This window comes from Pseudobdellovibrionaceae bacterium, assembly GCA_020635075.1.
Classification (GTDB): domain Bacteria; phylum Bdellovibrionota; class Bdellovibrionia; order Bdellovibrionales; family UBA1609; genus JADZEO01.
In genome coordinates this window covers 1,614,799-1,845,484 of sequence record JACKAM010000001.1, presented here as the reverse complement: position 1 = coordinate 1,845,484, position 230,686 = coordinate 1,614,799, and the positions used below count along the sequence as shown (strand labels likewise).

Annotated in this window: 192 protein-coding genes (2 of these 192 running past the window's edge); 107 read left to right on the top strand and 85 right to left on the bottom strand. The window is 50.7% G+C overall.

The genetic code is table 11. The features are described 5' to 3' along the window. The 3 genes in view from H6624_08015 to H6624_08005 are tightly spaced (at most 44 nt apart) and all read left to right on the top strand, a layout consistent with a single transcriptional unit that may run on beyond the window. Positions 1 to 805 carry the 3' portion of a HAMP domain-containing histidine kinase gene (locus H6624_08015; protein MCB9084277.1) on the top strand. The gene continues 770 nt to the left of window position 1, outside the view, so 805 of the gene's 1,575 nt are visible here — the last part of the coding sequence; its start codon lies beyond the left edge, outside the window; it ends in the stop codon at positions 803 to 805. After that, positions 805 to 1,488, top strand: a complete 684-nt coding sequence (locus H6624_08010; protein MCB9084276.1) for a response regulator transcription factor — start codon at positions 805 to 807, stop codon at positions 1,486 to 1,488. The genes H6624_08015 and H6624_08010 overlap by 1 nt, the downstream gene beginning before the upstream one ends. Before the next feature lie 44 nt (positions 1,489 to 1,532). Continuing rightward, positions 1,533 to 2,516 (top strand): hypothetical protein, encoded by a 984-nt coding sequence (locus tag H6624_08005; GenBank protein ID MCB9084275.1) that lies wholly within the window; start codon positions 1,533 to 1,535, stop codon positions 2,514 to 2,516. A gap of 11 nt (positions 2,517 to 2,527) precedes the next feature. On the opposite strand, the gene arfB is transcribed toward H6624_08005, so the two are convergent. Further along, a complete protein-coding gene (arfB, locus tag H6624_08000) occupies positions 2,528 to 2,938 on the bottom strand; it encodes an aminoacyl-tRNA hydrolase (protein ID MCB9084274.1) in 411 nt (136 codons plus the stop codon). A gap of 211 nt (positions 2,939 to 3,149) precedes the next feature. Between arfB and H6624_07995 the strand changes: the two genes are divergently transcribed. Next, positions 3,150 to 4,790 carry a hypothetical protein gene (locus H6624_07995; GenBank protein ID MCB9084273.1) on the top strand — a complete coding sequence of 547 codons (1,641 nt, stop codon included), beginning with the start codon at positions 3,150 to 3,152 and terminating at the stop codon, positions 4,788 to 4,790. Position 4,791: 1 nt separating this feature from the next. Here H6624_07995 and H6624_07990 read toward each other — a convergent pair whose 3' ends face one another. Further along, entirely contained in the window at positions 4,792 to 5,535 is a 744-nt protein-coding gene (locus H6624_07990; GenBank protein ID MCB9084272.1) for a hypothetical protein, read from the bottom strand. Between the two features lie 269 nt (positions 5,536 to 5,804). Between H6624_07990 and H6624_07985 the strand changes: the two genes are divergently transcribed. Then, positions 5,805 to 6,587 (top strand): hypothetical protein, encoded by a 783-nt coding sequence (locus H6624_07985; protein ID MCB9084271.1) that lies wholly within the window; start codon positions 5,805 to 5,807, stop codon positions 6,585 to 6,587. On the opposite strand, the gene H6624_07980 is transcribed toward H6624_07985, so the two are convergent. Beyond that, on the bottom strand, positions 6,584 to 7,060 hold the full coding sequence (locus H6624_07980; GenBank protein MCB9084270.1) for a hypothetical protein: 477 nt from the start codon (positions 7,058 to 7,060) through the stop codon (positions 6,584 to 6,586). The two genes, H6624_07985 and H6624_07980, sit on opposite strands and share 4 nt — an antisense overlap. 286 nt (positions 7,061 to 7,346) lie before the next feature. On the opposite strand from H6624_07980, the gene H6624_07975 reads away from it, so the two are divergent. The 3 genes from H6624_07975 (at position 7,347) to H6624_07965 (ending at position 10,028) form a co-directional block, all read left to right on the top strand. Continuing rightward, positions 7,347 to 7,616: a hypothetical protein gene (locus tag H6624_07975; GenBank protein ID MCB9084269.1), complete on the top strand. Its 270-nt coding sequence runs from the start codon at positions 7,347 to 7,349 to the stop codon at positions 7,614 to 7,616. Positions 7,617 to 8,330: 714 nt separating this feature from the next. Further along, entirely contained in the window at positions 8,331 to 8,963 is a 633-nt protein-coding gene (locus H6624_07970) for a Crp/Fnr family transcriptional regulator (protein ID MCB9084268.1), read from the top strand. Between the two features lie 117 nt (positions 8,964 to 9,080). Next, positions 9,081 to 10,028: a trypsin-like peptidase domain-containing protein gene (locus tag H6624_07965; GenBank protein ID MCB9084267.1), complete on the top strand. Its 948-nt coding sequence runs from the start codon at positions 9,081 to 9,083 to the stop codon at positions 10,026 to 10,028. A gap of 2 nt (positions 10,029 to 10,030) precedes the next feature. Here the strand turns inward: H6624_07965 and H6624_07960 are convergent, their stop codons facing one another. Continuing rightward, positions 10,031 to 10,849, bottom strand: a complete 819-nt coding sequence (locus H6624_07960) for a hypothetical protein (protein MCB9084266.1) — start codon at positions 10,847 to 10,849, stop codon at positions 10,031 to 10,033. A gap of 112 nt (positions 10,850 to 10,961) precedes the next feature. On the opposite strand from H6624_07960, the gene H6624_07955 reads away from it, so the two are divergent. The 6 genes from H6624_07955 (at position 10,962) to H6624_07930 (ending at position 17,903) form a co-directional block, all read left to right on the top strand. Next, positions 10,962 to 11,531, top strand: a complete 570-nt coding sequence (locus H6624_07955; GenBank protein ID MCB9084265.1) for a hypothetical protein — start codon at positions 10,962 to 10,964, stop codon at positions 11,529 to 11,531. Between the two features lie 415 nt (positions 11,532 to 11,946). Beyond that, complete coding sequence (locus H6624_07950) at positions 11,947 to 13,626, top strand: hypothetical protein (protein ID MCB9084264.1); 1,680 nt, start codon at positions 11,947 to 11,949, stop codon at positions 13,624 to 13,626. A gap of 76 nt (positions 13,627 to 13,702) precedes the next feature. Continuing rightward, positions 13,703 to 15,583, top strand: coding sequence for a hypothetical protein (locus H6624_07945; protein MCB9084263.1), 1,881 nt, complete (start codon positions 13,703 to 13,705; stop codon positions 15,581 to 15,583). A 12-nt stretch (positions 15,584 to 15,595) separates the two neighbouring features. Then, positions 15,596 to 16,702: a hypothetical protein gene (locus H6624_07940; GenBank protein MCB9084262.1), complete on the top strand. Its 1,107-nt coding sequence runs from the start codon at positions 15,596 to 15,598 to the stop codon at positions 16,700 to 16,702. Between the two features lie 205 nt (positions 16,703 to 16,907). Further along, complete coding sequence (locus H6624_07935) at positions 16,908 to 17,363, top strand: hypothetical protein (GenBank protein ID MCB9084261.1); 456 nt, start codon at positions 16,908 to 16,910, stop codon at positions 17,361 to 17,363. Positions 17,364 to 17,498: 135 nt separating this feature from the next. Then, positions 17,499 to 17,903 carry a hypothetical protein gene (locus tag H6624_07930; GenBank protein ID MCB9084260.1) on the top strand — a complete coding sequence of 135 codons (405 nt, stop codon included), beginning with the start codon at positions 17,499 to 17,501 and terminating at the stop codon, positions 17,901 to 17,903. 81 nt (positions 17,904 to 17,984) lie between these two features. Here H6624_07930 and H6624_07925 read toward each other — a convergent pair whose 3' ends face one another. Together H6624_07925 and greB are read right to left on the bottom strand one after the other, a co-directional pair. After that, positions 17,985 to 19,169, bottom strand: coding sequence for a hypothetical protein (locus tag H6624_07925; protein MCB9084259.1), 1,185 nt, complete (start codon positions 19,167 to 19,169; stop codon positions 17,985 to 17,987). Positions 19,170 to 19,579: 410 nt separating this feature from the next. After that, complete coding sequence (greB, locus tag H6624_07920) at positions 19,580 to 20,056, bottom strand: transcription elongation factor GreB (GenBank protein ID MCB9084258.1); 477 nt, start codon at positions 20,054 to 20,056, stop codon at positions 19,580 to 19,582. Positions 20,057 to 20,113: 57 nt separating this feature from the next. Between greB and H6624_07915 the strand changes: the two genes are divergently transcribed. Next, positions 20,114 to 21,076: a DMT family transporter gene (locus tag H6624_07915; protein MCB9084257.1), complete on the top strand. Its 963-nt coding sequence runs from the start codon at positions 20,114 to 20,116 to the stop codon at positions 21,074 to 21,076. Here the strand turns inward: H6624_07915 and H6624_07910 are convergent. Beyond that, the gene (locus tag H6624_07910; protein ID MCB9084256.1) at positions 21,040 to 22,002 is read right to left on the bottom strand and encodes a thioesterase; all 963 of its coding nucleotides are present in this window, start codon (positions 22,000 to 22,002) and stop codon (positions 21,040 to 21,042) included. The two genes, H6624_07915 and H6624_07910, sit on opposite strands and share 37 nt — an antisense overlap. Before the next feature lie 101 nt (positions 22,003 to 22,103). Further along, the gene (locus H6624_07905) at positions 22,104 to 22,502 is read right to left on the bottom strand and encodes a DUF393 domain-containing protein (protein ID MCB9084255.1); all 399 of its coding nucleotides are present in this window, start codon (positions 22,500 to 22,502) and stop codon (positions 22,104 to 22,106) included. 133 nt (positions 22,503 to 22,635) lie between these two features. On the opposite strand from H6624_07905, the gene H6624_07900 reads away from it, so the two are divergent. Beyond that, positions 22,636 to 23,388, top strand: coding sequence for a DUF481 domain-containing protein (locus H6624_07900; protein ID MCB9084254.1), 753 nt, complete (start codon positions 22,636 to 22,638; stop codon positions 23,386 to 23,388). A 114-nt stretch (positions 23,389 to 23,502) separates the two neighbouring features. Here H6624_07900 and H6624_07895 read toward each other — a convergent pair whose 3' ends face one another. Beyond that, positions 23,503 to 23,883, bottom strand: a complete 381-nt coding sequence (locus tag H6624_07895; protein MCB9084253.1) for a hypothetical protein — start codon at positions 23,881 to 23,883, stop codon at positions 23,503 to 23,505. A gap of 225 nt (positions 23,884 to 24,108) precedes the next feature. On the opposite strand from H6624_07895, the gene H6624_07890 reads away from it, so the two are divergent. The 3 genes from H6624_07890 (at position 24,109) to H6624_07880 (ending at position 26,454) form a co-directional block, all read left to right on the top strand. Next, positions 24,109 to 24,513, top strand: coding sequence for a hypothetical protein (locus H6624_07890; GenBank protein ID MCB9084252.1), 405 nt, complete (start codon positions 24,109 to 24,111; stop codon positions 24,511 to 24,513). 79 nt (positions 24,514 to 24,592) lie between these two features. Beyond that, the gene (locus tag H6624_07885) at positions 24,593 to 25,987 is read left to right on the top strand and encodes a hypothetical protein (GenBank protein ID MCB9084251.1); all 1,395 of its coding nucleotides are present in this window, start codon (positions 24,593 to 24,595) and stop codon (positions 25,985 to 25,987) included. Next, positions 25,984 to 26,454 (top strand): hypothetical protein, encoded by a 471-nt coding sequence (locus H6624_07880; protein MCB9084250.1) that lies wholly within the window; start codon positions 25,984 to 25,986, stop codon positions 26,452 to 26,454. The genes H6624_07885 and H6624_07880 overlap by 4 nt, the downstream gene beginning before the upstream one ends. A 516-nt stretch (positions 26,455 to 26,970) precedes the next feature. On the opposite strand, the gene H6624_07875 is transcribed toward H6624_07880, so the two are convergent. Next, positions 26,971 to 27,978 (bottom strand): IS110 family transposase, encoded by a 1,008-nt coding sequence (locus tag H6624_07875; GenBank protein ID MCB9084249.1) that lies wholly within the window; start codon positions 27,976 to 27,978, stop codon positions 26,971 to 26,973. 367 nt (positions 27,979 to 28,345) lie between these two features. On the opposite strand from H6624_07875, the gene H6624_07870 reads away from it, so the two are divergent. The 5 genes from H6624_07870 to H6624_07850 all read left to right on the top strand — a co-directional run bounded on the left by H6624_07870 (position 28,346) and on the right by H6624_07850 (position 33,159). Next, on the top strand, positions 28,346 to 29,503 hold the full coding sequence (locus tag H6624_07870; protein MCB9084248.1) for a phosphatidylserine/phosphatidylglycerophosphate/cardiolipin synthase family protein: 1,158 nt from the start codon (positions 28,346 to 28,348) through the stop codon (positions 29,501 to 29,503). Then, positions 29,504 to 30,262, top strand: a complete 759-nt coding sequence (locus H6624_07865) for an endonuclease/exonuclease/phosphatase family protein (protein ID MCB9084247.1) — start codon at positions 29,504 to 29,506, stop codon at positions 30,260 to 30,262. Positions 30,263 to 30,367: 105 nt separating this feature from the next. Continuing rightward, positions 30,368 to 31,585: an alpha/beta fold hydrolase gene (locus tag H6624_07860; GenBank protein ID MCB9084246.1), complete on the top strand. Its 1,218-nt coding sequence runs from the start codon at positions 30,368 to 30,370 to the stop codon at positions 31,583 to 31,585. Between the two features lie 381 nt (positions 31,586 to 31,966). Further along, on the top strand, positions 31,967 to 32,233 hold the full coding sequence (locus H6624_07855; GenBank protein ID MCB9084245.1) for a hypothetical protein: 267 nt from the start codon (positions 31,967 to 31,969) through the stop codon (positions 32,231 to 32,233). A gap of 206 nt (positions 32,234 to 32,439) precedes the next feature. Further along, the gene (locus tag H6624_07850) at positions 32,440 to 33,159 is read left to right on the top strand and encodes a response regulator transcription factor (GenBank protein ID MCB9084244.1); all 720 of its coding nucleotides are present in this window, start codon (positions 32,440 to 32,442) and stop codon (positions 33,157 to 33,159) included. Positions 33,160 to 33,437: 278 nt separating this feature from the next. Here H6624_07850 and rpmG read toward each other — a convergent pair whose 3' ends face one another. After that, a complete protein-coding gene (rpmG, locus tag H6624_07845; GenBank protein ID MCB9084243.1) occupies positions 33,438 to 33,620 on the bottom strand; it encodes a 50S ribosomal protein L33 in 183 nt (60 codons plus the stop codon). A gap of 994 nt (positions 33,621 to 34,614) precedes the next feature. Between rpmG and H6624_07840 the strand changes: the two genes are divergently transcribed. Beyond that, the gene (locus H6624_07840) at positions 34,615 to 35,487 is read left to right on the top strand and encodes a hypothetical protein (GenBank protein MCB9084242.1); all 873 of its coding nucleotides are present in this window, start codon (positions 34,615 to 34,617) and stop codon (positions 35,485 to 35,487) included. 164 nt (positions 35,488 to 35,651) lie between these two features. Beyond that, on the top strand, positions 35,652 to 36,734 hold the full coding sequence (locus tag H6624_07835; protein MCB9084241.1) for a DUF2145 domain-containing protein: 1,083 nt from the start codon (positions 35,652 to 35,654) through the stop codon (positions 36,732 to 36,734). Positions 36,735 to 36,773: 39 nt separating this feature from the next. On the opposite strand, the gene H6624_07830 is transcribed toward H6624_07835, so the two are convergent. The 3 genes from H6624_07830 to H6624_07820 form a co-directional block, all read right to left on the bottom strand. Next, entirely contained in the window at positions 36,774 to 37,310 is a 537-nt protein-coding gene (locus tag H6624_07830; protein MCB9084240.1) for a hypothetical protein, read from the bottom strand. 70 nt (positions 37,311 to 37,380) lie between these two features. Beyond that, on the bottom strand, positions 37,381 to 38,505 hold the full coding sequence (locus H6624_07825) for an AAA family ATPase (GenBank protein ID MCB9084239.1): 1,125 nt from the start codon (positions 38,503 to 38,505) through the stop codon (positions 37,381 to 37,383). A 195-nt stretch (positions 38,506 to 38,700) separates the two neighbouring features. Beyond that, on the bottom strand, positions 38,701 to 39,300 hold the full coding sequence (locus H6624_07820) for a hypothetical protein (GenBank protein MCB9084238.1): 600 nt from the start codon (positions 39,298 to 39,300) through the stop codon (positions 38,701 to 38,703). 226 nt (positions 39,301 to 39,526) lie between these two features. On the opposite strand from H6624_07820, the gene H6624_07815 reads away from it, so the two are divergent. Both H6624_07815 and H6624_07810 read left to right on the top strand, forming a co-directional pair. Then, the gene (locus H6624_07815; GenBank protein MCB9084237.1) at positions 39,527 to 41,344 is read left to right on the top strand and encodes a HAMP domain-containing protein; all 1,818 of its coding nucleotides are present in this window, start codon (positions 39,527 to 39,529) and stop codon (positions 41,342 to 41,344) included. A 74-nt stretch (positions 41,345 to 41,418) separates the two neighbouring features. Beyond that, entirely contained in the window at positions 41,419 to 42,327 is a 909-nt protein-coding gene (locus H6624_07810) for a hypothetical protein (GenBank protein MCB9084236.1), read from the top strand. A 206-nt stretch (positions 42,328 to 42,533) separates the two neighbouring features. Here the strand turns inward: H6624_07810 and H6624_07805 are convergent, their stop codons facing one another. After that, the gene (locus H6624_07805) at positions 42,534 to 44,198 is read right to left on the bottom strand and encodes a hypothetical protein (protein ID MCB9084235.1); all 1,665 of its coding nucleotides are present in this window, start codon (positions 44,196 to 44,198) and stop codon (positions 42,534 to 42,536) included. Between the two features lie 91 nt (positions 44,199 to 44,289). Continuing rightward, complete coding sequence (locus H6624_07800; GenBank protein MCB9084234.1) at positions 44,290 to 46,467, bottom strand: hypothetical protein; 2,178 nt, start codon at positions 46,465 to 46,467, stop codon at positions 44,290 to 44,292. Positions 46,468 to 46,614: 147 nt separating this feature from the next. On the opposite strand from H6624_07800, the gene H6624_07795 reads away from it, so the two are divergent. Further along, complete coding sequence (locus H6624_07795; GenBank protein ID MCB9084233.1) at positions 46,615 to 46,971, top strand: nucleotide pyrophosphohydrolase; 357 nt, start codon at positions 46,615 to 46,617, stop codon at positions 46,969 to 46,971. Positions 46,972 to 47,010: 39 nt separating this feature from the next. Here H6624_07795 and H6624_07790 read toward each other — a convergent pair whose 3' ends face one another. The 5 genes from H6624_07790 to H6624_07770 form a co-directional block, all read right to left on the bottom strand. Beyond that, the gene (locus H6624_07790; GenBank protein MCB9084232.1) at positions 47,011 to 48,276 is read right to left on the bottom strand and encodes a hypothetical protein; all 1,266 of its coding nucleotides are present in this window, start codon (positions 48,274 to 48,276) and stop codon (positions 47,011 to 47,013) included. Between the two features lie 125 nt (positions 48,277 to 48,401). Next, entirely contained in the window at positions 48,402 to 49,475 is a 1,074-nt protein-coding gene (locus H6624_07785) for a hypothetical protein (protein MCB9084231.1), read from the bottom strand. Beyond that, positions 49,465 to 50,823, bottom strand: a complete 1,359-nt coding sequence (locus H6624_07780) for a pyridoxal phosphate-dependent aminotransferase family protein (GenBank protein ID MCB9084230.1) — start codon at positions 50,821 to 50,823, stop codon at positions 49,465 to 49,467. The genes H6624_07785 and H6624_07780 overlap by 11 nt, the downstream gene beginning before the upstream one ends. Positions 50,824 to 50,968: 145 nt before the next feature. Further along, entirely contained in the window at positions 50,969 to 51,739 is a 771-nt protein-coding gene (gene gloB / locus H6624_07775) for a hydroxyacylglutathione hydrolase (protein MCB9084229.1), read from the bottom strand. Positions 51,740 to 51,744: 5 nt separating this feature from the next. Next, positions 51,745 to 52,500: a pyridoxine 5'-phosphate synthase gene (locus H6624_07770; GenBank protein MCB9084228.1), complete on the bottom strand. Its 756-nt coding sequence runs from the start codon at positions 52,498 to 52,500 to the stop codon at positions 51,745 to 51,747. An 86-nt stretch (positions 52,501 to 52,586) separates the two neighbouring features. Between H6624_07770 and H6624_07765 the strand changes: the two genes are divergently transcribed. The 8 genes from H6624_07765 to H6624_07730 all read left to right on the top strand — a co-directional run bounded on the left by H6624_07765 (position 52,587) and on the right by H6624_07730 (position 59,850). Then, complete coding sequence (locus H6624_07765) at positions 52,587 to 53,096, top strand: histidine phosphatase family protein (protein MCB9084227.1); 510 nt, start codon at positions 52,587 to 52,589, stop codon at positions 53,094 to 53,096. A gap of 154 nt (positions 53,097 to 53,250) precedes the next feature. Further along, the gene (gene pstS / locus H6624_07760; protein ID MCB9084226.1) at positions 53,251 to 54,297 is read left to right on the top strand and encodes a phosphate ABC transporter substrate-binding protein PstS; all 1,047 of its coding nucleotides are present in this window, start codon (positions 53,251 to 53,253) and stop codon (positions 54,295 to 54,297) included. 26 nt (positions 54,298 to 54,323) lie between these two features. Beyond that, positions 54,324 to 55,325 carry a phosphate ABC transporter permease subunit PstC gene (pstC, locus tag H6624_07755; GenBank protein MCB9084225.1) on the top strand — a complete coding sequence of 334 codons (1,002 nt, stop codon included), beginning with the start codon at positions 54,324 to 54,326 and terminating at the stop codon, positions 55,323 to 55,325. A gap of 1 nt (position 55,326) precedes the next feature. Further along, entirely contained in the window at positions 55,327 to 56,193 is an 867-nt protein-coding gene (gene pstA, locus H6624_07750; protein MCB9084224.1) for a phosphate ABC transporter permease PstA, read from the top strand. Between the two features lie 25 nt (positions 56,194 to 56,218). Then, on the top strand, positions 56,219 to 56,986 hold the full coding sequence (gene pstB, locus H6624_07745; protein ID MCB9084223.1) for a phosphate ABC transporter ATP-binding protein: 768 nt from the start codon (positions 56,219 to 56,221) through the stop codon (positions 56,984 to 56,986). A 16-nt stretch (positions 56,987 to 57,002) separates the two neighbouring features. Further along, complete coding sequence (phoU, locus tag H6624_07740) at positions 57,003 to 57,689, top strand: phosphate signaling complex protein PhoU (GenBank protein ID MCB9084222.1); 687 nt, start codon at positions 57,003 to 57,005, stop codon at positions 57,687 to 57,689. Positions 57,690 to 57,723: 34 nt separating this feature from the next. Beyond that, on the top strand, positions 57,724 to 58,422 hold the full coding sequence (locus H6624_07735; protein ID MCB9084221.1) for a response regulator transcription factor: 699 nt from the start codon (positions 57,724 to 57,726) through the stop codon (positions 58,420 to 58,422). A gap of 3 nt (positions 58,423 to 58,425) precedes the next feature. Beyond that, positions 58,426 to 59,850 carry a PAS domain-containing sensor histidine kinase gene (locus H6624_07730; protein ID MCB9084220.1) on the top strand — a complete coding sequence of 475 codons (1,425 nt, stop codon included), beginning with the start codon at positions 58,426 to 58,428 and terminating at the stop codon, positions 59,848 to 59,850. Positions 59,851 to 59,864: 14 nt separating this feature from the next. Here H6624_07730 and H6624_07725 read toward each other — a convergent pair whose 3' ends face one another. Next, a complete protein-coding gene (locus H6624_07725) occupies positions 59,865 to 61,388 on the bottom strand; it encodes a hypothetical protein (protein MCB9084219.1) in 1,524 nt (507 codons plus the stop codon). A gap of 123 nt (positions 61,389 to 61,511) precedes the next feature. Further along, positions 61,512 to 63,041 (bottom strand): hypothetical protein, encoded by a 1,530-nt coding sequence (locus tag H6624_07720; protein MCB9084218.1) that lies wholly within the window; start codon positions 63,039 to 63,041, stop codon positions 61,512 to 61,514. A gap of 157 nt (positions 63,042 to 63,198) precedes the next feature. Between H6624_07720 and H6624_07715 the strand changes: the two genes are divergently transcribed. Next, positions 63,199 to 63,636 carry a D-tyrosyl-tRNA(Tyr) deacylase gene (locus H6624_07715; GenBank protein MCB9084217.1) on the top strand — a complete coding sequence of 146 codons (438 nt, stop codon included), beginning with the start codon at positions 63,199 to 63,201 and terminating at the stop codon, positions 63,634 to 63,636. A gap of 357 nt (positions 63,637 to 63,993) precedes the next feature. Here H6624_07715 and H6624_07710 read toward each other — a convergent pair whose 3' ends face one another. Continuing rightward, on the bottom strand, positions 63,994 to 65,769 hold the full coding sequence (locus H6624_07710; GenBank protein ID MCB9084216.1) for a hypothetical protein: 1,776 nt from the start codon (positions 65,767 to 65,769) through the stop codon (positions 63,994 to 63,996). 664 nt (positions 65,770 to 66,433) lie between these two features. On the opposite strand from H6624_07710, the gene H6624_07705 reads away from it, so the two are divergent. Further along, on the top strand, positions 66,434 to 66,862 hold the full coding sequence (locus H6624_07705) for a (2Fe-2S)-binding protein (GenBank protein ID MCB9084215.1): 429 nt from the start codon (positions 66,434 to 66,436) through the stop codon (positions 66,860 to 66,862). On the opposite strand, the gene H6624_07700 is transcribed toward H6624_07705, so the two are convergent. From H6624_07700 to mgtE, 3 genes are all read right to left on the bottom strand, one after another. Continuing rightward, positions 66,863 to 67,123 (bottom strand): (2Fe-2S)-binding protein, encoded by a 261-nt coding sequence (locus H6624_07700; GenBank protein ID MCB9084214.1) that lies wholly within the window; start codon positions 67,121 to 67,123, stop codon positions 66,863 to 66,865. Further along, complete coding sequence (locus H6624_07695; GenBank protein ID MCB9084213.1) at positions 67,120 to 68,133, bottom strand: DHH family phosphoesterase; 1,014 nt, start codon at positions 68,131 to 68,133, stop codon at positions 67,120 to 67,122. Before H6624_07695 ends, H6624_07700 begins: the two co-directional genes overlap by 4 nt. 134 nt (positions 68,134 to 68,267) lie before the next feature. Continuing rightward, positions 68,268 to 69,623: a magnesium transporter gene (gene mgtE, locus H6624_07690; protein ID MCB9084212.1), complete on the bottom strand. Its 1,356-nt coding sequence runs from the start codon at positions 69,621 to 69,623 to the stop codon at positions 68,268 to 68,270. A 120-nt stretch (positions 69,624 to 69,743) separates the two neighbouring features. Between mgtE and greA the strand changes: the two genes are divergently transcribed. Then, the gene (greA, locus tag H6624_07685) at positions 69,744 to 70,223 is read left to right on the top strand and encodes a transcription elongation factor GreA (GenBank protein ID MCB9084211.1); all 480 of its coding nucleotides are present in this window, start codon (positions 69,744 to 69,746) and stop codon (positions 70,221 to 70,223) included. A gap of 116 nt (positions 70,224 to 70,339) precedes the next feature. After that, entirely contained in the window at positions 70,340 to 72,703 is a 2,364-nt protein-coding gene (locus H6624_07680; GenBank protein ID MCB9084210.1) for a hypothetical protein, read from the top strand. Here H6624_07680 and sohB read toward each other — a convergent pair. Further along, the gene (gene sohB / locus H6624_07675; GenBank protein ID MCB9084209.1) at positions 72,677 to 73,699 is read right to left on the bottom strand and encodes a protease SohB; all 1,023 of its coding nucleotides are present in this window, start codon (positions 73,697 to 73,699) and stop codon (positions 72,677 to 72,679) included. The two genes, H6624_07680 and sohB, sit on opposite strands and share 27 nt — an antisense overlap. A gap of 114 nt (positions 73,700 to 73,813) precedes the next feature. Between sohB and H6624_07670 the strand changes: the two genes are divergently transcribed. Then, positions 73,814 to 74,281 (top strand): hypothetical protein, encoded by a 468-nt coding sequence (locus H6624_07670; protein MCB9084208.1) that lies wholly within the window; start codon positions 73,814 to 73,816, stop codon positions 74,279 to 74,281. Positions 74,282 to 74,286: 5 nt separating this feature from the next. On the opposite strand, the gene H6624_07665 is transcribed toward H6624_07670, so the two are convergent. Further along, a complete protein-coding gene (locus H6624_07665) occupies positions 74,287 to 75,048 on the bottom strand; it encodes a hypothetical protein (protein MCB9084207.1) in 762 nt (253 codons plus the stop codon). A gap of 122 nt (positions 75,049 to 75,170) precedes the next feature. Between H6624_07665 and H6624_07660 the strand changes: the two genes are divergently transcribed. The 6 genes from H6624_07660 to H6624_07635 all read left to right on the top strand — a co-directional run bounded on the left by H6624_07660 (position 75,171) and on the right by H6624_07635 (position 79,309). Then, on the top strand, positions 75,171 to 75,581 hold the full coding sequence (locus H6624_07660; protein MCB9084206.1) for a DUF3307 domain-containing protein: 411 nt from the start codon (positions 75,171 to 75,173) through the stop codon (positions 75,579 to 75,581). Positions 75,582 to 75,720: 139 nt separating this feature from the next. Next, positions 75,721 to 76,233, top strand: coding sequence for a hypothetical protein (locus H6624_07655; GenBank protein ID MCB9084205.1), 513 nt, complete (start codon positions 75,721 to 75,723; stop codon positions 76,231 to 76,233). A gap of 137 nt (positions 76,234 to 76,370) precedes the next feature. Further along, entirely contained in the window at positions 76,371 to 76,853 is a 483-nt protein-coding gene (locus H6624_07650; GenBank protein MCB9084204.1) for a hypothetical protein, read from the top strand. A gap of 15 nt (positions 76,854 to 76,868) precedes the next feature. Next, positions 76,869 to 77,687: a bifunctional DNA-formamidopyrimidine glycosylase/DNA-(apurinic or apyrimidinic site) lyase gene (mutM, locus tag H6624_07645; GenBank protein MCB9084203.1), complete on the top strand. Its 819-nt coding sequence runs from the start codon at positions 76,869 to 76,871 to the stop codon at positions 77,685 to 77,687. Positions 77,688 to 77,769: 82 nt separating this feature from the next. Beyond that, positions 77,770 to 78,120 (top strand): hypothetical protein, encoded by a 351-nt coding sequence (locus H6624_07640; protein ID MCB9084202.1) that lies wholly within the window; start codon positions 77,770 to 77,772, stop codon positions 78,118 to 78,120. Between the two features lie 31 nt (positions 78,121 to 78,151). Further along, complete coding sequence (locus H6624_07635; GenBank protein ID MCB9084201.1) at positions 78,152 to 79,309, top strand: MFS transporter; 1,158 nt, start codon at positions 78,152 to 78,154, stop codon at positions 79,307 to 79,309. Here H6624_07635 and tsaA read toward each other — a convergent pair. From tsaA to H6624_07615, 4 genes are read right to left on the bottom strand one after another with little or no spacing between them, the layout of a single operon-like run. Continuing rightward, a complete protein-coding gene (gene tsaA, locus H6624_07630) occupies positions 79,216 to 79,989 on the bottom strand; it encodes a tRNA (N6-threonylcarbamoyladenosine(37)-N6)-methyltransferase TrmO (protein MCB9084200.1) in 774 nt (257 codons plus the stop codon). The genes H6624_07635 and tsaA overlap by 94 nt on opposite strands. Further along, the gene (locus H6624_07625; protein MCB9084199.1) at positions 79,989 to 80,405 is read right to left on the bottom strand and encodes a YjbQ family protein; all 417 of its coding nucleotides are present in this window, start codon (positions 80,403 to 80,405) and stop codon (positions 79,989 to 79,991) included. Before H6624_07625 ends, tsaA begins: the two co-directional genes overlap by 1 nt. A gap of 49 nt (positions 80,406 to 80,454) precedes the next feature. Further along, entirely contained in the window at positions 80,455 to 81,207 is a 753-nt protein-coding gene (locus tag H6624_07620; protein ID MCB9084198.1) for a PilZ domain-containing protein, read from the bottom strand. Then, positions 81,191 to 82,318, bottom strand: coding sequence for a transglycosylase SLT domain-containing protein (locus H6624_07615; protein ID MCB9084197.1), 1,128 nt, complete (start codon positions 82,316 to 82,318; stop codon positions 81,191 to 81,193). The genes H6624_07620 and H6624_07615 overlap by 17 nt, the downstream gene beginning before the upstream one ends. Before the next feature lie 284 nt (positions 82,319 to 82,602). Here H6624_07615 and H6624_07610 point away from each other — a divergent pair, with 284 nt between their 5' ends. Then, complete coding sequence (locus H6624_07610) at positions 82,603 to 83,277, top strand: hypothetical protein (GenBank protein ID MCB9084196.1); 675 nt, start codon at positions 82,603 to 82,605, stop codon at positions 83,275 to 83,277. After that, on the top strand, positions 83,271 to 85,163 hold the full coding sequence (locus H6624_07605; protein MCB9084195.1) for an LTA synthase family protein: 1,893 nt from the start codon (positions 83,271 to 83,273) through the stop codon (positions 85,161 to 85,163). The genes H6624_07610 and H6624_07605 overlap by 7 nt, the downstream gene beginning before the upstream one ends. Here H6624_07605 and H6624_07600 read toward each other — a convergent pair. Then, entirely contained in the window at positions 85,156 to 85,800 is a 645-nt protein-coding gene (locus tag H6624_07600) for a DUF4360 domain-containing protein (protein ID MCB9084194.1), read from the bottom strand. The two genes, H6624_07605 and H6624_07600, sit on opposite strands and share 8 nt — an antisense overlap. A gap of 197 nt (positions 85,801 to 85,997) precedes the next feature. Continuing rightward, positions 85,998 to 86,423, bottom strand: a complete 426-nt coding sequence (locus H6624_07595) for a hypothetical protein (GenBank protein ID MCB9084193.1) — start codon at positions 86,421 to 86,423, stop codon at positions 85,998 to 86,000. 144 nt (positions 86,424 to 86,567) lie between these two features. Between H6624_07595 and H6624_07590 the strand changes: the two genes are divergently transcribed. The 3 genes from H6624_07590 (at position 86,568) to H6624_07580 (ending at position 90,815) form a co-directional block, all read left to right on the top strand. Continuing rightward, the gene (locus H6624_07590; GenBank protein MCB9084192.1) at positions 86,568 to 87,671 is read left to right on the top strand and encodes a hypothetical protein; all 1,104 of its coding nucleotides are present in this window, start codon (positions 86,568 to 86,570) and stop codon (positions 87,669 to 87,671) included. 236 nt (positions 87,672 to 87,907) lie between these two features. Continuing rightward, the gene (locus H6624_07585; GenBank protein MCB9084191.1) at positions 87,908 to 89,512 is read left to right on the top strand and encodes a DUF1592 domain-containing protein; all 1,605 of its coding nucleotides are present in this window, start codon (positions 87,908 to 87,910) and stop codon (positions 89,510 to 89,512) included. 1 nt (position 89,513) lies between these two features. Then, positions 89,514 to 90,815 (top strand): DUF1552 domain-containing protein, encoded by a 1,302-nt coding sequence (locus tag H6624_07580; protein MCB9084190.1) that lies wholly within the window; start codon positions 89,514 to 89,516, stop codon positions 90,813 to 90,815. Positions 90,816 to 90,828: 13 nt separating this feature from the next. On the opposite strand, the gene H6624_07575 is transcribed toward H6624_07580, so the two are convergent. Next, a complete protein-coding gene (locus H6624_07575) occupies positions 90,829 to 91,935 on the bottom strand; it encodes an endonuclease/exonuclease/phosphatase family protein (protein ID MCB9084189.1) in 1,107 nt (368 codons plus the stop codon). A gap of 213 nt (positions 91,936 to 92,148) precedes the next feature. Here H6624_07575 and H6624_07570 point away from each other — a divergent pair, with 213 nt between their 5' ends. The 5 genes from H6624_07570 (at position 92,149) to H6624_07550 (ending at position 98,247) form a co-directional block, all read left to right on the top strand. Continuing rightward, positions 92,149 to 93,144, top strand: coding sequence for a hypothetical protein (locus H6624_07570; GenBank protein MCB9084188.1), 996 nt, complete (start codon positions 92,149 to 92,151; stop codon positions 93,142 to 93,144). A 1-nt stretch (position 93,145) separates the two neighbouring features. Further along, positions 93,146 to 94,348, top strand: a complete 1,203-nt coding sequence (locus H6624_07565) for a hypothetical protein (GenBank protein ID MCB9084187.1) — start codon at positions 93,146 to 93,148, stop codon at positions 94,346 to 94,348. Positions 94,349 to 94,412: 64 nt separating this feature from the next. After that, positions 94,413 to 96,089: an acyl-CoA dehydrogenase family protein gene (locus H6624_07560; GenBank protein ID MCB9084186.1), complete on the top strand. Its 1,677-nt coding sequence runs from the start codon at positions 94,413 to 94,415 to the stop codon at positions 96,087 to 96,089. A gap of 383 nt (positions 96,090 to 96,472) precedes the next feature. Then, entirely contained in the window at positions 96,473 to 97,612 is a 1,140-nt protein-coding gene (locus H6624_07555) for a tetratricopeptide repeat protein (GenBank protein ID MCB9084185.1), read from the top strand. A gap of 35 nt (positions 97,613 to 97,647) precedes the next feature. Beyond that, positions 97,648 to 98,247 carry a chalcone isomerase family protein gene (locus tag H6624_07550; protein ID MCB9084184.1) on the top strand — a complete coding sequence of 200 codons (600 nt, stop codon included), beginning with the start codon at positions 97,648 to 97,650 and terminating at the stop codon, positions 98,245 to 98,247. Positions 98,248 to 98,259: 12 nt separating this feature from the next. On the opposite strand, the gene H6624_07545 is transcribed toward H6624_07550, so the two are convergent. Further along, on the bottom strand, positions 98,260 to 99,051 hold the full coding sequence (locus H6624_07545; protein MCB9084183.1) for a hypothetical protein: 792 nt from the start codon (positions 99,049 to 99,051) through the stop codon (positions 98,260 to 98,262). A gap of 221 nt (positions 99,052 to 99,272) precedes the next feature. Between H6624_07545 and H6624_07540 the strand changes: the two genes are divergently transcribed. Next, a complete protein-coding gene (locus H6624_07540; protein ID MCB9084182.1) occupies positions 99,273 to 100,793 on the top strand; it encodes a hypothetical protein in 1,521 nt (506 codons plus the stop codon). Positions 100,794 to 100,876: 83 nt separating this feature from the next. After that, the gene (locus tag H6624_07535; GenBank protein ID MCB9084181.1) at positions 100,877 to 102,217 is read left to right on the top strand and encodes a right-handed parallel beta-helix repeat-containing protein; all 1,341 of its coding nucleotides are present in this window, start codon (positions 100,877 to 100,879) and stop codon (positions 102,215 to 102,217) included. Between the two features lie 10 nt (positions 102,218 to 102,227). On the opposite strand, the gene H6624_07530 is transcribed toward H6624_07535, so the two are convergent. The 3 genes from H6624_07530 to rpsD form a co-directional block, all read right to left on the bottom strand. Next, on the bottom strand, positions 102,228 to 102,755 hold the full coding sequence (locus tag H6624_07530; GenBank protein ID MCB9084180.1) for a hypothetical protein: 528 nt from the start codon (positions 102,753 to 102,755) through the stop codon (positions 102,228 to 102,230). A 247-nt stretch (positions 102,756 to 103,002) separates the two neighbouring features. Beyond that, the gene (locus H6624_07525; GenBank protein ID MCB9084179.1) at positions 103,003 to 105,762 is read right to left on the bottom strand and encodes a hypothetical protein; all 2,760 of its coding nucleotides are present in this window, start codon (positions 105,760 to 105,762) and stop codon (positions 103,003 to 103,005) included. Positions 105,763 to 105,939: 177 nt separating this feature from the next. Beyond that, the gene (rpsD, locus tag H6624_07520) at positions 105,940 to 106,572 is read right to left on the bottom strand and encodes a 30S ribosomal protein S4 (GenBank protein ID MCB9084178.1); all 633 of its coding nucleotides are present in this window, start codon (positions 106,570 to 106,572) and stop codon (positions 105,940 to 105,942) included. Positions 106,573 to 106,944: 372 nt separating this feature from the next. On the opposite strand from rpsD, the gene H6624_07515 reads away from it, so the two are divergent. The 5 genes from H6624_07515 to H6624_07495 all read left to right on the top strand — a co-directional run bounded on the left by H6624_07515 (position 106,945) and on the right by H6624_07495 (position 113,673). After that, positions 106,945 to 108,081, top strand: a complete 1,137-nt coding sequence (locus H6624_07515; protein ID MCB9084177.1) for a hypothetical protein — start codon at positions 106,945 to 106,947, stop codon at positions 108,079 to 108,081. Positions 108,082 to 108,218: 137 nt separating this feature from the next. After that, positions 108,219 to 110,327, top strand: coding sequence for a HAMP domain-containing protein (locus H6624_07510; protein ID MCB9084176.1), 2,109 nt, complete (start codon positions 108,219 to 108,221; stop codon positions 110,325 to 110,327). Continuing rightward, positions 110,324 to 111,610, top strand: coding sequence for a response regulator (locus H6624_07505; GenBank protein MCB9084175.1), 1,287 nt, complete (start codon positions 110,324 to 110,326; stop codon positions 111,608 to 111,610). The genes H6624_07510 and H6624_07505 overlap by 4 nt, the downstream gene beginning before the upstream one ends. Continuing rightward, positions 111,603 to 112,031 (top strand): response regulator, encoded by a 429-nt coding sequence (locus tag H6624_07500; protein MCB9084174.1) that lies wholly within the window; start codon positions 111,603 to 111,605, stop codon positions 112,029 to 112,031. The genes H6624_07505 and H6624_07500 overlap by 8 nt, the downstream gene beginning before the upstream one ends. Beyond that, positions 112,000 to 113,673: a hypothetical protein gene (locus H6624_07495; protein ID MCB9084173.1), complete on the top strand. Its 1,674-nt coding sequence runs from the start codon at positions 112,000 to 112,002 to the stop codon at positions 113,671 to 113,673. The genes H6624_07500 and H6624_07495 overlap by 32 nt, the downstream gene beginning before the upstream one ends. On the opposite strand, the gene H6624_07490 is transcribed toward H6624_07495, so the two are convergent. Beyond that, positions 113,670 to 114,503, bottom strand: a complete 834-nt coding sequence (locus H6624_07490; protein MCB9084172.1) for a CoA transferase — start codon at positions 114,501 to 114,503, stop codon at positions 113,670 to 113,672. The two genes, H6624_07495 and H6624_07490, sit on opposite strands and share 4 nt — an antisense overlap. Positions 114,504 to 114,519: 16 nt before the next feature. Next, positions 114,520 to 116,511 carry a PAS domain S-box protein gene (locus H6624_07485; protein MCB9084171.1) on the bottom strand — a complete coding sequence of 664 codons (1,992 nt, stop codon included), beginning with the start codon at positions 116,509 to 116,511 and terminating at the stop codon, positions 114,520 to 114,522. A 194-nt stretch (positions 116,512 to 116,705) separates the two neighbouring features. Between H6624_07485 and H6624_07480 the strand changes: the two genes are divergently transcribed. From H6624_07480 to H6624_07455, 6 genes are all read left to right on the top strand, one after another. Next, positions 116,706 to 117,917, top strand: coding sequence for an acetyl-CoA C-acetyltransferase (locus H6624_07480; protein MCB9084170.1), 1,212 nt, complete (start codon positions 116,706 to 116,708; stop codon positions 117,915 to 117,917). 12 nt (positions 117,918 to 117,929) lie between these two features. Next, positions 117,930 to 120,050, top strand: coding sequence for an enoyl-CoA hydratase/isomerase family protein (locus H6624_07475; GenBank protein MCB9084169.1), 2,121 nt, complete (start codon positions 117,930 to 117,932; stop codon positions 120,048 to 120,050). Beyond that, positions 120,031 to 121,179: an acyl-CoA dehydrogenase family protein gene (locus H6624_07470; GenBank protein MCB9084168.1), complete on the top strand. Its 1,149-nt coding sequence runs from the start codon at positions 120,031 to 120,033 to the stop codon at positions 121,177 to 121,179. The genes H6624_07475 and H6624_07470 overlap by 20 nt, the downstream gene beginning before the upstream one ends. A gap of 529 nt (positions 121,180 to 121,708) precedes the next feature. Further along, positions 121,709 to 122,218, top strand: coding sequence for a hypothetical protein (locus H6624_07465; protein MCB9084167.1), 510 nt, complete (start codon positions 121,709 to 121,711; stop codon positions 122,216 to 122,218). 80 nt (positions 122,219 to 122,298) lie between these two features. Beyond that, a complete protein-coding gene (locus H6624_07460; GenBank protein ID MCB9084166.1) occupies positions 122,299 to 123,216 on the top strand; it encodes a TIGR02147 family protein in 918 nt (305 codons plus the stop codon). Next, positions 123,213 to 124,220, top strand: coding sequence for a hypothetical protein (locus H6624_07455; GenBank protein MCB9084165.1), 1,008 nt, complete (start codon positions 123,213 to 123,215; stop codon positions 124,218 to 124,220). Before H6624_07460 ends, H6624_07455 begins: the two co-directional genes overlap by 4 nt. A gap of 6 nt (positions 124,221 to 124,226) precedes the next feature. On the opposite strand, the gene H6624_07450 is transcribed toward H6624_07455, so the two are convergent. Then, positions 124,227 to 126,761, bottom strand: a complete 2,535-nt coding sequence (locus tag H6624_07450; protein ID MCB9084164.1) for a hypothetical protein — start codon at positions 126,759 to 126,761, stop codon at positions 124,227 to 124,229. 129 nt (positions 126,762 to 126,890) lie between these two features. Between H6624_07450 and H6624_07445 the strand changes: the two genes are divergently transcribed. Both H6624_07445 and H6624_07440 read left to right on the top strand, forming a co-directional pair. Continuing rightward, the gene (locus tag H6624_07445; protein MCB9084163.1) at positions 126,891 to 127,811 is read left to right on the top strand and encodes a diguanylate cyclase; all 921 of its coding nucleotides are present in this window, start codon (positions 126,891 to 126,893) and stop codon (positions 127,809 to 127,811) included. A gap of 192 nt (positions 127,812 to 128,003) precedes the next feature. Then, a complete protein-coding gene (locus tag H6624_07440; protein ID MCB9084162.1) occupies positions 128,004 to 128,939 on the top strand; it encodes an MBL fold metallo-hydrolase in 936 nt (311 codons plus the stop codon). A gap of 102 nt (positions 128,940 to 129,041) precedes the next feature. On the opposite strand, the gene H6624_07435 is transcribed toward H6624_07440, so the two are convergent. Next, positions 129,042 to 130,166 (bottom strand): hypothetical protein, encoded by a 1,125-nt coding sequence (locus H6624_07435; protein MCB9084161.1) that lies wholly within the window; start codon positions 130,164 to 130,166, stop codon positions 129,042 to 129,044. A 28-nt stretch (positions 130,167 to 130,194) separates the two neighbouring features. Further along, positions 130,195 to 131,064 (bottom strand): LysR family transcriptional regulator, encoded by an 870-nt coding sequence (locus tag H6624_07430; GenBank protein MCB9084160.1) that lies wholly within the window; start codon positions 131,062 to 131,064, stop codon positions 130,195 to 130,197. A gap of 96 nt (positions 131,065 to 131,160) precedes the next feature. Here H6624_07430 and H6624_07425 point away from each other — a divergent pair, with 96 nt between their 5' ends. Continuing rightward, the gene (locus tag H6624_07425; protein ID MCB9084159.1) at positions 131,161 to 131,832 is read left to right on the top strand and encodes a hypothetical protein; all 672 of its coding nucleotides are present in this window, start codon (positions 131,161 to 131,163) and stop codon (positions 131,830 to 131,832) included. Here H6624_07425 and H6624_07420 read toward each other — a convergent pair. After that, positions 131,829 to 132,527 (bottom strand): TetR/AcrR family transcriptional regulator, encoded by a 699-nt coding sequence (locus H6624_07420; GenBank protein MCB9084158.1) that lies wholly within the window; start codon positions 132,525 to 132,527, stop codon positions 131,829 to 131,831. The genes H6624_07425 and H6624_07420 overlap by 4 nt on opposite strands. 192 nt (positions 132,528 to 132,719) lie before the next feature. On the opposite strand from H6624_07420, the gene H6624_07415 reads away from it, so the two are divergent. From H6624_07415 to H6624_07395, 5 genes are all read left to right on the top strand, one after another. Next, on the top strand, positions 132,720 to 135,260 hold the full coding sequence (locus tag H6624_07415) for an acyl-CoA dehydrogenase (GenBank protein ID MCB9084157.1): 2,541 nt from the start codon (positions 132,720 to 132,722) through the stop codon (positions 135,258 to 135,260). A gap of 215 nt (positions 135,261 to 135,475) precedes the next feature. Next, on the top strand, positions 135,476 to 136,144 hold the full coding sequence (locus H6624_07410; protein ID MCB9084156.1) for a PilZ domain-containing protein: 669 nt from the start codon (positions 135,476 to 135,478) through the stop codon (positions 136,142 to 136,144). A gap of 435 nt (positions 136,145 to 136,579) precedes the next feature. Then, entirely contained in the window at positions 136,580 to 142,648 is a 6,069-nt protein-coding gene (locus tag H6624_07405) for a hypothetical protein (protein MCB9084155.1), read from the top strand. Between the two features lie 185 nt (positions 142,649 to 142,833). Further along, a complete protein-coding gene (locus H6624_07400; GenBank protein ID MCB9084154.1) occupies positions 142,834 to 145,845 on the top strand; it encodes a S8 family serine peptidase in 3,012 nt (1,003 codons plus the stop codon). A gap of 111 nt (positions 145,846 to 145,956) precedes the next feature. Beyond that, complete coding sequence (locus H6624_07395) at positions 145,957 to 146,742, top strand: hypothetical protein (protein MCB9084153.1); 786 nt, start codon at positions 145,957 to 145,959, stop codon at positions 146,740 to 146,742. A 16-nt stretch (positions 146,743 to 146,758) separates the two neighbouring features. On the opposite strand, the gene H6624_07390 is transcribed toward H6624_07395, so the two are convergent. Beyond that, positions 146,759 to 148,597 (bottom strand): DUF885 domain-containing protein, encoded by a 1,839-nt coding sequence (locus H6624_07390; protein ID MCB9084152.1) that lies wholly within the window; start codon positions 148,595 to 148,597, stop codon positions 146,759 to 146,761. Positions 148,598 to 148,719: 122 nt separating this feature from the next. Here H6624_07390 and H6624_07385 point away from each other — a divergent pair, with 122 nt between their 5' ends. Beyond that, on the top strand, positions 148,720 to 149,892 hold the full coding sequence (locus H6624_07385; GenBank protein MCB9084151.1) for a PLP-dependent transferase: 1,173 nt from the start codon (positions 148,720 to 148,722) through the stop codon (positions 149,890 to 149,892). Here the strand turns inward: H6624_07385 and H6624_07380 are convergent. Together H6624_07380 and H6624_07375 are read right to left on the bottom strand one after the other, a co-directional pair. Next, complete coding sequence (locus tag H6624_07380) at positions 149,885 to 152,038, bottom strand: HAMP domain-containing protein (protein ID MCB9084150.1); 2,154 nt, start codon at positions 152,036 to 152,038, stop codon at positions 149,885 to 149,887. The genes H6624_07385 and H6624_07380 overlap by 8 nt on opposite strands. Then, positions 152,035 to 153,183 carry a hypothetical protein gene (locus tag H6624_07375; GenBank protein ID MCB9084149.1) on the bottom strand — a complete coding sequence of 383 codons (1,149 nt, stop codon included), beginning with the start codon at positions 153,181 to 153,183 and terminating at the stop codon, positions 152,035 to 152,037. The genes H6624_07380 and H6624_07375 overlap by 4 nt, the downstream gene beginning before the upstream one ends. 257 nt (positions 153,184 to 153,440) lie before the next feature. Here H6624_07375 and H6624_07370 point away from each other — a divergent pair, with 257 nt between their 5' ends. Continuing rightward, positions 153,441 to 154,169 (top strand): hypothetical protein, encoded by a 729-nt coding sequence (locus H6624_07370; protein ID MCB9084148.1) that lies wholly within the window; start codon positions 153,441 to 153,443, stop codon positions 154,167 to 154,169. On the opposite strand, the gene H6624_07365 is transcribed toward H6624_07370, so the two are convergent. Genes H6624_07365 through H6624_07350 form a run of 4 tightly spaced genes read right to left on the bottom strand, consistent with a single transcriptional unit; the run spans position 154,166 to position 158,903 of the window. Next, positions 154,166 to 155,539: an aldehyde dehydrogenase family protein gene (locus H6624_07365; protein MCB9084147.1), complete on the bottom strand. Its 1,374-nt coding sequence runs from the start codon at positions 155,537 to 155,539 to the stop codon at positions 154,166 to 154,168. The two genes, H6624_07370 and H6624_07365, sit on opposite strands and share 4 nt — an antisense overlap. A gap of 23 nt (positions 155,540 to 155,562) precedes the next feature. Continuing rightward, positions 155,563 to 156,327: a gamma-glutamyl-gamma-aminobutyrate hydrolase family protein gene (locus H6624_07360; protein MCB9084146.1), complete on the bottom strand. Its 765-nt coding sequence runs from the start codon at positions 156,325 to 156,327 to the stop codon at positions 155,563 to 155,565. After that, positions 156,327 to 157,517, bottom strand: coding sequence for an iron-containing alcohol dehydrogenase (locus H6624_07355; GenBank protein ID MCB9084145.1), 1,191 nt, complete (start codon positions 157,515 to 157,517; stop codon positions 156,327 to 156,329). Before H6624_07355 ends, H6624_07360 begins: the two co-directional genes overlap by 1 nt. 21 nt (positions 157,518 to 157,538) lie before the next feature. Then, positions 157,539 to 158,903, bottom strand: coding sequence for a glutamine synthetase (locus H6624_07350; GenBank protein MCB9084144.1), 1,365 nt, complete (start codon positions 158,901 to 158,903; stop codon positions 157,539 to 157,541). Positions 158,904 to 159,258: 355 nt separating this feature from the next. Between H6624_07350 and H6624_07345 the strand changes: the two genes are divergently transcribed. After that, positions 159,259 to 161,070 carry a cyclic nucleotide-binding domain-containing protein gene (locus H6624_07345; GenBank protein ID MCB9084143.1) on the top strand — a complete coding sequence of 604 codons (1,812 nt, stop codon included), beginning with the start codon at positions 159,259 to 159,261 and terminating at the stop codon, positions 161,068 to 161,070. A 280-nt stretch (positions 161,071 to 161,350) separates the two neighbouring features. Here the strand turns inward: H6624_07345 and H6624_07340 are convergent, their stop codons facing one another. Beyond that, the gene (locus H6624_07340) at positions 161,351 to 161,926 is read right to left on the bottom strand and encodes an FABP family protein (protein MCB9084142.1); all 576 of its coding nucleotides are present in this window, start codon (positions 161,924 to 161,926) and stop codon (positions 161,351 to 161,353) included. 20 nt (positions 161,927 to 161,946) lie between these two features. Next, positions 161,947 to 163,752 carry a hypothetical protein gene (locus H6624_07335; GenBank protein ID MCB9084141.1) on the bottom strand — a complete coding sequence of 602 codons (1,806 nt, stop codon included), beginning with the start codon at positions 163,750 to 163,752 and terminating at the stop codon, positions 161,947 to 161,949. 366 nt (positions 163,753 to 164,118) lie between these two features. Here H6624_07335 and H6624_07330 point away from each other — a divergent pair, with 366 nt between their 5' ends. Together H6624_07330 and H6624_07325 are read left to right on the top strand one after the other, a co-directional pair. Further along, entirely contained in the window at positions 164,119 to 164,385 is a 267-nt protein-coding gene (locus H6624_07330) for a type B 50S ribosomal protein L31 (protein ID MCB9084140.1), read from the top strand. 74 nt (positions 164,386 to 164,459) lie between these two features. Next, the gene (locus H6624_07325) at positions 164,460 to 165,299 is read left to right on the top strand and encodes a DMT family transporter (protein ID MCB9084139.1); all 840 of its coding nucleotides are present in this window, start codon (positions 164,460 to 164,462) and stop codon (positions 165,297 to 165,299) included. A 16-nt stretch (positions 165,300 to 165,315) separates the two neighbouring features. Here the strand turns inward: H6624_07325 and H6624_07320 are convergent, their stop codons facing one another. The 7 genes from H6624_07320 to pip all read right to left on the bottom strand — a co-directional run bounded on the left by H6624_07320 (position 165,316) and on the right by pip (position 172,040). Next, positions 165,316 to 166,122: a tyrosine-protein phosphatase gene (locus H6624_07320; GenBank protein MCB9084138.1), complete on the bottom strand. Its 807-nt coding sequence runs from the start codon at positions 166,120 to 166,122 to the stop codon at positions 165,316 to 165,318. Between the two features lie 399 nt (positions 166,123 to 166,521). Next, positions 166,522 to 167,604 (bottom strand): hypothetical protein, encoded by a 1,083-nt coding sequence (locus H6624_07315; GenBank protein ID MCB9084137.1) that lies wholly within the window; start codon positions 167,602 to 167,604, stop codon positions 166,522 to 166,524. Between the two features lie 418 nt (positions 167,605 to 168,022). Beyond that, entirely contained in the window at positions 168,023 to 168,670 is a 648-nt protein-coding gene (locus H6624_07310; GenBank protein ID MCB9084136.1) for a hypothetical protein, read from the bottom strand. Beyond that, positions 168,667 to 169,683 carry a hypothetical protein gene (locus H6624_07305; protein ID MCB9084135.1) on the bottom strand — a complete coding sequence of 339 codons (1,017 nt, stop codon included), beginning with the start codon at positions 169,681 to 169,683 and terminating at the stop codon, positions 168,667 to 168,669. The genes H6624_07310 and H6624_07305 overlap by 4 nt, the downstream gene beginning before the upstream one ends. A 136-nt stretch (positions 169,684 to 169,819) precedes the next feature. Then, the gene (locus H6624_07300; GenBank protein ID MCB9084134.1) at positions 169,820 to 170,404 is read right to left on the bottom strand and encodes a hypothetical protein; all 585 of its coding nucleotides are present in this window, start codon (positions 170,402 to 170,404) and stop codon (positions 169,820 to 169,822) included. A gap of 64 nt (positions 170,405 to 170,468) precedes the next feature. Continuing rightward, positions 170,469 to 170,888 (bottom strand): hypothetical protein, encoded by a 420-nt coding sequence (locus tag H6624_07295; GenBank protein ID MCB9084133.1) that lies wholly within the window; start codon positions 170,886 to 170,888, stop codon positions 170,469 to 170,471. A 201-nt stretch (positions 170,889 to 171,089) separates the two neighbouring features. Continuing rightward, positions 171,090 to 172,040 (bottom strand): prolyl aminopeptidase, encoded by a 951-nt coding sequence (gene pip, locus H6624_07290; protein MCB9084132.1) that lies wholly within the window; start codon positions 172,038 to 172,040, stop codon positions 171,090 to 171,092. A 102-nt stretch (positions 172,041 to 172,142) separates the two neighbouring features. Here pip and H6624_07285 point away from each other — a divergent pair, with 102 nt between their 5' ends. Then, entirely contained in the window at positions 172,143 to 172,892 is a 750-nt protein-coding gene (locus H6624_07285; GenBank protein ID MCB9084131.1) for a PepSY domain-containing protein, read from the top strand. Here the strand turns inward: H6624_07285 and H6624_07280 are convergent. The 3 genes from H6624_07280 to H6624_07270 are packed head-to-tail and all read right to left on the bottom strand — an operon-like array spanning position 172,876 to position 177,274. Next, complete coding sequence (locus tag H6624_07280; protein ID MCB9084130.1) at positions 172,876 to 173,685, bottom strand: hypothetical protein; 810 nt, start codon at positions 173,683 to 173,685, stop codon at positions 172,876 to 172,878. The two genes, H6624_07285 and H6624_07280, sit on opposite strands and share 17 nt — an antisense overlap. Continuing rightward, positions 173,645 to 176,245 (bottom strand): HAD-IC family P-type ATPase, encoded by a 2,601-nt coding sequence (locus H6624_07275; GenBank protein ID MCB9084129.1) that lies wholly within the window; start codon positions 176,243 to 176,245, stop codon positions 173,645 to 173,647. The genes H6624_07280 and H6624_07275 overlap by 41 nt, the downstream gene beginning before the upstream one ends. Then, positions 176,246 to 177,274 carry a sodium:calcium antiporter gene (locus H6624_07270; protein ID MCB9084128.1) on the bottom strand — a complete coding sequence of 343 codons (1,029 nt, stop codon included), beginning with the start codon at positions 177,272 to 177,274 and terminating at the stop codon, positions 176,246 to 176,248. 465 nt (positions 177,275 to 177,739) lie between these two features. Here H6624_07270 and H6624_07265 point away from each other — a divergent pair, with 465 nt between their 5' ends. From H6624_07265 to H6624_07240, 6 genes are all read left to right on the top strand, one after another. Next, positions 177,740 to 179,314, top strand: coding sequence for a hypothetical protein (locus H6624_07265; GenBank protein ID MCB9084127.1), 1,575 nt, complete (start codon positions 177,740 to 177,742; stop codon positions 179,312 to 179,314). Between the two features lie 138 nt (positions 179,315 to 179,452). After that, positions 179,453 to 179,869, top strand: coding sequence for a hypothetical protein (locus H6624_07260; GenBank protein ID MCB9084126.1), 417 nt, complete (start codon positions 179,453 to 179,455; stop codon positions 179,867 to 179,869). 307 nt (positions 179,870 to 180,176) lie between these two features. After that, entirely contained in the window at positions 180,177 to 181,403 is a 1,227-nt protein-coding gene (locus tag H6624_07255) for a hypothetical protein (protein MCB9084125.1), read from the top strand. Beyond that, positions 181,400 to 181,702 (top strand): hypothetical protein, encoded by a 303-nt coding sequence (locus H6624_07250; GenBank protein MCB9084124.1) that lies wholly within the window; start codon positions 181,400 to 181,402, stop codon positions 181,700 to 181,702. The genes H6624_07255 and H6624_07250 overlap by 4 nt, the downstream gene beginning before the upstream one ends. Next, a complete protein-coding gene (locus H6624_07245; protein ID MCB9084123.1) occupies positions 181,699 to 183,126 on the top strand; it encodes a hypothetical protein in 1,428 nt (475 codons plus the stop codon). Before H6624_07250 ends, H6624_07245 begins: the two co-directional genes overlap by 4 nt. A gap of 11 nt (positions 183,127 to 183,137) precedes the next feature. Beyond that, positions 183,138 to 183,521 (top strand): response regulator, encoded by a 384-nt coding sequence (locus tag H6624_07240; protein MCB9084122.1) that lies wholly within the window; start codon positions 183,138 to 183,140, stop codon positions 183,519 to 183,521. Positions 183,522 to 183,548: 27 nt separating this feature from the next. Here the strand turns inward: H6624_07240 and H6624_07235 are convergent, their stop codons facing one another. From H6624_07235 to H6624_07220, 4 genes are all read right to left on the bottom strand, one after another. Further along, positions 183,549 to 184,826 (bottom strand): acetyl-CoA C-acetyltransferase, encoded by a 1,278-nt coding sequence (locus H6624_07235; protein ID MCB9084121.1) that lies wholly within the window; start codon positions 184,824 to 184,826, stop codon positions 183,549 to 183,551. Next, positions 184,823 to 185,662, bottom strand: a complete 840-nt coding sequence (locus tag H6624_07230) for an alpha/beta hydrolase (protein ID MCB9084120.1) — start codon at positions 185,660 to 185,662, stop codon at positions 184,823 to 184,825. The genes H6624_07235 and H6624_07230 overlap by 4 nt, the downstream gene beginning before the upstream one ends. Next, entirely contained in the window at positions 185,659 to 186,267 is a 609-nt protein-coding gene (locus H6624_07225; protein ID MCB9084119.1) for a TetR/AcrR family transcriptional regulator, read from the bottom strand. Before H6624_07225 ends, H6624_07230 begins: the two co-directional genes overlap by 4 nt. 705 nt (positions 186,268 to 186,972) lie before the next feature. Next, the gene (locus tag H6624_07220) at positions 186,973 to 187,380 is read right to left on the bottom strand and encodes a CBS domain-containing protein (protein MCB9084118.1); all 408 of its coding nucleotides are present in this window, start codon (positions 187,378 to 187,380) and stop codon (positions 186,973 to 186,975) included. Positions 187,381 to 187,525: 145 nt separating this feature from the next. Between H6624_07220 and H6624_07215 the strand changes: the two genes are divergently transcribed. The 4 genes from H6624_07215 to H6624_07200 all read left to right on the top strand — a co-directional run bounded on the left by H6624_07215 (position 187,526) and on the right by H6624_07200 (position 193,257). Further along, positions 187,526 to 188,629 (top strand): hypothetical protein, encoded by a 1,104-nt coding sequence (locus H6624_07215; GenBank protein MCB9084117.1) that lies wholly within the window; start codon positions 187,526 to 187,528, stop codon positions 188,627 to 188,629. A 194-nt stretch (positions 188,630 to 188,823) separates the two neighbouring features. Continuing rightward, positions 188,824 to 190,554, top strand: coding sequence for a hypothetical protein (locus H6624_07210; GenBank protein MCB9084116.1), 1,731 nt, complete (start codon positions 188,824 to 188,826; stop codon positions 190,552 to 190,554). A gap of 305 nt (positions 190,555 to 190,859) precedes the next feature. Further along, a complete protein-coding gene (locus tag H6624_07205) occupies positions 190,860 to 192,275 on the top strand; it encodes a hypothetical protein (protein ID MCB9084115.1) in 1,416 nt (471 codons plus the stop codon). Between the two features lie 115 nt (positions 192,276 to 192,390). Beyond that, positions 192,391 to 193,257, top strand: coding sequence for a hypothetical protein (locus tag H6624_07200; GenBank protein MCB9084114.1), 867 nt, complete (start codon positions 192,391 to 192,393; stop codon positions 193,255 to 193,257). Here the strand turns inward: H6624_07200 and H6624_07195 are convergent. From H6624_07195 to H6624_07170, 6 genes are read right to left on the bottom strand one after another with little or no spacing between them, the layout of a single operon-like run. Beyond that, on the bottom strand, positions 193,223 to 195,868 hold the full coding sequence (locus H6624_07195) for an efflux RND transporter permease subunit (GenBank protein MCB9084113.1): 2,646 nt from the start codon (positions 195,866 to 195,868) through the stop codon (positions 193,223 to 193,225). The genes H6624_07200 and H6624_07195 overlap by 35 nt on opposite strands. Positions 195,869 to 195,870: 2 nt before the next feature. Further along, positions 195,871 to 196,161 (bottom strand): hypothetical protein, encoded by a 291-nt coding sequence (locus H6624_07190; GenBank protein ID MCB9084112.1) that lies wholly within the window; start codon positions 196,159 to 196,161, stop codon positions 195,871 to 195,873. Continuing rightward, positions 196,158 to 199,148 carry an efflux RND transporter permease subunit gene (locus tag H6624_07185; protein ID MCB9084111.1) on the bottom strand — a complete coding sequence of 997 codons (2,991 nt, stop codon included), beginning with the start codon at positions 199,146 to 199,148 and terminating at the stop codon, positions 196,158 to 196,160. The genes H6624_07190 and H6624_07185 overlap by 4 nt, the downstream gene beginning before the upstream one ends. 33 nt (positions 199,149 to 199,181) lie before the next feature. Continuing rightward, positions 199,182 to 199,880, bottom strand: a complete 699-nt coding sequence (locus tag H6624_07180) for an HlyD family efflux transporter periplasmic adaptor subunit (GenBank protein MCB9084110.1) — start codon at positions 199,878 to 199,880, stop codon at positions 199,182 to 199,184. Beyond that, positions 199,861 to 201,234 (bottom strand): TolC family protein, encoded by a 1,374-nt coding sequence (locus H6624_07175; protein ID MCB9084109.1) that lies wholly within the window; start codon positions 201,232 to 201,234, stop codon positions 199,861 to 199,863. The genes H6624_07180 and H6624_07175 overlap by 20 nt, the downstream gene beginning before the upstream one ends. Beyond that, positions 201,231 to 201,584, bottom strand: a complete 354-nt coding sequence (locus tag H6624_07170) for an STAS domain-containing protein (GenBank protein MCB9084108.1) — start codon at positions 201,582 to 201,584, stop codon at positions 201,231 to 201,233. Before H6624_07170 ends, H6624_07175 begins: the two co-directional genes overlap by 4 nt. Before the next feature lie 127 nt (positions 201,585 to 201,711). Here H6624_07170 and H6624_07165 point away from each other — a divergent pair, with 127 nt between their 5' ends. Then, positions 201,712 to 203,265 (top strand): SIS domain-containing protein, encoded by a 1,554-nt coding sequence (locus H6624_07165; GenBank protein MCB9084107.1) that lies wholly within the window; start codon positions 201,712 to 201,714, stop codon positions 203,263 to 203,265. Positions 203,266 to 203,272: 7 nt separating this feature from the next. Here the strand turns inward: H6624_07165 and H6624_07160 are convergent, their stop codons facing one another. Next, on the bottom strand, positions 203,273 to 204,844 hold the full coding sequence (locus tag H6624_07160) for a DUF3552 domain-containing protein (protein MCB9084106.1): 1,572 nt from the start codon (positions 204,842 to 204,844) through the stop codon (positions 203,273 to 203,275). Positions 204,845 to 205,015: 171 nt separating this feature from the next. Here H6624_07160 and H6624_07155 point away from each other — a divergent pair, with 171 nt between their 5' ends. The 3 genes from H6624_07155 (at position 205,016) to H6624_07145 (ending at position 208,318) form a co-directional block, all read left to right on the top strand. Then, positions 205,016 to 206,155 (top strand): cyclic nucleotide-binding domain-containing protein, encoded by a 1,140-nt coding sequence (locus H6624_07155; GenBank protein ID MCB9084105.1) that lies wholly within the window; start codon positions 205,016 to 205,018, stop codon positions 206,153 to 206,155. Positions 206,156 to 206,403: 248 nt separating this feature from the next. After that, on the top strand, positions 206,404 to 206,859 hold the full coding sequence (locus H6624_07150) for a hypothetical protein (GenBank protein MCB9084104.1): 456 nt from the start codon (positions 206,404 to 206,406) through the stop codon (positions 206,857 to 206,859). Between the two features lie 73 nt (positions 206,860 to 206,932). Then, a complete protein-coding gene (locus H6624_07145; protein ID MCB9084103.1) occupies positions 206,933 to 208,318 on the top strand; it encodes a hypothetical protein in 1,386 nt (461 codons plus the stop codon). Here H6624_07145 and H6624_07140 read toward each other — a convergent pair. Together H6624_07140 and H6624_07135 are read right to left on the bottom strand one after the other, a co-directional pair. Beyond that, the gene (locus H6624_07140; GenBank protein MCB9084102.1) at positions 208,281 to 208,754 is read right to left on the bottom strand and encodes a PaaI family thioesterase; all 474 of its coding nucleotides are present in this window, start codon (positions 208,752 to 208,754) and stop codon (positions 208,281 to 208,283) included. The genes H6624_07145 and H6624_07140 overlap by 38 nt on opposite strands. Before the next feature lie 9 nt (positions 208,755 to 208,763). Next, positions 208,764 to 211,265: a hypothetical protein gene (locus tag H6624_07135; protein MCB9084101.1), complete on the bottom strand. Its 2,502-nt coding sequence runs from the start codon at positions 211,263 to 211,265 to the stop codon at positions 208,764 to 208,766. A gap of 207 nt (positions 211,266 to 211,472) precedes the next feature. On the opposite strand from H6624_07135, the gene H6624_07130 reads away from it, so the two are divergent. After that, a complete protein-coding gene (locus H6624_07130; protein MCB9084100.1) occupies positions 211,473 to 211,727 on the top strand; it encodes a hypothetical protein in 255 nt (84 codons plus the stop codon). Between the two features lie 26 nt (positions 211,728 to 211,753). Here the strand turns inward: H6624_07130 and mmsA are convergent, their stop codons facing one another. Then, positions 211,754 to 213,232, bottom strand: coding sequence for a CoA-acylating methylmalonate-semialdehyde dehydrogenase (mmsA, locus tag H6624_07125; GenBank protein ID MCB9084099.1), 1,479 nt, complete (start codon positions 213,230 to 213,232; stop codon positions 211,754 to 211,756). An 81-nt stretch (positions 213,233 to 213,313) separates the two neighbouring features. Between mmsA and H6624_07120 the strand changes: the two genes are divergently transcribed. After that, a complete protein-coding gene (locus tag H6624_07120) occupies positions 213,314 to 214,270 on the top strand; it encodes an ROK family protein (GenBank protein ID MCB9084098.1) in 957 nt (318 codons plus the stop codon). Here H6624_07120 and H6624_07115 read toward each other — a convergent pair. Together H6624_07115 and H6624_07110 are read right to left on the bottom strand one after the other, a co-directional pair. After that, positions 214,255 to 215,592, bottom strand: a complete 1,338-nt coding sequence (locus H6624_07115; protein ID MCB9084097.1) for a hypothetical protein — start codon at positions 215,590 to 215,592, stop codon at positions 214,255 to 214,257. The two genes, H6624_07120 and H6624_07115, sit on opposite strands and share 16 nt — an antisense overlap. Positions 215,593 to 215,822: 230 nt before the next feature. Further along, positions 215,823 to 217,688 (bottom strand): SpoIIE family protein phosphatase, encoded by a 1,866-nt coding sequence (locus H6624_07110; GenBank protein ID MCB9084096.1) that lies wholly within the window; start codon positions 217,686 to 217,688, stop codon positions 215,823 to 215,825. Between the two features lie 101 nt (positions 217,689 to 217,789). Between H6624_07110 and H6624_07105 the strand changes: the two genes are divergently transcribed. The 3 genes from H6624_07105 (at position 217,790) to H6624_07095 (ending at position 222,443) form a co-directional block, all read left to right on the top strand. After that, the gene (locus H6624_07105) at positions 217,790 to 220,069 is read left to right on the top strand and encodes a hypothetical protein (GenBank protein MCB9084095.1); all 2,280 of its coding nucleotides are present in this window, start codon (positions 217,790 to 217,792) and stop codon (positions 220,067 to 220,069) included. 112 nt (positions 220,070 to 220,181) lie between these two features. Further along, positions 220,182 to 221,216 (top strand): tRNA 2-selenouridine(34) synthase MnmH, encoded by a 1,035-nt coding sequence (gene selU / locus H6624_07100; GenBank protein ID MCB9084094.1) that lies wholly within the window; start codon positions 220,182 to 220,184, stop codon positions 221,214 to 221,216. 117 nt (positions 221,217 to 221,333) lie between these two features. After that, on the top strand, positions 221,334 to 222,443 hold the full coding sequence (locus H6624_07095) for a Fic family protein (protein ID MCB9084093.1): 1,110 nt from the start codon (positions 221,334 to 221,336) through the stop codon (positions 222,441 to 222,443). Positions 222,444 to 222,460: 17 nt separating this feature from the next. Here H6624_07095 and fabG read toward each other — a convergent pair whose 3' ends face one another. Next, positions 222,461 to 223,210 (bottom strand): 3-oxoacyl-ACP reductase FabG, encoded by a 750-nt coding sequence (gene fabG, locus H6624_07090; protein ID MCB9084092.1) that lies wholly within the window; start codon positions 223,208 to 223,210, stop codon positions 222,461 to 222,463. Between the two features lie 166 nt (positions 223,211 to 223,376). Here fabG and H6624_07085 point away from each other — a divergent pair, with 166 nt between their 5' ends. Next, a complete protein-coding gene (locus H6624_07085; GenBank protein MCB9084091.1) occupies positions 223,377 to 224,375 on the top strand; it encodes a ketoacyl-ACP synthase III in 999 nt (332 codons plus the stop codon). A gap of 29 nt (positions 224,376 to 224,404) precedes the next feature. Further along, entirely contained in the window at positions 224,405 to 225,898 is a 1,494-nt protein-coding gene (locus H6624_07080; protein ID MCB9084090.1) for a long-chain fatty acid--CoA ligase, read from the top strand. Here the strand turns inward: H6624_07080 and H6624_07075 are convergent. The 3 genes from H6624_07075 to H6624_07065 form a co-directional block, all read right to left on the bottom strand. Beyond that, positions 225,867 to 226,712, bottom strand: a complete 846-nt coding sequence (locus H6624_07075; protein MCB9084089.1) for a hypothetical protein — start codon at positions 226,710 to 226,712, stop codon at positions 225,867 to 225,869. The genes H6624_07080 and H6624_07075 overlap by 32 nt on opposite strands. Positions 226,713 to 226,715: 3 nt before the next feature. After that, positions 226,716 to 228,011, bottom strand: a complete 1,296-nt coding sequence (locus tag H6624_07070) for a collagen-like protein (GenBank protein ID MCB9084088.1) — start codon at positions 228,009 to 228,011, stop codon at positions 226,716 to 226,718. A gap of 192 nt (positions 228,012 to 228,203) precedes the next feature. Next, complete coding sequence (locus H6624_07065; GenBank protein ID MCB9084087.1) at positions 228,204 to 229,211, bottom strand: PHB depolymerase family esterase; 1,008 nt, start codon at positions 229,209 to 229,211, stop codon at positions 228,204 to 228,206. A 170-nt stretch (positions 229,212 to 229,381) separates the two neighbouring features. On the opposite strand from H6624_07065, the gene H6624_07060 reads away from it, so the two are divergent. Then, on the top strand, positions 229,382 to 230,686 hold the 5' portion of the coding sequence (locus tag H6624_07060; protein MCB9084086.1) for a sodium:solute symporter family protein. Its footprint extends 198 nt past the window's final position; only the first 1,305 of its 1,503 coding nucleotides appear in the window; its start codon is at positions 229,382 to 229,384; its stop codon lies off the right edge, out of view.

Here is a 230,686-nt window from a genome sequence, read left to right as displayed (position 1 = left end):
TGGGTCCTATTGCCTCTTGAGAGATCTAGTTTCCTTGGAAGAAGACCTCCAGAGATTCACCCGGGTGGCTTGGGCGAGTGGGGCTGGTGCGGGTTTCTTTTTCTTTCTGTGGGTTGGTGTCTTCCTTTTAGGAAAACGACGGGCCGAGAGAGAGAGGCTTCTCATTATGCATACTCTCACCCATGAACTGCGGACTCCGACCACAAGTATCAATCTCTCATTGGAAAAGCTGCGGGAGCAGTTCGACCATCTCGACGAGGAAAGCCAAGGTGAGCTGTTAAGAATGGTCGACGAAGTCCAGCGTTTACAAAAGGTCATCTATGTCAGTAAAGACTATTTGCAGACGAATGCCTCTGGGCCCCTGCGCATCAACTGCGTGCCGGTGGAGTCGATAGACGACTTGCTTCTTGATGTTGCTGAGGGTTTCTCAGGCGATGTGGGTGTGCAAAGATCTGGGGCATCCAAGCCTTGGAAAGTTGATCCCTATTGGATTACTATTTGCGTCGAGAATCTTGTTCGTAATGCACTCACTCATGGCAAACCCCCGGTTCAAATCAGCGCCCGTGTTGAAGGCGAGAGAGGCGTTATTGAGGTCCAGGATAGTGGAGACCTGCCGGAGGCAGCATTGTCGGCAATCGGGACACCATTTTCAAAGTCCTCAGAAAGCTCCGGTATGGGATTGGGAGTGAGTATTGTCTATCGCGTGGCTCAGGCTATGGGTGGAAACCTAGTCGCTAAAAGAAGTCCAACGCGATTTTGTATCTACATTCCTGGAGTCGAATGTGTAGAGGGTGGGGAGAGATGATTAAAATACTTCTTCTAGAGGACGAACAGAATATTTACGAACCCTTGATGGGGATTCTCGCCGGTGAAGGGTTTGAAGTGAAGCTGGCGAAAACTCTCTCTGAGGCACGAATGGTGGCTGGAGATTTCTCCGCCCAAGCGGCGATTTTGGATTGGGGGTTACCAGACGGCCAGGGGATTGACTTTATGAAGGAGCTTAGGAATCAGGGATTTGTCGGGCCCATTATCATGCTGACGGCTCGCTCTGAGGTTGTGGACAAGGTCTTGGGATTGGAGCTTGGGGCTAATGATTATATGACCAAACCATTTGAACCCCGAGAGTTGGTGGCTCGCATACGCAGCCATTTGCGCCATCTGAGCAGTGGGCGAAGCCCTTCGGCGAAAGAAAAAAAACTTTGCTTTGCCGGCATCGAACTAGACCCTTCAGAGAGAAGGGTTGTTTTTGAGGGGCAGGACATCTCATTAAAGAAGCTGGAGTTTGATCTTCTACACCTGCTTATGGAAAACCCGGGCAAGGTGTTTACCCGCAATGAACTCCTAAATCAGGTGTGGGGAATAGATGCCTTTCCCACCACGCGAACCGTTGATAACCACATTCTTCAGCTGAGACAGAAAATCAAGGACGACCTAGTCGAGACCATTAGGGGAGTAGGCTATCGCCTCAAAAAAGAGACAAAGAGTTGACATGAAAATGACACAAGATCTGAAGGGATTGGTAAGATTAGAAAATGGCGCTTAAATATCTCCGCTTAATAGCCATAATTTTTGTGTGTATCTCCCTTCTTTTCTCCGAGTCGGATGCCCTAGGAGAGGAGGGAGACCTTTTATCCCTTCGTCAGGACTGGGAGCGGGCGCAAAGGTTGAGCATCAGCAAAAACCAAGAACAGGTATTGATTACCGCCGGCCGCCTACTTCGTTTTGGATTTCATGATTCGGTTATTCAGGACCAGGTGGCGAACTTCCTCCGCCGCCAGTTTATTCGTGGGCGCGGCCGATTGCCCACGGAATGGAATGTGCCTCAAGTTATCGATGAATTACAGTTTCAGATTCGCACCACCCAGGGCAGCATGGGGAATCACTTTTCTGTTCACCTTCAGGGTCAAACCCATGGCACTAAAGTCAAAGGAGCTCAAGTGTGGCTCTTGCAGGGCCAGGATAAAAGAGCAGTTCTCGATAGCCTAGGAGGCGATGCACTACAGGTGTCTACGAGTCAACAGCCCGACAGTTTTCGTTTTCATGTCGCCACCGGAGGCAACCAAATTCAGGTTGTCCCCGGGCTCTATCACTTACAGGTCTTCATGGAAAACGGCCAAAGAGTGGAGGGGGCCTTTGTGGTTTCTCAGGAAATGGCTCTCCCTGAACCGCCGCAGTTGGAAGCTGAGGTTTCCTCGGCTGATGATTGTCGTATCCGCTTTAAGTGGGGAGAGCCCAGTACCGAGAGTTTTCGCAGTTTTGAGGAGCGTGATATGAGTGTCGTTGTCTTCGGCAAAGGTGGGAGTCTCCACTGGCAATTGCGACCCTCGGCGAAAGTGGAGGAGATGAAGCGCGTCCAATGGCCTGAAGACAAGAGCAGGGGGATTTATGTCGAAGACCCAGGTCAGGCTCAACCTCAGCACTTTCAAGTCATGTATTCCGGAATTCGATACTTTGGGCCTCTACAGGTGTCCCGTGAAGCGGCCCGCACGGTTGAATTTCCCAAATGCCCTCGGTGAGGTTTCCCCACCTAATATTTGATTTTACCCCGGGATTTCTTTAGATCACTTCTTTGCTTTTTTCCTTCGAGGCGCTTTTTGACGGATGATTTGGTTGGTTTGGTTTTTTTGCGCGGCTTAGGGATTTTAAGAGCCGAGGTTAAAAGATCTTTAAGTCGGCTCTGACTCTCTTCAATATTGCGAGCTCTATACCGGTATTCGTCGCAACTGATGATCAGAATTCCGTCCTTGTTGAGGCGGGTCGCCAGCTTATGGCGTAGGCGCGCTTTCTGGGTGTCAGTCACAGCGGCGGAGCTCTCCAAGTCCCACCTCACATCGACTTTGGACTCCGTTCGATTGACGTGTTGACCTCCTGGACCCGAGCTCCTGCTGTAGCGATACTCCAGTTCGTCTAAAATTTTCTCCCAGATTGCTGGACTCATGCATTCACCTCGTCGCCTATTCTAGATGCAATGTGGTGTGAAAACAATTGGTGAAACCTCAATGAGAGATCGCTAATCCGGTCTCATTTTGAGACGGCTCGGATCGCTCATCCCTTCGGGGAGTGATCTGTGTTAAAATGAGAACCAGGTCAGGACGGCCGGGTTAACAGTATGTACCCCTAGGGGTTGGGGTGCATATGGGGAAATGGACATGAGGTCGAATAGCTTCTTAGGTAGTTTTCTTAGTTCTATTGTTCTCTTTCGAACCCTCTTAGGGTTCCTGGTTGGCATTTGCCTGACACTTTCTTTTTCCACCAAAGCCATGACTGAAGGCGAATTCCTGATGGAAATGGAGGCTCACATACTCCGCGTGGTGAGAATGGGGAGACATCTGCTAGAATCTTCGGACTTTCGCGCTCAGTTCCCTGAGATTGCCAAACTCGACAAAGAACAGGTCTTGGGTTTTCTTGCTCGTCATGATGCCGCCAAAATCCGCCAGGATCGGTCCACCCTTCGTGCTTACAATCTGCCGCGTGTGGCTGAAGGGTCGATGGCAGAAAGGCTTGGCTCTCTTCACGGAGTGAATTTTGGCGAGCTGTCCGGAGCGGAAAGAGAACAGGTTCAGGCCTTGGTGCAGCGTTTGAACGATGCCGATAGGGCGATTGGGCGTACCTATTTGCATGAGAATGGACTCCTTGATCGGAAAGGTCGACTGACCAATCGGGCAAGAGTTCTTTTGGAGTTTGAGAAGGCCCTGGATACTGGAGACCGATACTTTGCCAGTGTGGATGCCCTCAAGAGTTCAGGGAAAACAGAGTTTGGCAAAGCCATGAAGCCGGCAAGTGAGTTTCTTGGTGATTCTCTCGGCGGCAAGGTGGCCCACTACATGGAAACCTCTCCCAAGTTCAATTATGGCGAGGTGACCCGAGGGCTAAAGGCTTCGACCTACAAACTTACTCGCATAGCAACCGGGAAATCGGTGGACTTCTTTCTTGTGCGAGAGGGAAATCTCAGCCATCCGCCTGTGCCATTGCGCGCCCGACTCTACCGCGTGTATGGTCCCAAGGGGAAATATGATCTCAAGGGGGGCGGGAAGAAAGCCGCTCGCGCACTTGGTAGGGGGCTGCGCAAAATGTCCTCGAGTGGGGTTCTGACATTCGCGGGCGCGGGAGTGGCGGCAGTCTTAGCTCCGGCGGGAGAAAAGGCAGAGGCGGCCATCGACACCTTGTTTGGAGGGTCAGATGCTTACGCTGCGACTCACGGGTCAGCGCTGATTAGTGAGCCCGGCGGTATCGATGCCTTTTTCAATCTTCCGCTTCACGAACAGCAAAGGTTGCGAGATACCTATGTCACGGTGGATGACATGGCTGAGAAGTTCTACCCCCATATCGAGGGCATTCAGTGCTACAGCGACCGAACCGTTCTGGAGCTTAAGCCTGAAAAGAAGAAAGGAAGACGATGGGTCGAATTTTCCAAAGACCCCAATGGCAAAGTCACGCGCATTCGCAATCACTATGAGAATTCTGAAAGGTACTTGGGCTTTACTGCCTATGTGGATCACCACGAGGCCCTAAGTTCGGTTCGCTACCACCGCCTCCAAGGGCTGTTTCATGAGGTACCTCTTCAGGATTTGCAGTACCGCGCTCGTCGCACCGAGTGGGAGGTTAAGGTGACCCCCCAGAGAATGCGGGCGGGCGATCAGATTATAAGTTTGTTTACCGTCCAAAAAGAAACCATTTCTGAGTGCTGTCAGGACAAGTCCTGTGTCCAAGGTTTTAAGAGTGGATCGCCAATCAAAGAGGCTGATGGTAAGCCTCGTCCCACCTTCAAAACCACTGGTGGTGCCTTTTGATCTAAAAGAAGCCAATTCTGTGGTAGGGAGTCCACGACAGCTGAAAAAGAGCCGTGACTTCTCTTGGCGCCAAGGGCGAATTGAATTCCCCGACACCCAACATGATCTGGTACTCACCCCGTCGATGACTCACATTGAGCGTGTTCATGCGAGAGAAGCCTTTAATTTTGTCCATTTGCCCATAGACATTGAGAAACAAAACTGACCAGTCTTCGTAGATCTTGTAGCCAAGTGCTGAGGTCAAAATCTCGACTCTATCGCCTATGCCACGAGCTTCAAGACCCATCACTTCTTCTGCAAAATTCTGTGTCTCAGTGGCAGCAGAAAGGTCCGTTTGTCGAAAGCGGGTGGCAAAAAAGGCCTTGCCATAGCCAAGGGCCAACCGCCCTTCTATGTATTGCTTCTGAAAGTCATCTTCGCAGTTCAGACGATCGCAGTCGTAATCTTTGTATTCTTTTGTGTTGGTGATCCATTCTTTTCCCACCCGCAGGCCAAAGAAAGAAATGGGGAAGACATCGAAATAGATCTCGCCTGAGTTGTAGGAGATGGCGGTGCTGGCCTGGTACCCCGGACGAAGATAGCCGTAGAAAACTCCCTTGGATTCTAGGGAGTCAGCCCCCCAAGTAGGGAAGCCATAGCCGCCTTCAAAATTAAGCGTTCCACCGATGGGATAGGCCCGCGCCGTCACGTTGGCTTCAAAATCATATCCAGCAAAGGCGAAATCACCCCAAGAGAATGCGCTCACCAATAGGGCCCATAGAAGGGGGGAGAATGGAGTTCTAAACATGAAGATGTTCTTACCATGTCCCAAAAAGGAGGGCCAGGTTGGTCTGGGATTGTGGAAAAATTGGTATGTATGGGGCTTAGACACTGTCCAAAGCCTTGGCGGTAATTTGCCGCCAGCTATACCTCATTTGGCGAGGTGAGCGAGGGTGGCTGGAACGCATCTTGCGAAGAACATGTATTGGATGATCAGTGAGGGGACCTGTTTGAGCGATAACGGGAGCTTGAACAATGGGTGGACCTCGTCTTTTTTTTCTAACAATTTCGATAGCCGTGATGGGTTTGAGCTGCTCCGAGAACCGCTTTTCTATGGACAAGGCGGGAACGGACTCCAATCAACCGCAGCCAGCAAATGAAGGTCAGGGAGGAGAGGATCCTCGCTATCCCGGTCGCGGAGAGCCAGGGCCGGGATTGGCCTTTGGCCACTTCGATCTGGATACTTCCTCAAAAGTTTACTCTCCAAGCGATGGCGAAACCGACCGTCATATCCACGAATACGACGATAAGTATGATGTACGCCATGTGGACTTCTTTTATATGTTGGACTCAAAGCTTAAGGAAATCCATGAACTTATTCCCGAGGGGATTCCCTTTCGCATTGTCGTCGCTAACGCCCACCTTTCCCGAGGTGGGTTTTTGGACATCAATGGACGATTTCAACGGGCTGTCGACTATCAGGCCCGTGTAAACTCCTTTTTAAAGGGGACAACAACAGCTCTGGATACTTTTGTATTAGGGGCAGCTGGGCCCGGCCAGGTGCAGTTGACGAAGTTTTCTCTTCACTTTGACGAGGATGCCATTGTCAGTGGCGGGCTCATTCCCACCCAGACGGGGTGTGTTGTAAAAAATGATCCTGGCCAAAAAGGCGAATACCGCAACGGAGCACTCACCATACAGGCATTGGCTGCAGATCGTTTTGCACTCGATCCTGGGACTGGGGTGGCCACTAAAGATGGGGGTCTTCTTTGGGAGGCGACCATCTTTTGGCACAAAGAAGGGGCCGGTTGTTACTAGGGCCGTTGGGAGACAAACTCGCTGCGAGGCTCGGCCAGTGCCCCCGAGACTCGATCCAGATTTGAGCCGTTCAAGCACTCGGTGATCACAAATGGTGAGGTGGGTCCGACCACATAAGCAAAGTCCCGTAAAATGACTCTCTCACAACTGGCATTTGGGGTGCCATCTTGCCAATTACCATTGGCGAAAAGGCATTTCCCGCCCGGATATTGAGTGGTCTTCACCTTAATGGCCGAGAAGATCATATCAGTGTAAAAGACTCGTCCCGAGCAGGCTTCTGTCACATCAGACCCAGCAACAATGTTAGGGCCACACCAGTCCCACTGAAATCTGACTTCTGCGGACTCCTGGCAGGAAACGGCGAGCTTCTGGCCGTCCCCACCGCCTTTGGTGCGGAAGCCCTTCTTTCCACAGGCCACGCTGTGGCTCAAGAAAGCAAAAACATTGATCGCAATCAGTATTCGAATTATCACCGACCCGCCCCCGGAATATAAAGTTAGGCTATCACGAATTATCGAAATGGCCCACCATGCCTTAACGGGCTGTTTCTTCATATACCTTGGTCCAAAAAAAGGCAGCCTAGTACCCCGTACTAGACTGCCCCGAACTAATTCTGTGTGTGTGGTTGGTTAACGATTTCGAGGCATGAGTGCGACCTCCATGCCTCCTGGGTTGGATGTTATGGAGTCTAATTTCTGAACGGGGACCTTGGTGGCCCCAGGCTTTTGTTTAGTCTCTGTTGCCTTAAAGGAAACTCGAATGACTCGGCGAGCATCCCGGCTTTGCCCCTTCGCACGAGTCACTTTTGACGAGCGCTTATTAATGGCGCGAACCCTTGTCTTCTTTATAACTTTTGTTTTCTTTGTTTTGCTGACAGCTCGTTTTGTCTTGAGTCGCTTAGAGACTGTCTTTGGTTTCACTTTTTTGACGGAAGGGACCTCGTCAGATGAGATCACTTCAACCATTTTGGTCGTGGTCTTTGGGGCGACCTTTGTATTTGCGACCTTCAATTGTTTTCTATTTGTTTGAGCAGCATTAACTGTTGATACGTTGATAAGACCGAAGATCAAACAAGCAACGAACAGCAGAAACCCGCTCACCGCGTTTATTAGGCGGCGATCCTTCCCCTTCATTTTTGATTCCCCCCTGCAATGCTATTCACTTCAGTTTCAAAATCCGTTCCAGTGAGAGAGGGGCAAATTATTGAAATCGAAGGAGAATATTCAGGTGTTTATTGAGACAATGTGTAAGTTGTGAACTGTGATTTGTTTCGCTTTGAAATCCACCTAGGAATTCTTGAGCAGAATCAATTGCTTTGAGTTTCCCCTGAACAATTGGAAAGTTTCTGAAACTGTCTAAACAATTTATGCATGATTTTGAAACACTGATTTGGATCAAATTATTACGGAGTCATAACAAGCAAGTCCGGTTTCTCCCTCTGAATGCGAACTCCACAGGGACTTTCCGGTCTTTTGCGGAGATCAGCTTTTAATCTCATCTTAACTCTCAGTTAGCCTCTTGGCTGTATTTTGCAAAAGGTTTGCTTAAGAAACAAAAATTCTTTTGTCGAAATGGTCATGTCCTTATTAGAATTAAAGTCGATCAATTTATTGTGTTGTTTAACAGTTGTGTTGAGGATCGTGCGTGACGAGTCAGTGCCAATCACCTTTGCATTGCCTAACAGGATCTCTGGTAAAAGAAAGTAATAAGAGTTCTGAGCTTTGGGATAAGCTCAGAGAGGAAATGGTCGAGGTTCACCTAAATCCAGGCGAGATCCTTAGCCAGAAAACCACCCCATTTGAGGGCATCGCCTGGGTCAGACAGGGGTCCCTGCACCGAAGAATCCAAAATGGCGCCAATCAATTTGTCTTAGCTCAGATCATGGTGGAAAAGGACCTCTTGGGATTGGAGTGCCTGTTTGATGAAGGTCATTGCCAGGATGTATTTCGTACCAGAGAAAAAACCACCCTCAACTTGTTCCCCAGGAAACTCATCAAAAAACTGGTCAAGGAGTCTCCAGCTGTGGCCTACCACTTCTTTCACAGCCAATCAGAGAACTTCCGCGAGTTGATGACCCACCTTCAGGTCTTGTCCAACAAGAGCCTGTTGGCGAGAACCGCAGCTGGTATTCTGTACTTCAACCGTAAGCTGGGCCCTCGTGTTTGGACCAACCGTGAGTTGGCCACTTGGGCCGGAGTGACCCAAGAAGGTGTGGGGCGAAGCTTTACCAATTTGATTGGCAGCGGAGTCATTCGCAAGGTGGGGCGTAAGACCTTTATTGAAGAGGAGTCCACCTTGGTGAAGATGGCTAGCGAGTTCAAGAGTCAGGAAGCCCCTCACCTGATTTCGTATTTGGTCCGCCAATCGGCCCACTAAACCAGTAAGCAGTGTGACAAAATAGTCGAACATTGAGGCCAATCAGTGTTTTAGCTTCCTACTTTGGTCGGGAGCTATGGTAGGCTTTTTCAAAAGGCCAATACGAGGAGGGCTGCCATGCAAAAAGGATTTTGCCGGCTAAAGCTTCAGCTTGCCGTTTTGTTTTCCATTTCCATTTCATTTTCGGCTTGGGCATTTGGGCCCCAGAGTGTTTTCGATCAGGATGGGAGAAGGCTTCCTGATCGGGATGTGAATTCGGGTCGTGTGGCCTGGGAGCTCTTGTCGATCCGGCAGCACGGAGAGTTTGGTGCCATGGGTTTACTGAGCGCCGGCTTTTTTGGCGGCGGTTGTTCGGCCACCATGATTGATGTTGGTGGAAGTGATCAATCTCCGGCCTACATCGTGACTAATGGTCACTGCCTGATGAATGGCTATCCTGGCCCAGGTGAGTTTATTATCGATCGCCCACCGGCCAGAGGAATGTCTTTTACCGCTCGTTATTTTCGCGACGCTAGTCGTGAGAGGGAGACCTTTCAGGTTGAGCGAGTCGAATACGCCACCATGACGGGAACCGATATGGCTCTGATGAGACTCTCCGCCACCCGAGCCCAAGTTGCCGCTAAGGGACTACAGGGTTTTCCCATTGCCCGGCAGGCGCCTGTCCTCGGCGAGCCGGTGGTTAATGTGGGGATCCCCCAAAGTGGCCTAAGAGAAAGGTATTTGCGCCGAAGTCAGTGCGAAATCCTGGAGCAGGTTGATCTCGAAGAGGGTGGATGGGAGTTCACGGGCTCTTTCCGCAATAAGTGCAGTGTGGTTGGAGGCTCCTCGGGGTCTTCTCTGGTGTCAGCCGTGAGTGGGGAAATTGTGGCCCTAATCAACACCGGCGTGAGCGACAGCACTCCCACTCCCTGTCGGACCAATCACCCCTGTGAGGTGACCAAGGGAGGCGGGCGAAGTTCGCGACCTGAATTCAACTATGCCCAACGGGTCCACGAATTGGCCGCCTGCTTTGATGGGCAAGGGGTCTTTCGCCTCAACGATCCCCAGTGTCGTCTGCAGAGGTGATCTTATCCCGGGAGCTTTCCGCGGTGGAAGCGCAGGGAAAAGGAAATCACTTCTGAGTTGGCGCTGCTGTCCACATCCTCAGACATGCGAATGGTCTGGAGGAGGACATCCAAGTGAGAAAGAATCAGATCCATATATCGTGGGGAAATCCGCCGGAACATTTCGGCGGATTTTAGTCGCTCCATGGTGAAGAACTTGGGCCTTTCCGAATCGTATTGGTCAAGGATCCTGTAGAGTTCGCTGAGCGATTTTCCGTCGGCAGCCGGAAAGCGAAATTCGGGGTACGAGGCCTGAATCCCTTCGCCATCAATAAAGGCGATTTTATTGTTCTTAAAATCCTTTAAAGCTTCTTTGAGGGCGGACTCAGGGAAGTGAACCAATAGATCATCATATTTGAGTGGGTGGCGACTCAATACCAACAGCAAAAATAGATAGTAATGGTGTTGGGTCTTGGCAATCAGGCCCACTTGTCGCTCTGTGAGGGTTCTTTGCACAATAACGGTTTGTTGCCCGGGCTTTGGTTTTTTTGGTTTAGGAGCCATAGTTGGGAGCTTAATACGCCCGGTGGAGAACAAGTGCTCATGGGATGGGAAGTTGGCTGAGCAAAAGGCCATGATCAGTTCCTCTCCAAAGTGGGCAGGCAGAAGAGCCACTATATTATTGATGACCTTAGATGAAGGCAGGGTCTGGCCGTTTTCAAACCTCTTATAATAGGAGTAGTTGAATTCCAGGTCTGCCCTGGATTCCAGATGCTGATAAAAGGCCCGTGCACTGGGAAAACCCATTTTTTCACGGATTTCTTGTAAGCATTTCCCGATCATTTCTCACCTAGGTCCTATTTCTACTATCGGTAGAAATTCTAAAAATTGAAGAGATGAGAACCGACTTTTGTTGGGTTACAAGCTGTCTCAGATTAGGACAACGGGAGATGGAATGAATTCGGGAATGATTGGGATTATAGGATTGCTGTCTAGTGCCCTTATGTCACTGACAGTACTCGCTGCCCCCATTACCAATTTCGCCGCCTCCCAGCTAGATCCGTATTGTGGCGAGCCCCTTTATCAGTCTCTGGCCTTTGACGTCGTCGATTTACAGACTGCTTATGAGAATGGGGACGTTACAAAGAGGGAAAGAGATGACCTGATCAGGGACTGGACCGCAACCTGGGATCAAGAGATCCAGCGCTGCCTACTCGAACTTCACCGCCGGTCCATCAGACTGGGCGACCAGGAAGGGAATCAGAACATCGCCAAGGGCGATGGCTTGAAATTCCCACCCGTATCGGCCCCGTTGGCTGCCTTGGATACAAAGGGCACCATTGGTCCAATTGAGACCACTGACGGTCTTGAGCATGCGGCGGATCTTGGCGTGCGCATGGAGTTGCCTGAGACCATGGATGGAGACCAGTACATTCGCGACGCAATGACGACCCGCGAGCGAATGAAAAACCGATGGGCCAGTCTGATTGAGACGGTTGTCCACGGTGTCGAAAGAGTCGATTGATTTTGAAGTTGTTGCTTACAAGTTTAGTGTCGAAAAGAATAGTTTTTCAAAAGTCACCATAGCCTCCTAATGCCCCAATAACCCGTTGTCAGGCCCTCGGATTCGCTTTTCAGACAGGCGAATCCGGGGGTTTGCCATTTTTCCCCTCGAACATTCTAAGTTCTTAGTTTTATTTCGTTTCTCTTATCTAACAATGTGGGAACTCCAGTGCCGCTTTTGGGAACCTGGAGACATTAATATAGACAGTTTTGTTGGTGTCATGACCTCATCAATTGGTTCTGACGAATAAATTACATGGCATGACCTGTGCTAACACCATCCCCGAAGAACTAAAAGTGACTATATATGTGGTGAAGTCAGTGACTTTGCCTCAAGTGATTTGTCGAAACCCTGAACTCATAACGGAGTACATATTATGATAACGGCACGTACCCTTTTAATCGCCAGCCTGGCTTTGGCGCAGTCATTTCCAGTTTATGCCGAGACTGCGGCATCGGGCTTACCAGTGGCCAACGTGACCCCTCTCGCCGGCCTCGGTGGTGGTGGAACTTTTGTTGGGAACGCTGGACAATATGACATCAATGCAGTGACCCAGGATAACTCCCGCATCGCCGGCGACTTGATTAAGCAGGCGACGGACATTCAAAATATTGACCGGGAATACTTGAAAGCTGTTGTTGACCGCCTGAACTCCCAGCTGCAGAACCTGGCTCGATTGCAAAAGCAATTTACGGAGCTCAGCCAAAAATCTCAGGTTCAATCCTATATTCCGCTTGAGGATTATTTGAAGTTGGTGAACGAAATCAACGAAGCCAGTCAGATTCTGGAAAATGACATCTTGACCTTGGCGTCCATTTCGCGGGAGAGCTTGCCTTCTTACAATCCTTTGGAAATCGGTAACCTTAAGGTTTCAGTGAGCACTGTGGGTAACATCAACTTTGCTCCCCTGATGGGCAAGGTGGATGCTCAGCGGGTAGGAATTCTGACTGCCATGAATAACACCCAGTTCCCCAACATGCAGTCTCGCCTGGGCCAGGCCGTTGCCATCACCCAAAGTGCCTTGACGCCCAACTTGAGTGGAATTCGTATTTTGACTGAAGCTGAAATGCAGGAAAAGATTGATTTGGTTTCATTAAAGCTCACCTGGAGCAAGAAGACCAAGCAGTATGCCAACGACATGGCTAGCATCGCCGTGACCCAGATTCTGAACTTCATTCAGGACTACGGAACCGGTGAATGGCTGCGTTGGCGGAGTGACAATGACAGTACAGCCCGCGAAGCGGCCTTTGCTCAGATCAGCCAGGCCTTTTTTATGCGCTCCTACCTGCGCCGTAAATATGGTGTGCGTCTTGGTGCCATTCAGACTGTCGACTACGATAAAAAGCTAGCTAACTTGGAAGACCTCACTTATCAGCCCATGCTTCAGGCTCTAAAGTCCCTTCGTCGGGAAGTGGCCATGACCCAGGCTGATGTGGCTCGCGCCTTTGAAAATGCGCGAAACTTTGTTGAGCTCTATGACAAGAAACTCACTCCTACATTTAAGTCGGGAGAGGAGATTTTGTCAGATCCTGTGAAATTTGACGTTAACACGGGCAAACTTAAAGAGTATGCATCGCAGAACACGGGCGTGATGGTTCGGGCGAATGCCTTGATCAATACAATTACCGGTCAAGATGCAGCGGCCGAAGCTCTTTTAATGATGATGCGCCTGATCTTGTCCGACTCTATGGAGGAAATGTTCCTCTATGTGAACGACAGCGCTGGAATGGCCAATTACCACACGGCCAAGTACCGTTCGACCGATGGGCTTAAAGCGGCCTACAACACCCGCGTTTGTTCATTTGATACTTATCTTCCTGAAGTGGCGGTCAAACAAGTGTGTAAAGGTAAGGCCGCCAAGCCTCCTCAGATCACCAATGGCGCCTCAGGGCCTGAGGTCTTCTTTAAGCTTCTCACTCAGATCGAAACCGTTGAAAAAGGCAAACGCCAAGAGGCCACCTTTGCCCAACAGCTGGTGGATGCCCAGATCCGCATCGGCCAAGCTGCGACCGGTGGAGCTGAAGAAGCGCAAGAAGTCCTGGATATGTTCAAGTAAGGCCACATAGGTCTATCGTCGTGAATCGTAAATGACGGGTCCATGTTTTGGGGCCGTCATCTTAAGGAGAACGGAAATGAGAAATTTCTGGTTAGTATTGCTCGGCCTGACCACAGCATTGGTGACGGGCATTTCCCAAGCGGAAATCCGCGAGACCGGCGGAGAGTATTATGACAAACCCCACCGAGCACCGCTGCCCATTCAGCAGCCGGTGGTTCGCGAGTCGGTCATGGGCTCGTGCGGTGTGGATTTGCCCCTTGGTCAGTCCTACAAGGCTCAACCCTTGGGTGTGACCTGCGGGCAAACCCAGACGCAAAGAAATCTGCGTCTTCCTTTGGAGATCCCAGAGGATATTGCAGACGAGTGGGATGTCATGTCCCGCAGTGGCCTGGCCGACGCCCAGGTGCGCATGCAGAAGATTCGTCAACAGTCCTACGAGTGGACGGGCACCCTTGACCTACCGGTCACCGAGTCCTGGAATTTCGAGGAACTGGTAGGCGATTACGACTCCCGTTTTGGGATGGAGCCCTTTAATACCACTTGTTATGTGGATCGCGAGGAATCCTACGACTGTTCCTATGACGAAGACATCAGAGAGTGTATTCCTGATCCTGTTGATACAACTCCCTCCTTCGGTGGAAGCAAGGGCGGTGGGTTCAGTTCACCTGGTGGCGGAGGCGGTGTCTTTCGCGGCGGTGATAGTGGTTCAGGCGAGCGCCTTAATCGCAAATCCTGGGATGATTCCCGAAATGACGAAATTCCCCAGTTTCTCCTTGATGCTCTCAATGTTGAAGATCGCCGACCTGCCAGTTGTACCTGGAAGACCACGGGCACGCGTCGGGTGAACAAGACTTGCTGGAAATCCATTTCTCCCCGCAGCTATCCTTGCGTCAAGCAGAGGCCCAAGTGGGGAACATGGTTTGAGACCCGCACGGTATCTCGCCGCTGCCGCACTCAGCAGATCACATACAAGGCCTCCTTTGAGAAAGACCCAGATTGGGTGCCCGGCTATAAGGACCCGAACCAACCCGATGTGAGGAGTTATTTGGATATTCTTCCCAACAAGTGGGATTTGCTCCCAGGGGAGCAGGAAGAAATTTTGATTTCTGGAAATCGCACCGAGGGAAGAAGCCTGAGCCCGGCGGTTCAGATTCGCAACGCTATCCCTAAGCGTGACAAGTCTTGGAACGACTATCAGGTCTCTATTGAGCCTTCATCTCCCAAATGTGAGGTGGGCTTTAATCCCTCGATCACCATTGGCATTCACACTCTCGGACGCAATTTTCAACAGGCTCCCAATTCATTGGTGTTGGCAGCAAAACCCTTGAGCTTTCAGCCGGGGAAATCCCGACCTGAGAAGCTGCACTTGGTGGACAACTCCCGTGAGGTGCAACTGCAAGCGGCCGAGCATTCACGAGACTTTGCTCATCGTAAAGCTGACGGACCTGGTGAGGCCTACTTGGACAATGGCAGCCCGGTGAAGGGTGCATCGGCCTCGGGAGGTTATTGGCAGGAGTCCGTTTTTAAGATGCGCCTCATTCGCAAAGACAAGTGGGGTCGCGAAGTTCGTGTGACAATCCCGAATATCTTTAATTCGAACGTCGGTGAAATCATTGGCGACACCATCAACGTGTCCCTTGAAGGCCGTGACGGCCTTGATCGACTCTATCGTCCTGGCGGACCTTTTGAGGTGATCTTTGGCGGCCTTTACAAGCACTTTGGAGTCGAGCTGACTCCGGATACTGAGTACATGCTTTTGGTGCAAACGGTCTCTCGCGGACTTCCGTTCTATGAGTCCGGATGTAAGGGCGGCAAGGCCGTCTGTGAAGGAGAAGAGGCAAGCACCGATGCTTACAGTGAGGCCATTGCCATTCCATTTACCACCGATAAAAAGGTGGATAACCGTAGCTGGTTTAAGAAGTTCAAGGACTGGCAAGAAAACTTTGTGATTTTCTAAGGAGAACTGGAAATGAAAACCTGGTTAAACTACATTTTATCGCTGACTTTGGCTTTGAGCCCAGTGAGTGCTTTGGCCGCCAGCTCTCCCGGTGACGCCGGCAAACAGGTTTCAGCAGCTGAAGCCGACGCGGTGACTCCTGAGCGAGTCAGTCGGGTCATTTACGATTTAGATGCTTTCGATAAACTCATCAATGATTTGGCTCGGGCAGAGATTCAGGTCGGCGGGATTGCCCAGGGCTCGAATGTCTCCACTGGGATCTCGAAGGCGGTCTTCCAGGATGTGTACGCCAAGTTTGCGGGTGCCATCGACCTGGCCAACGACATTCTTTTGAGCGACAAGTTGTCCGAAACTCAACGCAATGAGTACCTGCGAGATCTGTTTCCGGCTCTCGGCAATGTCGTTTTTAAGGTTCTGCGCTCTCAGGGCGAGGATGTCGTCAATGACAGGGACATGGAATCCCAAGTCAAAGATCTTGGAATTGCAAAGATGGTGCTCAGGGAGTTTGTGCTCGACGTGAAGTCGTGGTTTACCTTTCATCCGACCACGTTGGATGGGGAAACTATGGCCGGTGAGCGGGCCTGGGGTCCTCGAAGTCGGGTTCGACGCGACAAGCTTTCTCAGTCGATAATCGAAGAACTTCAGCGTCTGTCCACTGAAGGTATTGCTAACATCAAAGATTCAGAACTCCGCCACAAGGCTGAGAGATTCTGGGTCAACAAAGTGGTCAACACCGCCGGACAGTTGCGCCAGGGTCGGTACACGGCCCAGAGGATCACGGCTCTGACTTATTTGGGCTTTGCGATTTGGGGTCTTATGGCTCCCCATGTGGATGCCATTGGCCTGATCGATGGTCGTAGTGAGAACTCTCTTTTCGTCTCCTCCGTCTTCTATTTCACGGTCTGGGCTGTGATTGCCATGTTCAAGGCCTCATCCATTTCGACGACGACTTTAAGAATGATTGCCGAACTTAAGGAAATGATCATTGAGGGCTCGGTTGCCACCCGGGTTAAGGCCGAGACCTTTTTTGAACGCCTGGGCAAAAACACCACCGGCCTGGTGGGTATGTGCCGCTTAAATGTGAGGTTTAACACCCCTCACCTTCGCGGCAAGCAGTAACCCGTTAGACCTAATGTCCTCAAAGCCCAATTGCTAACGATATAGACGGGCTTTGGGGGCCAGTTCCCCCCTATCTTTTTGACGCCGTCAAGAGCTTGGACGTTCAGATCCAAAATGAGGCGTTTTAAACTGGTCCGATCGTTGCTTCATAGTGATGCAGGTGTGTGGCTTTAGGGTCTTCGAGATGCTCGGGGGAACGACTACTATGTTTGCGCGAACAAGCACACTACTTCTTTTTCTCATTTCATGGACATTGATTTCCTGTGACGACGCCTCATTTTCCAAGGCGGGAGAGAAGGATTCGCCTGCTCAGGTTTTTGTTGTCGACATCGTCGACGAGCAAAATGAGTTCACTCCCGAAGAACAACAGCACATTGAGGAGACGGTGGAGGAGAATAAGTGTGGCGAAGACGACGAGGGCAAAAAGGTCGACATTTGCCACTTCCCACCCGGCAACCCAGAGAATTATCATACTGTCTGTGTGAGTATTCGTGCTCTTGGCGCTCACATTGGTCGTCACGGCCACGAGGGTGAAAGAGATTATGTGGGTAAATGTGGCCAGCCGGTCCAGGGCGACGATGATGATGATCATGAGGGCGACGATGATGACCACGATGGCGAGGGCCATTGTCGATTGGCCAAACCCCCTGCTGTTCCCTAGAAGCACTCCTTCCCCTAAGAGAATGGACACTGTCAAAGAGTTCGACGTTCTAGTCCAAATTAGAAGGTTCAGAGTCGGTCTAATGCTTGCTCTATAGATCTATGGGCACGATTCGGTAGGGCTAGGGGGCACATCATGATCCGTTTTATTCCGTTTTTAATCCTGATATTCCTATCAGGGTGGATTGTCTCATGCGGCGAGACTCGCTTTTCTTCAGACATTGATCCCAACCATGTTAAAGCCAGCGATGTGGTGGATGAGGACACTCCTCGAACGGGGGAGGAACAGGAAATCATTGATCGCGTGGTGGAAGAGAATATCTGCGACGACAAGGGCAAAAAGGTCCGCATTTGTCATATCCCACCCGGAAATCCAGCTAATCGTCACACCATCTGCATTGGCTACCCTGCTTTAAAGGCCCACGTGGGTTGCCACGGGGTGGATGATGACCGCGACTATGTTGGCCACTGCGATACAGATGGCGACGATGATGACGACGACGATGATAACGGCGATGATGACGGCGGCGAGATCAGCTAAGCCTTAGAGACTATGGTGGGGTTCTCCCCGCAATTTTTGTTGGAAACCTGAATTGGCCCGAATCCAGAGTTCGGGCCTTTTTTATTGGCTGGCCCGGAACATTGGCAGCAGAGGATAGAGCTCCATAATGGCGGCCCGATCGTAGTTGTAAATCAGGTGGTTTTTGCTGTCATAGGACATGATACTTTGAGTGCCATCAAATTGATGGTCAAGTCCTAGGAAGTGGCCAAACTCATGACGAACAATGCGCAAGAACTCTTGCCTCAAGGCAGCCGATCCCTCTGGGTGGCGGTACTTATCAAACTCCCGCTTCATCAGAAAAATATCCGAGTCCTGAATATAGCCGGTAGCCTGGTTAGGCAGGCTGTAGGTGAGCCCAGGATTAGTGACTCTTTGATCATATTCCATCAGGTAATTGTCCACCACTTGCAGACAGGAAAAGTTAAGGTCTGAAAAGGGTGGGTACTCGGTAGCCGTTTTGACTTGAACGCGCAGGCGAGAGCCCAATACGTGATTCCAGTCTTGAATTCCCTCGCGGATCATATCGGCGTAGCTTTGAGTTTGTTCACCACAGAGGTGGATTTCAACCGTCTTGCGGTTGTCCCAGGGAATGAGCACTCCCGGTCCCCAGACGTAGTTGAATTTGGTGTTCCCTTTGTTTTGGGGAGCCTTCGGACCCTTGCGGTTAAAGGTCAGGGCGAGAAGGATACGGCCCAAATCGTCGGTTTCGACCTTGGCTAATAGGCTGAACATTTGCCCGCCATCAGCCACACTGTAATGAAGGCCGTCAACAGGAACACTCTCATTCTCGACCCGCAGGCTTTTGAGCGTGAGCTCGCCGTCCTCAGCCGCATCAAAATCAAAGGCCATGTGCTTAATGTCGATGGACCACTTCCGTGGTCCCAGCTGAACAAACTTAGCGGGGAGTGCCTTTTTGGCTCCCTCTTCACTTTCGGTGGGGGCGTTTTCTTTTTCTAGATCTCGCCCTTCGGAGGATACGATTTCGGATTTTTCGGTGATTTGCAAAAGGGCCACGACGGAGTATTCGCCCAATTGGGGGATGTCCTCGGCCTTAAAGGGCACTCGGCCATCAAAAGTGGCTCCAGCCACCATCTCCATGGGGTCTCCTTGGACAAACAGAGTCTGAATGGTTCCTTGACTCTTCTTTTTGCTCTTACCGGAGCAGCCTTGAAGGCCAATGCTGAATGACAGAAGCGATGCTAACAGCGATATTCCCAGGAAACCCTTGGTTGTACTGAATTTCACGAAATCCTCCCGTTTGGGCTTCACTATTCAGACTGCGTGCCAATATTTCGTGGTTCATTTCAATAAGTTAGCAAGTGTGGGGTGGGTAGTTTTTTCCATGAATGGGCGATTTAGGGCGAAACCTTCAAAAACTGCCCACTTGATTGTTGGTCCACAAAATCCGTTATCAGTGAAAACGGTCCTTTGCCGACCATTCTCCGCAAATCCTCACGCGCCTTTCGGCCGCGGGCGCGTCTTCGGAACGCATCAGCTTCGCTGCTGCGCTTCGGATACGCCCCGCGCGACGGCAGAGGATTCGGATTTCCGGGAATGGCTCAGCAATCGGACCTATTCCCGGATAAAGGCAGCGCTAGGTTTTGTGGACCAACAATCAAGGGGGCTAATTAGAAACCTTCAAAAGCCCTTCGTGATCAGCAGAACTCTATTCTGAGGATTTCCACATAGGAGTCGCCCGCAGGTTTGCGAATCAGAACTTCGTCTCCCACCTGTTTATTGAGCAGTGCCCGGGCCACGGGTGACTTCCAGGAGATGCGCCCTCTTTTAAGGTCAATTTCATCTTCACCCACAATCATGTAGGTCTTTTCTTCGCCATCCTCGTCCGCCAGGGTGACGGTCGCTCCAAAGACCACCTTGTCGGATTGAAGAGTTTTGGGGTCCACAATCTGCGCCTTATCAATGCGTTGGCCGAGAAAGCGGAGCCGGCGGTCAATCTCGCGCAGGCGCTTTTTGCCGTAAATGTAATCCCCATTTTCACTTCTGTCCCCATTGCCAGCCGCCCAGGCTACGGTCTCAACCAGCTTGGGTCTTTCCACATGAAAAAGCTCTTTGTACTCGGCTTTAAGAGCTTCCAGGCCTTCAGGAGTGATGTAGTTGGGTGTGCTGTTCATAGTCCCACATGATACCATTTGACATCATGCCCGATCAGCCTGAATTTGGGAAATCTCATGGCAAGGCAAAATCCCTCCAATTCAGCCCACGGTCTTCACCCCTGGGGTCCCATTTGGGTCGCTGGCGGAGCTTTGTTGTGGGCCACCGATGCCTTGTTTCGCAGTCAATTAGTCGAGTCTTATTCGCCCCTGTGGATCGTGTTTATGAGTCATCTCATTTGTTTGGCGGTGGCTCTACCCTTAACCATCAAGTCCTGGCGCAAGTGGACCCAGTTTCACTGGTCAGACTGGCTGGCTTTGGTGGTGCTTTCATTGGGCGGAAGTATTTTGGCTATGGTGCTCTTCACCTATGCCTTTGCTCACACTTCGAATTACACCATCCCCATTCTCATTCAAAAACTTCAGCCGCTTATTGCTGTTCTACTTGCGCGAGTCATTCTTAAAGAGAAATGGCAAAAGGGATTTGGATTTGTTTTGGTTGCCGCCCTTAGTGGAGCGGTGCTGATTTCATGGCCCAATCAGTGGCAGAGCCCGAGTTGGCATTCAGATGATTTTCTTTCTCTTTTAGCGGCTGTGGGAGCCGCCGTCTTTTGGGGTGGCTGCACCGTCGCCGGCAGGCATCTCATCGCTACTTTTGGTTTTTTGGAGATCACGGCTGCCCGCTATTTTCTCGCCTTTCTTTTGTTGGTGCCAGTGGTTCCCTTCTTTGGTGAATGGACGACCCTCGCTGCTACGCCGCCCTCTGATTGGTGGAACTTTCTGTTGATGGCCTGGGGACCCGGCTACTTGGCTTTGGTCGTTTACTATAAGGGCTTGGAAGGGACTCAGGCCTCTGTCGCCACTCTTTGTGAATTGGCCTTTCCGGTCGGAGCCGTTCTGATCAACTGGGTCTTTCTCGATTCACCCTTGAGCCTGCAGCAGATTCTTGGCGCCGTGTTGTTGGTGGGAAGCGTGACCTGGCTCAGCTACCACCATGCGTGGTCCTACAAAAAAGGCCTGGTCGAGGTGCCTTTTGAGTGATCTGTTTTGTCTTGCCTGAGCACATCCCGATTGCGGTGAAGAAAAAAGGCACGAATATATTCACCTAAGGCAAAGTCCATCCACCTTCGTCCTTGATTGGCGAGGTTGGAGTGATGGAGATAGCCCATGTGTCCGCCGTGGCGCTCAATATGAAGATGAATCGCAGGACTCATGTTGGCGTTAACATAGTCACGCACATCAATGAACGGGTCATCTTCGGCTGTGAGAACGACAGTCGGCACATCTACATGGGAAAGCTTGTCGTGAGTGGAGCAGCTTTCGTAATAGTGCAGCCGATTCCTAAAACCCGCCTCGGGAGCTAAATAAATGGAGTCAAACTCCCTGAGTGTGTTCAGCCAGGTGACCTTGTACTGATAAGGATGAATAAATCCTCGTTTCACTTTCTCAGCCATTCTCTGTCTCATCAGTCTCACAAAATGAAGGTCGTAAACCCGGTTAAATCCCGTCTGTAAAAGAAGGCTCGTTCGTTCCAGGTTGATGGGAGCATTGATGGCGATCGCGTAGTCGGGAAGCACGCCGCCTTGGGCACCTGACAGCAGGAGAAGAAGGGCATTGGCGCTCAGAGAAAAGCCAATGGCCAGATGGCGACAATGAGGAAAGCGCTGCCGACCGTAGTAAAGAACCGTCGAAAGGTCCTCAGCGACTCCTGAGTGATAAGGCTTCTTCGCCAAACCCTCACCAGGACCGCTGCCACGGTGATTGGTCACCATGACTCCATGGCCCTCTTGTTGAATCATCTGCGCCATTCTCTGCATATAGGGACTTTGTCCGCAGCCTCCCAAGCCATGAAACAAATAGACCATGAGATCGGTTTGGCCAGGACGGAGATGACTGACAATCTTGTCTCCGTCTGGCAACTCGTGAACCACGTCTTCTTCAGCCTGATCCCAGTTAGTACTCGGCAAGAAATACCCCAGTAGAGTTTGGCTATGGCCATCTCGCGCCCAAACAGGAGGCGAGAGGGAAGGGATTTTGGGATATTGAAGATGTATTGATGCCTTGTCACTCATGGCAAAAGATATTCCCTTTCATCAGTGGTCGGTAACCGACACTGTTCTCGCCTACCAAACCAGTTGTAGCGATTAATGGCAACCACCTTGTAAAGCGGATCTCGCAAAAACCAAGGGATGACCAAGAGAATCGAAAAAATTCGGTAAAATCCGCCCAGTGATGTGATCGCGCGAATGGCCCCGCCGGAGCGACGATAGATGTGGCCATCCACCCAGAAGACCAGGGATTTCAGGTCTTGCCGATCTTCAGGCGAGAGAAGGCGCTCGGCCGTCTGCCCCTGAAGTGGGGCAAACTTCAATTGCCCTTGCTTGTTTCTTTTTATGAGCTCGTCAACCAGGCCATTACACAGGTGACAGTGTCCATCGAAAAAAAGGATTTTTTCCTTATTGCCCATGGCATGAGTATAGGGAATTTGCGGGCCGAAGGCCAAGGCCTTTCAACTTTCACTTTCCTCCGTCTGCCGGAGCGTCAGGGGTTGGCAAGACTCCCACGACTGGTTAGGTTGGTCACCCTAAGGAGGATTGTTCATGCGTCGATTGCTGGTGTTGCTGATTATTTGTTTACCACTTCCCGTGAGGGCTATTGTCAATATTGAAGCGGTGAGGCCAAAGAAATCAGAAACTGGCTATACTGGACAGTTCAAATTTGAAATGGGCGGTAGCTCCGGCAACACCGAAAAATTCCGCGCCGGTCTGGGCCACAACTCGGTTTGGAACACCGGTGATTATCAGAACTTTGTTCTTTTGAGCTACAATTATGGTGAAAGCTTTGAAATCAAGGACACCAACAAGAGTTTTCTCCACCTCCGCCATGTTCGCCCCATCCAAGAAGATGTTTTTTGGGAACTCTATACTCAGTCCCAAACCGATGAGTTTAAGCGTCTTCGCCTCCGCGCCTTAGCAGGCGTGGGTGGTCGCTGGGAGTTGGAGCAGGAACTTACGCTGTGGGCAATTGGTGCCGGCCTCTTTTATTCTCATGAGGAACTTACCGAGAAAGGCCTCCTCCCTGAAGGCACCGAAGATACCGCCCGAGGCAATTTCTATTTGTCCCTTAAAACGCAGCCCGATGCCAGTCTAACGGGGGTGCTCGCCATTTACTTTCAACCCAAACTCGATGAGATGAGTGACCACCACGCTTTCGCCAGCGCCATGCTCAAAGCCGACTGGAACGAGTCCCTTGCCTTTGCCGTCGAAGCTGAACTGTCCCATGATAATCGGCCGCCGGAGGGAGTGAAGAAGACGGATACGACGTATACTTCGTCACTCATCTACAAACTGTAGCGCGCAAAAGGTTCCAGGTCCTCAACTGATATGCATAGTGACAAAGTGAACTCCTGGGGGAGTTCACTTTGTCACTATGCATATCAGTTGAGGACCTGGAACCTTTTGTGGAACTTATTTCAGTTTGAAGTTGAAGTCTTCGGCTTGGTCGTCGGTCATGACCCGGATCTGCAGGTCGAGAGGTTTTTCCTTATCCATCTTGATGACGAACTCGTTGTTTTGGCGGGTGAGAGTCATGCGCTTCTTCACCTTACCAAAGCCATAAGTGGCTTGCAGGGAGAGATCATCGACCTTCACTTTTGCGCCGGTCTTACCAACGACCTTCAAGCGCAGCTCTTTTTCTTTTGGAGTGACTTCCAGAGTGACCAACTCGCCGGCTTGACGGAGGTTGGAAAAACCTTTTTGCTCCGCATCAAAATCAACAGTTTGAGCATGGAGAGGTAGTGAAAGCAGTGCAGTCATAACTGAAACAAATAGAAGGTATCGAAATTCCATAGGGAATCCTCCAAACAATGGGACACATATTAGGTGAATTCCCTCGCGAAAGACAAACGGGGATTGTAACTCGGCGCACTAAACATTTGGTCTCATTGCGGGCATTGGAATTGGGACATTACTTCCCGCTAAATTCTCCAGCTGTAAATTGTCCATGTTTCAGATTGGTACGAGCATTGCTCATTGAAACCTGTTAGAACCATCAATCATCTAAGGGGGGTTACCATGAACAAATTATTTCTTTCTGCACTCGTTGGATTTGCCGTTTTCGCGATTCCTTTTGTCGCTCCAAACGCAGCTCCAATGCCAAAAGAAGTAGAAGTAACAATCGGCATCAATGATGCCTTTATTCCGGGCGGGTTCGATGCAGAATCCGAGGCCTATGTCGTAGTGAATGGCTTGTTTCCCAATGGCTGCTATCGCTGGAAAAGAGCGGATGTTAAGCACGATTGGGCAACAAAGATTCATGAGGTTCGTTCGGTCGCAAGTGTGAGCCAAGGTATGTGCATCATGGTCCTGGTTCCATTTACTCAAGAGGTCACTCTTGGTAAAATGGGAACAGGCGAGCACAAAGTCCGGTTCATGAACGGTGACGGAACATTCATGGAGAAGTCCCTCACTATCGAATAAACCGGTTCTCTACGGGGGAGGCTGAGGGTTGGCCTCCCCTGTTTGATTCACCAACTGAACTTTCGAGGGGCGACCGAAGATGAAATACTTTGGTTTTTTTGCGTTAATACTAGCCGTGCCCTTTTTGGGCTGTAGTCCTGGGGATCGTCTGCGCGAAGTCCACTGGGATAGCAAACTGCACCAGCCGCTCACTGCCGAAATTGCCACCATCATCAGCACTCCAAGAAAAGACAGCTTGCGGAAAACCAAGGTGATGGGTCATCAGGTGGAACATTGGCGTGGCATGGCCGGCGGATTTCCTGTTGCCGATACCTGGGTCAAAGTCGTACGGGATGAAAAAGGCGCTCCTCAATTTGTCCGTGCCCAATTGGCCCAGTTAGATCCGATTGCTGAGGATGTGAAAAAGGCTCAGCAGCTGGAGAAACGCAAACAGTTTGTTCTCGGGGTTGCCTGGAAGAAATACCCAGAGCTGAGAACGGCAAAAAAGATTTTTCCGGTGCAGGTAGTCCTCGATGGCAAGATGGTTGGTTATGAACCACACTTGGAAGTGACCTACTTCAATGCGGATGAGACCGACGTCATTCGGCTCAAACTTTCTGGAACGGCAAATATTCTTGAGCGCAAGTCCTTGGCTCAACATTTGGCCAATGGAAGTGGCATGGTGTTCTTGGGATTTCCTGATCGCACCAAGCTCACTGAAGTTGAATTCATGAACTTAGTAGGCGATGGGACCCTAAATAGCGAAACGGTTAAGGTGGAGTCCGACACCAATAGCAGGGCCTACAGCCCTAGCCACGAGTTTCGTTTTACGCCAGCCGAACAGCCTTTCGACGAAGTTCAAGCTTACTATTTTGTCGAGTCGGCTCTTAAGTGGCTCAGTAAGGACTTTGGATTTGTTCTTCCCTTTAAATTAAATGTTAAAGTTCATGTGGGTGGTCTGAGACCTTCTAATGCCGCTTTTTATTATAAAGGAAATATTCGGCTCGGAGACGGGGACAATGTGGTTTACCGTAATATTCCCCGAGACCCTTCGATTGTTATCCATGAAGCTGCCCACGGTGTGGTGGATGCAGTTGCTGGACTTCCCCATGAGAAAGAGGGCGGTTCGATGAACGAAGGATACTCGGATTTTATTGCAGCTTTGTTCTTGGATAATCCGAAAATGGCTGAGTACTCCTATTTAAAGGCGCCCTTTCGGCGAACTTTGGAGAATGATCTTCAGGCATTTAGAGATTTTAATGGTGGCCTTTACCATGATTCCACGGTTGTCAGTGGCACCATGTGGGATCTTAGAAAGGCTTTAGGGATTCAGTTGGCAGGCAAACTTGCATTGACGAGTTTGGCTCACATGGGTCCCGGTTCAGGTATGAAGGATTTTGCTCCATCCTTGTTGTCTTCTGTTGAAGAAGTCGGTTTGGATGAGTCACAAGTCGGGATCCTACAGGGTGTGCTAAATAAAAGGGGCTGGTTATGATGAAGAAATTCATTGTGAGTCTTTTAGTGGTGTTCGCCTCCGGCGTAGCACTGGGTAGCGATGCGCCTGCAAACAACACAATCACACCCATTTGTCACGGAGATGCCATTCTCGGTCAGTGGAAGTGGCACAAGTACATTTACGATGGTCAGGAGTTCCCTCCCAGCAATCCAAACCTCAATCTCATTTTTGAGTTTATGGAAGGTGGGCGTAATCGGCTTTACTGGGACAGAACCGGTGAACGAGGTTTTTGCGAGCGCTACGGGAACTACATCTTCAATCAGTGCCAACTTATTGACCAAGTCACTTGGGTCAACCCCGATAATGCCTTAGGCTGTGGTGCCGACCCTGATATGAAAGAGGGTCGCCAAACCATGACCCGAGCTGAAGTGCGAGGAGACGAGTTCTACTTGTATTTGAGTTTGGGGGGGAAGCCGTTCATCTACATCTGGAAAAAACTCCCTTAAGTTTGGCCAGTGAAAAGGGCTCATCTGCTTCGTTGATCAGGTTCTCGCTCGTTCCAACGTATTTCTACGGGTCTTCGACCCGGCCAGTTGAGCCTACTCCCTTCGGTCACTCAACTGGCTGCCTCCCTCGCTCGAACCCTCTCGTCTCGCATCTATGCCCTTTTGCCGGGCCAATGGACCTTTTGACCAATCTGGGGTTTGGCTAGTGAAAAGGGGTCGTCTGCGTCGTTGGGAGTTTGGTCCATGAGGCTCCCGATGCTTATCCCAGCTGAGTAAAAATCTTCGAACATGTCTATGGATCCAGCCTGTTGTGTCAACCGAAGATTGATAAGAAGTGAAGGCAACTTATGTCTATTCGGCTCTTATGGAAGGTAATTCCTAGCCCAGATAATTGATGTTGCTCCCGATCTCCTCATTGCGTCCCTGACCCTGGTTAGGCCTGCATGTTCGTTAGGTCCTTATCGGGAAGAGTCCGACTCTTTTTATCTTCCTTCTGTTGACACGGATTTTGTTTTTCTATGCACATTTATTCATAATCGCCCACATTTGCCTGGCATTTCGGTTAGCTAGGGCCACTGCCGCGACATTGAACCCCTTTTTCTCTACCCACATTAAAAGCTTACTTTGTTCCTGAGTGGGATATTGCTTTTTCACTAAGCTAGCGAGTCTGGCTCGCGCTCCCTGGATCAGCATAGTTCTTAAGCCAATGTCTCCATTTTTCGTTATGCCTCCAAGCCTTGTCCGTCCTCCACTCGAATATTGTCGTGGAACTAGACCTAGGTGAGCAGAGACCTGTCTTCCATTCCTAAAATTACTCGGGCTGCTTATTGTCGACAAAAATCTTGAGGCCACCAGAGGTCCCACGCCTGATATTTCTTCGATAGCCTTGCGGTAGAAATGGCTTTCACTACAGTAATCCCGGATCTTTTTTTCGAGCTCTTCAGCCTTTAGGTAATGGTTACGGCACTCAACGAAGAGTTCATAAATCTCATCTCTTATTATCCCACTGAGTGATGACTCGGCTTCTTCTAGGACCTTGGGAATAACTTTAAAGAATTTAGCCGAACTCGTAGGGACTAAAATGCCAAATTCAAACAGGAATCCCCGGATTTGGCTATTGAGAGCTTTGTAGTCCCTGAGTCTTCGATCTCGCATTTTGTGTAGACATTGTAACTCTTGTTGCCACGGGGATTTTACTCCTACAAAAAGAGCACCTGGCCTTCGGCTAGCCTCCAAAATAGCGCGAGCATCATTACGGTCATTCTTCTGGTGGCTCGCATAAGGCTTTACGTGCTGAGCTGAAATACGAGACGCATGATGTCCCATTTGATTGAGGCGCTGGCAAAGCCAATTTGAACCGGCACAAGACTCCATAAATATTTTCACCGGCTGATGGTTAGCCAAAAAAGAGAGGAGTTTCTTTCGATTAAAAACTTTGTCTATTATGACGCGATTTTGGCTATCTACGCCATAAACGTGGATTTTCTCCTTTGCAATATCAAGTGCGATCGTTGTAGTTGTCATTGTGGATCCTCCTGGTTTTGCATAACGGCTGTTTGGAGCCAAAAAATACCCGATTTATGCTTTTAAGGGTATTCCAGGCTGGATCCATTTATTGCGTCCGGCAGCAGCGCTCTCTCTCAGAGCGCAGCACCAAGCCGAACTCGATTTTCACTCACTGGGAACACATCGACCCGCCTCATGGAGAGCCACCCTCTGTGGGAGGGATGAGGTCGTGATTGGAACTCTGGATGGGAGTTCGGTCCATGAGGCTCCCGAGGCCTTGTGGCTCGGATATCAGATATCCGATATCAGATATCCGATATCGGATAGTTGGATAGAGTGGGGGCGGGGAGTTGCTGGGGCGGAGTGGGTCAAGTAGAATGGGCCGATGGAGAATGGGGCCCAAGAAGTCAAATTTGAAGTGGCATGGAAGTCGGAGGAGCTTTTCCTGACGAGTCGGGTATACTTCTCTCGAATGTTGGAGGAATGCCGGCGAGCCACCCAATCCATCGATATTGAAGTCTATATCTTTGAGGATGACCGAGCTGGAAACGAACTCCTCCACGTTTTAGAGCAAGCTGTTGAGCGTGGCGTCCGGGTACGTATTCTTGTAGATGGAATTGGCACTCCCAATTGGGTCAACAAACAACTGGAAACCCTTCCTGCTCACGGAATCGAAACCCGAGTTTACCATCCAGTACCTAGGCCATTCAGTCGCTTTTGGTGGTTTTTGTTCCCCCGTTTTTGGCGTACTTTGAGGTTTTTTCTCTCAGCTAACCGGCGTAACCATAAAAAAGTATTCCTCATTGATAGCAAAGTCGCCTTCGTTGGTGGCATAAATGTGAGTGAGTCCAGTCTTGAATGGTGTGATACGGGGGTGCGAGTTGAAGGTGAAGGGGTAGACTTGTTGGAAGAGGCCTTTGAGGAGAACTGGCAGCGAGGCTTTTATTTTGGCAAGAAAACCCTGCGGGAGTTCATGCGCAGAGGGAAGCGTTGCCGGGTACTGAGTCCGTGGATTCATCTGAATTCCACTCTGACTCTTCGTCGCCAAAGAATGAGGGACCTGATCAAACGCTTTGAGCGTGCCACCGACCGGATATGGGTGGCCAATCCCTATTGGGTTCCTGGTCCACTTTTGATTCGTGCTTTTATTGGAGCTGCCCGCAGGGGGGTGGATGTGCGCCTTTGTTATCCTGAAAAGACAGATGTGGTGTTTACTCGCTGGGTGAATGAACTCCTGCTTGGGCCTCTAATCCCTTTTGGTGTAAAGCTCTTTGTTTTTCAGCGGGGCTTTCTCCATGCTAAAGCCGTGATTGTCGATCAGTGGGGTAAGCTGGGATCAAGCAATCTGAACGCGCGCAGCATTTACCACGATCTGGAGGCCGACGCGGTCTTAAGCAAGAATGAAAATCTGGAAAAATTGGTTGAATGGTTTGAGGGCAACTGCCGGGGCTCCAAACACATTGCCTTGGATGAATTGGATCGGCGACCCTTTATGGAAAGACTTGGTGCCAGATTTGTCTTGCTTTTCAAGAGGTGGATTTAGGTGGGTAACGACAAGAGACTGAGACTTCTGACCTACAATATGCACAAGGGCTTTTGTTTTTATAGTCGACGGCAGGTTTTGGAGGAAATCAAGCGGGCGATCCGCGAAGTTAATGCCGATCTAGTTTTCCTCCAGGAGATTCGTGGTGAATCCTCGGTGTTGAATCAAAATGGGGTGGTGAATGGGGAGTTTGCCAGCCAGCTGGAGTTCTTGGCTGATTCGGTGTGGGATCATTATGCCTATGGCAAAAATGCCATTTATCAAACCACCAACCATGGCAACGCCATTTTGAGTCGGTTTCCGGTTAAAAAGTGGAGCAATATCGATATATCGACCAACCCTTTTGAGCGGAGAGGGCTCCTTCATTCAACTGTACTTCATCCAGAGTGCGGAGAACTCGACCTGATATGTCTTCATTTGAATCTGTTGGCCCGGGGCCGGCGTTGGCAGCTGGAGAGACTGGTGGGAAAATTGGCTGCGGAGGTGGAAAGTGGTCCCATTATCATTGCGGGGGATTTTAACGACTGGTCTCAGGCGGTCTCAGGTCAGATTGGCGGTGACCTGAAAGTCAAAGAGGCTCATCACAGTCTGCATGGCCGCTATGCTCGGACGTTTCCAAGCCTCATGCCACTCTTGTGTTTGGATCGGGTTTATTATCGAGACTTGACCCCGACACTCTCTCAGGTGTTGTCGGGTCGGCCGTGGAGTCAAATGTCGGATCATGCCCCGCTTCTCGTGGAGTTTGCCCTCAACCCCTAGTGGGCAGATGGCGTAAAGGCGAATCCCTGGGCTGGTCTTCCCCTTGCAGTTGCTCCGATCACAAGTGATTCACCCCTAATGAATTCAATAGGTTGTTGTTTCCTGATGAGGTCTTTGGTGCCCTTTTTGGTCAGCATTTGCGAAAAAACTGGAGTTCTCCGCCATTTGCTCGTGATTCTCATGGTATCTCTTGGCGGTTTGCAGGCCGCTCAAGGGTATGCCACGAAGCCAAAGGCGACCCAGGCTGTATCCTCATTTGCGAGGAGCTTGTTGGAATTTCAAGCCTACAGCCAGAGGAAACAAGTCGAAGCACGAGCCTATGCGAAGAAGAGATATCCAGGGCTGAATCAGAGTCCAGACAGGCAGCGATTGTTAGACCGGGCTCATCAGTCTGGGAACAGCCCCCTTCTTCTTCATCATGGAGGAGCCACTCGGGTTTCGGCCCTTTTGGTCCATGGCTTCTCCGATTCCCCCTACTTCATGGAACATATAGCTCAGCATCTGTATTCCCAGGGAGTAAATGTGGTGGTGGTTTTGCTCACTGGTCATGGGTTAGAATCCGATGCCTTGGCTGATTCAGGTGTGGTGACCCTCAAGGCGTGGCAAAAAGATGTTGATGCCGGTTTTCGCATCGCCAAGGGCTTAGGCGATAAAGTCGTTGGAGTCGGATTTTCGACTGGGGCTTCGCTGCTTTTGGAATCAGCCTCCTATACCCAGATTCCTATAGAGATGGCTCTACTGGGTGACCCGATGATGGTGGCTCTCCCGTTCCCGCAGCCGGATGGACTGATTGTTCCGCCTCGTCTGAAATTTGATGGCTTGGTACTCTTTGCTCCTGTATTGCGGGTTTTGGATTGGCGTGTGCGAACCCTTGGTCCCAGTGGAATGTGGATTTACAAACAGGTGTCTGATTACTCATTTCCACCGGAGGGGGACGACTGGTCTTTCAAGTACCTCAAAAAAGCCATCAATGGTGTGGAGCAGGTCCAGCGATTGGTGAATCACCTGGTTCGCTTCTCCCACTGGGACCCGAAGGGTTCTGGATCTCGCCCTCCCATGTTGGGGATTTTCAGCGAAGCGGACGACACTATTGACACTCAATTTGCCATTAACTATCTGTCGTCCCAAGCGCAAGAGGCCCGCTCTGATTTTGAGACCTATGTATTTGCCTCGCCCGAGGCCGTGGATCACACAGGGTTTATTCGCTTTCAACAAGAGGGCGATGAGTTTTCCTTTATTGATCATGCCCGCTATCAAAAAATGACTGATTTCATTGACCGGTTTCTCGACGATCATGGGCTTTCAGTATCAATCGAGTATTAGTAAGATTGATGAATGTGTTTCAGAAACTTTCAAGATCATCAGACTTGCATTTGTCTTATTCCTCCTTCATCATGGATTTATTCCAATGAAAGGGGGAAACCAATGATTCAGTACAATCGTCAAAACAAGTTGTTCACAGCTAAAGTCACCCCCGTTGAGACACTTTCTCGTCTCGTTCCTGATCTCGATGGGATGTTGTCGCCACGGTTTTGAGCGACGATTCTTTGTAGTTTGCTTAATTAAAATATGATTCATCATTGTGATGGATGATCTCCTTTATCGGATTATCGTCCAGCACTTTGCCGTCTGGTTATCAGGGTTAATCAGAGGCTTTTAAGATTGTTTCAACATTGCTTCGGCAATTTAACAGGAGGGAAAGTCATGGCTGCTTTACACCAAAAGCCTAAAGAAGTGCTGTTGGTTCCCCAGCCTTCTGCCCTTTCAGAGGCAGAAAAACAGCTTGCAAAAAAGCTGCGGGGACTGGTGCGATCAGCTCACCATTTGAGATCTTGGTTGGTCGAACGGACTAACGAAGTGTGGAATTTGTTATTCTACGCTCGTGTGGTTCGCCACCATGGCCCTGGTGAGCGACCCGAAGAATTGGAAAACCTGAAGGGTCGGTATCCCTTCCCAGGAGGCGGTTTCTAATGGCTGATTGCATCACTAATCCTTTGAGTCTAGGCATCTTTTTGTCTCAAGATGAAATGATGCCTGACTCAAAGTGATTAGCTACTAAGCAGGATTTGGTAAATTTCTTTCCCTGGTCTGGAATTTGCCAAAAGTAAATAAAATCCAGGGGTTCTTTTGCCGATGAGCACTTGAACTGAGGAATTCTAGAATCGGGGAGAATCCAAATGTCTTTACCAAAAGTACTATTGGTTGAAGATGAAGAAGCCCATCGGCTGGTCATCAAGAAGGCACTTCAAGGGCACTGCGACTTAGTGGTGGCCAATAACTTTCAAGAAGGAGTGGCCCAGCTGGGGGAAGATAGTTTCGACCTCTTTATCCTCGATATCATGTTGGGCGATGGGGATGGATTTGATCTTTGCGCCCGGATTCGCAAGATGGAAATGCACCGTCGGACACCTGTGGTCTTCTTGACGGCAAAGAGTGAGGTTTCAAGTAAGGTACTAGGATTCACGTTGGGTGCTGATGATTACATTGTGAAGCCCTGTGATCCTTCAGAGTTGAGGGCTCGTGTCGACTCCAAGTTACGATGGAGCCGAGAAGTAGTCGAAGGGGAGAAGGTTCTGGTTCAGGGACCATTTACTTTCAATTTGGAAATGCAAAGACTTGATGTGGAGAAGGACGGGGTACCGCAAACTCTTGAATTCACTCCTTTGGAGTTTAAACTCCTCTACTACCTGGCTTCCCACAAAGACCACATTCTCTCTCGCGATCAAATCCTTGATGCGGTCTGGGGGCAAACCACCAATGTTCTGGATCGTAGTGTCGATACCTACATTGCCGCTCTCCGCCGGAAATTGGGTGAATTTAAAAAGTGTATAAAGTCTGTCCATGGTGTGGGTTACAAGTTTAGCCTCGATGGCTTTCAGACCAAAAAGGCATCCTGATCAAGCCAGCGACATATCCTCGCATCCATAAAGCAATGGCCCGGATCGGAACCGACCCAGGCCACTTGCCAGGCGAAGTCTGCAGACCAGCAAACTCCAAACCTAATAGATGAGGCTGGTGTTGTTTTGGCGACGCCGACTCGGGACTTCCGTCAACATCGGCGTACTGATACATTCTATGAGCAATGGGCGTACCAGTCCAAAGGCCCCCAAATGCACAAAGCCCCTGTCGACGGGACAGAGGCTACGTTTTTGCGAGATAGATTGTCTCGGTACTCTTACTTGATCTCTTTATGAACTGTGTGTTTGCGCATGTTGGGGTTGTACTTCTTCTTTTCCAACCGCTCAGGATGAGTCTGTGTATTCTTCTTCGTTGTGTAGCGCGACGGAGGCACACCGGCCTTGCGAGCCTCAGTGCATTCAAGCGTGATAATGCGGACTTTTCCCTTTTTCTTTGCCATTTGAGCAACCTCCGAAGCCGGTACTTATAACGCGTCTAGTGGGCTTAGGCCAGAAAAAAATGCCTCTACACCCATACCAGAAAGTCGGAGGAGTCTCCAGAGGGAGGATCGAGGGCCGGCAACTCCATGGGTGGGGCTAACTCGGACCATATATAAGGTCAATCAAGCCCTTTTGACCGCTGAGCCACACATAGAACCCACTGTCAGGGCTTCGGGGTGTTGGCGGCCCCGCCCAGATCCCCACAGCGGGCTGCCAGGGCCGCCGTGATCCTCGGGTTGCGTCAGAATTCCGTTGGGCCGATTTCTCTCAGCTGCGGAGTTTTTCAGCCGGAAGAATGGCGGTGGAGTCGGGATTTCAGGGGAGGCCACCAATATGACATCTCTTTGGGTTCCAGGCGCCGTCGACCCATGTGAGTCCATCAGAGGGCTGGGATCAACCAGCCCCTAACAGTCCAGCATAGCGAGGACCCCCCGGGCATTTCGGGGGATCGAAGAGCATTGGCCAAGGCAAATGGCCATTTGACCATGACTTTGCTCTGGCCACACTTGGATGGGTCCTCAAATGGAAGAGAGAGGGGGCTCAGGTGAGACTGAGGGGGGTGTCTGAAAGTTCGTCCCTATTTTGTCACTGTAGCAACCTTCCCGGCGCCCCTAAACTACTGATTTTTGGTGGCTATTTAAGGGACTTTAGCAAGAAGTTCAGACCACCCTTCACTTTTTACCGGATGGCGGCGAAAGAGGCTCCCCCCGGCTAATTTTTACAATCGTGGTTTTTGGAGTGGGAAGAGGTGTTCCGAGAAATTGAATTTCACACAGTCTGAGAATACTTAGCCTGCTTTTGGTCCAAGGCGGTAAAGCATGAAGAAAGTTCACTAAGCATGCAGCATTTATAGGTTTGCACTCTGGCATGTTTGTTGGATTACCTGCCACCAAAACAAAAAGGTAAGAGTGTCTTTTCAAACAACAACTAACTAAACAAACATGGAGCAATAACATGAGGAAGATCATTGTTACTCTCATCGCTGCTGCGATGACGACTTCTCCGGCATTTGCTTTGTCTCAGAAAGCTTCTGAAGCTTCTGTAGGCATGGTCGGCGCCGCTTCTAATATGTCCGTAACGGTCCTGAAAGCAGGATCTGAGTTCTCTGGCGAAGTAGTAGAAGGAGCTTTCGAGTTCTCTTATGCTGCTGGCAAAGCCACTAGCGAACTCGTAGTTAAAGGTGTAGCTACCAGTGGTAAAATGTCTACCATGGTTCTTACTACCGCTTCTGATCTCGCTCAGGGATCTTTCAAAGCTTCTAGCGAGCTTGCTAGCACTGTAATCACTGCTTCTGGAAAGGTTTTCAAAGCTTCTTTGGATGCTTCTGGAAAAGCTCTTCAGATCGTAGTTGATTCTACTGGTAAAGTTCTGACTTGGGGATCTAACCAAATCGTTGGATCTGCTAAGTGGTCTTATGCTGGTTCTAAGAAGATCGGTAAGTTCTTCTTGAACGCTGCTGGTGAGATCCTTGACGCTTCTGGAAAAGTAATCGGTACTGTAATCGACGCTTCTGGCCAAGTTGTTAAGTTCGTCGTAGACAGCACTGGTAAGATCTTTAACGCTGCTTCTGAAGTTGCCAGCATCATCATCACTGCTTCTACTGACTTGATCAGCGAAGCTGCTAAGTGGTCTGGAAAAGCTGTTAAAGCTATCTTCTTGGGCGTAGCTGATGTTGGTTTCACAGTAATCGCTACTTCTGCTGCTGCTAGCAAGCACTTGGCTAACGGTCAGCCTCTTAAGGCTTCTGAAGTCCTGATCTACTTGCCTGCTAACATGCTTTATGCAGCTCTTTACTCTGACATGCACTACCAGAAGTTGCTGAAGTAATTCAGTAACGGTCGGTAAGTGACCTTGCCGGGCAGGTTCTGATGCCTGCCCGGATTACAAAAAAAGCCACACTGTCTCTTTAAGCTGTGTGGCTTTTTCTGTAATCCCCCTCGAGAAGGTCAAGTTTGAATTAAGAGTAAAGAAGGAAGATTCGGAGGATCAGAATGAAGGTATCACAATTTTCAAAACTAGCCCAAGTTCTGGTGCTAGCTGCGGGACTCAGCCTGACGACAAATGCAATCGCAGGCGGAAACAAGTGTAAAGAAGTGGACATTCCTAAAGCTGCTTTGATTAACGGCGGAATGTTAGCTGCTCAAACAATCGACACAATCAATAAGCAAAGAGCAAAAGCTCAGGCTCGCGGTGAAGAGCTGGATGTGGTGATTATCGCCCGTACCGGTACTGATCCTGGTAGTTCTGTTGTTATGCGTGATTTCGATGCTTCTGGTCGCTTTCTGACAATGAGAGATCTATACGGAAAAGATGATCAGTATGACAACAGCAACAACAGCAATCACCTTTCTCACATCAATAAGATGGTGGATAAATCACGCAAGCTGGTTTACTCTCACTTGGGACTGGCCTTCCGTAACCACCCTTTGGCTGAGCAAATTCAGGCTGAGCGTAACCTGCCCGAGAAGCCTTGGGTGATGGTTCACATGCTGAAGCCTTGTGGAACTCTGGTTCCTGACCTTTTTGACGAAGGTATCTGGAACTTCTTCTTAGATGACCCTTACAAGTACGGATCGACTGTGATCGTTCCTACCTATGATTTCCAAAAGCGCCTGGAGCAGGTTGTTCTACAAGATGAGATTTCATATTCCTTCTTGGGTCCGAAGTATAATGCTCTGGCTTTGTTTGACGATGTTCACGAGCAAAACTCCAACCAGTGGGTTTTGGAAGTGTTCGCGGCAGCCATGGCCCCTCGCGGCCAGGTGCGCAATCGGGCTGATGCAATTCGCGTCTTGAAGCAGACCAACTACATCCCCACCCGCATGCACCTGCGTGGCAAATATGCCTTCGCCAAGCTGTTTGGACCGGATTCAGTGAGCTTTAAAAAGCAAGGCGGATATGGTGACCTCGTTCAGGTGATCTCCGTGCTCTCTATGCGTGAGTACATGAAGCGCAATAAGATATTTATGAGCGAGACTCCCATTGACATCCCTGAGAATGTCTTAATCAAGGACGACTCGAAGTCTTATAACAATGGCAACAATTGGGATAATAACAACGGTGGTGATCACTAATTTGCGGTTTAGTTAGATTTTGACTTGCAAAGCCCGGTTTTAGGACCGGGCTTTTTTTGTTTTCCGAGCTTTGGCTTTATAGCCAAAAGGGAGAAGGAGGCTGGGCCTCTTACCTTCGCGAAGACGGGTTTTGTTGAGATCAATCAAGGCTACGAAGTAATCGCTCACCCCATGGGGAAGGCTCAAGCGCAGGCTGGGGCCGGTCGCCAAATTGGTTGAGGTTTCCTCCTCCTCCTCAGAACGGGGGCTGGCGGGCGGGGAGTTTGATTTCTGTCCACCTTTCTTGGCCACTCCTTTAGCATTTAATTCAGCCACTTCCGAAGGTGCATCCCACGGGCGGCGGGGTGGGGCCTTCTTTTTGCCAGGCTTGCGAGGTGACTTGGTCGCGGAGGAAGAGGTGCCTTTAGTTGCCTTTTGATTGGCTGGGCGAGACCTGCCCTTGTCCCCTTTCCCTTTAGCGGGTGATTGGGGGCTGTCGCCTACCTCAGTGGCCTGGTTTACAGGTGGGCGCTTTTTTGACTTTGCTTTCTTTAGATCTGCCAGAGAGAGAGCCACATCCTGGTCCTTTCTATTCAATTTCTGTTCATTCACTAGCTTACCGGAGTTCGGGCTTCAGAGAATCTCCGTTTGCCCGCCCCCATCCTCGTCAACCAGGAGTGGCCTCCTGCCCCTTCAGGCTTTCCTCACCTGCTGCTGCCAATTCCTCCGAAGAAGGGGACGGACGGGTCGTTTTTGCTGTCCCTGCGGCAAGTCCCTCGCCCAGGCGATTGGGAAGCCATATGACTTCCAAGAACTGGTTGAGTTCGACAGCGGCCTGTGTGCCTGGCGCGTACTCGGGCACCGATAAATGCATGGCCGTAGCCTCTTCGCCTTGTGTATGATCGCGGATTGCCATTGGCAGGCATTCAGCCACATTCTCAAGGTACCAGTCCTTGATGTCTCGGCTGAGGCGTCGGGATAATGTCAGTCGAGTCGGAATATAAAAATGGCGAAATCCCAATCGCAGGTCTTTTTTGACCTGAGTCACAAAATTGCGAAACATTTTAAAGTTTCTGAAGTTGTTGATCTTGCACTCAAGAGGAGACACCAGGACGTCGCTTGCGACCAAGGCATTGGTGATGAGTTGGTTCCAGTTGGGAGAGCAGTCAAAAACAATAAGATCAAACTCATTTTTCAGAGGCCCGACGACGGTCTCCTGTAGCCAGTACTCCCTGCGAGGTCGATGAAGCAGACCTTGCTCTAAGGCCACCAACTCCGGAGTCTCAGGGATATAGTAGAGATAGGGGAGGTCCGTCGGTAAAATAATCTCTTTCACCTCGGCTCGGCCGGCAAAGACGTCATAGAGGCCCCTGGTTTCTTCCATCCAACGTAGGGCTGAATCCAAATCATCGGCATCCGCGTCTTCCATGTGTCCAAGAGCCGTCGTGACGTCACATTGCATGTCCAGGCCAATGACGCAGGTTTTGATTCCGTGATTTGCAGCCATTCGCGCTAAGTTCAGCGCCAGGGCCGTTTTGAGAACTCCTCCCTTGGTGACAAAAAAACTGTACACCAAGGGACCATCGCCGACAGGTTTCAAAAACCCAAGGGATCGTCCAATGGAGTGAAGCTGCTCTCCGCCCCATCCTCGTACCCGTCGTTCGTCCTGATCATTTCGCCTTGCTCGGGGAAGAACTCCACGTTTCTCACTGCTAAGTAAATCCTGAGTCGATAGGATGGAATTTTCCTCACAACTGAACAATTTGGTGATCTGGGCGCGCGAGTAGAACATCCTCAATCCCCCTGTGGTTGCGGAATTCGACCTAGTTCAGCAGTTTTGGATAGAAAGGTCAATAGGAGCAATCCTTAAGTAACCGAATCTTCAAGAACGGCCTCCTGCCTGGTGAAAACCCGGTGGTGGGGGCTGTCTGTCTGGGTATGAGTCAACTAGGGAGGAAACAGACAATGCGCCTGCTTAGAAGGGTTACTATCGATTGAAAGACTGACGAAACCGAGCGTCGACATCGCGAATAGAGGTGGGGCCTGTCCACATATCCACCACTTCGCCAATTCGGTTGTACACGAAAAAGGCTGGAACAACCCCTGTGTACTCAGCGTGAATTTCCCTCAAGAATGCCGGCTGAAGGTCCTGCCTTTGGTAAAGGGAAAAACTGGGGGTAAAACTGAAATGGGTGAAATAATTGACGAGGTACTCGTTTAACTGGGGCGGGTCCAAAACGAGGCTGGCAATGCCAATTTTGTAGGGCTCGTAAAATACCTTCATGCGTTGAAGGTTTTTGAGATCATCTCCGCACCTGAGGCACTTGGAGTTCCACACATAGAGGAGGGTCGAGCGATAACCAGCCCCGATGATGGCTTGCTTGAGGTCAGGGCCGGTGACGGGGATCAAATTTAGCTTGGGCTTGGGTGCGCTAAGAGACTTAACCGAGGGATCGCTCTTGGCCCGTCCCCAGTCACCGGATTTTACAGCTTGTCCTTTGCGCATGGACGAGTACAGGGTCATCCCCAAAACGAGGAGCCCCCCCAGAGAAGCCATTGTCATGACCTTGCGCCGCTGATCAACCACTAGACCTTCATCCAGCCCATTTCAATAGGAGATTACCCGGTAGGAGCCGTTATCTTTGGCTCAATAGTCATTTAAGCAAAGATGAGGGATGTGAACAACTAGGATTAAAATCCTGACGGATGTTTAGACCTGGGAAATCGTGTTGGCCGAAGGTCTAGAATTCGTTTGCCGGTTCATCTCTATATGCCTGAATACCGACAAGAAAATTGTGAAAGCAGGTGTAAAGATTCGCATACCAATCAGTATCAAACTGGTTGTACTTACTCTCATCATCATCCTTGGCGTGGCCGGGGCGATCGCGTTTAAAAGTACAGACCTGTTTGAGAAGATCACTATTTCTCGTGAAAACGACTCCAACCGTGGACAGGCTGGAGCCCGCGCCACTGAGGTCGAAAACCTACTGATCGGCTATGTGGACAAGGTGAAGATGGTCGCATCTTTGCTACACAAAGAGTACACATCAAAAGAGGAAAAGGAAAAGGCGCTTTTTCTTACCTTTCGGCAGGATCGGGATTTGATCTCACTTGAGGTTTGGTCCCGTGGTGGACAAAAGCCATTGGATCGAGTGGTTAATGATGAATATCTGAAGCAGTACAAATTGGGAGCCGATTACATCGACCGGGTCCGCACTCACCAAAGGCGAAGTCAGAGACTCAACATGGCAGCTGTGTTCGCCGGCGAGGTGGAGCTTCGCAACTCAACTCTTGAAGGTGGAGCCCCTCTGGTTACTTTGGCACTTCCTTTTGTTGCTGACGATTATGGAAACATCACTCATATCGCTTTGGCCGATATTCGTTTGGACCGCCTGCAAAAGGTATTCGGCCGGGTCAGCGAGCGCTTGCTCTATTTGGTGGATCGCGAGGGTTTTCTGTTGGCCCACCCCGATGAAAAACAAGTTTTCGGTAATGTCACCAAGGCTGAAGTACCAATTGTTCGCGAAGCCCTTCGCTCTCAGTTAAAGCAGGGGCAGTTGCGCTTTCTGTCAGAAAAGGGAGAGGCCTTTACCGGGGCCTTTGCCCGCACCTCGATGGGAGTCACAGTGATCTCCCAGGCTTCGGAAGAGGTCATTCTGGAGGCGGCAAAATCTGTGCGGCGGGAAGCATTTCGTATTACTGGGCAGTCACTGTCAATTGCCTTGTTTGTCGTTTTTCTGCTGTCGCTGACATTGACGGCACCTATCGAGAAATTGGTGGATTTGACCCATGCCATTGCAGCCGGAAATTTCAACGTCCGTTCCAATGTTCGATCGCTGGATGAAGTGGGCCAGTTGGCCTCAGCCTTCGACGAAATGGTGAGTGGTCTTCAGGAGCGCGACAAAGTTAAGAACTTGCTTAATAAGTTCCATGGCTCATCTGTTGCAGACGACTTGATGAAGGGCGATCTGCACCTGGGTGGCAGCCGTAAAGATGTGACAGTTTTCTTCAGTGATATTCGTGGCTTTACCAAGTTTAGTGAAGGCCACACTCCTGAAGAAGTCGTCGATATGTTGAATGAGTACTTTCAGATCATGGTGGGTATCATTAATCGCCACGGCGGGGTGGTGGATAAGTTTATTGGCGACGCTATTATGGCGGTTTGGGGTGCTCCAAATCCGAGTGACCGGGATCCATTTAACGCTGTTAAAGCGTGCATGGAAATGAGGGAAGCTCTTGATAAACTAAATCAGACGCGGGGTGAGCGCGGTCAGGTGCCAATAAAAATGGGTATTGGACTTCATTGTGGCTCGGTGATTTCAGGAACAATTGGATCTGATGAGCGTATGGAATATACGGTTATTGGGGATACTGTGAATCAGGCGTCGAGAATTGAGGCGTCGACGAAGGCCTTTGGTACGGATCTGCTGTTGAGTAATGAAATAGCAGAAATTGTTAAGGGCGAGTTTATTGTTGAAGAGGCCGGGAAAGTGGAAGTGAAGGGTAAGAGTGATGCGTTGAAGCTGCACAAGGTTCGTGGGTATGTGGATGAGAGTGGGAAAGAGGTGAGGGTGCAGACGCAGTATTCGGATTATGAGGCCGAAGGCGCCGACAAAGTTAAAATCGCGTAAACTGGCCCCCTTGATTGTTGATCCCCATAACCTAACCTATTCTCCTGGCAAGCCATTTGCCTTACTACCTGGCAATGAAGCGAGAATGCCCTCACTGCAATAGCCCAAATCCCAGCCATTCGAAGTTCGGATCCTTCGTTCGCGCTTCGGACGGACGTAAACTTAAGCGATTTCGCTGTCATCACTGTCGACGAACCTATTCCGAGGCCACCTTTCAGCTTTGCTACCGGCAGAAAAAACGTCGCATCAATCCCAGAATCCGAGAACTACTCGCGTCCTGTGTCTCTCAAAGAAGAATCGCCCTACTCCTGGGCACCAACCGCAAAACCGTGGTTAGAAAGTTCCTCTTTCTCGCCCAGGTAGCCAGAGAGCAAAACCAAAAGGACTTTGAACGTCTGCACTCAATATCTGCTTTTCAATTTGATGATCTTGAAACCATCGAGCACACCAAGTGCAAACCCTTGTCGGTCACCATGGCAGTCAACCCCATCGAGAGGTGGATCTTTGGAATCGTGGTTTCTCGCATGCCAGCAAAGGGGCTTCTGGCTAAAATCTCACGCAAAAAATACGGCCACAGACCTGATGAAAGACCTCGACAGCGCAATGCCCTCTTTGAGAGGCTAGCAACAAAGACCATCCCCGAGGTTTTGATTGAGTCAGACGAAAACCCTCATTATCGAGGGGCGGTGAAAAGGTGGTTTCCCAAATGTGACCACCAAACGGTAAAAGGGGGCAGAGGATGTGTGGCCGGGCAAGGCGAGCTGAAGAAGCTTGGGTTTGACCCATTGTTTACCCTTAATCACACATTTGCCATGCTGAGGGACAACATCAGTCGCCTCGTACGCAAGACCTGGTGTACGACCAAAAAACCTGAGAGGCTGGACGCTCACCTTCAGCTCTACATTCATTTTCACAACCATGTATTAATAAAACAAAAGCGACCGAATAGGGCAAAGCCTTTGATGGAGGCTTCGGCCTCGTAGCCTAACGGCTGAGGGGACGTTCTCCGCAGATCAACATGTTTAAAACCCAGTTCGGCGTGGTGCTGCGCTCTGAGCGATGGCGCAGCTGCCGGACGCAATAAATGGATACATAGATATGTCTGAGGCTTTAAGCGTGTCGATCGCAGGGGCCGGACAATCAAGGAGGGATTGAGGCGGTTGGGATCAACAATCAAGGGGGCCAGTTTTTAGTAGGAATATTCGAGTTTGAGGTTGAGGTAGTGCCCACCAAGCTTTAACGAATTCAAATCCCCCGACTCAGCAAAACTATCCGGATGTGACGCGCTAAACGGATTCGCCTCATAATTCGAGTTATCCAACCTATACACGTATCCCGCATAGCCCATCATTTGCGAATTAATCCGATAGGTCCCCAGCACTCCCGCCTGGTAAGACAAAGCTGGAGCCACAGATTGTCCATTAGGTGCCGAACCAAATAATGAGACGTAGGCCCTTGCCTGTGCCTGGAATCCCAGTCGTGAACTCACCGGGCGCCACAGCTGAACACCAATGTGCGGTCCGTAGTTTTGCACCTTTCCTAGGCCTGTAAAGCCAGTACTTTCACTACCCCTCAGGTCGGGAAGTTGTTTAAGAAAAATGCCGGCTCCATAGAGCACTTGGTTTTTTCCCCAATACTGTTTGTAAGTTCCATGTATTTCGGCGGCGGCGAAGGTGTATCTTTCGCCGCCTAAGTCAAACCCACTTAAATCCACAATACCAAACCCGCCCCATAAACTTTTGGCGTTTTGGTAACCTACACCCAGCCGCCCTGTGCCACCCAAGGCATTGAAGGTGGAGACCGAGTTCAGTTCGCGGTCTGTGCCTGTGTAGTCCACCTGGGTAATGAGATAGCTGGCAATATAGTAGATGTGCGAGGGCCGTTCGAGAGAGTCTCTCAATTGGGCTTCTTCAAGTGCTGCCGGGCTGCGAATTCCTCCACGGACTTCAAACTCCATTTCGGCAATTTCGGACTTTTCTCTTAAGTAAGATCGAGCCTGGACCTTGAGTTTATAAAATCCGGTCGGATTGGAGAGATCAAAAGGGAGAGGACTTTCCTTATGTCCTTTGACCTTGCTGACGGTCCTCCAGCTACCGTCTTCACCCGAGCGTCTTTGCACGATACAGTCATAGGCTTGGGCAAACTCCGGAGCCTTCCAGTTGAGCTCCTGGACATATTTGGTTAAAGGCTGCTGCAGGTTTGGCTTTTCCAGAGGAGCGCCCACCAGACTGAACTTTCGCCATTGTTCGGGAATTTCACCGGGATCCAGATTTTCCCCCATCAAGGCATAGACTCGCCACTTGTAGATTTTGGCGACGGGCAGATCCAACTCAAGCTTGTTCTCCTCTACCTCCTTGCTCGATTTAAACGATCCATCTTCAGATTCGATTTCGACCTTATATCTGCTGGCGCCAGAGAAAGCCTTCCAAGAGAATCTGGTTTCGTATTCCTTCGTTTCCTTGGTGCGAATCCCTTTATTGGCTTCAGGAGTTAATGGAGTTGGGGGCGGGATCTTAACCCAAAATTCCGAGGGCTCACTCCACTCACCGGGAACTCCTCGGTCGTCGTAAGAGCGAAGTTCCATGGTGTAAAACCCTGGCTTGAGGTCTCCACTCCATTTGGGCTCATTGGTTTTAAAGGTTCGCGAGGGTTCACTGGAGTCGGGACGGGGCTTGCGCGTCAGGCGGATTTGATAGCTGGTGGCAAATTCGACTTCTTCCCACTCGAGATTAACGTCTCGGCGAACCGTGGATGACTCAGCTCCAATGGCCTGAGGTCCGCCGGCCAAAAAACTGAGCGAGCCTAGGCTTCCTAAGCAAGCGGCAAAAACCCCTTTTACCAAAAGGGTTTTCACCAATGCCACCTCTCCGGCAGGGCGGGGCCGCCCTCGGAGAATCCTAGTTGATATGAAAAGATGCCGGTTACTTTTCAAGAATTCGACCTATCTATTTCACCTGAATTGTCTTAAGTTTTGGTGCTTTAATATCACTTGTCTTTGGTACCTGAAGGGTTCGACCTGTGCTCACCGGACCGTTTCGACCGTGTTCGTCTACACTTTGAAGAAATACTTGATAGTCGCCGGGTGCTAACCTGGTTAAATCCGAGTTAGTTGAGGTTAGAGTCATTTCCTTAACCTTTTTCCCCTTGTTGTTCTTCAGCATGAGCTTATACTTTTGCGCTCCGTTGACAGGATCCCAGCGAAGACTTAGGTCCCCCTTGCGGTTGGCCTTTAGAACTTCGGGAAGCTCGGAGGCAAAATTGGGACTTGGCAGGAGAGGTTTGGGAGTAACGTTGACTTCTTTGACACTCGATTTGGCTACGGTTTGGTTCTTGTCATTCAAGGCTTCGACCAGAATCTGCCAGGTTCCTTCTGTATCAACATAGGTGCGAAGGTCAGTGGTCGTAGTTACTTTCCATTTTTCGCTGTCCATGTCTGATCCCTCAGGAACCAATTTGTAGCGCCAACGGGTGACAGCGGGATTGTCGCCCTTTAACCACTTAACGATCAATGCGGGCTTCTTGGTATAATATTGGTAATTTTCAGGTTCTGGTCCCAGGGCCCAGTCCACGCGAGGCACATCGGTAATGGTGAACAGCCGGTAGGGAGCCGGTTCTGATTTTTTGCCATTGGAATCCACAGAAACCACGGTCCACCTGTATACGCCGCTGGTGAGATCATTGGCCCTTACCGGAGAAGAATTAACCTCTGAATCCAAGATCGGTGTGAATGTGAGGTTCTTAACATCTTCAATAGATGCCAGACGTCGGTCAGCAGTCTCACCCTTTTCAATAGTCACTTGATAGGCAGGAATTCCAGCGACGGGATCCCATGAAAGAAAGAGCCCTTTTTCAACGACTTGGTTGTAGCTGATTGATTGCTGAGCCAGTGGAGAGCGAAGTTCTGGCGGAACAAGTTCGGCCCCGACTTGGACTTGAAAGACCCGCACTTCACTGGACACAGGTTGCAGTTTGCCCTTGATGTCCATAAAGCCTGTTAGCCGCCAGTAGTAGGCTCCAGATTTATTTAAAGTGATGTCTTTAAAGTTGAGCTTGTCGTTGAGAGGCTCCTGCAAAATGGAATTTTTCAACTGAGGATCTTCGGCCACTTGGACAAGGAGACTTTTGAGCTTGGCCGGGTTGGCCCACTTGATGCGCACGGTGGGGTCGGCTGCTTCAATAACCAACTGTGCCCGGTTCTCAGGTTCAAGCTGGACGGGAGGGACCTTTGCCATCACGGCAAATGGAATGACGGCTGACTTCAAAACCGGCAGGCCCGGCTTTGTGGGTTCCGCCACGAGCTGCCAGTAGTACTTGCCGGCTACTGAAGTGACGGCAAATTGACCTTTGTCGCCAGTGGCGAATCCCTCTCGGCTGCGAACCATACGGTTTCGGCTGCGGCCACGCTCAACAAACACGCGGTAGTCGGCAGAGAGTTTTTCCCACTGAAACTGCACCGGCTCTCTGCGTTTTGAATCGATGTAGACAGGATCACCAGGAAGGGGAGAGAGAACCTTGATTTGTGTTTTGGTCACATCCATTCCCTGTTGGCTCAGAGTTCCTGACTTGTCTTTGTCGAGGGTAACCGTTTTCTCGCCCTGTTTGACCTGGGCAGTTCCGCCATAAACCTGAACGTCAACTGAGTCACTCTGGCCCTTTTTGGAGAGACTGATATCAGCATTCTGCAGATTGATTTCGCTTTTTCCTGATTTGAGTGTCAGTTCTGAGCCTGGAGCTCCTTGGCCCGCTGTTTTGACAAATAGGTTACCTTTTAGGAAATCAAGAGAGAGCCCGCTGTCCGTTTCCTCTAGCACCACCAGCGAATCAGGTTCGAGTTCGATCACTGTTCCGGATTTCAAAAACATGATTTTTGCTTCTGAGTCATCGGACGTGCGAATGGCCTCACCGGCAAACAAGTTTTCGTCCTTGGAGATGGTTTCCCAAATCACGCGGGTGAGGGGTTTCCGTTGCACTTCGTTGGTGAGATCCTGCAAAAGTGCGATGGGTTCCTGTCTTCCCGTGCTGGCAATGGAAACATTAGTACGTCGGTACCAATCTTCGGTTGCGTAGTAGCAAGCTGCGGACAAACAGAAAGCGAGTATTAAGCGTCTTAGGTAGTTGGCCATAACCGATTCTCCTTATGTAACCTATCGGAATTTCAAGAAAATCGACTGAGAAGCGAATTGGAAAACTGGACCTCAAAATTGATCCAAATTGAGCTTGAGGAATGCTAGCCAAAGGGCTAGATCCAATGACTTCAGCGAGGTTTAAAAATGGAACAGAATTGGCGAAAATGGACGGAAAAAGTTCAGGCATTTTGCGAGGCCAGAGACTGGGATCAATATCATGGCCCCAAGGACCTGGCCATTGGACTGGTTACTGAAGCGACTGAGTTGTTAGAGATCTTTCGCTTTAAAAATGACGATCAGTCAAAGGCCTTATTGCAGCACCCCAAGCAGAGAGAATATGTGGCGGATGAGTTGGCGGATACCCTATTTTTTCTCCTTCGCTTTGCTCAGAGGAATGACTTCGATTTGGGGCAGGCTCTGGATCAAAAGATGGCCAAAAACGCAATCAGGTATCCGGTGGAAAAGGCCCACGGTAAAAACGACAAATACGATCAGCTATAATCGATTTTCAGAGCAAATCTAAAGGTGACCAATGGGGCATTAGGGGCGGGCCTTTTGGCGAATATCCCTCAATTGCAGCATAGCGCTGAGTGCATGTTGAACATAATCGATGCGGATTTCAGTCGCCCTCTGGTTGAACTGGCGAATTGATTTTCGGTCTTTCCCTTTTTTAACCGGACCGATGGCTCGAGGGATCGCACCTTTAAAGGGGCCTTCCTGGCGGATTTGGTGTTTGATTAGGAAGGCGATGCCCAATTCACAGATCCGCAAAACCTCGGCTTTTAACTCTGCTTCAGAATCTGGCAAAAACTCATAAGCAGCCAGCAGTCCCTCAAGGCGAGTGGCCGTCGGAGTGGTTCTTCCATCGCGGGTGGAGCCCCCATAGGCGACGGATCGAGAAGACACCGAATCAAAATCCTCAAGCATCTTGCGAACAATTTGTTTGCCGTGTTCGATCAACATCTCTCGTGGTGCGGGAGGGTCTTCAAACTCGTCAAGATGGTAAAGAAGTCCCTTGGTGGCAAGAAGAGCCCAGTGATCGGCTTCCACATTGGTGCCTTGGCCCTTTCGCTTATTGGCCAAATAGGAGAGCCCCTTGGCGCTGATGGTGAGCCAGCGGACATCCGGATCAATGGCATAAAGCATGACGGCCCCTAGAGCGGCTTCTCCCGGATAGTACAGCGAGACCCAGGCATTGGAACGCCCCTCCTTGTCGGGAAAATACTTAGAGTGAAAATTGCCATCCTTCATTTGCATAAACTCAAGAAATCGGCCGACCTCTATTAGCTTTTCCTTAGCGATAACACTGGGGTCGAGATGGTAACTACTGACCAAAGCCACCAGGCCCAAGCCAGCTCCACCCAATTTCGATTGGGGACGAAACTTGGGATCGCGAAGGATTTCAGGAGTGGACCACAGGGTGGAAGTTCCGGGGGCTGCCCGCACCGGTCCTAGAGAGTTATCAATTAAATACTTGGTCGCCTGCAAAGTCTTAGCCTTAAAATCCTCGTTGGGGTAGGCCTTGAGATACATAGCCAGAGAATAGATAGCGCCTGCGTGGCGAAGGACATTGTATTTGTCAGGGACCTCAATCTTTGAGTTGGCATTGACGCGGTAAACAAACCGCCCGTCGGCTTCAATTTGCTTTTCTAAGTATTGGGCAGCCAGATAAATGGCCTCCCCCAATTCCTCATCGCTCACAGGTCGGAGGCGGTTGGAGTCAGTGAACCTCTGCCATGCGAAAATCGAAATCAACAAAAGCAAAACAGCACCAACGGTGCCAATAACAATCTTCGAACGTTTCATGGTGCCAAGCTTACCAAACTCAGAGCGCAAAACAACTAACTTGTGCGGGTTGCGGGAATCACAGTCAGGTCCCTTTAATCATTGATTCCTAATCTTGAGGATCATCTTCGAGGGGAGTTCGGATTCTACGCTTCCCCGTGGAAGTAATGAAATCGGTGGCTTAGCTGAGCCCCTGTGGACTGGGCGTTACTCAGGGAGTTTTCGTTTTCCGTATGGATGTAGCTACTCTCAACAACTTCGATTCCATCGCGAATCATGTTGTTGAGCACCCGGTGGCGAATGAGTTTGCAGAGTCCTTGTCCCTGGTACTCGGGCAGGATACAGGAGTAAATGATGCGCCCCCGATGGTACCTCGATTTTTTCAGCAGTTGGGCCAAGTATCCGAGAGTCGAGCGCTGGCCCGTGAGGGCTTCTTGGTAGTCGGGAATGCCCCAGCAAAATCCAATGGGTTTGTCCTTGTGGTAGAGAAACAAAAAGTAATCGGGCACGATGGCCAAAAGGGAGTTTTTCAGCAGCTCCCAGTCTTCTTCAGGGGTCAATGAATCAAAATCAGGGTGATGGTGCATGGATAAGTTAGCCAGGCGATTGTAGATCATAGCGTCCCGCTTAGCCCGCCATTTGCAAAAGGGGCGAATAGAGTATTCAGCGGGACATTGAGCAACTGCTGTTTGTTTCACCTTTTGGCGGGTGGAGGTGTCGAGTTCAGTTCGCAGGGCTACCAAGGTAGAGGTACGAGAGGCCAGGGGTTTCAAGAGTGCGCGATCCCAACCCCAATCGTGGGCGGTGAGAAAGGTGCTGTCTGGCTCTGGGTTTTCAGGAATTGAAATACCCAGGCAAAAATGTCCATGAAGAGGTCCCATCCAGCCCATGGGGAGTTGTTTGAGTTTCGACTGAAAGAGACTTAATATTTCTGGTCCCAAATGTTGATAGTCGGGATCGAGAAGAAGGTTTCCCAAGCGGACGGGCTGGAAGCCAGCCTTGGAAAACAACACGGGAAGAACCGCAACTAAAACGCCACCATCCCAAGCGCCCCACAGTACCTGCTCAAAGCGGCGGCGGAGGATGAGCGAATCCCCCTTAAGCAGTTTTTGATAGATGGGCAACAGGCCTGGGGCCCGGTTGTATTTCTCGGTGAGCCAGTTGAAGTGCTTCTTTAAAAGGGGAAGGGCCTCTGCCGCTTCAACGGTTTTAAATTCCACGAGAGCCCTTGTGCAGAGCCCACTGCCGTGAAGCGATGACCTTCATATAGCCCAGATTTTCTTTCCATCCGGGAGTGCTGTCCCACTCCGACTTTAAATCTCTTAAAGCTTGAAGCAACAAATAGACCTCAGCATCCTCATGAGTTGCAGACAGCGATAGGCGCAATATCCCCTGACCTTTGGGGACCGCAGGAAAGAGAACGGAATTGACATAAACACCCAAGTCGAGAAGCTTTCGCCCTGCCATCAGGGTTCGCACATCGCCTCCAACTGGAACCGGAATGATTGGCGTGTCTCCACCGGGAACGTCATCAAAACCCATGTCCCAAAGCTCCCGGCGCACACGCAAAGAAATCTCTTTAAGGCGACTTCTCAGTCGGCGTCCTTCTTGCGATTGGCTGATCTCAATGGCGGCCAGGGCTCCAGCCACGGCATGGGGCTGAAGTGTGCCTGAAAAGATGTAGGCCTTGTTGGTCACTCGCATGAGATCAATAAAGCCAGACTGGCCCGAAACAAATCCTCCGTAGGAACCCATGCCCTTTTGTAGGCCACCGACCAGAATCATGTTGGAAAAATCAAGATTGAACTCTTCCGCCACCCCTCCGCCGGTTTCACCCATGATGCCTATGCCATGAGCATCATCTACATAGAGAATAACTTGGTGGGACTGGCAGACCCGATTCAGCCATTTTAGACGGGGGATTTCACCTGACATGGAATACACGCCATCAATCAATAGGGCATTGGTGTGCGATCCGTGCTTTTGAAAGTTCTCGATCAGTTCATCCTCATTGCGAATATCAACTTTAATGAGTCGGGCCCCTTTGGCCTTGGCGATGAGGGCCGCCTGATAAAGGCTGGTGTGAGCAAAGCGGTCCAAAAAGAGGGTGGTATTGGGTTGAGTAAACAATGATGAGATCACACCTTGATGGGTGTGAGAAGTGTTGGCACAGATGAGGGTTTTCTCTGCCCCCACCATTTTGGAGATTTCTTGTTCGAGTCGCACAATGTTGGTGTGCGAGGCAAAAATGCGCGAGCATCCCGAGTGGGTGCCAAGGCGATCAACCGCAGCTTTAACCGCGGACTTAACCTGGGGATGTTGCTCCAGTCCCAGGTAATTGGCTGAAGCAAAATTCACCACTCGTTTGCCATCAAGAGTGATCTGTCGACCATCGACATCTGAAATCAAACAGTTTTTTAGGTGAAAGCCATCGAGGAATCGAGCCAAAAAACGGGTGCGGCGAAGCTCGCTTGAGGCCAAGTGCTGGTTTGTCAGACGGGCCAGAGGCGAGTCCCCAGTAACGGATTTCAATTGAACCAAATGACCCCAGAACTCCTCATTTAACACTTTGCCCCTCCCATGTACCCGGGGCAGAATAGGCGCTCTGGGCGAAAATGACCCCTACCTTTATGGCTTTAACAAAAAATTCAGACCTCTTGCTCAAGGTCAGTTTAAGGCCGTGAAAAGACCTCAGAAAACTGCCGTAAAGACCCTAAAAGTGGTCTTTGTGCTTTCGGACCTCGGCAAAAACTTGCCAGTCTTCCAGGTCCGGAGAGAGCCCCAGCTGGCGCTGGATTTCTTCCGATTTGGGGCGCAAAAAGGGGTTGGTCAAGAGCTCCCACTCAAGAGTAGTGGGGATGGTTGGCTCCCCCTTTTTCCTGGATTCCTCGACCAATTTGAGTCTTTCCAACAAGGCCGTATTTTGAGGCTCCAGGCTTGTGGCAAATTCGCCATTGGCTTGGGTGTACTCGTGGGCGCAAAAAACCTGAGTATTGCGGGGTAGGGTCGAGAGTTTACTAAGACTTTCCCACATTTGTTCTGCGGTCCCTTCAAATAATCGACCACAGCCCATGGCAAACAGAGTGTCGCCACAAAAAAGGCTGCGGTCCTCTTTAAACCAATAGGCCACGTGACCGAGGGTATGACCAGGGACTTCAATTACCTGACATTCAGATTTGCCGAAAAGGAGCTGATCGCCTTCCCGCACAGTGAGTGTGAGGCCTGGTAGGCGGTGTTTATCTTTGTCGGCGCCAATCACTTGGCAGGAATAGTGATCCCTGAGCTTTTGTACGCCGCCGATATGGTCAGGGTGATGATGGGTGATGAAAATTTGATCGAGCTTCCATTCCCGCTGATCCAAGGCCTTCTGCACGGGATGGGCGTCGCCGGGGTCGACCACAGCGACAGCGCCGCCTTCTTGATCATGAAGGAGAAATATATAGTTGTCTTGAAAGGCAGGAATCAATTCAACGGCTAAAGCCATTTGCACTACTCCTTTAACAGATTCAGGTATTCCTTCATCACAGATTCAAGACCCATATAGAGGGATTCACAGACCAGGGCATGGCCAATTGAAACTTCCAATATTCCCGGAATGTTTTGGCGAAGAAACTGGATGTTCTCAAGGCTCAGATCATGGCCAGCATTGAGCTCCAGTCCTGCAGTGGAGAGCTGAGAGGCTGCGTCTGCATAAACTTGGGTGACCTTGTCCTGTTGGTCCGTGCCATAGGCGGCGGCAAACATTTCAGTATAGAGCTCCACTCGCTTTGCCGAAGTTCGCTTTAGATCTTCAATAAAACCAGGGGTGATATCGTAGGGGTCGACGAACAAAGAGACTCTCATTCCCTGGTTCTGCAGGCGCTGGCAAACCGAGGTGAGAAAATCCACATGCTCACTGACTTTCCAACCCGCATTGGAAGTCAGAACATCTGGAGGATCTGGGACCAGGGTCACCTGGTCGGGACGCACTTCTTCCACCAAAGCCAAGAACTCCTCAGCCGGATAGCCTTCAATATTGTATTCCCGGTAGCCGCGGCCCTGATCATTAAATTGGCCGATCATAGCTTTCAAATCGTAGACGTCCTGAATTCGAATGTGGCGCCCATCGGGGCGGGGGTGGACGGTGATTCCCTGGGCTCCGAATTGCAGTGCGTCTTTGGCGAATTGAACCACATTGGGTTGGGAGCATCCGCGGGCATTGCGAAGAGTGGCGATCTTATTCACATTTACACTGAGTTGAATCATGGGCCCAACATAGCTGAGAACGGAGCGACAAACAAGTAGTGCTCAGGGACTTTGCCATAGGGGATGTTTTCCGTCACAATGAGTTCATGTTGTGGAGATTAGTGTTTATTCGTCATGGGGATCGAGATGCCTCGGCAAGTGAGGTAGATAATGGCCTTTCTCTGAAAGGCCGGGAGCAGGTAAAGGGTCTAGAGAGATTCATTAAATCTCGGCAGAAACGGGATAAGGAATTTGCCTCAGGGAAAATTCTTTGGTTTTCAAGCCCCAAGCTCAGGTGTCAGCAAACAATCAGTCCTTTGGCAGAATTGGTCTCTGGCGCTAAGCCCCAGGTGGATCCGCGGGTGGATGAGGCGGCCTTTGGCGAATCCGAAGAGGATTTCACGCAAAGAATTGAGGAGTTTATCCAAGAGCTCTCTCGCCAGAATGCTCAGTGGGTTTTTGTCTGTTCCCATGCGGACTGGCTGCCCATCGCCCTCGATTATGTAGGCGGTCGGGCCTTGCCCATGAACAAGGGGGCTTGGGTCGAATACACCATGCTGGGTGTCGGGGGAGAGCTCTCTTGGATCTGCCCTGATCCGCTTATTTTCAGTCTTTAGAAATCTAAGCCATTGAAATGACTAGGTTGGCAGATGACTTCCGTCGTCATGGCGAATTCCGCCTGACTGAATCCTGACAGAGTCCTTCGCCGGACTCCGCTATAAGGGAATCAACACAAAGAACAAAAGCAAGGAAGGTCACATGGGAAAAACCATTACAAAACTGAGTCAAATCATCTTCACCGGATTGTTGTTAGCTCCTCTCTCAGCTTTCGCTGCTCCAGTATTAGTCAATGGCGCTGGGGCCACTTTTCCCTATCCTCTCTATGCCAAGTGGTTTTCCACCTACCGGCAGGTCGATCCCACTGTTGAAATCAACTATCAGTCCATCGGTAGTGGCGGGGGGATCCGTCAGTTTCTCGCCGGGACGACAGATTTTGGCGCCAGCGATGCCCCAATGAAGGACAGCGATTTGGCCAAGGCCAAGACACCTATCCTTCATATTCCAACTACTTTGGGAGCCGTGGCTGTGACCTATAATGTTCCGGGATTGAATCAGAGCCTCAATGTGACGTCGGATGTTTTGGCTAGGATCTTTATGGGCGAGATCAAGAAGTGGGATGATGAGGCTATCCAGAAATTAAACCCCAAGGCCAAACTGCCAAAGAATCAATTCATTGTGGTCTGCTATCGCAGTGATGGCTCGGGAACGACCAGTATTTTTACTGATTATTTAGCGAAGGTGAGCCCGGAGTGGAAAAGCCAAGTGGGTCAAGGCAAGTCTGTCAAGTGGCCGACAGGTCTTGGCGGTAAGGGTAACGAGGGAGTGACCGGTTTGGTGAAGCAAAATCCCGGCGCCATTGGCTATGTGGAGATGACCTATGCATCGACCAACAAGCTTCCCGTCTTTGCCATTCAGAACAAAAAGGGTGAATTCATAAGCCCATCTGTTGCAGCGGTGAGTTTGGCAGCGGCAGGAGCATTGGAGACCATGCCAGATGACTATCGTGTTTCAATCACAGATGCAGCTGGAAAGGGGACATATCCCATTGCCGCCTTTACCTACCTGCTCGTCCACCAGCAGATGGAAAACCCAAAGGGCGAAAAGCTAGTAAAATTCCTGCGCTGGGCGATGGATCAAGGACAGAGATTTGCTCCGGATTTAAACTATGCGCCTCTGCCAAAGAGCCTGATTTCAAAGGTCAATAAGACGATTGGCGGAATTAAAACCGGTGCCATGGCTAAGGGGAAGATGAACTAATTGCCTTTTAAAAGGAACAGTGGTCTATGGATCGGGTGTCCCAAGAGATACCAAACTTTTATGATCGAATAATTGAGTGGGTGGGCCATTCGCGGCGTGCAAAGCGCCGCGAGGTGCATTTGGCCGATCGAGTGTTTTATTACGCTCTGAAGGCTTCCTCCTGGTTGCTGGTGGGCATTCTGATCCTCATGTTAGCAGTGGTTTTCGAAATGTCCTGGCCGGCGTTTAAGCACTTTGGCTGGCGGTTTTTGATTACCAATGAATGGAATTCGGTGACCAGTGAGTTCGGTGCCTTGTCCTTGATTTATGGTACAGTGGTGTCCTCGCTGATGGCCCTGGCTTTGGCTGTTCCAGTGAGTATCGGTGTGGCCTTGTTTCTCAATGAGCTAGCGCCCCGTTGGTTGAGTGTGCCCCTGGGATTTTTTGTGGAAATGCTCGCGGCCATCCCAAGTATTGTTTACGGCCTGTGGGGCCTATTTATTCTCGCTCCATTTTTGCGCACTTATGTCCAACCTCCTTTGGTTGATACTTTGGGGTTTCTGCCCTTTTTTGCCGGCCCTCCCCTCGGTGTTGGTATGATGGCAGCCGGTGTGATTTTAGCGATCATGATCATGCCTACCATTACAGCTATTTGCCGGGAAGTGTTTAAAACCATTCCTGCAGCCAACCGGGAGGCGGCACTTGGCCTGGGGGCCACCCGCTGGGAAATGCTTAAGCTTGCGGTGATCCGCAGCTCGCAAGCGGGAATTTTGGGCGCCACAATTTTAGGTTTGGGGCGAGCCCTGGGGGAGACCATGGCGGTGACGATGGTCATTGGGAACAATCCGGATATCAGGGCATCGATTATGGCTTCGGCACAAACCATGGCCTCGATCTTAGCCAATCAGTATGCGGAAGCAGATTCTGATCTGCACCTGGCTGCATTGACGGCGGTTGGCTTTACCCTGTTCTTGGTCAGCATTGGCATAAACGGACTCGCACGGTTTGTTGTTTGGAGAGTCAACCGTAAGTTTCAGAGGGGGCATTAAAATGGAATTTGCCAAGACCTCTCTGCGGGAAAAACGGCGCAAGTGGAAAAGCCGGGGCATGATGGTCCTTCTCATGCTGGCGGCCCTTTTGGGTGCCTTTCCTTTTGTTTACATCAGTTGGTATGTTTTGGAGAGGGGTTTTTCCTCCCTGGATTGGGCCTTTTTTACACAGCTGCCAAAGGGGCCTGGTGAAACCGGTGGCGGCATGGCCAACGCCATTCTCGGCAGCGGGGTACTGGTCTTTTTGGCCTCGCTCGTGGGAATTCCCTGGGGAATGGCTGTGGGTGTTTATCTCAGCGAATTTAGTTTTGGTAAGACGGCCAAGGTTTTGCGTTTTACAGTTGATCTGCTGGCCAGTGTACCCTCCATTGTCATTGGGATTTTTGTCTACGGTCTTATTGTTGTGCCCTTTGGATTTTCGGCCTATGCCGGTGGGGCCGCCCTTATGGTCATTATGATTCCAGTTGTTGCCCGTTCGACTGAAGAGATTTTGAAATTGATCCCCGCCCATATTCGCGAGGCGGGTCTGGCATTGGGAATCCCTCGCTGGAAGGTCATTACACGGATTATTATTCCTGGGAGCAAGGCTGGGGTCATTACCGGAATCATGCTCGCCATCGCCCGCATTGCCGGTGAGACAGCTCCCTTGTTGTTTACAGCATTTGGTAACCAGTTTTATTCCCGTTCTCTCAATCAGGCGACGGCCTCCTTGCCCGTGCAAATATACACCTTTGCCAAGAGTGGCTTTGAAGATTGGGAACGACAGGCTTGGGCGGGGGCTTTGGTCCTGGTGTTTTTTGTTTTACTCATTAACCTGATGACTCGATTGATGATGCGATCAAGAGGAGCAAAAGCCCATGCAGGTTGAAACTTTGGAGAGAGAAAGGGCCAAGATGAGTTTACAGCCCGAGGTTTTAAGAGTTGAAGGCTTGAATGCCTGGTTTGGTGACTTCCATGCAGTAAAGGGTATTGATCTGTCCGTTCACCAGGGGCAGGTCGCAGCCCTCATCGGCCCCAGCGGTTGTGGTAAATCCACATTTATCAGGTGCCTCAATCGGCTGCATGAGGAAGTTCCGGGCGCAAAAGTGAAGGGCCGGGTGGCGATTGGCGGTCAAGATATCTATGGGCCGGGCTCGGATCCTGTGCGGGTGAGGCGCCATGTGGGAATGGTCTTTCAAAAGCCCAATCCCTTTCCGGGCTTGTCCATCTATGACAATGTCGCCGTTGGCCTAAGACTTGGTGGAATTTCCAAGCGCACGGTCTTGGATGAAAAGGTGGAAGGGGCCCTGAAGCAAAGTGCCCTGTGGGGAGAAGTGAAGGATAAGCTCAGACAACCGGGAACGGGATTGTCGGGTGGTCAGCAGCAGAGGCTGTGTATTGCTCGCGCACTAGCCGTAGAACCACCGGTGCTTCTGATGGATGAACCCACCAGTGCCCTGGATCCGATTTCAACAGCCAAGATTGAGGACCTGCTTCATGAGTTGAAAAAGGAAGTCACGATTTTGATCGTCACCCACAATATGCAACAGGCGAGTCGAGTCTCGGATCGAACAGCCTTCTTTTTGCTGGGAGAATTGGTGGAGTACGGTGAGACCACACAGGTCTTCACCAAGCCTCGCGTGAAAAAAACTGAAGAGTATATTACTGGCCGTTTTGGATAATGAGGAGTTTCTGCTGATGGATCGACACTTTGAAATTGAGCTCAAAGGCCTTAAGCAATTGATTTTGGAAATGGGTGGCTACGTGGAGAAATCCATCGAACAGGCCTGCCGGGCCATCCTGGACAGAAATCCCAAGTGCTTTGAAATGGTGAGTACCTATGAGAAGAAGATCAACGAGGCTCACAAGGAAGTGGATCGTCAGTGTTTGGAAATGCTCGCCCGGCAGGCGCCAGTGGCCGCAGATCTTCGCTTGGTGTTGGTCATTACAAAGATCAATACCGATTTGGAGCGCATGGGAGATCAGGCCTGTAATATCTCCTACACAGGGAGGGACTATATTTCACGGGCGCCCGTGGCTACTAAGGTGGATTTGGTTGAGATGGCGGCAAAAGTCCGTGGCATGGTGCGGGATTCCTTGGATGCCTTTGTGCGTCTTGATACTGATCTTTCGCGAGATGTGATGAGTCGCGACGATCAGATTGATCAGGCAAAGGATCAGATTTTTGCCGAGCTCAAGATCTATATGAAGGAAAACCCGAGCGAGATTGAGGCCAGTCTGGATTTGATTTTGATTGCTCGCAACTTGGAACGTCTGGCAGACCATGCCACTAACATTGCCGAGGAAGTGATATTTCTCGCCACAGGAGATGATATTCGTCATGGAACTGAATCTACCGACAACAAGCCATCAGCGAACTTCTGAAAGAAAGAGGATAGAGATGTCTCAGCGAATTCTTTTGGTTGAAGATGAACCCGAAATCCGTCAACTGGTACAAATGCAGCTAAGTCGTCAAGGCTATGAGGTCCTTGGCGTTGATTCGGCCGAGCTTGGATTGAAGCATCTTCGCCAGGAGCCCTTCGCCCTATTGGCCCTTGATTGGATGCTGCCAGGAATGAGCGGCAAGGACCTGACTAAAACCTGGCGCTCTATCGAAAAGGGAAGTCACCTTCCCATTCTGTTTGTCACCGCTAAGGCAGCTCCCGAACACATTGTAGAGGGGCTGGATGCGGGGGCCGATGACTATTTAACTAAGCCTTTTGACAATACTGTGTTGCTGGCTCGAGTTCGCTCCCTTTTGCGTCGCTCTCAAGTTCAACAGTCAGCTCTCTCTGTGGGCGAGGAAGATAAGGCGGGTTTGTCGCTAAAATATGGTCCCCTGGAGTTGGACAATTCGGGATTTCGTGCCTTTTTGGATGGGCAGGAATTGGAACTGACCCGTTCGGAATTTAAGCTTCTTCACTCGTTAATGGAGAGCCAGGGCAAGGTGTTGACTCGCAATCAATTGATTGACCAGATCCAGGGTGAAGGTGTTGCTGTCGTCGGCCGCACTGTGGACACTCACGTCTTTGGACTGCGCAAAAAGTTGGGTACTCACTCCGAAGTCATAGAAACCGTTCGCGGTGTGGGCTACCGAATTGGCTATATGGAGGACTAAATTTTGAAGAAGCCCTCGGTCTTCCCCTGGCGGCTATTCCGCTGGTTTGTGGGAAATCAGTTTCTGATGATTTTGCTTCTGTTTTCGGTCTACTACCTGGCGGAGTGGGCGCGGATTGATGCTCTCACCGAAGGTGAGTTGAAGACTGAGCAGCTTGCACTGATGAGGCGTAGTCTTGGCATCGGACTTTTATTAACACTGGGAGTCACGATTCTAATGGGCCGGCGATTGGTCACCCCGATGGGTCGGCTTATTGAAAAAACCCGACGAATGCGAAAGTTTCCTTTTGCCGGCGATCAGTTGAGTGAGGAAGAGCTGGGCTTGGAAGAGACGGGCGAATGGTACAATCTTGAGCGGGCGATCAATAAACTAGGAAGAGATTATCGCAACAAGACAGTGCGCCTGTCGCGAGAAAAGACAGAACTGCGCGCAATTATGGCAGCCATAGGCGAGGCTGTATTGGCGGTTGATATTGAGGGTAAACCACTGTTTTACAACAATCAGTTTGCTGATCTTTTCCGCCTACAAAGTTGGGATGAACGAAAAGTGGGCCTGGGTGAGGTCGTCAGGTCTCCAGATATTGTCGAGGGTTTGAGGTTGGCGGCAAAGAGTGGAATTGCCAACTGTGGCGACTTGGAGATTGTCCTGCCGGGAAACAAGCAAGCTCATCATTTTAAAGTGACTTACACTCCGCTGAGAAAAAAGCATAATGATGAAGTCTATGGCGTTGTGGCTGTGTTTATGGATCAGACTAAGGTGAAGGCGACGGAAAAGATGCGAATTGAATTTGTCGCCAATGCCTCTCACGAACTGCGTACGCCGATCACTCCTTTGAAAGGCTATATACAAACTCTCAAAGAGGATCTCCAGTCCGGGCGAACCGAGGATGTGGCTCAGTTTTTGGAGGTCATCGAACGAAATGTGAATCGCCTCAGTGATCTGGTCAGTGATTTGTTGGATCTTTCTCAACTGGAATCGGATGATGCACTTGTCAGCAAACCCACTTCGACTCGGGCAGTGACCGAACGTGTGTTACAGCAGCTTGACACTAGAAATCACGATCTCGAAGTGGATCTTCAAGTCGATGAAGTTCTGGGGGATCCGGTTCGCATTGAACAGGTGTTGAGAAACCTTCTGCAAAATGCGGTTCGCTATGTTCCCGCTGGTCGTCGTATCGAGGTCCACTGGGAGGAAGGTGCCGAGGGGAAGCCCTGTTTACGGGTAAAAGACTTTGGCCCTGGCATTCCTGAAGCCCATCTCAGTCGACTGTTTGAGCGTTTTTATCGCGTGGATGTGGGGCGCAGTCGCGAAACTGGAGGCACGGGAATCGGCCTATCCCTGGTCAAGCATATCATGCAGTCTCACGGCGGATCGGTTTCCGTCAAAAGCACACCTGGCACAGGGACTGAATTTACCTGTCAGTTCTAGCGACCTAAATCCATTCACCGAATATTGACGGGTACATCCAACTCGCTCGTGGGTGATGATGTCGGTCGATAGGAAATGGTCAATGTCGTGTTGCGGACTGATTCCGGATACTGATCAAAGTGACGGGAGAGCATCAGGTATTTTGCCCCCCCGGACTCCAGGCACATGTGGGCGTTACAGTGAGGCGAGGACCACTCAGTATTGACAGAGTTTCGCACCTCCATGGCTGAGGGAGAGCGAGCTGTAAGGTGATAACCAAAGGGGGCGGAGCCCGGGTTGGCCAGATAGAGAAGCTGAGTTTCAATCAGGCTGTTTCGTCTAATCTCCACACCAGCAATCTGTGAACGATAGAGTCCCTTGCTGTTAAGACCCCTGGCGCTGAGCTTAAAGAGCTTGTCATAATAGTGGTAAACGGGACACATGCTGTCGGTACCCACTAGAGTTTCAAACTGATTCTTGGTGCTGCGGTAAACAAAGGGGAAGACACCGATCACGTCTTGATCCGAGTTGGCGTAGCGGATGTGTTTTTCGATCAGAGTGACCATATCCTTTTGGGCCTGAGGGTTGTTTTGAGCTTCCATCAAAAACCCATCAGGAATCAGTGCAATTTTCTGATGGCTGAACATATAGGACTTAAGAAGACGAATCCACTCGGGAACAGATCTCAGCCCATTGATCTGGGCGTGGCCACAGCTTTCGAAGCTTCGATAGCAGTTAAAGCCAATCCACTCATAAAGCTCCAAGGGTAAAAACTGACTGTCCAACTCGACTGAGTTATGAATCAGAAACATCGGCTTAGTCGGAAATGTTCGCTTAACCATTCGAGCGACCGTGTCCAAGGCTTTTTTGACCTGGGAATTGCTTAAGCCCTGGTTGCGGCCTCGCCAGTAGGGTTCATCGGTAGGTCTAAAAGCCACGATGGAGCCGATGTAGGGGAGGACCAGATTCGCAAACTGACCCCAGCGAAGCTGGAAGTCAGGGCGTAGGACTAAGCGCTCACCTAACCTGTTTTGATCCAGGCCAAAGAACACGGCGGACATAGTAAGGACCACTTGCTTTCTTGCTCTTTGGGCGTAGCGGAGCTTGCTGATAAAGGCATCCTGTTGTTGCCTTGGACTTTGGAAATGCTCCTCAAATCCATAATCGATAAAAATGGTGTTACCCCACTCCTTGAGTTCATCATGAGTTTCCTTCCAGTCGGGGTAGAAGTTGCTGAATTTGGACGCCCGAACCGCAGGGTACATTCCTGCATAAGCTATGTGAGAGGCTAGGGGGCTGAGAGGAAACTGGTGAATGTCCAAACAGGAGTCATCCCACTTGGCCAAACTCCCGGCAGCTGGTAACTCACCACCATCCATATTATTGCTGCCAGGATTGCCACTGTTGCCACTGGGATCGCTTGAAGAGGCGTCCGTGGACGAGGAGTCCGTCTGATCGGTGCGATCAGATACAGAAAACTCGCAGCTGGATAGAAATGTTATTATTAATAGAAAAAAGGACAGACGGAGCCATCGATGGCTCAAAAGAAATATCTTCATTGAATCACCCACCAAACCAAAAAAAACCTTCCTTGCCCTAAGGAGCAAGGTCGGGGCCAGGTGACATGTAACAGGGAGTGGTTAGAGCGGGAACCTACTCAACAGGTGCTCATGATTTCGACATCAAAAAACCAGGCTGACCCCTAAAGAAAAGACATCGCTTTCTTCGCTGGCCTTGTTTTTGCGCAACTGATAGTCGGCCTTAAATACCAAGTTCTCCTCTGGTCTATAGTTAAAGCCAATTGTCGTGCGTGTTCGGTTGAGGCTTGGGTCCGCGGCAATACCTTCAGGCATAGCTGAATTGAGATTGTATTGGGAGTGGCGAACAAAAAACGGGAAGGAACCTTGTTTAGGTTTCTTGTAAAGTAGCTCGAACAGATCAACGGCGGCTGTGACATAGTAGCCGCGAGCTTTGGCGGGAATGTCGGGAGTGCCAGTAATAGCCAGAGAAATGGAGTCCGGGTTTTGAATGCGTCCTTCAACGGCGAGGGCTGAAACGCTGAAGGCCTTCCAGAAGGTTTGCATATGTACTTCCAGGAGTCCCACGGTTCCTTGATCAATGGTGGACGAGTCCTGGGCCGTGTTGCCAACAAATCCTGAAAATCCGGCAATTCCCCAGGGGGAAACATGATCCACGCGGACGACGGCAGCAAGATCTTCGGCCTTTGCTAATTGTCCATTCTGGCGTCCATCGCGAATGAAAGTGCCTTGGGTGAAATTTTTCGAGGATAGAGAGTTATAGATCGACGCTTGATAGTGAAGGCCTTCCTCCGCGCCCCACAAGGTGATTCCATGCTCGGACCAGGTGGAGGGGATTAAATAGGTTTCCACGTCTGGAGGACGAACACTGTAATAGAAGATTCCATCCTGACGTTGGTTCACCAGACCGATCGGCAAAAGCTGTTGGCCAATGCGCAGGTTGTAGCGGGCCGAATAAAGAAGGTCCACATAAGCAAAATCAACGCGGACCTGACCTTTGGGAGAGGAGCCTGGTGCGTGGATCTCGGATCCGGTATTCTCAAAAGTGAAACGGGAGTTGAAAATCATCTTGGCATTGAGTCTGTAGCCAATGTGGGGGCTCAACTTCCAGGTGTTCAAAGTGGGAGCACTTTGGTCCTTATCGTCAGTGAGTGACAGTAGCTCCGCACTGCCGCCCACCGAGACCTGGCTGTCGCTGTAGTAGATCTTGCTGGCGGCGACCCCAAATCCATCAAAGACTTTAATTCCCGAACTGACCATGTCGGGGCCAGTTTGCAGGCTTTTGAGACGAGAGGCGAGCATCTGCAACTGCTTTTGCATACTCTCCTGTTGAGCCCTCAAGCGGTTGACCTCACCCTGCAGATCACTGGGATTCACGGGAGACAAGGCAGGAGGAGGGACAGGAAGACCGGCCGGGCCCAGCTGGTAGGCCGGCGTCTGGGATTGGCTGTCGGGAGTGCTTTCGGCTTCAGCCGTGTCCGAGGTTGTTTCAGCGGTTTCTGCAGGGGTAGGAGAATTGGCTGGAGTCGGTTCGCCCGATTCAATAACCTGAGTTTCTTCTCCTTGATTTTGCAGTGATTCTGGTTGCGCTTGGCCCTCGGCAACTGGGCAGCTGAGGGCAAGGACAAGAGAAAGGAAAACTGTGGTCGCCACTCCCGGCTGTGATGGCCTCAAGAAAATTCCTTCGGTGAAGAGATGTTGCTTATCTATTGTCTCTAAGGCCCAGAGCGTGGTCAAACTTGAGTGGCTGGAGATTGACCAAAGTCGTTTTGATTTATTAGGGTAGTGAAAGGCCAGGCAGATTCTTCCTGGCACAAAGATGAGGTCGGCGATGAAAGCAGTGGTACAAAGAGTTCAGCGAGCCAGTGTCCAAGTTGATGGTCGAGTCGTGGGTGAAATTGGTCCCGGACTTATGACTTTGCTTGGAGTGGAAAAGGGCGACTCGGAAGACCAACTCAAGTGGATGGTGCAAAAGATCCTTGATCTGCGCATCTTCCCTGACCAGGCTGGAAAGATGAACCTCTCCTTGCTTGAAACCGGCGGTGGCCATTTGATCGTCTCCCAATTCACTTTGGCTGGAGATTGTTCCCGAGGCCGGCGGCCCGCATTTACCGGGGCTGAAGATCCTGAGAGAGCCAAAGAGTTTTATTTGCGGGCCATCGAGCTGAGCCAGGCAGCGGGAGTCAAGACTGAAGCGGGCGAATTTGGCGGCGACATGAAGGTGGAGCTGGTCAACGACGGGCCGGTGACACTGATTCTTGAACGGTGAAAGACCGCCCCCTTAACTGTTGATCCACAAAATCCTTTATCAGGGAAGACGATCCTTCGCCGACCATCCTCCGCAAATCCTCACGCGCCTTTCGGTCGCAGGCGCGTCTTCGGACTGCGTCAGCATTGCCGCCGCAGTTCGGATACGCCCATGCGCGACGGCGGAGGATTCGGATTTCCGTGAATGGCTCGGCAATCGGATCGATTCCTGAACAAAGGCAGCACACAGTTTTGTGGTTCAACAGTTAAGGGGACCTGTTTTCAAGAATTTACTTGGAGAGGGAAAGAAAAAGGCCTGCCCGGGAGTGGGCAGGCCGGATTGAGATACATTGTCGTCGCCTTGCAAAATGTCTAAATATTACTGCTTGGTTCCTGTGGCCATAAAGGTCCATTCGGAGAAGGCCTTGGACTTACACAGGTCGGTGGCGGCATTCGAGAAAACCGGCCCACTGGTATTGCTCTCCAGATGAAACTGACCACCAAAGACTACTGTGCGGCTTTCAAAGATTACATTATAAGTACTGCCATTGGGCATAAAGCGAATGGCCAGCTCTTCCTCTTCGAAGCACTCCAGTCCATCGTAGCCATTGGTTCCACTACATGAGCTATGTTGCACATCCTTACCAGGGTTGTCGTCGCAGGAATACCATCTTCTATCATCATGGCGTTGTTTAAATCCGCCTCCTCCGCCGGGCATCGGGTGCCACTGTTCAAACACATAGCGGGTATTTGGACTTGGGCCTTCACTGTCTTGAGTATTTGTGGTGACACTTGCAACGGTTTCACCATTATAGGTGTAGTTAAATTCTATTCCTTCGATCCAAACGCGCATTTTTGTAGGATCTTCATCACAGCCATTGTAGTCGCAAGCGGGTTCAACGTGGATACGTGGCAAAGTCGCATCGTGAGGCCAACGGTCGACAAAATCACGAATACATCCGGCGTCCGTGTTTGGGTTGGATGGTGCCGATGTGCCGACCCAAGCATTATTGCTGTTACAGATCGTGGCGGTGTAGTCGCCAGCTGAATGGGCATCTCCAATAAGCGTGACGAGCTGAGTTTGCCAGTCCCCTACGTTCTTATTGTTGGCCCAATCGTTGAGGAGAGTTCTGAATGAAGAGGGAATCGTAGTTGAGTTTCCTCCCTCATAAAGGTCAGCAGTGGTCGCCCAGGTGATAGCCGTTTCGGCCTGCGATTTGAAACCACCAATGTCCGACCAGGTCAGTCCCATATTAGATGCAAAGGAGAGAAGACCTTCTCCTCCTGCCATCATTGAGGTTGTCGAGTTACTGGCTCCCCAAACGGTCACACCTTGAACACGGTCACCGGCTTTGATGATGACTTGGCCGTTATCGCTAATGTCCGAGTTGGCAGTTGCATCGTAAATGTTGACATCCACATAGAGACCAATTGAGCCCGTCAATTCAGAGGCATTGTCATTTAAACAGGCATCTTCTCGATCACTACCGCTGTTATAGGATGTTCCAGAGTAGTCGGAATCTTCAGCCAAAAAACACTTGCAGGCTGCTTGACTGTAGATAGTCCCGCCACCTGAATTGTCGCAGGCTAGGTGGTAAATACCGTTAAAGGTGCTTGCGTCGGTGAAGTTAGAGCTGGAATCCACACGGTTGTCGGTGGTCACTGCGGCATCGATTGATCCATCCGAATTAATGGTCACATTGATGCCCATGTCTCCGCTGGCGACAATTTGGTCAGAGTCCCCAAGAGCGCCAGTGGCGGGGACTTCGATGGACCCGACTGTTTTAAAAGAAGCCCCATCAGTAGATGAGCGGACAAAGCAGCCAAAGGCCGTGTTCTTTGGAATTCCCGATACCGTGTAGGTTCCGGAACTACCTCCATTACAGACCACAGATCCAGAAGCCGCGGTCGGGCTGTCACTAAAAGTAACGCAATAAATTTGATAGTGGTTGCCATCGGAGCAAGCTCCATCCATGGCACCCAGATCGTACATTCCAAGAGAGGAACTAGACACTCCCGTGGAGAGACTTCCTGATATAGATAGAGTTGAAGATGACCCTGAGCCACTTTCGCCTCCGTCGCCGCTACAGGCGCTGAGGCCAAGTGCTACAAATAGAGAAATAATAGGCGCGAATGTTCTCAATCTGCGTTCCATCGACGTCCCCCTTTGGCTGATTGAGCCTGAGTTTGTTTTATTGCGGTTGTTGGTTTCGCTATTTTGAAATTCCAGCCGCCAGTTACCTATTCTACGGATTGAATGTAAAAAGGGGATTAAGTTGTGAAAGTGACCACAAACCTTCATAAAGTTGTGACAAGTTGACATGGATCAATGTGGAATTCGGGCGGAAAAGATTTTTACTCTAAAGATCTTCGTAGTTTACGTAGGTCCAAATTTTTTGCACACATTTTCTAAGAGTGGGACACGAGATGTAAATGGCGTTTAAACTGGCCCCCTCGCTTGTTGATCTCAGCCTCGTGAAGGCTGTCTTGGGAGTTCGTCCTCCTGCGATCAATAAGCTTAAAACCTCAGACATAGCGTCCGGCAGCAGCGCTCTCTCTCAGAGCGCAGCACCAAGCCGAACTCGGTTTTAACCATATTGATCCTCCGGAGTCCGGCATCTCAATTCAGGCTCCAGTTTTGGCTTCGATCAAGAGATCCGCTTCCCCAGCGAGGAGCCGCCCAGCCCTTAAGTTGGGAAGTGTGAATGCGAGGTGGATCAACAATCAAGGGGGCCAGCTCTAATGGCCTGAGCTTTGTGCTTCATTTTGAGAAAAAAGGATGAACTCATTCCTAGGGGTGAAAGTGTCGATGAGTGGTTATGGACAAAGAGATCAAGGTCTCCATCCCGGGCCGGGAGGAGTTAAGTCTTAAGTATCAAGAGTCCGGTAGCCAACTGCACCTGATTCACCTTAAAGCTATAGGTGGGCCAAGTCTGCTTGGATTGGTGGCTGAGTGGAGAGGAAAATTAAAGGGACCGATAGCATCCCTGCCTCTTCCGGAGGGCCCCTCAACAGGAGCCATGCTGCTACGGGAGGTGATCCTCAGAGCTCAGGGCAAGTGGCAGTTTCCCTATGAGCATGAAGAACTCTGCCACTGTCGAGTGGTCGCGACGGCCAAGGTGGATGCGGCTGTTCTGACCGGGGCTCACCATCCACGAGATGTGAGTAAACAAACCTCCGCGAGCACGGCCTGTGGCACCTGCCTTCCCGATGTGGAAGCTATAATCGCCTATCGATTAGGGAAATAATCAACGTCGCTTCTTTTTTTGCCCCTGAGGTCGGGCGGTCTCGGGAAAGGTTCCGGATTGGGCATAGGACTCGAGCATCCTGGCAATGTAGATTCGGCAAGACCCACCACAAGCACCAACTCCAGCCTTGGTAGCGTCAAAGACCCGATTTAAAGTGGTGCATCCTCGGGTGATAGCCTTCTCAATGGTTTCCTGATCGACGTTGTTACATCGGCAAACAATTGGACTTTTTGGCTTTCGTGGTGGTCTTTGTTGATTCATTTCCTGTTGGAGGGTGAGGGGATATCCAGCCGGTGGAGGATCTGATCCACAACCTGGTTCTTTAAATCCGCGTATTTTCCCTTTAACAGGGCGCCGGCAGCAAACAAATGGCCTCCGCCCTGGAAGCTTTCCGCAATACCAAGGATTTCAATCTTCCCTTTACTGCGCAGACTGAGCTTGTATACGTTGGGAGCTTCTTCTCGAAAAAGAGCTGCCGCCTGAAGGGAGTTAATGTTCATGATCATATCGATCACGTCTCGGGCATCATCCATTTCCAAATCATGATCGTCCAAGTCCTGAGACTTGAGTTTTAGCACAGCCAAAGTGCCGTCGCCAAAAAACTCAATTTCACTGAGGACTTTGGAGAGAAAGGCGACCTTGCCAATTGAATGAGTCGAAAATAGATTCTGGTGGATCTCTTCAGGATTTCGCTCGTACTCAAGTAGCTCCGCAGAGATTAAATGAGAAGTGGGTGAGCTTTTGACGTAGCGAAAAAGCTGAGTGTCGAAGGCAATGCTAGTGTAAAGAGCTCGGGCAATATTCTCATCCAGGCGAATCCCCAGGCCCTTAATGATAAAATAGGAGATTTCGCCAGTGCTTGCCGCTCGGGTATCGATAAATGATCCTGGAGTGGGCTCAGGCCCTTGGTTTAAGACCGGGTGGTGATCGACAAAAAGGATTTCCCGGCAGTGTTTCTCCAGCTCCTGGTACAGGGGCTCCACCATCCGCCTGTCATTGGTATCAAAGATCAATGCCAATTCAGTTGGATCGAGGGGGCGGTGGGGACCTTCAAAAACCTCTAGTACCTTCTCAGGCTCCAGGTAGGAGTACTTAGACGGAACATCATCGACCGTCATCACCCTAACCTCGTGCCCGTTTTTGCGAAGGGCATGATAGAGGCCTAGCATGGCACCAAGGCCATCGCCATCACATTGTTTGTGAGTGGTCAAAAGGACCGACTTCACACTTTGAATTTTGCGCACCAGGCGCTCGACATTGAGAGAGTTCATACGCGGTGTTGTGAGAATGGCCCTGCCCTCCGATTCGTTCCTTCTTTTCGGCGTGTTTCACTCTGTGGCTAAGTCTAATCTCATGTTATTACCTGAATGACTCATTAGCCACATTTACATTGTCTCAGAATGAATCAAAAATCGCCAAAGAAGCGAAGACCCAGGGCGGCAATACCGAGGAAGCTAAAGAAGCTCAAAATGTCGGTTGTCATGGTGACAAGAACACCACTGCCAATCGCCGGGTCTCGATCCAACTTCTGCAAGATTAGGGGAATCAAAGCGCCCCAGCAGGCTGCGACCAGGGAGTTCAGAAGCATGGACACAAAAATAACAATGCCGACAAAAAGCGAGCCTTTCCAAACATAAACGAGAATTCCACAGGCCAGCCCAGTGATGAGGCCCAAAACCATCCCGACTACAGTTTCGCGGATCACAGCCCGAGCTTGTGAGATGTAACTAAAATCACCCGTGGCAATTCCCCGAGTGACCACGGTGAGAGTTTGAATGGCTGTATTACCGCTGATACCAGCAACAATGTTTTTGACTGAAGCCAAAACAATCAGGGTGCTCATGGTGTCTTCGAACAGACTCACCACGGAGCTGGCCAGAGCCGCCAAACAGAGATTAAGAAACATCCAAGGCAGGCGCTTTTTGATCTTTTCGCCTGTGGTGGTGTAGACCCGATCATCCTCTTTCAAGCCAGCCTGCGCATAGAGGTTGGCGGTCGCCTGCTCCTGAATAATATCCAGCACATCATCAACAGTGATGACCCCGAGAAGGTTGCCATTTTCGTTCACCACTGGTAGGGCAATGAAATCGTAGTGGGACACCAGGCGGGCCACTTCTTCCGAGTCGTCTTCTGGACGAACCGTGACCAGCTCCTTTTTAATTAACTTGGCCAAGGGAGTGGCGGCAGGGGCAATGGCCAAAGCGCGAAGAGATGCCACTCCCGCAAGACGACCGTCATCGTCCACGCAGTATATATAGTAAATGGACTCTTCCTGGGCGCGGTTACGAAGGACCTCTAGTCCCTCGGAGGCCGTTAGGTGGATGGGTAGGGAAAACACCTTTGTTTGCATCATCCGCCCGGCGGAATCCTCTGGATACGCCAGGAACTGCCCAATACGGGCGCGTCTTGGAGCCTCCATCTGCTCCAGAAGATCCACTCTACGTGCCTCTCCCAGCTGGGTCAGAAAATAAGCGCCGTCTTCCTCAGGAGCATAGACGAGCAAAGCGAGAAGATCTTTTTCGTTCATTTCCTCAAGGATTTCAGCAAGTTGTTGCTCAGGAACTTCAACCAGGGTTTCAAAGTCGCGACCCAAGTTACGGAGGGCGGTCAACAGTAGCCTCCGCTCCCGGCTATTCAAAGTCGACATGAGAGTTGCTAGATCTGCGGCTTCCACCTTCGCCAAAATGCCATGCAAAGGGCGGCTGGAGCGGCCCACTAACAAACGCTTAATAATGGCGGTATTGGTCGGATTTAGCTTCATAATTCTCAGTCATTTAAACCATTTACCGGTTATAACAGGATCATCTCTTTTGTAGTTGTCTGCGTCAAAGAATTAAATATAATAGCCTGCTTTTATATCACTAATTTGATCGGAGTGGAAATGGCGACTGATAAACAGCCCATGACTTTGACTGGAAAAGCGATGCTGGAAGCTGAACTTAAGAGACTGCTGACCCAGGAGCGTCCGTCCGTCATCCGTGCGATTGAAGAGGCCAGGGGCCACGGTGATTTGAGTGAAAACGCTGACTATGATGCTGCCAAAGAAAGGCAAGCCTTTGTTGAAGCCCGGATTTCTGAAATCCAGGGTAAGCTGGTTGGCGCGGAAGTGGTCGACCCAAAGTCCATCAAAGCTGACCGCGTGGTGTTTGGAGCGACAGTGGTTCTTCAGGACTTAGACACCGATGATGAAGTTACCTATCAAATCGTTGGCGAAGATGAGGCCGACGTCAAAAATGGCAAGATCTCCGTATTTTCCCCTTTAGCACGTTCCATGATCGGTAAGCGCGCCGGCGATGTGGTGGAGTTCAAAAGCCCGAAAGGCGAGCGGGAATACGAAATCTTAAGCTTCAAGTTTGTTTAGCTGTCGTGCCCGGTCTCAACCAAAGCCGGGTCGTAAATGTTACAGGCTGGCTTGCTGATTCACCGCATTTCAAGAGAAGATGAAACATCCAATTTCCTGAAGTGAGGGAGTCCTTTTTGGCCAAACACCTTTCCCGCCACAGCGGAGATGCTCATTTTTCACCCATGAAATTTCGCAGAGGGTGGATTTGGTTTTTGATGGGCACCCTGATATCATTGGTGGCGGCTTTCTTTGTGCGCACCCTGTTGAGTCCGGGGCAAATCCGCTATTGGGTGGAGCAATCGCTCCAAGAGGCCAAGCTGCCAGTTCAGGTGGAGTTCTCCGATATTCGCCTGGAGTTTTCCCGAGGGTTTTTTCCCTGGTTTGGTTTAGTGGCAGAAGACGTTTCGATCCTAAGTCAGCAGTCCTGCAAGACCTTATCTGAGTTTAATGTGGACCGGCTGGCTATTCCCCTCTCCTTGACCGGACTGTTGGACAAGCAGCTCTATGTGTCCCATTTGTATCTGGGGCAGGCCCAGTTTCGCTATATGCCAGCCGAATGCCCTGGGGAGGAGGAAGCCTTTGATCCTTCAAGCTCAAAAGAGGCGGGCGATCAGGAATCGACCGCGTCTCAAATCGGCAGACCACCTGGGGCCACTCGGTCGGGCTCTGGTGGGGATGAGGTCGGGTCATCACCAATAATCGGCCGTTTTCCCTTCGCCCAGGAGAAGATCGACAAGTTGGGGCAGGATTACCGCGCGGCCTGGGAGGAGCTTAACTCTCAAGTGGCTCAGCACCTGGGTGAAGTTTTGATCGAGAAATTCGAATTGTTGGATGGTCGCCGTCCTGGTTTACGTTTGGAGTTCAGATCTTTGAGGTGGTTTGCAAAAGAAGTGAACGATGAACCAACCTGGCAGTTTAAATCTCGATTAAGACTTGGTGGAGATTGGTTCGAAGGGCACTCCAGTTCCAATTTTGACATACGCATTGGCCTCACCCAGTCCAAGACCGATCTCTTTCTTGAAGGTAACTACAAGGAAGGAAAAGTCCGTTGGGAAGGGGCTTATGATTGGAAAGACAATCACCTCAGATTGGAGCTACAGCAGAACCAGGTGCCGTTGAGTCCCATTCTGCAAATCCTCAAAGAACGAAGAGTGGTGACCAACGATATTCAGCCCAAGTTTGTGTGGTTGAGTTGTCATCTGGCCTATGAGGGTCCGATTCTTTCCCTAAATGAGAAACCGATTGTGATGGAACCTTGTTCTCTGCAAGGGGATTTGGGTGAGGTTTCGATTGCATCCTGGCGATGGTATCCGTGGCGACTACCCGTGTTTGATCCCATGGAAGTGACTCTAAAAGAACTGGATTTGCAGAAGCTCGTGCAGATGATTAATCGCACCGGCTTGAGCGGAATCTTGAGTCGATTCGGCACTCTCTCGGGTGTCTTGCGGGTGGAAAACCCCAATCAGATGAGTTTTAGGGGGGAACTGCGCGACATTGAAATGGCCTTTTCGAATAAAGGGGTTAGAGGAAAGCAGAGTGTCCCCTTGTTAAAGGGTGAGTTGAATCTGGTTGATGATCGGGTGTCTGGGTTATTTCCTGAAATGGAGCTAGAGGACGGGGAATTTGGCGGTAGCATTTCGTTTAATCTCGATAGAGCTTTCCGTGAAGGCATGCTTCAGGTGGCCATTGATAGATTGAATTTTCATCCCTCGATTCAAAAACTGATGGTCAACGGCACGCTGACCCCTGTCTCTATCTATGGCCAGGGGAAAGTGGAGAATGGTGAATTGGTCGCTTGGAGGGGGGAATTCGGCATTCGCGAACTCAAGAGTGAAGATTGGAGTCTTGAGGATGTGAAATTGTCTACCGAGTTGGCAGAAGGTCAATTTGTTTCGCAAAATAAAATTAAAAGGATTGAGTTGAAATCGGGTGGTGATTTTTATCGCCTTGTCCGCCCATTGTTTCTCGATGAAAAGGGTCTAGAGGAATCCTTGGTGATGCAAAAGGTGAGTGGCCGCGTTCAGTTTGGTAAGGACACTGGAAGCTGGGACCGTGTTTCGGCGACGGCCCTTGGCAGGGTTGTTCTGTCCTCGTCGGGGAAGTGGTTGGCTGACCGGTCCCTAGAGGGGACAGCCTTCGTCGATTTTCCCGTTCTCAAACTCTTGAGGTGGGATATATCGGGAAATTTGGATCGACTGCAGATTCAGCCGAGCGCAAAAATGTTGAAGGAGTTGGCTCGTCGTCACCCGGAGATTCGCCCGCCTGGGTCGATGGAATTCGTTCGCACAGGAGATATGTTGGTTAAGGAAATCTCCAGTCAGAGTGTGGAAAAGCTCAAAACAATTGGCCAGAAAGTCATTGAGACCGCCCGCAAGATTATACCTGAAGGGACGCCGACGGATGAGGCGAAGCTGGGGCCAGAGCAAAAGAAAAAGGCCTCGCCCAAGCCGGACAAAAAAGTAAATCCGTCGTCAGACGATCCAACGCTTAAACAGTGAGTGGAGGAAGGACTCACTGGCTTTTGCGGCGGTTCCATTAATTGCTTCGGAAAGCTTCTCACCTAGAGTTTTCTTTTCAGCCAATTCCAAATGATAAATCTGCTTATCGGCCATTTGCGAAATGAGAAATTCGTCGCTGGTCACCAGCTCATCTACCAAGCTGAGAGCAAGTGCACGCTCGCCAAACCAGTGTTCTCCAGTGGCCACTTTCTCCAAATCCAATTGGGGTCGACACTTGATAACGAATTCCTTAAAAAGCTTGTGGGTATCCTCGATTTGCTCGGTGAACTTCTCCCGACCCTTGGGGGTGATTTCTCCCATTAGGCTCACTGTGCGTTTGTATTCACCACTGGTGATTTCTTCGTAGTCCACATCGTGTTTTTTGAGCAGGCGGTGAAGGTTGGGAACCTGGGCCAAGACCCCAATGGAGCCAACGATGGCAAAGGGAGCGGCCAAAATCTTATCTGCGGTACAGGCCATTAAATAGCCGCCACTGGCAGCCACCTTGTCGACACAAATCGTGAGAGGAATCTTGTGTTGTTTAAAGCGGAGAAGCTGAGCCGCAGCTAGCCCATAGGTGTGGACCATACCGCCAGGGCTTTCCACTCTCACAACGGCTTCATCTCCAGGCTGAGCCACACTGAGAACAATACTAATCTCGTGGCGAAGACGGTCAACCTCTTCGGCTTTGATGTCACCTTCAAAGTCTAAGACAAAAAGGCGAGGCCGGTGATCGGATTGCTTTTCCTTAGCCTTGTATTCCTTCTTTTGCTTTTTAGCCTCGTCTTTCCACTCCTTTTTGCTAAAAATGGCAGACTTTAACAGATTCGTGTAACTACGCAGCTTCTCATTGAGGTCCTGGACTTCCAGGTGTTCCTGGCGTTCCTGTTGCTTCCGTGCCACTAAAAGGGCAATGGCAAACAGGATCACGAGAACCCCGATCACAATAACGGCGACCTTTCCGCTAAATACACCAATATCAAGAAAATACTCCACAGCTTCTCCTTCACCGATAATGCAGGGGCTAAGATAAAGCCTCTCCCGATGTTGGTCGAGCCTAAACTTGCGAAAGTCTCCCTTTTTGTGGGCAAATCCGGCAACATAAGGGTGATGCTGTGGAAATTCGTACACATTGGCTTGTTTCTGGTGGTGGGCTTCGGCTCTCTGACCCCGGTGCAGGCTCAACGGGCGGAATTAGATCAAGAGGAATATGACCAAAAGCTCATGTACCTGAACAGCCGCTACAAGGATTTCTACCTACATCGCAAAGGCAAAGAAAGGCGATTGCAGAAGCTTCTCGACTCAGCCGGGAGTATGCGCCAGCAGAGAAAAGAGTTGGATCAGGTGCGGGAAAGGCAGCGGCAGGCCTTTGTCAAAAAACGAGCCTCAATGCCGACCCCAGAGAACTATGAACCAGCCTATTTGAAAAAAGTGGAAAGGCGGGAAAAGGCTCAGGAAAAGGCGCGACTCCAGTACATTCGTCGACGAAAAACCCTGGAGCGAATTCGTGAATCAGCACGAAGTATTCCTGAAACCGAGGAAAGTGGCCTGGATGATCCATTAGAGGATTTACGTTAGCTGGGTCAACTCTGCTGGGAGGGGTCCACTTCCGTGGGCAGGATTTCAGCTAGGGGCAGACCAGTGAGTTTACGAATTCCTGCCAACAAGTGCCACATAATGACCATGGAAAAACCCATCAAGGGTAAAGCGATCACCACAAAACCCAACCAGGTCATTTGCGCAATTTGATCATTAAGAATCGCGCTTCGCTCCAACTCGGGAAGAGCCCGATCAATCTCAGTAAAAATTCGTGCGGCCAGGACAAAATTCAAAAGACTGGATAGAAAAAAGGAAGAGGCAAAAAGGTGGGTCGATAGGCGTAGGTGGCGGGCAAATTGCTTCTCGTGTTGTAGTTCGCGGAGTCTGGTATCCACTTTGGGCATATCTAGGACATGGAGATTGTAGGTGATGACCTTCATTAGGGGCTTGCGGGTAAAGGCCGAGCCCATCACGCCAATGCCTAACACAAGGGGGAAAGCCGCCTCTTTGACGGCAAACCAAATACCTTCAAGTTTGAGTAAGGCTAACCCGCCGGTCAGGAGAATATTCACCACTCCGAGCAAGGAAATGTAGTTCTTGTGATGGCGGGTTTGCCAGTCCCAAAGTGCATAGGCGACTGGGAAAGCTAGGGCAATAATCAAGGCGATGGTAGGGCCGTTCTCCCCTAGTCTTTTGGTCAGCTGATTGAGAATGATGACCGGCAAAAGAATATTAAAAAAGATAGAGACAAAGGGGTTCTCTTGTTTTGCCGGAGCGGATTTGGGGTGATTTGCTGTCGTTGTCATAGTCAATCAATGTCGCCTTTGGTCTTGGGGAAGTCAACCTACTGATGAGGTCGAGAGTCTAGTCTTGGCTGGAATTTTTTCACCTAATTATCAGAGATGCCGACAAGTTACTGAGAAGCAGCATGGATTTTACAACAGATTGGACCCCCCTCGGATTTGCCTTCCTGTTACTGGTGATCTACCAGGTGAAACACTTTTTAGCCGACTTCCCACTGCAACGTGAATATATGCTGCGCAAGACTGACGCCAGCTGGGGATTTTTTGCTCCTCTTGCCGTTCACTGTTTGGTTCATGGGACTCTGACCCTGGTGATTGTTCTCATACTGGCTCCCCATCTGTGGTGGCTGGCCCTTTTGGATGTGGTGATTCACTTTATTATGGATCGAATCAAGTCAGGTCCCCGCTATCTGGGTCGCTACAACGATAAAGCCAAGGCAGCCTACTGGAACTGTTTTGGTATCGATCAGATGGTTCATCACCTCACCCACTTCTATATCGTTTGGGTAATCATCCACGACGTCTATCCCGGGTAGTTTTCGAAACCGCACCCCTCATATTGTGATCCGCAAATTTTCGGACGCAGAACCCGTTCCTTATCCCCTCTCGGGTGACCAACTCCATCTTGAAATCTATCAGGGCTGGTGTATCGTCATTGGCAAGTGGAGGTGAGGGATGAAAAATAGGTTGGGCTTGGTAGGTAAATTGGCTCTAATGGCAGCAGTTCTGACTGTTTGGTCCCTCGTGTCAGGGATGGCTTGGGGAGAGGACGATCATCACCATCAACATGGGGCAAAACAGACCTCTGGGAAAAAAGAGGCTCAGCTATCGCTCAATAAAGGTCAAAAATGGCCGACGGATAAAGTCCTTCGCACACGGATGCACGACATCCATCAGCTGGTGGAGCAAAATTTGGAGCGCATTCACAAGGGTCAGATGTCCGATGGTGAATTTCAGACCATGGGTGGATCCATTGAGGGCCACATCAACGATATCTTTAAGAATTGCAAATTGGCTCCAGCTGCCGATGCCCAGCTGCACGTGATTCTGGCCAAAATGATCAAGAACAAGGATCTGTTGAAAAAGGAAAAGGCGAGCAGTAAACAGCGCCACCAGGCTGTCGAAGGCATCATGGGCGGACTCAAGGACTACCACAAGTATTTTGATGAGGCGTCGCCGCGATCTTAATGGGTCGAGTAAGTTCCTGGCGGGATTCAAAAATATACACCCCCGCAGCCCTCACATTTTTTCAACCTTGTCCTGGGTCTCCCGTATCGGTGCGGGGGCCCGTATAAGGGTCCTATCTTTTAATGGAGGGTCTTTGGATGAAAAGTTTGTTGGTTTTTGTCGTCATGTTGGCGGCAGGTCTGGCTCAGGCTTCAAATCGAGAGTTCGTTGAATCATTGGAGTGTAAAGGCACAGCCTTCCGCCCAGGAAGTTTTCAAGAAGGGCTGGGAGATTCTGCTGCCCTGTTTTTGGATGTCGTCAAAAAAGATGGCAAGATCTATTTGGAGGAGTTTGGCGGAAACGTTTACAGCAATGGCTACTATGGGATCTTTCACGGAAAAGACCTGGCTGAAAAGCCGTTTCAGCGCGCGTCCAAGTATAAAAACCACTATCGCTTTCAGGATTTTGATGCAGCCTTTACGGCCGGTGCAGAGTCAGGAATGTGGGGCTATCTGGTGGTGAACAAAGATATTCACAATATGCGCGATGGTGGAGTCAAGGAAGTGGACGCCCACTATATCTTCCAGGCAGGTGATCACATGGGTGGCACGGTCGACTTTGTTTGCTCTCGTTCCTGGTAAGCTCGATTAAAGTGTATGCCTGAACTGCCGGAAGTTGAAACAGTCCGCTTGGGATTGGAGAATTTGATTCCAAGCGGAACTTCCATCGAATCTGTTGAGCGGAGACACAGATCTCTTCGTGAGCCCATTCGTCCCTCGGAGTTAAAGAAACTCAGTGGTCAGGCCCTCCTTGGATTTCGCCGCCGGGCCAAGTATCTTCTTTGGGAAACTGACTCTTTGATGGTGGTATCCCATCTAGGAATGACCGGGTCTTGGCGCCTGCTTGAGGGGGAACCCGGAAAGCACGATCACCTGTTGGTTTACCTTAAAGGTGGCCCAATACTCGCCTACAACGATCCCCGTCGCTTTGGCATCTTTCGCGTGTTGCCGAAATTGGATTGGGAGAAGGCTCCGTACTTTTCTCAGCTCGGGCCTGAGCCATTGACTGAGAATGAATTTTCGCCGGGTTATTTGTTCGTCCGATCACGCCGTAAAAAGGTCGCTGTTAAACCTTTCCTCATGGATCAAAGAGTCGTGGTTGGGGTGGGCAACATCTACGCATCGGAAGCCTTGTTTCGCGCCGGAGTGAAACCCACGAGGGCAGCGGGCCGCATCACACGCAGGGAATGCGCGAGAATTGTGGAGGCCTGTCGGCAAGTCCTTGGCGAGGCGCTGCAGGCCGGAGGAACTACCATTCGTGATTTCCGGCAGGCCGGAGGGGGTGAAGGCTACTTTGCCCAAAAGCTCCTGGTCTATGGTCGCGGCGGTGAGTCCTGTTCTCGCTGCAAAAACCCAATCAAGCAACGAGTTATCGGTGGGCGAAGTTCCTTCTGGTGCCCCAGCTGCCAGAAGTAGGGTCAAGTCCACCTCATATTCACCGGTCTTCGTAGTTCTTGTGTCTACATGAATAGGAGTGCAGGGATGCAAAGGGGGACGTGTGCCTGGTGCCGGAAAATTCCAGTTTGCCAATTTCACTCCGCGTTTTGGTGTGGAAGCCTACGCCAACGAAAGTCTAACCCAACTCCTCTCGGGCTTGGAGATTCCCTGTAGCTATCGAGCCGTAGTCATGCGAACGGGGGAGGGCTTTGCCTTTTCTCTGGTCATTAACTCCACCTATGGCATTTTTAGTTCAGAGGCCTTCGTCAGTCTGGCCAAGTGTTCGGGCTACTCCCGAGGTTGGCAGATGGAGCAAGTCTATGAGTTGGTTTTAGACATGAAAAACCAGCTGCAATCCTGGTTGCCAGGTCACCTTAAGATCAACGAAGGCGTCTTTAAAGACGGGGAGTGACACCTGGAGCGAGGGCTGGTAGATCAGCCCAATGCACCCGCTTCGTACCCGTTGGGCGTATGTCCTCTTTGCTTATTTCTGCCTATTTGCTTTGGGCTTTCTCGACAACGCCCGCGGCCCCGCCTTTCCATCGATTCTCAGTGATCTCAATCTAAGTGATGAACGGGGGTCCTGGTTGTTTTCGGCGGCGAGTATCACCAGTTTTGTGGCCAGCTACAGTTGTCGGTGGGTTTTGCCCCTTTCCGGATCATTGTGGCTTTTGCGCCTGGGATTGATGATCATGGCTGTCGGAGCGGCAGCCATTGGCCAGTCTGAGTCCCTGTTGTTTTTGATTTTTGGATCAGCCCTTTTGGGCTTTGGGCAGGGAGTGACGGCAGTATCTCAGCACACACTAATCCAGGAAAACTCGCCAGAGTCTCAGTGGCGCAGGCTTTTCTCGGGACTCCATAGTACCTATGGGTTTGCATCACTGTTGGCGCCACTTGGCTATGCCCACCTGATGGGGTTGGGCTGGCATTGGAGCCGGGTGTTTCTTTTGTTTTCGGCCATCCCCATTTTGGTTTTACTGTCGAGTAGTCTGTTAGCCGCTCGTCGTATACCAGCCACCCCTCCGGTCCGTCATAAGGTTATGGGAGATTCCATAGGACGGCAGTACTTCTGGGTCGCTTTGTTTCTCGGGGGTTATTTGGTCGGCGAACTCTCCATTAGCACCCGATTGGTTCTTCTTCTCCAGCGTGGGCGCGGATTAGCCGCAGATCAGGCGGCGCATGCACTGACTGGTTTTTTTCTCTTGTTGTTTCTGTCTCGACTGTTGTTTTTCATTAAGCCCGTCACCCGTTGGTCGAGCCGGAAGATCATTCAGTTTTGTCTGGTCAGCTCTTTGCTCAGCTATGTATTGGCCCTCACAGGACACCACATTTGGTTTGTCCTCTGTGGGGCACTGATGGGGCCCTTCTTTCCGGTAACCATGGAGATGATGGCAACTATTTTCGGTGTACGCAGCGGCCACGCACTTTCTTTGGCCATGTCGTTTGGCACATTTTCAATTGTCCTTATGCACTACGGCCTCGGTGTATTGAGTGATTGGTCGAGTCTTCAATCGGCGCTATGGTTGGGTCCAGTGTCGTTGGTGCTTTCCTTGGTTGTTCTTTCAACTCGGGTGACGAGAAACCCATTACCTTCCCATTGAAAGCAAACATTGAGGCCATAGATTTCAAAGCCGTAGCCATCCTTTATATTGGGCGATTGCTTGGCCTCTAGCCGGCGGTAGGGTGTGGGTCGCGGGTCTCGCTCCAGACACTCTCGAATCGCGGATTGAATCTCATTCAGGGGCAGGGCGAGAAATTGCTCTGCCTCAAGAGCCTTCATTGTTTCGAGAGCCAGGGGGGAGAAAGTAACAGAATAGATGGGGTCAGGGTGTTGGCTCAGCCATCCGTCACTGGCTTCGGGAAGAGAATCCCACTCAGGTATGTAGGGCTTAATATCCAAAACCGGTGTGCCTGAGATCAAATCCACGCCGCTAATATGCAATATTGATCCTTCAATCTTATCCAAACGAACGGCGCTCAGACCGATGGGGTTTGGTCGGTGAGGGCTGCGGCTGGCAAAAACTCCCGCTTTCTCTCCGGCCAATCGAGGGGGGCGAACCTTTTTGAGGCTTGCACGGTTGCTATTGGCGTGAAAGACCCACAAGAGCCAAATATGACTGAAAGCCTGTAAGCCATCGAGCATAGCTGGTGCATCCAAATGTTCGGAGAGCTTTATTACAGCTCTACTATTTGGACTGATACGACCTTGCTTCGGAGTGCCGAACTTCTCGGCAAAACAGGATTGAACCACACCGATCGGTTCAAAAGACCAACTGGCCATCACTGACCCGCCATTACCGTAATCAATATCCTGCGGGTGTGAGGAGCTCTTCTATGTTCCCAAAGATAAAGGCCCTGCCAAGTTCCTAGGGCCAGCCGTCCATTCTGAACGGGAAGAACTAGAAAAGATTGGGTGAGGGCCGACTTCAAATGGGAGGTGGTATCGTCGGGGCCTTCAACCGTATGAGTATGCCAGGCTTCGTCTTCCGGTGCCAGCCGCTCCATAAAGGTCTCCAGATCATTTTTCGCAGTAGGGTCGGCGTTTTCCTGAATGACCAAAGAGGCAGATGTATGTTGCAAAAAGAGGTGGACAAGTCCGGTGTCGGGCAGATGCCCTTCAAGAAGCGACTCAGCTTCTCGATTAAAAAGATAGAGTCCCTTGCCATGTGTGGAAATGCGCAATTCGGTTTGAAACATAGGCCTGAATTAGCACCTGGACCCTTCAGGATCAACCATAATGTGTGGGTTAGATTCCCAGGCTTAAACCACGGCCATTGGTCTCCGGAATACTGTCAACATAGTCGCGGAGAATGCGCTCATGGGTACGTTTTAACTCGATAAACTGTAGGCCAATGCCAGAGGGGTAGTGGCCCACGGATATGGCCCTGCGGACCACGCGAGCGTGGCAGCTGATGCGTTTTAGAGAACCCAAGTTAAACTTCACAGTAATGACATCACCTGCCCTGACGGGATATTCGCCATCTCTCTCTTTGTCGAGAGGGATAAAGGCTCCCGTTCGTGAAAGGTCAAAAGTGCGAGCCTGAATGGTGGTGCCTCGCACAGGTTCAAGAGTCATGGGCAAAGACACCTCTTTCCGTGGGGCCTGGAGCCACCATCTCTTTTTCGGCTCTCGCAACAAGGACCAGACTGACGGCAGGAATATAAACCCCGCCAGAGCGCTAAATGCTCCGGTGGCCACCCAGGTTGTGGCTTGTGAAAAATCATGACCTGCAGCCGAGACAACCCAATTGTTCCAGCCGACCATAAGAATGGTGAGGGGAAGGGTCACCCACAACCACTGTGAGGCTCGCAGAATGAAGGGTATGTTAGCCAAAAGGCTGAAGGCCACTAAGTAATTGAGCAAGGAGATCTTGCTCAGCAGCTGCGGCCATTCATCCAGGCCGTGTCCGTAAAGCACGAACACTTGCACAGGAAACGAAATCACCAATCCAAGAAAGACCAGAGCCATAAGAAGGAGGAGTCTAGGGCGCGCTCTCATCGCTGACCTCCCTTTCGGCAAAGTGATAGCAATAGCTGCTCACTCGATTAACGTATTTTTTGGCTTCCTTCAGATAAACGGCATCCAAAAACTGCCGACCGGATTCATTAATGGCTCTTTTTACTCGGGCCGCACCTGAGTGATAGGAGGCTAGGACCACCGGCGTAAAGACCTCCTCGGGATGAGGAAAGGTGGCCTCCAGCCGGGAGAAATTCATTTTCATCCGCCAATAGCGCTCAAAATATTCCAATAAGGTCAGGCCGCCACGAATGGAGAGCTCAGGATCCAGACGCCAATCATCCTTAGAGGTGATCTTGCCGACTTGGATCATTGTTTTGACCAGGCCGGCGGGAAGGCGATTGATCTTCTCCGAGCGAGGCCAATTAGGCTCGTAGCGAGAAATTTCCAAGTCACCAATTGGTGTGACCTGGGTTAATCCGATGGCCTTGGCCCAGCTGACAGCTTGAGGATCAAAGCCGGACTCCTGTGCCACTAGGCCGGTCACCAAGCTTGGATTGATCTCATGCTCCTTTGACCAGGCCGCGATCTTGGTGAGAATCTGTTGAGACACATCAAATCGCCCGGTGGTGTTGACCTTCAGGTGTTCATAAAGAGAACACTCGGGACTCATCCACTCTTCAATCACGGGGGGAGAGCGGTCCGAGTGGAAAAAGGCAACCTCAATGCGATTATCTCGATCAGGGCGGACGCGGAGATTTGGGAATTCCAGGTTGAGAGTGCGTTGGTCTTCATCCAAATAGCTGACCATTGAGGGGAGAATTTGTTTGGTGACATCATAACCATTGAAGTAGATCTTCCAGCGGGAGGTTTCAGAAATGCCCCTCGGATCATGGATGGCGACCTTAAAGCTGTGTCGACCATGAAGGACCTGGCGATCCGGATTGAAGCGGATATGAGCCTTGGTGGGTTCAGGAGAATAGAAGCCCTGAGCGTCCTGGGCCCGCGCCACCTCGGGTTCGCTCGCGATTTGAGCTTTAAGATTTGTTTGACCGGGGACACCCAAGCTATGGATACCGCCAAAGGGGGTCGTGGGGCCTACACAGCCCATAAGAGCGAGAATTGTGCCGGCTGCGACCAGCACCGATGGCATAGATTGTTGGAACCTCTGAATTGTACCCACAGTGTTATCTCATCGGATTTTTAACTTCGATGATTGAGTCATTTTGGGAAAATAGCTGAGGGTTTTCCATGGTTTGGCATCCTTTGCGCAATATTAACGCCAAACACCAAAATGTCGCAGCCCTTGTTGAGAAGTTCGACAGATTTTGAAGACCCAAGTCGAGGCTTTAAAGGCAAACACCGCTTGCCCAGTCTGGATCTCATCTCTAAATTGAGAGGTGCTTGTGAGTTGAATTTCGCGGAAGAGGCTTCGGGGTGTCAGACATCACAAAGGGCAGTTGGGTCAGTCAGGTGGAAACGAGGGGCGAATTTATACGTCGGCCGGCAGAATCCAGTTCGCCAGTGGCCTTGTTGCTTCACGGGTACCAACAAACAGCGGAGCGGTTTTATCAGCGCCTGGCGGACGCGATTCCGCCTGCATTTGAAGTGGTGGCTTTGGACGGCCCCTTTCCCGTTCCCTTTCAGCAGCCAGAGGGTGAATGGCGCCTCGGATATTCCTGGTATTTTTATTCCACTCGGCAGAAATACTACTATATTCCAATCAGTGCTGGTGTCGATTATGTCAGGACATGGCTAAAGTCCCAGCAACTTGAGTCCAGGGTGCAGAAGATAATCGGATTCTCCCAGGGGGGATACCTGGCTCCTTTTTTGGGCAAAACATTGCCCTCGGTGAATCAGGTGGTGGGATTACATTGTCGATTTCGCCACGAAGACTTGGAATCCCCTGGGTCCTTTTACTTGGATGCCATCCATGGTGAGAAAGACTCTTTGGTCGATCCCGAGATGGCCCGGGAGAGCCATCGCCGCCTCCTCGAACAGGGGTGGCAGGGGACTTTTGAGCTGATTCCGGATTTGGGTCATACGATTAGTGGAGAAATGAAAAATCGGTTGACGACCAAACTGGAGTCGAGGAGGGAAGGCCGATGCTGACCCTGTCGGTTTTGTGGAATCGAACTCTCAAAATCTTTGCTGGCCTGATGGGTGTCTACTCACTGCTGCGCCTGTTTTTTTACCTCACCCACATGGATGTATTTGTTGGGGTGGAGTGGAGAGAGATTATAGAAGCCTTTATCCACGGTCTGCGATTTGACATGGTGGCAGTGGTGTTTTCCAATTTCCCGGTTTTTTTGTTACTGCTGTTTCCACCGATCATCCAGGAGATGATTTGGTTTCAACGTCTGAAGTTGCTGTTGTTTATAAGCCTAAACTTGATATTTGTTTCTTGTAACCTGGCAGACATTGAACTCTATCAGTTCACCGGGCGGCGGATGACTCTGGAGCTGTTTAATCTGGCTGATGATATTCAGGATCAGATTTGGCAGATGGCCCTCTATTATTGGTATTTGACTTTTGCAGCCGTGGTGATTGGCTATGGCCTTTATCGCTTGTTTCCCCATTACAATATGTATCAGGTGAAGGAAGTTAGGCCATTATGGAAACGAACCATGGGTGGAGTTTTGCTGTTGCTGATGCTCACCGTAGCCGCAAGGGGGGGGCTGCAGCTGAAACCTTTGAAGACGACGAACGCTTTTATTTTTTCGCATGAGGCTCTGGGGGTTTTGTCCCTCAACACCACCTTCACACTTTTGCGCACCAACAAGGGAGAGGAGCTCAAAAAACGTAGCTACTTTATCGATGAAAGTGAGATCGGCGAGATTCTCCCCGCACCGGTGGTTTGGCCTCATGCGCCGACTCATGAAAATGTGGTATTGATTGTGCTTGAGAGTTTTGCCCTTGAGTTCATGGGGCTTCCTCACGAGGGTAAGGGTTATACCCCCTTCTTGGATGACCTAGCTCTGCGCTCTTACTTTTTTCGCAACAGCTTTGCTAACGGCCGTCGGTCTATTGAAGCAATTCCAAGTCTACTTTCGGGTCTTCCCAGTTGGCTTCAGGATCCATTCATTACTTCAAGCCTGTCGAGCAACAACGTGGAAGGCTTGGGTCACGTTTTGAAAAAGGAAGGTTACCAAACGGCTTTTTTCCATGGTGCTGAAAATGGCACCATGTACTTTGACAGTTATGCTCAGCGAACCGGATTTGATCACTATTTCGGTTTGAACGAATACCCAAATAGGGCGGACTTCGACGGTAACTGGGGGATCTATGATGAACCCTTTCTCAAGTTCACCGTCGATCAGTTGAGCAAGATGCAGACTCCTTTTGGGGTTGTCGTGTTTACCCTGAGCAGTCACCAGCCCTACAGTGTGCCGCAAAAGTATGCGGGCAGGTTTCCCAAGGGCACTCTGGAGATTCATGAAAGCATCGGTTATACGGACTTTGCTCTGAAGAAGTTTTTTGCCTATGCGGAAAAACAGGATTGGTACAAAAACACTTTGTTTGTCCTCACCGCAGACCACACCACCAAGTCGGATCGCCCTGGCTATGAAGATGTGCTGGGGCGCTATCGGGTCCCCATCATGTTTTTTCATCCGGGACGTCTGTTGCCTGAAACGGATCCCGCCCAGCCAGTTCAACACGTGGATGTACCCCTTTCCATCATGCATGTTCTTGGTTTGCGCCCTGAGAAGTGGACGCGACTGGGGCATTCTGTGTTTGATTCCCAGACGTCTTGGGTGATGAATCGATCAGAAAGTGCTTTTTGGTATTTGGATCGAGACTTTTTTTTGTTGTGGAGCGAGGGCAAAGGCGCAGATTTTCACAGCCACGAAGACACGCGTGGGATATCCCCTCTAAAGTTTGTTGAAGAATCAAACGAAAGGCGGCTCAATCGCCGCCTTCACGCTCTTCTTCAGTATTTTTTCAACGGAATGATGGGTAACAACCTGTCGGTCGAGATCCCCGCTGATCCTAATTGATACTGCAGGGTTCAGTCTTAAGCGTGACCGCTGCGGTTTTGACATTCGCTTTGGATGTGCCACCTTTTCCCTTTAACAGGAGCGAGGTGTTTAGGCGCAAGATTCCTTCTTCACCACACTGGGAGACCACTTGAATATTGTCGTCACGAAAGTAGTAGCGACTGGTCTCACCAGAATCGGTGGTTTCGATGGTTCCTTTAACCTCAGGACTTGAGTTGCCGGCGAAAAAGGCTTCCATTTTTGTCTGCAAAGATGTTTCGGCATCCATATCGAAGTAGCCACCCATGGCCGGAGACTCCAGGACCAATCTTTCCCCAGGTGGAAGAGAGAAAGGAATAGCTGCCGAGCAGGCCTGGCGCAAAATCCGGGACGAAGACTTGGATTGATCGAGCTCGTATTCCCAAAAGACAACAATCAAGCGTCCTGAATACTGGCTGTGGAAGACATAGACATTGTCGCCGCCGGGACAGCCGTTACCAGCCACATCCACATCACCCAATTGCACATCGGCCGTTGCTGACTGGAGAAGTCCAAAGGCCATAACTCCGGCCAAGAGCCAACGCCCTAACTTGGATGCTGAGGCGACTGACTGATTCCTGGATTGAATTTGTTGCTTGCGACGAGTTGTTTTTTTCATAGTGGTCTCCCTTGGTTTCACCCTACCCCTTGAAATGAAACTTTAGATCAGTGGCAAGTTGCCACTGATCTTTGTCACGACGGTGAACTGCAATCACTGTGCCCGGGATTAGAGTTCACTTTGGTGTCGGTGCGCACCGCGCGGGGCGACAGACAATTCTAACAATTGCAAGGATTGAGAGGTCTGTTCAAAGAATGCTATTGGGATACGACAGATTGTTCATGGCAATCCAGTTCGAGAAACAGGGTGGGAGAATCCTTCTCGCTAACAAATAAATGGCGAAACCCATTGCGGTAGACCTGATCAGGGGTGGCGTGTTGAACAACAAAGCTCCTCAATCCCTCCCGCACCCTGAATCTCAGGTTAGCCGGAAGTGCAGAGCATTCCTCATATCCTAGGGACAACAACAGGTCGTAAGCCTGTTCCCAATCAAGACTTTGGCCAAAGAGGGATTTGAGTCTCAGGTGGTTGATCTGAGTGCCAATGCTGCCACCTGAAGACTGCCAAGGGGAGTGAATCTCGTCGGTCGGGCCTTCTTCATCCCCATCCTCGTCGGAACACGAGCTGAGTCCTACTGAAAGCAAAACGACACCAAGCAAAACCCACCAATTCCTTCGCTTCAAATCGAACTCCTTGTCTACCAGCTAGTATCTCCCCTATCGGCGATGGAGGGGAGCCCAGAAAAATTTCTAACGCATTCAGTCAATGGGGAGTGTGCTAGACAATCCCCATGGCACCCCCTTATAGCAGAACGGCGGGGAGGGGTTATGCCTAAAATGTTTCGATTTGTCGTCATCCTGGGAAGCTTGATGTTACTGGCTCTAAGCGGATGCACTCCCCCTGATAAGCCCTATGAAACTGTGCATACCAGACGCAACGAAGTGACACCACTATCGGTGGCTGAAAATCCGGGGATTGGTTACACCTACTATCTGAGTGGCCGTCTGCTTCAGGCTCAGTACATTTTGGAAACGGCATTAAAAAAGGGTGAGGCATTGCTTCCCTCCGCCGAGGAAAATCGCAAGTGTCGGCGGGATCGCATTCTCAATTCTGCGAATAAGGGTCGTGAGGTCTTTTACTTCAAGTATCAAAATTGCCAGGTACAGGATGATCGAGTTGAGGCGCGAGTCTTTGGTGAAGAGAGATATGAAACCCTCTCTGCTTCTCGTGGAGCTGATGGTCAGCAAGGGGAGGTATTGGATCACCTGAGCTATACCACTGAGGATCTGGCCGTAGATTTGAAGCCCCTTAAGGGCGTTGATTTGGCTTTGGAGAAAAAGGCCGAAATCAGTGAGAGGCTGTCGATGGTTGCGGACTTGGTGACCTCGGGATCATTTGTGGATGAGCAGGGAGCAACCCAGTGGGAAGATAAGTATAGCTTTTATTTCCGCACTGCCTCTGGCAACGAGGTCTTTCAGGATCTCATTCTGGGTGATATGTCAGCCAAAGAGAACATGACAGAGACCTTTCAGGTTTTTGGTTTTTTCACTGTTCGTGACGGCAAGGTGGTGTCTTTTTCTGATGGCGAATTGCGACTGAACACCAGTGGCTCACGAAAGCTGAGGTCCAAAGACCGATCGGTGGACTTCTCCAAATACGGCACCACCAAGATCGTCTTGTCGACCTATGCTGATAGTCCATTGGCGATTGCCGGCACTTGTAGTTTTCCTGAGGGCCGATTGCGCCGAGTGGTCTTTGAAATTCCCAGGATCTCCAATCCTCCTGAAGAAGACAAGAAAGCCACCAGAGCCTACGATTTCAAGGGTGACAGCCTGATTGAACTTCGCACAGGCCACCAACTGGGATGGACCGGCTGCTTAGCTGAGTCCTGGGGGCGGGCTCTCCCTTACGGGCAAATGTTTTTGCGCTAAATTTTTAGCCAGATAATTCAATAAGTTAGGGTTAATCTGTCAAAATCTAGGGTGACTGTCAAAGCCGCCACCGACCTGTTCTATTGCTGAACAAGTGGTTAAGCCCTCTCACTGGAAACTCCACCCTCGGGGTGGAGAGTTGGCCCTGTCGTTGCAACCTTACACTTGCAGGTTGGAGATCCTTGGTTGGATTTCAAATGTCATCTTGAGCGAAGAAGTGATGTCAGGAGGTAGCCGTGCGGCGGTTGTATGATGCGACCACTCGGATGCCTTGGCTGGTTTTCTCTGTGTTGTTTGGGTTTATTTCTTTAGGGTTTAACAACTGCAGTGAACCGTTTCGAGCCAAGTCATTAGGTAGTTCAGCACCCAGTTCCATGCAGGTTCTCGGTCTAAAGACAGTGAGCGATTTGAAATTCTACACTCGCTTAACTAAGGGCGAATACCGATATGTGACACGGGATCTCCTTGACGGTATGAGTGCGGGAACGATCTCTGATATGGATAACGTCATCAACGGATTTACTGAGAATCTCTATGATGGCTCATACAAGAACCACACCTTGGTGAATACTTACCCCAATATTGAAAAGGATCAGTTCGAGTTTGCCCGTAAGCTGGCGGGCTATTTTGTTTCCTCTAATCTTTTCAAACGCCTGTGTCCGGCAGCGGGCTCCTGCGCAGACTCTTTGTTGCAAAATCTTTTGCCACGCATGTGGAAGAAGTCCTTGAGTACACAGGAACAGGCTAATCTGAAGAACTTTTACAACTCCTATACGACGGCTGACCGAGATTTTTATTTTCTATTCCGTGTCTTCGCATCCCCCTTCTTTCACTACAAGATTTTTAATGCCAATGAAGGAGATCCGTTGAAGCGCAGTTTTAAGATTGGCAACTTACTTTCTTATTATATCACCGGCTCCTATCCGGATGATGAATTACAGAATGATATCGAAGCAGGAAAGCTCGTTGATGAGCAGGTTATCCGTGATCATGTCGAGCGCCTGCTTCAGGCTTCCCCGGTGCGCTTTGCAGAGATGTTTGTCCTTCAATGGCTCAAGGTCAGCACCTTGATGTCATCAACAACAAAATATAAAAATGTATTTGTGTCAGACATCATGCTGGAGCCGGCTCTGATCTTTGCTCAACTGATGGGTGACGGAGACTACATATCCTCGTTAATGGAGCTCAAATACAACGTGGTTAATCCGGGGTTAGCCGGTCTATATGGAATTTCGGGGATCACTAGCGGATGGTCCCGAGGGCAGGGGACCAAAACCTTGTTCGGAACAGCTTTTATGTCCTATCTGACGGCCGACCACGACACCGACAATCCCAACCCCATTCGCCGTGGTTCTTATGTGGTGAATTATCTGTTGTGTAAGGATATTCAATTTCCCACCAGTGCGATTCAGGAAAAAGTCGACGAAGTCGTGAACAACGCCCCTATGGACCTGTCTCCTCCGGCGCGCATGGCATATTTTCGAGGTTTTCCCGCCTGTGCTAGTTGCCATGACCAATTTGATCACCACGGCCTGGCTCTAGAGGAAATTGGTGTCTTTGGCGCAACACGCACAAAATACTACACCGGACATGACGTGGTGGCGACGGGTCGGGTGGAAGGCATACAATTCAACAACTCCCTGGAATTTGTCGGCAAACTGGCTCGCAGTGAGGCCTTTAACACCTGCTTTGCCAGCCAGGTTTACAATTACATCACATCCAGTCCCTATACTCAGGGGTTTAATGCCATCGAGAAGTCGGACGTAAAACCAGCGATAGCAGGTAAATCTATCAGGCAGGTGGTTGCCGAGATGGTGGTCCGCGGATTGGGAGGGCTTTAATATGACTCACAAAATAGATCGACGTCAGTTTTTGGTGGGCATGGGATTACTAAAAACCTTAGGCCCCATACAATTGCTCAGTCTCCTGGGTAAGCTGGACCAGGCCTATGCGGCCAGTGATCGCAAGTATTTGATCACCATTCGCACAATCTTTGACTTCTGGGACAAGAGCCGGACCAATTTTAACAACGACCTGGGGCCATTGAAGAGCTATCAGTCGCAAATGACCATCGCCACTGGTTTGGGTGCCATGGGTGATGGCAGTGAATACCACAATGGTAAGCAAAAGCGCTATGCGACCGCTTGTCGCCCTGGAAACCGCGACAACACCACCTACGGAGGAGGAGCTTTTAACGGCAAGTCCTTTGACGTGGTGGTTGGCCAGCACCTCAGGAGTCAGCACAAATCAAAGGTAGATGTCCTTGTGCTGGGGGCCTTTCCTTACTCGAGTCTGCAAACCACCTTTGAAACCATTTCCTTCGCTAACAAGAGTCAATACATTAGGCCCGAGTATGACATGAATCGTGTTCTCAACAACATCAAAGGAGACTCCAAGGTATGCGGCAGTCAGCCGGTCAATCAGACTCCTGAGCTGTTGGGAAAGGAAAATAAGGTTATCGATCAGGTGATGTTGGATATCAGCCGAACCCAGGCAGGATTAGATACAGAAACCAAGGAACAGCTACAATCTTTGGAGTCCAAGTTTGCCGGTGTTAAAGCGACCAATGAACAGAAGATTCAGGATGCGGTGGACTTTGCTGCCACATGTATCAAGATTCGTGAGAACCCGCTGTCCCACTCCTACTCGCGTGGGGCGACCGTGGCTTCCAAATTTGATCCTCAATTGAGGGCAATGAATCATCGTGCGGCCCTGGCTCTCAAACTTAACTACGCCCGATCGGTGACGCTCAATTACAATTTTAGCGGCCATGGTCAGGGTGGAGTTCGTGGATATCATGATCACACTCACCCCGGGGGATTCACACGCTCGCCAACGACAGAGGAAAGAAATGCCCTCTATGAGATTTCGGCCTTCCAGGTGCAGATGTTTGCCCACTTATTGAAGGAGCTTGCGGATATGGGCATCCTCAATGAAACCTTGATCGTCTATTCTCCACACGAGAGACCCACTCACGATCATCGGGATGTCCCCATTGTTGCCTATGGAGCAAATCGAAAGGGAACCTTTGCGGTTTCAAATCGCTATAATCACGATGTGGGTCGAGACGTGCTCTCTCACTTCAGCGTGCCCAACGCCGGAAGCTTCGGAGGAGAGACCGCACGCGGTGGTATTCTCGCCTAAGAAGTTAAATCGACTAATGGGCTGCTTGTGCTGGGGGCTTCTTTTTGGGCCTCAGCCAGCCCATGATGGGCCAGTGGTCGCTGACGCCAACGGGGCCGTGTGATTCAAAGCGTGCTGGCGACAACCAACGATTGACTTGGTACTTGCTCTCAGTGGGAATGTAAATGGAGTCAGGCTCAATGTACCAGCCAGCCGATCCACTTTGTGACATCTCCTTTGAAAAGACCAGGGCGTCTAGGAAGGACCAGGATCTCTTGGTGTGATAGTAGTTTGTCCCGCGACAGCCCTTACAGCCAATCAAATGAGAAATTTGAAAGTCCTTTGCTAGGCGGGTACGGTATTGTCCAGCCTTGGCTTCTTCCTCGGCGGCAATATTGAAGTCGCCGCCCGCCATATACATCCTGCCGGCAGGCAGTTTATTCTTAAGCTTAATCAAATGATCAATGGCCTGTTCTCGCCAGTACTGGGGGTTAGAGGGTGATGGGAAATGGACTCCAAATATGGTGAGGGTTTCCCCATCAGGGAGTCTAAGATTAGTTTGTAGTATGCCACGACTTTTCTCCATCCACTCCTGGTCTTTTTCGCTTTTGCCTTTAAAGGGAATAACGTGGAGCTGGGCCGGCTCGGCTTGGGGGAGGCGCGACATCAGAGCTACATCAATCCCCCTCTTGTCGGGCCCCTCGATTAATACCAGCGTTTGATAGTTGGCCTTTTTCAAATAGCCGTCACGCAAGCGTTTCAGGACCCTTTCATTTTCCACTTCTTCCATCATAAGAATATCGGGACCCCGCCCATCATTGACCTGCAAGATGACATCCGCCAGGCGTTGCATTTTGCGCTCAAGAATCTCATTTGACCAATCCATGTTTAAACAGGACTGAAGATATCTGGTTCCTTGTTCCTCACAGGCCTGGCGATGCTCGGACGATTTCTTTTTGAAATCCAGTGGCAAATAGGCCCAATCATTGCGATTAGGATCATGGACAGTATCGAATAGGTTTTCCACGTTGTAGGCCATGACGGATACCACGCCTGGCTCTTGGCCCTTGTGAGCCTTGTGATTCGTTGTGGCGCAGCCCGCCAGGGTCAATAGGAGAAGCAGTCCAAAAAATTTTTTCACGGCGTTTTCCCTTATTTTGCTCCCAGGAAGGGAGTCGCTCAAAACACTTACAAGCCGACTTCGGGATAACACTTGGCCGACCGCAGATTCAATCCTTTTGCCTTGCAACATAGTGGCATCCATGGGAGAAATCCGGGGCGAGGCCTAAAACCTAGGCGTGGCGGCCATTTGCGGCCTTTCTTGTCCGATCTGGGATTGCTGGGGGAACTGAAAATGACCATGAAGATCCGCTTTTTTGTGACAGCCCTTATCGCTATGAGCGTGAGCCTAGGGGCAGGGGCCCAGGAGCCCGTTTCAGCACCGAGTCAGGATGGGACAGGTGAGATCTCAACTGACGTGGATGGGGAGTTGGTGGATTCGGCTTTGCCCACCGAGCGCAAGCCTCTGGTTCCTCTGACGGAGCAAGACAAGCAGAGTAATAAGCGCTCCCCCTTTTCTTTTGGCTATTTCAACTGGACAACAGTAAATGCCAAAGACTACCGGGAAGGTGATGGGCAGTTTTCTTCATACAACTTTGTGTCCATTGACTACCGTTTAAGCTACGACAGCAAAGTTTCATTTCGTCCGGTCTTTTTTCTTTCTAGTGCAGGTAAGGATTTTTTTGGTGAAGATGTCGAGTCCGACCTGGCTATGGGTGATGCCTATTTTCAGTACTTTCACTACAACCTGGCCTTGTTGCCCGGTGACATTGGATTGATTGGTGCTTTGCGCTTGTATTTACCACTTAGTGATAATTCCAAAGACAATAAAATGCTGACTCGGGTTCAGGCCCGGTTATTGTTCACCACTCCCTTGGCTCGTGGAGTGGAGTTAGCCTATCACATGTATCCTGGCTACTACTTCTACTCCCAGAGGGGAACAGTGAATTACTTTGGTGCGGCCAAAGGCAACAAACAGGCCGAGTTGGAGCACTTTCTCGAGTTGAGCGAAAGAGTGACGCAAAAATTGGGATTTAGCCAGCGAGTGGGAATTACCCATGAGTGGAAGTACGATGTTCCATCGCAAAATGTGTCCTCCAAAAGAGACGAGTTCCTGAACGTCAGCCTGATGGGATCCTATGATGTAGGACCTGTTAACTTTCGTGCCGGTGTGATCAATGACATCAAATTGCGAGAGTTCTCCAAATCGGCCAAAGCCAAACAATTGCCTCTCAAGTTGTTCCGTGAAGAGGAACTGCAATACTCTCTTATGACCTACGTGCGTTTCTAGAATGACCAGATATTTTTGGTTGCTGCTGACTTTTCTATTCTGTGCACTCAGCTTTGCCACAGATGATGCCGAATTGGTGGTGAAGCTCGGTCAGGGCCGTGCAAGTGTGTCCTCCTATGGGTTTGAAATCCCCGAAAACTGGCAGAGAAAGCTTGAAACAGATCTGATGACCGACCGGGATTTGGCCGACCGGCTGATTTCCTCGGCCACCACGGAAGTCAGATTGAGCGGACCTGCGTTGGATGGGGTGGAAAGCAAACTGAGTTCAACCCCCGAGGCGGCAATTGAAGAAATCATGACTATGATTCGTCTTCAGGTACTGGGAACCTCAGGTCGATCTAGCCAACGTGGTGGCGGGACCGAGCTGGGGAACGAGAATCGCCGTGTGGTTGTGGGGGGACGTTTTGAGTTGAAGGAAGGTGAAAGCCTTGAAGAGTTGGTTATCCTAGGCGGTCAGGCCGAAATCCGTGGTAAGGTGGCTCGCCTCAGCGTGATGGGCGGTCGCGTCCACCTGTACCCCTCGTCCGAGGTGACCGAAGATCTGACTAATGTAGGAGGGCAGGTCAAGGTCGAGCCCGGTGCGAAGATTCAAGGGGAGCCTTACGAAGTGTCGACTCCTTTTGATGATTCATTTCGTTTCTTTTTTGAGTCTCATGATACCTGGGACCCGACAGAGTATTTTAAGAGTGCCACATGGCTATGGGGCTTTCGGCTCTTTAAGCTTTTTGGCATTTTGATTGTGACTTTGATTCTAGTGCAGTTGGCTCCCGACTTCTTTGCTGATGCAAAACGGAATTTACAGGATTCGGCCGTTGCCTGTGGACTGTGGGGGCTTCTCTACGCGATCACTTACATTCCTGTGGCCATCGTCTTGACGATCACTTTGCTGGGGATCACCCTCTTGCCGGTGCAGTTTTTCTTTTCCCTCTACCTGGTGACAATTGGCTGTGCAGCGACCATGGTATTCCTTATTGGACGCGCTAGGTTTGCGCAGGGCAAGCACCTGTTGGCGCAAGTGGGGCTTGCAGTTGTCGTCTTTGAGGTGATCGGTTGGATTCCTGTCGCCGGATCTGTCTGGCATGTCCTGGTGAGTCTAGTGGGTCTGGGAGCTACATTCCAGGTGATTTGGCGACGCATATGGAAAAAGAAATCTCAGTCGATGGGTCATAGTCATCCCGTTGGGCCAGAGGGGGATAAGATCTAGGCTAGGCATTGCCTTTACTTTGATCCCCCCTGTACACTTTTTGATGCTATAGGAGGGATTCAGGATGACGGATTTTTTTCAAGACCCACCCGCATTTTCCAATACCTATCAGGAAGACCGCCTGCTTCAGGCTTTTATCAAATGGAGAATGCCGGCAGAGTTTTATTCAATGGTGAACGAGGACCTCATGTCCCTGGGTAACAAGGCCTGTGGCGAATTTCTTGACCTGGCTCGGGAGGCGCAGCGGGACCTGCCTGAGCACATTCCCTTCGGAGCCTGGGGGCATCGGCAGGACCAACTTAAGATGTCTCAAGCCTGGGACAAACTCCATCGCATCTCAGCTGAAGAAGGCATGGTGGCCATTGGCTATGCTCGTGAACAGGGCTCTTGGTCCCGGCTCTATCAGTTTGCTAAGCTCTATTTGTTTCATCCAAGTTCAGCTTTTTACACCTGCCCCCTGGCGATGGCCGACGGGGCTGCCCGGGTGATGGAGGTCTACGCCTCTTCATCAGTCAGAGATCGGTTTTATCCCCGATTGACCACTCGTGACCCAAATCAGTTTTGGACTTCGGGTCAATGGATGTCGGAGAAGACCGGAGGCAGCGATGTGGGACGTACAGAAACCATTGCTAAGGAAACTGGGAATGGAAACTTTGAGCTACACGGTACCAAATGGTTTTGTTCGGCAACCACCAGCAAGATGGCCTTGGGCTTGGGTCGCCCTGAAGGTGCGGTCCCTGGGAGCAAAGGATTAAGTCTTTTTGCCATGGAAGTTTTTGACCAGGAGGGCAATTTTGATCGTGTTCGGGTGTTAAGGTTAAAGGACAAGATGGGCACGAAGGCCCTGCCGACGGCGGAACTTGAGCTTCATGGTATTCCCGCTGTTATGGTTGGCAATCCGGGCCAGGGAGTCAAAACCGTGGCGACCATGCTCAACATCACTCGCATGTACAATTCCATATGTGCCGTTGGTCAGTGTGCGCGGATTTTTCAAATTGCCCGCGATTTTTCCCGGAGACGAGAGGCCTTTGGTCAAGTGCTGCGGGAGCACTCTCTGCATGTGGATACATTGGCCGATTTCTATGCATGGTGGTCTTTGGGAACGGTCTTAACTTTGGAATTGGCTCATTTGTTGGGACGTGACGAAACTGGTGATGCCAGTGAGGGGGAGAAAGCGGTTCTACGTTTACTCACCCCGGTGGTGAAACTCTATACGGGCAAGTTAGCGGTGGCTTTTACCAGTGAGCTGCTGGAGTGCTTTGGTGGAGCCGGCTATATGGAAGACACGGAAATCCCCATACTCTTTCGGGATGCTCAGGTGTTCCCTATTTGGGAGGGTACCACCAACGTATTGAGCCTCGATGTCTTGAGAGTTTTGCGCAATCCTGAAAACTTGGAACTATATTTTGTGGAAATTCAGGAGAAATTGAAGAAGGTGACGGGACTTAAAGAAGAGCGAGCTTGGGTAGAAAAGGCTCTTATGAATTTACAGAGTCACGTGGCCTGGATGAAGTCGGCCAGTGAGGATGAGGTTCAGGCGGGTGCGCGCAGCCTGGCTTGGACGCTGGGACAGATTTTCGCCGCTGCCACTTTGCTGGAAATGGCGGAAGGAGTGTCGGATCCTGGGCTGAAGAATTGGGTTGCACTATTAGCTCGTCGCCTAAAAAGTCGCCCTTTGGCACCGCTCACCACGCCAACGACTGAAGAAATCAAGGCGGGTGAAGACCTGATTATGTTTTAAGAGGGTGCCAAAAAGACGCAGGTCCAGTGACAATATTTTGTCACTTCCACCCTGGTCTTTAGTGGAGGCGGTGGGTCTTTGTGCGGGTGGTAACCCCACAATTGGTACACAGGGCTTCCTCCCTTAAACTGCAATTGTCTGGGTGAAGACAGATCTGAATCATCAGAGGAGCTTCGCATAGTGGGCAGTGGTTCTGAATTTCAATGAATAGTTGGTGTCGCGTCGAGAGTTGAGATTTTGACGGTTGTTGGTGTAGATCCATTTTATTCCTCCGCAGGATGACATCAGATGAAGTATGCAAAATCAGTTCACCGCCTTTGGTCGGGCGAGCAAACTGTTTCCTGCGTTGCGCAAGATGCAACTTTTAGGCAGAATGGGACATTGTGAAAACCACTAAGAATGTTCTTCCTGAGAACTGTCCGCAGTGCGGTAGTCCCCAGCTAGATCGAGAAAATCCCTTTGGTAAAATTGAGTGCCAAAACTGCTATTGGCTGGCGGATATCAGTGACTATGCGGTCGGGCCGGAGAGTAACTGGCGTACATTGGGGAAAGGAATTTATCTTTCTACCTTAGTGGGATTGACCTTATTTATGGGTATCCAGTTGGTGCTTTGGCAGAAGTTTTCACTTGAGGTTTCCTGGATTCTCGTCAAGCGGATCACCCGCCAGGCAGATGTGGAAGACTGGTTGGATATGGGCGCAATCTGCAACTCCCTGGAGAAGTTTGAATGTTCTGTACATGCCTTTTCCCAAGTGATTGGCAAGCAGCCACGCAACCGGCAGGCCCTGGCAAATTTGGCCATTGCCAATTGTCAACTGGGGGATTGGAAGCAGGCGCAACGATTTTTCGAGGCCTACTTTTCATTAGGCGGTGAGGCCTTTGATACCATGTTTTGGTACGCTCGAACCCTTAGCCGGTTGGGTGAAAAAGAGCGCGGTCTGGAGTGGTACTACAAGACGCTGACCCAAAAAGCAGACTTTCTTGAAGCGGCAACGGAGCTTGTTGACCATCTCATGACGTTGGAAAGATATGAGGAAGCCCTCGCCTTTATTGCTCACCTTACCGGGGGCCATCCTGAGCGTGATGTCTATTGGGGGCAAAAGGTGGTGAGTGTTAATGCCTTCATGCAGGGACATGAAAGCAAACGAAAAGAGGAGCTATTGGAGGATTTCAAGGTTCCATCCTTGAATGGAGATAACTACTTTTTACCAATTTGGACAGAGGACCGAGGTAATGTCCAATTTGTTTTGGTGGATGAAGGCCAAAATGATGTGATCTTTCCCCGCCATGCGGTTGATGTTCGGTTGATCGAGAAGGTTATGGAAAAGAAGGATCTCAAGACAGACGATGAGGTGAACGCAGTGGAGATTCCCCGTTTGCGGGTAGGACCCTGGTGGCTGGAGGACGTGCGGGTATCCCTGTGTGATGACTGCCAGATGCGAATGGGTAGAGGGTTACTCAATCAGTTGAATATGAAGGAATGGGAACGCTTTGGTGTTGATTTTTTGGTTTTTTCCAGATGAACTAGTGGCGCGCATTAGATGATAGGAGTATCAGTATGTTTTGGTTGAAAACGATCGTAAGTTTGGTTGCAATGATTTCTCTGACTGCACAGGCCGGTGAAATGTACGGTGTTAAGATGGATGAGGGAATGAAGGTCGGAGAAAAGGCTCTAGTCCTCAACGGCATGGCTCTGCGTAAGGTTCGCAAATTTGGCATCCCAATTAAGGTTTATATTGCCGGACTTTACCTTGAAGCCAAGACGGATGATTCGGATAAGATCTTGGGTGCCCCAGCTATAAAGCATTTGGAAATGGAGTTTGTGCGAACTGTTGAAAAAGAGAAAATCACCAATGCTTGGGACGAGGCCGTCTTTAAGGGCTGTGTGGAAGATTGCAGCAACTACAAAGGTCCACTGAAAGAATTCAATGCCTTTATGGGTGAAATGCGCAAGGGCCAAAGGATCTCCGTGACCTTCTATCCTGACAAGGTCGAAGTCAACCAGGTGGGTCGAACTCCAAAGAAGGGCACCATCGAGAGTGCGGCTTTTTCCAAGAATCTTCTGGCCATTTTTATAGGCCCCAAGATGTTCAGCAAAGAGGTGAAAGAATCATTGCTGGGCAAGGGAGAAAAAGAGGATAAAGGGGACGAAAAGTAGATAGGCACCCTACTACTGAGCTCCCACACCCTTCTGGAGGGCCGGAGCAATGGCGCTCCCCTCGACATGTTTAATTTCTCCAAATTGACAATAGTCCATCCACTTGGCCTGATGGCGAAAGGATCTATCCGGATAAAACCGATCCGGTCCTCGAGCAAAAAAGTCGGATTCGTCGGCCATCGCGGCAGCCACCTTTTCGGGGTAGTCACGACTTCCAGGTCGTAGGTCTTCGATGTGAAAAGATTTGTAGAGTACGACTTTGGACGACTCATCCAAGCCAGGTGGAACAACCTCTGGATACTGCTGGCTGGCGGTGCGTAGGTTTTCGCGAGCCTTTTGCGCCAAGTGAACCGCCAGGCCAGGACTCTGATTGATTGAAGATAGGTAACGACAGTTTGCCAATTGATATTGAACTTCGTCGAAATCCGCGCTGTGGGTCAATGAGTCACAAGAATTCTCTCGAATTTTTGCCAGATGCATGACATCGGAGTGACGCTTCAAGACGGCCGCAATTTCAACTAGCAGATGTAACCGAATGCGGGTGTGAAACCTTAATTCCTTTCTTGCGGCGAGAGAGACCAGGTGAGGTGAGTCTTCGATAGCAAGTATGTTTTTAATTTCCTCATCGAGGGTCTTATTGAGGACATCGTCGGGAAGAAGAAAGACCTGTGGGTTCGCACAATAGGTCTGATTCAAAAGGCGGCGAATTGCAAACTCTTGGGCAATAGGAGATGACGCCCAGGCATTGGCCTGGCTGAAAATGAGCCCGACTAAGAAGCCAATCAGGTTAATCGATCGCATCATCTAATCACCACCTCACCTCCATGATATTCAACACTTATGCCGCCTGAAATGTCTCAGAATGAGACGTGAGCGTGGGCTTATTTCGATTTGAAGCCTGGTGGCCGCATTTCGGTAACAGATGTTTAAAGCCTCAGCGCTCCAGGCAGGGCTTAGGATTTGCCCGACTCAAGTCCTTGTGCAAAGATCTTTGCTTTTCCGGGGACATAAAAAAGGGGGGGACCATGGGAAATTCATTCTCTAGAATGGGATTATTGCAAAAGTTATTTGTTCTCACACTGGCCTGTCTGAGCCAGCTGGCCTTGGGGTCGCCCGTTAACAAGGCAGGGGATCCCTTGCTGGCCAGGGTGCAGATGTTGAGTGAGGGAATGTCCCGTGTACTGTTGGAATGTCCGGAGCGTGTATGGCCCGGCATGAATTGGCGGGATCCACAGGTGGTGTATTCGGACCACGAGAAGCAACAGGCATTTGTTTGGAACGAGTTCGGAGGTAAGGACCTTTTTAGAGCCATCGATTTTAGTTTGTTGCCACCAAGTATGGCCTTTGGTTTTTATGCTAATGGCGAATGGAAGGGACGGGATGCCTTGGCCATTAATTTGGCCTTTACCGGCAGGATGCCGGCGGGCCCTTTCCAAAAGGATTTTGCACTCACACTCGCCGTTCATGAAGGCTTTCATTTTTATGTTCAGAGTCAATGGGGCCTCCCCAAAGACGAAGGCACTCGGGCAACTGAATACCCGGCTGATTGGCAGCCTCGGCGCCTGCGGTTTGAGCTATTGAATGCACTAGTTGAGGCCTTTGAGAGGGGAAGCCATTTGCCGGCTTACCTTTCGGTTGCGTCCTATTGGCGCCAGGAATTGATGAACCGGTATCCAGGATTGGCGGAAACCTATAAGCAAACGGATGTAGCTGAAGGTTCGGCAAGCTATATGGATGGAGTGTCTTCAGCCATAGCCTGGGGCGGTTGCGGTCAGTCGGAACAGGAATTATTGGATGCTATGCGCGGGGCTCTGCGGACGGAGTTGGTTCAAATCAATGAGCCTGAAATGGAAGTGTTTGGTCACGACCACTATTCCTTGGGGTTGGTTTCCGGGTTGATTATGCGCGAACAAGGACGCATGGGCTGGGAACATCAGGTATCCCTGGGTGAGAGGCCGGTTGATTTGGTTGTGGAGGGAATTCTCCCCATGGCCCCGCCGGAGAACCATGAAATCCGTGAGCAGGTGAAGGCTGCGGTTGAAAAGTTTAATTCGGAGACTGGCAAAGTGGTGGATCCTTTTTTGGCGACCATGGCCGATCCCGCCTCGATCCGCGTGGTAATGCCTTACAAGTTGATTCAAGGGGCTTTCGGCACCCAAGGCTTTATCTTGCCAAAGGCCGTTCCTGGCATGGAACTCATTCTGGCCATCGATGTGCGCTTTGGCAGTGCTGACGGCCGACTAAATGGGGAGTTGAAAGGTCAAACTGTAGGTGTGGTTGAGGATGGAAATCCCTGTGCAACGGCTGACGAAAGCAAGAGCCAGTGGATCATTCCTCTTGAAGCATCGTCCCTGCAAACGGACGGTACTTTCTTTGAAATCAGCAGCCCGCAGTTTCAGGTGACGGGTCCTCACGAGCGTTTGGTATCCCGGCCTCAGGGAGGTGTGCGGTGGTACTGCCTAGAGGAGAACACCGTCAGTACACCCGAGGGGGCTATGAAGCCATTGAACACTGTGAAGCCACTGGTCACCCGAACGTGGTGGTAGTGCCATAGGTTGCGTCTCGCCCGGTTCCCTTATTGCAGTATTCTTCTTATTGCCAAGATGGCAATTGGGGGACGGGTCTGAAAATGAGACGGATTTTAGGTACTTATATCTGGGGGACTATGATTCTGGCAGTCATATTGCTTGGCTGCAGTGGGGAATTTCAGGCCCGCAACAGCCTGCGCCTTGGCTCAGAGGAAACACTTTCTCCCCTGCCGGGGGATCCAAGTTTTAAACGTGAAATCAAAGTGACGACGGTGGAAGAACTCACCAGTGCTCTGGCTCTTGCTGAGCCAGGGGACGACATCATCATCGGTCCCGGAAGTTATGAGATCGAAGGCAACGTGATGATTGCGAGGGCCGGGACATCAGAGGAGCCCATTCGTCTACGGGCAGCTATGGCCGGCGATGCACTTTTGGAAATGAACCCAGGTTCGTCACCGACGGAAGGCTTTGTTGTTCGCGCTCCTTACTGGATCTTGGAAAATCTGGTGATCCGTGGTTCCTGTATTCCGGGAGACCATAGCAAGTGCGAAAACGCGGTCCATATTCGAGGTGAGGCCGATCACCTTATTGTACGCAATAACACCATGACAGAATTCAATTCTATGATTCGTGGTAGCGGCTCTGGGGTCAGTGGGTCACCATACAAATTTGCCAACGATGTGTTGCTGGCCAATAACCGGCTATACAACTCATCAGCGCGGGACACTTCTGGCAATGTCAATTTCATCGATGTCAGTGGCGGGGCACGTTGGACTTTTCGCCGCAACTTTCTCTATGATTTTTCCAAGAATTTGGGAGATAAGACCAGCTACGGAATATCCTTGCGGGGGAACTCCCGAGATGCCGTCTTTGAGTCCAATCTCGTGGCTTGCTCCCGATACCTGGCCAGTGGCACTCGCGTTGGACTTTCTCTCGGCGGTGACGGGCTCTCTCTCTCTCAATCCTGTGAAAACATGAACTGTTCAACGGAGCATACTAACGGTACTGTCCGCAATAACATTGTGATCGGCTGTAGTGACGCGGGCATTTATCTTAACAAGGCCAATAATACTTTGGTGATTCAAAATACCTTGGTTGGCACTGAGGGAATTCATGTTCGGGACTCAGAAGCGACCGCTCGGGTGATCAACAACCTTGTCTCTGGTTCGATTTGGGCAAGCAACAAGGGAGGCATCATCATGAATACGGGTAATCAGATTCGAGAAGGGGAAGACCTGTTTAACAATTATCTGGCTGGGGACTTTAAACTCACGCAAAAAGGTGAGTCGGATATGGATACCACCACCCGCGATCCGGCGGCCCTTCATGACTATTGTGGGCAGGTAAGAACAGCAACCACTGAAGTGGGAGCTATCGAGTACGGGACGGCAACATCGAGCAGCTGTCTTGATGAGCTATTAGGCTTTTATCAGGCCTTCTAGGGAGATCTCCTTAGTTTTCCAGAACTTTGATGCGCAATCGCTGCTTGTTCATGGCCTCGCCGATAATCAGTTGGGCTGATTTGGCGTAGACAGAAAAGAACTCATCATTAAACTCAGCGGTCTCGAAGTCCAGGCCAGTGTCATCAAATCGAGTGGAAAATGTGACGAAGCGGGCGTCCTGGGAAACTCGAATTTGCACTTTTTTGTCCAAGCCACCAAACTTGACCGCGATTTCCCGGTCACTCATGTGCTCCCGCAACTTGGCCATGCTTGCGCGAGTGGGAAGTTCCAGGGTGCAGGAGTAGGCCAAATTGTCCTGGTCGCGAACCAAGACGCGGCCACAGATCTCATTGTCAGTTGGCGTAAAGGTGAACTTCTTGCGACGTAAATCCATGGGCGCATAGAGGCCACTGCTTCCGGCTTCTGGGGTGAAGTAAGCACGGCGCTTGAGAGTCTTGTAGTTGACCTTCACTGCTCCAGCAGGAACAGCCACAAAAGTCATAGCCAAAAAGGCGACCAAACCAGCCACTCGAAACATTCGATTTCCTCCTGTATCGATAAATCCGTTCCCACAGGGAGCAACCTCTGTGCCGGATAGTTTGACAGTCATGGAAAAATCACAGGCTTTTGGCAGCCTTAAAGCTCCGAGATTGGGCCTTGAGTGACAATATTGGGCCAGAAATTTGGTTCCAGGTCCTCAAACGGGATGCGCCACAACAAAGGAATCTCATAAGTGAGATTGCTTTGTTGTGGCGCATCCCGTTTGAGGACCTGGAACCAAATTGCTACTCCCAGCACTGACTCTGATTAGTGTTGATAGAAACATCATTCCAGCCAACAGATCCGGGTGCACCATTACTTTCGGTGCCAGTTCCCCCTGATCCGGGGTTGGCGTCTGGCGCCGGGAAGTTTCCAGATCCCTGGCAGGCACGGCCAATCAGTCGGCCACCACCACCGCCACCACCGGCTCGGGCAGTTCCGGTCCCAGAGGCGCTCCCTCCTGGGCCACCCGTCGCGTAGAGATTAAGATTGGTATCCAGTGTTTGAGCGACGACTTGAACAGTACCGCCACCGCCACCACCACCGGTGTCCTCACCAGCCCCGCTAACATTATTGCCGTTCATTCCATCCGATCTAAAGATGGCCATTCCAGATCCGCTGGTACGATTGATGGTGCGGGCATAGACGGCCACGATACCGCCACCATTGCCCCCATCACCAAGGGACTGGGAACCGGCACCACCGCCTCCACCCATGATGAAGAAGTCTTCCCAGTGACAGGTTCCTCCGCATTGCAGGTCCATCGTGGGAGCACCCTGGCCTCCAGCTTGGGTGCCTGAAGCACTTCCGCCATTACCACCCGAGGCTCCTCCTCCTCCGCCGCCGCCTCCGTAGAGGTTAAAGCCACCACCAGCATTGCCGACAGGGCTCAGATAGTTTGATTTGTAACCAAGATAAGAGTCTCCGGTGCGCGACGTGGCTGTCCATTGACCCCCACGGTAGCCGTAGCCGCTGGCGGTAATGGCAAAGTTGCTGTTTCCAAGGTAGTCCATCACTCCATTCACTCGAAAAGCGAGAACACCTCCGCCCGAGGTGTTAATTTGCAGGGAAGAAGCATCAAACAGTCTTGTTCCCCCAGAGGCATCCAAAGTTAAGTTATTAAAATGAGGAACTCGTTGAACAAACACCCGGCAGAAGCTGCCCCCCTGATTGACGTCCGCAGTGGTCAAAGCAGAGGCTGAAACCGCCGATCCATTGAGAACAATCGGGGCCAAGAGGGTTAAAGTGCGTGAAGTGGTATTAAGGCTGCGCACATAGTTGTAGCCATACATACCGGGCATCAACTCAGGTCCACAATTGTCAGCGTCTTCCGCCAGCACCATCCAAAGAATTTCGTCGCCTACTTCAAATTCGGTATTTGGAGAGTTAAGAGTTCCCCCCTGTAGGGTGAGGGTGCCCCCATCAGGCGAAACGGCCTCTACGAGGCGCTTGGCCATTAGGACCTTCCCGCCCAAGATGGATATGTCTGCTGCTGGGTTGGATACATTCGTGCTGATCGTGCGAGTTCCATCAGCACCTGTTCCGAAGGTGGCCACACCACTTCCGATGTCACGCACTTCTGTAGCGGCCCCATTAAGAAATTTTCCGCCGGCGTCGTAGGGACAAATCACTACCTGTTGATCATAGACATTGGTGGGACTGAGTCCTTGTAGAAGGACAGAATTTGCCGCCGCACCGGGAAGATCAGCCGCGAACGAAAAGCCAAACTTTGTCGTCAGCTCGTGACAGGCGATTTGGTCATTGAATCGATAATCACTGTTATGATTGGGGTCGTAGCGTTTGAAGACTTTTACCCCCGTAACGGCGCCCGGACCGGTGAAAACTCCCGGCAGGGCCTGCCAGGACAGTGCGGCTGTGTTCAAGCGACTTTGATAGAGGGATTGAGCGGGCGTCATACCGTACTTGCCCTTTTGCATGGCAAAGATCCCTTCAAATCCATACAGGCCACGGCCGCCGCCGCCCTCACCCAATTCTTCCCACTGGAGTTTTAGAGTATCGACAAATGGAGTTCCGCCAGTGCAGGGTCCACTGGTTTCATCTGCTCCACCGGCCGTGCGGTGAAAATCTCCCGTGTCGCCCGAAGTTCCCGACCATTGAAAGGGGACTGATCCACTACTATCCACCCAGGCCTTGCTCATGTTGGAATTGTCACTCACATCATAGCAAACCGTTTTGCCCGTACTTCCGGGTCCGGCAAAGCCCATAAAGTATTCGCCGGCTGGAATCATTTCGTAGGGTGCCGCTTGATCGTGCATTTCATCCGCATAGAACACCGGATGTTTCATATGCATCATCCTGGTGGATACAGCAAAGTCTGGATGACTATAGTTCAAATTTGAAAACAGCATTTCGCCCGTTTCGCGTAGGCGATATTGCAGGGGAGTCGTTTGAAACAAGTGTGCATTCATCCATCCGCCGGCCGCGTACAGCTCATGAACAAGCATCAGGGGTTTATTGGCTCCAGGGGGCTGGTAGAGCATTTCCACCACGCCTGTTGGACCAGTTCCGTCCGCTCTAATGTAGCGAATCCCAGCCTCAGCACTCGCTTCGCCATTGGCGAGAGTTTGGGTGACCACCTCAACAACATTGTTGCCGGGAACAATATTTACCAATTGATCTCCATAGTCGAAGATGGTGCCGCCGGTGAGTTTGTCGGTGACAATGAGGACCTGTACCAATTGGTTTGGCCCCTCTTGAACGGGGAGAATAAACTCGGGTGGAGGCATTTCCTGGACAGCACTATCGTGGTGCATGGGTTCCCAGCCACCAACAATGGGTGGGCCACCTGCCGGATTGTGAACATTGATGGCAACCTTGGTGATTTGGTCACCACTGCTTTGGGCACCATTGCGACTTTGGTAAATATCCTGCAGGGAGAGCCTGACTTGGGTTTTTCCACTCGGGTTGCGCTCGCACCCCATGGAGAAAACCAGGGCCAATAGAAATAGAATATGGACGGGGGAATAAACGTACTTCTTTTCCATATTATGTTTATCGGAAGTTGTGGGCGTACATTTGAGAGGTGGTGAATCGTTCTGAGAATGTTTTTTTAATTCTCAGATCGATTCATCAGTGTGGAATGCCTGACACTCATAAAAAAAGACAGGTCATTGACCTGTCTTTTTTTGTTCCTGGCAGCCAAAAAGGCGACTAGAACTTAATTAGGCTTTGCGAGCAGCGTAGTACTCAGTGAACAGTCCTGAATCGAATTGAAACGGGACATGCTCAAGACCAGGTACTGCCTGAACAACGCCTACTTGGGCTCCATTTTCTTCTTCACGGCGGAGGAAGTCAGGAAGCTCAAGGCGGGGGGCTTGTTGGGCACGAAGATAAATCTGGTTTTCGTAGGCCTTAGGTTTAAGGCTTACTTTTGCACCAGGCTTCAATACACAAGAACCAACAGTAACAATTTTGCCATCAACCATCACGTGACCATGGCTCACCAATTGACGAGCAGAACGGATGCTGGGTGCAAAACCAAGACGGAAAACAACTGAATCCAGGCGGCTCTCTAGGAGACCTGCCAATTTAGCAACCCAGTTGGTTCCAGAACCACGCTTGGCATCGCGGATAAAACGACGCAATTGCTTTTCACGAAGCTCATAATTGCAGCGGATTTTCTGTTTCTCTTCCAAGCGGAGAGCAAAGTCAGAATATTTGCGGCGACGATTGCCGTTTTGACCAGGAGGATAGGGACGTCTTTCCAATGCACCGGCTTTACCCAGGCCAGGAAGTTCAACTCCCAATCGACGTTGAATACGATAACGAGCGATTTTGCCCACTTTTTTGCTCATTCCAAAACCTCTTCTTTGAGCTACTTTTCAGTTTCTGCGCGCAATTCGGTTCCGGCGAAGTTGGAAAACCCCGGGGTAGCCCCTTAAGCCGATAGAACCTGAATGGACTCGTATACTAAGAAAATTCTCAATTCGCAACGGCCTTTTCCCATTTTCCGGGAAAAGTCCGCAAATATCGCGGTCTTGGCCTATCAAGTAAAATTCCTTTCAAATTTCAGTTAGTTGGGAATGGCCAATGGGGATATTCCCCTTGGGTCCAAAAATGATCCACAAAAACGTCCCAAAAAACGACAAAAACTAAGTATTTTCAGCATGTTGAAAAGTTAAGCACTATACTGGAAAACGGTTGTGATGTTTGTGTGAGGAGAAATTATGAGGGTTACGGTCCGTTTATTCGCCCTTATGGTATTCCTTATGGTCGCTCTGTCGGCCTGTAAGGAAGGGGATTCCGTTGATGCTGGAGGAGGCACCGATGTGGACATTGTTCCACCTTATATGCCCCCCGATCCCAGTACCTATGTATGTAATCCGTTCGATGGCTCCGAGCAGTTAGGGGACCGCACCCAAGGGATCTTGGGTAAACTGTTCTACACCCTGCCCGGAGAGACCAACTACACCCGCGCCGTCGACTATATTACCTATGCCCATCCGGTGGATGAGGTGAGTTTGTTTTTTAACCAACTCAGTATTCCCACCCGCCCCTGGGATCGAGGGTTTGTCACCCGTTCCGGAGATGTGATCACCACTCCTCAGGGTGACACCTTGTATGAGTATTTCGGTATTAACTTTAAGAGTCAGTTTACTCTCGCTCCCGGTGAGAGCTCGGGGCTGTATCAGTTTGCCATTCTCTCTGACGATGGCGCGGTCCTGCGCATGCAGGATGCCAACGGAGATTGGCAGGAAGTGGTCAATAATGATGGCACCCATCCCACGCGTATGGGCTGTGGAACCTATCCCGTGGATATCCAAGAGGGGCAGTATATTCCTTTTGAAGTGGATTACTACCAAGGGCCTCGTTATCACATTTCTTTAATTATTATGTGGCGTCCTTGGAACGGTGATGCCAATGACCCTGAGTGCGGTCGCCAGGGTAACAGTCGATATTTCGACTCCACCCAGAATCCGCCTTCGCCTCAGGCCGCTTATCAGGGTCTCTTGGATCGTGGTTGGCAAGTGGTGAGTTCTGATCATTACTATTTGGAAAAACCGGAAGAGAATCCTTGTAACGAAACCGCTCCTGTTATCGAGGACTACCTGGTGACCGACGTGCAACAGACAACGATTTCAGTTTCATGGTCGACCGATAAGGCGGCCACCACTGAAGTGGAGTGGACCAATGTTGGTACTGGAGAGGTTTTGACTTCGAAGAAAAAAGGCTTCCGATTTGACCACACGATGACTATCTCAGGCCTTTTGCCTAACACGACCTACAGCGTAAAGGGCATCTCATCCTCCAGTTCGGGGCTGTCGACGGAGACATCCCCAGTATTAGTGCGCACCAAGCGGTAACTTGAAGTCTGTACTCTGGTAGTTGCCGCATCATTTCCCGACCAAGGTGGAGATCTTTGTTGGGCTGTGACTCCTTTTGAGTCAGGCCGTGAATTCTCCCTGTTATTGCTCCGATAAAAAGACGGGAGAATATATAGATGAGGCCGCTGTTCTCTATTCGTTATAAATTTCTGATTGTCACGACACTGTTGCTGGTTTTGTGTGTCGGTGCCTACCTGGGCCTGGCCGCCAAAATCCTTAAGGGTGATAAAACCGAGTTGGTCTATGACTATAACAGGAGCGCGGTGACCAACATTGCCTCAGACATTGAGACCTTCTTCCAAGGTGTAGCAGACAAAATCAAGTTAGTGGCCTTTTTCTTTAACGAAAACAAGGGACGTTCAAACCGCCTTATGCGGGAGTTGCTGGAGAGTGATTCTGAAACCGTCTTTGTCGGCGGAAGTGACGGCTTCAGCCGGGTGGAAAAGGCCCTTTATACCAGTGGCACTTACCTCGAGACCTACGGAATCAAAGAGGAGTACTTTCTCAATCAGCTTCCGGCAAAGCGTCCCATACCCTTCGACCGCATTCGGGTCGAAGGTGAAGCGGTATGGAACGCCACGATTCTGGATGGGCCTCCCCTGGTGGGTTTTGGCCGCAGTGTTGTGGAAGAGACCGAGGCCGGAGTTCCAGTAAGACAGTACGCGGTGATTAGCTATCTTCGCGCCGACAAGCTGATGACGGCTCTTGGCCGCGCCACTCTCAATGAGGTTTTTATCACCAACGAAAAGGGTGAGATTCTGGCCCACCCGAAAGTGGAAATGATGGGACAAGAGGGAAGCCCTGATGCATTGATCCTCAAGGCCATGGAGCACCCACTCAACACCAGCGTGTTACCGGCCGAGGTGGATGGCAAGAAAGTATTGGGAGCCTTCTCAAAAGCCTTTAACAAACGCATTATGGTGGTCTCTCGGGTGAGTGAGGACAAGGCCTTTGCTGTGGTCTACCACCTGATTTATCGCTCCTTGTTCTTTGCTCTCATAGTCCTCACAGCTTCGTTCATTGCTGCCATCCTGTTCTCGCGTTCGCTCACTCGCCCGCTGGAAACGTTGATGGGTGGAATGCGCAATGTTTCTGAGGGAGATTTGGAAACCCAAATCGCGGTCAAGACCAAAGATGAGATCTCGGTGTTGGCCAAGTCCTTCAATCACATGATTCGCGATCTCAAGCAATCTCGCGAAGAACTGGAACATATCAATGCCGAGCTGGAAAACAAGGTCAAGGAGAGAACCCATCAGCTTGAGGTTCAAAACCAGGCGGTGAAAAAGGCCCAGGAGGCCTTGTTGCGCACAACCCGTCTCGCGGCAGTCGGTGAAATTGCGGGACGCGCGGCCCACGAGGTTTTGAATCCTCTTACCGGAATCATGTCGCGGATTCAAAAGATTCAATCCCGCCTGCGCCAGCACCAGGGTGAAGAGGCTGAGGTTCTTAAAGAGATTCTCGCCGGTTGGGAGAAGGACTTTGCTGACAAGGGGTTGGATGGCTTGGTCTCTGCTTGGAATGCGCCTTCAGAGGTCTTTGAAGGAGCCAGTTTGTTTCAAGAAGATTTGGAAAACATCAAAGCGGTAAGTGGCTCTCTGACCAGTGAGGTGGGGACCCTGACAGGCGACGTGGATTTTTTGCTCAAGGAATGTCAGCGCATTAACCGCATTGTCCAGTCCATGAGATCACTTAGTGTTGTTAAGGGTGAGTCTAAACCCCACGATGTGGGTCACCTGGTGCGCGAATCCATGCATGTGATGGCCGATTTGGCATCCCAAATGAAGGCTGAAATTTCCATGGATGAAATGGACAAGGACATCACGGTGATGGTGGATCAGGATGAATTCCTGCAGGCCATGACTAATCTTCTGCGCAATGCTCTGCAAGCCGTCAAATCCCGTGCAGATGTGGAAGAGCTTCAGGGCAAGACTTTTAAGGGCAAGGTGGAGATTTCTGTCCAGGCTGACGAAGGCAAGGCCTTGATTGGAGTGATGGACAATGGAGTGGGCATTGAAGAGGAGCACAAACGCCGTCTTTTTGAATCCCAGTTTTCCACCAAGCCAAGAGAAGAGGGCACTGGTCTGGGACTTAACATCAGTCGGAGATTTATCAGGGCCTTTGGCGGAGACATTCGCCTAGGGTCTTCCACTTTAGGTAAGGGAACAATATTTGTGGTGGAACTGCCAATTGCAGTGGCCACCGATGACGAGAAGGTATCAGCATGAAAAACTCGGCCAAACAATTGATCACCGGCCAGGAAGAAGGCAACGGACTTTCGGGACTTGCCCATGACTGGAATAAGAGGGTTCTGGTTGTCGATGATGAACCGGGAATTTTGGAAAGCTACGAAGACATATTGGCTCCCAAAAAGAAGAACGTCCTCCCTCTTCGGTCGACAAGAATAATGAGTCGCCCCCCGAACGAGACTGACCCTGGTTATGAATTTGACGTCACTATTTGTGACTCCTATGAAAAGGCCCTGGAAGCCTTTCACAAGGCGCAACAGGAAGGTCGGCCTTATGCTATGGGCTTTTTTGACGTTATGCTTGGTTCCGATAAAGATGGCTATGATCTGGTCAAGGAAATGCACAAGCAGGACCCGGACCTTTACGCCGTGTTTGTGACGGCCTATAACGACAGGAGCATTGAGTCCATCAACTCCCTGTTGGGGGTTAAGAAAGTCGACCGTTGGGATTATCTCAATAAGCCCTTTACAGAGGGAGAAATCTTACAAAAGGCGCGCAACTTCATCACCCTGTGGAACCTGGAAAAAGAAGGAGAATTGAAGACCGCCCAGTTGGCCGAAGCGCAAAATCGTTTGTTGGAGAGTGAGCGAATGGCCTCAGTTGCCGCGGTTGCCAGGGGTGTGACTCATGAGTTTGGAAATATTTTGATGCAGATCATGGGTAAGGCCGACATCTGTCGTAAGAAAGAGGCGGATGATATGCGGGCCGGTCTGGAGAGAATCCTAGAGGCCTCGCAAAGAGCCAATGATATATTGGAAAAGTTCAAGAATCTCTCGGGAACAGGTGAAGGAATTGCCAAAAAGGATTGGGTCTTTGTCCACCATATCTTAGATGAGGCGCTTGATCTGTTAGAGCACCAACTGAAAACCACCAATATGAAGGTCACCATTATCAAGAAAGATCCAGTGAAGGCCAAGGCGAATGCGACAAGCTTACTTCAGGTAATTATCAATCTGTCCATCAATGCCATGCATGCCATGGGGACTTCAGGGCAAATTGACTATGCGGTGGTGCAGGACGAAAAGTGGGCCGAGATTCGTGTTCGCGATTATGGACCAGGAATAAAAGAGGATCTCTTGGAGCAGGTGCTCCAGCCCTTTTTCACCACCAAGGGTCGCAAAGGGACTGGTCTAGGCCTGGCGATCTGTCGCGAAATTGTGGAGGTGGAGCACAGAGGAACCATGCGGGTTGCCAACCATCCAGTGAAGGGTTTGGAAGTCACCGTTCGTATTCCGATTGATGGAGAGGGCGAGCATGGCTAGGCCACTTTACGATTTACCCATTTTGGTTGTCGATGATGATGCCATGGTGAGAGATGTGGTGGTGGACTACCTTAAAGACATGGGGTTTTCAAATATTTTGGAGGCCAAGAATTCCCAGCAGGGTCTTAAGATGATTCAAAACACGAAGTTCCCTTTGGGCTTGGTGCTGTCTGATTGGGAGATGCCAGGTGTGAGTGGCTTGGTGCTGCTCAAAGCCTTGCGCAAGAATCCTAAGCGCAAGGGTACTCGCTTTATTATGATTACCAGTCAACGATCCATGGAGAGATTTAAGATCACCCAGGCGGCCCAGTGGGCGGTGAACGCCTACATAATCAAACCGTTTACCTGTGACACATTAAAAGAAAAGATTTGGCAAGTAATGGGGTGGGATGGAGCTGGTGACAGCCAAGCGACAGGCTAAGATTGTCGCTGTCTTTTTGATCATGTTTTTCAGCCTTCGGGGACAGGCATTGACCTGGTCCGATGAATTCACCTCATTGGCCAATGTGGACTCCTACGACATGAAGTACAACAGCGCCACCGGGACTTTCTACCCTGAGGTGCAGATTCAGGGTTGGAACGCCGGCAGTGGGGCCCAGGTCACATCACTGGATATGGGTGATGGGAGCCACGGGTCTTTTGATTCCAGCACCTGGGCAAACTTTGGCTCTGTCAACGGCACAACCATCACCATCGATACGGACACTTATTACCCTTTGCAGGTGACTTCTTTCACATTGGATTTGGGTTATACTCTTAAAGGCGTTGGTTCCAATCCTCTTGATATTCGTAGCCTGACAGACATCACCATTGCCGGAACCCTTGACTGCAATGGCGAAGCCGGAGAAGGCATTAACGCCAACAATACAGTGGTGTCGGCCGGAGGCAGTGGGAATTGCGGAGGAGGAGCCGGTGGGAGTGGCGGGGCCATTCCCGCAGTCGAAGCAACGGATGGCACTATGGGTGGGGCGAGCCTCACCCGTGCGGGTCTCGGCGCCAATGCGGCCAATGCGGCACCGGCCATGAATAATGTCGGTGCAACAGGAGGCGGTGGAGGGGGAGCCTACAGCCAAGCGGGAACCCAGGCGGAAGATGGCTACGACGTAACGGAAACCACTTGGAATTCAAAGGGCGGAAACTTTCAGGATGATGGTTTTACTGTTATTGGAGGCGGATCAGGTGGTGGTGGGGGCATGGCCTACAGTGGGACCGACGGAGCCAATCATTCAAGTGGAGGAGCCGGCGGTGGCGGTGGAGGAGTCGTCCTTTTGCGAGCCGTTCGCGACATCACTATATCAGGAGCGGTGAATACCAATGGCGGTGCCGGTGGCGGAACAGCCCTCACCTATCGGGCTGGCGGCGGTGGTGCCGGTGGCGGTGGAACTGTTGGCGTATGGGCAGGTCGGAATCTGAGTTTTACGGGCACCATCAATGCCAATGGGGGAACCGGTGGTGAGTCTGGCATTGATGATGCTGATGCTCCATCAGGGAACTTCCCGAATCAAGGTAAAGGCGGCGATGGAGGCGAAGGCCGCACTTGGATCACAGATAATGACAAGTGTGATGGGGCGACTTGTCCGGGAACGGAAAATCCCGCCTTTTTGGGAATTGACGAAGGCCGCGTGCGGTCGGTGATTACGACTTATACGATCACTTCTAAGGAAATCGACTTGCGCAACACCGCTCCCGTACTCAATTCAGTGACAGTGTCTGCACCCTTGAGTGGCGGCAGCACGGTGGCGGTCGAGATTGCCACCAGCGATCAGACGGGTTTTGATCCGACCTCACTGTGGGCGGCTTCGGCGACCTTTGTGGGGCAACCCATGAAGCGCTTTGTGCGCTACCGTCTGACGGTAGACAATCAAGATGCGGACAATCCAGCTGTCGTTGACTCCATCACCTTTGATTACGACGGTCATCAGCAAGATCAATTTGATTTCACCGCCAATTGCGGCACCATTGCAGCTGGCTCAGGCCCACTTCCTCCTGGTCCGACCGCCTTGTTGGTGTTGATGTGCCTGTTGCTGCCTTTGGGATCTTGGATTTATCTGAGGGAAGTCTAAGAGGGAATCGCCGCCAGAGGAATGTCTTTCGCCTGAGCCCAGGCCTCCCAGTCTTGGCTGGCTCTGCTGGCGAAATTTTCCGCCAACGCGCTCTGCGAGAGCTTTTTTAGATTGAACTCAGTCTTGAGGGTCTCAATAAATTCTGGTTCGAGGGCGGCCAAGGCAATCCACCCATCCTGGGTGGCGTAGATCCCATACCCCGGATGTGCCCCTCCCAGTGGTCCACTCTTTTGGGTTGGGCCTTCTACTAAAGGGCGGGCAAATGTTTTTGCGGCATCTCCTAGGCTCACCTGTCGATGCAGGCCAGTTCCGGCCTCTCCACTTTGCCAAAGGCAGGCAAGAATGGTCGTTGCGACTTGGGCAGAGCCCAGAATGTCGGCGAAAGTTGAAAGAGGAAGTGTCGGCGGACTAAGAAGTCCCGCCCGGGCCATATAGTTGAGATCGTGACTAGGGAATTCCGGGTCTTCGGAAAAACCGACAATTTCCACCAAACTCAGGTGTGGGTATTTACCATGAAGTGAAGTCCAGTCGAGTCCCAAGCTGACAAGAGCTGAAGGACGAAAGGAACTCAACAACAGATCTGCATCTTCTAACAAAACCTCAAGTCGTCTCTTATCGCCTTGCTCCTTTAAATTGAGCTGCAAGATGGCCTGGCCCGAGGTGATTTCCCTGTACCATTGGGAACAGTGGGTGTTGAGCGGATCACCCCAAGGTGGCTCTACCTTGGTGACTTTGATTCCCAAAGGCATGAGACTTTGCAGTGCTAAAGGGCCGGGCAAGTTGTTGGCGAGAGTGATCAAATGCAGGTCTTGTAGATTTTTGCTCTTCATGAGCTCAACACTATCCTCAGGTTAGGGACTGGGGGACATAATCTGGCTTATTTTCGGGAGCTCGATTCACTTTTCCAATCAACCTGTCTACGGCCTGAATCAGCTGATCCGAATTAAAGGGCTTACTCAAAAAGCAGTCGTCCAGATTTAAGCCCTCTCGAGAAAGAATATCTTTGTCGTAGCCAGAAATAAAGAGAACTTTCATGCTCTCTCTCATCGGGGATACATGACGGTAAAGTTCTGGACCCGATCGGCCAGGCATGACCACGTCAGTGAGGAGCAAATCGATGCGGCGGGGGTCATGGAGACACACTTCTTCAGCTTGTTTGTAAGAGTGAGCGACAGTGACTTGATAACCTGCGTGTTCCAAAATGGTTTGGCAAAGGCTTCTCAGGTCCTCTTCGTCTTCGACCAGCAGAACATGGCCTTGCCCCAAGACCCGGGATTGAGGGGACTGAGGCATAACCGGGAGTTCTGTGACCGCATCGTCTCTGGCTGGAAAGTACACGCGGACGCGGGTTCCCTGGTGCTCATAAGATTCCAATTCAACATAGCCATTGGCCTGTTGAACTGTGCCTTGGACCATGGAGAGCCCCAGGCCGGTGCCTTGACCGACATCTTTGGTGGTAAAAAAGGGTTCGAAGGCCCTTTCGGCGGTTTCCGGGTCCATGCCTTCCCCGTTGTCTTCCACTTCAACCCAAACAAAATGGCCGGTCTTAGCTGGGAAGGCCCCCAGATCTTTCGCTTGCAAACGAGACTGGCCAGTACGAATGATGACGCCTCCTCCTGTTGTCAGGGCATCCCGGGCGTTGATCACTAAATTTATAATGATTTGTTCAAACAGAGCCGGATCAAAGGAAATGGTCGGCAGCTGGCTCGGCATATCCAAAGAGAGGTCAATATCCTCAGGCAAAAGAGGGCTCAACAGTCGTTCAGTTTGTTTGACGATAGAGTTAATGTCCAAAATTTTCGGATGGAGAATCTGCTGGCAACCAAAAGCGAGAAGTTGTTTGGTGAGAATGGCCGAATTCTGCGCCGAAGTCATAATTCGCTCCAAATACTCCCTGGCAGGATGGTCGGAGGCCAAGTGGTGAAGGGCCATTCTCCCGGCCAACAAAATGGTGGCCAGGCGATTGTTGTACTCGTGGGCAATGCCTCCAGCTAGGCGGCCAATGGCTTCACGCTTTTGTGAAACAAAAAGACTCTGTTCCATCTTTTTCTTTTCCCGCAGGTCCCGGGCAATGACAACGATCCCGGACTTACCATCGAGAACCACACTGGTGAGCTTGACCTCGACGGGAACGAGGCTACCGTCCCGATGGCGGTGGAGATCCTCGCGGGACACCTGCCCTGATTGACTCAGTTGCTGGAGGATTTCAGTCATCTCAGCAGGATTGAGTCCCACGACAATATCCAACACATGGAGTTGGGTAAACTCCTCAGGGCTATAACCCAAAATGGTTTCCACCGCCGAATTGGCGACCATCACATTGCCGTGGATGTCGGAAAAGAAGATCAGGTCTCCCGCCCCTTGAAAAATCGCCTCAAACTGCCGCTGGGAATTATCCAGCTCACGACTTTGCTCGGCCAGCTTCAATTCCAATCGACGGGAGAGTCGCTCAAGATTGGCTTCGGCCAGACGCCGTTCTGTGACATCGATCACTCCGGCAATGGCTCCCATGTAGTTGCCCTTCTCATCCTGGAGGGGAGCGGTTTCCAGGGTGGCGATAATGCGACTGCCGTCTTTGCGAATAAACTCAAAGTCGTGTTGTTCAACGATGCCTTGTTCGCGGCGTTTCATGTTGCAGGCACAAATCTCTTGGCCACGGTCATCGGTGAAATCAAACAAGTGGCGGCCAATCATTTCTACTGGCTTGTACTGAAGAATCCTGGCCATGGCGGGATTGACGTAGGTGGTGACACCATTGGCATCAATAGTCCAAATCCCTTCCTGGGTGGTCTCCACCATCAGGCGGTAATCAATGTCCTTTGAAGCTGAAGTTTCCACTCACCTACTACACCCCATCGGCTTGATTGAGGTCAAACTAACAAATGGTGAAGTTGTGCGAGAAACAAACGAGACCCGGCTTCTGCCGCGCAACATTAGAGTGAATTTTCAGTCTAGATCCTCCGGCATCTCTGGACGAGGTCGCCTGTGAGTTGAATAATAGTGTTCTTGAATTTAAGCCAGGGAGGCGAGCAATGAGTGAATTTGCCTGTATTTTTGACGGTGTCCGAACCCCACGGGGCAGAGGCAGGGCGGGGGGCTCCCTCAGCACGGTTCGCCCGGTGGAGCTGTCTGCGTGGACTCTTAAGACTTTATTAAAACGCAACAATTTATCTGGGGAAGAGATCGAAGACGTGATCTTGGGTTGTGTGACCGCCATTGGTGACCAGGGTGCGAATGTGGCCAAGTCGGCCGCCATGGACGCAGGCCTTCCCGAAACGGTTTGTGGGGTGACGGTCAATCGCTTCTGTGGATCTGGCTTGGAGGCTGTCAACCAAGCCGCCGCCCGGGTGATGGCTGGCTTTGAAAAGCTCATTGTTGCCGGGGGGGTGGAGTCCATGTCTCATGTGGCGATTGGTTCCGACGGCGGAGCCTGGGCAGCTGACCCTCATTTAGCTGTCAAAACTCACTTTGTTCCCCAAGGGATTTCGGCTGATCTCATCGCCACCCTTCAGGGCTTCACCCGAGATGACGTTGACCAGTTTGCACTGACTTCGCAAAAACGGGCCGTGCGGGCCCAAGAGGAAAAGCGATTCGCCAAGTCCATGGTTCCTTTTGAAGATCTCAATGGCAACGTAGTTCTGGATTACGATGAGCACATGAGAGCCGACACCACACTTGAAGGCTTGGGCCAACTCAAACCTGCTTTTGCCCAGATGGGTGAGGAAGGTGCCTTCGATTATGTCGCCATCCAAAAGTACCCTCAGGTGGAAATGATTGATCACGTGCACACGGCCGGAAACTCCAGCGGTATCGTTGATGGAGCAGCTGCCGTCTTAATCGGTGACCGGGAATATGGAGAGAAGCTAGGACTTAAACCTCGCGCCCTGATCAAGGCTTTTGCTATCACGGCTGCTGATCCCACAATTATGCTGACAGGCCCGGTTCCGGTAACCAGAAAGGTTTTGGATCGAGCAGGGCTTAAAATATCGGACATTGATTTGTTTGAAGTGAACGAGGCCTTTGCTTCAGTTGTGATGAATTTTATGAAAGAGCTGGATGTTCCCCACGACAAAGTCAACGTCAATGGCGGAGCGATTGCCCTTGGTCACCCACTTGGGGCGAGCGGAGCTATTATCCTGGAGACTCTTTTGGATGAATTGGAGCGCACCGGAGGCAAGAGAGGCCTGGCCACTCTTTGTATCGGCGGCGGTATGGGAATTGCCACTATCATTGAGCGAATTTAACGGGGTGAAGTCATGTTTAGCTTAGAAGTAAATAACAAAAAAATTGCCATTCTCACGATGGAACTCAAAGATCAACCGGTCAATGTGTGGAACAAGGACTCGGTGGAGTCCTTCAAAAAAGTAGTGTCACAACTGACCTCAGACAGCCAAATCAAGGGCGCGATTTTTGTCAGTCCGCGCAAGGACTTTCTTGCTGGGGCTGACTTAAAGGCCCTGGTTCCATTGTCAGACGTAAAGAGGAACATGCCTTTAGTGAGAGATCTCAACCTCGCCTTTCGCCAGTTGGAGAAGTGGCCCCGACCCGTGGTGGCGGCGATTGGGGGTTCGGCCCTAGGTGGTGGCTATGAGCTGTGTCTGGCCTGTAATCATCGCGTGGCCCTCAATAACGACAAAATTCGGATTGGTCTTCCAGAGGTACAATTGGGATTGATTCCTGGAGCCGGGGGCACCCAGCGTCTGCCGCGCATGATTGGCATCATCAAAGCCATGTCCCTTTTGGCAGAAGGTAAAACAATGGTTCCCAAAAAGGCTCTCGAAGCTGGTTTGGTGGATGCATTGGCCGATACCCCAGAACAGCTTCTGCAAATGGCCGAAGCCTTTATTGAAAAGAATCCGGAGATCCTTCAGCCCTGGGGGGATAAGAAGTTTAAGATTCCCGGTGGGGGAGTCCTAACTCCTGCCGTGTACATGACTTTCACTGCCGGCAACGCTCACTTGCGGAAGAAAACCTACGGCAATTACCCAGCCGTGGAAGCGGTGATGAGCGCCGTTTATGAGGGCCTCCAGCTACCGATTGATCCTGCTCTCAAAGTTGAGGAGCGATACTTTGAATTCTGTCTGCGCACTCCGGAAGCCGCCAATACAGTGCGCACCTTGTTTTTGGGAATCAACGCTCTCAATGGTGGAATGGAAAGACCAAAGGGCGCCGAGCCCCACAAGACCCAATGCATGGGCGTGCTTGGCGGTGGCATGATGGGGGCGGGAATTGCCTATGCGGCAGCCATGGCCGGTATCAAAGTTTACATTAAGGACGTCAATATGGCGGCCGCTGAAAAGGGCAAAGCCTATACCCAAAAAGTTTTGCAGAAACGTGTTGAGCGCGGACAGATGACCGAGGCCGACGTGCAAAAGGTATTGGCATTTATCCATCCGGTCGATCAGTACGAGCTATTTGCCGAATGTGAAATGGTGGTAGAAGCCGTCATCGAGGATCGCAAGATCAAAGAAGAAGTGATAGGTGCTGTTGATCGGGTGTTACCTAAAGACGCTTTTATTTTTTCCAACACCTCAACCTTACCCATCACCAGTCTGGCAGAGTACTGTGGTCGTCCCGAGAGGTTCGCAGGGCTTCACTTTTTCTCTCCCGTGGATAAAATGCCCTTGGTGGAAATCATCCGTGGGGAGAAGTCCTCAGATGAAGCCATTGCTCGGTGTTTTGATATTTCCCGCCAGTTTAAAAAGACGCCGATCATTGTTAATGATGGCCGAGCCTTTTACACCAGCCGGGTGTTTAAGAGTTATGTGAATCAAGGCTGCTGTTTGCTCAAAGAGGGGGTTTCTCCCGCATTGATTGAAAATGCCGGCAGGATGGCCGGGATGCCGGTGGGCCCGCTGGCGGTGGCGGACGAGGTGAGCCTGGATTTGGTCTATCATATCTCACAGGCTACGATTAAAGACACAGGGGCAGACTTTGCGCCCGAGGCCACGTCTATTGCCGAGCTATTAGTGACTCAGCTGAAAAGATTGGGTCGCAAGTCGGGAGGTGGATTTTATGATTATCCAAAGGATGGCAAAAAGTCACTGTGGCCAGGTTTGACGGAGCACTTTAAGCCCTTGGCGGAGCAGCCTTCGGTGGAAGAGGTCAAGACCCGCTTGTTGTTAGCCCAAGCCGTGGAAGCAGCACGGGTGTGGGACAGGGGCGTGATCAGTTCGGCCACGGCAGGAGATGTGGGATCCATTTTAGGATGGGGGTTCGCTCCCTATACCGGGGGGATTTTCAGTTACATCGATGCCATGGGGGTCAGCCAGTTTGTTGCCGAGTGTGACCGCCTGGCCAAACAGTATGGCGATACCTTTAAGCTGCCTGATTCCATTCGCAGCAGAAAGAGTTTTCATGAAGCGCCGCTTGTATGAAGAGGAGCACGAGTTTTTTCGCGATACCTTCCGCAAATTCATAAAAGAGGAGATTGCCCCTCATTATGAGTCTTGGGAAAAGCAGGGTCATGTCCCCCGCGAGATTTACCTGCAGGCGGGCGCCCAGGGCTTTCTGTGTCCCACGGCGGACGAAAAGTATGGCGGGGCAGGGGCTGACTTTCGGTATGCGGCAATTGTGGCCGAGGAGCTTTACTTTCATTCTTTTCCGGGGGTCTTCTTCCCGCTTCACAGCGATATTGTTTTTCCTTACTTGGAGAACTTTGCCAATGAGGAGCAAATGGCCAAGTGGGCACCTGGTTGCATCAGTGGTGAGCATGTGTTGGCCCTTGCCATGACCGAGCCGGATGCTGGTTCGGATTTGGCCGCCCAACGGATGAAGGCGGAGCTCAAAGAGGACAAGTATGTCCTCAATGGGGCCAAAACCTTTATCAGCAATGGACAGATAGCAGATCTCTATATTGTTTCCGCCCGCACCAGTTCCGAGCTGGGGAAGCCCCATCGAGGAATCAGTCTCTTTGTCGTTGAGGCCGATCGCCCGGGTTTTCAGCGCGGACGGAACCTGGAAAAAATTGGTTTTCATGCCCAAGACACTTCTGAGTTGTCCTTTGAGGACTGCGAAATTCCCAAAGAGAACCTGCTCGGCCAAGAGGGGGAGGGCTGGCGCTATTTGATGGAAAACCTTCAACAGGAGCGCCTGGTGCTGGCCATTGGCGCGGCTGCAGCGGCCGACAGCTGTGTGCAAATGACCCGCGACTATGTTTTGGAAAGAGAGGCTTTTGGTAAACCCTTGGCTGCTCAGCAAAACACCCGCTTCACCCTTGCCGAATGTGCGACTCAGGTGCAGTTGGCCTATTCTTTTCTTGATGATTTGATTCCTCGCCACATGGTTGGGGAGACATTGATTCAGGAAGTGAGCATGGCCAAATATTGGATCACTGACACCCAAAGCTCAGTGGCTGACCGCTGTCTGCAGCTGTTTGGTGGTTACGGCTACATGACTGAATACCCCATCTCCCGCCAATACGTCGATGCCCGCGTTCAGCGCATCTATGGTGGGGCCAATGAGGTGATGAAGGAGTTGATCGCGCGGGGAATACTCGGAAAATAGATTTTGTTGTTCATGTAGATCCACAAAATCCTTTTTCGCGGAAGTCGGTCCTTTGCCGACCATCCTCCGCAAATCCTCACGCGCCTTTCGGCCGCAGGCGCGTCTTCGGGTCGCATCACCTTCGCTGCTGCGCCTCGGATACGCCCATGCGCGACGGCGGAGGATTCGGATTTGCGGGGATGGCTCGGCAATCGGACCTCCTCTCGGAAAAAGGCGGCCCAAGGTTTTGTGGATCACCAACAAAAAGTCGGGCGAGGAAGATATCGTTGTTGAGTTTTGATATGCCTAGTTATTGAGCATTAATGGCCTCTGTGGTGTTTTAGTCGGAAGAAATAAATCCTTAAATTTCATGCTGAATATGGTGATAGCTTGGTGCGCCGACAGAAATGTCGGGGCGAGGTGATAGGTCACAGATTGTGAAACCTTTTCTTGATAAGTTGTGAAACTCCGTTGAAACAAATGCCGGGTCGGTGGGAAACCTCTTTTCAAGAGCTCTTGGTTTTAAAAATTAATTCGAGGAGGAATTAGCATGAAAACATTGATGGCTTTGGTGGCCCTTTTGGTAGGAATTGGATCTTTAAATGCTCAGGCAGCTCGTCTTCCAGACAAGGATGCTTCTTGGGAGGTGTTACAGAAAGATCACCGTGTGATCTTTGAATTGCCTCAACTGCGCTTGGAGAGCTGGTACATGAGAGCATCCAGTGTCTGCGTTGAGGGTGATAACCTTCGCTCTATTCGTAAAATGACCGAGTGTGCTGTGTGGCGCGACCGCGGTGATGAGCGTTACTGTGAAGAGGAAATGGAAAAATATGTTTATCGTCCGATTTCCGGTACTCGCACCGTATGTGTTGAGTATCGCAACCGTCGCGATAACGAAGACTGCATTCGCTATGAAGATATTGAATACACCATTCCTCTTTCTTATGAGATTGAAGTCTATCGCCGTGTAGCTGGTGGACGTGACTCCGATGACTTGGATCGTTCCAGAATGTACCGCCCTTTGTTTGAAAAAACTTTTACCATTCCTGCTTGTCAGTAATTGGTCGTTATTTGGGAGACCCCGTTACACCCACGGGGACTCCCTTTTTGATTTTTAAATTAAGTTGATTGAGGATTTAAGTGGAATCGGAAGTCGTCGGCAAAGAAAAGCCCGCAAGGGGGAATTCAAAGGACAAGGGGGAGCGAAAATCCCGGCTGTCCATTTTTGATTTTTCCGACTACCGGGACTTTCTAAAAGCAGCCGGTCTTCCGGGCGGTTCTTACAGTCATCAATCGAACAACCTCAGCAAGTGGGCGCAGCGATTGGGCTACAGATCAGCCAGTAGTCTCACCATGGTCTTGACGGGTCAGAGACAGCCTTCCTCAGAAATGGTACAAGCCTTAGCCCATGATCTCAAGATGACCTCTGCCGAAAAAGATTTTTTTGAAACTCTGGTTCAGCTGGAAAAGGCTCAGAAGAGTGGCCGAGATCCCGAGCGTTTGTTGGAAAAACTGCAGAGCTTTTCTGCCCACAAGTCGGCGAGGCGCTTAAGCCTGGAAGAGTTTAAAGTCGTCGCCGATTGGTACTTTATTGCCGTCAAACACCTGATTGCAGCGCCGGGCTTTCGTGAAGACCCGGAGTGGATCCAAAAAAGACTCAGGGGCAAGGTGACCTGTGCGCAAATCAATTACGCCTTAAAAGTCTTGGAAGAATGTCAAATTGTTACCAGAAATGAGAAGGGGCAACTTTGTCTTTCCAGTCAGCCATGGCGCGGGGGCAATGAGAGCCCCAGTGTCGCCATTCGCCGCCACCATGCGGGAATGTTACAGAGGGCGCTGGAATCCATCGAAGAACAGAGTATGGCAGAGAGAATGCTGTCCGGTCTGACCCTTCGTTTGGACGTCAATCGGATGAAGGAGGCCCAGGCGGTATTGAAGGACTTTTTGGAATCCTTCAATAGCCAGTTTCACAGTGAGAAAAGTGACAATATCTACCAACTCAATATTCAACTGTTTGGTTTGAGTGCTTCTAGGGAGTTGAAGGGGAGTTCGCAATGAGGAAGTTGGGGCCATACAAGTTGCTATTGGCTTTTGGATTGAGTGTTGTTTTCACGACTGCCACTGTGGCGGCATCCGATGACCTTGACATCAAAAACCAGGTTGAACTCCTGCTCGCTGGAGAGTTACCCATTGACGAGGTCGATGATCCGCGTGTTTGGCAAATGTTGATTGGCGGGGACATCATCGGCAACGGTGGTGGCGTGGTTGAGGTGCGCTTTCATCAGGTGTACAGAACTCTGCCGCAATTGTTGAGAAGCTGTTTGATACTGCCTCAGTGTCAGCTATCTCGGGATCAAAAGGCTTTGCTCTTGGAAATTCTCAATGTGGCTAAGGACAACCTGGATCTTCCTTACAAATTGATCTTTCTCGATTCAAGATCAGCGCCCAGATTTTTTGATCAGGCACCTGAGAGAGTGGTTCGCTCCGCGCGTACGGGGTTTCGTCCTGAACTTCCAGTCTTTATTAACCGTGACCACCTCTATCTGGCAGGTCTGCCGGCAATGGAGACACCCAACATTCTTGCCTTACTCATCCATGAGCTGGGACACCAAACTGGATTATTGAGTCATTCCGAATTGGACGAGCTGGGTGGGTTGGTCGGCCAATTTTTTGCCAACGGCATTTACCACGTTGACCGCCTCTTCGATGGGTTGACGATGGAGTGGCAGGTGGTGAACTTCACTCAGCCTGAACAGTGGCCCGAATTGTGGTGGAGCTGGGGGGAGCACTCTCAGTTTTTGAGTCAAGGACTTAGGAATGCTGCCAAATGCAATGATTCCCATCATCGCCCCATTGGAGGGCAGCTTTCAAACTTGTACTGGAAGCGAGATTCCAATAATCGTGATGTGCGGGTTGTGCGCATGGGTGCTTGGCTGAAAGTGTTTTGTCAGGACGAGAACAGTGTGGTTTGGGACGAAGAGCACGATCTGCAAATCGACATTTATGTCACTTCTGAGCGTGTGGGGTCCCGTGACTATGAGGCCAAGTTTAGATTCCGCTGATGTGGGCTACCACTCGAAGCCGATGCGCAAGCTGGCTGCGCCACCAATATTTTCGGCGCCTCCTGATCCGCTCTCGTGAATGCCATCCAGGCCAATTCCAATAATGGTGGTCATTCCCCAGGATGGAATGCGGTAGTCTAGACGGTTGGTCCATTGGGTGGAAAGAATACTGTCTCCGGTTGTGACCCACAGACCGGTTTCCCACTGACTGCGTTCTCCTAGATATTTTAGGTAGGACAGAACTCCCCCGTAACTAAAGCGTTCTTCCCACTTAACAACTTCCAATTCAGATCTTTTGAGCAGGCCGCTACGGTAGAGAGCCACACCATAGCCCCAGTTTTTCCGCGCGGGAAAATGGGAAAGTCGGGTTCTCATACTCCAGGTACCCAGGTTTTCCTGTAGAGGAACGGCATTTTTGTTTTCCGGCACCCAATCGAATGTGCTGAAGTGAAGGTGAAAGACCAATCGCCCTCTCTCCTCAAGGGGAGTGTTCACTTCAGCTTCGGCCGTCACCAGTGAAGAGCCAGAGAGTTTTCCTTCAACCTTGTCTTTGTTCTTCTGCGTCCATTGAACATACTCAGGTGCAAAGACAAAGCGAAAGGCGTACTCCTGCTCAATTTTGCGCAATGGAGGTGGGGGCTCGGGCTCGGGCGGAGGCTCTGGCTCCGGCGGAGGTTCTGGTTTTTTCTCTGGTTCCGGAGGGGGAGTTGGCTTTGGCGGTGGCTCGGGGGCTGGGGTCGCAACAAGAGAAACTCCTGGGGCCAGCTCTTTGACGCTGATATCTGCCACTTGGCTCAGATCAACTTGAGCCGCTTCACTAAACAATCCCATGCGGCCATTTTCTTGTCCGGCGGCTACCCGCCAGTAGTAGTTTTGCTTCTCAAAGCGGGTCCAGGCGTATTCTTCCTTGAGGACTTTTTCGGCAACAACGGGTTTCTTAAAATCCGGAGCGGCCGAGATTTCGATGATGTAATAATCGGCTTCAGGAACCGGATACCAGCTAAACATGATTTTCTTTTTGACCTTGCGTGCTTTGCTGGACGGTTTGGTCTTTTTTTCTTGTTTGGTTTTTTTCGCCTCTAAGGCGGCTTTTTCGGCTATTTCCTTGGCCGGGTCTTTTTTCAGTGAACCTTCCTGTGCCTGTGCGACAGGAAAAATCGCATGCCATAAGTGCAGGAATACCCCCGACATCTCACCAAAGAAATCTCCGCCGCGACTATTGTTGCCTTCTTCCTGTGGGGAAAGGGGGGTGGATTGTTCCCCCGAGTTGTCATCTGACTTAGAGTCATCAGCAGGAACACTTTTGGTTGGGGCGGTCTCTTGAGTATCTGTTGCTCCCGCGGGAAGGCGTGGTTCGGGTGTGCGAAGTTTGGGAGCAGCTAGTGGCTTTTCAACACCGTAAAAGAGCTGATCATAACTGGGAGGAATGAGAAAACCCTCGTCATCTTCAGCAATGACCCGCCAGTAAAACACGCCGGATTTGGGGAGTTTGAGGTCCAATTGACTGGTTGGACTCTTTTGCTCCTCAATCACCTGCTCGAAGCTTTCATCCTGGGCAATTTGTAACCTGTACTTGGAGGCCTGTTGCGAGGGGGACCAGGAGAAAGTGTATTCGGACTCCATGCTGATTCGATCACGGGGCAGGGGGGAGAGATAATGGAGTTTTTCTGCTGGCCACAGGCTCACCGGAAATGTGTTGGAAATGGAGTTTCCATTTACCAGATTGAGAAAGTAGGTACCACTCTGCAGGGGTAGGCTAATTTCCCGCTGATCTGGGAGAATTTTGAGGAGAGACTCCTCTCCCGAGTTATCGATGATTCTCAACTCTTCTGCTTCGCCCTTCCAGCGCAGTTGGAGAAAAACAGGAAATTGGTGGGAGTAGAGGCGGTGGAATTCATTACCCATGTCCCAGGTGATGTCTTGTGAGACTTTTTGCTTTTCCTGGACTTCGCTGCCATCGATAGTGAGTTTTTCGCCTGAAGTGAGGGGAGTTCCTAATGGTTCGGCGATGCCCTTGTTCAGGGCCACCTCTCCGCTGGTGACCTCCACTTCCACTTTGTCCTCACCAAAGGTCCTTAGGCTGATTTCCGATCCGGCTTTGGCCTCAAGGCTCCACTCTCCAGCCTGCACATTAAGATTTTGTTTGCCAGTTTTTGAACGCATGGTTCCTCGGGCAAATTTCAGGCGCAAATGTTCTGACTTTCCCTCCACAATGGGTTCAAGCACCACCAATGTGTTTTCGTTCAGCTGGAGTTGAATGTCACCTTGGAGAGAAACCTTGGCCGAGCTGTTTTTTAGAGTAAGGAGGGAATCAAATGCATAGAGTTGATCTTTGGGGGAAGAGTTTTCCCAAATCAAAGAGCCTTGGGATTTGCGACGGACGTTTTGATTGACGTTAATTACAGATCCGATTTGCTCGGTGACCGCAACTGATGGTCGCAGATGAAGGGGATCAAATGGAATGACACCCAAGTCACCCAACAGGAGAGCAATTTCCAAAATGAGCAGGGTCACCGACCCCGATAACAGATAGCGATCCACGTCTATCTATTCGGAATTTTATGGGAATTTTCTGATAAGCGGATGGCAATCTGGACCTAGGATGGTCATGGCAGGCGTTGCAAACTAGAGGCGGATGTCGGTAGAATTGATATTGTGACAAAGGACAAAATGACGAAGAAAAAAATTCTGATTGTCGAGGACGACCCAGCAGTTTTAGAGGTGGTGAACGAGGCCTTGGTCCAGGCAAATTTCGAGACCGAGAGTGCTTCGTCGGCCCAAGAAGCCTTCGACAAAATCTCCACTTTTGCCCCCGATCTCGTGTTATCCGATCACGACATGCCGCATATGACCGGTTTGGATATGCTGGTGCAACTGCGGAAAAATGAGAATTACGTTTCCGTGATTTTTATCTCCGGCCGCAGTGATCTTAAAACCATTTGTGATGCACTGGAGATCGGTGCAGATGATTACATCCGCAAGCCCTTTCGTTTTGAAGAGTTGATTGCCCGGGTAAAGAACTGTCTGCGCACCAAAGAAGTCCACGTCGAGCTCAAGAAGGCCAATGAGAAGCTACAGGAAATGGTGGATCGGGATTATCTCACTGGCCTTTATAATATGCGCACCATGTATGAGCGCATCGACTTTGAATTGGCCCGCGCCCGCCGCTATGGGAGGCAGATCGCCGCCGTCATGATTGACATGGATCATTTTAAAACCGTCAATGACCAGAATGACCATCTGTTTGGCAGCTATGTCCTAGGAGAAATGGGTAAGATTCTGGAGCAGAATGTGCGCGGCACCGACCTGGCAGCCCGCTACGGTGGGGATGAGTTTTTGGTCATTCTCACAGAAGTAGATCGTGAAGGGGCCAAGACGTTTTGTGAACGCCTGCGCGAGCGTGTGGACGGGCACGTCTTTAAAAAGGACAAGTGTCAGATCAGTTTGACCATCAGTCTTGGCTACGCGCTGACAAGTGGCGAAGACGGCATTGACGCCCGCACATTGGTTCGCCATGCGGATCACGCCCTCTATGAAGCCAAGGAGCAGGGGCGCAATCGCTGGGTCGAATTCACCAAAGAGAGAGATTAATCGGTGCCAGGTTCCCAAAAGGTTCCAGGTCCTCAATTGATATGCGCAGCAACAAGAGTCATCTCATTTCTGAGGTCACACTTGTTGCCGCGCATATCAATTGAGGACCTGGAACCTTTTGGGAACCTAATCGCAATCGCCCTGTGCATTTCCGGCTGTACCTCCCTTTACAATCCGGGTTATGAAGGTCCCATGACAGCACACTATAATGGCGAGAATTTTCACAATCCTTGGCTGAAGAACCGCAAAAGCTTTGGTGACTTTCTTAAGTGGCAGTGGCAAAGAGAGCGAGCGTCTTGGCCTGAGTGGTTGAATGCTCTGCCGGGACCGCCCCCTCTGCCTGTTGTTGGAAAGGGGGACGTGCGATTTACCGCAATTAATCATGCCACTGTCCTTATCCAGACTGATGAAATGAACATACTCACAGACCCCATTTGGTCAGATCGCTGCAGCCCTTGGAGTTGGCTGGGCCCTAAAAGAGTGAGACCTCCCGGGATTACCTTTGAGGACTTACCGCAGATTCACATGGTTGTCCTCAGCCACAATCACTACGACCATATGGATCTTCCGACCCTCAAAAGACTGAATGACAGGTTCCACCCTCTTTTCTTAGTGGGCCTGGGCAACAGTAAGACTCTGACCAACTTCGGAATTGATCGAGTGGTTGAATTGGATTGGTGGCAGTCCTATGACACGGCTCAAAGCAAAATTCATTTTGTGCCGGCCCAGCATTTTTCCAGCCGCAGCCTGTGGGATCAGAATCGCAGTTTGTGGGGTGGTTTTGTTATCGAGGCCTCCATGGGTGAAATCTACTTTGCTGGCGACACAGGCTATGGGCCCCACTTTGCCGAGATCGCGAGTCGCTTTACCAATATCCAAATTTCATTCTTGCCCATTGGTGCCTACGAACCCAGGTGGTTTATGCAGGCCATGCATGTCAACCCGGAAGAGGCGATTCAGGCTCATCTGGATCTAAAGTCGCAACTGAGTGTGGGAATTCACTTTGGGACTTTCCAACTGACCGATGAAGGCATTGACGCTCCCGTCAAGGAGCTCAAGCGCGCCCTCGAAAAACCAGGACGAGAAGGGGTCAAATTCCTTGTCCCTGAGTTTGGGCAGGCTTACTAAAAAGGTTCCAGGTCCTCAACTGATATGCATGGTGGCAGATTCGATTTCATTTTTGAGATCAAATTTGCCACCATGCATATCAGTTGAGGACCTGGAACCTTTTTACTTTGTACGCCACCAGGTTTTCCAGTCGCGGATGGCTTTGTCGACCACATCTTGGGAGTCAGTGATCTGGATAGCCGTTCCCTTGCGGTTGGCAATCTTGAGAATCTTAGTGATCTTGGCCAACAGCTCAATGTCCTCTGTCTTGTCCAAGGCCTTTACCAGGATCTCAAAATTTTCATCGGTGGGCTTCTTCTTCATCGAGTAAGCCACTTCTTCTTTCACTCGCGGATGATCTTCTGGATTGAGCATGATGGTGTGATAGACCAATTTGATGGCTTGCGACCAGGCAACACCTAATTGGTGGACAGCCTGAATTCGATTTTCTGGAGGCTGAGTGGTGTCCTTAAGCGTGGCTAAGCTGACGGCGTGGCGATCGCGCCACAGGTCAGTGGACATATCGAGAAGAAATACAAAGCTGGGTGAGACAACCAGCCAATCCCGCTCAGGACGCTTGATGCCCCACAGGTTATTCCCGACTTTGTAGAATTCGTAGGCCTTACCATTGGTCACCACCTCGAATTGCTTTTTATCTTGGGCGGCCGCTGGATGAAGGCGCCCTGAAATCTCATGTTTTTCCAATGCCGCAATAAACTGATTAAAGAAAATCCAATCCGTAAAAAAGGCAGAATCCTGATTTAGCCATTGGTCGCCCTTCTTTTTAAACTCCACAAACACCGTTTCTTCTTTGGTGACCTTAAGAGTTGAGCCAATGGCAATCCCACTGCTGGCTGGACCCACAAACCAGGAACGATGAAGGGGAAGAAAGTAAATGCCTTCGCCCGCCATGTCAGCACAGTGTTTTCCATCCTGCACCTGTTTGACGGTAAGATAAAACCGACGTTCCACAGTTGTATCCCCCCGCTTACCGGTAATCACCACGTCGGGTTTTCCTGGAAGATCAGGGCAGTCACCTTCAATGCCGGCAGTAAAAAAGGGCAGGAAGTCCTTTATGGGATCAAGAGTGACACTGGAGCTGCCAATAAAATATTGACCATCTTTGCGCACCACCTTGAAATTGTCATACTTGGAACGGAAGCGCCACTCGTCCATTGGCGCGCCCAGCGACGGGCTGGAAAATAGAAACACAAAGCCGACAGCCAGAAAAATATGCGAAACCTTCATGCTTGCCTCCTGGTCTACGGAGACTCCATTATCCCATGAATTTTAAAGTCTTTTCAATGACTTTCACAATATGTTGGTGGGCAGCTGTCTTGGGTGAATCTGCCCTATAGACCAGGCAGATGCGGTCAAGAAAGGTCGGGGGATTGCTGTAGGCGTGAACAAGTTTGACTCCCTTTACCTGTTGGGCCACCCGGGTGGGAAGTAGACCAATACCGGCCCCGCAGGCGACAAGACTGGAGATCACTTCAAGATTGGCACTGTGAATCTCTCGGTCGAATTTGAGGCTGCCCCGTTTGACTTTTTTGAGCAAAGCCTGGCTCTGTAAAAGGTTGGGATCAAAGATCAGGACGCCGCCCTCCTTTTGCAGAGAGGAAGCCTTTGCACATTTCCACAGGGTCACTTCATCCTTAAACAACTCCCTTATCACCAGGTCAGGGTGTTGGACCGGATTGACCACCAAGCCAAAATCAATTTGGAAGCTAGTCACGTCTTCGGTGATCTTTCTCGATAGATTGTGGCGCAACGAAAACTCAAGCTCTGGCGCTTCGACTAAGAGCTTGGGTAAAAAGTGAGGCAAACTATAAATAGCAACGCTCGGATGGCAGCCGATTGTAAAGTTCCCCTTAATTTCATTTTCCGTGCTCAAAGCCTCAGCACGGATGCGCTCCCACTGATCCAGCAGTTGGCGGGACTGGCGGTGAAACTTCAATCCAAGATGCGTGGCATGGACTCCGGTCTTGGTGCGGACCAGGAGTTGCCCACCTAAAACCTCCTCCAGGCGCTTAATGCTCAAGCTCAGACTGGGTTGGGTAATGCCCAATCGCTCAGCGGCGCGAGAGATGTTTCCCGTTTGTACCACCTCAAGAAAGTACTGCAGATCGGAAGCTGAAGGGAGCATAAGTCTCTCCTATGATAAAGATAGTCACTATAAATTATAATTTTGAATGGGGAGCAAGTACCTATTGAGAGAGCGTCTTTTAAAAGGGGGAATGAAATGAACAAAGAAAAGATTTCACGTCGCAAACTCATGGGCTTGGGTGGATTAGGCATTCTTGGCTTGGCTGGTCATAAGGCTTTGGGTCAGGGATTGATGTGTGGACTGACGCCACCGCAGACAGAGGGGCCCTTTTACCCAATCTCAGATCAAGCTGATAAGAATAATGATCTCACGATCATTCGCGGAGCCACTCTTGAGGCGAGAGGACGGCGAATTCTTATTGTTGGCCAGGTGGTGGATGAGCAGTGTCAGCCTGTTGAAGGGGCTTTAGTGGAGATCTGGCAGGCCTGCGATACGGGAAGATATAATCATCCCAATGACCCGAATCCTGCAGAGTTGGATCCTAACTTTCAGTACTGGGGACAGGACGTTACCGATGCTGATGGTCGCTACAGTTTTAGAACTATTATCCCCGGTCGCTATCCCGCCAGCGCCACTTGGCTGCGCCCTCCTCACATTCACTACAAGGTTCATAAGCGGGGTTTTCACGAGTTGACCACGCAGATGTACTTTAGAGGGGATCGGGACAATGCCGCCGATCATATTCTGCGTGCATTGAGCCATGAGGAGCAGGAGAGGGTTTTGGTGGATTTTGTTGAGTCGGGAACTGAGTCCACTCTACTAACTGGCGAATTCAATCTGACCATTCGCCGTGTGGCAGGAGCCTAAACTGTGAATAGAGAAACCAGGTGGGTGCACAGCTTGGCTCGCTCATCTGGTTTTTTTAGGCTGCGACCATAGGTCTTTTCTTTGATGTGATCGAGCCGTAGCTGACTAGTGAGTGCGCCAAAAAACAAACTGGCCATAGTGAAGGGATCACTTTTGAGTCGCACAAAATTCTTCTTCTGCGCTTCCTTAAAAAACTGAATGATCATTTCAAACAGCTTCAAAAAGTTCTCCATAAAAACCTTTTCAGCCGGAGAGTTGATCCGGTCATACTCGCGGATCACAATTAGCCCGGTTTCCCGGTCTTCGAGAAATAGCTGAACCAGACTTTCGGCGAACATCTTCAATCGCAATTGATACTCTTCCAAGGTCTGGGGTGGGAGGAGAATATCACGGGTGAACTGCAATCTGGTGGTGGCGATTTCCTCCAGGCAGGCGCGATAAAGTCCGTCCTTGCCATCAAAATAATAGCTAATCATACTGGAGTTCATTCCAGCTTCCTGGGCAATATCCCGAATGGAAGTGCCGCTGAGGCCTTTGACGGCAAAAAGTTTCTTGGCGGCGCGCAAAAGGGTTTGCCGCGTCGAAGGGTCCGAGCTTCCCAAAGGTCGAGGCCCCGAGCGGCCATTCGTCCCTTTTTGAGACACCCGGGGTCGTTTTTTGCTTTTGGTTGGGGCTTTAACTGCTGTCTTCGCCATACCCGTCTTAGTATTAATCAAAAGATTGAAATATTCAATCAAATGATTGAAATGGAAAGCATACTGGCCTAAAATTAAACAGTTAGGACGATTGTAGGAATCGTTCCAATTGGTAAATCGGAACAGGAGGTTGCTTCCGTGGGAGCATTTGATTCAATCTATGGAATTCTGGCCTACCAGGAACCAAGAATAATGATCGCTTTGGCGACCGTTTTGGTTTTTGTGTTAGTCGGTTACTTTGGCTCTCCATTTTGGCTGTGGTCGCTGGCGCTATTGGCAGCGATGGTGGGGTTTGGCGCTCCCATGTGGTTGGTCTACGTGGTGGTGGCTGTGGCGGCAATTGGGGTGATTAAGCCCTTGCGCCAGGTGATTCTTTCCGGACCCATCATGAAAACCATGCAGGCCCTTAAGATCATTCCCAAGATCAGCCCGACTGAACGAACAGCTCTGGAAGCCGGAGTGGTTTGGATGGAAAAGGAACTGTTTTCGGGCAAGCCTGACTTCAATTTGATGATGAGTCAGCCCTATCCGAAGTTGACCAAAGAGGAACAAGACTTTCTCGATGGCCCGGTTGAAGAAGTGTGTAAGATGGTGGACGATTGGCAGGCGTGGAAAGAACGGGACATTCCCAAAGAAGCCGTCGAGTTCTGCAAAAAGAACAAATTCCTGGGGATGATCATTCCCAAGGAGTATGGCGGCCTTGGATTTTCCCACTATGCCCACAGCCAAGTGATTCATAAGCTGTCGTCTCGTTCCAGTGCCTTGGCAATCTTTGTGATGGTGCCTAACTCACTGGGGCCGGCTGAGCTGCTCAATCACTACGGGACACAAAAACAAAAAAATTATTATTTACCACGTTTGGCCATTGGTGACGAAGTCCCTTGTTTTGGCTTAACTGAACCCACAGCGGGAAGTGACGCGGGTTCAATTCTCTCCGAAGGTGTTTTGTTCAAAGGTGACGATGGTAAAATTTATGTGCGCCTCACCTGGAAAAAGCGCTGGATCACGTTGGCCTCCATTGCCACCGTGCTGGGTGTGGCCTTTAAGCTTCGCGACCCTGATAATTTGTTGGGGCAGGGTGAAGACTTGGGAATCACTTGTGCCCTGGTGCCTGCAAATGCCAAGGGCGTTGTTTTGGGCCGTCGTCACGACCCCTTGACTATTCCTTTTCACAACTGTCCCATGGAAGGTCATGATGTGGTCGTCGACGCTGATGAATGCATTATCGGTGGTTTGGAAGGCGGTGCTGGCAAGGGCTGGGGAATGTTGATGGAATCCTTAGCTGCCGGTCGTGGTGTTTCACTTCCTGCACAGGGGACTGTGGGCACCAAATTTACAGCCCGTGTGGCCTCCGCCCATGCCGTGGTTCGTCGCCAGTTTGGAATTTCAATTGGTAAGTTTGAGGGTATTGAAGAGCCTCTGGCCCGAATTGCAGGGGCCGCTTATTACCTGGAGGCCATGAGAAATTACGTTCTCAGCGCTCTGGATCAGGGAGTGAAGCCTCCTGTGGTCACAGCTATGGCTAAATACAACGCCACAGAAGGCATGCGCAAAGCGCTGAATGATGGCATGGACATTATGGGTGGGCAGGCCATCTCATTCGGAGCCCGTAACCTAATTGGTATAGCCTATGTGGGAGCCCCCATCAGTATTACGGTGGAGGGGGCGAACATTCTCACTCGCACTCTGATCATCTTTGGTCAGGGGGCCATGCGGGCTCATCCCTATGCTTTCCGTGAAGTGGACGCAGTGGAAAAAGGTGATGTGAAGGAATTTGACTTGGCCTTCTGGGGTCACATTGGTCACATTGCCCGCAACTTGTTCCGCTCTGTTGTCTTGAGTGTCACCCGCGGTCGTCTGGCAATGACAGGTCGACCAGGTCCGGTTCGTCGCTATGCCCAGAAGCTAGCATGGGCTTCGGCCTCGTTTGCGATCATGGCTGATATCGCCATGGGTGCCCTCGGTGGTCAGCTGAAAGTGAAGGAAAAGCTTACCGGCCGTTTCGCCGACATCATGAGTTGGATGTTTATTGGTACAGCCGTCCTCAGGCGCTGGGAAGCCGACGGCTGTAAGAAGGAAGATCTTCCCTTCGTCCACTATTCCATGCGCCATTGTTTAGGCGAAATTCAAAATGCTTTTGATGGCATTTTCGGAAACATGACCGTTCCAGGATTGAGCTGGTTTTTTACCCGCCCGCTTCGCTGGTGGTCACGTTTGAACTTTTTCACCATGGGGCCTGATGATCGCTTGGGACAAAAAGTGGCCCGTTTGATACAGACTGAAGGTGAACAGCGGGACCGTTTGACCAATACGATTTATCTGCCCAAGGATCCTGAAGAGGCTTTGGGTCGTCTTGAAGCCGCCTTTACCGCTGTAAATTTGGCTGAACCGATTGAGAAAAAGATCAAGAAGGCTGTCAAAGCCAAAAAGCTTCCGCGCAAAAAGCCGATGAGCTTCTTGGTGGAAGAAGCCCGCAAGCAGGGAATAATTGATCAGGCTGAATATCAGTTGATTAAAGAGGCCGAAAGACTTCGCTTGGATTACATTCAGGTGGATGATTTCTCCGACGAAGAGTTTGCGACGGCCAAAGCAACCCCAGCGACCCGTCATGACTTTCATTTGTCTGAGGGCTCAGGCTCTGCAGGCAAATCGTCTGGAGGTGGAAATGGAGCTGCTCGCGAAGGGGTATCGTCAACTCCCTCGGGAGGCTCGGCCAACCCGACGGCTAGATAGTTCATCTGATTAAAATTTGCATTCGAAAAAAGAGGAGCTTTGTTGCTCCTCTTTTTTTGTCTCAACTTGCCCCATATCAAAATGACTCCATGTCAAACTGTTAACCAAAAATTTTGAAATAGCCAAAGGGTTCTAGTTGCAGTCGTGTTTAATCGCTGTAGGATTAGCACAGCCTTTGCAATTCTCATGGGTAGGGAAAATCTGACGGGGGATTTATGTATCAAATTGCAATTGTGGGTAAGCCGAGTCCATTGCGATTCAGGGTGAGACAAACTCTGCAGGCCAATCCAACCTTTCACATACTAACCTTTTCCCATCCGGCCCAAATGCTTCAGGCCATTGATGAATTTGGTCTCTCGGCCATCGTATTCTCTCTCGATGTGTTTGGCCGTCCCCAATTGAAACAGCTGGCCTTTATTGATGAGTATTTCAAATCAGTGCCCCTTTTGTTGGTGGCACCGCGAATCTCAGATGATGTGCGCTCGGAACTGTCTAAGAAGACTTACTCCAATATTCGTATTCTCGACAGTCGTTTTGAAATGCCTGATGTTTCAGCTGTGGTCTACAAGCTCGGCAACGGCCAGCCTGTTTTTCACCGTGCCCACTGTCGGTATAAGACCCACCAAACAGGGGAGGTCATCGGCGATCAGGGCAGCCGCAGCCGGGTTCGCCTGGTCAACATTTCCTTTGGTGGTGCTCAGCTTGAACTGCGCGATTTGGATGCTATTTATGACGATGAAATCCTGATTCAGGTGAAGAGTTCTCACCGGCGTCATTCCTTTGGTGTCAGGGCCAAGGTGCGCTGGCAGGATCCTAAAACCAGGCGTGTCGGGGTGGAGTTCTGTGAGTCTGCCGAGCAGCGACCCGTTTTGTTAATGGCTTAGAGCCCAAATACTGGCCCCCTGAATTATTGATCCACGAAACCCATTATCAGTGAAATCCGTCCATTGCCGACCATCCTCCGCAAATCCTCACGCGCCTTTCGGCCGCAGGCGCGTCTTCGGACTGCGTCAGCATTGCCGCCGCAGTTCGTTCGGCCGAGCCTATTCCCTTCGGTCACTCAGCCTCCCGCCCAGCGCGACGGCAGAGGATTCGGATTTCCGGGAATGGCTCGGCAATCGGACCTGTTCCCTGATAAAGGAAACACACAGTTTCGTAGATCAATAATTAAGGGGGCTAGTTTTTGAAAGGCACTCCTTTTGTTGGTGATAGGCTTATGTCGCCATTGCGCTAAATTTGGCCTTCTCTTGGCCTTTCCTTCATTTTGCGTTTTAATGTGGTCCTCATGAATCTTTGTCTCGCCAAGGAAAGGTGTGCCCATGAAGATCTGGACCAGAAGCTCTCTCGTTGTCTTAATAACCACCATCATTACGGCAACACCGGTGGCGATTAGTCACTCGGCCTCGGGTAAGGGAATGAGTTTTCCGCCCACTAAGCAGGGAGTATTTGCGGAAGTTGAACGCCTCGTTGGTGAGCAAAAGTACCAGGCGGCTCTTGATCAACTGGAGGCCGAAATTGGCAAAGGCCGGCAGTCTGGACTGGAGCAGGCGCGACTGCTTATCAAGCGAACTCAGCTGCAGTTGGGCCTCCATGGTTATGAAACCGCATTGTTGGCGCTAAGACAGAGCAAATGGCCGACCGGAATAGAGGCTCAGGCTCTGCTTAAGATTTACTACATTCATGCTCTCCGTGAGTACGTGGACGGCTACGGCTATGAGATCCGGCAACGGGAAGTCGTCGATGCGGGCACCGATTTGGACTTAAAAAAATGGAGCCTGGAGAGAATCAATCGTGAGATCGGCAATCAACTGTGGGAGCTGTGGAAAAGCCGTCTCACTTGGGGAGTCACTGAGATTTCAGCAGCCAAAGAATTTATCACTCAAAACAACTATCCCAAATCGGTGCGTGGGACGCTGCGGGACTTTTTAACCTATTTTTGGGTCGATTTCCTGCGCAATTCAAGTTTTTGGTCTCCACAGGAGAGCAACGAGGTTCATCGCATCAACATCGCGGCAGAGGTTAAGTCAGGAGCGGTCGGGTTTGCCGATCAAAATCAGTGGCGGAGCCTTCATCCTCTGGCTCGTGCCGCCCGCCTGCTGAAGGATTTAGAGGCGTGGCACCAGAATTCCAAGCGGACCGAGGCAGCACTTGAAGCACATTTGGTACGCATAAAAATGTTTTTGGATCAGCACGCCGAAGCAGGTTCCCGGCGACAGATGCTGATGAAGGCTCTCCGGCAGACAGTGATTTCGGCTCCCCAAGTTCCCTGGAAGGCCAAGGGCTTCTATGATTTGGCTCAAGCCCGGTCTCAGGATTCGGACCCCGAGGCCCTCATCGAAGCCAGGAGATGGGCCAAGCAAGGGGTGATCATTGGCCGGGGCACCCAAGGGGCAAGTTTGTGTGACTATCTCCTAAAGACTCTCGAAGCTCCCCACTTTGATGTTCAAGGAATGTTAACAGATGGCCTAGGCAAGCAGTCCCTCAAGGTATCTTACAAAAACCTGAGCAAACTTTATTTCCGCGCCTATCCAATTGACCTTGCGAAAATGGCGACAGCCGAAAAAGACTACAATTTTTTTCCTAACCGGCGGCAGATCCAGGATCACATGAAGAGAAACAAGGCGCCCATTCAGTGGGAGGTGGTTCTCAAGCCGACGAAGGACTTGCGCAGCCATGATCGCTACGTTGTGCCGCCCATCCAAAAGAAGGGTTACTACTTTATCGTCTCCTCGGCCAACGCCGACTTCGAACAAGAAGAGAGCAACCGGGTTTCCGGCATTCACTTTATCGTCAGTGATTTGGTTTTGGAGAGCGAACAATCCAAAGATGGAACCTGGCATATTCGTTCTCTCAATGGCCACAGTGGTGAGAGAATGGCTGGCGTGGATATACGCCTTTATCAGTTTGACTGGAAGACGGGGCACCGCCTGGCCAACTCCTACAAGACGGACAAGGAAGGTGAAGTCAGGATTAAGGGGTCGCCAAGTCACACCTATTATATGTTTGCCGAAAAGGGTGAAGATTTGGGATTGATCCACAATGGAATTCATTTTTATGAGTCCGGCCAAAGGGCTTCCCACGAAGCGCACTTAGTTTACCTGGATCGCAGTCTCTATCGGCCGGGGCAAAAAATCTTTTGGAAGGTCGTCTCCTTTGGCGGCAAGGCGGAGGAGGGGCAGCTAAAGGGATTTGCCAATGCCAATTTGCAGGTGAGCCTGCGCGACACCAATCACAAACAGGTGGAGAAGGTCACTGTTAAGACCAACGAGTTTGGCACGGCCAGTGGTGAGTTTTTGGTTCCCACTGGCAGGATATTGGGGAGTTGGCATATCCTTGTCCAGAGAGTGTCGGGTCGAGGCGGACAGGCCTACTTTCAGGTAGAAGAATACAAGCGGCCGACATTTGAAGTCACGCTTGGTGAGTCAACCAAAGCAATGAAGGTCAATGTCAAGGCTCAAGTGAAGGGCGAAGTGAAATACTACCATGGCTTGCCGGTTACGTCCGGTAAAGCCCAGTGGTCGGTGTACCGACAAAAGGTCTTCCCCTGGTGGTGGGGCTGGTATTACTGGCGTGGTGGCGGAGGCGGACAGGAGCAGATTCTCACAGCCGGTGAATCAAACCTCAATGACAAGGGGGAATTTGTCATCGATTTTGTCCCCGAAGGGGATGCTGAAGACGAAAAAAAGGAGTTGTCTTACACCTATCGGATTCAGGTAGATGTTACTGATGAGGGGGGTGAAACTCGAAGTACCCAGCGTTCCTACCGGGTTGGTTTTGTGGCTGTACAGGCGCGTATTCAGCAGAAGGAGAACTTTTTCGATACGAAAGCAAGGGTTTCCTTGGAGGTGAATAGAAGTTCCCTGGATGGAAAGCCTTTAGCTGGGAAGGGTCGCTATCGGATTTTGCGAATTCGTCAGCCCAAGAAAACCCCCATGCCGGCTGAAGTTGAAAAGCCAAATTCAGAGCCCCATGCCTACCAGCATACTGATGATTTCAGAAACGCAAGGTGGGAGTCCCACTACAATTGGAAACAGGTCCTTTTCAATTGGAAATCAGGAGCCATGGTTCAATCGGGACGGGTCAAGCATGGTAACAATGGCTTGGGCAAGATCCTGCTCAACCCCCTCCCTCCTGGGCCATATCGCTTGGAGTATGTCACGCGCGATCGCTTCGGCAAGGAAGCCAAAGCGAGGCATGATTTTCTCGTTCTTGGAAAAGGCTTTAAGCTCAATCTTCCGCTGGTGGTGCTCCCTGAGAAGAACAGCTATCAGGTGGGTGAGAAAGTGAAGCTGTTAGTTCACAGTGGTTTAGCCAGTCAAGCGATGAACTTTTTTATTGGCCAGGACTCCGTTAAGTCTTTGCGTGAAGTTCGCCGTGTGGGGAATCGAGGATCTCTACATGAATTTAGCCTTGGACCCGAGTGGCGGGGTGGTTTCTTTGTTGAGGCAGGTTTTGTCCACGATTTTCAGAGCGTTTCACAGACTTTGAATGTCTATATTCCGTGGGAGAACAAACAGCTTCAGGTCGAATACGAACGGATTCGCAAGAAGATGGAGCCTGGGTCCAAGGAAAAATGGGTGGTCAAGGTTCATGCCCCTGGTAAGAAGGGAGCCATTGAGGCTGGAGAACTTCTGGCCTATATGTATGACCGCAGTCTTGAGGCTTTTGCTCCCCATAGTCCGCCATCGATTCTCGGTCACTTTCCAGGGAAAAGCTACAATTCCTTTCCACTCAGTTATCATCTGTACCGAGCCCCAGGGTTTTCCCTGTGGGGTAATGGTTGGTATTATGGCAATCCGGTTTCCTTTCATGGAGATTACCTCAAAGAGTTTGCCAGTTACGGCATTGGCGGTTTGGGAAGCCGTGGCGGTGGCGGCTTCGGTGGTAAAGGGCGAATGATGTACGAGGCCGAAGAGGACGTGATGGCCCTGGCCGATGAGGCGGCACCAGCGGCCGCTAAGCCTTCTGAGGCGCCGGTTCTCCGGGAAAAGGCAAAAAAAGAGTCAAGCGCCTTGGGAAAAGAGGACAATGCAGTCCTCGGTCAATCGGTTGGTGCGCCTAAGTCTGTCGAAGAAGTCCCTCAGGAACAGGTCCGTAAAAACTTTAGTGAAACCGCCTTTTGGCAGCCTCACCTAAGATGGAATAAGCAGGGACAGGTGTCACTTGAGTTTCAGGTTCCGGATTCGGTGACCAGCTGGAAGGTCTGGGCCCATGCTCTTACTGAGAGTTATCAGAGTGGAACCGCTCAGGCCACGGTGGAGACGGTGAAGGACCTAATGGTTCGCCCTTATTTGCCTCGCTTTGTGCGCGAAGGTGACCGGGCAAGCATGAAGATCGTAGCACAAAATGCCGGGAAGAAAAAAATCTCGGTTGTTCTCACCGCCCAAATTGAGGATCCGACCTCGGGTAAGAGCCTTCTCGCTGATTTTGGGATTAAGCAAAAGGTTTGGTCTAAGACAGTGCAGGTGGCCCCAGGAGGATCTGCCAGTGCGACTATGGATTTGGTTGTTCCGCCCAATTTGGGAATGGTTCGAGTGACGGTAAAGGGCAAATCTGGCCGCATGACCGACGGAGAGGAGAGACCATTGCCGGTGCTTCCCAGTCGCATGCACCTCCTTCAGTCACGGTTTGCCACTTTACGCAAGGGTAAGCCGAGGGAGTTAAAGTTTCCTGATATGGCCAAAGGGGACGACCCCTCTTTGATTCACAAGCAATTGGTGATGACAGTGGATGCTCAGTTGCTTTATTCGGTTTTGTCCGCCCTCCCTTATTTGGTGAATTATCCTTATGAATGTGTGGAACAAACGCTCAACCGATTTGTTTCGACGGCTATATTGACGGAAGTCTTTGGATCTCATCCTTTGGTAAAACAAATGGCGACCAAGATGGCCAAGGGCCGCAACACTCAATTTGAAAAGTGGCGGGCCGACGACCCAAATCGTTTGCTGTTTTTAGAGGAAACCCCCTGGATGGCCGAGGCCGAAGGCGGTCGGGCTAAAGAGGATGAGCTGCTCAAGGTTCTTGATCCGAAGGTGGCAAAGAACCAAAAAGAGAGTGCCTTGAGAAAACTCAAAGACGCTCAGACTTCTAATGGAGCTTTCCCCTGGTATCCAGGAGGGCAACCCTCTCCTTACATGACTCTCCTGGTGGTTCATGGCTTTTCCAAAGCCACCGAACTGGGAGTAACCCTTCCCAAAGATATGATTGTCCGCGCCTGGAATTATTTGATTCTCCATATTCGCGAAAAGCCATGGAAGGATCTCGGAGTGGAGTTCCTTACCTTTCTCAACTACGTGGCCAGCTCCTACCCGGATGATTCCTGGACTGGGAACTTTTTTGCCCCTGGCGAAAGAGAAAAGATCCTCGATTATACCTTTAAACATTGGAAGAGTATTGCACCCATGACCAAGGCGCAAATGGCTCTCACCCTTCAGCGCATGAAGCGTCCCCAGGACAGTAAACTCGTGTTTGACTCGATTATGGATTCGTCAAAAACCACTGAAGACGAAGGAACTTTTTGGGCCGCGGAAGACAGGGCTTGGCTGTGGTACAATGACACCATTGAAGGCCATGCCTATGCCCTTAGAGCCATGACTGAACTACAGCCAACTGATGAGAGAAGGGATGGGTTGGTTCAGTGGTTGTTTTTGAATAAGAAACTCAGCCATTGGAAATCCACCCGGGCCACGGCTGAAGTGCTCTATGCCTTGACCTATTATATGAAGCAGGAAAAGCAAATTGGTATCGAAGAAAAAGTCAAACTTCAGGCAGGAGCAGAGAAGAAAGAGTTTATCTTTAAGCCTGATGACTACACCGGTAAGTCCAAACAGTGGGTGATTCCCGGAACTCAAATTAAACCTAAAGCAATGTCCGTTGTTAAAGCCGAGAAGATGGACCCGGCATTAGGTTTTGTTTCGGCCACCTGGCACTTTTCCACGGAAAAGCTGCCTGAAAAGGGAGACGGGGATTTTCTTAAGGTGGAGAGGGAGTATTTTGTTCGTGCCACCCAGGGCAAGCGCAAGGTCCTCACACCGCTTAAGAAGGGTATGAGGATCAAGGTGGGCGATGAAGTGGAAGTCCATCTATCGCTCAGGAGTAAGCAGGCCATGGAGTACGTCCACTTGCGTGATCCCCGGGCTGCGGGCCTTGAGCCAGGCATTGCCTTATCAAAATGGGCCTGGGATTTGGGCTTGGCCCGTTATGAGGAAATTCGCGATTCAGCCACCAACTTCTTTATTGAGTGGTTGCCGGCGGGAGAGTACACCCTCAAGTATCGGGTCAAGGCCAATATGGCCGGTCGATTTCGCGTGGGACCAGCCCGCATCCAGGCCATGTATGCTCCTGAGTTCGGGGCGTACTCCGCCGGACATATTATCGAGGTGCAGTGATCAAAAAGGTTCCAGGTCCTCAAGTGATATGCGCCGCACCAAACATGATCTCATTTTCGAGGTCACGTTTGGTGCCGCGCATATCACTTGAGGACCTGGAACCTTTTTGCAGGGGAAATTTTTCTTAGGCCATTTGCCTGTGGCCACTCCGGGGGAAATTGGGTAGGAAGTCCCTGGGGGATGCTATGCTTAAAATTCTTAGTCGTCAGGCCCAGATCTTGGGTCTTGTGGTTTTGTTGTCGCAAATCTTGTTCGGATGTACCTCGCAAAAGAGAGATGAAAAACCCTTAGGGGAGTTTCTTTCGGCCGATTTCACCGTCGATGCCCAACAAGGCGTATTGGTGCTCACGGCTGAGCCTCAGGAGCTGAAGAAAAGGGCCCAGAGTTTGGGACTCACAGCCTCCGGCGAACGCGTGATTCATCTCAGTGGCTCGCCAAGCACTTTGTCCACTTTGCGGATACCACTTTCCTCGCGTGTTGTGCCGGCCCATATTCCCATGCGGGCTGTGGCTCCCGGTGCGGATGAAAAGCCTGATGAGAAGATTTACTTTCTCGCCAAGCGGGATTTTGCCATCCCGGAACTCCTCAAGGAGCATCCCACCTATGACGGACGCGGAGTGATCGCAGGAGTCATTGATGATGGTGTGGCCCCTTCGGGATCAGGCATGCAAAAAACCACCGATGGCAAACGCAAGTATTTGCGCCACCATTGGACCAGTCATCTGCTCGACACCAAAGTCACCCTGGTGACAGCAGCAGACAAGGCTTCAACCTATTTTCAGGCCATTCAGGAAGACTACGATCAGGCCTGGGAAGGGGTGCTGGATGAGCAGACGCTTAAGAGCAACAGCGGCGCCACCCATGATCTCAATGGTGATGGACAAAAATCCAAACTGGCGGTTGTGGTTCTCAAAAAAGGCGACCGTGTGCGCTTCTGCGTGGATACCAACGGTGACTCACTGTTGACGGCTCAAGTTGAATGTTTTGGTACTTTTGCCGACAGCGGTGAGTACGGCTTTTGGAATCAGGAAAAGCCGGTTCCCGTGGTTGGGGAGTTTATTCCTGAGGAGGATCTGGTTCGCCTGTCCTATGGGGAGCGCTCTGGAGACAGTCATGGCGAGGGTGTGGCCTCGGTGATGGTGGGGCATCAGATCGGTGGTCGCTTCGACGGCGTGGCGCCGGGGGCGCAGCTCCTCGATGTGGACTTTTCCTCTCCCGACAGCGAATTTTTGGCGGGCTTTTACAACATCGGCCGCTTTGTGACCAATCTGGAGTGGTTGGGCGAGCATGGGGCCGAAGTGGTCAATATCAGCTACAGTCTATTTTTTGAATCGGTTCAAGCCCAGGAGTTTATGGCCGAAGCCATTTCAGCCCTGGTTAAGAAGTATAATTTTGTGATTAGCTTTTCAGCCGGCAACAATGGGCCTGGGTTGAACAGTCTTAATCGGCGGAGCATTTATCCCGACAATGTTTTGGTCGCTGGAGCCTTTGTCAGTCGGGATTTGGATGCACATGTTCATGGAGTCACGGGTTTGCCCGAGCCGGGCCGAGTGATTTATTACTCCAGCCGCGGTCCGGGACCGGATGGGGGCAGTGGGCCCTTATTGATTTCGCCCTTAAGTAGCCTGACTCATGGAGCTCCTGAAAACACCTTTCAGGCCTTTAGCGGTACCAGCTCCGCATCTCCTGCTTTGGCCGGGGCTGCGGCCGTATTGATTTCCGCGGTGAAGCAAGAGGGATTGCCTATCGATGCCGAAACCATTGTTCATGCTCTGAGGCTGAGTGGTCAGCCTCTTGAGGCCGTTCCCTTTGTCGACCAAGGATATGGTTTGCCCAAAATTCCCCGAGCACTTGCGGTCTACCGACAATTGGCAATGGGTGAGCAGTTTGCTCGTGTGAGTGTCAAGGTCGGACCACTCTCGGGTCCCGACGGAGCTGTGCAAAAGGGTGCCTTTTTGGGAGCTAAGGATGTCGCCCTAGATCGTGAATTCAGAATTCGCTTTAATGGAGAATTGAGCCCTTTGGTGAAGCGGTCTGCTGGGGAAAACCTTCTTAAACAACTAAAACTGGAGTACTCGGTACCCTGGCTCACCGGGCCCGCTCACCTTTGGTTGAGTTTAGGGCTGGCTCGCACCACGGTGAGAGTTAACTCGCAATCTCTTAAAACATTGATGGGAGATAAGCCTGGTCAGGAGTTTTTTGGTGAAGTCTATTTTGTGGACGCTGACTCCGGAATGAGACTTCACACTCTTCCCGTCACGGTTGTGGATGATCGTCCATGGGAGACAAAGGAGCGGGTGAGCTTCCAGATTGGGTCTCGTGAAGGGGTGCGGCTGCACATGGGAGCCGATGCCACTGTAAAGGGTTATCGGATCAAGACTATTATCGATGAAGACAAGCGTCCGTTCCTGGGGCTTGGATTTTTCAACACCATGGGCATTTCCAATCTGCCTTATAGTTGGGGGCCTGTCGAAGAGGAAGAGTTTTTCGTCAGCACACCTGCATCAGGAGACTACCAACTCACTCTCTCACGAGTGGTGGGGACAGAAGCTGCCTACGAAGCCTTGGTTGAAGCCAATCCCTTGCGCATGGAGCTTCTCACCAAAGTAGTGAGTGGGACGCCAGCAGGATCGGCGGCAGAAATCAAGGCCATCAATCACGGCGACGCGGGAGAAAAACTGAGTCTTGAACTGGTGAGAAAGCCCTCCAAGGTTGGATCTATAGTTGGTGAGTTGGACGGCCATGGCGACTTTGTCGCGGAACTTGAAATCACTGAGGCTGGCAACTATGAGTTTCGCCTTGAAGCTCTGACACCGAGCCAATGGACCTTCGGCTATGATGATTGTTACTATGAGTTTACGTCTGAATCCGGCGAAGTGGAAAAAGACTGGGGTCGAGAATACGCAGTGTCGAAAGAAGCTCCCAAAGGCAGCTTGAAGTTTGTCTGCCGCCCCTTTGCCCATTCGGGGGATGATTTCCACCGGGAAAAACTGGTCGGCCATCTTTACTTTTTGCCTCCCGGAAAGACTGCCGGCGAAGTGATGGCCAAGGCGCCCCAGGTGAGGCTCTCTCCCGGGACCAACACCATCGAAATCCCTTGGTTGGTTGAGGAGACCGAAGGGGCACTTCTAGAGGTCAAAATCAAGCCCATCTACGGTGGGGGTGAGGTCGTTTTAGGGACGCTTGAACTCCCCTAATGCCATTTTTCGGGGGTTAGGCTCCACTAGCTCCCCATAGATTTGATCTGAATCCGGCATCCATATTGAACCACGAGGGTGAATCATAACTCTTCACCCCCTGGTGGTTGTATGCTGAATCTGCCCACAGTTTTAAGTCTGCTTATTGTCCTTTCGTCGCCTTTTGCCTTTGCGGCGGAGATTGACGAGTTGATCGATGTGGATCTTCCTGATTTTCGGGTTGAAGAGCCCAGCTTTAAGTACCTTGGCGGCGTGGACGATGGGGGCCTTCCAGTATTTCTTAAAGTGACTCATGATTCTCACAAGTTTCAACTGGGTAAGGACTGGTACTTTTGGAATGGTTCCTTTGTCGACCTCTGTGGCTCTTCAATGGCCAAGCATTTCGATGTGGATTGCCAGGCTCTTCCGCTGAAAGAACCCACCCGTGTTTCGGCCGAGGATTATCAGTTTGCCAAAGACATTTATATTCTCAAGCGGGACATGGTGGATTACGAGGGCGTGACACCTGAGTTGCGGGTTTTTGACTTCAAAGTCCAGCAGCTGTCAGAATTTGTTCTTGCTCAATCAGGCCAATGTCCCGGCTGGTTGGCAGCATCAGACCAGGTGCGCTCGGGCTGGATCCGTGAGGCCCGCAGTTGGTTTGCCGACACATTTAAGGATCTTTCCAGCCTACGATTTAAAGCCAAGCGGCTGAAGACCTTGAGTCGCGTGGAAGCCGAATCAAAAGTGATTCGTTCCATGAGCAATCTCTTTCGTAACATTAAATTTGTCGCTCCCGATCTTCAGGATTTGGGGCAAGAGGCCACGCGAAGGGCGAAAGCCTTGATCGGTCGAATTGTCACGGAAGAGGTGAGCTCTCCTGAATTGAGTCAAATCATCCAGAAGAGCTGCAACTGATTTCCGAGATTTGGGATCAGACGCCTTTTTTGCTTTCCACCCAGGCCGTGATTTTCTCCTCCAGGATATTCATGGGGAGAGGGCCATGGCGCAAGATCTCGTCGTGGAAACCGCGAATATCAAACTTTTCCCCCAGGGATTGCTGGGATTTTCGTCTGAGTTCCATGATTTTCAGCATGCCCACTTTGTAGGCTGTCGCTTGTGAAGGCATGACCAAGTAGCGTTCAATGGCTTTGGTGGCCTCCCGTTCATCGCTGGGAGTGTTGACGAGCAAATACTCAATGCCTTGCTCTCTGGTCCATTTTTTGGCGTGAAGACCGGTGTCTAGAACCAGTCGGCAAGCCCGCCACAGTTCCATGCTCAGGCGGCCAAAATCAGAATAGGGATCAGTGTAAAAGCCCAATTCCTTGGGGATGTATTCAGCGTATAGCCCCCAGCCTTCGGCGTAAGCCGTGTAATGGCCGAACTTGCGAAAGCGGGGCAGGTTCTCAAGCTCGGTTGCAATGGCAATCTGCATATGGTGGCCAGGAATTCCCTCGTGAAAGGCCAAGGCCTCAATCTCATAAGTGGGGAGTCCCTTCATATCGTAAAGGTTGACGTAGTAGGTCCCCGGACGGGTTCCGTCGAGCGAGGGGCCTTCATAAAAGGCCAAGCCCGCTGATTTTTCCCGGTAGGTTTCGACAGGTTTTACGATCAATTCAGCCTTGGGCTTAACAGTAAACAAGCCCGGTAGTTTATCTTTCATAGAGGCAATGGATCGCTTCGCCGAGGTCATGTACTGCTCACGGCCTTTTTCCCCACCAGGCAGATAAAATTTCGGGTCTTCCTTGAGGTGTTTAAAAAAAGCCTGAAGGTCACCCTTAAATTTGACCTTCTTCATGATCGCCCTCATCTCGCCATGAATGCGGGCGACTTCATCGAGACCCAATTGGTGGATTTGATCGGCTGTCATGTCCGTGGTCGTGGTGCGCTTGAGGCTAAAGCGATAAAACTCTTCTCCCTCAGGGAGACTCCACACCCCATGATTTTTCGCGGCTTTGGGTTCCAGCGCCTTCCAGTAGGTAAGAAAATTCTGGTAGGCGGGCTTAAACTTTTCTTTGAGGGCCTTTGCCATCCTCTCTTGCAGCTGCTGTTTCCTTTCTGCCTTTAAATCCTTAATTCCACCCAGCTTTCGCGCAAAGTCTTCGTACAAAGGATGAGGAGACTTCTCATCATCAGTCAAAGGATAGCCTTTAAGCAGGTTTTCTGTGTCTTCACTCACCTTGGAGAAGGCAAACTGGGGCGGGAAGATCTTCTTTTGTTCGCGGATCTTCATGCCGTCGAGAACCTGACCAAGTTGGCGGGGGAGGGATTCAATGCGCTTGATATAGGCCACCGCATCGGATTCGTCGCTCACCCGGTGAAAGTTCATGAGGAAGGCTGGCATTTGCGAGTGATAGCCGAACATTTGGTTGAAGGGGTAACTGTGAAAGCGCCACTTAAACTTATCGATTTCATCTTGAGCCATTTCTTCAAACAGGCGGTAGCTGGTTTGCGCCTGTTCATTGAGGGCTGCGTAATCAAAAGTCTTGAGTTTCTTAAGAGCTTCTTTGGTGTACTCCAGTTCCTTGCGGGCGAATTCGTCGGAGTAATCCCCCAATTTGTCGTAGTTTTTTTTGATTCCCAGGTAGGTTTGAAACTCAGGGGAGCGATCCAAGACGGCGTCAAAGTAGTCCTCGAAAAACTTATTGATCCGTGCGGACTCACGCTCAATGTCAGCCGCCGTGGGTTCCTTTTTTAGACTGTGGAAGCAAGAAGTTAAAGAGATACTCAATACCAGTGCCATCACTGGAAGGCGAAACAGATTAAATGTCATAGAATCCCCCTCATCGGCCACCAGTTCTAGAGCACCCCGGGGAGGGTGGGCAAGCGTCGAGAGTGGTTTTGTGAATTAATGGGAATTTGACGCGACACTCGGGCTCCACTATAAAGAGCAGCATGAAAAATTCTAAGACGAAGACCCTAGAAACGCTTATTTTGCACCTTGGCGAAAACGAACATCGAGTGGATGGTTCCATTGTTCAGCCCATCTTTCAAAGCTCCACTTATTTGATGCCGCAAGAAGATTTGGACTACGATTCCATTCGCTATGTGAGGCTCAACAACACTCCCAACCATGAGCTGCTTCACCAGAAGCTGGCGGCCATTGAAAAAGGTGAGGCCGGTCTTGTCACCTCAAGTGGAATGAGTGCCATCACATCGGTCCTTCTCGGTTCTCTTCAGGCCAGTGATCACCTTTTGGCTCTCAATTGTTTGTACGGGGGAACGGCTCACTTCTTAGCCGCCAACTCCGAGCGCTTGGGTTGGCAGTACTCCTTGGTTTCAGGTGATGATGAGGGAGAGTGGAAGAAACACCTTAAGCCCACAACCAGGGCCTTCTATGTGGAGACCATTACCAATCCATTACTTGAAGTTCCCGATCTGCAAAACATTGTGAAGTTCTGTCGTGCCCACGGCCTCTTGTCCGTGATCGACAACACCTTTGCAAGTCCTGTGAACTTCAATCCGATCGCCATGGGGTTTGATGTGGTGGTTCACAGCGCCACCAAATATCTCAACGGTCACTCGGACCTGGCGGCTGGTGCCATTGTCACCAGCAAAGAGCGCATGAAAAACCTCACCCATCACTTTAACCACTTGGGAGGTACTCTTGACCCTCACGCATGCTTTCTACTGTCCCGAGGCTTAAAGACCCTGGGGCTGAGGGTTGAAAGACAAAACTCGAACGCCCTGGAGCTGGCTCGCTTTCTTGAGAATCATCCCCAGGTGGAGCGGGTGGTCTATCCCGGACTGGAGTCCCACCCTCAACACGCGCGGGCCAAGGAGTGGTTCAAAGGTTTCGGTGGTATGTTGGGGTTTGAGGTCAAAGGGGGAGTGGAGGCTGCAGAAAAGCTCACGCGAAATCTTCAGTATTTCTTTTGTGCTCCCAGTCTGGGCGGGGTGGAGAGTTTGATCACCAGGCCGACGACCACCTCTCATGTGGGGTTGACTCTAGAGGAGAAAAAAGCCATAGGTCTCAGTGATGGCTATATCCGGGCATCAGTTGGTATTGAAGGTGTTGATGACCTTAAGGATGACTTGAATCAAGCCATTGCAAGAGTCATTAGCTGACCTTGCGGATCTCGCCGGTCATTTCGTTGTACTCTTCACCCTCAGTGGGTTGCTGTTTAGGGAGCTTCACACTAAAGGTGGTGAGGGCCTCATCGACAATGAGACGAAGGTGGCCATGGTGGTCCTTGACCAGACTGTTGGCAATACTCAGGCCCAAGCCCGTCCCCTGGCCAATCGGTTTGGTGGTGAAAAATGGCTGCAAAATCTTTTGTCGGGCCTCCGGGTCAATTCCGACCCCGCAGTCGACGACACAAAATTCCACATGTTTTCCCAAGTCCTGGGCTGTTACCTTGATCCATGGACTGGTCACCCCATCCAGGGCATCAACAGCATTGCTAATGAGAATGAGCAGGATTTGGCTGACCTGCACGGGCATGCACTCAATCGAGACTGTGGGACATTCGATTTCTGTTTTGATTTCAATAAAATGATTCCGCAATTTTTCCTGAACCAAGCCCATGGTGTCGTCAACCAGCTCGCCGACGGTCGCCATGGTAAAGGGGTCCTGGTTGTCATCGCGGGCAATTCGTCTGAGTCCCTTGACGATTTGAGCAATGCGCATGGTGGTGGCATCGATTTTTTGTGAAATAGCCAAGATCTTTTCCTGGTTCACATCTCCGCGCTCGGCCATATCCACCAACTGTTGGGCAAGCACGGATATAATGGCCAAAGGATTATTGATTTCGTGGGCAATGCCGCCGGAAAACTCACCGAGTGCCGCCAGGCGCTCGGAGTGGATCATGCGGGCATGGGTGTCTTTGAGCTCGTTGAGAATTTTCGACTCTCGGGCATCAAAGACCGTGAGTACAATGGTCGACAGATTTTTCGTCTTATCTAGAATCCCACCACCGGAAATGATCACTGGGATCTTTTCTCCCTTGAAAGACTGGATCTGGGCTTTGAGCTCTTTGAGTTCATCGGAGTAGATGAGCTTAAGGAGTTTTTTGTGGTCCAAGGGGCGACTGTAATCGTCTTCGGGGTAGAGGTGATCAAACAAATTCAAACCCAAAAGTGCCAGATCGTCCTTCGGGTCCAGGATGTCCACCGCTGCCGGATTAAAGCGCTCGATTTCGCCAGTGGGCTTAAGGGCGAACACGGCATCCGAGAGGGAGGCAAGAATTTTGTCCACATATTCCTTGGAGATCAAGGTGCGTCCCAATTGCCCCTTCATGGATTGAAAGTCTTTAATCAGTTCATCGGTTTCGCGAATTCCTGACCACTTTAAAGGAGCATCAAAGTTGCCCGCAGAAATTTCCCGAGTGGCCTTAGCCAGTTTGTAGAGAGGCTCAATCACCTTGTTGGTGAGTAGGTTGAGCATCAGAAAGTAAAAAACCAAAATGACCAAGGCCAAGGCAATCTGTTTGACAATCTCCGCATGCACTTGGGCCTTAAAATGAGAGAAGTCATCGATTAAATCCAATTCCAGAAACTGCTGTTGATTGAATAGGGCCAATGTCAGCGGCGTGCCGGCGGGCTTGCCAGTCGGGCGGGCTAGTTGAATTTTGAGGCCCTTTTCAGGAGAAGCGGCAAAGAGACCTTGGAGGAACTGATCCAAGTCGGCTTCCACGGCCAGGTAGCCTCCCTGCTGCTGGGTCTCCGGGTCTTTAAATGGAGAGACGGCAAAAAAGCGATGAGAGTCGCCGACCTTATACCAATTCCATGTAATGGGAGTGCTCAGATTTGGTCGTTTGAGAATCAGTTCGTGAACGGGGTGGTCAGCGGACCAGGTCAGCTGTTTCCACTGGCGAATCCGCTTGCGGCCCTGAAGTCCGGTGAGAAGATTTGCCTGGTTGTCGAGGACCAGTATGCGGTGAACGAAGCCCTGATAGTGGGATTGGGCGCTCAGCAGTTCTGACTCCAAGTTAGGCAGATAGAAAAACCGGTTTTTCATGTCCGAGGACAAATAGGAGGCCAGGGCAGAGGATTCCCCCACATGGCGGAAGGTCTCTTCTAATGGGTGCTCCAGATTGAGGGCGTACTGGGCGGTGATCCGATCCGTTTCTTCCGTCTGCAGGACCCGGGATAAATGCACCACATTTTCTGAAATGGTTTGGTAGTGGATGAGCAAATAAAAGGCCATAAAGAAGCAGGCGCTTCCCATCCCAAGAGTCATAATCTGAGCTCTTAAGGAAAGATTTTTTCTCATCGACCACCCGATGCGGGTTTTCTTTGGCCCAGACCCAGAGAGTAGGTGATCTTTTCATCCACCTTGGTTTTGGCAATGGGAGTCTTCAGTTGATTGGCGCGATTGGCGTTGAGAACCCGAGGACCGGGAGCGGGAGCCAGCGGGGCAGTTGTGGCCGGCGATTTGCGGCCAAGGAGAAACTCCAATCCCATTTTAGTCGCCACATAACCTTGGTTGTAACCCGAGTCGTCGACACTCAGGAGCATTCCAGTTTCAACAAATTGTTTTTCATCCGACACTTCGGGCTTGTTGATGTTCTTAAGATACCAAGCGGGAGCCTCCATTGTAGGTAGTGGTTGACCGTTTTTGTCCTTTAACCCCTGGTAATTGAGAACAAAAAATGCATCCACTTCGGGCTCAGCGGCCTTGATTTCAGACTTCCAAGTGTCAAAGTCGTTGGTGAGAATGGTCTTATTGAGGGAGAGGGGGAGTTCACCTCTTTTTGCCAGGGCCTCAATGGTCTTGGCTTTAGAGCGGCCGGTGGCGGTGTCGTCGGCGATAATGGCAAAATTCTTAGCTTCCGGATAAAGCTCCAAAAGCATGGCCAAAGACTCCTTAAAGTATCCCGCTTGATAGACTCCGGTGATATTGTGACCAGGCTTTTCTTCGCTGTCGAGCAAGTTGTATTTTAGGGGAGTGCCGTTGACTCCCCAGAAGACCATGGGGAAACCCTGGTCGATGTAGTGATTGCCAATAAAGTTGGCGGCATTGTCATCGCCCAAGAACACCAGCTGGGGTTTGAAGGCATCAATCACATCAATGACTTTCTTAGTTGCACTTGAGATTTGGGGAGGTTGGGAATTTCTCTTAGTGTCCATCCACACCCGTTTGATCGTGGCTTTCTGACTCTCCACCTGATCACTTTTGAGGAATGCCTCCAGCTGAGTTTTACTGTCCAGAAATCCCTGTTCCAAAAGGGCTGAGGCAAAGCCTTTCCCGGTTTCCTGGGACCAAAGATATTCCCCGTGGTAACTGTCCACCACCAGGATGCGATACTTCTCGTCTGCTTTTTCGCTCTTGGCCTGAGAATCAATGGGGCCATAGAAAATGAACAGATGACAACAGGCAAGGGTCACAAGGGACTTTAGGTTCCTGGTGGATCGCATCGATCACTCCTCACTGAATATCTATATTAAATGGACCTTTTCTTATCGGCCGCAGGTTTGATTTAGCTGAGTTCTCGAGGGGACAACTCACCCGAAGGCCTAATGAGATTGATGGAGATCAAGGATCGTGGATCGGTCCCAAGTGGCTATGTAGACATTTCCCACCGCAGCAATTTGACTTGCCGTCCCATACGAGCTGCGATAGCCATTTCTTAAGTGAATGAAATAACTGGTTAATGGGTGAATCGGAGGTCTCTATGACCAGGCAAAAGAGTCTGTGGTGGACGATCGTCTGGATCCCTCTCTGTTTTGGGGTCCTGAGTTGTGACAAAAACAAGGGGAGCCAACCGCCTCCTCCCTATTACCCTGAGCAGGTTTACGAACAAGATCAGACAACCAGCTGGCCGACTCAGGCTCCACATATGGTTGTGGTCCGTCGTAACGGTCGCCTTTTGGAATACTCCCTGAGTTCTGTTCTTGATGAACGACAATTGCGCGAACACATCCGTGCCCGATCTCTGCGGTGGAATGGCAATGTGGACTCCATTCGCAATGAATTCCCACAAAGTCCCACGCAGGGCCTTTACTTTGTGGAAAGTCCTCAAGAGATGGAAACCGACCAGATTTGGTTGGAAGATCAGCCAGCCGAGCCTGGATTTTCTCCGGACCTTGCCGAGGGCTCGGCCTATAGTCGTCCGACCACACCTCGGCCGCGCACCCGTTGGCGGGGAACCCAGCCGCCCTATCGGGGGCCAGGGTATTGGCGCTACAACTGTCAGTATCGAGTTGGATATTGGTTTTATCGCAACTACTGTGGTGTTCAGGGGTCAGGATACATTCATTATTATCCCCACTACCACGCATACACCAATTGGTGGTACCAGCCGGTTTATTATTGGAATTCAGCTTTCTTTTATTACCGCCCCTACTACAGTTTTCAGTGGCGGCATTGGAACTACTACATCTACGTCTACTGGTGGAACTAGATCTTTGGTTGCACCAGGTGCCAGGCTTTAGGTTGCAGAAAACTGCGAATGCCGATCATGGACAAGGTGGAACCAATGCCTGAGCCCTGTCTCCCTGTCCACGGTAGACGGGGACTTACCCGGTCGCAACAGTTCCAATAGACAGTTCCCGCATTTACCTGGCTGAGGAATTCTTCGGCCTCTTCCTGGTCGCCCGTAAACACACCTGCGGTGAGCCCGTACTCTGTATCATTCATGAGTTGAATCGCCTCTTCGTCACTGCGCACAGGCTGAATGCCAATAATGGGGCCAAAGCTTTCCTCCCTCATCACTTCCATGGTGTGATCGGTTTGCGACAAGACTGTGGGTTGAAAAAAGCCTTCATGCTCGGCCCAAACATCGCCACCCAACTCCAGCTTGGCCCCTTTAGCTGTGGCGTCTTTGACCTGGTCGATCAGCACCTGTAATTGTTGCTTGCGGGTCAGCGGACCAATGTAAGTCTCAGGACTTGAAGGATCGCCGATCTTGAAATCCTTGACGGTTTTCACAAAGTGCTCCACGAATTCTTTGTAAAGAAACTCATGAACGTAGATGCGTTCGACAGAACAGCAGCTCTGGCCCGTATTGTAAAAGGCTCCATCGGCCAGTGACTCCGCAGCGACTTTCACATTGGCATCATCGCGGACATAAACCGGGTCCTTCCCCCCCAACTCCAATTGCACCTTGCACATCTGGCCGGCGACGGCCTTGGCTATGCTTACTCCAGTGGCGCGGCTGCCGGTGAAAAACACGCCATTCAGCTTTTGTTCAAGAAGAGACTCTGCTGTCTCCCGGCCGCCCACGACCAGAGTGAAAACTCCCTCAGGGAGTCCTGCCTGTTTAAACAGCTTGGTAAACTCCATTCCGGTGAGTGTGCTGTATTCCGATGGCTTATAGAGAACCGTATTGCCGGTGAGAATCGCGGGAATAAACACATTGGTGCCCACAAAATAAGGGTAATTCCACGCCGAGATATTGGCCACGACACCAAGAGGGTCCCAGGAGATCTTTTCCTCATTGCCGTTAGAAGAGAAAACCGTGTCGGTCTTAAGGGCCGACTCGATACTTTGCAGAAAAAAGTCCAAACGCCCTTGTGTGCCTTTGATTTCGTTCTGTGCCTGAGTGATGGGCTTGCCTGTTTCTGAAGTGAGAACCTCTGCCAGTTGCTTCATGTTGTCCTGCATGAGAACGCGAAAGCGGGCGACAATTTCCATCCGGTGCATAAGGGGGGTGTGTTTCCACTCAGCCTGGGCTAGATGGGCCTTTTCCCACTTGGCGCGAACGGAGGACTCATTGTCTGGGGAGACTTCCTGGATTAACTCATAGGTGTAGGGATTGACTATCTTGAGCATTGGAAAAGATCCTTTCCTGAGGTCTATTGATCCCCAAGCTTTTGCAGAAATGCGCTCATCAGTTTGGATTCACTTAGTGTTTCATTATTTAATGTCTGCATAAATTCTGGGTGCCATTGAACAGCTAGAACAAAGTCTTCCTTTGGCCCATCCCATTTGGTTTTCTCGTGGCGAAAGCCCTCAATGATGTCATCTTCGGGGCAACGGGCTTCGACAACCAGAGTTGGAGCCAGATCTTTCACCGCCTGGTGGTGGACAGAATTGACCTTTCCACCCTTTTCGCCATACAGGGCTGCCAAACAGGAGTCGGCTTCGACCGTTACTTGGTGAAACAGGCCATCATATTTATCCGCATCTCGATGTTGCAGGGCCTTTTCATTTTGCGTCTGGATGTCCTGAAACAAAGTCCCGCCTTCTGCCACATTGATGACTTGGAGACCTCGGCAAATCCCTAGTACAGGTTTTCCCTGGCGTCGTGCTTCCTGATAGAGCTTGATTTCATACTGGTCGCGAATTCGGTCTCCCGGCCATCGTTCGCTGAAGGCCTTTTCCCCATAGGATTCGGGTGCCACGTCCGCCCCTCCATGCAAAAGAAGGCCGTCCACAAAGGACATAATCTGGGCCACATCGGCCTTGTCACTTTCAGTGGGCAAAAGAATTGGATAGGCCCCGTGGTTGAGGACCCAATGGGCCATGGATTGTTCGAAATAAAGCAAAGTTTTTTTGCTAAACGTGGCCCGAGCGGGATCGGGGTGAAAAAAACAGGCACTAATGCCGACTTTTAACATCAGACCCTTCCTTCAAAGGCCGCCTGAAAGATTTCACGGAAATCCTCTTCACTCACTGCGCATGGATTGAGCTGATGACAGCCATCTTGAAGGGCAACCTCCACTAAGTTATTGAGATGTTCTTCGCGAACTCCAATCTCCTTGAGGGTGTGAGGAATGTCCGTCTGTTTGCGCAGGTCCATGGTCCATTTGATAAAGGCTTCCGGAGTGGCAGGGTGCAATCCCGCCGCCTGGGCCATGCGCACAAAGCGATCCGGCACGGCCTTGCTGTTGTATTTCATGGTGTAAGGGAGAAGAACGGCGTTGGCCATGCCGTGATGAGTGTCGCACACCGTACTCAAGGCATGGGCACAGGAGTGGGTGACCCCCAATCCTTTTTGAAAGGCTACGGCACCCATATAGGCGGCATTCATCATCATTCCACGGACGTGGAGGTACTCCTCCCGGTTGTCGGGTGGGTTTTTAGCCATGGCCACGCACTTGGCCAGGTTTTCCGCACAGAGCCGAATGCCCTCAAGCGCAATCCCATCGGCCATCGGGTGAAAACCCACAGCTAAAAAGGCTTCAATCAGGTGGGTGAGGGCATCCATACCCGTGGTCGCCGTCACTGATGCAGGGAGGGACAGGGTCAGTTCCGGATCAACAAACACCTGGCAGGGGAGAAGCTTGGGATCAAAAATGATCTTTTTCACTTTGCTCACGTCATCACTGACAACTGCCGCTCGCCCCACCTCCGATCCTGTTCCCGCAGTCGTCGGAATAGCGATGATTGGCGGGATGGCTTGGTTAATGGGCAGGGCATTGGGTTTACCGTCCTCATAGTCAAATAAATCTCCAGGATGATGGATCATCAGGGCAATGGCCTTTGCCACATCGAGAGCGGCCCCTCCGCCAACGGCAATGATGACCTCAGCCTTACAGTTCTTGAAGGCGGCCACTCCCGCCGTCACCTGAGACTTGACCGGATTCCCCCAGATTTCAGAGAAGATTTCCGCTTTGAGACCTGACTGTTCCAGATTTCCTTTGAACTCAGTCATAAAGGGGAGTTCCACAACACCCCGGTCAGTCACAATCAAAGCTTGCTTCCATTTGTTCTCTTGCAGGCAGGGGGCCACCTGGCGGCGGGCGCCTGTACCATAGTGAATACGGGTTGGGTAGTTAAAATGGCTAATGGCTTCTGCTCCAGTCATATTCTCTCCATCCCAAAGGGATCAAATGATTTCAAAGTAACGGCGCAATTCCCAATCGGTCACGGCAGTCTGATATTGTCTCCACTCCCAATGGCGTGTGGCTGTGAAATGGTCAACAAAATCATCGCCAAAAAGCTCCCGGGCAATTTCCGAGCGGACCATTTTTTCAGTCGCCCTATAAAGATTATTGGGCAGACGCTTGGCCCCCTCATCCGCATATCCATTGCCTTTGGTTTCCGGTTGCAGCGGCAGTTCGTTTTCAATCCCATAAAGACCTGAAGCAATGGCTGCGGCCAAGGCCAGGTAAGGGTTTATGTCAGCGCCCGCAGTGCGCGTCTCCAAGCGAGTGGACTTGGGGCTTCCAGGGATGACTCTAAACGCCGCCGTTCGGTTGTCCACGGCCCAATTGATTCTGGTCGGAGCCCACAGACCTTCCACCAAACGTTTATAGGAATTCACGTTAGGAGCCAACATGGGAAGGATGGCCGGAAGACAGTGCATTTGTCCAGCAAGGTAGTGCTTAAATAGCTTAGACATCTTGAGCGGATCATTAGGGTCATAGAATAAATTCTTCTTGTCACCAATTTCCCAAAGGCTTTGATGGATATGACCGCTACATCCGGGAAGCTGGGCATTCCACTTGGCCATAAAGGAAGGAATGATACCATAGCGGTAAGCAATTTCTTTGGTTCCTGACTTGAACAGCACCGCTCGGTCTGCGGCAGTCAGGGCATCGCTTACGGCAATCGCTGCTTCATAGACACCGGGACCAGTTTCCGTATGCAGTCCTTCTAAGGGAACGCTGAACTCCTCCATTTCGTCCATCAAAGCATTGAAGTAATCTCTCTCGTATCCCGCCCGTAAAATCGAATAACCAAACATGCCAGGAGTTAATGGCTCAGGTTGAATATGCCCCTTGTCCTCCAGGCTTTGAGGGGACTCACGAAAGTTAAACCATTCGAACTCAAGTCCAGCCATGGGTAAAAAGCCTTTGGATTCAGACCTTTTGATTACGGAACGGAGCAATTGCCGGGGGCAGATCAGGAGAGGCTGATTTTCATCCTCTACAAAATGACCGAGAAAGAATGGGGTTTTGTTGTCCCAAGGGATTTCCCTATAGGTGTTGAGATCCAATCGCACCTCGGCATCCGGGTATCCGGTGTGCCAGCCCGTGTAACGGGCGTTATCGTAAACCACGTCTGCCATGTCCCAGCCAAACACCACATTGCAAAAGCCAAAGCCACCTTCGACTGCCGAAAAAAACTTATCCTTGTGGATGTATTTGCCCCGGAGAATGCCATCGATGTCAGTGACGGCCACTTTGACTTTGTGAGATGATGACTGGCGGACTTTTTCCAAGATCTGATTTTGATTGGGGGACTCCACTCGATGACCTCCATAGACGCAATTGGTTCTCAGCGGTTATCACTTGATTGATAATATAGATTCCATTGTAAATGTTTGCCCCTCGTCTTGGGCAGTCTGGCCAGGTCTAGGTCGAGGCCGGAAATTTCAAATAAAACTGACTAACGCAAACGGGCAATGGACTTTCGCTGGGAATCCCATTTCAAATCGAGACAGAATACTGGGACCTTTATCAAGACCAGCTCTGAATCCAAAAAAGTTTTTCTTTAGATGCTTCAAATCCGGACACTAGCCTTCATAACCTTAGCGAAAATGTCGATACCCTTTAAGATTCCTTAACAATGTATAGTGTTACCCATGATATGGGCAGGTGGGAATGAGTCAGGCAGCACAAAAAAGAGAAACCGCATTGGATCGTAAGACGATTGTGGAATCCCTGTTGGAGTTTCCCTTTTTCAAGCATTTCCCGGAGAAATTGCTGGAGCAAGTGGCTGACCATGTTGAGTACTACACCTATCCTCAGGGGGCCTCAGTTCTTTTGCAGGGCCAACTCAATCACGATCTCTATTTCCTTTTGAGTGGTAAACTGGGTGTCTATGTCGATGGCGGTGTGGTCGCCACCTTGGATAAAAAGGGATCTCTAGTTGGTGAGATGAGTGTCATCAGCCGTCAGCCGGTGGGTGCTACTATTAAGGCAGAAGCTCCCGTCGAGATGCTGGTGATCAATGCCAATAAGTTCAATACCCTTGAAGGTACAGATTCAGACGGATTTCAGCACGCTCTTTACCGGGTGTACGCCCACGATTTGACTGAAAAACTGCGGGTCACCAATCAAAAAGCCAAGTATTTTGAGGATCTGACTAATAAGTTGACCGAAGCCCAGGAAGAACTCAAAGAGATCAACCGGGATTTGGAAGAAAAGGTCAGAGAGCGCACAGCAGACCTACAAAAGCGCACAGAAGATCTGGTGAAGTCTCATGCAAAACTCGAACAGCAAAACGCCGAGCTGGTTGCCAGCCACAAAAAGCTGGAAGAACTTTACAGTACCAGAACCTTGACCTTTAAAAAGCTTGAAGATCTCTACAAGAACTTCCTGGTCCCTCTGCAAATGACCTTGATGCAAATTGAGCAGCAGTCCAGCGGGGGCCATCAGAAAGAAATGGTCCAGTCAGCCATTGGTGAAGTGAACGATGTTCTTGAACTTCTTGAGCCTGTGACTTCTCTTTATTCAACAGAACAGGCTATGAAGAGCAAAAGAGTTTTGCTCGCTGAACCCAACAAAAAACAGCAGATCACCGCCAAAATGGCCCTTGGTGGAACTGGCGTCGAACTAGATATTGTCTCAGATTTGGAAGAAGGCAAAAAGCTGGTGGCTGAGCACCCGGTTGACATTGCCTTTATTCCGGCAGAAATGCTGGAGCTCGTGGCTTTGGCCCAAAAGGCAAATCCGAGCTGCCACTTTGTTTTTATGACCTCAGCCTATATCCCGGAGTATCTGCCGGTTCTCAAAAAGCATGACTTCTTGCCTCATATTATCTCTCGCGACGAAAATGACCGGACTTTTACCATTAAGAATATTGTAACATCCGTTGCCAAGCTGGCTGGGGGAGACATTTTTGGTCTGTCCAAATATTTAGCTTGGGGTGTGGATATTAAGTCAGCTCCCATCATTCGCAGTGACGAGCGCGGTAAGCTGATTGATCAAATGGATGAGTACTTCAGTGGTCTAGGCATTCGCTCTACGATTCGTGAAAGAATGCGCACAGTCTCTGAAGAGCTGCTGATGAACGCCATTTATGATGCTCCTGTCGATCAGGACGGCAAGTCCATGTACAACCACATTTCGCGCAACGAATTGGTCATTTTGGACTCGGCCCATATCGGTCGTCTGCAATATGCCACCGATGGCATGCTCATGGCAGTTTCAGTTTCCGATCCCAACGGTGCACTCTCAGGTTTGACCATTCTCAATTATCTCGAAAAGTGCTACGGCGGAGCTGAGGGTGGCCACGACGAAGATGCCAGTAAAGGTGGTGCCGGGCGGGGCATCCATCAGATCATTGAGAACGCTGATCTAACAGTCTTTAATATCCGTCCTGGGTCTAAGACTGAGGTGATTGCGCTGTTCAATGTGGATCCGAAGGCGCAGGGGGATAAGCATCCTTCCTTCCATCTCTTCCAAGAATAGCCGGGCTGGTGAAAAAGGCCCATCTGCATCGTTATCGGCCACCTGTCTCATTCCAACGTACCAGTAAGTACGCCTCCATTCGACAAGTGGCCTCAGCCTCGCATCTGGACCTTTTTGACCAACCCGGAATCTGCAAAAGCTAAACGGGCGCTCGTTTGGGCCCAAGCCGCCTTGCATTTGACCCCTTTTGATCGGTCCGGACTCTAGTGAAGATGAAAAGGGGCCATCTGCTGCGATAGTTGGCCTGTCCATGAGTCTCTGCTCGCTTTTGGGAGGGCGACTATAGCAGGCCGGTTTTTCTCAGGGCATTTTTGTCAATGTGGTGGAAGATGTCAGGTTTGCCCTTGACCTTGATTTGGGTGTCCTGTTCATAGAGCAATTCACCGGAATCGAGAACCTTAACCATTAAGATGTAGGCCACGGTTTGGAACTCTCGATCCAAAAAAGGATTGGAGCAGATTCCATAGGTGGGTGAGCCCAGCTTGGCTGTCAAGGTAAACTCCCGGGCGGTAGGTTCCACCGTGCCACCAGCAATAACACTAACTCCGCGAGGCACCAAAAAGCACCGCATGACCTGTTTGGCTTGGGCATCCCATAGCCAATAGCCGGTTTCCTCGTGGAAGGGTTCGGTCTCGCCAATGCGGGTGGCAACTGTTGAATAGCGGAGGCCAAACAATTGTTGCTCGTGGTTGTCGACGGGTCCAAAAGGCTCAAAGGTCATTTTCTCGAAATAGTGATTCACTTCCGTGCCCCGGTCATCCGAAGGGGCCGTATCGTGCCCACTTTCTCCTTCCCAGACTCCAGCGAGGCGGGCCAGGGGGCCTAATTTGGAGATGATTTCATCATGAGTGAGCATCGCAAGTCCCTTTCATTTCCTTAGAGGGGTTCAGAGATGTCACTAATATAGACCAATTTTTCTCCAGGCTCATTACTTTCGATTAAACGGCCAGATGCGCCGTGTATTTCCAAGCGAGAATTGGCCCAACGAGTGAGAATTTCTGCCTCAGTTTCAGTCTGAGGGATCATAATGGGCACGGGAAGGTCAGCGAATCTCACCAGTTTGGTTTTGGATTCATAGCAGCTGGCCGAACTTTTCCCGGGTCTTTGGCAGTTGTGATCGGAGTTGAAGACAGTAAATTTGATCTCAAAGTAATCCTCTCCCTGTTGCGCTTTCCATTCCTGAAGCATGTGCTGTTGATTGGGGGACAACTGTGGTTGATCCACGACAAGGGGGTAAGTGATCCGCCGGCGCTTGATGAAGAAGTCGTGGCTGTGATCCTGGATAAAGGTACGCAATATGGTGGCGGTGGCCTGCCAACCGTAGACGACACTCTGAGCGCAGTGATTGCCTTTTTCGGTGTTGAGAATCATCAGCCGGCCCTTTTGAGCCTCAGGATGCTTGTCAACAAGCGCCTGACCGTTGCGGGCGAAATCAATGAGCGAGTCATCCTTTGCGTTCCAAACCAGGGTAGGAGTGAGAACCCCGTCCGACTGATTAATAAATTGATTGAGGGACCAGAAGTCCGAAGGATTGGTGACTGGCTTATCCCTAAATGGAAAAAGAGCCAACCCTTCAGGGAGGCGGCTTTGAAATCGTGCAGATGAAATTCCCATGATTTCCATCATACGTGCGCCGGTCGGTGGAGGAAGGTTTGGATCAATGAGGTCTTGAAGATCTGGCACATCGGGATAGATTTCCTTTGCTGTCCGCCAAATCCGTTGGCGGAAGTAAGCGGCCATTAGGCTCCGGCCTTCGATTATATCCTTCATACTTTGCTCAAGATTGATGGCGGGGCAATAAGCGATGACACTGTGAAAGACCTTAATGTCGTCGTTGATGGGATTGTAGTCATTGTAAAGGGCTGTGTAGAGAGCCCCGTGTCCGCCAAGACCAACTCCGACCATGTGTAGACTACCAACCAGGTGGCGAAAGGGGGAGACAAAGCGAATCCACTTGCCCACTTCGAGCATTTCCTGCCCTTCGTAATGTCCCCCGTGGACCCATCGTTGGTTTTCCCTGGCGTTGGTGGCCGAGGAGTGGCTGGCCAGAACCATAATATGAAACGGACTTTCATCAAAAAGATGGGACACCAATGCTCTCACCAGGGGAGTGTTTCCCGCTTCACAGGCAAGGCCGCAGCGGATGACAACAAAGGGGCGACTCCGACCATCTGCCTTGAGGCCAAGAAATCCTGTAGATGCTTCGCCATTGGAAAATGTGAGACGGATCGGCTGAATTTGGGGATTCTCAAAGATTCTGTATTGTACCTTGTCCATTTTCAAAAGGGCTTTGAGGCCACTATCGGCGTCTCGGGACAGATGGCCCCCACAGCGATCAAAATAGTTGCGCAGAAGCTCAAGCTTTTGGTTCTCACTTCCGCGCAGGGCCAGATACTCTTCTTCGAACTGACGAGGATGGCAGTCGCGGGCGATGGGAACAGTTTGAGCTCCGGTTGGAGCCCATTTGGTGACTCGGTGTTGAGGATAATCTTGAAAATTTCCAATCTTGCTAAGATCTTCTGCTCCCTCACTCCTGAGGGACTTTTGTGGCAAGTAGTCCATTCCGACGACTTTGGGGAGATCTGTCTGCGCTGGAGCGCTGAGGGCCCAGGCCAAGGCGAGTGCGGGAAGGCCAAGGTACAAGGATAACCGAATCCAATAAAACTCCCATTCCCTTGCCATGCGCTCCCCCTACCGTCTGGGCCTTGATGTTGGTTGAGTCCTAAAACTTGAGTCTTAAGACCTTGTGAGAGTCTAATCGTCTAAAGTCGGGGTGAGTCTTAAGGACCTGGGGCCGGGCCAGGACCAGTTCTGGTCCTAGGGATTAGGCCTTCCGTAGGGGACTGTTGCTGAATGCCATTTGGTCCTGAGTCCAGTCGATCATTTGCTGACTTCAATCGGGGAGAATTAGTTAAATATTTGAAAATACTAGTTTAATTGAATCCTTTTGAGGAGGTAAAAGGACATTGCGCTCACCGACAAAGTTTGTTAAATTGCCGGGATTCTTAAGGAACCCTAAAACGCGGATCATGTGAGAGAGCAGTTACCATGAAAAAAGATATTCATCCGGAACTTCGGGAAGTGATTTTTAAAGACGTGTCTTGTGACTTTGCATTCAAGACTCTTTCTACGGCTGCGGCCAAAGAAACCATCACTTGGGAAGACGGCAAAGAGTATCCGATGGTAAAGGTGGATATTTCCAGCGCCTCTCATCCTTTTTATACAGGTAAACAGCGTTTGATCGATACTGAAGGACGGGCGGAGAAGTTCGCTAAGAAGTACGGTCGCAAGCTCCCCACTATGGGTGGCAATTAATTGACTGAGGGTGGTCTTAGGCCGCCTTTAGCATTAAGCCCCATTTTACCAATCGATTACCAAGTGTCTTCATCATGATTCAGTGGAGCGCCGGACAGAGATGGATGGCCGCCGCGGTGTTCTTTTTTTCCTTGGTTCACGCGGCCGTCAAATATCTTGGTCACATTCCCTTTTTCGAACTGGTTTTTTTTCGGGCGCTGATCTCTTTGGTGATTTGCATTTATCTTTTACGGTCCAAAGGGATATCTCTCATTGGTAACAATCGGCGCTTGTTGTTTGCCCGTGGGTTGGCTGGAACCTGTGCCTTGACGGGCTACTTCTACACACTTCAGGAAATGCCACTGGCGACAGCTGTTACCGTACAATACCTGTCGCCTATCCTTACTCTTTTAATTGCCGGTATCCTTTTGCGCGAGAAGGCCAGAACCAAACAATGGTTCTACTTTTTGGCCGCATTTGTAGGAGTCCTGTTGGTGAAGGGAGTTGATCCTAGGGTGTCCTTTCTTTCTCTATTTGTGGGGATCGCTGCTGCCTTGTTTTCGGCCCTCGCCTACAATTTTGTTCGCATGCTTAAGGACAGCGATCATGCCCTGGTGGTGGTATTTTACTTTCCGTTGACGACCATTCCCTTAGTGGGCCCCTTCGCCATCAGCCATTGGGTATGGCCCCAGGGATGGGATTGGCTGATGGTCCTCGTAATTGGGGTGGGGACACAAATTGCTCAAGTGTATATGACCAAAGCATACCAGGCCGAACCAGCCAGCCGCATTAGTCTCATTAACTACATTGGACTTCTATTTGCGATTGGTATTGGTTGGTTTGGCTTTGCCGAGGCCATCCCGTACCTGAGTATGGTCGGAATGGCCGTCATTCTCACCAGCGTTTTGCTCGGCACCCGAGTGAAATCAGCCTGAGCCTAGATCCCATGAACTACAGTGAACAGGCCTTTTTCGCGTCGTCTCTGTACTGATAGCGAGGAGACTCCTGACACTCAAACTGACTCACCAAAGATTGCCATTTGGTCTGATATTCGGAGTCGCCCTGCGGGTCTTTGGCGCAAAGTTTTTTGGCATCAAGAGTTTGGGCGTCAGCAAGGACATAGGCCATTTTTACGAATAGGGGAGTGAGAGAGTCGCGGATCTTTTGCACCACTTGGCGGAATGGCTTGCGTGGGTTGCCGGCCCCATAGCCGTTCATACAGAGCTCTCGCTCAAAAATCTCTTCCAAAGGGGCGTCCTCCCACCACCACCTGAGTAGGCCAGCCAGATATCCGGTTCGGTCTTCCCCCACGGTGCAGTGAAAGTATAGGGGTAGGTTGCGGCGATGGTGGTCCTGGAGGATCTTCAGGGCCTCGATGGTTTGTGTGCAGGCATCTTTGAAACTCTTGTGTTCCTTCCAGGGGAAGGGAATCAAGCTGACCTGCTGTTTCGTCCAGCCGGAAGACACCAGCTGGGCCACTTCCTTATCCACTTCATTTCGAGTCTGGTTCTTAAAAATCAAGACTCTTTCGATGCCCAAGTTCTTCAGACTATCAATGTCCTCTTGATTGCGGGGAGCCATGCCGCGAATGATGATCTCATTTTCATCCAGGCTGTGGGTATTGGGAATTTGCGTACGGGGTACACAGGAGGGAAACGGCGAAGCCAAGCTGGCAGCTGCATCTCGCGTGGCCAGGATCACAAACCCAAGGGCCAAAGTCAGCATTGCGCTCAGTACGGCACGTATCGTAAAGACCATAATTCTCCCCCTCCATTTTTTGGTTACCAGAGCTAGCTCTAAGTGACGGAAGGATTGCTGACCATTCCAAAATGACTAATAGAGCATTTATAGGGGGGATGTGAGATTGGGTGTGTAGAAGGTAAAAAAAAGGGTCGGCAAAGGACATGCCGACCCCTTCGTGCCTGTTGATAAAACAAGTGACCCGAATGAACAATGAAACACAATACCAATGAACAGAAGCTTATCTGCTCATATAGCCCTTAGAGTCGCTCACCGCTCTCAATTTTATTTATTGTCGAAAGTACCCTAACCAGACCACCAGACTTGGACAGGTGGTCTCTGCAATCATCCTAAATTCAGTCGGGCAATCACCCAAAAATCTGCCCGACTTCCCCTAACGCTTAACTGACAAAAAATCTAATTCTTCTTTGCCGGCTTCAAGTAGTCGACTTCAATCTTTGTTCCCGCTGCGGGCGGCTTGTCGAAGATGATCTTTCGACCATCGACTTTCCAGCCAATGCTCTGTGCAGGAGTGAGTGTGACTTTTACTGACGCCGGATCCACATCATTACTTAACATAAACGAGTTGATTAGAGTTCTCACTCGCTGACCAATAGAGGACAAGGAAGCTCCGTAATCTCGGTCACAAATACTGCCCGAGAGTCCACCTGTGGACTTGGCAAACTCATAAACGAAGTCGCCGTAGTTCCCGCCAGTGCTGTAGTTATCTTCGTAGCAGTTCTGATCGCCTGGCTTGATAATAATGCCATATACGGTCAGGCTCTTGGTGTTGCCCCAAATCGCCTTAAAGCGATTCATCACTTCACCGGGTTTGGTGGCACTTGATGGTCCCGTACTCTGTTCGTCCTCATCAGAGATGACGATAATGACCAGGTCGGTGTTATTACGGAAAAAGCCCTGGTTGCGGGAATCTCTTTTGTCCATAGCTTGAATTGCGGCTCGCAAGGGCTGTTCGTCGCTGGAGGCACAATCAAAAAAACAGTCGGACTCAGGTCGTTTCACTGTATCGAGAAAGGCCTGATTATAATTGTTGACGTGTTTGTTTAAGACCCGAGTGTTAGTGCCCTTAAATTGCAGTAGGTCACCTTTTGTACTGTATTGACCACCACTAATATCAGTTGTCGTCAGTCCCAACTGCCAATCCAAATCGCGCAGGTGGCCGAGGAAACTGGAGATCCTTTGCCCCATCTTGTCCTGCTCTTCCACCATTGAAGGGGAGTTGTCGACGATGACGAGTACATCCACCTGAGTATTGTCAGCTTGCTGATAAAAGGTGTCCTTGGCCGACTCACGTGGAGGATCAATGGGTGGATCAATAGGAGGATCAATGGGTGGATCCACTGGCGGATCGACAGGCGGATCCACCGGGTGTTGGAATTTGTCCAGTGATTCTTCTGAAGCAAATTTGACTTCAGAACAGCTCATACCCATTAAGCTGACCACCAGAAGACCTAATACTGTAAGAACAAGGTTTTTCATAAAATATCCCCGTCGACTATTTCCCTTACTAAGGTGTTGAGCAAAGCCGGTGCCCAAGTTTTTGACTTTCTTTCGTCTGGAGACTTAGGTCTAAACGCTGGAAGTTAGACTGGTTTCTCATCTCGAAACGTCAAAGAAACAAAGACAGAAGTGTCCATGACTTTTGAGTGTTGATAGATCTGGCAAAAATCCCCAGAAATTGTGCAGGTCAGTAAGACCAAGGTAGGTGGGCAAAAATCCCGATTGTCAGTGATTCGAGGGGCAATTTGCAGATAATTGTGGAAATAGGTGACACACACTGCGGCTTGGAGTTGTGCGTGGTATAAGGGTGCTGCTCGCGATTAGGACCAAAGTGGGGAAGACCGTCTACTGTGTTCTTGAAATACTGTCGTGGTTTTTGACGAATCTCGTGCTGCGCCTACTTTTTCACCAAGTCGGCAGCAAACTTGCCGAATGAAACTCCCGAGTCCCAGCTAAGAGTAACCATGGCTAAAGAGTCTGTATAGGGGGAGTCAGCAGCAAGACCTGTGTCATCGACACCGATGGTTCCGGATGACATGATGTAGGCGAGGCCCATGGAAAGTGAGCCCAGCGAAAACTCCATACCAACATAGTAACTCAGAGGAGAGGACGTGTACTTAATCTCATTGGAAATGCCACCGAAGGCATAGTGTTTGGATTGTACGACAAAATAATCAGCGCCAAGAAAGATCTTTCCCACACTGAAGCGTAGTCCCAGACCGGGCCCCAGCTGGCTGGCAAATTCCTTTTGGGTGCCACTGTTGGCGGTATTTTCCAAATCCAAGTAGCGAAGGTTGGCCGTCAAAGCGACCCAAAATTGGTCCTTGCCAAAGACAGGTGCGATCACGCGGCCAACCATGGCCAGTCCGTCATAGTAAGCGCTGCTGCCGTCGGGATTCTCGATACCCACATTGGGAACACCGAGGCTACCTTCAAAGCGGAGATTTCCGGATTTCCCACCACCGCCCTTTGCCATTGCACCAATGTGAAATAAAAGTGAGGCCAGGAATATCGTATGAAAGACAATTCTACGTGCACTTGTCATTGGCCCTCCACCACGAGAATGTCCGAGACATTAACGGTGAAGGTGTTGCGGATAAAGGGCGACTGGACAACGGTACCATCTGGCGCGATGAGATCAATGGAGTCCAGCCCTGTGTCAGCGACCAGGAGGTTGCCATCCGGGAGAACGGCAATCGCTGAAGGGTTGGTGGTCGCCGACCCGTAGGTATAAATGATGGTCGCACCAGTTCCGTCTTCGTTCACCCTGTAGATGGAGTCGTTTCCTTGGGTTACCACATAAAGATAGCCATTAGGGTGGGCGACAACATCATATGGGTCGTTGCCGAAGGCCACATTATTCACACAACTTGCGGATGACCCAGACACGTCATAAATGGAGAGGTTATCCGTGCCCCCTGAACTAACAGCCACCAAGTACCCGGCACTGGTCAAGCCAAGTCCGTGGACGGTATTGATGACACAGGAGCCAGTGGTGGTGTTGATGTAGGGGTTGCCACTTACCGGATAACGTTCGCCAGTGGCACTGAAGCGTTCGATTGTATTCGATTCAGCCACATAGTAATTGCCACTATTATCCTTTTCCACGTCAAATAGATTGCCAGTCAAAAGAGTGCTGTTCGCAAAAGCCACGCGATTGCCAAAGACATCCAACTTATCGAGGCGATCCGTCCCGTCCACACTGACAATTAGAGTAAATGGGTCCACATAGGCCAAGCCTCGTGGGTACTCAATGTTTTTGCCGTAGTCATAGAGAATGCTTAGCAGATTGCCACTGGTGTCGTAGACGCTGACGGTGTAGTTGTTGGAAGTGGCATAGGGGCCTGAGATGTAAATTCGGTCTCCACCCAAACCAAGAGAACCAAACCAGTGTTTGCCAGATTTTGAGGAGCAACCAGAGAGAAGTGTAAGAACTGAAGCAAAAAGAGCCGTCAGTGAAAACAGGGCAGAGAAAAAAAACAGAGCCATCTTGGCCGCCTGAATTTGTCTTTTGATACTTTCCTCCGCAAGAACATCCTGTTCTCTAACCGGTCGCAAGGATCTTTCATCATTATAATAGCAGAATCCCTGAAATCACTACCCTGAAGCGAGGTTTCGGACGTAGGTCGCTGACCACCTAGGGGATGAGGGGTTTAGGTCCGGGCACAATTTGCCCGGACTGAAGTGCGACCCATTACTTGAGGCGGTAGGAGAGATAAATCGAAGGGTAAATGAAACTTCTTTTTACATCTTTACTGGTATAGGAGCTGCCGCCATCTGTGGACTCTTCGTTGTACATGGCCATGTAGTAACTGAGGCGAACGCCAAAGTAGAAGCCATTAAAGACCAAAGGATTATATCCAATGTCGAACTTGAGGCTGCTTCCCCGCCAGTCGAGTTCGCTCCCTCCGGACTCATATTTTCCTTGAGCCTTTAGATTGTAGGCCAGGCCCAAGCCCCAGGTCTTGACCCGATCGAGAAAGGCAATGAATTTCACTCCGTAGTCGAGGGTGGACCAGGTAACTTCGGTGGCACCGGTGGAGTCCATGGTCCCCATGGAGCTGACGTTGACACCAAGATTGAGCATAGAATCCTGGTCCAACCCCATGGCGAGAGAAAGATCAAATCCATGGCGGGAAAAACTCTGATCGGTCACGTCCAGAGAATCAGAAATATAGAATAGGTTGGAGTCGAGCATGAGTGCGTGACTTTGAAAGCCAAAAAGAAGGCAGGCGCCGATTATCAGTGATGTAATTATTGGTTTTTTGAAAAGCCCCATCTTCCACCTCCTGGATTTGGATGGAGCTATTCTAACAATTGACCGTCGACGAGGTCAGCTTATTTCAGTCACAGGACTCCCTGTGATCCAGCCATTCGGCCAGTTGATCATAGAGGAGCTCGCCAGGCTTTAGGCTGCAAGCGTCGCCGCAAAAGGTATTGTTGGTAGAAGTCTCCCATAGCTTTTCGGCGGCGATGGACTTAGTCCAGGAGTAAGAAGAGACCACATCAGGATCAGAAAACGGCGGAAAGGCAAAGCCAGTCTTCGCGTGGCAGCTGGTGCAAAACTTATTGAAGTAATTGGCGTGGAGATATTCAAAGCCTTCAAAACCACACATTTTGGCGTTGGCGTTGAGAGAACCTTGATCACCATCGCCGTTGGATGATTTTCCCGATGGTGCACAGTTTTGAAATGGAAGGAGGAGAACAGTTAAGGCTCCCGCCAGCAGAGTGAGTTTCAGTTTTTTTCCCATTGGACCGCTCATTTTTAATGCCCCTGTTACAATTATACCCCACCGGTTGATATTGCACTTCATGTGCCCATGGAGTGTCTCACTTTGAGAGGCGAACTGAAATTTATGGGGAGAGGAGGATAAAAGTAACCCCCTCTGTGTAGTTAGGCTCGTGCAGCCAGACCAGCGGATTGACATTTCATTATGACTCTATTGGCCTGTGTCGAGTCGGGCTCAAAGCTCCCTAAAACGAGACAAAATCTCGATCAGCTTGGAAGTGATTCCCACCTCCAGTGCTGAATGGCCAGCATCGGCAATGACGTGGAGCTTGGATTCAGGCCAGGCCTGGTTCAATTCGTAGGCGCTGATGATAGGGCAAACAATGTCGTAGCGGCCATGGACAATTTCGCAAGGGATGTGGCGGATCTTGTCGACGTTTTCAATCAGCCAGTTGTCGGTCTTAAAGAATGCGTTGTTAGTAAAATAGTGGCACTCAATGCGTGCAAAGGCGGTGGCAAAATCATCTTCGCCAAAGGTGTTTATGAGATCAGGGTCCTGGTGAAGAAAGGAGGCTGAGGCTTCCCAAACACTCCAGGCCTTGGCGGCTTCAAGGCGAATGGATTTGTCATCACTGATGAGACGCTGGTGATAGGCTTTGACCAAATCTCCACGCTCCCCTTCAGGAATGGGCCGCAGGTATTCCTGCCAGGTCTCCGGGAAAATGGCATCCGCCCCTCTTTGGTAAAACCACTCAATTTCTTTGGGGCGACAAAGAAAAATCCCTCTAAGGATCAATCCTTTGACCTGTTCGGGGTGGGTCTCAGCGTATGCGAGAGAAAGGGTGCTTCCCCAGCTGCCGCCAAACACCAACCAGCGATCAACACCCACATGCTCGCGGAGCTTTTCAATATCCTCAACCAGGTCCCAGGTGGTGTTGTCGGATAAGTCTGCATGGGGGGTGCTCTGACCCGCACCTCTTTGATCAAACAGAATCACGCGAAATACTTGAGGATCAAAAAACTGCCGGTAGACGGGAGCGATGCCTCCGCCAGGGCCTCCATGCAGAAAGACAACTGGCTTGCCGTCAGGATTTCCCACCTCTTCGTAGTAGAGTTCATGAACATCAGATACTTTCAGTCGACCCGTTTTATAGGGTTGAATCGGTGGAAACAGAGAGTTAAGCATGGGCTGATCCTTGCTTGGTCGTGACGGGTTCTCAAATTTTTGATATTTCATGGACATCACCTTAGCACCGGCCATTTGGGCTGGCAACGAAGGAGCTTGGTGTTGAAAGCTAAATTCCGCTTTAGGATTTGGATTCGTAAGGTCCACAAATGGCTAGCCTTAGTCGTGGGTCTCCAGTTGTTTCTATGGACCTTGAGTGGGTTGTTCATGACCTACTTTCCTATTCAGGAAGTCCGTAGCGAGCATTTAGCCAACAAAAAGGAAAGCAAGTGGATGCCCAAACCGGAAGAGTGGAGTCGGGTCACAGCTGCTTTGGCTGAAAGGTACTCGGCGGATCTAAAGGGACTAAAGCCAGTTGTCATTGGCCAAAGGTCACTCTGGTGGGTCGAGATGTGGGATGGACAGGAAGAAAGCTCATTTCTTTTTGACCATGAGACAAACTCGCAACTCATGGAGTTGGGGGAGAACTTTGTGAGAGAAATAGCCCAAGGGGATTACGCCGGAACTGGAAGGCTAAGTCGTGCGATCCTCCTTGATAGTCCGACTGATGGCTATCGCGGACCGTTTCCCGTCTATGAAGTGGAATTCACTGACCCAAATGCATATAGGATCTACATTTCGCCCACATCAGGCAAGGTCATGGCACGGAGGAGTGAACTTTGGAGATGGTATGATTTCCTATGGGGCCTTCACATCATGGATTATCAGGAACGGGAGAATTTTAACAACTCGTTGGTTCAATGGGCGGCCTTTTTAGGATTGGTCACTTCGCTGTCTGGCATTGTTCTGATTTTCTACTCATTCAATCGCCGGGATTTCAAATTGTTCTCAAAATCTAAGGGTGTTGGCTAAATATGCGGCGTAACACCAAATAGTAATGGTGAGGCCACAGAGATCCTCGATAAGAGGTGCACATCAGTGAATCCTCCAAGCAATCGATCTCTCCACTAATGGTCTTATACTCATCAGCAAGCCCCATCATGTGACCGATTTCGTGGGCAATGGTACGGCCTCGCCAGGTGCGGCTCCAACTGGAGTTGTAAGGTCCTCTTGTTGAGTCCTTGAGGCTGACGGAAAAATGAGCCCGACTCCCCACCGTTTCCACCAAAAACTTAAATGAATAGGGGAAGCTGAGATGCACCTGGCTCTTGTTCCAGAGGTCTTCTGCATCCTTCATGTATTGGCGAAGATTGGCCAAATCCTGACCCTTTGGGTTTTGAAAATGAACCCGGACCTCAATGGAGAGACCGCCTTTGCCGTCGGCGATAAGATCATAGTGATAGGGGAGTCGAAAAAAACCCACGTAGGTGATCTTTCCGGTGATTTCGCGGACACCGCTTGAAAAGGCGGGGAGGGGAGCGCCCCACACCTCACCTGGTTTTGGGAAGACCTCCCAGCTGTCAGCGAGATGTTTGAAAAAAGTCTTTTTAGCTTTGTCCAAAAGTTCCCCGCTTCTCTTGTCCTGGGGGATGAGCTCTTCAAAAAGCCAGGTGTATTCTTTCTCCAGATTTTGCAGATACTGCTCGTAGGCTTTGATATCCTGCTGAGTCAGGGTGCGGCCCTGTGATGGGTCACAGGTATGGTTTTCGGAAGCCGAAACAAAATTAGGCAACAGGAGGAGAAGGCTGAGGAGGATGCTCTTCATTGGGGAGATTCCTTTCCATGGAAAACCCGGGCATTTTTTTGATCAAGAATATCAGCACTGAAAGGCCGAGGCAAATGCCCCACTGCTCTGCGCTGAGGCCTTCAGTGTGCAAGAGTCTTTGCAAGCTGGGGACCTCAACCGCCATGACCTGCATGAGAGCACAAATAGCCAGCGCCGCCAGCAAGGTGGGAGAATAAAAGCGAAAGCCCTTCCCCAACGGGCGGGAAGAGCTGATCGCCCAGGCCATAAACAGTTGGCACACACTGAGAGTTGTAAAGCCCATGGTGCGGGCAACGGCGGCGGAATCTTTGAGGCCATAGTAAAATGCCAGTAAACTGGCCGTGGCGACGAGAATGCCGCCAATCAAGATCTCGCCCATGAGGCCCCTTTCCAAGATATTTTGATTGGCGGGTATGGGTGATCTGGTCATAACACCGGGTTCTTCATCAAGCAGGCTCATCGATAACCCCGGTAGGCCATCGGTAATGAGATTTACCCAGAGAATCTGCACCGGCAGCAGAGGAGGTGGCAAGCCGACAAAAAGGGCCACTGATATAGTCAGGATCTCTCCCAGATTTCCCGCCAAAACAAAGACCAGGAACTTTCGTAAATTATCAAAAATCCTCCGGCCTTCACGAATAGCCGCCACAATTGTGGCGAAGTTGTCATCGAGTAATACCATGGCCGAGGCTTCGCGAGCGACGTCTGTACCAATCTTACCCATGGCCACACCAATATGAGCCTGCTTCAGAGCTGGCGCATCGTTGACCCCGTCCCCTGTCATGGCCACCATCTCGCCCTGGCTCTGTAAGGCCTGGACAATGCGGATTTTTTGTTTGGGTGCTGTGCGAGCGAAGACCCCCATTCGTTTAATGTGAGTGCCTAGCTCGTCATCAGAGAGTTTCTCCAGCTCTTGTCCACTCATGATATCGCCTGGGATTTTTAATTCTCGGGCAATAGCCTGAGCCGTTCGTGGATGATCCCCGGTGATCATTTGCACGCGAATTCCAGCCGTCTGGCAGTCCCGGATGGCTTGTTTAACTTCGGGTCTGGGAGGATCAATCATGCCGGCAAAACCAAGCAGCTCCCAATGTTGGCTATGAACGGTCGCCACATCCAGTTGCAAAAAAGGGGTCGATGTCTGGAGCCAAGCAAAGGCCAATACTCTCAAGCCCCCATCGGCCATTTGTTGAGCCTGCCCGAGGCCCTCTGCGGCGAGCGAGTCTCTTCGGCAAAGGTGGAGAACGGTTTCGGGTGCGCCCTTAAGAAAATAAAAGGTGGCGTCGGGCTGTTGGTGCTGAGTGACCATGAACTTCTCTTTGGGATCAAAGGGAAACTCATTCAACCGCGGCCAGGATTCGCCTAATTCTTCTTTGTCTTTACCATGGTGAAAGGCGTGTAGGAACAAGGCCCTTTCCGTTGGTTCCCCTTCGGCCAGTTCGCGGGCTCGATCCTGCCAATTCACATCATTGTTGAGGGCCATGTTGGTGTAAAAAAGCTCCTCATGCTCTGGATGGGCGATCCAACTGCGCACCACGGTCATTTTGTTTTGTGTGAGAGTACCGGTTTTGTCCGAGCAAATAACGGTGGTGGACCCCAGGGCTTCAACGGCCGAAAGCTTTTGAATCAAGGCACGACGGCTGACCATGCGTTTGGCTCCAACCGCCAGGGCAATAACAATCACACTGGGGAGAGCTTCGGGGATAGCTGCTACGGCAAGGCTCACGGCCGTCATCAACATGGACAGCCAATCCTGACCATGCAGAAGGCCCACTGCAAATAGCAACAAACAGATCAGTAAAAGAACCCAGGTCAGTTTACGGCTAAATCTGTCGAGTCGCTGTTGCAAGGGAGTTTGAACCTGTTCAGCTCCCTCAAGAAGTTGGGCAATCCTACCTAGCTCTGTATGTGGCCCGGTGTGCACCACTAAACCTTGTCCCCTTCCACGGGAAATCATCGTGCCTTTGTGGAGTATGTTTTTCCGGTCACCAACGGGGGACTTGGCTTCGCTCAAAAAATCACTTTGCTTTTCGACGGGGACAGATTCCCCCGTCAGAGCCGACTCATCTGCAGCCAGGAGGTGAGCATTAAACAGTCTGATATCTGCCGGAACCGCATCTCCGGCTTCGACTTCAATCCAATCCCCCGGCACCAATTGCTCGACGGGAAGGATTTGCCAAACCCGGTCGCGCAACACCTGGGCTCGGGTGGGAAGAATTTTTTTTAGGGCGGCAAGTGCCTTTTGGGCTTGGTAATCCTGAATGAGCCCCACTACCGCATTGACCGCAATGATGGCCAAAATGACAACAGAATCCGTCAGATCATGAAGAAAGCCTGAGATTCCCGCCGCCACAAACAAAATCAGGATCATCAGGCTTGAGAGTTGATCCCCAAGCATTTGCCAAACTCTTCGGCCTTCCTTCTCGGGAAGTTGATTGGGGCCAAACCTCTTGAGGCGAAGGGTGGCATCTTCGCTGCTCAGGCCCCTCTGTTGCGGGGTAAGGTGGAGCCGGTTCCACACTTCAGAGGGCTCGATGCTATGGAAATCCTGAAATTCCACTTAGGGACCCTCCCCACGAAAGAGGACGAGGGTGTTGAGGATGTAGAGGAGCAGAATTGTCAGGCTCAGACCACTGACAGTATTGAACCACCGGCGCTTGGGGTTGTGAACCAGAGCCACCAGTACCAAGCCCGTCATCATGATGGTGATAAGTCCGGTGACTTGATGAATGGGTTGAACGGCATCCAGCAATGGCCCTTTAAAGTAAAACAAGTCGCTGATGCCGAGAATGGCAATGTTGAAAAGGTTACTTCCCAAGACATTGGCGAATGCCAAATCCACAGCCCCCACGCGAATGGCCGCCAAGGTGACGGCCATTTCTGGCAGACTGGTGGTAAAGGCAATAAGAACCGTTCCGACAAAGGCCTCATTCCAACCCATGATATGAACGATTTCTCTGCCAATAATTGGTAAAGACCAGCCAGCAAGGACAACAATCACCGAGGCGATCAGGTATCGCGTGATCAGCGCCTCCGTAGACAGACCCGGCTTGGCTTCTTGCTCCTCAGGGATTGTTGTTTCCTGAATGCCAAAACGATGGAGGGTGCGCATGGCAAATCCGTAGAAAACAAATATGAACAAGGTATCAACGCCCACGTGGCCGAGATTGAAATCTAAATCTTGTACCCGAAGTGCCAAACACAAAATCAACACGCCGACCAAGATAATGGAAAGGCTTCCCGACAAAACATGACTGTGACTGGCCCGGGAGTACACGGAGCGCTCCCGATAAAGAGCATCGAGGAGGAACACCAGGGAAAGGTTGAATGCGCAACTTCCCAATACGTTGCCGGCGGCCATGTCGGGCCCATCGGCCATCACCGCACCGATGGCGGCAATGAGCTCAGGAAGTGAGGTCACTGTGGCCAGGAGGACGGCACCCACCCACGTGCGGCCCAGTTGGATTCGGTCGGCGATGGCGTCCGCGTAAATGAGCAAAAAGTAACCGCCCACTGCAATGACGACTGATGTCAACCCAAAGCTGAACCACAACAACCAAATCGAAGAGGGAGGCCACATTTCCAGCATAGGCGAATCTTACTGCAAATAGCTAAACTTGGTTAGCACTTGATTGTTGATCCCCAAGATCCTTTTCCCTTGAGTTGGTCCATTGCCGACCATTCTCCGCAATTCCTCACGCGCCTTTCGGGCGCGGGCTCATCTTCGGGTCGCGTCAGTATCCTGCCGCGCCTCGGATATGCCCTGCGCGACGGCGGAGGATTCGGATTTACGGAAATGGCTCGGCAATTGGACCATATCTCGGAAAAAGGCAGACAGAGTCTTGAGTTTCACCTAGCAAGGCTGCCCGTAAGACCGAGCTGTTCATGAGTTTGGGATACTGTGTGATATGGATGGGTCAGATTGTCTCTTGTGTGGGGCGAATTGGTTGAAAATTTACTGGGAAACAGAGGCGCTTGGGGTTAGTAATGGTCCGTCTTTTGCTGACTGTAGAGGTCTTGTGCTCGCGTCTGTGGGCTAAGATGAGGGGGAAAAATGAAGATTCGTTTACGGGGCGTCAGCCTTTTTATTGGCCTTTTTTGGACTCTTGGTGTCACGGCTGAAACCGGGCCATTGTCATCGCTCCAGGAGTGGTCCAAGGACCCTCAGGCCTTTTTCACCAAGGTCCCTGAAAAAAGCGATCGACATGGAGTTCTCCCTCGAAAGCCGCAGAGCTATTTTCAAAAACGGGATCTCAGAAAGAATCGCTACATCGGTAAAAAACTCCAGTGGAGGGAGCAGAAATTTGCTGATCTTTTGACGGGCAAAAGCCCGATGGCTGAGCTTGGTCCCGAACACGCAGCCGAGTTGTTGGTCGACAAGGAAGTTCAACCCTTGGTGAAGAGTTTGGAAAAAATGGAGCAGGAGGGTCTCAAACGAACCCGCTTGAAGGAAATTCCCTGGTCAGGGGACTACTGGGCTATCTCTCGCGGGATACTCGCCGCTCGCCCCTTTGTTCGTCCCTACACCCGCTTGGAAAGCTGGCAGACGCGTTTTGATTGGATTCGCGCCAACGGATTTTGGGAAATTTTTGAAACAAAGAATTTGGATGAGATCGCCAATCTTGCGGCTTCTGAAAAAATGGATCTTCTCTATGGGGATAAGGAAGCCACCTTCACAACCTATATGTGGAAGCAGGGTTATCTCTACAAAGATGAAAACGGCGACGTGGAAGATTGGATGGGCATTTGTCATGGTTGGGCTCCGGCCGCTTATATGGTTCCTCGTCCCACCCAAGCTATTACGCTTAAGGCATTTGATGGCCAGACGGATGTGAAAATCTATCCGTCTGAACTTAAGGGTTTGGTCACTCAACTTTGGGCGACAGCACCATTTGAAACCCGTCATATTGGCGGCCGTTGCAATAAGAAAGATCCCGAGCGGGATGAGAATGGTCGACTGATTGACCCTGAGTGTTTTGATATTAATCCGGCGACCTGGCACTTGGCTGCGGTTAACCAGCTTGGGCGGGCGAAGAGGAGTTTTATTCTCGATGCCACTTATGACTACGAAGTTTGGAATCAGCCGGTCTATGCCTACGAGTATTTCTATTTCAATCCGGAATCAAAAAAGACCACGCGGACCATTGCCGAGGCAACGGTCACACCGGAGGAGTTTAAGTCCGACCCCTTCAAGAAATATCGTGGCAAGGATATTGAGAAGATTGTCGGCGTGGCCATGCGCGTGGGTTACATTGTGGAGTTAGGAGCCGGTCCCCGTGAGGAAGAGGGGCAGGATTGGGACCAGATTCATTGGGTGGAATATCTTTATGACCTGGAGATTGATCCCAATGGAGAGATTTCAGGTGGCGAGTGGTACTCCCAAGCTCATCCGGATTTCCTCTGGGGTGCGGCACCAACAGCTCGCCCCTATTCTCCAGTTGATCAGTATTTGAACGATGGAGCATGGGAGACGGACAAGGCCTTACCTGAGTTGTGGCGGGAGATCTTTATTAAGGTTGCCCCCTATGGTCATCAGCCGGCCAAGTTTTTGGAGATGTTAGTCGATTTGTCTCGCAAAGGTTTACAAGAAGACAATAATGACAGGGTGGAGGTCGATCCGCCACAGTGAACATTTTGGTTCCAGGTCCTATTCGTGGATGCGGGATGTTGAAACTCAAGAGAGATTTTTCTTTAGTTTCAACAGCCTGCATCCACGAATAGGACCTGGAACCAAAATGCTGAACGAATCCTTACATAGGGGGAAAACATGAAAAAACTTTTGCTCGCGGTTGCTGCACTTCTGTCGCTTTCGTCTGCCCAAGCCTCAATGGTGCAAAACCTGGGTCCGGGATACCAGTGCGCCGTTCATGATCAAATGGACGTCACTTATAATCAGTTTAACATCTATCTGTTTGATATGGTCTTTGCTCCAGTTGCGGTCAACCCTCCGGGTGCGGCTCGTATCATCATGGACAACGCCATGATGTTTCCGACCATTTCGTTAATTGATGGTCAAGCCATGCTCCAACAGGGGTTTGCAGGACTCTCCATTACCGTTGAAGGCGAGGATTTCTCCATGCTTCTCATGAACGGTCAAAACATCATGGGGACCTACAAGGGAATGGATCTGACCGGTGAGTGCCAGTGGAGTCCCAATGTGATCCGCACAGTAGATCCTTATTGATATTCTTCTGGACCAATAGAATGCCAAGAAAGACCCCGACCTCTCAGTCGGGGTTTTTTGTATCATTTTGGTTCCAGGTCCTATTCGTGGATGCAGGGGGTTGAAATTCAAGAGAGACCTATCTTGAGATTCAACCCCCTGCATCCACGAATAGGACCTGGAACCAAAATGCAGTCTCATAGTGAATGGGAAATATAGAGATCTTATCAATTGAGATCCCAGGCCTTTATGCCACACCCCGGCCCTCCGAAGAGTTCTTGAGCAAGATCAACCTTACTCAGCGAATACTCAGAATCGGGAAGGGTGTATGGCAAAAAAGTACTTTGAATTCAGCGATATGAAATGTGTCCCAGTTGATGGTGACCGGACTTTGGCCGGCGAGCATTTGGTGATTCACTGTCATCACTATAATTCCCGATTACAGAGATCCTTGGAGAACTGCTCCCTTGTCGATGGCAAAGGGATCTTTAAAGAAGCAGCTGAGAGAACTTTTTTTCGGCAGATCCGTGTGGCGGCCAGTGAGCAAAAGCTGAATAGTCCAGAAGAAGTCCTCAAAATGGCGGCTGACCTTTACCGCTTTCAGGGATTTGGTGTCCTGGACTTTTCCTCCCACCAGGTCAATCAGGTGCGCGGGGTTTCGTCTCACTATGTTGAAGGGTGGAACTGCTGTTATGAAAGAGAATCCCGCCCCGTTTGCACCTTCGCTGAAGGCTACATCGCCGCTGCCATGGGCGCCGCCATGGGCGTGCGCTATGAAGTGGTGGAAACCGAGTGCATGTACCAGGGCGGCGACTGCTGCAAGTTTGAGATCCGTGAAACCCAGGAACACCCGTTAAAGTTTGAATGGTTTGTTCCAGAAGTATTGGCTACGGATCATTCCAAGATGCTCGCCGAAGCAGCTAACCCCCGGGTGGATATGATCAAAATCCGTGACACGGTTTTTGGCCTTCCTTTGGAGGGCAACGAACAAGGGCTGATACCGGCCTTTAATGTTTATCTCGCCCACATGCCCCGGGAGTTTTATAACGTGGTCAGTGGTCTGTTTGTGAAGCAAATGGAGGCCCAAGGTTTGGGTGAAACAGGTTACGCCATGTTGGAAGAAGACGCGGAAGTCTGTTCTCTCACCACATTTTCCGGAATTATGGCCTCGGATGAGTGGGCAGCACTTGTTCAGCCGATGATCAAATACACAGAGGATAACATCTTTGGCCTGGTGGCCATTATCAATGCCCTTGGGTGGGGCTCGGTCAGGCTGATTGAACACCAAGCTGCTGAGACCCTCAATATCCAAACGGCAAATGCGTATGAGATTTACACGCCCAAAGATTTAAGAATGGCCGAGGCCAAAACCCACTGCCCCATGATGTCGGGAGTGATGGCAGGACTTCTGGAGTTGGTCTATCTGGACATTCCATTTGAAGATCGCAGGGGGCTTTACCAGACCGAAGAGACCGACTGTTCAGCCAATGGCCACGCCTTTTGTGACTTCCATACCAAAAGGGCAATGTCTGCGGCGACCAAGGCGGCTGCATGAGTCGAGAGGAGACCAAACGCTACCCTTTGCGCAATTGTATCCGTCCGGACACCTATAGATATTGTCTGGACGGAGAGGTGTTTCCTGAAGCCTGGGAAAAGCTGGCTAAACAGTTTGGTCGAATTCGCCGCTTTGGTGAACTGGATTTGTATGAAATTAACGGGATGTCGTTTTTGCTTAGAGCGAGTTATGGGACATCCTCCATCACCGTGATCAAAAAAAATGGTTTGGTTGAAGAAGATTTGCAATTGTTCCACGCAACGATTGGTTTTGTGGAGTCGGGGGAGTTGGCGTCGTGAAGGAATTTGAAATTGTCTTAGATAAGCGTTTGAAGGTTGTGAACTTTATCCCTGTTTCGGGTTTGAGTCCCGGCGATCTGGCTGCAGGATCTGAATTTCCTAAAGCCATTTCGCCACTGGGTAAACGCACAGGTCTGTACCTATTGCGCTGGAGTGTGGGCCACGATCAAAGAAGTTTCGAAGGCCCCTTAGATTTGGTGCTCAACCATGAAGAAGCCCATTATCTGGTCAAAGGCACTAAGGAGAACGGCCACATTCACTTGCGCGGTAAGGAAATCACCAGTCATTTGGATTCGCCGATTGAAACCCTCAAGCGGCGAGCTTCCTTTTTTGAAGCCCTCACCCGCAGCTTTGCCGATGGCCTTATCTTTTTGCTTCCCGATGGGACAATCTCAGAATTGTCGGTTCCCGTACCAGCTCTTTTTGATTTGCGCACGAACCATGGCGTTCTCTATAGCCGGGATGGGCTCCTAGGGCGAAGCCTCAGTGATTTCCTATCAATTGATGAAGCCAGTGACCTGGCCTACTTCATTGACAATGCTCGTACCAATAGAGCGAGCCAACTTCACCGTACCTGGAAGATCAATGGCAAGGTATTGGATATGAAAGGTCATCCGCTATATTTGAATGGCGAGCTTCAATACATCTTTCTATCGGCTTCAGATAAGACCGAACAAGAAAAACTCCAATCGCAGGTCAACGAGGCCCAAGAGTTTATGAGCAAGGCGGCCAGTCTTGTGACATTAGGTGAAGTGTCAGCGGGTATTGCTCACGAGATCAACACCCCATTGGCCTCCATCGAATACTCGACTCAAATTCTAAAGCGCAAGGCGGAAACCATTAAGCCTGAGCAGATCATGACCGTTGCCGGGAGAATTTCAGAGACCACCACCTTGATTGCCGGAATTATCAAAAATCTATTGAATATGGCTCGACCTGATCAACATATGGCATTCGAGAGCGTGGGCGTGCAGGATCTGGTGCTTCAAGCACATACCTTGGTTAAGCACTTAATCATGCGTCACGAAGTAAAATTTATGTTGAAGCTTGCAGACCTGGGTGAGATCGACTGCCGTTCGGTGCAATTGCAGCAGGTCCTGGTGAATCTGATGAAGAATGCCGTGGATGCCATTAAGGACCAAAAAGAGCCCTGGCTGGAAATCCGTGGCGGAGTCTTGGGTGACAATCAGATCTACATTGAGGTCTGTGACTCAGGCCCAGGATTACCAGCGGACATCAAAAAGAAGATCTTAGAGCCCTTCTTTACGACCAAAGACAAGGACTCGGGAACCGGCTTGGGACTGTCCATTTCGACCAGTATCATCCGTGCCCACGGGGGAATTCTTGAAATTCGCGAGGACATCCCCAATACTTGTTTTAGGATTGTGTTACCCCGGTCTCAGGCCGAAAGCCTAGCCGCTTAAGGAGTGTCGCCATGTCACAGAAAACCGTATTGATTGTGGAAGACGATCCCATTTGTCGCGAGTCTCTAAAGGACTTGTTTGAAATGGAAGACTACAACTGTCTAGAAGCCAGCGGTGGCCGGGATGCAGTGGAGATTGTCAAAGCCAATAAGAACGCCATCGACCTGATCGTCTCAGATATTCGTATGCCCAACGGCAATGGTGTGGAACTGTTGATGTCGGTCAAAGCCATGGACCCATCAATCCCCCCTGTGATCTTGATCACTGGATTTAGCACAGCTGAAGAAGAGAGCCTGGTGGAAAAAGGGGCTGAGTGTGTGCTCAGCAAGCCCATTGATTTTGCGGAATTGTTCGCCGAAGTGGAAAAAGCCATCGCCAAGTTTAAGGCGGCCTGAGAACTCGGCCGCCTGGCTGAGAGGATCTTAAGCGCCTTCCATGATGGCGGTGACACCCATACCGCCCGCTGTACAGATAGAAATCAAACCCTTCTTACCTGGTTGACCCTTGAGGAGCTTCGCGAGAGTCGCCACAATGCGAGTTCCGGTTGCTGCAAAAGGATGCCCTAAGGCGACGCTGCCACCCTTCACATTTAACTTACTGCGGTCAATGCTCCCCAAGGGCGCATCGAGCCCCAGTTTGTTGCGGCAGAAGTCGGCTGACTCCCAGGCCTTTAAAGTGCAAAGGGTTTGAGCGGCAAAGGCTTCATGAATTTCATAGTAATCAAAATCCTGCAGCTTCATTCCCGCTTGTTTCAAAAGCTTAGGGACGGCATAGGCAGGCGCCATCAGAAGTCCTTCGTCATTCACGTAATCGACCGCCGCCGTTTGGGCAAAGGTCAAATAGGCGGTGATCGGAAGGCCTTTAGCCTTTGCCCATTCTTCACTGGCGAGGAGCACAGCTGAAGCGCCATCCGTTAGGGGTGTGGAGTTACCAGCCGTCAGTGTGCCCTTGCCACTTTTGCGGTCAAAGGCAGGTTTAAGGCTGGAGAGTTTTTCCACAGAGGTATCGCCCCGTAGATTATTGTCCATCGTCACATTATTGTAGGGAACAATCAAATCATTAAAAAAACCCTCTTCGTAGGCCTTGGCCCCGTTTTGGTGGCTGCGAAAAGCCAGTTCATCTTGCTCCTCGCGGGTGATTCCCCACTGCTTGGCCATCACTTCGCAACTCTGTCCCATGCTCATTTTGGTTCGGGGTTCAAGAACTCCGGGAGCGACAGGAAAAAGCTCTTTAGGATTGAGGCTCATCCAGGGCTTGAGCTTTGCCATGGTTGACCGACCACTCACGCTACGTACCAGGCGGTGGCTGAACTTGCGGCTGAACACGATGGGAAGATCACTATTGGTGTCTGTTCCGCCAGCGATACCGGCATCGATCTGCCCAAGGGCGATTTTGTTGCCGACGAGGATAGCGGCCTCAAGACTGGTGCCGCAGGCCTGCTGGACATCATAGGCCGGAGTCATGGCCGAGAGACCGCTGCCCATGGTGCATTCACGGGCCAGGTTAAAATCTGCCGAATGCTTGAGGACAGCGCCAAGAGCGACATCGCCCAGGACTTCGTCGCGAAGGTTGAATTTATTCACCAAAGTCTGAAGAACAAAGGTCATGAGATCCTGATTGCTGTGTCCCATATACTTACCCATACTGCGGGCAAAGGGAATTCGAACTCCACCGATGACTGCCACACGTCGCGGACTCATGCTACTTCCTCCTCTGCTTGAGAAATAAACCCGATGATTTCATTAATGACCTTGGGGTCCTTCAGTATTTTGAAGTGTCCCAGGTTTTCAGTCGACAATAATTTGGCACCATACCACTTTTGCTTGAGTTGGTCACTTTGGCTATGAGGGATATCTGGGTCCTGAGTGTCATGGACGAGAAGTACAGGGGTTTTCAGCTCCAAGGCAAAGTGTTGAGGCGACAGGTCTTCCATTTCCACACCTACCAGCTCACTAAATCCCTCTTGCACCAGACGGCGCAGTGGGGGAGTGAGGTCCCATTCACTGAGCCAGGAATCAAAACTCACCGGCAAATTGCCCATGGGCGCCACCAAAGAGGCACGACCAATAGGTGCTCCGCGCCGAAGGGCGTTGGTGAGAGCTGTGCCGCCAAAGGAGTGGCCAATCGCTCCATCGAAGGGCCCCCAGTGTTTGCAGACCTCCTGAATGACCTGGACCCACTCCCACAAGTGAGTTCTTTCGCCCTGAGAATCCCCGTGGGCAGGAAAATCAATCACCACCACTCGGTAGCCCTGGGCCAAGAGGGGAGCAATGAAGTGCCGCAGTTGAATGCCTCGTCCACCCCAACCATGAAGAAGGAGGACCTGCCTGGGACTCGTGCCCCAACTCCAGCCGGTCACCTTTTGTGAGCCAAATGGAATCTTGAACTCCAAAGCCTGGGCTAACACCACTCGCTCACGAATACGCGTCGGGTAGGGCTTGGGTCTTTGCATATGTTCGCCCAGTTTTTTGAGTGTAAAGTCCGGGGCAATCAGGGCAGCCATATGAAGACCAAATTTCATCATCTCCTTGTTCATGCAATATCCCCCTTTTTAGCTTGGCATCTTTGCAGAAACTCAGCAAAGGCATGTTCCGCGAATTCATCAGCGCGCGGGTGATTGAGTAGTCGTTTGTAATGATGATAGCCAAGAATCAATGAATACCAATACCAGCCCATCCTCTCCACATCCACCTGGGCATGGAAGTGCCCTTCGTCTTTGGCAATCTGGGCGGCCTTTTGCAGATTTTCAATCAACAACAACTGCATCTTCTTAAGATGATCTTTGAGCGGTCCTGGCTGATCATCCATTTCACTGGCAGCAGCAATAAGTAGACAGCCTCCCGGCAGCTCTTGGCTACCTTGGACCCACTTGAGCCAATTTTGATGAATGGCTTGGAGACGGGGCAGGCCCCGAGGCTCCTTCATCGCCGGCACAAAAACTCGTTTGGCAAAACGATCGGCCACGGTCTGCAGGATTTCCAGTTGCAGGTTTTCTTTGGACTTAAAGTGACCAAACAAACCACTCTTCGACATTCCCACCTTAGTGGCAATCTTGCCGATGGAAATAGCCTCAAGGCCCTCGCGGCTCGCCAGGCGGATGGCTGTCTTAATGATTTGGCTGCGTGTATCCGAACCCCTCATAGAGCCAGTTTAGCGCACGACCGTTCGGTTTGCGAGAGGTTTTTACCTGGCCCCGAATTATTATCCTAAGTAATGAATATAACTAATTAAATCTTATATCGGCTTTGACAAAAACCCGCCCATGCTGTCAACGGGATGAGTGGATTTTATTATCTGCATGGGGCATAACTGTTCTCGAAGGGTTGGAGGGGAACCTAGCCCTGGGGGGAAAAAGAAGTGGCTGCCAGGTCTGAGGGGATTAGCAGCCAAGTAAAAAGACCCGACTCGTCTGATCTTCCTATGAGCGGGTCCGTTGGAGAAGGACGGACTCGCTCACCTACCAAAATCCTACCAATACATTCCTACCTTTTATCCTACCACCGAGCGGGTCTCTTTTCTGACTCGTGAAAAGGGTGCATCTCCTGCGTTAAACGGGATTTCGCTCGCTCCAACGTGCAGACAAGCACGCCTACTCTCGCTCAATCCCGTTTGCCTTGGATCTGCACCCTTTTGACGAGTCAGAAGATTTGAGGGAGGTGAAAAGGGTCCATCTGCTGCGTTATCAGGCCATTGTCTCACTCCAACGTACAAGTAAGTACGCCTCCGTTCGACAATGGCCCTCTGCCTTGCATCTGAACCCTTTTGACCAGTCAAAAGATTGGAGGGTGGTGAAAAGGGTGCGTCTCCGGCGCAAAGGGTCCGATATCGGATATCTGATATCTGAGTTTAGTTGGGGACGACGCCGCGGAGGATTTCGATAAGGGCATTGAGGGCGTCGGTGTTGGTGAAGATGCCGACGATCTTGCCGTCTGCATCTTGAACAATGGCCGAGCCAATCTTGCGATCTGACATCTCATAGACCACCTGATCCAGGGGCGTCTCAGGAGTGACGGTGAATGGATCGGGGACCATGATTTCAGAGGCAGTAACCAAGTTGAGTTCTTTCACGGAGCTGAGAACCCGCAAATCCCTTTCACTAATAATTCCGACGGGAATTTCGCCTTCCACCACCGGGATGTGACGAATACCGTTTTCCTTGAGAACTTCAGCCACATCAGCAGCACTGTGTTCGGGCCCGACGGTGATAGGGGTGGGGCTGGTGAATTCATCAACTGGGATTTTCAGTCTTTCCATGGGTCCTCCGCATGAGAGGGCCCAGCATAGCCCCTGGACTCAAGTCTGACAAGTGGCCATCGCGCTGCGGATGGCCGCTGGCAGAAGGGCCAGTTCCCTGGGGGGATTCAACCCGATGGGCCTGATTTCGGGTCTAATAAGAACTATGAGACGACTGGGGCCCGTCACAACAGTCTTACTTCTGACACTTCTGTCCTGTCAGCCAGCGGGGGGGCCTAAAGTTCATTCCGGACAAGGTGCCCAGGGGGAAAATCCCACCCCACCTCCTGGAGATCGGCCTCCGGAGGGAGATATCGGTGGGGACCCGGCCTGGAGAATTTGTTCCAATCTTAATTTCGACTCGGTCACATGGCCAGCAGAACTCTCGGCCCGGCAGATTGAAGACATGGCCTTGGCTCTGAGTATTACAGGCAGTTTTGAAGGGCGCTCGGGATGGCACAATATCTCCACAAACTTTGACGGTCAGGGGATGAGCCTGGGACTCCTGCAGCAGAATTTTGGCCAAGGGTCCTTACAGCCTCTGCTGATCCGAATGCGGGATCATCATTCGGGAGTTTGGCGTGGGCACTTTGCCCCAGGGGACCTAAACAGCATGGAAGCGATGCTTGCCGCATGGGAAAGTTCCTCAGTGGTTGGTGCAAAGAGTGTCTCTGAAAGCCTTTGGGATCGGGAAATATCGGTCCTAGATCTCCCCAGTTGCATAAGTAAAAAGAGGAGGGGCTCAAAAGAGCAAAGGGAGACCAAGGATGAACCTCGGTTGGCGCCATTATTGACCCGTAGAAATCAGGAGTCCGTGGACTGGGCCGTGGCCCATTTGTATGAAAACCCACGCAAGTTCCACCAAGGATGGAGAGACGGTTTTCAAGGGATGGCCCAGTCACCCGAATATGTGAGCCTGCAAATTGAGGCAGCACTTCATCTCCATCGGCGGGCCGAATCCTATATGACGGCCCATGGTTTTCGCCAAAGACGCTCCTATCTTTTCTTTTTTGATATTGCTGTTCAAAACGGGGGAATTCCCAAGGCAGATTGGGATGAGTTTCACCATCTCTTGCGACAAAACCCACAGTGGTCGGAGGAGGAGCGACTCCTGAACCTTCTAGAGATTCGATTGCGTCGAGTGATCCCCCGTTGGCGAGAGGACGTGAAGTCGAGAAAAACCTCCCTCATTCTCGGGCAAGGCAAGGTCCACGGACGCAACCGCAACCTGCCCCAGGAGTACTGCTTCGACCCGGTTGAAGACCACTAGGTCATGCTGTGTGGCTTTCAGGCTCCCTCCGGCCAAGGGACGTCTACTTTTTAGACGCCTCACTATTTCCTAAATCCCAAATTGAAACTGATTGCAGGTGAGCAGGCCCTGGCTTTGCTCTAAAAGGGTCTATTGGGAAGGGAAGAGAAGTGGCGTGCAATTTGGGTGGGAGCCTGTTTAGGGCTGTTTATTTCATGACATTGATAGGATTGTCCTTTAGCTGCTCTGATGTGCGGCTTAAGGGTTTGGAACGGGATTTCCCCTCCTTGGGAAGGGTCACCAGTAAGATCTGTGTCTCTCCTGGTGGTGAGAAGGTCGTGCAAAATGTGATTTTTGTCATCGATCAGAGCGGTAGTAATGGTCCTCACACCTCCAGTGGGGTCGCTCACCCAGGCAATGATCCGGCCAAGGCCTTTCGTCATGGAAGTATGGAGCCCTTCTACAACTATCATAAATCAAACCCTAATTTTCGTTGGGGTTTTATCTACTTTTCTGGTCAAGTGGTCGACGCCTACATTAAGGACGGAGGCGAGCCGGCCCTAACCCCAGAGGGGAACTCGGCGGGAATGCAAACGGCCTTGGCTAATTTTATGGGCAACCCCGATGTGAGTGGCAGTTTGGGAACCAACTATACCGATGCTTTGGCCAAGGTGGAGAGGCTTCTTTTGAATGATCTGGCCGCGCGGGAGCAAATGAATAATAAAGGTGAAGTCCATGACATCTATGATGTCTTTTTTGTCTCCGATGGTCTTCCCATCAATAGCCTGGGTGAGACCCCCATTTCGGGCCCGGGGGACAGCCGCATTCGCCTGATCACTGATTTGATTGGTAAAAAAAGTGGTGACATTCACCTGCACACAGCCTTTTACCAAACCGCTCCTTTTCAGAATCCGACTACGGCCAGGACTGGTCTGCAATTGATGGCCAATGCGGGCAAGGGTTCCTTTATTGATGTGAGTGCCGGTGAGCAATTGGATTTTCAGTCTCTTCTCGGTGGTTTCAAAGCCAAGCCCATTACTGTCAAAAATGATCGCCTTCATGTCTACAACCTCAACTCAGGTTTCTGCATGGACGGCAGCGTGGATGTGGATTCAGACAGTGATGGATTGTGTGACAAAGATGAGGTGAGTTTTAACTCGATTTATAAAGCGGACCTGGATCGCTTTTTTCAGGGAGGCCGATTTGATCCCACGCAACGACACTCCTTGCATAAGAATTATTCTGACGGATTTGTATGGAAGTACGGCCTCTTTGGTGGTCGTCAGGGACTAAAAGACTGCGCGATCGAAACCAAAGACGAGGACTTTGACCTTTTGAATGCCTGTGAGGAGGCTCTGCTCCTCAATTTGTCCCCCAACGGTCCGACCGATCATTGGACCAACCGCATGGAAAGTCAGTATGGTAAGACCACCTATGATCTCAACTACGACAGTGACGGGGACGGAGTCTTGGACTTTCAGGAGTTCTTTCAGTTCCTGAGTTTACCTTCGGCGGAAATCAACCCCACGGACTTTCAGAACCTCTACGAGCGCTATGACCAAAATACAGAAGTGAAAGATCTGTTTTTGAAGCATCGCCACCCCTTGAATCCCTTTGAGTCACGTGGCGATTACGATATTCAGTTTGATTTTGCTGGCTACAATGACAAGGATTATCCTTGTTATGATGTCAGGGTTGCCGATATTGATTATCGGGCAAACAAGGGCTACAAAGGGGAAAAGGGTAAGGGGACAGCCTATAATATTCCCTACCTCAAACACGAGCCCAATGAAAACGTCATTATGCTCTACTACATTGCCACTGACTTTGAAGACCCCCATGGCACAGGAACTCTTTACTATCACCACTACAATCTGGAAATGACCACCAAGGAAATCACCCTCCAACAGAGTGATTTCAAGCTGTTCAAGTCTTACGAAAGATAAGGCGTTGATTGGTTTTGTGGTATATCTTGAGTTCTTAAGGCTTTCTTAAGCCGCAAATATTTAGTGTAAAGAAAGAGTGTGAATACTCATCCTGCACTGGCAACGGCCGATAGAGAAGGCATGATTTCATTTACTCTTGGTATCTTTGTGGTCGTTACAGTCATCAGCTTAACCAACTGAAGGCTTCACCAAAGATAGAGCATTGATGGTGTCTGGATTAGGTCCAAAAGGATTAAGGTTATCTTAAGTTGTGAAGATGCCTTGTTAACCCTTATCTGGATTCTACATTGGCCGATAGGTCAACCATGATTCATTTCGGTTTTTCTCTTCTCATCCTTGTTTCCCTCCTTAGCCTGACCGGCTGCGGCTCTCATTGTGGGACAGATGGCTGGGATAATTTGTTTCGTCTCGGAGCAAGACAGAATCAAAACTGCACTTCTGAATCGGCGTCGACCTCTGCGGTAGGTTTATCGGTGACGGTGCCCAACTCGACCCGGACACTATGGGTGGACGACAACGTGACACCAAGAACTTTGACCTTCACCCATTCAGGGTCATCCGCCTACTGCAGTCGCGATGGGGGAGCCAGCTTTGGTTCCTGTGACTCCACATCTTCCTTGGTTTGGCTCACCTCGGATTATAGCCAAAAGCATATCATCCGCGCCTATGGTAATAATGGCTACTATGAGGACTACGAGTTTACGCCCTCAAGCCAATACTCTGGGGTGAGTTTTATCTCCTGTGATGAAGAGGAGGACGGTACCAATAACACCTTTGACCTATTTGAGTCCTCTCGACTGGGAACCGGCTCCAAAGTGATTTGTTTGACTAACGGGGTGACCATCAACAACTCGGTGGCCCTCAATGGTGATGACATGACTTTTGGTGGCGATAACACCACCATTGTTGTTCGCCAAGGCCAGACAGCGGGCTTTGTCTCCACCCGTAACAGCGGTACCAGCGCCCAGATGTCGGTATTCACAGCGACTGGGCGCACCGGTATTAAGCTCGTCGGTGTGACCATTGACTTTAACACCGGCGGTTCTGGTTGGGCAGTGATGGCGGACTCATCCAGTCAAGATATTCAGATTCTCCACTCCACGATCACCAATTCGGGAGTCGCGGGCTCAGCCTACACAGTGAACATTGATGGAAACAGCGGGAGTACGACGCCGATTAAGATCCATGATTCCTCGATTTCGGTTGCCGAAGGCAAAATGGGGGCGTTTGTTGATTCTGGGACCTTAGTGGTGACAGATAGTGTGATTACTTCCAAGTATCAGGGAATTCGCGTTTCCATTGGTTCTACAGCTACAGTCACAAATAGCACCATTTTTTGCGATGGCAGCAGTGATGCCACGGACTATCCTCTTTTCAACTTTCGCGGCACCCTGACGGTGACAAACTCCACCATCAAAGATGGCTGCGGTAATGGAGCCATTGCCATTGATGACAACACTTTCACGGGTGGTGTTACCAATATTGAGGGGTCCACCCTCAAACGCACCGCCCAGATCACCGGTAACACCGGCACGGCACTTAAGGCACTTAACGGTAGTGGAGGAAATCAGTTCAACTCCTCGGCTAACCAAAACCTGGTCTGCAATGAATCAACGGCCACTGTCGGCTTTACCGGTATGTCGACGGGCACCTACGCAGGGAGTTGGAGCGACACGTCTCAGCTCAATGGCAATCCGGCCACCATTTCTGACTGCCCGTGAGCAGTTAATGCCCCGTACCTAGAAAAACCACTGAAATGCCTCGGCAACACTGGAAACTTCGCCAACGAAGGTCTAGGCTTGATGGGTCTTACAAATCGTTTCCGGGGGGAATTCTATGTGTCGCACTCTTTTGCTGTGTTTGAGTCTATTGGTCATTTCAATCACTGCAGGCGCCGAAGATTATTTTTATCGTCTCAATGCCCAGGGCTTGAGTGGTTTGTCAGGCATGGATGGGCGCAGTCATATTGGGCGGGCTCGCGATGGCTTTGATGGTTTTAATGGTTCCGATGGTCGTGATGGCGACGACGGAAGGCATGGCGAAGAGGGCAAAGAGGGGCGAACCGGTGGCCATGGTGGGGAGATCTTGTTGTGGATGACTCCCGGGTCTCAGCCGGATTATCTGCATATCAGAGCAGAAGTTCAGCGCCCGGGCAGCGGAGAGCCGACCTTGGTTAATGAAGAAGTTCAAGTCGTCCCCGATCAAAAAATCTTGCTTTACGCCGTTGGCGGTACCGGTGGAAGCGGTGGCCGCGGTGGCAATGGGCAAGATGGTGGTGATGGTGGCGAGGGCGGCGATGTGCGTGGCTTTGGTCATCGCTCGGGTGATGGCGGCAATGGTGGTAACGGCGGCAATGCGGGACTGGGTGGTGCCGGTGCGGATGGTGGCCCCGGTGGGCGCGTGGTTGTTCATCTGTCTGCGGGCCATGAAGACTTGGCAAATTTGTTAGAGATTCGCGTTCACGGCGGGCTTGGTGGTCGGGCCGGAATGAATGGTCGCCCCGGGAGCGGGGGGCGTGGCGGTCGTGCTGGAGATCCATGTTATTACGACCGTGGGGAAAGAAAGTGTGTGAGCCGTGGATTTAGTGGACGCAGTGGCTTTTCTGGTCGCACGGCGACGGGCTTCCCGCAAAATGGTGCAATGGGCCCGTCAGGTAACGTGGATTTCGTCAGTCTCCCTTCCGTAGGCGTTTCCACAAAGTAAAGGCCCTGTAGAAGCGGAAGATCATACGATCCAAAAGCTCTTCGCTGGAAAGATAAAACAGAGAAAAAAGAATGTGGGCGCTGTAGAGTAAGATGGCGCCCATGAGTACGGCCAAAATCACCCCTTCTTTCCAAAAACCCATGGCCGGCACAAAAGGGAAAAACTCGGTGATGCCAGCAACGAGAATAGCCAGGACAAACGTGCCACTACAGAGAAACACCGTCGGAGCAAATTCCTTTTTTACCCCCTCGATGCACAGGTCCCTGTCGTAACCCCGGGAACGCTCAATATCAATAATTCGGGCGGACACGAGTATTTGAAACAAGGCGAGAAAGGTTCCCACCTCCAGTAACCACAAACTATCGGCGTGGAAAGCGTCGGGAATCAGATAGCGAACGAACAAAACAAATCCGGTGGTTGCAAGGGCGAACATGATCACCAGAGCACTGCGGATAAACGAATTCAAATAAATGGCAAATAAGAAGAAGAGAAAAATCAAACTCAGCCAGTGGGTGCTTTGGTACTCCTGAAACTGCTTCAGGAGGTACTTGGTCCAGGGGGTGGGAAAAATTCCCTGCTGGGGGGAGGTTTGAAAGCTCCCTCTGCTACGGTCATATTCCGGGCGAACCCGGTCGCCCTCCACCATATTGTCACGGAGGATGCGCGAAGGCTTTTGTTCCAGTCTGGCAGCGGTGAGAGTCTCGACCGGTAGGTTGCTGCTTTCCGGATTTTTTGAGGCAAAGTAAAGGCCGGGTATCCAGTCTGCATCAAAGTGGCTGGATGAAAACTGCAGGGGAATGGGGGTATTGCTGCTTCCTTGGATAAAGCCAAAGGACTCGCCGGTTTGCACCCCCTTCATGGCGGAAACAAATCCCATAAGATCCAACTGGCCCAGGTATCTCATTCCACTTGAGGTGAACTCACGAACCCGAACCGTTTCAAAGAGATTGCGATCTGCGTACTCAAATCTCGCCTGCTTGAGATCGGAATCCGCCAGACCCTGAGACTTGAATAACAGTTGGTTGGAATAGCCGCGAAGGTCCATGACCATCTTGCGCGTGAGATTGTCATGGATCTTGTAGGAGACACCAAAATCAAACCTTTGAAAGATCACAAAGGTGGCAATGGCGAGGCCGACAATTGACCATACGCCAATCTGTGATTGAATGTGAGAAAGATGCCAAATCATTTTGGTCCGTGGCAAAGTAATATTGTGCAGCAAAAAATCACCTTGAGTGGAAAGCGGGATCACTATCAGTGCGGCGAACAAAATGGGAAGGCCAAGATAGAAGAAGCTCTCGGCAATATACCGACTCGGTAGGTTTACTGTAGTTGAAAGAATGGGCAAGGCCGCAATCCAAAGGGCAACACAAAGAACCAAAAAGGTGGGGAGGAGCTCGGCCATGGAAAACAGCTTGGCCTGGTCCAGGGTTTTCGGTGGTCGGGGTATGACTTTCTCATTCATAAAATAAGTGCGGATACGAATGTAGAGCACGGGCAAAAACAGTGAACCAAACATCAGTGTTAGAGCCAGGGCATGAAGATCCATCACTGTAAAGGGAGGAGCCACCAGGCCCTTCCAAAACAGAAAGTGAACCGCAACCAATAGACCAGTAGCTCCCACATAGAGCATGGATCTCATCGGAAGCTTCACGATCCACACCACGAGTATCTGCAGCAAAAAGCAGATGAGGATAAGAAGAATGGGCTGAAGACTTTGGGCAAAGATGGCTTCAAATTTCGGCCCGATGGTCACCACTCCCGGAAAGGCCTCTTCCATTCGCGAGATCACCTCCCGAGGACTGCCCCGTTTTTCATCCATCCAGATGGAAAGGTTCTGGACCGGGGGCTGAGAATCAATGCGGATTGAGGCCACATCGCTTAAACGCAAGGGGCGATGACCAACGGCTCCAACCAAGGCCGAGCGCAGGTGCTCGATATCGGTAAAGCTGGTGGCAGTTTCAAATAGCAATCCTTGTCGTCGCCCGAGACTGGTGGAGAGTCCCAGCGATTGCAGAGCCTGAACCACCTGGCTGACAGAAATTTGATTTTCGGCGAGACTCTTAGGATGGGGTTCAACGAGAATGCGTACCTGCCGTTCAAGCGGGGGCTCGGTTTTTTGAATGGATCCCTGGTGGGGGCCGAGTATTTCTGCAAGGCGGGAGACGGGCATTCCGTCAGTATTTGAGAATTCCAAAGTAGCCGGCTTCTCGGCCTGGACAAAATCAATGCTATACCGCTCCACATCCCGGGGTAGAATCAGGCGAATGCGGTCCATCTTCTCCTGAATATTGAGATAAGCGACATTGACTTTGGTGGATGCGCTAAAGCGCAGGCGGATCTCGGCCCTTTCATCTTCCACGTTGGCTTCCATGCCCAGAAGTCCGGGGAGACCATTAAGAATCTTCTCGGAGGGTTCCACGGCTCGGAGGGTGATTTCCTCAGCAGTTCGGGCCGGCACTTCGTAAGTGATGAGAAACTCCAAGTGGGGGTTCGGTGGCACCATTTCCAGATGAAACTCCGAACTGAGGAACAAACCCAGGACAGGGGCAAACAGGAGCACCATGACAGCTGATCGATACTTCTCAAGCAGTTGGGCAAGCTTTAGCATATTTAGCAAACCTCATTCAGGTTCCAGTCAAACAACAACAAGCCTGGGCGGGTGGAGCGTTCATTCTTGTAGTCCGTCACAATCTGATGAAAGTGGGCTTTCTGCTCATCGTTAACGATGATCAATACAATTTCATTAGACCCAGGCCAGGCCACCGTGCCTTCTTTTTTCCCATGTTCGCTGGAGCCATGAAGGCCAACAAACTGGGTGTAAGACTTGATTTTGGCTAGTTCCATGAGGGTGAATACCTCATCCCTCAATTCACTGTCATAAAGGGCCATAAGAGCATTCATGCGGCGACTCCTTTTTTCCTGGCGGATTTCTCACCTTGGTTGGCAATGAGGGCGCGGATCACAATGGGTGTGACCACCAAAGTGAGAAAGGTGCCAAATATCATTCCAAAAACGTTCACGATGGCCATCCCGCGATAGAGTTCCTTACCTTCAGCTTCCAGAACAAGAGTGGGCATCATGCCAAAGACGGTAGAAAAGGTGGTCATGAGGATGGGCCTCGTCCTTGAGTCCACCCCGTCGATCACAGCTTCAAGTAGTGGCATACCCGCAGTTCGCCTTTGGTTGATAGCGTCCATGAGAAGAATGCCGTTGTTCACCACGATGCCAATGAGGAGGACAAATCCAACAATGACGCCCACATTCAGGGTTTCACCCAAAATAATCAGTCCAGCAATGGCCCCGCCCAGAGAAAGGGGAATTGAATACATGATGATTGCGGCCTGCAGGGCGGAGCGGAACTGAATCACCAGGACCAAGAAAATCAGCACCGCAGCCAAAATGAGTGCATTGATCATTTTGCCAAAAGTTTCATTCATAGTTTCTATGGCACCCATGGGAATCAAAGATCCGGAATCGATCCCTTGGGCTTTGGCCTCACCTTCCAGAGCGGCCACAGCCTGGCCAATGGTGATGCCGTTGAGGCGAAAATAAAGGGGAATAAAATTTTGCCCATCCCGGCGAAAGAGGACATTGCTCGAACGATTAATCTCACTGTCAAAAAAAGCACCCAGGCGACTAATCCCCTCGCCAGAGCCTCCTGTGGCCAAGGGAAATGAAGTCAAAAGTTCTTTGCCTGGGAGATGAAGTTCAACGGGAAAGGCTATTGGCAGGTTGGCGAGAGAGGAGAGATTTAAATTTTGTGTGAGACTGGCAATGTCGGCCATGGTTGCAAACAAGTTGGTATGAGAACGGAACATATCCAGAGGGCGGGGGCGAAGTTGCAGGCGTGACTCCTGGTAGTGAGATGCGGTCGTACAGTCCATGATTCCAGGATTCTGGCAAAAGGAATCGGTCAGGGACCGGAGCTGTTGTGGGGGGAGATTCTTATTGATGTAGAAGTAGCCATCGTAGCCCATGGGTTCCGTGGGCGGCGTTGGACCTAAGGGGAGAGCAAGAATTTTCTTCCGGGGAAAATTCAAATCCTGACTTATTTTTTCAATGATTCCTGGGACATCCTTAAGATTCTTGACGCGAAGAACCGAATTAAGGGTATCATCAGATCGGGACGTGACCACCCAATTCACAGCCTCATTGGTTCCCAAACTCATGGCCAATTGTTTTTGTAGGTCACTCCCCTTTTCCATGAGTTCAATGCGCTTAACCGGCATTGAAATGGAGTAAATCTTAGAGCTCACGACCGGCAGAAACTCCGAGTTGGGCAAAAAAGCCATCATCAGGAGACTACCCATTGTTGCCACCAAGGGCAGGCCCCAGCGGAAGCCGCGCTCTTTGACCGACTTTTTGAGTGTTACAGTTGAAAGCTGAAGCATGCGATCGACCAATCTGGAGCTAAGGCCATATAGAATCGCGATTGGCGCGGGTCTACTTTTATCGTCGCTGAGAATGCGGGAACAAAGCCAGGGAACAAAAGTGAATACAGCAATTAAGCAAATAAACTGAGTGGCTACCAGAACAATGCCCAGGTCGCTAAAGAGCTTACTTGATACTCCTGTTTGCATTGAAATGGGTACGATTACCGCGGCGGTGGTCAGGGTAGAGGCCAAGACACCGATCATCACGTCTTTCGTTCCTCGGGCAGCAGATTGGACCAAGTCTTCGCCCTTTTGAAAACGCCTCATGATCGATTCAAGAACGACGATACTGCTGTCTGTGATCATTCCCGAGGCCAGACTAAACCCGTTGAGAGCAAAGATATTAAGAGAGATATCGGAAGCCTTCATCACATACAAAGTGCCTAGGATGGCTGTGGGGAAAACGCACGAAGCGACGACCGCGCCTATAATTGATCCCAGAAATATAATGAGAATGAGGCTGTTCAAACCCACTCCAATAACAAAGTTTTGGATCACCCCAGCTTGGGCTTCGCGGATCTTTTCCGCTTCATCATACAGAATGGTGTAGTTGAGATTCTTTTCCTGGCTAAGCTTCTTTATGCCCTTAAGGACATTATCGACAATAAGAAGGGCATCGCTACCCGGAGCCTTCATCACTTCCAATATCACTGCATCTTGCCCATCGCCGAAAAAGACACTGGCAGGAGAGTGGGTTTCTTCCACTTGAGAGATCCAGCGTAGTGGCACTTGGCTTCCTGATTTGGATTGGACGGGGAGACTTTTGAGGTCGTTCACGTCCTTAAGGTGAAGTCGAAAAATCTCCTTTTCACCTTTGTCGTTGCGGAACAGATAGCGGAAAGACCACTGTTGAATAGCTGAGGAGATCACATCGCTGGCGGCCACTTGGTTCTGAGCGCCGCTGAGAGCGTCCATTTCCACCACTGCCTTCATGGGGGCCGAACCCACGAGATTGACTCCAGCAACGCCGGGAATCCGTTCTGCTGTTCGCGAGAACTGGGTGAGGTCTTGAGTGAGTGCGTTGACATTTTTCCCCGTAAAGGCAATGCGAAAAATCGGCGACATCGTGGGGCGGTGGAGAACAAAAATCGGTTCCAGAATGCCGGCCGGCCGAGAAACACCACTGACAACTTGTCTAGCTCGCTGCAAGCAGTCCTCGGGGCGAATGGACCACTTGTAGAAAATAAAGAGAATAGTCCGGTCCCGATCCAGAGTGGTCTCAATTTTTTCAACATCTCCAGTGGCTAAAAGCCGTTTTTCAATCGGACCTATAAGCTCTTCGGTAATTCTGCGGTGGGGGACGAAAGTGGTTGGGAAGACCACTCCCACGGCCGGAACTTCGATGGCGGGGATGAACTCGTTGGCAATGTGATCGAGTGAAAAATAGCCGATAAGAAGAATCGACAGATTCAAACAAATCGTAACAATACTTTTTTTAATAAAGTACTGAACCAACTCTTTTGTCCTTGTCTGGGTGTTGGGCCCTGACTAGCGCGAAGAGGTCTTGGGAATCAAACAGGCGGAATTTCCGCTGGTGGCCTCGACACGAAATTTCTCTATGTGCTGATCAACTTCTGAAATGGCAGTGACAAAACAATCCTTGAGGTGACGAACTTCAATATCGATTGGAATCACGTCACCGATCAACTGGGGCACCGGCTTTTCCGGCTGAACATAGCTTAGGACAGCGCCGGTGTCCGGATCTACTAAGGGACTGATCTTGGAAAGATGCCCCAATGGTTCCCCTTTGCCACGAAAAAAGATGGGAGCCCCCACCTTCAAGCGCTGACTTTCTTTTGGAGAGAGAGAAACCTCAATTTGTTTTTTGTCCGGATTAATGACCGTCACCAAGGGCATTCCCGGGGTGAGGGCAGCGCCGGGAGTGACATGGAGTTTTGCCACCTGGCCGGCGATTGTAGTGCGGTAGCCTCGGGTGGTCTCCCTCTCGATAGCTGAAAGAAGGACAGACCCAAGTTTCACCCGGTCTCCCACTTGAAAAGGAATCTTCGCCACCATGCCGTGGTTGATGGCCAGCAGGGTGGTGATCTCTCCCGGCTTAATGACGCCAAATGCAGGGATCTTTTCAACAAAATCTTGCTTTTCCGACCCTTCGCCTTCCGCCAAAGCTTTAGATGAAAGAGTGAGGCACAATATGAGAAAGACACATTTACGGATTTGAGATTTCATTAATAACCACCCGATCCCATTGATTAAGTTCCACGGCAACATTTAATAGGGCTTGCTGATGCTCCTTCATTTTGTCAGAGGCCTCCAGACGAGCCTTTGCCAGTTCCAAACTCGCTGCCGACAACTCGAGTCGCGAGGCAATTCCCTGGCGGATCTTTTTTTGCACATCCTGGTAACGCCTTTGTTGTTTGGCGGCTTGCAAGGCCAGGTGTCGATATTCAGCACCGGAGACCAGGGCTTTCATGCGTTGATGGCGAATGTAAAGGAGGCGTTTGTCCTTTTCAGCTTTAGTGCGTAGTTCAGCTGCTCGCGACCCGATCTTGGCCTGCTGCAAGCGGGCACTGCTGTAAAAGCCATCAAACAAAGGGAAGTTCATGGTGATTGAGGCCGACCATCCTCCATCGGCGGTCTCACCCTTGTAGTCTCCAGTGTAACTGTAACTGGCAGAGGTGTAGATGGTGGGCACCCAGGGACGGTTCCAGCGGGCGACCTTGAGATACCCGCTTGAGGAGAATTCACTGAGTTTGTTGATCTGATGGTCAATGGACCCCTGATCGTAGAGTTCGGGCATCTGTTGGTTGGTGGGTAAAGGATAGGTGATTTCAAACCGAGGGATACCGGCGAGCGTCTGTTCATCGAGGTTAGGAAGAAGGGACCTGAGGCCGGCTGCAACGAGGCTCTGCCCTTCATCAAGACGGATTTTCTGATACTCTAAAAGGGCTTCTTTTTCATTGAGATTGAGGCGATCATCCGTGGTGTATAGAAGGTTGGAGCGTTTTTTAGAAAAGCTTTTAACTTTTTCCATTAGGCTGACTGCTTGGTTCAATGGTTCGGCCACCTGCTTGAGGTTGTGATACTCCATAAGCAGCTGGAGAAGTTGGGCCTTCTTTTCCATGGCCACTTTTGATTCATTGAGTTTAGCACTGGCGACTGAGTTCTCGGCTCGATGGACGTCTTCACTGACGGCAAAGCCAGTAAAGACAAAATAGCCTAACGATAACTGGCTTGCCCAACCATTGGTGGAGATATCGGAATCGGAAATACTTCCCGAGGGCGAAGTTCCCAGGCCACCACCGGGGCTGGAGGCCCCAGAGTCCAAACTACTCGGCGAGGCGGCAGCCAGGGCGTTGTCATCACCTTCGTTGGCAACAAGTGATAGGTTTAGACTTGGATAGAGTCGGGACTTGGAGCCAATGAGGTTTTGCTCTTTGAATTCTCGATCTAATCTGGCCGCTTGAATCTGATCGTTTTCTCCATCCAGTTGTTTGAAAAGATTCTCGATCGGGGCTGGGGTTGCCCAACTGGAAGAGGAAAGGAAGGTGGTTGCGATCAAAAGGGCAGCGGCGGATTTCATTGATGGTTTTCCTGCGGCGCATGGGGTTGGATGAGCAACTGGCGGTGGGTGATGATCTCCCAGCGCTTGGGATGATTGATAGCCTCTATGGACTTCATGAGCTTTTCTGAGGGAGAGATAAGCATCATTTGACCGGAGGCCTTTTGTAATCTCCCGGCCATCTGAAACAGAAAACGCAAACTGGGTAGGCCCAAATAGGTGACGTCTGTCAGGTCCAAGGCGATAAATCGTTTGCCCATGCGAAAAAGTGTCTGGATTTTCGAGGTGACGTCGTCGTAGTTAAAGGAGTCAATCCGTCCGCTGAGATGAATGACGACCCATCCGTTTTCAATATCAAGTCGGATATCCATCAATCTAGTATCGATTCCCCTATTATGAGTGTCAATTTGACCGAAGTTGGGTTTGTGTCTGTTAATTCCGCTGGATTTTGGTCCCAGGCTTGTTAAACTCCTCCTAACAGGTATTCGAGGTTTTCCCATGAAGTTTCATGTATCCCTGTCGCCGAGTGAAAAGGCTGAACAATTTCTCAAAGTGGCCTCGCAGTTTAGCTTGGGTGAATTGGCGACTGAGTCCAGTCACCCCAAAACGCGGGATCTTTCCTATCTGGCGCAAAATAATTTGCACAAGGCGGTGGAGCTTTTGCGCGAAGTGGACCTGGACGCCTTGGAAATGATGGCAGCGAAACTCCCGCAAATTGCTGTCCTGGGCAGTGAAGTTGCCAAGGTCTTGGGCCGGGACGGGCGCATTTTTTTGTGTGGCTGTGGAGCCACCGGGCGTTTGTCCCTAAGTCTTGAATACATATGGCGACGCCATCATATGGGAACCGACCTGGAGGACAAGGTTCACTCCTTTATGGCCGGGGGAGACACGGCTTTGGTCCATGCCTTGGAGGGCTTTGAGGATTACCCGGCCTATGGCGCTCGGCAGCTGCGTGAGGCTGGCTTTCGACCTGGTGACTTGCTTGTTAGTTGTACCGAAGGGGGTGAAACTCCATTTGTTATTGGAGCGACAGAAGCCGCCGCCCAGGAACAGGGGCCTGCTCCTTTTTTTCTCTACTGCAATCCTGACGAAATCCTACGTAATAAAGTGGAAAGGTCCCGTCTGGTTCTAGAGAATCACCGAATCCGTAAGGTGAACCTGTATGTTGGTCCCATGGCCTTGGCCGGGAGTACCCGGATGCAGGCTTCAACCGTGCTCATGTTGGCTGTAGGGCTGGCTTTGTTTTTTCCACAGTCGGAACGAATGAAGTCGGCCTTTGTGGATTATCGCGATCACTATGCCACTATCGATTTGCAGGCACAGCCGCAGTTTATTGAAGCTGAGTCCAAAGTTTATCAGGACGGGGGACATCTGCTTTATCATGCCGAAGAGCTCGCTATTGCGGTCTTTACCGACACGACAGAAAGAGCGCCAACGTTTAGTCTTTCACCCTTCGATAATCAAAAGTTTCCCCGGTCCAGACACTCATTGAGCTATGTCATTATTGATTCAGCGGGATCGAGTCGGGAGTCCTGGCACCGGTTGCTGGCGCGGCCTGCCCGACCTCTCAACTGGGGACCTGAATATCCTCAGACCAACGAGGACTACATGGAGGGGTTTGATTTTGGTCAGGGGGGAGCAGACTATCGTCGTCAGGCGATCCCGGGGGCCCATGAAGATTTCACAATTCTCAAGTCAGGACAGGAGATCGTCTGGAGTTTTAAGGGATTAGAGGCAAGGTTTCCGTCTGATTTGGACCACGAGCTTTTTGACCACCTTCTTCTCAAACAGCTGTTGAACATCCATTCCACCTTGATCATGGGACGACTCAACCGATACCAAATGAATTTTATGACCTGGGTGGTTCCCACCAATGGCAAGCTTGTGGATCGGGCCAGTCGTTATGTGAGTTGGCTCCTGGAAGATTCTGGTATGGGGTCGGTCAATTACGAGGATATTGTCAGGGAGCTTTTTGTTCAGCAGGAGAAACTGCAACCACAGGAATCGGTGGTGTTGAAGACCTTTGAGGCTCTAAAGGAGATTCTTAAATAGCCTTTTTTTAGCGGGCGTATTCAACCGCCTGGGACTCCCGGACCACCGTCACGCGAATCTGGCCAGGGTAAGAACATTCCTCTTCAATCTTTTGGGCAATCTTGCGGCTAAGATCGAGAGCGGCCACATCGTCCACACGACCGCTGTCCACAACAACGCGCACTTCACGTCCGGCACTGAGAATATAGGTGCTCACCACACCCTCAAAGCTATTGCCAATGTTTTGCAGGTCAGCCATCTTTTGGTTGTAGGAGTCGATCGTCGAACGACGGGCTCCCGGACGAGCCCCACTCATGGCATCGGCGGCGATCACCAAATAGGCGAGGTCTGAATTCGGTTGCTCATCAAAGTGGTGAGCTCTGACCGCGTGGACGATCTCCTCGGACTCCCCATTGGTTTGAATAAAGTCGGCACCAATGACGGCGTGGCCACCTTCCATGCTGTGATCCATGGCTTTACCAATGTCGTGGAGGAGACCAGCCCGCCGCCCTTTCTTTTGTTCTACCCCCAATTCAGAACTCAACAAACCGCACAGCCAGCCCACCTCAGCACAGTGGTAGTGTTGGTTTTGAGAAAAGGAATAGCGGTAGCGAAGGGCTCCCATCATGTTGCGAATTTCTGGGTGCAGATCCTTCATGCCCAGCTCGTTGGCCAACTTGTTTCCGTCTTGGCGGATCCTTTTGAACAAATCCTTTTTAGTCTTGGTGACAATGTCTTCAATTCGCTTTTCGTTAACCACTCTTTCGTGAATGAGCTTTTCCAGGCTGGCACGTGCCAACTCCCGACGAACTGGATCAAATCCCAGGCAAGAGGCCGAATTGAGCTCCTCATTTATGGAAATGTCGACGCCACAAATGCGTTCCACAGCTATCAAATTTTGTCGGTCATCGCCCACGACCTTTTTTCGAGCTTCGGCATTGGGAAAATAAACGATGCCGATACCTCTTTCTGCACAATAGGGGCGGGCAAAGCGGTTGAGAGCCCGGCTCAAATAGTAGCGGGCCTCTCTTTCCGCATCTGCATGGGCCTCTTCCAGAATCAGCTCAGCCCTTTTTGAGGACCGGCGGCGCTCCTCTTGGATGAGGTTTTCGGCTAACTTTCCGCGGATGCTCTCTTCATCTTCAGAGGAGAGCTGGGACAGTTTATGGCGAAACTCGGATTCGATCTTGCGCTTTTCCTCAAGAAGCTGATCCAATTTTTGTTGTTTCCTCTGGGCGAGGGCATCCTGGGAATCAACAACTGAGAGCTTTCTTTTGAAGATGTCTTCGCGTTGGTTGAGTTTTTTTTGCAGGCGGCCTTCTTTTTCCCTAAGTTTAGAATCGAGGACGTTAATCTTTTGGTTGATCTTTCGGGTGTCTTTTTCAAAGCGCCGTTCAGCTTGGTGGCGGAATTCGTCCATACGTTTGTTGGCATCGGCGCGGTGCTCTTTGGCCCCATCCTGAGCTTTTTCCACCAGGACCTTGGCCTGGGTTTTAGCTTCGCGAATGCGGTAGTTGCGGACCCAACGCAACCCCAGCCAGGTTAGGGGCAAGGCGGTTAGGAATGAGCCAATGAAAATGTAAACGGGCAGAGTCATCATGATCTAGTTCTCGCTCTAAACCCCTTTTTATAGCATGGTTCTGGAGAGTCCACACCCTTTTAGGGAGCGCGTGATATTGCGGTGCGCAACCTGTCGTTCCGGAATGAGAAGTCGTTGAGGTTTGGGCCCTAAATTCCGATAGGTTTTCGTTGCCGAGACGAGGGAGTAAGGGTGGATCAGGTCAAAGATCTCAAGCGTGGTGATTTGCTGTTCAAAGAGGGTGAGAAAATCACTCACGTCTACGTCGTTCAGTCGGGGAAGGTCTCCCTTTTTCTCGAACGCTCAGGCCGCAAAATTGAAATAATGGAGGGCAAGACCTCCCATGTCATGGGTGAAGCGGCTCTTTTTACTAACAACGCCAAGCACTTGTTGTCGGCCGAGGCCGCAGGGCCCTGCAAGATTTTGGAAGTGCCCATTGAGGTGATGAAGGCCCAGGTGGACTCTTCCCAGCCGGGGGTCAAACTGGTGGTGAAGAGTTTGGTCGAAGGCACCAAGCAGAACTGCCAGGCGATTCGTTCACTCAAAATGGACAAAGACAATAGCCCCTGCCCCCAATTCTCCATCCCCACTCTATTTTGTGTTTTGGCTCTGGTGGCCAAAAACTCAGGTCACCCTGTAGAGGGCCAAGATGGGCATCTGCAGTTAGATTGGACGACAGTAAAGATCTACACCACTCGTATGTTCCGTGAATCCTTATCTCGGGTTCAGCACGTGGTGGAGTTGCTGAAAAAACTGGGTAAGGCGGAAATGCGCTTTGAAAAGAACGAGGATGAGATCGATGAGCTGGTATCGGTGACCTTGTTTGATGTCCAGCTCCTGGAGGATTTTGCGGAGTTTTATCAGTACAACCTCTACAAACCGGGCAAGAGCGAGATCATTTACGTTGATCCCCTGGCTCTCAAGGTGGCCCGCGCTCTTGTTGAGTTAGGCAAGGATCTGGAAACTGATTTCCGCGGCGCCGTTCGCATGGAGTATGACAAACTCCTAAAGGATGTGAAGGAGCAGTTTAGGTTCGATCTAAAGAGTCTCCACTTGGATGCTTTGGAAAAAAAGGGTCTTTTCGTCAAACGCCAGTCGACGGACAAAGGAGAAGTGTTTCTCAGCTTTGACAAGGTGGAGTTTCAGGACATGCTTCGCTTTTGGCAAATCATCGCCGAAATCGACAAGTGGAATGAAAAAGGCTTTGTTGACCTCAACGAGAAGGCTGAGGAAGAGGCGGTTGATGACAAGGCCAAATGCCCCGCCTGTCAGGGGGAAATTACGGACGCTCACAACTTCTGCCCCTCCTGTGGGCACAAGCTTGCTGCCTAGTGACCCAGGCAGCAAGCTTGGACAATTCTAAAACCCATAAGGCGTGATTATGGATGATGCCCTCTTTCAGTATTTTTTTCAGATAGTCCTCTTGCGTCGTTACGCCAACTCAAATTGGTTGTTGGTGCGGGGGGTAAAATCATCAATTCCCTTTCTAGATTTATGAATCGCTTTTAGTCGGAGCTATAAGAGTTCAGACGCAAAAAATGTCGATTCTGCGACCTAAAACAGTTTCATAGGGGGGTTCTGTGAAGGGATTTAAGCTCATATTAGTTGGTCTGTTGACCACTGGCCTGATGGCCCAGGGGGAAGTGATTCTCACTCCAGCTGCGGACTTGGAGGCAGAAATGGCTGAAGAGGGTCTGTCTTTAGAAGACCTGCGCGCCTTTGATGAATTTATAGCGAAGATGGGATCAGAGGGTGGAGAGTTCGAAGCGACCTACATTGTTCCCGGCCGTCCGCGTCCACCGCGCTATCCAGGTCCACCGCGCCGGCCCAATCCGCCTCCTCGCCCGCCTCGTCGTCCTTATCCTCCGCCACGTCGTCCTCAGCCCATTTACGATTACATCTGCTGGGCCGAAAGTGACTGGGGGGATACTTATCACGAGTATGGATTCTTCCCGAGCACCACTCAGGACAGAGCCATGGACGAGTGCTATCGCTACAATCGGGTTTGCTATCCTTTGGGATGTGACCGCTTGTAATTGACCGGCACTATGAGATAGAAACAAAAGGACCGCTGTTTACAGTGGTCCTTTTTATTTTGGAATCGACATAATGGCGTCAAAAGACAGTTCAATTATTTCTCGGTGGCTGGATGTCTTTATCCCTGATGAGCTGACTCCTGACCGCAATTACGATCTCTACATTCGTGCCCAGTTTACTTTGTTTTTGTGCCTTGCCGGGCTCTTGACCAACTTGATTCCTATTTATCTTGAGGGTCAGCAATTTGGCTGGACTTCACCGATTTCCATGGCCAACTACGCTCTGGGAATTGGGGCCGCCACTTCAGTGGTGTTGGTTTGGCGGTATTCCCTGGTAAGTTTGGCTGCTACCTTGTTCGTCGCCACGGCCATTGGAGCCATGTTAGTTACCTGTTATTACAGCGGCGGTATCAATGCGGCCGTAATTGTATGGTTGGGACTCGCTCCTTTGGCGACAGCCATGTTGGCCAACGTTATTGGCACAATCACCGTAACGGTCATTATTTTTCTGGGTGTGGGTCTTCTTGCCTTTTTGCAGACATGGGGTGGGGGGCTACCGGAACCTGATCCAGCTGTGTTGGCGCCAATTGCAAAGTCGGTGCACATCCTATCGGCCATCGTCTGTGCTGGATTTCTAGGTGTGGTGCATATTCGTATTTTGCGCCGATCAAAAAAGAAAATTGATCAGGGCCAAAGGGAGCTGATGGAGGAGAGGCAAAAGCTATTCCAAGCGCAAAAGTTAAACATCCTGGGTGAAATGGCCGGGGGTATTGCTCATGAAATCAATAACCCACTGACCATTCTTCAAGGTCTCTCAGATCGTGGTAAGGTTCTTAAATCCAGGGGGGAACTGACCTCGGAGATCCTCGACGAAACCTTCGTAACGATTGATCGCACGGTGCAAAGGGTTTTTACCATTGTCAAAGGACTTCAGGAGATCTCTCGGGATGGATCTCGAGATGACGTGACTTCTTGTAACATTTGGGATGTGGTGAGTACGACCCTAGACGTGTGCCGGGAGAAGTTGCGTGCCCATGATATCGAACTCTTGGTCGAGGTTCCGCAAAATCTCTTCGTCCAGGCTCGAGAGGTGCAAATGTCTCAGGTATTGCTGAACCTCTTGGGCAATTCCATCGATGAGCTGAAACACCAAGCAAAGGCAAATCCTCAAGGCCCCAGGTGGATCAAGATCCGGGCGGAAGCTCTTGCGAGTGGGCTGGAAGTTCGGGTTTCAGATAGTGGGGGAGGGGTTCATCCCTCACTGCGGGACAAAATCATGCATCCCTTCTTTACCACCAAAGAGATTGGGCAAGGAACAGGTTTGGGGCTTAGTATTTCTGATGCCATTATGAAGGGTTTTGGCGGTCAGCTTTTCTTGGACGCTGATCAAAAGCACACCACCTTTGTGATGAAATTCTCAATCAGGACCAGCGATGATAGGCCGGATGGCCAGGCCTAACGGCAACAAAGGTTCCCTGGCATTTGGCGCAGAGGTCTTCACCGGAAAAAAGCTCGGCTTCAACAACAGCTTTGCGATCACTTGATTCCACTATCCGTGCAACTAGGCGCACCGATTGATCACTGGGGGTGGGGCGAAGAAGTTGAATACTATAGTCCGCCGTTACAGTGCAGGGTGGAGCTTCCATGTTGTTCTTGTTCATTAAATGCCAGGCTGCCGTCCAATTGCTGTGGCAATCTAGAAGGGAGCCGATAATGCCTCCATTAAGCATTCCAGGAAAGGCTTCATGGTGGGATTCCGGAGTCCACTCGGCAACAACTTCCTGCCCATTGGGGAAGCTTTGTATTTTTAGTCCCTTTGCGTTCGCCGGGCCGCAACCGAAACAAATGCTGTTGGGGGCATAAGTCATCTGCAAACTGGAACCGGATTGAGTCATAGGACCACCTTAGGATTCTTTGGATTTTTTTGCCGCGTAGTTATTTTTAATCCACGAGCGGCAAAACTTCAAAAAAGCATCGGTGATACCATAGTAGATAAAGGCACAGGTGAAAATTCCTTTTTGCCCCTGGACTTCTTCGCTGTGATAAAATCGGGCGGCCAGGCACTGATTGGGCGCATTGTCAAAAATGTCCTCATGAAGAAACAGCACGGTGCCGGGCTGAATCTCTGCCGGGGATTGGAGAGTGGAGCCAAACTCAGAGAGCCCCTCAAGAGTGACTTCTTTGGTCATGTGGGCATGAATCTTGGGGGTCAACCACTGTTGGTTTTCGAAGTTGTGTTTGGTAAAGGGGGCCTGAAGATGGTTGGAGCACTCAAAAAGGAGGGCTCGTACATTGTGCGGTTTTAGGTGGAGGCCAGAGATCTTGGAGTGGCGATAAGTCTGCAGTCTCTTTTTGGTAACATTATCGGCCATGACGACAACTTTAAGCTCCTCGCCAGCGCCAATCAGGTCATTTTTTTCAGCCAGGCCCCTTAAACCCTCAAGCCAGGAGTCCACATTTTCCGGGACGAGATCTTCACTGACCACCAAGAGGTCAAGTCTCTCCAGTTTGGTGTCCTGCCCCTTCATCCAGGCCACGTCTTCGAGAGTGGATAACTCAATCAGAATTTGCTCATCTTGATCATGGAGACCAAAGCCGACTTGTACCCATTTCTGCCTATCGGTTGAGTCCGTGAGGGCAAACTTGCGTTTGTAGGTTTTTTCGGTGGATAGAACCAGCTTTAGGGTTTCATCCAACAGGTTTTCGTTGTCAAGGCCCTTAAAAAGCCTGCGCCAGTTGAGGTTTTGATCGAGAAGCTCGCCAGCGGCATGACCCAGAATCAGATCCCCCTCTTCAAACTCCGTGACGGGTTCCACAAGATTTTGGCTGGAGGCGGAAATCACCCACGAGACCGAATCGCCCAGCAAATCGTGAGGAGTGGCCAGACGGATTTCGCTGGGGTCGTCCGACTTGGCATCAGTTGAGCCAGCCCCTTCGTTTTCACTCCCCTCCGGAGGATCGTCCACCTGGCCCAGGTAATTGCGCAGAAACAGATAGTAGGAGTTCTCAGTGACCACGTTGATTTGGTTAATTCCTTCGCGTAAGAGACCAGCTGTTGAATCCGCTGAATCCGGGTCGGCGTCCAACACAATGACGTGTTTGATCTCTTTCTCCCTGGCCGTCAAAAAGAGGTTGTCGGCGCTAAACTCAAAATTGCCGTCGTCCTCATCCTTTAATCCGCGATGGCCTTCGGCCTTTTTAGCGAAGCCAAAAATGCGTTTCTTGTCCTCGCGATCCATGCCAAAAAAGTGAAAGTGAACCAATTGTTGATCGGGTAGATCGGGGTGGTTGGTGCTGTAGTGAGAGCGGGCCAGAGTGATTATGGTATCGGGGGAGGTCGGGACGCGGAATTTGAAGCGCGATATGACTCCCGGGTTGAGAGGAACCGGATTACGAATGGCCATCCCGACTTCAGAGATTCTTTCGATATTGGTGATCTTGGAAATCTCAATGGGTGTCTTTTGTTCCTGCATAAACAAAAACGAGGGGCGGGTCATAGCCGGCAATCCGAGTATGATTTCCATTTTTTGCAGAAAGATCAGGCGATCCATAGGTAGATAAATCAGATCATCCAGTTGGGAATGAATCAGATCCAGTTTGTTGACATTCTGATCTTCGTAGATTGTGGCCACAAAGCGAGTACGAAAATCCGGAGGGTGATAGCCCAGCTTTTTCATGGCGGCCGCTGTTTTAGTCAACCACTCCATTGGAGAACCTTGGACATTACCAATCTTAAAAATCAACAAGTCGATGGTGCTAAGGAGCTGCAGTTCGTCCGGTTCGTCTTCGGATTTGACTTCCTGAGCTATCTTGGCTGCAGCAATTTTTCGCTCAGTTTCCATGATCGGCTCAAACACGTCAGGCTGGTGGCGGAGGACAATGTCGATGCCACCCTTGGTGTTTCGTTGCCCTGAAATTTTGAGGAGCCACACGTCGCCATTGGGGTTGGTGAAAGGTAGGGCCGTGCTAATGACCTTGGCAGGCTTTAGATTCATCTGAAAGGATTCCCAAACCGCGTGAAAAGGCTCCGGGAGCAAATCCTTGATCGAAGTTAACTCTTTCAGTTGATCCATGGTCAGCGAAAAGGCATGGCCGGCCTGGGTGGTTTCATTGTCAAAGGCTGTGGGCTTTGCCGAGGAATTGAGCTGAACCTTTGCAGCGGGCTCGGAAAAGGGTGACTTCGGCTGAAGGCTCTGTTTGATGAGCCAGTCCATTTGCACGGCATTGTAAGACCGGAAGAGAGGGTGGTAACCAGTCTCTCTGTCATCTCCTTTTAGGTACACGTTCTGGAAGTCTTCACTGGTTGCAAAGAAGCGGAGACGGTGGTTCTCATCCAATTCCTTAAAGTAGGAGCGGATTTGATTGGCCACTTTGGTGTCGTCTTCGATAATGATGATGTTGGCCATATTGATTTGCCTTGTTCTATATTATAGAGGCGGAGCGTTTAACATCTAGCGGTTTTCTTAAGAGTCGAGGTCTAAAACCACGCAAATTGCATTGGCCCGCCTGAAATTGGCCTTTGGTAAGGGATCCAATTGCCATAGCAGGGGGAATCACGTAATTCTATTGGGGATATTGGTCGGGGATAGTCCTTTTGTTGATTTGAGGTGGTTGTGAATAAGCGGGAATTGGTGGAGCAGTTTCTCAATAATACGAGTGGCCTCAATGAGGTCGATTATGGAGACTTCAAGCGCAAGGTCGGTCTCTATCTCATGAGGTTGGAGGAGGGCTTGGGCGCATCTTCTCCCGATGTTCAATTGCTCTGCGATGAAATCCGCCGAATTGTGGTGTACCAACCGAGTGGCAATATTCGGCAAACTCGACAAAGAACTTTGGAGCTTGCTGACAAGCTCCGCAGTAAGATCTAGCCTGAAAGCGACTATTCTAGGCTAGATTAGCTCATCCAGTTATGATCAGACTGGGCTCCCCATTTGACAGTGATCTTTTTTCGTTCCGTCCAGAAATCCAATCCACTGGGGCCGGTGATATCTCCCTGGCCAAATTTGCTAGCCTGAATTCCACCGAATGAGAAAGGCTCCCGTGGCACGGGCACGCCAATATTCACACCGATCATTCCAGCTCGGGCCTGCTGACAGACTCTTTGTGCCATGGCACCATCGCGAGTGAAAACACTGGCAGCATTGCCATAGGGGTTACTATTTTCTAAGGCGAGGGCCTCACTAAGGTTTTCAACCCGAATGACACTGAGGATGGGACCAAAAAGCTCGTCACAGGCGGCAGTGGAACCAGGACGAACGAGGTCGATGACAGTTGGTCCAAGCCAAAAGCCGCCAGCAAAATCAATGGGTGGTGTGGCATCCCGACCATCGAGAAGAATGCGTGCCCCTTCTTGCTCCGCCTGAGTGATGGCAGCGACCAATCGTTCCCGCGAGGCAGAGTTGATGATGGCACCCATGTTGAGCCCCAGCTTTTTTGCCTTTGCCGACTCGACAATTCCTTTGATCAATGCTTCGCAATCGCCAACGGCCACTAATACGCTCGCTGCCATACATCGCTGCCCGGCACACCCGGTGAAGCTATCGGCAATACCTGAATAGGTGACATCAGGATCGGCGTCGGGAAGTAGGATGATATGATTCTTGGCTCCGCCAAGAGCTAAGACCCGTTTGCCTTTATTTGCAGCCCTTTGGTAAATGCTTTGCGCCACTGGAGTTGAGCCGACGAATCCCACGGCTTGGACCAGTTTGTGGTCAATGATGGCTTGCACAGTTGCTTGGCCACCTTGGATCACGGTCAGGGCTCCAGGGGGAAGTCCAGCCTCTGCGAGTGTGTTGGCAATAAGCGTTGAAGTGAGTGGGGTTTTGTCCGAGGGTTTCCACAAAAATGCATTTCCGCCCACCAAGGCGATGGGGATCATCCACATGGGCACCATGGCCGGGAAGTTAAATGGAGTGATTCCGGTAACAACACCCAATGGAATCCTTTGGTAGTTACAGGTCACTCCACGAGAAACCTCCATGTGTCCGCCCAAATCAAAGTTCTGTGTGGCGGTTGCGAATTCAAGGACTTCTATTCCCTTGAGCAGTCCGGCCTTGGCTTCTTCCACGGTTTTGCCGCTCTCTAGGGCCACGACTTGGCTAATGGAGTTGAGGTCGCGGAGAAGAATCTGTCGCCAAGTAAACAAGACCTGACAGCGTTCCTTAAGAGGAAAGGCACTCCATTGTTGAAATCCTGCTTGGGCCCCTTCCACGGCACGGTTAACGTCATCGGCCGGGCTTTCCTTGAACTCACTTACAACCTGTCCCGTGTAGGGGCTTACGACCTGGCGAGCCGCTCCTGATCCAACGCGCCACTCACCGCCAATGTAGTTACCGCAATCCAGCTGGCCGTCAGGCAATTGAATCTGATTCATCGGATCTCCCTTCTTGCGTGAGCCCTGGGTCAGGACCTATCATCCCAACTCAAGGACAGTCTGGCAATGGGTGGTTGAAGTATGCGGAAAGACATCATGGAAAAAAGAGTCATTGGCGTGGATTTAGGAGGAACCAAACTCCTGGCCGGGGTGATCGATGAACAGGGCAAAGTATTGGAGAGTTGTCGAGAACCGGTAGAGGTGAACGCGGGGCCCAGCGGACTTGTTCAACAAGTCATCCGGGTTTGTCGCCAGTTGATGACCAAAACCTCCTCGATCAGTGCCGTCGGCATCGCCTCTGCGGGGCCATTGGATCCTCATCAGGGCTGTTTGTTGGACCCGACGAATTTACACGGTCCCGGAGAGACTTGGGGGGTGGTTCCGCTGACAAAACCCATAAGCCAAGAGATGGGCATCCCGGTGGGACTGGAAAACGATGCAGCAGCCGCTGTCCTTGCCGAGCACTGGTTGGGCGGTGCCCGAGGTTGTGATAATGCAGTGATGATGACATTGGGAACAGGGTTGGGTGTTGGTGTGATTGCCAATGGGGAGTTGCTGCGTTCGGGGCGGGGGCTTCATCCGGAAGTGGGTCATGTATTTTTGCATCAGGGTGACCAAACTGCACCTTGTGGGTGCGGTAATTACGGTTGTGCCGAAGCCTACCTGTCTGGACGCAATTTCTCTCGTCGATGCGCACAACTGTGGGGTGAGAGTGGCCTGACCGGTGAAGAGTTGGTGAGACGGGCTCAGTTTGGGGATGAAAAAGCCCTCAAGGCATTTGACGAATACGCAGATTATTTCGCAGCCATGGTCTCCAGCTTGGTGGTGTTGTTCTCGCCGGAGCGGATTTTGATTTCCGGGGGATTTAGTGAATCCCATTCCTTATTTTTGGATCGTGCGAGAACGCAACTGGAGAAACTGCTCAGTCGTCGGCGACAGGGAGTGGATCTTTTTCCCGAGATTTCACTCAGTCAGCTGGGCGCCGAGACGGGCCTTCTCGGTGGAGCCTATGTCGGACTCAATCAATTGAACTCGTAGCCGAGGCGGATTTCCACATTGGAAAAGAACAGGCTTTGCCGTCCGTCAATCATGGGGTCGGGCGAGCTCTGGTTCACGAGATAGCGATCCCGGTGTGTAAAAGAATAGTCGTGCCACTGGCCATACCAAAATCCACCAATGCGCCATGAGCCTCTCATGACATGAATGAGCCCCAATGAGCCGTCAAAGGCAAAATCGGGGCGAATATCAAAGGTGCTGCCGGATGCCAAAGGAGACTGGTAGCGCAAAAACCATTCAAAGATCCACTTAGGCGTCAACTGCAGATTGGATTGCACGCCAATGGTGAACATGGAGAGAGTGTTAGTGGCAATCTCGGCCTCAGTGACGGAAGCGCCTGTTCGCGAAATAAACGGGACGATATGGTGCTGAATGCCAAAGCGAACGCCCCACTTGACGGGGTAATCCTCAAGAAATCTTTGTCGCCACTTTTTCGGATAGTAGGTCCCCTCTAGGGCAAAAATCAACCAGTTGTAATTGCCTTCAGAAATTTGGATATCGCTTGAAGAAGTCACTTCCCCAGGAGACATCTTGGCGGTGAAGCTCGCGTCCAGCCGATCATTGACCTTCCACCAGCCCTTGCCAAAAAAGGATGGCCCTTTGAATGTCTGAAACTGCAGGTCCGCACTGATGTCCCCACTGGCCTGCTTGTATTGAAGGAAGTTAAAGCCCGTACCAAACCACATGCCGTACTTTTTTGTGTACAGTGGACTCTGTTTCAAGGCCTTTGGGCCTTTAATGAGCACGTCCTTTTGGCCAACCTCCAAGTTTAGCTGATAGGTGGCAATGACTCCGTCTGGAGTTTTCACCTTCAGGTTAATTTGTATTTTTTCTCGCGGCAGATCCAGAATTAACTCAAAAAGACCATTATCTCCCGCTGTCACCCGCCTTGAGCCCACCAGGACTTCCGCTAAGGGAAGGTCCCCCATTTGATTGTTGGCGGTAAAAAAGAGTATTTGATCATCGGCCAGTAAGATCTGGGATTGGGGCGGGGCCTGGCCGGTGATCATGATCCGGCTGCGGTCCTTCCTTTTTGTGTCCCCCAATTCCGGCTGGAAAAACTCGACTCCACTTTGTTGTTTGGGAGTTTCTACGATGGAGGGTTCTGTCGGAGTTGCCTCCTGTTCCGCACCATCAGGTTCTCCTTCGGCGCCGATGGGGGGGGCTTGCTCCTCGATGGGTTTTGACTGTGGCCCACTCCCTTCATCTCCCTCACTTTCAGAAGATTCCTGTGTTTCCTCGGTTGAAAGTGGGTCCTCTTGGACTTGGTTCTGACTGGTGGTTGGAGGTAGGTCGAGAACCACTTCTGCCTCTTGAGCTGAGGAGGAGACTGCATAGGTGAGGGTTATCATAATCGAAAGAATCAACACCAAGGATCCGTGATACCAATCGCAATTTAGATTCTTGAACCTCATATTAGTTGAACTTACACGCACCATTTTATTTTGGCGAACAAGGCGGGGAACTGTCAAAGGGAAAGGTACTGGGCCTGTAGGCCGGTTCACTTTATCTGAGGCGATTCTAGCAGGATGGGTTACGCCACCTTTGAGTGGTACTGAAACATGAAGTAAGTGACGTCGTCGGCAAGTGGCGCCCCCTGCCGGTGTTCCAGGATTTCACGGGACAAATCGGCCATGGCCACATCGAGGGACCCCCCTTGATTGAAGGAGGCCAGAAGAGAGCGAATAAACTTGCGCTCTCCCCACATCTGATGGTCACCATTCATCAGTTCGGTCACCCCGTCGGTGTAGAGAACCAGACGATCCCCAGGATTTAGTTGCAGTTCTTCTTGGCTGTACTCGGAGTCTGGTGATTCTCCAAGGCGAGGGCCTTTGGCACCGATAAGTGGCTTGATGTCGGCTTTAGAGATCTTGTCCTCTTTATGGGGAATGACCAGTGGAGGGTCGTGGCTGGCGTTGCAATATTCAAGCTTTCCAGTTTGTTCATCAAAAGAAGCAAGGAAAAAGGTCATATTTACCTGACCTTTTGAGGTTCCGTTAATGGCCTTGTTGAGAAGAGAGAGAACTTTGGACAGTGATAGTTCAGGCATTTCTTCGAGGATGCGAGAGGCACTTCGTGCGGCACTCGTCACCAGGGCTGCCGGCACACCGTGTCCGGTGGCATCGCCAATCCACAAGAAAGTTTTGCTACCCACTTTATTGTAGTACCACCAGTCCCCGCCGCACTCGCTGGCAGGTTCATAGTAACCCTTTATCTCCACGGGTCCTGAGTGAAATTGGGCCTCCGGGAACAGAGTCGCCTGAACCGTTTTTGCTGTCGCCAGCTCAGTTTCCATTCGTGCCTTTTCAGCGGTTTCAGCCAGAAGGCGTTTAATTTCCTGAGTCATATGATTGAAGCCACGGGTGAGACCGCCCACTTCGTCTTCCGACTCCACTTCAATTTCCAAGTCAAAATCCCCTTGGGCGACTTGGTGGGTGGCTTCGAAGAGTCTCTTCAGGGCATCAGTGAGGTGATGGGCACCAACGACACTCAACAAGCTGGCGAGCCCAATAAGAAGAATTAAAAATAGTGAAGACTTAAAGATCAGCAGGCGGACTGTGGCTAGAGCAGCCTTTTTGGGAACAAAGGACACCACCTGCAAGCCGCCAATGCCAATCTTGGCTGAGGCCATTAACCAAGGGGAGTCCGAAGAGGCACTTTTTGGACTCCACTCAAAGACTGTAGTTGGTGCCTTGTTTTCTTTCTTCAAGTAGGCAAGTGCCTCCGCGACCATGGGTTTGGTCAACTCAACATAAGTGGGCTGCACCGGGTTGATCACCGTATTGTTATGTTGATCACTTAAATAGGTATCCTGGATTTGCGGTGAGTGGAAAAAGTCCAGATAACTTCCTTTGCGAATAAGACTCAAAACCACGACTGGGTGAAGGGGCTGGGGCTGAGAGTAGCGAAGCCCCAAGACCCAGTAGCCTGGCGACTGGGGAAGGGAGGCTAAGGAAATCTCACTCTCGAGAGCTGACTTGATTAATTGATCGCGGTTGTTCTGCAATTGGGTTTGCCATTTGGTCGCTGTTGCCGCCTCGCCTGCCGAGGCCTTTTGGCTGTAGGAGCCCGAGGCTTCGTCAAAGTGATAAACCCAAAGGGCCTCGATGAAAGGGTCAGTGGGCAGCACGGCCAAAGTATAGGGGTGAAACTGGGCTTTAGTGCTTTGATATCCGCGCATGAAGAACTGGACTTTGGCCGATGTAAATTCCAAGTCTGAGCGAACCTGGTTGGCCACTGCCTGGACGTGGGCCCTGCTGGTATCGAATACGTAAGCGACTTTGTCTTCTTCAAAACCATTGAGTGCCAGGTAAGAATAGACAAGCAGGGTCACACTGGTGACCGAAACCATCAGCGTCAGCAACTTAAATCGAAGAGGAAGTTTTTTGAACCACTTCATGCAACCAGTTTTTCGGAAGGTGATGGAAAAGACTGAAAGAATTTTCTAACTGTACTCAATATTTCGAGTCATTCATTCGATGTAGGTAACAGGAGGCTGAATTGCGCAAACTGTCCGACTTACGTCTAGATCACTCTGACCGGTGGGTTGTTCTGCTGTCGGTGGTGGCCATTGTGAGTTCGGCCGCGCTCCTCTGGCAAGACGGTTGGTTGCGCAAGCTGGCCGGTTTTACCAGTGAAGAAGGCCAGTCAATGGGAGTTGTCGCCATAGCCGCTCAAGATGTCCGAAGGCGGATGAGTTCAAGTCTGGCATGGATACCGGTTGAGGCTGAAGAGGCTGTCTATGAAAACGATAGCATTTTTACCGGAGAAAACTCAGAGGCCATGATTCGACTCGATGAATTTGGTGAAATCTCTCTTTCGCCAAACAGTCTTGTCATTCTTCGCAAGAGTCAAAATGACTTGTTGTTTGATCTTCAGTTGGGCCGCTTTCGGGCTCAGTTAGCTCAGGGTAAATCACTACATTTGATGCAGGGGGGAGCTGTCGCCGTTGTCGAAGGCAAGGGATCCGACAATCTGGTGAATTTTCGTCGTGATCGTAATGGCAAACTGTCGGTGTCCCCACTTCAGGGTAAGGTCGATGTTCGTCTCAATGATCAAGGAAGCACGGCGACCCCACAGCAGTCTTTGGAAACCACTGGCAGAGATATGCGAGCCAAAAGCATTCCCATTGCCCTGCGCGCACCGGTTGGTGGTCGTCGCATCTGGCTGGACGAGGGTGGGGCCCTCAAGTTCGAGTGGGATGTGGTGCTGAGTCCAGGAGAAAACCAGCGGATTCAGATTTCAAAGAGTGAATCCTTTGAGCAGGCCGCGGTCATGGATGAAACCCCTTCGACAGCCTACTTGACTCGGGATTTGAAAGACGAAGGCGTCTACTACTGGAGAATTCAAGGCCAAAACCAGGGGCAATGGAATTCAGCCAGTACCGTGGGCGAGTTCACCCTGCTAAGAAAAGCGGCGCCCTTGCATGAGTATCCTTATGATGGACTTAGTTTGCAGACAGGAGGAAGAGCCGCAAAAGTTGAACTTCGCTGGCAGGAAAAGCGTGGAGTTGAGGGTTATCGGGTTCAGGTGGCAAGGGATGCGAGTTTTGCTGATGTGGTTCTCGATAAAACCACCGTTCACTCCAAACTGGCCGGAGTGGAATTGACCCCGGGACTCTTTCATTGGCGGGTCAAGGTCGAAGGAGCCTCTCCGATTAGCGATCGGTGGAGTCAGCCGACAATCTTTGGCGTGGACCGTAAGCCGGGTGCTCCCGAAATTGCACCCTTGGCGGAGAATCCAGGTCCAGAGGGTGGGACACCGGAAACCTTTGAGGATGATCTGAAAGCCGAGCAGGAGTTGGCGGGTCAAAACATGGAGAAGCCCCAGGAACCGGAAGTAAAACCGGAAACAACGGTAGCCCTGGCAAAGCCCGAGTTGGTCAGTGGCGAGGATGAAAGGCTGGAGTTGGATTTCCCCGAAGCGGATGATCGTTCGCCAGCTTCCATGGCAAATTTGAGCCCCACCAATGCTCCGAAAATGAAATGGAGTAAAGTGGAAGGGGCCGAAGTCTACGAAATTGAAATTGCCGAAAACAAAGAGTTTGCTGGCAAAAAAATATACTTGGGGAGCAAAAGTGACTTAGCTTTCTGGCGAGATGCCCTGGCTGGGGAATTTTTCTGGCGGGTTCGAGCCCGCAGTGGCGAAAGCGTTTCTGATTTCAGCGAGATTGGGCATTTTCTGATTGATCTACCGGCCCCGGTGGTCAAAAAAGAAACCACATTGAGTCCCTCTGATGGCGATGAGGTTCAACACCAGTGGGGATGGGACCCGCTTCCCCGTGCCCTTGGCTACGAAGTCGTGTTGGGCTCTGACGGGAGCCTGGAAGAGGGAGAGGTGCTCAAGGTTAAGGAAGCAAAATTAGATTACAAATTCCAGGAGGGATCGACTTACATCAAAGTGGCTGCTCTTGGAGTTGGAGACCGCAAGGTCAGTAGCTATTCGGGCGTGGGCCTGGTCAAAGTGGTCAAGCAGCTCAAGCTGAACTCTCCCAAGGTCGTTCGTCCTGAAAATGGCCTGACGATCATTAGCTTTGGTTCGGGTTCAAATCCGGTGGCCTTTGGCTGGTCGGAGGTGGACAAGGCACAGAGCTATCGGATTCAATTCTCCTCCAGTGCGGATTTTGCCGAGATCTCAGACGAGAAGGTCATTGAGCAGACCCAATTGGTTCTCAGCAGCGATGACTTTGATGGTGAGATATTCTGGAGACTGCGCTCCGAAGCCGGCAAGAACGTCTCTGCCTGGAGCGCCCCCCGCCATTTTAAAACCGAGAAAAAATAAGAAGCCTCCCTGTTGATTGATAAGTGGTGAAGGGATAAAAGGCCCAATCAAGGTCGTTTGGAAAGGGGCCATTTTGACTTCCAGTCTTTCAGCCGCCGAGGCGTATAAAATCTTGAGTCAGCGATTGCAACAGGCGTCACCCTGCCCGGCCATCGACGTGCGCTCTCAGGGGGAATTCGCCAAGGGCAGCTTTCCCCTGGTGGCGAATATTCCCATTCTCAACGATGAGCACCGACATCAGGTGGGTCTGTGCTACAAGCAAAAAGGGCAGCCTAAAGCGATAGAGTTGGGACATCAACTGGTTGAGCCCATCAAGGGTGGTCTTGCCAAATCTTGGCTGCAAGTGGCCGCCCAATGTGAAGAGCAAGCCCAGGAGTTGTTGGTTTTCTGTTGGCGGGGAGGATTGCGTTCCAAAATTGCCAGTCAATGGATGGCAGAGGCGGGTGCCCACCCCCTTCGAGTTGAGGGGGGATTTAAAGGTCTCCGGCGTCAGGCCCTAAGGGCCTTGGGGGACCTACCCCCGATGCTGGTTTTGGGTGGCATGACGGGTTCGGGTAAAACCCGCTTATTGGCAGAACTAAATAACAAACTTGATTTGGAAGGTTTGGCGCGACACCGTGGAAGTGCCTTTGGTCTCTTGCCGCGTGAATCTCAACCTTGCCAAATGGACTTTGAAAATCATTTGGCCTTGTCTTTGTCAGCGGCACAGGGGAAGGAACTGATCGTCGAAGATGAGAGTCGGCGAATTGGGCGAATCAGTCTCCCCAACGGTATGTACGAGCATATGGCTCGTTGTCCATTCGTCTTGTTGGAGGTCTCGGTTCGAGAAAGGGCGCATAATATCTTTATGGAATACATCTCCGCCCCTTTGGTATCAGGAGAGGAGTCCGAAGTCTTACGGGTTCACATGAAATCCTGCACCGAGAGAATTCGTCGTAAGCTTGGGGGAGTGAGGACAGATGAAGTCCTCACGCAAATCGACCGGGCCTTCTCCACCGGCGATGTGGAAGACCACCTACAGTGGATTGGGTTTTTGCTGGTAAACTACTATGATCCCCTTTACGGCCATTCCATGGAGCGCAAGGGGGCCAATCCCGTCTTTTCCGGTAACTATGAAGAATGTTTGGACTATTTTAAAATGCTCTGAAGACTCCAAAGGCTTTACAGGCTAGTTCTGACCCAATTCCCTTTACAATTGGGTCAATTTATGACCCAATTAAGAAGGAGTAATTGGGTCATAAATTGACCCATAAAAGGAGGTCAAATGGGTCATTATATATGGCAGAGAAAGGGGTGGCCCAACTTCACATTTGATTCTAACCAGCTGATTAACCTCCTTGCTCAGGCCAGACAAGCCCAAGGGCAGGTGATTGGCAAAGCGGATTTCATGGGGATTGAACAGCAGTCAAGTGTTCTGGTCGAAGAAGCCTTTACCACCTCCGCCATCGAAGGGGAGAAACTCAACAAGACGGATATTCGATCCTCAGTTGCCAGAAGACTTGGATTGTCTACGGCTGGAATGGCATTGCCACCACGCCATATCGATGGGTTGGTGGAGGCCTTACTGGATGCGACGACCAACTACAACAAGGAGCTCAATCAAACTCGTCTTTTTTCATGGCATGCGGGGCTCTTTCCTACCGGCTATTCTGGAATTCACAAAATCAAGGTGGGCAAATGGAGAGATCATAAGGAACCTATGCAAGTGATCTCGGGTCAGGCAGGTAAAGAGAAGGTTCATTACCAGGCCCCTCCCTCTGCCGAAGTGGGCAAGGAAATGAAGGCGTTTTTTAAGTGGTGGAAATCATCACAGGGGAAAGTGGATGGGATTCTTCGCGCAGGCATTGCTCATTTCTGGTTCGTTTCCATTCATCCATTTGATGATGGTAACGGGCGTTTAGCAAGAACCATCACCGATATGGCTCTCGCTCAAGATGAGCAAACGGGGCGCCGTCTTTACAGTCTTTCATCTCAGATCTTGCAGAACCGGAAACAGTACTATGACATTTTAGAAAAAAGCCAAAAAGGAGACTGTGACATCACCGCCTGGTTGGTTTGGTATCTGGATTTGTTTAAGAGGGCTCTCCATGCCTCCCAATCATCCATTGATTTGGCTGTTCAGGTGGCCAAGTTTTGGCAAGACCACTCTCAACTGGAGCTCAATGGCAGGCAGTTAAAGGTGGTGAAAAAACTCTTGGAAGCCGGCCCCCATGGTTTTGAAGGGGGACTGACCAACCGAAAATATGTGTCGATGACTAAAGTGAGTCGGGAAACAGCCAAACGAGATTTGGCAGATCTAGAGCAAAAAGGGTTTCTCAAGCGACGGCCAGGAAAGGGGCGGGCCGTCGCCTATGATCTCTTTTCCTATTGGTAGCTGATACCGAGGTCCGTTTAACAGACCAGTCCGCCATCGACGCTGATGGTGGTACCGTTGATGTAACCCGCTTCCTGGGTGGCCAGAAATAAACAGGCATTGGCAATATCATCCGGATCGCCCAGGCGACCGACGGGAATTTTTGCGGCGATGGAGTCGGTGACTTCTTGGGGCATGGCCTTCACCATCTTGGTAAGGGTAAAGCCAGGGGCCACCGCATTGACGGTAAAACCTTTGCGCGAAAACTCCCGAGCCCAAGTTTTGGTTAAACCAATCACTCCGGCTTTGGCGGCCACGTAATTGGTTTGGCCGAAGTTGCCATACAGGGCCACGACACTGGCCATGTTGATAATTCGTTTGTCAGTTGAGGACTCGTTGAAGCGGGGCATGGCCGCCTTGGTCACATTGTAGAGGCCAGTGAGGTTGGTGCGAATGACGGCATCAAACTCCTCGTCTGACATTTTGCTGAATGACTTGTCGCGTGTGATGCCCGCGTTGTTAATCAAAATATGAATGTCGGAGGTCAGTGCTGTGGCAGCGGTCTGACAGCTCGGACGATCGCCCACATCCACTTGTTGCAGGTGAAGACGATCCTTGTACTGGCTCAGCTCCTTTTCGGCTTGTGCGAGAGCCTCGGATGAATAATCCCATACAGTGACAATGCCACCGGCCTGCAAAAACAGTCGGGTGATGTGAAAGCCAATTCCCTGTGCTCCGCCGGTGACCAATGCATGACGACCAGCGAAATCAAACTTCAAATTCATGATGCAACTCCTTTTGCCCGTTGTGAGGGCGATTAATGCTCTATTTATGTGTCACAGGATCGGCTGCGTCATCCAGCGAATTTTCGCAAAAATGACTTGCGCAGGGCATTGGGCTGATGCTTGATTGGAGATCCTTGAAATCAGCATGACGGCCACCGAGGGGGATTTGATGGCTCAAGCAGCAATTTTGGGTACCGGGATTTACGCTCCAGAGAATGTTGTTCCCAACTCAGTTTACAACGAAAAGTACGGCATGGATGTGGACTCCTTTTTGCGGGAAAACCGCAACATCTACCAACGTCATCTGATGAGTGAAGATCAGGCCACCAGTGACCTGATTCTGCCTGCGGCCGAAAGGGCTATGCAGACGGCAGGAATCACCTCCGAGGATTTGGATCTCATTATTGTTTCGACAGACACCCCCGACTATGTGTCGCCATCGACGGCCAGTGTTCTGCAATATCGGCTGCAGGCGAAAAACGCCGGATGTTTTGATCTCAACACCGCCTGTGCGGGATTTGTGACAGCTTTAGATGTGGGCACCAAGTATATTCAGTCCGACAACCGCTACCGTCATATCCTGGTGGTTGGGGCCTACGGCATGAGCAAGTATCTGGACTGGGATGACTTTAAGATTGCCACTTTGTTCGCCGATGGGGCGGGTGCGGTAGTACTTAAAGCGGTTGAAGATCAGCCGGGTGTGATGAGCACCGTTCTCTATAGCGACGGTCAGTACCATGATTACATGGGAATCTATGCGGGAGGCACCCGCACTCCGATCAGTGATGAGGCCATCGCCAGCAAGATGCACAAACTGCAGTTCACCAAAAAGATTCCCTTGGAAACCAATCCCACTCACTGGCCGCGCATGGCTCACACGTTGTTGGATCGGATTCAGCGTCCACTGAGCGATGTGAAACACTTCTTTTTCACCCAAATCAACATCGGCAGTATTCGGCAAACCATGGAAACCTTAGGTGTGTCTCAGGAACTCGCTCACAATATCATGGATCGATATGGATACACTGGAAGTGCCTGCATTCCCATGGCCCTGGCGGATGCCGCCGAACAACATAAACTTAAGAAGGGCGACTTGGTTCTTCTTTTGAGTTCGGGTGGCGGCATGACCATGGCCGCCACGGCGCTGGAGTGGGCTTACGACACATGAGACACCGGGCGCAGGACGAAATGGAAAAAATTGAGATCGACTGGCTCAATCGCTGGAACCGCTACGCTCCTGATCGGGTGGTGGTCAAGGTGGCTGAGACCGGTGCAGAGTACACCTATCGCCACATGTGGGAACATTCGCAAAAAATCGCCAGGGCTTTGAGCCGCGAACAGAACATTGGTGAAGGTGACCGCGTGGCCTTGGTGGCCACCAACAAGGTGGAAACCTTATTTCTGTTTTTTGCCTTACAACGTCTTGGTGCCATTCTTGTTCCGGTGAATTTTCGTCTTACCGCCCGTGAAGTGAGCCACATCGTCAATGATAGTGGTGCCAAAGTTCTGATTATGGATGAAGCCTTCTCTGGTTTGGCCAAAGAGTTGGAGTTGAGTCAGGAAATCAGCATCTGTAGCTACCAAAGCCTGATCACCAGTTGGCAAGATGAGCCCTTGCCCGAGAAACCATTGATGATGGCCGGAAATTTTGAATCGCCAGTGATGATTCTTTACACCTCGGGGACCACGGGGTTTCCCAAGGGCGCCATCATCACTCACAAAATGATTTTCTGGAATTCCGTGAACACCAGTTTGCGTCTTAGCCTTACTGATCAGGATGTGAGCTTGGTGTTTTTGCCTTTTTTCCACACCGGTGGTTGGAATGTGCTTACCACTCCTTTGATACACAAAGGTGGCAAACTGATTTTTCTTTCCAAGTTCGAGGCCGATCAGGTGCTGAGTGTTTGTCAGGAGGACAAAGTATCGATTCTATTTGGAGTACCCACCACCATGGAGATGATGGCGCGTTCAAGTAGTTTTGAGTCCGTCGACTTGTCTTCTATTCGTTACGCCATCGTTGGTGGTGAACCCATGCCTATTGAAGCCATTCACAAGTGGCAGGCCAAGGGAATCCCCATTCGCCAGGGATATGGTTTGACCGAGTATGGACCCAATGTTTTTTCCCTCAATGAGGAGCACAGTGAATCCAAAATTGGCTCAATTGGTTTCGCCAACTTTTATGTAGAAACCAAAGTGGTGGACGAGGAGAATCGGTCAGTTCTCGCTGGGGAAATTGGTGAACTCTGTTTGCGTGGACCAGCCTGCACCCCCGGATATTGGAACAACCCTGAGGCGACAGCTCAGACCATTCGCGATGGATGGCTCCACACCGGAGATCTGGTGCGTTTTGATGAAGAGGGCTTTCATTACGTCGTTGGACGAAAAAAAGATATGTACATCAGTGGCGGTGAAAACGTTTATCCAGTTGAAGTGGAAAAGTTCATTCGCTCACTTGATGGAGTTTTGGAAGCAGCGGTGATTGGTGTCGCCGACGACCAGTGGGGCGAAGTGGGCAAAGCCTTTGTTGTTATGCAACCAGGGGAGAGCCACACTGCAGACGAGCTTCGCAGTCGTTGTCTTGCCGGCTTGGCAAAATTTAAAGTGCCCAAGTACTTTCAGTTTTCCAGTGAGTTACCTAAAGGCGACACCGGGAAAATACTTAAACGGGCTCTCGATTCCACGCCGATTTAAGAAAGTCGCCTATGATTTGCATGCCTTCGGAGTGTGGTGGCGACATAAAATCACAACCGGGTTTTCCTCCCGGCCAGGCATGGCCCATGTCTTTGACCAAGTGAGAAGTGAAAAAGAGTTGCCCTTGGTGAATTAATTGCTCACACCAACTGAAGTCTGTTTCGGTGAGTTTTTCGTCAAAGCCGTTTTTGCCCCACACCTGTAACCACTGGGATTTGAGTTCAGCCAAGTGACTTGCGTGAACAACCGAGTCCTTCTCTCCGTGAATGACCAATGTTGGTGGCAGGGTCTGTTGGTTGGGTAGATCGATTTTTTGCACTGGTCCCGACTGCATAGCCTGAAGACCTTCTTCCGCCGAACGAGCACAGGCAAAGGCCGGTCCTGCAATCAGCACCACACACTTAAAAAGTTGGGGGCTATTGAACACCAGGTTGGTGGCCATGGCCGATCCGGCGGAAATACCCACCAGGGCCGAAGCCTCCCGCGAGAGCTTCAGTTGAAAGAGTGTGTCGGTGATGAGTTGGCGCAGGAGAACAGTTTCGCCAACCCCATTAGTCTTTTGGTTTTCCGGCAAGAACCAATTCCACCCCATCCATTCATTGGCCTGTCGATCCTGTTGGGGGCAAAGCAGAGCTCCCCCCATGGGAAGAACCAAATCTGCCAAGTTTGTGTCATCGGCCATGCGTGCCGAATCCATAAAACAGCCGTGTAGGGCGGTGAGCAAAAACTGTGGGGCTTGATTTTCTGGGAGCCAAAGGCGAAATGGTCTTTGTCCCCACTCATTGGTTTGGGTTTGAAGCTTAGGACTGGTCATGGATTAGTACTTCAGGCGATAGGGTCCGGTAAAAACGTCCTCTTGGCTCAATTCAGGTGTGCTGCCGGTCACCACTAGTCGATAAGGGGGTGGGCAGGCGTACTTGTTGAGCTGACAAGAGCGATCCACCCATTGGCTTGTCCAGGCTTGCTGCAGGCTTATGGTTGCGCGAAGTTTAGTGCCCTTTGTGACTTTGACTTGCATCCAGTCGACTATGTCCTTGCTTTTGGTTTCCAGCTTGGTCCACTTCCTGGCTCGTGGAGTTTTGACCTCAACCGTGAGATCAAAGTTATCGAAGTGCTCATCGTGTTTGTAGGGTAGGACCAAACCAATAAAGGGATTAAAAGCGTTAGGAACCCAAACACTGGTTGGGATTTCATAACGTTGTGATCCTGGAGCCCAGGCGGCCTCACCAAGAATGGTCATCCCTTGATTGAAAAAGTAAGCAGCCGAGTTGGCGAGTAGAGTGAGAGAGACCACCTGGTCCACAGGAGCGGTGAACTCATAGCTGTCGGTTTCCCAACCTGTATCTTTGGCTTCCATGCGGCCGTCGACCAAAAAGGAGGTGTCGTTGTTTTCCATTTTCTTGGCAAAGTCTTCGCTGTAGTACTCCACCAAATCATAGCGCCGTGTGGGTCCGGCTTCAGTCCAATTCACTTCGATAGATCGACAGACGGAAGGGTCCCCCGAGTCAGGGATACAGTGGATGTCTTTGGTGACCAGCCATTGACCAAGATCATTCTTTTTGAGTCCGTGGGGGCCAACAGGACCGAGGGGTCCGTTGGGTCCCAATGGGCCCAGAGGGCCGGCAGGTCCAAGAATTCCCCATAGACCCATGGGACGCAGGTGGGAAATGAACTCAGTGTTCAAACCACTGCCGCGAAAGTACTGATCGGCCCACAATTGAGAATTAAGAATTCCAGTGGAGCCTAAGGGGCCTTTTTCCGTTAGGGGCCCCTGATTGGCTTTGGCAATGATGGCCAAGAACCCCCAGCCCTGGGCAATATCGTAATGCTTGGTCACATTCCAAATATTTTGTCCCACCGGTCCGTGTTGAGAGATCACTCCGTAGGGGCCAATTGGGCCATAGTATCCCAAACAACTCATGGGTTTTAGATAGTCATCGGCATTAAGAACATCGTTGGACCAGGAGGGAGACAGCTGAGGCTCGATACCTGAGATTTGGCGCCTCAGCTCTTCAACCGTTTGAGCTGAGGAAAAGACTCTTTCGGCCGAGGCCTTGGTTCCAAGATGTAAACCAATGAAAAGGGCAAATAGAGAAAGGACCAATCGACGCATAAAAAAACCTCCCGGTATGGGAGGTTCTAATGGGTCTTGGGTGTCCGGTCGAGGCTCTGTCGCCCCTCGTGGATTCTTTACAAGGTGGCAGGTTCCGAAAATGCGTCTTGATGCGATAAAAAAAGAGGGAAACAAGTCCCTCTTTTTTTATCGCATCAAGACGCATTTTCAGAACCTGGCACCTGAGGGTACCTAGAAGAAGAAATCTACAATCTCTTTGCTCACATTGACACCCCGAGGGTCCATATAGGGGGCCACAGGTGAACCACCACTCCAGCCATGACCCATACCTTCCACCCAAATCTTCTGCATATAGGGGCGTTTTTTGTGGAAGTAGGTTTCCACCCGGGCAGGGTACTTGGAGGCTTCATTAGGAATGCGGGTTTCCTGAATAGAGGTCTTAAATGAGTTGTTGTCCCTGCCGTCGTCAATAAAGTCATTTACCTGGATGAATTGGTCGATCACTCGATCTGAGTTGACTGTATTGACAAAGGGATCTTTGGTTCCGTGGATGGTCATCACTTTGAGTGGGGCCTGCCGGTTAGGGGAGCATTTGAAAGCAGTTTCACCCGTTTCATTCACATCCCGTGAAGAACCGGTCTTAAGAACATCGTGGGCCTCCTGTTCATTGGTGGCCGCCATGTATTCCAATCCGCTGTGGATGGCCGCACCGCTAAACAAATCGGAGTAGCAGGCCAGCAGATTGGACGCCATTCCTGCGCCGGCCGACAAGCCGGTCACAAAAACGCGACTGGCGGGGATATTTTTTTCGTTCATGATCTCTCTGGTCATTCCCGAGAGGATTGATAACTCTCCTGTGTCCCTTTGTAGGTTCTCCATTTCAAACCAGTTCCAGCATTTCCATGGGTTGGCAGCATAGGTCTGTTCGGGATAGAGGATATAAAGGCCCTTTTCCTCAGCAAGTGCGTTAAATCCCGTGCCATCGGCCATTTGCTGACCAGTTTGAAAACAACCATGAAGAACTACGACCAAACCTGCCTGACTGCGGTCGGGAGGGGTGCTGGGGCTAAATAGCAAATAGTCCCTGCTACCGGCAGCATTGTTAAAGCTTCCCTTGGCTAAACCCGCCGTAGAGGTGAGCGGAGAAGGCCACCAAAAGGCCGAGGATTGCATCAGTGCGTTTGCCGGAGAATTAAGACCAAAAAACATCAAAACCAAAGCGAGAATCTTAGACGTCATTTACGTACCCCCCCTTAAAAAGAGCGCCCATTTTCAGAGGTAAAATGGCCGAAGTCAAACTCCGCTGCCATGTTCTAGCTGCAACGTTGCGGGCACAAAAAGCGGTTGAAAAACAGAGGGAAACTGGTACCAATTCAGAAGGATTTTAGAGGGAAAAATAGGGGGGTATTGTGGACAAAATGACGTTCGCTTGGTTGGCGTTTTCAGCCTATATGCTGATAACAATTTGGTTAGCTTTGCGGGGGATGAAAAAGACCACATCCTTTGCCAGCTTTGCTTTGGGTAAGGGGGATATGGGTCCCTTGTTGGTGGGGTTGACTCTTTCCGCCTCCATTGCCAGTACGGCAACATTTGTCATCAATCCTGGTTTTGTCTATCAGCATGGACTGAGTGCTTTCCTGCATTTCGCAGTGGCCTCTCCCTTGGGCGTTATTCTCGCCCTCATTATTTTTTCTCGTGGGTTTCGCAAGTACGGGAAGAAGTCTTCGGCCCTCACCCTACCTCAATGGATCAAGGAGAGATACAAGAGCCCGGCGATGGGAGCCTACTTTGCGGTCTTAAACCTATTGCTATCCATTACCTTCGTGGTTTTGATCGTCAAAGGTTCGGCCCTGGTCATGCAGCACACTTTGGGGATAGGGTATTTGCCGTCTCTCTTTATAATTGTCGGCTTTGTATTTTCCTACATCTTTTTGGGTGGCACCTACGCGCACGCCTACACCAATGCTTTTCAGGGTTTTATTATGATTGGTGTGGCCCTTCTTTTGGTGGCATCAGGGTATGAGTATTTTGGTGGCGGCTTGTCGGATATGATGAATCGGCTGGCAGCTATAGATGCCAATTTGGTTAAGCCCATGAATCCGGCCAGTCCACTGTTTTCCAACGTTTGGGAAGTATTGATTTGCAGCTTCATCATTAGCATGGGTTTGGTTTGTCAGCCTCACATTTTGATGAAGGCTCTTTATTTGAGGAGCGACTCTGATGTAAATCGGTATTTGACGGTGGGAACTATAGTGAATTTGATTTTTGCAATGATTCTCACGGTTGGTTTCTTTGCTCGCCTTCGTTTTGGTGAACCCATTTCACAAGATGCGGTGATGGCCGTCTATATTTCAAAAAGCTTTGGCCCAATATTAGGAGTACTCATCAGTGTGGCCCTGTTGGCAGCCGGAATGAGCACCTTGGATGGTATTCTTGTAGGAGCCTCAACCATTGCCGCTAATGATCTGTTTTTAGAATATGCCGGACGGCACTCCCTAAAAGGAGCCTCGGTTGAGGAGAAGCAGCAGTGGGCTCTCAAAGTTAGTCGCTATGTCTTGGTGGCCATGGGTGTGATTTCACTCGTCGTGGCCCTCAACCCACCACGCCTCGTGGGCATCTTTGCTCAAGTCGGAATTTACGGATTGACGGCGGCCTCGCTGGTTCCCATTGCAGCCGGGATTTTCTTGCGTGAGATTTCCTCCCGGGTGGTGTTT

Coding starts and splice junctions, on each gene's coding strand:
- H6624_08005 (MCB9084275.1), top strand. CDS start 1,533: ATGGCGCTTAAATATCTCCGCTTAATAGCCATAATTTTTGTGTGTATC.
- arfB (MCB9084274.1), bottom strand. CDS start 2,938: ATGAGTCCAGCAATCTGGGAGAAAATTTTAGACGAACTGGAGTATCGC.
- H6624_07995 (MCB9084273.1), top strand. CDS start 3,150: ATGAGGTCGAATAGCTTCTTAGGTAGTTTTCTTAGTTCTATTGTTCTC.
- H6624_07985 (MCB9084271.1), top strand. CDS start 5,805: ATGGGTGGACCTCGTCTTTTTTTTCTAACAATTTCGATAGCCGTGATG.
- H6624_07975 (MCB9084269.1), top strand. CDS start 7,347: ATGACTCGGCGAGCATCCCGGCTTTGCCCCTTCGCACGAGTCACTTTT.
- H6624_07970 (MCB9084268.1), top strand. CDS start 8,331: ATGGTCGAGGTTCACCTAAATCCAGGCGAGATCCTTAGCCAGAAAACC.
- H6624_07965 (MCB9084267.1), top strand. CDS start 9,081: ATGCAAAAAGGATTTTGCCGGCTAAAGCTTCAGCTTGCCGTTTTGTTT.
- H6624_07960 (MCB9084266.1), bottom strand. CDS start 10,849: ATGATCGGGAAATGCTTACAAGAAATCCGTGAAAAAATGGGTTTTCCC.
- H6624_07955 (MCB9084265.1), top strand. CDS start 10,962: ATGAATTCGGGAATGATTGGGATTATAGGATTGCTGTCTAGTGCCCTT.
- H6624_07950 (MCB9084264.1), top strand. CDS start 11,947: ATGATAACGGCACGTACCCTTTTAATCGCCAGCCTGGCTTTGGCGCAG.
- H6624_07945 (MCB9084263.1), top strand. CDS start 13,703: ATGAGAAATTTCTGGTTAGTATTGCTCGGCCTGACCACAGCATTGGTG.
- H6624_07940 (MCB9084262.1), top strand. CDS start 15,596: ATGAAAACCTGGTTAAACTACATTTTATCGCTGACTTTGGCTTTGAGC.
- H6624_07935 (MCB9084261.1), top strand. CDS start 16,908: ATGTTTGCGCGAACAAGCACACTACTTCTTTTTCTCATTTCATGGACA.
- H6624_07930 (MCB9084260.1), top strand. CDS start 17,499: ATGATCCGTTTTATTCCGTTTTTAATCCTGATATTCCTATCAGGGTGG.
- greB (MCB9084258.1), bottom strand. CDS start 20,056: ATGAACAGCACACCCAACTACATCACTCCTGAAGGCCTGGAAGCTCTT.
- H6624_07915 (MCB9084257.1), top strand. CDS start 20,114: ATGGCAAGGCAAAATCCCTCCAATTCAGCCCACGGTCTTCACCCCTGG.
- H6624_07905 (MCB9084255.1), bottom strand. CDS start 22,502: ATGGGCAATAAGGAAAAAATCCTTTTTTTCGATGGACACTGTCACCTG.
- H6624_07900 (MCB9084254.1), top strand. CDS start 22,636: ATGCGTCGATTGCTGGTGTTGCTGATTATTTGTTTACCACTTCCCGTG.
- H6624_07895 (MCB9084253.1), bottom strand. CDS start 23,883: ATGGAATTTCGATACCTTCTATTTGTTTCAGTTATGACTGCACTGCTT.
- H6624_07890 (MCB9084252.1), top strand. CDS start 24,109: ATGAACAAATTATTTCTTTCTGCACTCGTTGGATTTGCCGTTTTCGCG.
- H6624_07885 (MCB9084251.1), top strand. CDS start 24,593: ATGAAATACTTTGGTTTTTTTGCGTTAATACTAGCCGTGCCCTTTTTG.
- H6624_07880 (MCB9084250.1), top strand. CDS start 25,984: ATGATGAAGAAATTCATTGTGAGTCTTTTAGTGGTGTTCGCCTCCGGC.
- H6624_07875 (MCB9084249.1), bottom strand. CDS start 27,978: ATGACAACTACAACGATCGCACTTGATATTGCAAAGGAGAAAATCCAC.
- H6624_07870 (MCB9084248.1), top strand. CDS start 28,346: ATGGAGAATGGGGCCCAAGAAGTCAAATTTGAAGTGGCATGGAAGTCG.
- H6624_07860 (MCB9084246.1), top strand. CDS start 30,368: ATGAGGTCTTTGGTGCCCTTTTTGGTCAGCATTTGCGAAAAAACTGGA.
- H6624_07855 (MCB9084245.1), top strand. CDS start 31,967: ATGGCTGCTTTACACCAAAAGCCTAAAGAAGTGCTGTTGGTTCCCCAG.
- H6624_07850 (MCB9084244.1), top strand. CDS start 32,440: ATGTCTTTACCAAAAGTACTATTGGTTGAAGATGAAGAAGCCCATCGG.
- rpmG (MCB9084243.1), bottom strand. CDS start 33,620: ATGGCAAAGAAAAAGGGAAAAGTCCGCATTATCACGCTTGAATGCACT.
- H6624_07840 (MCB9084242.1), top strand. CDS start 34,615: ATGAGGAAGATCATTGTTACTCTCATCGCTGCTGCGATGACGACTTCT.
- H6624_07835 (MCB9084241.1), top strand. CDS start 35,652: ATGAAGGTATCACAATTTTCAAAACTAGCCCAAGTTCTGGTGCTAGCT.
- H6624_07825 (MCB9084239.1), bottom strand. CDS start 38,505: ATGTTCTACTCGCGCGCCCAGATCACCAAATTGTTCAGTTGTGAGGAA.
- H6624_07810 (MCB9084236.1), top strand. CDS start 41,419: ATGAAGCGAGAATGCCCTCACTGCAATAGCCCAAATCCCAGCCATTCG.
- H6624_07800 (MCB9084234.1), bottom strand. CDS start 46,467: ATGGCCAACTACCTAAGACGCTTAATACTCGCTTTCTGTTTGTCCGCA.
- H6624_07795 (MCB9084233.1), top strand. CDS start 46,615: ATGGAACAGAATTGGCGAAAATGGACGGAAAAAGTTCAGGCATTTTGC.
- H6624_07790 (MCB9084232.1), bottom strand. CDS start 48,276: ATGAAACGTTCGAAGATTGTTATTGGCACCGTTGGTGCTGTTTTGCTT.
- gloB (MCB9084229.1), bottom strand. CDS start 51,739: ATGGCTTTAGCCGTTGAATTGATTCCTGCCTTTCAAGACAACTATATA.
- H6624_07770 (MCB9084228.1), bottom strand. CDS start 52,500: ATGATTCAACTCAGTGTAAATGTGAATAAGATCGCCACTCTTCGCAAT.
- H6624_07765 (MCB9084227.1), top strand. CDS start 52,587: ATGTTGTGGAGATTAGTGTTTATTCGTCATGGGGATCGAGATGCCTCG.
- pstC (MCB9084225.1), top strand. CDS start 54,324: ATGGATCGGGTGTCCCAAGAGATACCAAACTTTTATGATCGAATAATT.
- pstA (MCB9084224.1), top strand. CDS start 55,327: ATGGAATTTGCCAAGACCTCTCTGCGGGAAAAACGGCGCAAGTGGAAA.
- pstB (MCB9084223.1), top strand. CDS start 56,219: ATGAGTTTACAGCCCGAGGTTTTAAGAGTTGAAGGCTTGAATGCCTGG.
- phoU (MCB9084222.1), top strand. CDS start 57,003: ATGGATCGACACTTTGAAATTGAGCTCAAAGGCCTTAAGCAATTGATT.
- H6624_07725 (MCB9084219.1), bottom strand. CDS start 61,388: ATGAAGATATTTCTTTTGAGCCATCGATGGCTCCGTCTGTCCTTTTTT.
- H6624_07715 (MCB9084217.1), top strand. CDS start 63,199: ATGAAAGCAGTGGTACAAAGAGTTCAGCGAGCCAGTGTCCAAGTTGAT.
- H6624_07710 (MCB9084216.1), bottom strand. CDS start 65,769: ATGGAACGCAGATTGAGAACATTCGCGCCTATTATTTCTCTATTTGTA.
- H6624_07705 (MCB9084215.1), top strand. CDS start 66,434: ATGGACAAAGAGATCAAGGTCTCCATCCCGGGCCGGGAGGAGTTAAGT.
- H6624_07700 (MCB9084214.1), bottom strand. CDS start 67,123: ATGAATCAACAAAGACCACCACGAAAGCCAAAAAGTCCAATTGTTTGC.
- H6624_07695 (MCB9084213.1), bottom strand. CDS start 68,133: ATGAACTCTCTCAATGTCGAGCGCCTGGTGCGCAAAATTCAAAGTGTG.
- mgtE (MCB9084212.1), bottom strand. CDS start 69,623: ATGAAGCTAAATCCGACCAATACCGCCATTATTAAGCGTTTGTTAGTG.
- greA (MCB9084211.1), top strand. CDS start 69,744: ATGGCGACTGATAAACAGCCCATGACTTTGACTGGAAAAGCGATGCTG.
- H6624_07670 (MCB9084208.1), top strand. CDS start 73,814: ATGCTGTGGAAATTCGTACACATTGGCTTGTTTCTGGTGGTGGGCTTC.
- H6624_07665 (MCB9084207.1), bottom strand. CDS start 75,048: ATGACAACGACAGCAAATCACCCCAAATCCGCTCCGGCAAAACAAGAG.
- H6624_07660 (MCB9084206.1), top strand. CDS start 75,171: ATGGATTTTACAACAGATTGGACCCCCCTCGGATTTGCCTTCCTGTTA.
- H6624_07655 (MCB9084205.1), top strand. CDS start 75,721: ATGAAAAATAGGTTGGGCTTGGTAGGTAAATTGGCTCTAATGGCAGCA.
- H6624_07650 (MCB9084204.1), top strand. CDS start 76,371: ATGAAAAGTTTGTTGGTTTTTGTCGTCATGTTGGCGGCAGGTCTGGCT.
- mutM (MCB9084203.1), top strand. CDS start 76,869: ATGCCTGAACTGCCGGAAGTTGAAACAGTCCGCTTGGGATTGGAGAAT.
- H6624_07635 (MCB9084201.1), top strand. CDS start 78,152: ATGCACCCGCTTCGTACCCGTTGGGCGTATGTCCTCTTTGCTTATTTC.
- tsaA (MCB9084200.1), bottom strand. CDS start 79,989: ATGGCCAGTTGGTCTTTTGAACCGATCGGTGTGGTTCAATCCTGTTTT.
- H6624_07625 (MCB9084199.1), bottom strand. CDS start 80,405: ATGTTTCAAACCGAATTGCGCATTTCCACACATGGCAAGGGACTCTAT.
- H6624_07620 (MCB9084198.1), bottom strand. CDS start 81,207: ATGAGAGCGCGCCCTAGACTCCTCCTTCTTATGGCTCTGGTCTTTCTT.
- H6624_07615 (MCB9084197.1), bottom strand. CDS start 82,318: ATGCCATCGGTGCTGGTCGCAGCCGGCACAATTCTCGCTCTTATGGGC.
- H6624_07605 (MCB9084195.1), top strand. CDS start 83,271: ATGCTGACCCTGTCGGTTTTGTGGAATCGAACTCTCAAAATCTTTGCT.
- H6624_07600 (MCB9084194.1), bottom strand. CDS start 85,800: ATGAAAAAAACAACTCGTCGCAAGCAACAAATTCAATCCAGGAATCAG.
- H6624_07590 (MCB9084192.1), top strand. CDS start 86,568: ATGCCTAAAATGTTTCGATTTGTCGTCATCCTGGGAAGCTTGATGTTA.
- H6624_07580 (MCB9084190.1), top strand. CDS start 89,514: ATGACTCACAAAATAGATCGACGTCAGTTTTTGGTGGGCATGGGATTA.
- H6624_07570 (MCB9084188.1), top strand. CDS start 92,149: ATGACCATGAAGATCCGCTTTTTTGTGACAGCCCTTATCGCTATGAGC.
- H6624_07565 (MCB9084187.1), top strand. CDS start 93,146: ATGACCAGATATTTTTGGTTGCTGCTGACTTTTCTATTCTGTGCACTC.
- H6624_07560 (MCB9084186.1), top strand. CDS start 94,413: ATGACGGATTTTTTTCAAGACCCACCCGCATTTTCCAATACCTATCAG.
- H6624_07550 (MCB9084184.1), top strand. CDS start 97,648: ATGTTTTGGTTGAAAACGATCGTAAGTTTGGTTGCAATGATTTCTCTG.
- H6624_07545 (MCB9084183.1), bottom strand. CDS start 99,051: ATGATGCGATCGATTAACCTGATTGGCTTCTTAGTCGGGCTCATTTTC.
- H6624_07540 (MCB9084182.1), top strand. CDS start 99,273: ATGGGAAATTCATTCTCTAGAATGGGATTATTGCAAAAGTTATTTGTT.
- H6624_07535 (MCB9084181.1), top strand. CDS start 100,877: ATGAGACGGATTTTAGGTACTTATATCTGGGGGACTATGATTCTGGCA.
- H6624_07530 (MCB9084180.1), bottom strand. CDS start 102,755: ATGTTTCGAGTGGCTGGTTTGGTCGCCTTTTTGGCTATGACTTTTGTG.
- H6624_07525 (MCB9084179.1), bottom strand. CDS start 105,762: ATGGAAAAGAAGTACGTTTATTCCCCCGTCCATATTCTATTTCTATTG.
- rpsD (MCB9084178.1), bottom strand. CDS start 106,572: ATGAGCAAAAAAGTGGGCAAAATCGCTCGTTATCGTATTCAACGTCGA.
- H6624_07515 (MCB9084177.1), top strand. CDS start 106,945: ATGAGGGTTACGGTCCGTTTATTCGCCCTTATGGTATTCCTTATGGTC.
- H6624_07510 (MCB9084176.1), top strand. CDS start 108,219: ATGAGGCCGCTGTTCTCTATTCGTTATAAATTTCTGATTGTCACGACA.
- H6624_07505 (MCB9084175.1), top strand. CDS start 110,324: ATGAAAAACTCGGCCAAACAATTGATCACCGGCCAGGAAGAAGGCAAC.
- H6624_07500 (MCB9084174.1), top strand. CDS start 111,603: ATGGCTAGGCCACTTTACGATTTACCCATTTTGGTTGTCGATGATGAT.
- H6624_07495 (MCB9084173.1), top strand. CDS start 112,000: ATGGAGCTGGTGACAGCCAAGCGACAGGCTAAGATTGTCGCTGTCTTT.
- H6624_07490 (MCB9084172.1), bottom strand. CDS start 114,503: ATGAAGAGCAAAAATCTACAAGACCTGCATTTGATCACTCTCGCCAAC.
- H6624_07480 (MCB9084170.1), top strand. CDS start 116,706: ATGAGTGAATTTGCCTGTATTTTTGACGGTGTCCGAACCCCACGGGGC.
- H6624_07475 (MCB9084169.1), top strand. CDS start 117,930: ATGTTTAGCTTAGAAGTAAATAACAAAAAAATTGCCATTCTCACGATG.
- H6624_07470 (MCB9084168.1), top strand. CDS start 120,031: ATGAAGCGCCGCTTGTATGAAGAGGAGCACGAGTTTTTTCGCGATACC.
- H6624_07465 (MCB9084167.1), top strand. CDS start 121,709: ATGAAAACATTGATGGCTTTGGTGGCCCTTTTGGTAGGAATTGGATCT.
- H6624_07455 (MCB9084165.1), top strand. CDS start 123,213: ATGAGGAAGTTGGGGCCATACAAGTTGCTATTGGCTTTTGGATTGAGT.
- H6624_07445 (MCB9084163.1), top strand. CDS start 126,891: ATGACGAAGAAAAAAATTCTGATTGTCGAGGACGACCCAGCAGTTTTA.
- H6624_07440 (MCB9084162.1), top strand. CDS start 128,004: ATGACAGCACACTATAATGGCGAGAATTTTCACAATCCTTGGCTGAAG.
- H6624_07435 (MCB9084161.1), bottom strand. CDS start 130,166: ATGAAGGTTTCGCATATTTTTCTGGCTGTCGGCTTTGTGTTTCTATTT.
- H6624_07430 (MCB9084160.1), bottom strand. CDS start 131,064: ATGCTCCCTTCAGCTTCCGATCTGCAGTACTTTCTTGAGGTGGTACAA.
- H6624_07425 (MCB9084159.1), top strand. CDS start 131,161: ATGAACAAAGAAAAGATTTCACGTCGCAAACTCATGGGCTTGGGTGGA.
- H6624_07420 (MCB9084158.1), bottom strand. CDS start 132,527: ATGGCGAAGACAGCAGTTAAAGCCCCAACCAAAAGCAAAAAACGACCC.
- H6624_07415 (MCB9084157.1), top strand. CDS start 132,720: ATGATCGCTTTGGCGACCGTTTTGGTTTTTGTGTTAGTCGGTTACTTT.
- H6624_07410 (MCB9084156.1), top strand. CDS start 135,476: ATGTATCAAATTGCAATTGTGGGTAAGCCGAGTCCATTGCGATTCAGG.
- H6624_07405 (MCB9084155.1), top strand. CDS start 136,580: ATGAAGATCTGGACCAGAAGCTCTCTCGTTGTCTTAATAACCACCATC.
- H6624_07400 (MCB9084154.1), top strand. CDS start 142,834: ATGCTTAAAATTCTTAGTCGTCAGGCCCAGATCTTGGGTCTTGTGGTT.
- H6624_07395 (MCB9084153.1), top strand. CDS start 145,957: ATGCTGAATCTGCCCACAGTTTTAAGTCTGCTTATTGTCCTTTCGTCG.
- H6624_07390 (MCB9084152.1), bottom strand. CDS start 148,597: ATGACATTTAATCTGTTTCGCCTTCCAGTGATGGCACTGGTATTGAGT.
- H6624_07385 (MCB9084151.1), top strand. CDS start 148,720: ATGAAAAATTCTAAGACGAAGACCCTAGAAACGCTTATTTTGCACCTT.
- H6624_07380 (MCB9084150.1), bottom strand. CDS start 152,038: ATGAGAAAAAATCTTTCCTTAAGAGCTCAGATTATGACTCTTGGGATG.
- H6624_07375 (MCB9084149.1), bottom strand. CDS start 153,183: ATGCGATCCACCAGGAACCTAAAGTCCCTTGTGACCCTTGCCTGTTGT.
- H6624_07370 (MCB9084148.1), top strand. CDS start 153,441: ATGACCAGGCAAAAGAGTCTGTGGTGGACGATCGTCTGGATCCCTCTC.
- H6624_07365 (MCB9084147.1), bottom strand. CDS start 155,539: ATGCTCAAGATAGTCAATCCCTACACCTATGAGTTAATCCAGGAAGTC.
- H6624_07360 (MCB9084146.1), bottom strand. CDS start 156,327: ATGTTAAAAGTCGGCATTAGTGCCTGTTTTTTTCACCCCGATCCCGCT.
- H6624_07355 (MCB9084145.1), bottom strand. CDS start 157,517: ATGACTGGAGCAGAAGCCATTAGCCATTTTAACTACCCAACCCGTATT.
- H6624_07345 (MCB9084143.1), top strand. CDS start 159,259: ATGAGTCAGGCAGCACAAAAAAGAGAAACCGCATTGGATCGTAAGACG.
- H6624_07340 (MCB9084142.1), bottom strand. CDS start 161,926: ATGCTCACTCATGATGAAATCATCTCCAAATTAGGCCCCCTGGCCCGC.
- H6624_07335 (MCB9084141.1), bottom strand. CDS start 163,752: ATGGCAAGGGAATGGGAGTTTTATTGGATTCGGTTATCCTTGTACCTT.
- H6624_07330 (MCB9084140.1), top strand. CDS start 164,119: ATGAAAAAAGATATTCATCCGGAACTTCGGGAAGTGATTTTTAAAGAC.
- H6624_07325 (MCB9084139.1), top strand. CDS start 164,460: ATGATTCAGTGGAGCGCCGGACAGAGATGGATGGCCGCCGCGGTGTTC.
- H6624_07320 (MCB9084138.1), bottom strand. CDS start 166,122: ATGGTCTTTACGATACGTGCCGTACTGAGCGCAATGCTGACTTTGGCC.
- H6624_07315 (MCB9084137.1), bottom strand. CDS start 167,604: ATGAAAAACCTTGTTCTTACAGTATTAGGTCTTCTGGTGGTCAGCTTA.
- H6624_07310 (MCB9084136.1), bottom strand. CDS start 168,670: ATGACAAGTGCACGTAGAATTGTCTTTCATACGATATTCCTGGCCTCA.
- H6624_07300 (MCB9084134.1), bottom strand. CDS start 170,404: ATGGGGCTTTTCAAAAAACCAATAATTACATCACTGATAATCGGCGCC.
- H6624_07295 (MCB9084133.1), bottom strand. CDS start 170,888: ATGAGCGGTCCAATGGGAAAAAAACTGAAACTCACTCTGCTGGCGGGA.
- pip (MCB9084132.1), bottom strand. CDS start 172,040: ATGCTTAACTCTCTGTTTCCACCGATTCAACCCTATAAAACGGGTCGA.
- H6624_07280 (MCB9084130.1), bottom strand. CDS start 173,685: ATGAAGAGCATCCTCCTCAGCCTTCTCCTCCTGTTGCCTAATTTTGTT.
- H6624_07270 (MCB9084128.1), bottom strand. CDS start 177,274: ATGCTGGAAATGTGGCCTCCCTCTTCGATTTGGTTGTTGTGGTTCAGC.
- H6624_07265 (MCB9084127.1), top strand. CDS start 177,740: ATGAAGATTCGTTTACGGGGCGTCAGCCTTTTTATTGGCCTTTTTTGG.
- H6624_07260 (MCB9084126.1), top strand. CDS start 179,453: ATGAAAAAACTTTTGCTCGCGGTTGCTGCACTTCTGTCGCTTTCGTCT.
- H6624_07255 (MCB9084125.1), top strand. CDS start 180,177: ATGGCAAAAAAGTACTTTGAATTCAGCGATATGAAATGTGTCCCAGTT.
- H6624_07250 (MCB9084124.1), top strand. CDS start 181,400: ATGAGTCGAGAGGAGACCAAACGCTACCCTTTGCGCAATTGTATCCGT.
- H6624_07240 (MCB9084122.1), top strand. CDS start 183,138: ATGTCACAGAAAACCGTATTGATTGTGGAAGACGATCCCATTTGTCGC.
- H6624_07235 (MCB9084121.1), bottom strand. CDS start 184,826: ATGAGTCCGCGACGTGTGGCAGTCATCGGTGGAGTTCGAATTCCCTTT.
- H6624_07230 (MCB9084120.1), bottom strand. CDS start 185,662: ATGAACAAGGAGATGATGAAATTTGGTCTTCATATGGCTGCCCTGATT.
- H6624_07225 (MCB9084119.1), bottom strand. CDS start 186,267: ATGAGGGGTTCGGATACACGCAGCCAAATCATTAAGACAGCCATCCGC.
- H6624_07220 (MCB9084118.1), bottom strand. CDS start 187,380: ATGGAAAGACTGAAAATCCCAGTTGATGAATTCACCAGCCCCACCCCT.
- H6624_07215 (MCB9084117.1), top strand. CDS start 187,526: ATGAGACGACTGGGGCCCGTCACAACAGTCTTACTTCTGACACTTCTG.
- H6624_07210 (MCB9084116.1), top strand. CDS start 188,824: ATGACATTGATAGGATTGTCCTTTAGCTGCTCTGATGTGCGGCTTAAG.
- H6624_07205 (MCB9084115.1), top strand. CDS start 190,860: ATGATTCATTTCGGTTTTTCTCTTCTCATCCTTGTTTCCCTCCTTAGC.
- H6624_07200 (MCB9084114.1), top strand. CDS start 192,391: ATGTGTCGCACTCTTTTGCTGTGTTTGAGTCTATTGGTCATTTCAATC.
- H6624_07195 (MCB9084113.1), bottom strand. CDS start 195,868: ATGCTAAAGCTTGCCCAACTGCTTGAGAAGTATCGATCAGCTGTCATG.
- H6624_07190 (MCB9084112.1), bottom strand. CDS start 196,161: ATGAATGCTCTTATGGCCCTTTATGACAGTGAATTGAGGGATGAGGTA.
- H6624_07180 (MCB9084110.1), bottom strand. CDS start 199,880: ATGAAATCTCAAATCCGTAAATGTGTCTTTCTCATATTGTGCCTCACT.
- H6624_07175 (MCB9084109.1), bottom strand. CDS start 201,234: ATGAAATCCGCCGCTGCCCTTTTGATCGCAACCACCTTCCTTTCCTCT.
- H6624_07170 (MCB9084108.1), bottom strand. CDS start 201,584: ATGGATATCCGACTTGATATTGAAAACGGATGGGTCGTCATTCATCTC.
- H6624_07165 (MCB9084107.1), top strand. CDS start 201,712: ATGAAGTTTCATGTATCCCTGTCGCCGAGTGAAAAGGCTGAACAATTT.
- H6624_07160 (MCB9084106.1), bottom strand. CDS start 204,844: ATGATGACTCTGCCCGTTTACATTTTCATTGGCTCATTCCTAACCGCC.
- H6624_07145 (MCB9084103.1), top strand. CDS start 206,933: ATGGCGTCAAAAGACAGTTCAATTATTTCTCGGTGGCTGGATGTCTTT.
- H6624_07140 (MCB9084102.1), bottom strand. CDS start 208,754: ATGACTCAATCCGGTTCCAGTTTGCAGATGACTTATGCCCCCAACAGC.
- H6624_07135 (MCB9084101.1), bottom strand. CDS start 211,265: ATGGCCAACATCATCATTATCGAAGACGACACCAAAGTGGCCAATCAA.
- mmsA (MCB9084099.1), bottom strand. CDS start 213,232: ATGAATCAGATTCAATTGCCTGACGGCCAGCTGGATTGCGGTAACTAC.
- H6624_07120 (MCB9084098.1), top strand. CDS start 213,314: ATGCGGAAAGACATCATGGAAAAAAGAGTCATTGGCGTGGATTTAGGA.
- H6624_07110 (MCB9084096.1), bottom strand. CDS start 217,688: ATGAAGTGGTTCAAAAAACTTCCTCTTCGATTTAAGTTGCTGACGCTG.
- H6624_07095 (MCB9084093.1), top strand. CDS start 221,334: ATGGGTCATTATATATGGCAGAGAAAGGGGTGGCCCAACTTCACATTT.
- H6624_07085 (MCB9084091.1), top strand. CDS start 223,377: ATGGCTCAAGCAGCAATTTTGGGTACCGGGATTTACGCTCCAGAGAAT.
- H6624_07075 (MCB9084089.1), bottom strand. CDS start 226,712: ATGACCAGTCCTAAGCTTCAAACCCAAACCAATGAGTGGGGACAAAGA.
- H6624_07070 (MCB9084088.1), bottom strand. CDS start 228,011: ATGCGTCGATTGGTCCTTTCTCTATTTGCCCTTTTCATTGGTTTACAT.
- H6624_07065 (MCB9084087.1), bottom strand. CDS start 229,211: ATGACGTCTAAGATTCTCGCTTTGGTTTTGATGTTTTTTGGTCTTAAT.